Consider the following 174872-nt stretch of genomic DNA (forward strand, 5'->3'; position numbering starts at 1 on the left):
CGAAAAGCTCGCCGAGCGCTTCCATACCGATCCGGCAACCTTGATCGCACTCAATCCGCCCGGCACGAAGATCGGCGCCGGACTGGCGATCCGCGTCCCCAATATCGGTGATGCGGCAATCGATCCGGCCAGGGCGGACAATGCCGACTGGCGGGTCACGCTCGCAACGCTCGGGGTCGGCACCGATCAGCCCCAGGCGGACCGGGTGGTCGTCGACAAATCGGAATCGGTGCTCAAGATATTCGACGCCAGCGATCGGCTGATCGCGCAATTCCCGGCGACGATGGGCAGCGAGCATGATCCGCTGCCGCTGGGCGACTGGACGATCAAGGGATCATCCTACAATCCGCCATTCCATTATAATCCCGATCTGTTCTGGGACGCGTCGAGCAAACACGGCAAGGAATTGCTGCCGCCCGGCCCCAATGGCCCAGTTGGCGTGGTGTGGATCGACCTGTCCAAGCCGCATTACGGAATCCACGGCACGCCCGAGCCGCAATCGATCGGCCGCAGCGAGAGTCATGGCTGCATTCGTCTGACCAATTGGGATGCCGCACGGCTGGCGATGATGGTGAAGCCGGGGATGCGGGCGCGCTTCGTGGCCTGAAACCGCCTGGCCGCTACGGTCTGACCGGCGCCATCCCATAGCCGCGACTGATCGTGCGCTGCTCGATCCGTTCGGGCGCGAGCCGCTCGGCAACCGCGGCGAGCGCCGCGTCCAGATCGTGCCGGGTGCCGCACAGGAAGAAATCGAGCGCGGCATAGCCATGTTCGGGCCAGCTATGGATCGAGATATGCGATTCCGCGAGCAAGGCCACGCCGGTCACGCCCTGGCCCGGGCCGAAGCCATGGAGCCTGATCTCCAGCAAGGTCGCACCGGCCGCATCGACCGCTGCGCGCAGCGCGGTTTCGATCAATGCCATATCGTCGAGCCCGGTGCAGCCGTGCAGGTCCGCCAGCAGATGACGGCCATCATAGGCGGGGGCGGGCATCGGCTGGGTCATAGCATGGTCTCATATGCGTGGCCGGTGAAGCGCATCGCGCCCTCCGCCGCCAGCACGCCGCGATAATGCGCTTCCTCGAACAGCGATAGCCCGCTCAGGTCTGAATGCGCCAGGAAAACGGGTGGGCGCGTCGCCGCCGCGGCTTGCGGCGCAGCCTTCCAGATGAAGCCGGGGGTGGGGCGGATCATCGCATGGCCCCAGCGCCAGATGTCGATGCTGCGGATCGCGCCCTCCAGATCGGGATTGGTCGCCAGCAGATCGTCGGCGACGATGTGGCGCCAATCCTCGGCCGGGCGCTCGACGAGCAGGCGGCGCGCAGCGGCGGGCGCCATGGTCGACAAGGGCAGATACCAGGTCAGCACGGTCTCGTTGCGACGCGCACCGATCGTCTGGTGAGTCGCGACGACATAGCCGAGCGCTTCGGACGTCGCGGAGACATTGTCCCAGGCCAGCTTCGCGCCGCGCCCGGCGGGATGGCGGTCGACCGTGACATTGGCGATCAGCCAGGGTGCGTAGCCAAAGGCCTTTGCGGGCGCCGTCAGTTCGGGTGCGATCCGTGCCGCGACGAAATGCGGCATGGCGAGGATCGCGGCGGCCGCGCGCGTGCGGATGCTGACGCCCCGGGCGACGTCGAAACTGTCGATGGCGACGCCGTCCTTGTCGGACAGGGCACGGAACACGATCCGCCCCGGCGCGATCCGCGGTGCGAAGCGCGCGGCCATCGCGCGGGTCAGTCGCGCATTGCCCTCTGCCCAGGTGAGGACATCGTCGCCCGCGCCGTTCGCGGCCCAGCCGCGCCGGCCCGCGAAATAATGGATGCCTGCCCAGGCGGAGACGTCGCCGGGCTCGCAGCCATAATCGTCGCGGCAGCAATAGCGCAGATGCGCGCGCAGCACCGGCGATCGCCAGCCCTGCGCATCGAGCCAGTCGGCAAAGCCGATCCGGTCGAGCGCGAGCAGATCGGCATCCTGCGAACTATAGGCGAGGGGCAGCGCAAAGGCCGGCTTGCCGTCGCTGCCGATCCGAGCGGCAAACGCCTTCATCGCGGCATCGAACGCGACGAGATCGGCTTCGTCGTCCTCGCTCAGCGCGCTGTGCGGCACCAGCCCTTCCTGCCAGCGACCCTTCCAGAGCAGCCGTTCTTCGAGATCGGCGCAGAGCTGATAGGGATCATAGACCGGCGCGCCGTCCTGTTCGCCGGTGATCATGCCGAATTGCGTCAGCATGCGGCGAAGCGCGGTCGCTTCGCGGTTCGCCACCGGCAGATAATGCGCGCCGAGCGGATAGGCGGAGACGGCGTTGCGGCCGCTACGGGCATTGCCGCCCACTTCGTCTTCCAGTTCGAGCAGGTGGAAATCGTCATGGCCGGCTTGCGTGAGCGCCCAGCCGGCCGCGAGCCCGGCGACGCCGCCGCCCGCAATGACGATGCCCGTGCGTTCCTCATGCGCGGGCGCGGGGAAACCGCCGTCGCGCAGGCGGTGGCCGCGCGCCATGTCCGCACCGCCCTCATTGCCCGGCGGTGCGCCGCCTTGTGTCACGCCCCAGCCGATCCCCGCCGCCGCGACGCCGGCACCGGCGCCCGCGATCAGCGTGCGCCTGCTCGGCTGCCAGCTCATCCCTCGTACCGCGCCCATTCGGCGGCGAATTCGCGGACCAGCGCCTGATTGTCGAGCCGGTTCACCGGCATCGGCCGGCGCGCCATGTCGGGCGGGAAATCGAACAGCCGCTCGGCGGTCTCGGCGGACAGGAAACGCGCACCCGGCAGGATTTGCGCATGAGCGGGAACCGCGCCGTGCGCCGCCAAGATGAAGCCCCATTCGCCGAAGCTCGGCACATAGGCATGATAGGGTCTGGTCGTCAGGCCCGCCGCCTCGATCGTCGCCGCCACTGTCCAGAAGGCGCCGGGTGCGACGAGCGGTGAGGTGCTCTGCACCACCGCGACGCCATCGGGCGCGAGCACGCGCGACAGTTCGCGGTAGAAGCTCTCTGTATAGAGTTTGCCGACCGAGAAGTCGGTCGGGTCGGGCAGGTCGACGATGATCGCGTCATAACGGCCGCGCGCCTCGCGCAGCCAGCGGAAGCCGTCGGCATTGATGACGCGCAGTCGCGGATCGGTCAGCGAGCCGCGATTGAGCGCGACCAGCATGTCGCTTTGCGAGAACAGCTTGGTCATCGCCGGATCGAGATCGACCAGAGTGATGTGACGCACGTCAGGATGCTTGAGCACTTCGCGCGCGGCGAGCCCGTCGCCGCCGCCCAGGATCAGCACCTCGCGGGGATGCGCGACGCGGCCGATCGCCGGATGGACCAAAGCTTCATGATAGCGATATTCGTCGCGCGACGAGAATTGCAGATTGCCGTTGAGGAACAGCCTTACATCGTCGCCGTTGCGGGTGAGCACGATGCGCTGGAAGGGCGTGGAAACCGCGTAGATGACGGGCTCGCCATAGCCGGCGACTTCCGCCCAGCGCTGGAGCCGTTCGGCGACGACGAAGCCGCCGAGCAGCAGGATGGCGGCGGCGATGCCCGCGATCTTCTCCGCCAGCATCGCGCGCCGCGACGGCAGCATGAACAGCACGGCGAGCGCCACCGCGACATTGAGCAGGCCGAACAGGAATCCGGTGCGGATCATGCCCAGCCAGGGCATCAGCACCAGCGGGAACAGCAAAGATGCGGCAAGCGCGCCGACATAGTCGAAGGTCAGCACGTTGGAGACCGTCTCGCTGAAGGCGAAGCGCCCGCGCAGGATGCGCATCAGCAACGGGATCTCGAGCCCGACGAAGAAACCGATCGCGAGCACCAGCGCGTAGAGCGCGACACGGAAATGGTCGAGCATCGGGAACAATGTGAACAGCGCCGCGGCGGACCAGCCGCCGAGCAGCGCGATCAGGATTTCGACGCGGACGAACAGGCGCAGTTCGTCGCGCTTCACATAGCGCGAGCACCAGCTGCCGATCCCCATCGCGAACAGATAGGTGCCGATGACGGTTGAGAATTGCGTGACGCTGTCGCCCAGCAAATAGCTGGCGATGGTGCTGGCGAGCAATTCATAGACCAGGCCGCAGGTGGCGACGACGAAGACGGAGACGAGCAGCGCCCCCGCAAATGCCGATCCCTGAGGATGAGAACTGGTCGCGTCTTCTTCAGCCGGACTCTCAGCCATGGATGGCGGCGGCGACGATGATCGCGAGCCCGATCGCGACCGCGCCGGCGAACTGCGCGACCGCGCGGTTCTGCTTCTCGTTGATCTCCTGCCACAATTTGCCGGGGGTCAGCAGGTCGAGGACGACGAAGCCGATGACGAACACGGCGATGCCGATGCCGGCATAGAGCAGGGTGTTGAGCAGGGCGGGGACCGTGGTGACCATCGCATTCCTCCTATTTGTGGTTGGGGCCGCCGGCATAGAAGCCGGCGCGGGTTGCGCGGCCGCCGTCGGCAAAGGGCGAATATCCGGAAAAGGCGCTCATCAGGAACAGGACGACGACGCCGCAGCACCACAGGCCGTAGAGAAAAACGCCCTTGCTCATTCGTCGTCCCCGTCATCATCGTCGTCGTCGCTGCCGGCGAAATCGCTCTCGCCGCGCCGCGCGGTCTCGAATGTGGCGTGGCGCCACAGCAGGAAACCGATCGGCAGGATGACGACGATCAGCGCCAGCCAGAAGTTGGACAGGAAGAAGCCGCCGGGCGCGACCGAAATCTTCAGCGACACCGCGGGTTCCGATCCGCCCCATCCGTCCGACGCATAAGAGGGTGACGAGCCCGATCCGCTCCAGCGGCTCGCCGAGGCATCGACCACCAGATCATAGGTGCCGGCGGGCAGAACCGCGAGCTTGGTCGTCTTGTCGCGGCTGCCCTCGGTCCAGGCGCCGTCGGAATCGCTGCCCGAATAATGTTCGACCAGGCCATAGGCCTCGTAGCTCGCCTGGGTCTTGCGATCGACCAGCGCATAATCGATGTCGACCCACAGATTGTCGATATCCGGCGCCTCGGCGGCGATCGTCACCGCCTGGCTCGGTCGCGGCAGGACGATCGGGCCGAAGGTCTGGCTGATCGCTTCGCGGCCCGGGGTCAGCGCCATGGTGAAGGATTGCGCCTCGCCCTTGCGTCCGAACAGGATGATGATGAAGACGAGCGCCGCGAGCGTGACCAGCCCGAGCTTGAAGGCGCCCTTCAGGCTCGCGCCATAGGGCGATGGCTGATGCGGCAGCGGCGGCCGGCCGCTCCCCGGCCAGGGCCTGGGCGGATCGACACCGAAGGCGCCGATCTCCTTGGGCGACAGCAGTTCGTTCAATGTCCAGTTGCGTTCGGATTCATTGCCCTCGAACGACAGCATCGTGCCGGGGCGGACATAATCGGCGGTCTGGACCTGTTCGCCCACCGCGACCCGCCAATAGAATTCGCCGAGCACATAATCGACCTGCGCATCGCCGCGGAAGAACGCGTCATAGGTCTCGCCGTTGACCGACAGCGTGCCGTGCGAGACATATTTCGGCGTCGCGGTCAGCATCGTGCCGAAGTTCCAGCCGCGCCCGTCCGTCGTCAGCCAGCGATAGCCGTGATAGGGATTGAACAGCAGATATTCTTCCCAGGGATAGGATCCGCCCTCCGACCGGCCGAGATAGCCGATCGCTTCCCATTCGACCCCGCGCAACGTGCCGCGCGTTCCCAGCGGGATGGTCAGCGCGCGTGCCGCCTCCGCATAGCGTTCGATGATCTGGACGTCGGGGTTGGTGACGTCGAGCACGCTGCTGCAATATTGGCAGACGATCGTGACGGTGTAGCCAGCCGCACGCATTTCGACGGTGCCGCCGCATGCGGGACAGGTGAGCGCGCTGACGGCGGGATCGGTCATGCCGCGAAGCTCGGGATCGTCCAGCCGTCGAGCGCGCGCAGATCCTGCGGCCCGAGCTCGGCAAGCGTCACATAGCGGCCGGTGTAGAGCGACGCTTCGGTCCCGTCATGCTGGAAGCTGGCGCAGGCGCCGACGGCCGAGCGGAAATCGACGCTCTTCACTTTCCAGCCCGCTGGCGCGCTGAACGGCAGTTCGCCTTCGCAGGCGATGCAGACCGCGTCCTTGATGTCGGCCACCTGATAGTCGATCCCGTCGATCTTGGCTTCTTCGCCCGGCTTGGCGTTGCCGCCTTTGGCGAGATGCGAGACCACGCGCGCCAGCGACCCCTTGAGCGGTTTTTCGAACAGCAGCATGAACTGCCCCATCGCTTCGCCCAGCCAGGCGTCGCGGCCGTCGGCGAACAGCAACAGCCATTCGTTCCACGCGCCGTCGCTCCAGCCCCAGCGGACACGGCCGATCACGTCGAATGCCTGGCCGTCGAAGCTGCCACGCGTGCCGATCCGGATCGGGCTGACGTCGAAGGGCAGCACTGCCATTTCGCCGGCAGCGCGGACACCATCGTCGATCCGGGTGACGGCGGTCCGGCAATAGTCGCACACTTTCACCGGCAGCGCCGGCGAACGGAACACGACTTCCGCGCCGCAATTGGGGCAATTGACGCTCAGCATCGCCGCGTCAGCGGATCCGGCCCAGCAACTCCGCCTTTTTCGCGTCGAACTCCGCCTGTGTGATCGCGCCGATGGTCAGCAGCTTGTGCAGCTTCTCGACCAGTGCGAACGGATCCTCGGCGGGAGCGGACGGCTGCGCCGCGCCGCCGAGTGCGCCGGCCATGGTCTGCCCGATCGCGAGCCCCGCCGCGGCGCCGGCGCCGATGCCCGCCATGCCGCCCGGCTGCGCCGCCGCGACCTCGATCGCTTCGGCCGCCTGGAATTTGGCATAGCGGTCGAGATCTCCGAGCACGCGCATCGAGCTGGACTTGTCGAGATGCTTCTGCACTTCCTCGGGCAAGGACAGGCTTTCGACGAAGAAGCTGCCGACCTTCAGGCCCCATTGCTCGAACGAAGGCGTCACGGCGGCCTTGAGTGCGTCGGAAAAGGCGGTCTGGCTGGCGGCGAGATCGAGGAACGGCGTACCGCTGCCGCCCAGGCCGGTCGCGATCGCCGTCGCGATCGCGGCGCGTAGCTGCGGCTCGACATCGGCGACGGTCATCCGCTCGAGCGTACCGACCAGCTTGTGCATGAAGGCGGCGACATTCTCGACGCGGAAGGAATAGCTGCCGAAGGCGCGGATACGCAGCGGCCCCAGTTCGGGATCGCGCAGCGTCACCGGCTGGGCGGTGCCCCATTTCAGATTGATCTGTTCCTTCTGCGAAAAGAAATAGACGTCCGACTTGAACGGCGATTTGAAGGCCTTGTCCCAATTTGCGAGCGCGGTCAGGATCGGCAGCGTCGAGGTTTCGAGCGTGTAGAGGCCGGGGCCGAACATGTCGGCGATCGTGCCCTCATTGTAGAAGGCGGCAACCTGCCCCTCGCGCACCGTCAATTGCGCGCCGTTCTGGATCTCGCGATCCTGCATCGGATAGCGCCAGGCGAGCAGACCCGGCTCTTCCACCCAGTCGATGACGTCGACAAATTGTTTCGACAGAAAATCAAGCACGCCCATGTCGATCCCTTTCAAGGTTCGTCATGATAATAAGGCCGCCCCGCGCCCTGAAAAGGGGAATCGGTGTGTCGGCCCATGGCGACTATGGAATGCGCGTCGCGCGGCGACGGATCACCTGCTCCAATCCCGAGACGACACGGGCGAGACGGTCGTAGTCGAGCTTGTCCGGCGTGTCGGCGGTGCTGTGATAATGGGGATAGCGGAAGGGCGCGGTGTCGGTGACCATCAGCGCGGGGATACCCTGTTCGGCGAACGACCAATGGTCGGACCAGTCGATGCCCTGGACGAAACCGGGCGCGGTTCCGCCGACGCTGGGGAAGGGGGCGACGTCGCGGAAGGATCGCACCATGTCGCGCACGAATGCGCGTGAAGACGTCAATCCGACAAAGGCGACGAAATCGCCCTTGCTCGGATAGAGGAGATCGAGCGGCGGCGGATAATGCTGGCTGTTCGCCCGATCGCTGTAGAAGCCCAGCGTCTCGAGCGAGATCATGCCCGCCACGCGCTCTCCCGATCGCTTCAGGTGCCGGGCATAGACCAGGCTGCCCATGTACCGGCTCTTGAAATAGGGCGGCTCCTCATTGACGAACAGCACCAGCCGGATCCGGATCGCCGAACGGCCGCGCAAATCCGCGAGCAGCCTGGCCAGTTCGATGACGGCGGCCGTCCCACTGCCATTGTCGTTCGCGCCGGGCGCGTCGAGATGGCTGTCATAATGGGCGCCGATCACCAATGTCCCGGCATCGGTCGTGGCCGGTTCGATCACCACCTCGATATTGCGGGCCTGCTGTGTCCCGACCGCAAAGGTCTGGCGATGGACGACATGGCCCTGGCTGGCCAATGCGCGTTCGATATGGAGTGCCGCCTGTTCGAGTGCCGCGGGATGGCGGAGATTATGGGGGGTGCTCGCCACGGCACGGACATGATCGCGCAGCCGGCCGGCGAGGTCGGTCTGCGCTGCGGTCATCGCGGGCAGTGGCCCTCCATATGATTGACCGGGCACCGCGGTCATCCAGCGCAAGGCGGCGACGGGCGTTGCGAAAACGGCGAGGATCGCGAGCAGGATCCCGGCCTTGATCCAGCGATCGCCGCTGGTTGTCGTCCATTCAGAGGACATTGCCGGACTCCGACGATCGGGCCGATCGCGCCCGATCCCCTCCTATCGGATGCGCGCATCTGCGCCAATCGCGCCGTGACCATTGTCTGAACCGGGCCGGCGCGCTAAGGGCGGCGTGTCGCGAGCGCTGTAGAGCCCAAATGTGCGGCACTGGTGATGACGCGGACCATAGCCCTACCGCGCGAGCATGAGAGACCATGAGCTTCGAAAATCTTCCCGCGCTCCTTTCGGAGGCGCTTACCGCCCGTGGTTATGCCGCGCCCACCCCTGTCCAGGCCGCCGTGCTCGAACCGGAGGCGGACGGGCGTGACCTGATCGTCTCCGCACAGACCGGATCGGGCAAGACCGTCGCCTTCGGCCTCGCCATGGCACCGCAGATGCTCGGCGAAGACGGCAGGGCGCCGCAGGCCGGCGCACCGCGCGCGCTGATCATCGCGCCGACGCGCGAACTGGCGCTGCAGGTCAGCCGCGAACTGATCTGGCTGTACGGCAAGGCGGGCGCGTGGATCGCCACCTGTGTCGGCGGCATGGATGCCTCGAAGGAACGGCGCAACCTGTCGAACGGCGCGCATATCGTGGTGGGTACACCGGGCCGCCTGCGCGACCATCTCGAACGCGGCGCGCTCGACCTGTCCGCCATCTCGGTCGCCGTGCTCGACGAGGCGGACGAGATGCTCGACATGGGGTTCCGCGAGGATCTCGAGGAACTGCTCGACGCGACGCCGAATGCGCGCCGGACCCTGCTTTTCTCCGCGACCATGCCCAAGCCGATCGTGGCGCTGGCCAAGCGCTATCAGCGCGATGCGTTGCGCATCTCCACCGTCGGCGCCGATCGCGGCCATGGCGACATTGCCTATCAGGCGATGGCCGTCGCCCCGTCGGACATCGAGAATGCCGTGGTCAATCTGCTGCGTTATCACGAGGCGGAGACGGCGATGCTGTTCTGCGCCACCCGCGACAATGTCCGCCATCTCCACGCCAGCCTGACCGAGCGCGGCTTCGACGTCGTCGCGCTGTCGGGCGAGCATAGCCAGAGCGAGCGCAACCATGCGTTGCAGGCGCTGCGCGATCGCCGTGCGCGTGTCTGCGTCGCGACCGACGTCGCGGCGCGCGGCATCGATCTGCCGACCCTGTCGCTCGTCATCCATGTCGAGATTCCCCGTGACGCCGAGACGCTGCAGCACCGTTCGGGGCGGACGGGGCGCGCGGGCAAGAAGGGGACAGCGATCGTGATCGTGCCCTATCCGCGGCGCAAGCGTGTCGATTCGATGCTGCGCGGTGCGCGGATCGAAGCCGAGTGGATCAATGCGCCGACCGCAGCCGACATCCGCACTGCCGACCGGGCACGGTTGCTCGAGACCTTGCTCCAGCCGGTCGAGGCCGATGACGAGGATCGCGAAGTCGCGCAGAAGCTGCTCGCCGAGCGTTCGCCCGAGGATATCGCGGCGGCGCTCGTCCGCGTCCACCGCGCGCGCATGCCACAGCCCGAGGAACTGGTCGACGCCAGCGCCGGTCCGCCGCGCAGCGACGGTCCGCGTCCGGGCTTCGAGGATACGGTGTGGTTCCGCATGGATGTCGGCCGCCGTCACAATGCCGATGCGCGCTGGCTGCTGCCTTTGCTCTGCCGCCGCGGCCACATCACCCGTGGCGAAGTCGGTGCGATTCGCATCGCCGCCAACGAGACTCTGGTCGAAGTGCAGCGCGCGGTTGCGGCGCGCTTCGCCGACGCCGTCAAGCGGACGGCGGGCGACGGCGACGACGGCGCGATGGTCAAGATCGAGGCGGTCCATGGCAGCCCGCGCGAAGAGGCCAAGCGCAACCGCGCCGAACTGACGCCCGTTCGCCATGCGCCCAAGCCGTTCCGCAAGGGGCCGGGCTACAAGCCGAAGGGCGGATCACGCCCGGGGCGGTGATCTGAAACTACCCCTGTCGCTCCAGCGAAAGCTGAAGCGACAGGGGTTGGTTTCTACTATCTCGGCTTACGGAAGCGGTAGAGAAGCCGGTCGGTCTTGCCGCGCACTGCCGGATCGAAGACCAGCTTGTTATGGTCGTCGGCGGGATTGGCGAGCAGCGGGCTTTCCGCTTCCAGCACGAAACCGGCGGCCTTGAAATCGGCCTTTACCGTCGCCGGATCGATCCGGTGGAGCTTGTCGACCACCGCGCGGGTGTCGCCGGCGGGGCCGACATGGTCGACGATCCCGACCACGCCGCCCGGTTTCGTCGCCGCGTAAAGCGTCTTGAGGAATGCGGCCGGGTCTGTGCGCGGAATCTTGTACTTGGCCGATTCCCAATAGAGATCGTGATAGCTCAGATTGATGATCACGAAATCGAAGCGGCCGGGCGGTGAGGCGAACGCCTCGAACGGATAGCGGACGAACTTCACGTCGGGCCGGCGGGCGACCAGCGCGTCCCATTTCTTCGATTCCTCGGGCGTGGCGTAGAACTGGTCGGGCTCGAATGCGGTGACCTTGCCCTTGGGGCCGATCGCATTGGCGATGATTTCCGCCCAATAGCCCGATCCGGTCATGATATCGGCGGCGGACATGCCCTGTTTCAGCCCCAGAAAGGCCAGCACTTCGGCGGGTTTGCGGCTGGCGTCGAGCGCGATCGCCTCGGCGGGGCGGCCCGGTTTCGCGACCGCGGCGGCGAGATCGGGTTTGGCGGGAGCGGCCAGTACAGGGCCGGATACGCAGAGTGCCGCGCCGGCAAGCGCGGTCAGGATGATGGAACGCATGGTCTGTTCCCCTTGGTTGCGTATCGGGGATCATGCGCCTGCCGCGCGGCAGGCTCAATGCCGGCGATTGTCGGCGGTCGAAGCGGGGCGGGGGTTCATCGAAAGACCGGGCACTGCTCTACGTGCCCGGCTTGGTGTCATGATCGGCGGGCAAGGCGGGAAGCGCGTCCGGATCGGTCTCCGGCTGCTGCCCCGGGCGGGTCGCGTTGGTCACCTGCTCGTCATGGCCGCTCTTGTCGCTGAAGAATGCGGCGGCGAACAGGCCGCAGCCCAGCAGCACCGAAAAGAAGACGCCCGCGATCGTCGCCACGACCATATGGACCGTCAGCGGACCGAACAGCGACAGATACCAGAGCGCCCCGGCGGTCATGACGATGCCGGCGACGCCGATCAGCTTCATCATCCGCCGGAAATCGGCATTGGCCCGATCCCGCTTGTTCGATGCCGGTTGCATGGTCATTCCCTTTCGATGGGCAATCAGCCGGTTGCCCGATGCGGCGCCGGATCGAGCCTGAAGAACAAGGCGAGCTGGAGGCTCTCGGCGATGCGCGCCGCCTTGGCCTGAAGCGCGGCGGCGGCGGTGCGCGGCATATGCGCATCGGTGGTTTCGGCCCAGAGCGCCAGCCAGCGCTCGAACATGGCGGGAGTGATCATGCTGCGGTGCGCGAGATGCGCGCGCACCGGATTGCCCTTGTAGCGGCCGGTGGTCAGCATCACCGAGGACCAGAAAGCGGTGAGCGTCTCGAGATGCGCCGGCCAGTCATGGACCGCGCCGTCGAACACCGGGCCGATCAAGGGATCGCGCCGCACGCTATCGTAGAATAGGGGAATCAGCCGGCCCAGCGCGCTTTCATCGATTTCCGCCGCTTCGATCATCATCGACTCGCTTAAACATGTATTGACAGTGCATGTATAAGCCTGCTTCTAAAGATGCAAGGAGGATACATGTATAAGGTCGGGATGCCGATGACGGAGCCGGGATGCGCCTGACGCGCTACACCGATTATGCGATGCGCGTGCTGCTTTACCTCGGCGCGCGGCCCGAGGCGCTGTGCTCGATCGCCGAAGTGTCGCGCGCCTATGGCATCTCGCAGAACCATCTGATGAAGGTCGTCAACGATCTGGCGCGCGAGGGCTATGTGGCGAGCGTGCGCGGCCGATCGGGCGGCATCCGGCTCGGCCGGCCGGCCGGCGAGATCAATGTCGGCGCGGTGGTGCGCCATACCGAGGATGGTTTCGACCTGGTCGATTGCGGCGGCTGCGTGATCGCGCCCGCCTGTGGCCTGACCGGCGCGCTGGACGAAGCGCTGGCCGCCTTCATGCGCGTGCTCGACGGCTATACGCTGGCGGATCTGCTCGCCAGGCGCGGGGATCTGCGCGGCCTGTTCGCCGCCTGATCCGGGATCAGCGCGTCTTCTTGCGAACCGGCTTTTTCGCTGGACGTTTGCCCAGGCCGATGGCGAGCGCCAGGTTGCGGCGTTGTTCGGTGTAGCTGGGCGCGACCATCGGATAATCGGCCGGCAGGTTCCAGCGGGCGCGATATTGGTCCGGGGTGAGATTGTGGTGCGACATCAGGTGACGCTTCAGCGTCCGCATCTTCAGCCCGTCTTCCAGGCAGATCAGGTGATCGGGCTTGACCGATGCACGGATCGAGACCTTGGGGACGAGCGGTTCCTCCTCGGGCACTTCGGTCACGGCGCTCAGCCCGGCAAGGGCGGCATGGACGTTCGCGATCACCGCCGGAAGATCGGAGACCGCGACCTTGTTGTTGGAGACATGCGCGGCGACGATATCCGCGGTCAGAGCAAGCAAGTTCTCGTCGCGTTCGTCGGCCATTCCAAACTTCCTCCAAATCGGATGTAAAATGGTGGCGCAGCTTTGGCGACAACGCAAGCTTTTGGGGCTGGCGGGAACGCCGCGCACAGCATAGAGCCGCGCCATGACCGGGATCGGCACCAGAATCGATGAAATGGGAACGCTGCTGCGCGAAGGCAGCGGGTTCGCGCTGCGGCGCGATCTTGGCGGGCGCTGGATGCTCGACATGCATCGCGTGCCGGTGGACCATGTCGAGAAGCGCGTCCGCATCACCGGCGTGGTCGTTGCCGAAGGGCTGATCGACGTCGACGGCGTGACGTCGGAGGCATAGCCCCCGCCGCGGCTTGGCTCTAAAGTCCGGACAGTGGCCGAACGGAAGATCATCCATATCGACATGGACGCCTTTTTCGCGTCGGTGGAGCAGCGTGACGACCCGAAGCTGCGTGGCCGGCCGCTCGCGGTGGGCAGTGCGGGCGGGCGCGGCGTCGTTGCCGCTGCGAGCTACGAGGCGCGCAAGTTCGGCGTGCGGTCGGCGATGCCGTCGGTCACCGCGATCCGCCGTTGTCCCGAATTGACCTTCGTGCCGCCGCGCTTCGACGTGTATCGCGCGGTCTCGCATCAGGTGCGCGCCATCTTCGCCGACTATACCGATCTGATCGAACCGCTTTCGCTCGACGAAGCCTATCTCGACGTCACCGAGGATCGTCGCGGGCTCGGCTCGGCGACGGCAACGGCCGAGGACATTCGCCGTCGCATTCGCGAAGAGACCGAACTGACGGCATCGGCAGGCGTGTCCTATAACAAGTTCGTGGCCAAACTGGCGTCGGACCAGAACAAGCCCGACGGCCTGTGTGTCATCACGCCCGAAATGGGGCCGGCCTTCGTCGCGGCTCTTCCGGTCTCGCGGTTTCGTGGCGTCGGGCCGGTGACCGCCGCGAAGATGGAACGGCTCGGCATCCGCACCGGCGCCGATCTGCGCGACTGCGGCATCGAATTCCTCGTCCGCCATTTCGGCAGCAGCGCCGATTATTTCCATCTTGCCGCGCAGGGCATCGACAATCGCCCGGTCATGCCTGACCGCCCGCTCAAATCGGTCGGCGCCGAGACGACCTTTGCGAACGACCTGATGGATCCGCCGGCGGTGCAGGCCGCGCTTGGCGAGATATTGGAGTCGCTGGCGCGGCGGATCGAGCGGTCCGGTGCGCGGGGACGGACGGTGACGCTCAAGGTCCGCTATGCCGATTTTCGCTCGATGACGCGCTCGCGCACGCTGGCGGGCGCGACCGGGGATCTCGACATGATCGAGACGCTGGCGCGCGGGTTGGTCGATGACCTCCCCGCGATCCTGCCGGGCATCCGGCTGCTCGGCGTCACTTTGTCCAACATTGTTGAGGAGGATGCGGAGGGACCGGCCCAGCCGGCGCTGCCGCTTTAGAGACCTCTTTTCTTCTCCCGTTCACGGGGGGAGGGGAGGTGCTGCCGTTTCTTACACTTCCCAGCCGAACACCTCGTTCAGTGGCTTGCCGAAGATATCGGCGATGCGGAACGCGGTTTCGAGCGAGGGGGAGTATTTGCCCTGTTCGATCGCCGCGATGGTCTGTCGCGTCACGCCGACGCGTTCGCCGAGTTCGGCCTGCGTCATCTCGCCCGCCAGGAAGCGGAGGGTCCGGATCGTGTTGGTGATGCGCTTCTTCGCCATCACCAGACCCGCCGATAGCCGCGTATCTCGATCGTGCAGCGCACCAGCTCGGCGATCACGATCGCGCCGAGTATGGCATTGACCAGCACGGTCTGACCCAGGCCGAGGAGCAATGTCGCCAACGCCAGGAACAGCGTTGGGATCAGCACGGCATAGGCGATCGACGATGCGCGCCGTGCGATCTCGCGATCGCGTTCGTCGCTCGGCCGTTCCGCGTCGCGGACATTGCTCAGCGCGATCAGGATGCTGCCGATCGTCATGCCGATGGTGAGCAGGATCACCACCGCGATGAACAATCCCGCGCTGGCGGGGCCGAGCAGCCAGGGTTGATTGCCCAGCATCGCGAGCATGAAGAAATAGGGGCCAAAGGCGAGCGCCAGTCCGCCAAGCGTCAGCCACGCGATTTTTTCCCGAAACGCCATTCGACGGCCCTCAAATGTTCGATATCCTATCCACTGTGTTAGGTATTTATAACATTGAGTCAAGAATGATTGACTTGCATACGGCTTCGCTGGCGATGCGCCGCGCGGGCGGTTAGAGGGGCGTCATGTCCACGACCTATCAGCTCGACACTTCCACCAGCCGCGCGCATCCGACGCCGACGCCGATGAAGCGCATGACCGTGCCGCAGATCCAGGCACGCAAGGGCAAGGAGCCCGTCGTCATGCTCACCGCCTATACGGCGCGCATGGCGCAGATCCTCGATCATCATTGCGACATGCTGCTGGTCGGCGACAGCCTGGGCCAGGTGATCTACGGGCTGCCCACCACGCTTGGCGTGACGCTCGACATGATGTGCGCGCACGGCGCGGCGGTCGTGCGCGGCAGCTATCATTCGGTGGTGGTGATCGACATGCCGTTCGGCAGCTACGAAGCGAGCCCGGAACAGGCCTTTGCCTCGGCGGCGCGAATCATGGCCGAAACCGGCGCGGCGGCGGTGAAGCTCGAAGGCGGCGAGGCGATGGCGCCGACGGTCGCTTTCCTGACGGCGCGCGGCATTCCGGTGGTCGGCCATATCGGCCTGACTCCCCAGGCGGTGAATGCGCTTGGCGGCTATGGCGCGCGCGGCCGCACCAATGCCGAACATGCCAAGATCATCGCCGATGCGCGCGCGATCGCCGAGGCCGGCGCCTTTTCGATGGTGGTCGAAGGCGTGATCGAGCCGCTCGCCAAGGCCGTGACGGCCGAGGTTTCGTGCCCGGTGATCGGCATCGGCGCATCGGCCGAATGCGACGGCCAGGTGCTGGTGATCGACGATATGCTCGGCATGTTCGAACGCACCGCCCGTTTCGTGAAGCGTTATGACGATCTTGCCGAGCGGATCGACGCCGCGGCGGGCCGTTATGCGGAGGAAGTTCGCGCGCGCGTCTTCCCGGGGCCGGAGCAGACGTACCAGCCCAAGCCCTGAGAGCGCTTCCCCTTTGACGGAAAGCGCACTAGGGTCCGCCGAATTTTTCGTGCCTGACCATCAAGATTAAGCGGAGTCCCAAGTGGCATCCACGCCCCCGACCAGTGAAGCCTTTCTGCGTGAAGTGGACGAAGAACTCCGTCGCGACCAGATCGCGACCGTATGGCAGCGCTGGGGCCGCTGGATGCTCGTCGGCCTGGTCGTGGCGCTTGCCGCGTTCGGCGCATGGCTGTGGTGGGAGCATGAGCAGACCAAGAAGGCCGAAGCCGATGGCGAGGCGGTGACGAAGATCTTCACCGACATGTCGGAAGGCCGCGCGCAGGACGCCGAGAAGAAGCTCAAGCCCTTCACCGAAAGCGACATCGCCGCCTATCGCGCCGCCGCCAAGCTCGCGACCGCGAGCCTGAGGCTGACCGCGAACGATGCCAAGAGCGCGATCGCCGGCTACAAGGCGGTGGCCGAGGATGAGAGCCTGGCCAAGCCCTATCGCGATCTGGCGTTGATCCGCTGGACCGCCACCGAATATGACACGCTGAAACCGCAGGATGTGGTGACGCGCCTGAAGCCGCTTGCCGTCAAGGGGAATCCCTGGTTCGGCAGCGCGGGCGAAATGGTCGCCGTCGCTTATCTCAACCTCAACAAGCCCGATCTTGCCGGTCCGCTCTTCGGAGAGATTGCGCGTGACGAGGCCGTGCCCGAGACCATCCGTCAACGCGCGGTTCAGATGGCCGGGCTATTGGGTGTGGATGCGGTCGCTCAGCCGGACGGAGAGAAGAAATAATGAAGTTTTTGCGGAGTGTTGCGCTGGCGGGTTCGCTGGCGGCGCTTTTGAGCGGGTGCGGCGTGTTCAAGGGCGGCGATACCAAGCCCAAGACCCCGACGATCGGAAAGCGTGTTCCGGTGCTGACGTCCGAGAGCGGTGTCGAGGTCGATCCGTCGATCGCGGACGTGGCGGTGGTCCTGCCGCCGGCGGTCGCCAATGCCGAATGGAGCCAGCCGGGCGGCAATGCTTCCAAGTCGATGGGGCATCTGGGGCTCGGCGAGAGCCTGAGCCAGGTCTGGTCGGCCGAGATTGCGGGCGCGAGCAAATATGAGCGGCTCGGCTCGGCACCGATCGTCGCCGGCGGCAAGCTGTTCGTGGTCGATACCCGTGCCAAGCTCACCGCGTTCGATGCGGCAACGGGCGCCAAGGCGTGGGAAGCCCAGATCGGCGATCCCAAGGACGTGGCGGGCGGCCTCAGCCTGTGGAGCGGCGAGATGACCGGCAATTCCGGTTCGCTGTTCGGCGGCGGCGCCAGCTATGACGACGGCAAGGTCTTCGCGACCAACGGCATCGGCGACATCGTCGCCTTCAATGCCCAGACCGGCGAGCAGATCTGGAAGAAGCGTCCGGGCGGCCCGCTGCGCGGCGCACCCGGCGTCGGCAACGGCAATGTCTATGCGATGAGCCAGGACAACCAGATCTATGCGCTGCGCACGAGCGACGGCAACCAGGAATGGTCGCGTTCGGGCACGCTCGAAACCGCCGGCATCTTCGGCATCGCGACGCCCGCGGTGGCGCAGGGCACGGTGATCGCCGGCTATTCGTCGGGCGAACTGTCGGCCTATCGTTACGAAAATGGCCAGGAAGTGTGGCAGGACGCACTGGCGCGCACCAGCATCTCGACTGCGGTCGCGACGCTGAGCGACGTCGATGCCGATCCGGTCATCGACCAGGGCCGCGTGTTCGCGGTGGGACTGGGCGGCCGCATGGTTTCGCTCGAGCTCGTCACCGGCCAGCGTTTGTGGGAACTCAACGTTGCCGGCATCGCGACCCCCTGGGTGGTCGGCGAATGGCTGTTCGTCGTCACCGACGAAGCCAAATTGCTCTGCATCTCGCGCATCAACGGCAAGGTCCGCTGGAGCAGCCAGCTTCCCCGCTATCGCGACGAAAAGGACAAGAAGGGCCCGATGTTCTGGCAGGGGCCGGTGCTGGCGGGCAATCGCCTGGTGCTGACCAGCACCAATGGCGACATGCTCCACGCGTCGCCGACCGACGGCAGCGTGCAGAGCAAGACCGATCTCGGCCGGCCGGTTTATCTGCCGCCGATCGTGGCCGGGAACATGCTCTACGTGCTCGACAATAGCGGGCGGATCACCGCCTGGAAGTGATGCTGGACCCCTCCCTGTGAAAGGGAGGGGTTTAGTCTCGGCGTTTTAGCGCCTATCGCGCTCAAATGCCCAAGCACATTCCCACCGTCGCCATTGTCGGCCGACCCAATGTCGGCAAGTCGACGCTCTTCAACCGGTTGGTCGGCAAGAAGATCGCGCTGGTCGACGATCGTCCCGGCGTGACCCGCGATCGCCGTGAAGGCGACGCGCAACTCTTCGATCTCGAATTCCGGATCATCGACACCGCCGGCTTCGAGGAGGACGATCCCCAGACGCTGCCCGGCCGGATGCGCGCGCAGACCGAAGCGGCGGTGGCGGGTGCCGACGTCGCGCTGTTCATGATCGATTCGCGCGCCGGCATTGTGCCGCTCGACGCCGAGATCGGCCGCTGGCTGCGCGGCGGCGACACGCCGGTGGTGCTGGTCGCCAACAAGGCGGAGGGCCGCGCGGGCAATGACGGTGTGCTCGAATCGCTCGAACTGGGCTTTGGCGATCCGGTCGAACTGAGCGCCGAACATGGCGAGGGCATGGTCGAGCTGTTCGAGGCATTGCTGCCGCATGTCGACAGCGATGACGAAGCCGATGATGAGGACGAGGACGATGCGGAGGATGGTCCGCTCAAGCTTGCCGTGGTCGGTCGCCCCAATGCCGGCAAGTCGACGCTGATCAACCGAATCCTCGGCGAGGAACGGCTGATCACCGGGCCGGAGGCCGGCATCACGCGCGATTCGATCGCGATCGACCTGATGTGGAACGATCGTCCGTTGCGGCTGATCGACACGGCCGGCATGCGCAAGCGCGCCAAGGTGCAGGACAAGCTTGAGAAACTATCGGTGGCCGACGCCTTGCGCGCGGTCGATTTCGCCGAAGTGGTCGTGCTGCTGCTCGACGCGACGCTGGGGCTGGAGGTACAGGATCTCAAGATCGCCGATCGCGTGCTCGAGGAAGGGCGCGCATTGGTGATCGCACTCAACAAATGGGACGTCGCCGAAAATCCGAGCAGCCTGTTCCAGGGCGTGCGCAAGGCGCTGGACGAAGGCCTGGCGCAGGCGCGCGGCGTGCCGATGATCGCGGTCTCGGCGGCGACGGGCAAGGGGCTGGACCAGCTCATCCAGGCGGCCTTCGAAACGCGCGACGCGTGGAGCCAGCGTGTTTCGACCGGCCAGCTCAATCGCTGGTTCGAGCGCGCGGTGATTGCCAATCCGCCGCCGGCGCCGGGCGGCAAGCGCATCAAGCTGCGCTATATCACCCAGGCCAAGACCCGGCCGCCCGGCTTCATCCTGTTCGGCACGCGCGTCGACCAGCTGCCCGAAAGCTATCGCCGCTACCTGGTCAACGGTATCCGCAAGGAACTGGGCTTTGGCGCGGTGCCGGTGCGGTTGACGCTGCGCGCGCCCAAAAATCCGTTCGATCGTTAGAGTCCATTGTTTGCCGTGATTTAGCTTTGCTGGCCTACGGCTCCGAGCCGGCAGGTGAGTCCACCTGCCTCGAAATCACTCTAGGCGGGCAAATTTCTCGATACGGTCGCGATGCCGTCAATGACCTGTTTACCGCCTTGCGGATAGGTTCGGCTTGCGGGGTTGGGAGCCGGTTTTGCAGGAGCATGCAATAGTGACCGAGGCTGAGGAATTCCTGGTCGATTGGCCAGCCTTCTTCGCTGCGCGCCAGGAATTGGGCGCGGACTTCATCCGGATTCTCGGCTATTTCCGAGAGGACGGGACCAAGTCCGTTGCGGCGATCGAGACGGCGACGCGTGCCCGCGACGCGGTGGGGCTGGTCCTGCCCGCGCATACACTGAAGGGCGAAGCGCGGCAGTTCGGCGCCGAGCCGCTCGCCGATGTCGCCGAGGCGATCGAGGCGGTCGCGCGCCGCTGCGTCGAGACCCACGAGGAACCCGACGAGGTGATCGAGCAGGTCGTGAAGCTGCGGCCGATGTTCGAAGCGACGCTCGCGGCCTTCGAGAAAGAGTGCAATCCGCTCGTCGAACGCAAGCCCGGCTTCGGTCGCAAGATCGAGGCGAACAATCAGGGTTTCGGCCGAATCTGAGGCAGTCTTACGCCTGCTGAATGCCCGCTTTCCACCATTCGCAAGGCGCTTTACGCTGACCGAGCCCATGGGGGAGGCGCACGCACGGTTATGTGGCTGAAACTGGTGAGCTTGCTGGCCGCGCCATTCGCGCTCTACGCGGCCGTCCTCGCTTATGCCTTCTTCGCGCAATCGGGCATGCTCTTTCCGGTGAGCAATGTTCCGCCGTCGCCACCCATGCCGCCATCGGCCGAACGGCTGGAAATCCCCGATGGGGCCGGCGTTACCCTGGTCGGCACGCATTTGCCGCCGCGCGAGCCGGGGGCGGCGCGATTCGTGATTCTCGGTTTTGGCGGCAATGGCTGGAATGCCGATTCCGCCGCGCTGACGCTGCGCGACCTGTACCCCGCGGCCGACATCGTCACTTTTCATTTTCGGGGTTATCCACCCAGCGGAGGGACGCCGGGCACCGATGCTTTCGTCGCGGATGCCCGCGTCATCTACGACCATGTCCGCAAGCGCTTGGGGCAGATGCCGATCGTCGCGGTCGGCTTCAGCATCGGCGGTGGCGTCGCCATATCGCTTGCGGCGGCGCGCCCGCTCGACGGGCTGATCCTGGTCACGCCCTTCGATTCACTCGCCAATGTGGCGGCGGGCCATTTCCCCTGGCTGCCGGTGAGGCCCTTGATGCGCCACCGGCTTGATCCGGCCGTCGATATCCGCAGCGTGCGGAGTCCGGTCGCGACGATCGTCGCCGGCAACGACACGCTGATCCCACCAGCCCATGCCCGAGCGCTCGAACGCGCAGTGCCGAATCTCGTGATGGCGGAAACGCTGCCGGGCGGGGGCCATAACAGCGTCTACGATCATCCGCGCTTTCGCGCGGTGATGCGCGATGCGCTGGCGCGGATATTGGCGCGCTGATACTGGCCTTTTGTCATTCCCGCGAACGCGGGAATCCAGCTTCTTCTTCCTTCGGAAGCCTCTCGGAAAAGCTGGATTCCCGCGTTCGCGGGAATGACACAGATGATGTCCGATCTCTTCGGATCAGACCTCACAATCCGAACCGTCGCCCCTCAATCCTCTTCGGTGGGCTTGGACTGGAGCTGGATGTAATTCTGCAGCCCCATACGCTTGATCATGTCGAACTGCTTCTCCAGCACATCGACATGGTCTTCCTCATTTTCGAGGATGTCGGCGAGCAGGTCGCGGCTGACATAGTCGCGCACTGTCTCGCAATGGGCGATGCCGTCCTTGAGCAGCGGAATGGCTTCATTCTCAAGCGCGAGATCGGCTTCGAGGATCTCCTCCACCGTCTCGCCGATCTTGAGGCGGCCGAGCAGCTGGAAATTGGGCAGGCCGTCGAGGAACAGGATGCGCTCCGCCAGCTTGTCGGCATGCTTCATCTCGTCGATCGATTCATGGCGCTCGAAATGCGCGAGCCGGGCGATGCCCCAATTGTCGAGCAGGCGATAATGCAGCCAATATTGGTTGACCGCGGTCAGCTCGTTCTTGAGCGCCTCATTCAGATATTCGATGACTTTGGTATCGCCCTTCACGGCACAGCTCCTTGTAACACGGGCATGATCATACCCGGCGAGAAGCCCAAAGTCAGTGAAAAAATGGCGGATTTCTGCGGTTTTTTAGCGCGCTATTGTCAGGCAGTCGCAAGCTCGGACTTGATAATGCTTTGCGCAAACGGGACACATTGGCCGCAACGCGTCCGCCGGCCGAGCGCCGCATAGGCGCTGCACGCATTGTTTGCGCCGCCGTTTCGCACGGTCTCGCGCAGTTCCTTCTCACGGATCGCGTTACAGATGCAGACGACCAAGGCGAATCCCTCCGGCTGATGCGAATCGGGATAGAGCTAATGATAATGGATCGCAATATAGAAAATGACGTCGGCTCGCCTTGTTGCGAATCAATGGCGTCGAATCGGCTGAATCCGGCCGCGCGCCAGTGAACGCCAGAGCCATTCGAAGGGGCCATAAGCGAAACGGTCGAGCCAGGGTTTCGACCAGAGCAGCATCACCGCCCAGCCGCAGAGCACGACCAGATAGATGCTCGCGCGCGACATCTCTCCATACAGGCCCAGGCCATAGCCGTAGAAGATCGTCGTCATGACGATGCTGGTGCCGAGATAATTGGTGAAGGCGGCGCGCCCGGCCGCGGCGATCCGCGCCACGACGGCGCTGTTGCGGAAGCGGGCGAACAGCCAGAGCGCAAAGGCGGCATGACCCAGGATCAGCACGACGCGGAACGGGGTCGACCAGACCATGACGGCGTTGAAGGTGGTGACCGTGTCGAACCCGCTCGACCAGCACCACCAGCCGAGCCCGGCCATTGGCGGCAGCCCGATCAGATAGCAAAGGCGCGCCATCGTCGCATAGCGCGTGCTGCGCCATTCGCCGGTCAAAAAGCCGTTCCTGAACAGCGACATGCCGAGCAGCATCAGTCCGACCGTCTCGAAGCCGTAGAGCATGACCATCGTCAATGGCCCCAGTATCTGCGCCGGCGCGGTGCGGAAGGCGAGGATGTCGGCATAGCTGCCGGCATAGACCTGCAGTTCCCGGCTGATTGCCCAGCTTCCTGGCTGGCCGAGCGCGACGATCGCATCATTATAGGATTGGACGAGATGGGCGGCGGCGCCCGGCTGGATCGCGGTGGCTTTCATATGCACGAACGACAGTGCGATCATCGCCCAGACCACGAAATTGATGACGATCGACAGGATCGCGCCCGTTCTGAGTTTGGCAGCGCTCATGTCGTGGAATGCGTAGATGACCAGTCCACACACGGCGTAGAGGATCAATATGTCCCCGCTCCACACCAGATAGGAATGGGCGATGCCGAACAGCAGCAGCCAGGCCATGCGGCTGTAATGGACCTTGATCGAGCTCTCTGCCTTGGCCTCCGCCCGGTCGATCACCAGCAATGTGCTCGCGCCGAACAGCAATGTGAACAGGCCGCGCATCTTGCCGTCGACCAGCAGCAAATTGACGAACCAGATGCCGAGATCGGCGGTGTCGGTACCGCCCCATGCCAGCGGATTGATATAGGCCTGGGACGGCATGGCGAACATCACGATGTTCATGAGCAAAATGCCCATCACCGCGAGTCCGCGCATGGCATCGAGCGTCAGATGGCGCGTCGCGCCGGTGGTTTCGGTCATGATGTCTCTTTGGCGCGGACCTTCGCCGACGGCAACGCCTTGCCGATGCCGGCACTTTGCGCGACGGTGCCGGGATGACGCAGGACAGGCGACACTTCACCCGGATCGGTGCCGACGGGACGCAAGAAGCGATTGCGCGTGCGGTCGCCGAGGAACGGCCGCTGGCGATCGAGTTCAACGGCATCGGTTATGCGGTGATGATGGCGACGCCCGCCGACCTCGACGATTTCATCCATGGTTTCGCATCGTCGGAACGGCTGATCGACAGCGCTGCCGATATTCTCGATGTGGATACGCACGACGCGACGACGGGAACGATCCTGCGCGCGCAGCTCGTGCCGGATCGCGCCGGGCGCGTGATCGAACGGGTGCGGCACCGTGTGTCCGAATCGTCATGCGGGCTGTGCGGCATCGAGAATCTCGAACAGGCGCTGCGCCCTTTGCCCAGGGTTCAGGGAAAGCCCCCGGCATCGAAATCGGTGTTCGCCGCATTGTCGGCGCTGGGTGCGCATCAGGCGCTCAATCGCGCGACCGGCGCGGTCCATGGCGCGGCCTTGTGTGCGGCCGACGGCACGATCCGCGTGGTGCGCGAGGATGTCGGCCGGCACAATGCGTTCGACAAGCTGATCGGCGCGATGCTGCGCGGCGGGCTGGGCTGGGACGACGGTTTCGCGCTGCTCACCGCGCGCTGTTCCTACGAACTGGTCGAAAAGGCGGTGCTTGCCGGTTGTCCGGCGCTCGTCACCATCTCGGCACCGACCAGCCTGGCGCTCGATCGCGCGCAGGAAGCCGGGCTGGCACTGATCGGCCTGGCGCGGTCGGATAATTATCTGCTGGCGGGGTGAGGGGGCTTGAGGCTGTCGTTATCAACTGGATCTGCCATCCTCACCGTTCGGGCTGAGCCTGTCGAAGCCCTGCCTTTTCTGAAGGCGATGTAAAAGAAGGCAGGACTTCGACAGGCTCAGTCCAAACGGGTTACCTCGCGATCTGACCTCGCCCCTAGATCAGCCGCAATGCCCGTCCGGTTCCGCCCAGCGTCGCGCGATCGGCATGGGGCAGGGCGAAGCGGCACGAGAGCCAGATCGATCCAAGCATGATCAGCGTAACGCCGGCGATATCGGCACCGTCGGGCAGGACGCGCGCCGCGGCGAAGGCGAGTGCGAGGCCGGGCAGCGACAGCGCGATGGCGCGGATTGCAACGCGGACGAAGGGCCGCTCGAACGGATGGATCGCGTCGTAGCGGTGGAGCTGGAGCAGCGGCACCACCGCCGAGACGATGAAACCCAGGCTTACCGCCACCGCCATGCCGGTCAGGCCGAAGCGCGTGACGAGCGGTGCGCCGACCATCGCGGCGGCGGCAAGCCCGATCGCGCTGGCGACGAGCTGCGCACGATAGCCGCCAATCACTTGCTGCACAGGCACTGCGGCGCCGAACACCGCCTCTGCCATGCGTGCGAGCACCAGCACGACGAGCGCCGCGTGCGCGGCATCGGCGCCGCGGCCGAACAGGCCCAGTATCGCATCGCCGCCCGCCGCCATCACCAGCCCCAATGGCACGACCAGCGCAAAGGCGAGCCGTGTTGCAAAGGCGTAGAGCGGCTGTACTTCGGCCTTGCCGCCGCGCGACGCGGCGGAAGCGAGCGGCGCCAGCACATAGGCGAATGCGGTGCGGACGAGCTGGACGATGCTCGAGACCTTGCGCGCGATCGTATAGAGCGCCGCGCTTGTCGCGCCGGCGGCACCGGGCAGGATCGCGTTGAGCAGGATCGGCGGTGCGTCGCCGAACAGCCGCGCGACCATATTGGCGGGCAATGCAGCGAGACCCGCGCGCAATGTGGCGCCAGCCATCGGGCCACCGCGCGGTATGCGGAAGAAAAGGCGCAGGTCGTAATAGCGCGAGAGTAGCCGGACGCTTAGCAGGCAGGTGACCGCCAGCGAGATCAGGTGCGCCGTGAACAGCGACAGGATCGTCGGGCTGACCATCCAGAAGCCGGCGGCGAGCACGAGGCGGATCGCCTGTTCCCAGAACAGCCGTAGGCGGATCTCGGCGCCGAACACGCGGCGCGCGCGCAACCCCGATGTCGCGATCTCGACAAAGGCCCAGAGCGGCAGCGCCCAGGCAAAGAGGCGGATCGCTTCGGCGACGCGCCCGGCATCGCCGGCGGCGACGTTGAGCAAAGGTGCGATCTGCGCGGCGCCCAGCGATGCGGCCAGTGCGAGGATCAGGCAGGGGGTAACCCCGATCACCAGCGCGGCACGCAGCGCCGCGACCGCTTCGGCCTCATCCTTCGCCTGGGGCACGACGCGCTGGAGGGAAGAGGTCATGCCGAGATCGGCGATATTCTCGATCAGGTTCACCGCGGCCCAGAGCACCGCATAGAGTCCGAAGCTCGCCAGTCCGAACAGCCAGACATAGACGGGCTGGGCGACGACATCGATCACCCCGCCCAGCCGGGCGAGCAATGTCGTGCCGAGGCCCTTGGCGACGTCTCGGCTGGTGATCGTTTCGGGGGCGTCGCCGCTCATCGCGCCGGTTGCTCACCATTTGGGGTGGCTTGTCAACGTGCCTATTCTCTATTAAATAGATTGAAAAGGTGTAGCATGCCCCATCCCAAGCTTCTTTCGATCTCCGACGCCGACAAGGCGCGGCTCCGCATCCTCTTCCTCGCCAAACATGCGCTGGCCGGCGGCGTGCCCGACGCCGAGGACGGCACGCATGCGGTCTATCATCACGAGATGCTGACGACCTTGCGCGAGATCGGCCTCAACGTGACGCCGGCCAACAGCTATCAGGACCTCTTCGAGCGGCCCGACGCCGATTATGTGGTGACCTTGCTCAATCGCGGCGGCTTCGTGAACAGCGAGATGCTGGGGCCGTTGCTGCTGCGCCGGCTGGACCTGCCCTTCCTCGGCGCTTCGCCGATCCTGCGCGGCCTGTCCGACGACAAGCATCTGATGAAATCGGTCGCCGAGCGGCGCGGCGTGCCCGTCACGCCCTGGGCGATCATACGCCAGGGGCAGGGCGGGGTGAGCGAGCCCGATTTCACCTGGGAACGGCTGGTGGTGAAGCCCAATGCCTCGTCGGCAAGCTGGGGCGTCAAGATCATCGACAATTGGGCCGAGGCGCGCGCCCATGCCGAAGGCATATTGGCGTCCGGCCATGACGTGATCATCGAGCCCTATGCGCCGCTGATCGATCTGGCCGTGCCTGTCGTCGGCGCCAACGGCCCATGGCTGCTGCCGAGCTTCGGCTATTATCCGACCGCGCGTCCCGGCGAAGTCCGCTCCTATGAAGAGAAGCGCAATCTGGTCGTCACCGCCGACGATCCGCTGGAACCCGTCGAGGACAAGGATCTGGTCGCGCGGCTGGAAGGGCATGTCCGCGCGCTGCTGCCCGAACTCTGGCCCTTCGATTATGGCCGCTTCGAATTCCGCTACGATCCCGCAACCGGTGAGTTGCGTTTCATGGAAGTGAATCTGTCCTGCAATCTCTGGTCGCGTAAGACGATCAGCCGTTCGGCGCGCTCGATCGGGGTCAGCCATGCCGAGCTGGTCGAAACCATCGTCGCGCACAGCCTGGAGCGGCAGGGGCTGATCCCCGCCGCGCGTTCCGTGGGGCTGGCGACGCGCGTGGCGTGATCGCGGACTCGCATTGAGCGATTGGTTCGCGCGATGATTTCGCCTATGGCCGCGTTCGAGAGGCGGGCGATGTCCGCATCTCGAAAGATCGCGCCGGTGCCCGAAAGGGCTTAATTCGGGAACACGGTGAGGATGAGCGATCATCCGAATCCGGGGCTGTCCCTGCAACTGTAAGCGGCGAGCGCGATGCACAGGTGCCCACCCCCCGATGACGGGGCGGGTGCAGCCACTGGATCGAACGCGGATGCGTGGGATCTGGGAAGGCCGTGCATCAAGCTTTGACCCGCGAGCCAGGAGACCTGCCAGCGCACCGGTCGCTCTTGCCTTGATCCAGGGGATGGTCTCGGCACGGTAACTCTCCGTCTGAGCGACGAACCGTGCGGCTGGGGCTGCATCGGTGCGTGGTAACGGGTGCTTCCGGCACCCGCCCGTCGTCGCGCGCCGACCGATGCTGAGCGTCGGCAAGCCCCGCCACCGATTTGCTCAGGTGTCGGGGGAGTGCCCCATGAAGACCATCGCCTTTGTTTCCCCATGCCCGCTGTCCGTCGCCAAAGCGGGAGAGCGTGCGTGAGCAAGATCCCGACAACCGTCGTCACCGGATTTCTGGGCGCCGGAAAGACCACGCTCATCCGGCACCTGCTGCAGAACGCCAAGGGGCGCAGGCTGGCCCTGATCGTCAACGAGTTCGGCGATGTCGGTGTCGACGGCGAACTGCTCAAGGGCTGCAATGACGAGGCCTGCCCCGAGGACGATATCGTCGAGCTTGCCAATGGCTGCATCTGCTGCACCGTCGCCGACGATTTCCTGCCGACGATGCTCAAGCTGCTCGACCGGCCCAACCCGCCCGAACATATCATCATCGAAACCTCGGGCCTGGCATTGCCCAAGCCGCTGGTGAAGGCGTTTCAATGGCCCGATATCCGCACGCGCGCGACGGTGGATGGCGTGATCGCATTGATCGACGCCGATGCGGTTGCGGCGGGGCGGTTCGCGACCGACGAGGCCGCGCTGGCGCTCGCGCGCGCCGCGGATCCCACGCTCGACCACGACAGTCCGCTCGAGGAACTGTATGAGGATCAGCTCGCCTGCGCCGATCTCGTCATCCTCAACAAGGCCGATCTCGTCGACGGCGATGGCCTGGCGCGTATCGAGGCCGACATATCCGGTGACACGCGCGATGGCGTGAAGATCGTTCGCGCTTCGCACGGCGCGGTCGATGCCGGCGTGCTGCTCGGCCTGTTCGCCGGCGCCGAGGACGATCTCGCGGCGCGGCCCTCGCATCACGACAGCGAAGACGATCATGACCATGACGATTTCGACAGCTTCGTCGTCAGGGGCGGCGAGATCGCCGGCGTCGAACCGCTGCTCGCGACGATGACCATGCTGATCGCCGATCACGACATATTGCGGATCAAGGGCATGATCGCGATCGAGGGGCGTCCCGCGCGGCTGGTGATCCAGGCCGTGGGGCCGCGGATCCAGCATTATTTCGACCGCGCCTGGACGGCGGTGGAAACCCCTGCCTCGCAACTGGTCGTGATCGGCCGGAAGGGGCTCGACCAGGCGAATATCGAAGCCGCGCTCGGCGGCGTGCTGGGCGCCGGCATGCGCTGATGCATTTGCTGGCCGCCACCCCGGGAACGGTTTCCAACGGCGACGAGGCGATCGATCTTGCCCAGTCGCCGGGGGACATCATATTCCTGACGGTGGCGGACAGCGAGCTTGCCTGTTTCTCGAAGGCGGTGGCGACGCTGGGCGATGGCGCGCCGTCGATCCGGCTCGCCAATCTCCTCCAGCTCAGGCATCCCTATTCGGTCGACCTCTATGTCGAGACAGTGATCGCCAAGGCGCGCTTCGTCTGCGTCGTCCTGCTCGGTGGCAAGGCCTATTGGCCCTATGGCGTCGACGAGATCGCGCGTGTCTCGCGCGAGAACGGCATCGCCTTCGCCGCGATCGCCGACGGCCGCGAACCCGATCCCGCGCTCGATGCCGCATCGACCGTGCCGCAGGCGGTCAGCGACCGGCTGCGCGACTATCTGCGCCAGGGCGGCGTCGCCAATGCGGTCGGCTTCCTGCGTCACGCCGCGCGATTGATCGGCGCGGATATCGGCGTGCCCGACGATCCCATCCCCGTCGTCGATGCGGGGCTCTATCTGCCCGGGATCGACCGGCCGACGCTGAACGATCTGCGCCGGCGCTGGACCGATGGCCGACCGGTCGCGCTATTGTGTTTCTACCGCGCATTGATGGTGGCGGGCACGCTCGATGCGGTCGATGCGCTGGTCGCCGCACTGGAGGCGCGCGGCCTCAATGTCGCCGCCGTCCATGTCCGCGCGTTGCGCGAACCCTTTGCGATCGACTGGCTGCGTGGGGTGATTGCCGAGATCGCGCCCGACATCATTCTGAACGCGACATCCTTCGCCGCGTCCTCGCCCGGCGAATCCCGCGTGCCCGGCGTGCTCGAGAGCGCCGATTGCCCGATCCTCCAGACGGTGTTCGCCGGGGTCGAGCAGGTGGCGTGGCAGGACAGTCCGCGCGGTCTTGGCCCCCGCGATCTCGCGATGAATGTGGCGCTGCCCGAAGTGGACGGGCGCCTGTTCACGCGTGCCGTCGCGTTCAAGGCGGCCGCGCATTTCGACGCGCGCACCGAATGCGGAATCGTCGTGCCCAGGGTGGCGCCCGACCGCGTCGCATTCGTCGCCGATCTCGCCGCGAACTGGGCGCGGCTCCGCCGCACGCGCGCGGCCGATCGCCGAATTGCGCTGGTCCTTGCCAATTATCCCAATCGCGACGGCCGGATCGGCAATGGCGTCGGCCTCGATACGCCGGCCAGCGCCGCGGCGATCCTCGCTGCGCTCGGCGATGCGGGCTATTCGATCGGCACCGCACCGCGCGACGGCGCGGCGCTGATGGCGATCATGCTGGCCGGGGTGACCAATGCCGGCCAATCGATCGCGCGACCGGGCGAAGTGTCGCTGCCGATGCCTGCCTATCGCGCCGCGTTCGACGCAATGCCCGAACCCGTTCGCGCCGCCGTCATCGAACGATGGGGGTTTCCAGACACCGATCCGTTCGTGCGTGACGGTGCATTCCAGCTCCCGGTCCACCGTTTCGGCAACATCGTCGTCGCGGTGCAGCCGGCGCGCGGTTACAATATCGATCCCAAGGCCAGCTATCACGATCCGGCGCTGGTGCCGCCGCACGCCTATCTTGCCTTCCACATCTGGCTGAACCGCGATTTCGGCGCGCATGCGGTGGTCCATGTCGGCAAGCACGGCAATCTCGAATGGCTGCCCGGCAAGGCGCTCGCGCTTTCGGAGACCTGCTTTCCCGAGATATGCGCGGGGCCGGTGCCCCAGCTCTATCCGTTCATCGTCAACGATCCGGGGGAGGGCACCCAGGCCAAGCGCCGGATCGGTGCTGCGATCATCGACCATCTGACCCCGCCGCTGACCCGCGCCGAAAGCTATGGTCCGCTGAAAGCGCTGGAGGCGCTGGTCGACGAATATTATCTCGCCGCGGGCATGGATCCGCGCCGGATCGCGCATTTGAAGGGCGAGATCCTGAACCTTGCCCGTGCCCAGGGGCTCGATGCGGACGCCGGTGCGGTCGGCGATGGCGACGACGCGCTGGCCGCGCTCGACAATTATCTCTGCGAATTGAAGGAAATGCAGATCCGCGACGGGCTGCACATCTTCACGCGCTCGCCTGAAGGGCGGCTGCGCACCGATCTGCTGGTCGCATTGTCGCGGACGCCGCGCGGGTACGACAATCCGGGCCAGGCCTCGTTGTTGCGCGCCATGGTCGATGATCTCGGCCTCGATTTCGATCCGCTGGACTGCAGGATGGGCGATGCATGGGCGGGGCCGCGCCCACCGGTGCTGGCCGATCTCTCCGCCGATCCATGGCGGACGCTGGGCGATACGATCGAGCGGCTGGAGTTGTTGGCGACGCAGCTTGTCTCCACGTTCCCCAGCCCCGACGGGATTGGGGAGCGGACCACTCAAGTCTTGGTGGCGATCGGCAATGATCTGGCCCTGCGGGTCGATGCCTGTGGCGCAGCGGAGAAAGCATCGCTTCTGGCCGGACTCGATGGTCGTTTCATCCTGCCCGGCCCGTCCGGCGCGCCGACGCGCGGCCGCCCCGACGTGTTGCCCACCGGCCGCAATTTCTACTCGGTCGACACCCGTTCGGTGCCGACCGCGACCGCCTGGGAACTTGGGCAGCGCTCGGCGCAATTGCTGGTCGACGATTATCTCCAGCGCGAGGGCGACTATCCCAAAGCGATGGCGCTTTCCGCCTGGGGCACCGCGAACATGCGCACGGGGGGCGACGATATCGCGCAGGCGCTCGCGCTGATGGGCGTGCGGCCGCGCTGGGACTGGACGTCGGGGCGCGTGATCGGGTTCGAGGTGATGAAGGTCGCCGAACTCCGCCGGCCGCGCGTCGATGTGACCTTCCGCGTCTCCGGCTTTTTCCGCGACGCCTTTCCCGAACAGATCGACTTGCTCGACTCCGCTGCGCGCGCGGTGATGGCGCTCGACGAACCGGCCGAGGACAATCCGGCGGCTGCACGCTATCGCGTCGAAACCGCGCGGCTGGTCGACAGCGGCAGTGCCCCCAGGGATGCGGCGCTGCGCGCGGGCTATCGGGTCTTCGGTTCGAAGCCCGGCGCCTATGGCGCGGGGCTCCAGGCGATGATCGACGAGAAAATCTGGCACGACCGTGCCGACCTCGCCAATGTCTATCTCGACTGGGGCAGCTATGCCTATGGCGCGGGTGTCGAGGGCGATGCCGAACGCGAGCTGTTCGCCGAACGCCTGACCCAGACCGATGCGGTGGTGCAGAACCAGGACAATCGCGAACACGACCTGCTCGACAGCGACGATTATTACCAGTTCGAAGGCGGTATCGCCTCCGCCGTCGAGCATCTGTCGGGCAAGCGGCCGCGCGCCTATCACAACGACCATAGCCGCCCCGAACGCCCGGTGATCCGCACGCTGGAGGACGAGATCGGCCGCGTCGTCCGTGCCCGTGTCACCAATCCCAAATGGATCGCGGGCGTCATGCGCCACGGTTACAAGGGCGCGTTCGAGATCGCCGCCTCGGTCGATTATCTCTTCGCCTTCGCCGCGACCACCCATGCGGTGCGCGATCATCATTTCGACGCCGTCCACGCCGCCTTTATCGAGGACGAGGCGGTGCGCGCCTTCATGGCCCAGGTCAATCCGGCGGCGCTGCGCGAAACCGCCGCGCGCCTGGCCGAGGCGCTGGAGCGTGGCCTGTGGAAACCCCGATCGAACAGCGCGGGCATCCTGCTCGCCGAACTTGCAGGAGCATGACGATGGCAGAGCGCACCGAGGAACGCCACACCGAGAAGATGAAGAAGAAGCAGGCGGCGCATGACAGGATCGTAGCCGCCAAGACGATCGAGAAGGGGCTGCTGATCGTCCATACCGGCAAGGGCAAGGGCAAGACCACCGCCGCGCTCGGCATGGTCGTGCGCGCGATCGGCCATGGCAAGAAAGTCGGCGTCGTCCAGTTCGTGAAGGGCGCGATGGCTACCGGCGAAAAGCTGGTGTTCGACGCTTTTCCGGACAGTGTCGAGTTCAAGCCGATGGGCGAAGGCTTCACCTGGGACACGCAGGATCGCGCCCGCGACATCGCGGTGGCGCGCATAGCCTGGGAGGAAGTGAAGCGGATGATCGCAGATCCGTCCTACGACATGGTGCTGGCCGACGAACTCAATATCGTACTGCGCTACAATTATCTGCCGCTTGATGAAGTGCTCTCGGTACTCGGCGCGAAGCCGGAGATGACGCATGTCGTGGTGACCGGCCGCAACGCGCCCGACGCGCTGATCGGGATCGCCGATCTCGTCACCGAGATGACGCTGATCAAGCACCCCTTCCGCGAACAGGGCGTGAAGGCCCAGGCCGGGATCGAGTTTTAGCCGTGTCGCGTGATCTGGAATTTGATCGATCAAACGTCAAACGCTCGTCATTGCGAGCGCAGCGAAGCAATCCAGGGTGGCACGGAGACCCTGGATTGCCGCGGGGCTTCGCCCCTCGCAATGACGATCCAGTTTTGTCGGATACCACTCTACCGCCGATGCGCCGCGATCTGCTGCGTCAGGCTGCGCACCGCGTCGACATAAGCGGGGCTGCCGCACACCGTCCACGCCTGGGGGATGCTCAGCCTGGGAATGTCCTTCAGCGCGGGATGATGCAGCATCTCCGTGCCCTGATCGGTCATCCGGTCGGTCGCGCTCTCGACGATCAGGTAATCGGGCTGTGCCGCGACCATCTCCTCGAGCGACAATTGCGAGAGCGCGGGCTTGTCGAGCCGGGCGGCCAGGTTGGTGAGGCCGATGCGCGTCATCACATCGTCGATCAGCGTGCCGGTCCCCGTCATATAGCCGCGCCGTTGATAATAGGCCGCGACGCCCGCAGCCTTCGTCCTGGGCAGCGCGGCCAGTTCGCGGTTCATGCGCGCGATCAGCGCCTCGCCGCGCTCGACATGGCCGACTGCCGCCGCCACCTCGCGGATCTGCGCGACGATGTCGGCGTAGCTGGCGGCCGATTTGAGATCGAGCACGGTGTAGCCGTGCTGCGCCACCGCCGCGAGCATGCTGCCGCGCTTCGCCGGAATGCCGATGATCAGATCGGGATCGAGGACGAGCAGTTCCTCCGCCGACGTGCCCATGATGTTCAGCCCCGCCGCCTTGGCCGCCGCCGCCGACATGTCGGGGTCGTCGGCATTGCGGGTGAGGCCGGCGATCTGGTCGCGATCGGCGAGTTCGAGCAGATATTGATCGGCGCAGAGATTGAGCGACACGATCCGCTGCGGGCGTTTCGCGGGTGCGCGGTCCGGCATGGCCCATGCCATCGCGGCGGCCGACGCCGCGGCGACGATGGCGGAAAGGCCGAGAAGGGCGGGGCGGGAAGCGAGGCGCGGCATGGGGCCGCACGCCTTATCAGCATGATCGCCGGGCACAAGCGCGCGGGTGAACGGTCATGGTGACGACCACATCGCGCCTCGTTCCGCCGCGATCGATGCTGGTCGCCGGGCTGATCGCGCTGATCCTGCTCGCCGCGACGGCGTCGCTGATGCTGGGCGCGGTATCGCTCGCGCCGGCACGGATCTTCGCCGCGCTTGCCGGGCGGGGCGATCCGATCGCGACCGCGATCCTGTTCGATCTGCGCATGCCGCGAACCATATTGGGTCTGGCGGTCGGCACGATGCTCGGGCTCGCCGGCGCCGCCTTGCAGGGCTATCTGCGCAATCCGCTCGCCGAACCGTCGGTGCTCGGCGCGTCGAACGCGGCGGCGCTGGGCGCGGTCTGCGCCATCTATTTCGGGCTGGCCGAACTCCATCCCGTCATGCTGCCGCTGCTGGCGATCGTCACCGGCCTGGCGGCGCTGGCGCTGCTGTTCGTGCTGGCGGGTCGATCGGAAAGCCCGCTGACCCTGATCCTGGCCGGGATCGCGGTCGCGACGCTCGCCTCTGCGGCGATCAGCCTGTCGCTCAATCTTTCGCCCAATCCCTTCGCCGCGATGGAGATCATGGCGTGGCTGATGGGGTCGATCGAGAACCGGTCCTTCCATCACGTCTGGGTGGCGCTGCCCTGCATTACGGTCGGCGCCGCGCTGCTGCTCGCGGATGGCCGCGCGCTCGATGCGCTGACCCTGGGCGAAGACGGTGCCCGTGCCCTGGGGGCGGACCTGCGGATTACGCGCCTGCGCCTGCTGCTGGGCGTCGCGATCGGGGTCGGTGGCGCGGTCGCCGTGTCCGGATCGATCGGCTTTGTCGGGCTGATCGTGCCGCATCTGATCCGTCCGCTGACCGACCGCAGCCCCTCCGCGATCCTGCTGCCTTCCGCGCTCGGCGGCGCGGCGCTGCTGACGCTGGCCGATATCGGCGTGCGGCTGATCCCGTCCAACGTCGAACTGAAGCTGGGCGTGGTGACCGCCTTTCTCGGCGTGCCCGTCTTCCTTGTCTATCTCATGCGGGAGCGCCGCTTATGGTGACCCTTTCCCTCGATGCGGTGAGTGTCCGGCTCGGCCGCCGGCTGGCGGTGGACGCGGTCTCCGCCACGCTCGGCGCGGGCACGCTTGTCGGCATTATCGGGCCGAACGGCGCCGGAAAATCGAGCCTGTTGCGCGCGATGCTCGGGCTTGTCCCGCTGGCATCGGGTTCGGCGACGCTGGATGGCGAGCCCGTGTCGGCGATGGCGCGCGGCGCGATCGCGCGCAAACTCGCCTATCTGCCGCAGGGCCAGTTGCTACACTGGCCGCTGACGGTGGAGCGACTCGTCGCCCTCGGCCGCCTGCCGCATCTGGCGCCGATGTCCGCCATGTCGCCGGCCGATACCAATGCCGTCGAACGCGCGATCGAACGCGCGGACGTCGCCGGGCTGCGCGGCCGGGTGGTGACCGAATTGTCGGGCGGCGAACGCGCGCGCGTGCTGCTGGCGCGGACGCTGGCGGTGGAGGCGCCCGCGCTGTTGGCGGACGAGCCGCTCGCCTCGCTCGATCCGGGGCATCAGATCGACGTCATGGCGCTGCTCCAAGGTGAGGCGTGCGCCGGGGCGTTGGTGGTGACGGTGCTCCACGATCTCACCATGGCGGGGCGTTATTGCGATCGCCTGCTGTTGATGGATCGCGGCGTGCTGGTCGCCGACGGTGCGCCGCTCGACGTGCTGACCGCCGAACGCCTGCGCCGCGTCTACGGCATCAGCGCGATGATCGACCCGCCGATGATCGTGCCCATCGCCCGTTCGCTGGAGCCGCTATGACCGATGATCTCTTCGCCGCGCAGGGTTTTTGCGCCGTTCCGCTGTTCGATCCGGAAACCGTCCGCGCGGCGCGCGACGATATCGCCGAACAGGTCGATCGCGTCGCGCGTGCGCTCTACATGCCGTTCGAACACAGCCTGCCCGATGTGCCGCTGGGCGACAGGCTCGATCGCATCGCGGCGGCCGAGCGGTCCTATGCCAATCTGCTGCGCGTCGCGATCTGTACCGATGCGCATCGCGGGCCGCGCCTTGCCGCGCTGGCCGGCAGCCCCATGCTTCTCGATACCGCCGCGCGGCTCGCGGACCGGCCGATCGCTGGATCGGTCATGCGCGTCCGCGCCAGCATCGCGGCGTTTCCCGAGCATCGTCATGACTGGCATTCGGATGTCGCGATCGATGACGGGACGAGTTGCGGCCGCGTCCGCATCACCGCGTGGATGCCATTGAGCGATGCCGGCCCGGGCAATGGCGGGCTGGATGTCGTACCCGGCAGACGATCCACGCCTTTCCTGCATCGGCGCGACGATGGCTTCGCTATCCCTGAAGAGACGCTTGCCGGCCTGCCGCGTGTCCAGCCCGATTGTCCTGCGGGCACCGTGCTGTTCCTCGACCGCTTCACCCCGCACCGCACGCTGCCGGTGGTGGGCGCCGCGCGCTTCGCGCTTGTCATCTGGTTCAAGGCGGGATGAGCGTTGACGCACCGCAGCATCGGACTTAATGCCGGACCCGCGAAAGGTTCCCCGGGGACGGGGATGAAAAGGGAACGGGGTTCGAGACCCCGGCTGCCCCTGCAACTGTGAGCGGCGAGCCATCGGGCCATATGCCATTGGGATCCCCAGGATCCTGAGAAGGCGGCACGAACCGGCATTGACCCGCAAGCCAGGAGACCTGCCCGTCGCGGTCGTCTTTCGCGCGGACAGGGTGTGCCGAGCGGACGGGGGTAAACCCGAGCGACGACATGCACGGACCGCGTTTTCGCGGGGGTCGATGCATGCCCGTTCGGCAGCATGACTCCGCTTGAGCGCGGCCCATTTGTCCGGGGTACGCCGCTCAATGTTGAAGTCCATTTCGTTTCTCCCGCTATTGCTCTCGACCGCCGCCTATGCGCAGGATGAGGCTCCATCCCCCATCGACGAGGGCGGCGAGGCAATCGTCGTCACCGCGACGCGCCTTCCCGTCACCGCCGATCAGGTGCCGGCATCGCTGACCGTGATCGACAAGGCCGCGATCGACGCATCGCAGGCGGTGATCGTCTCCGACCTGCTGGTGCGGACACCCGGCATCACGATCACGCGCAATGGCGGCTATGGCACGTCGACCGGCGTCCGTATTCGTGGCGCCGACAGCGACCAGACCGTGGTGGTGATCGACGGCGTCAAGTTGAACGATCCGTCGTCGACGGGCGGCGGCTATAATTTCGCCAACCTCATGATCGGCGATACTGCGCGCATCGAGATATTGCGTGGGCCGCAGTCGATCCTGTGGGGCAGCCAGGCGATCGGCGGCGTCGTCAACATCGTGACCGCCTTGCCCGACCGTCCGCTCGAAGCGAGCTTCGATATCGAGGCGGGCTCGCGCGAGACGGTGAGCGCACGTGCCGGCATCGGCGGCAGCATCGGGCCCGTGCGGTTCCGCGTCGCCGGCTTCAATTTCGTCACCGACGGCATCAGCGCGCTGTCGCCACGCGTCGGCGCGACCGAGCGCGACGGCTATCGCAATCGTGGCGGCAATGCCCGACTCAATATCGATCTCGGCGACGGCGCGATGATCGATCTGCGCGGCCTCTACTCGACGGGGCGCGTCGATATCGACGCCACCACCGCCGATACGCCCGCCTATAATCTCAGCGAGGAAGCGTTCGGCTATGCCGGCATCGTCGTGCCGCTGTTCGGCGGCAGGCTGGTCAACCGCTTCGCCGTCTCCGCGACCCAGACCGATCGCGACGGCTTCGATCCGCGCCGCGCCCGGCCGCGCAATCTCGACAGCACCGGCTGGGCGAAGCGCTACGAATATCAGGGCACCGCGACGATCGCCGAGGGCTGGCAGGCGAGCTTCGGGGTGGAGCGCGAGGATACGCGCTTCCGCAACTATGCGACGATCCCGGCCAGCCCCACCGCCGCGATCCCGGCGCCGATCCGCGCGCGTGCGCGGCTCGACAGCGTCTATGCCCAGCTTTCGGCCCGGATCGTGGCGCCGCTGACGGTTAATGCCGGCATCCGCCACGACGATCATGACCGCTTCGGCGGCAACACCGTGTTCGGCGGCGGTGCCGTGCTGTCGCTGTTCGACGATATGACGCTTGTCCGGGCGAGCTATGGCGAAGGCTTCAAGGCGCCGACGCTGTATCAACTCGGCAGCCAGTACGGGAATGCCGCGCTGCGCCCCGAAACCTCCAAGGGCTGGGAAGCGGGGATCGAGCAGCGCCTGTTCGATCGCGCGCTCACGCTGTCGGCCACATATTTCGATCGCAGCGCACGCGACCTGATCGTCTTCTACAGCTGTTCGGGCGTACCCAAGGGGCTTTGCCTCCAGCCCGGCTCCACCACGATCGGCCGGCTCGGCTATTACGACAATGTCACGCGCACCCAGAGCCGTGGGATCGAGCTTGGCGGTGCGCTCGATCTGGACGGGCTTTCGCTCGCCGCCAATTATAGCTGGATCGATGCGGAGAACCGTTCGCCCGGCGCGCTGTTCGGCAAGGCGCTGCGCCGGCTGCCTGCGCATACCGCCAATGCCGAAGCCAGCTATCGCTGGGATTTCGGCCTGTCGCTGGGTGCGGCGGTGCGCTGGTCGGGCGACGCGTTCGAGAATGAAGCCAACAGCGTGGTGCTGCGCGACTATACGCTGGTCGACCTGCGCGCATCGATGCGGTTGACCGACAGTTTCGAGATCTATGGCCGCGTCGAGAATCTGTTCGACAGATATTACGAGACCGCGCTCAACTATAATTCGCTCGGCCGATCGATCCATGCCGGCATCCGGGGGCGCTTCTGATGGACGCGCTCGCCCCCCATGCCCCGATCGAGAAGCGCGTCGCGACGGTGGATGGCCGCACCGAGGAGGTCTGGCCGCTCGCGCGCGACGAGCAATTCCTGTTCGCGCTCTACACCGAACTGTTCGACGATCATTGGGACAAGCTGACCTGGGGGCCGTTGATCCCTGGGGCGGCCTATGAACTCAAATGCCCGGGCAAGCCCGACCGCATCTCGTTGTCGGCGGGCGGCTATCTGACCATCCATTGGGGCGCCAGGGGGCATTTCCATCTCTGCCTCGCCGCCAAGAGTACGAGCGATCCGGTGCTTGCGGTGCGCAGGAGCCCCGGCCGCGTCGAGCTCTATCGGCGCCTCGATGCCGAGGGGCATCCGATCTCCTGGGGTATCCGCATGTTCAACGGGCATGACGAGCCGCAGATCACGATCTTCCTGCCCAATCCATTCCTGAAACCCGAGGACCGCGTCGCCGACACGCCCGACTGGGATCGGCTGGCTTTGTGGGACGATCTGTTTCCGCGCCTGACCGGGACCGCCACCGACGGGCGGGACCGGCTGGGCAAGGGCTATGCGAAAAACTGAGCGGAGAATGACGATGACGATCAATACCGAAAGTCGCATATCGCAGCGCGGCGCCTCCACGATCTGGATCATGCTGCTGACCGTGGCGAGCACCGTGACGACGCTCGTCCTGTCCTGCGCGACGCCGTTTCCCGCGCTCGCCGCGCTCGCCGCCGTTCATATGCATCGCCGCGACGGCATGACGCTGATGGGGCTCGCCTGGCTCGCCAGCCAGCTCACCGGCTTCCTGATCCTGGGTTATGAGATGAAGGAGACCACGACGGGCTGGGCGATCGGCCTGGCGGTCGCCGCGCTGGGCTCGGCCGCCGCCGCCTATGCCGCGCTCGATCGCCTGGGTGGCCGATCCACCGCGCTGCGGCTGGCCATGGCCTATGGCGTGGGCTTCGTCGCCTTCAAGCTGGTGATCCTGGCCTTCTCCTTCTGGCTGGGCGGCGTGGCGACGACGCTCGATCCGGATATCCTCGCGCGCCAGTTCCTGCGCAACGGTGCGATCCTGATCGGCCTGTTCGCGCTGTATCACGGCCTTGTCGCGCTGGGCGTGCCCGCCGCGCGCGGTCGGGCCGCCGCCGCATGACCCGTCATGTGCCCGACGCGGCGTTGCTGCGCCGGGCCGCCGCGCTGGAGGCGGAGAATGACCGTCTCCGGCATGTGGTCGAAACGCTGCGGTCCGATCGGCAGACGGCGCACGATCTGGTGCGCCAGGAGGTGAAACGATGCTCCGGCGTGTAGAGGACGGGCCGGCTGTGGTCGCCTGCAGCACCTGCCGCCACGCACGCGACGCGCGTGAGGATGGCGAGGGGCGGCGCGGCGGCGCGCGTTTGGCTGAAGCGTTGCGTGCGGTGAAGGCGTCCGATCCTCGTTATGACGGGATCGCGGTGCAGGACATGCCGTGCCTGTTCGCATGCGGCGATTTCTGCACCGTCCATCTCCGCGCACCCGACAAGGTCGGTTATGTCATGGGCCGCTTTACGCCCGATGAGGATGCCGCCCGCGCCATCCTCGACTATGCCGTTCATTACGCCGAAAGCGATCACGGCCGGGTGCCGTTCGCGTCATGGCCGCAGGGGGTGAAGGGCCATTTCATCACGCGGACGCCGCCCGCCGGCTTCGTGGTGGCGGAATGACCGGTTTCGCGACAGTCGCGGCGTTCGAAGCCGCGCTGGGCGCGCTGCCCGGCAGCGATGGCGATGCGGTTGCGGCGGCGCGCGACCGTCAGGCGCAATTGACCAAGCCCGCCGGTTCGCTCGGCCGGCTGGAGGATATCGCGATCTTCCTCGCCGGCTGGCAGGGACGGGCGCTGCCCGCGATCGATCGCGCGCGTGTCGCGATCTTCGCGGGCAATCATGGCGTCACCGTGCATGGCGTCAGCGCCTTTCCGCCGGAAGTGACCGTCCAGATGGTCGCCAATTTCGAGGCGGGCGGGGCGGCGATCAATGCGCTCGCATCAGCCGCCGGGCTGGAACTGAAGGTGGTCGCGCTCGATCTCGACCGACCGACCGCCGATTTCACCACCGCGCCGGCGATGACCGAGCTGGAGTGCTTTGCCGCGCTGTCGGCGGGCGCCGCGATGGTCGAAGCCGGGCTGGACCTGCTCGTCGTCGGTGAGATGGGGATCGGCAATTCGACCGCAGCGGCCGCACTATGCGCCCGATCGCTCGGCGGTTCGGCCGCAGACTGGGTTGGGCCGGGGACCGGTGTCGACACCGCCGGCATCGCGCGCAAAATTGCCGTCGTCGAACGTGCAATCGCATTCCATCGCGATGCGCCGAACACGCCGTTCGAAACATTGCGACGGCTGGGCGGACGCGAGATCGCCGCGATTGCCGGCGCGGTCGTGGCGGCGCGGCATCTGCGCGTGCCGGTCGTCCTCGATGGCTTCATCAGTTGCGCCGCGCTGGCGCCGATCGTTGCGACATGCCCCGCGATCACCGATCATTGCATGGCTGGGCATCGCTCGGCGGAACCGGGCCATGCCCGGCTGCTCGACAGGATGGGGCTCGATCCCCTGCTCGCGCTCGACATGCGGCTCGGCGAAGGCAGTGGTGCGGCGGTCGCCGTTGCGGTGATCCGCTCCGCCCTTGCCGCGCATAATGACATGGCGACATTTGTCGAAGCGGGGGTGTCGGACGCGGGATGAGCGGCTTTCTGCTCCATCTTCTCCGCCATGGCGCGCCCGAGACGACCGGGCGGATGATGGGGCGCACCGATAGTCCGCCGACGCCTGACGGCATCGCCGCATGCGTCGATCAGGCGGGCATGCTCGCGGTCGACACGCTCATCGCCTCCGATCTTTCGCGTGCGCAGCTTGCGGGCGAAGCGCTGGGGGAGGCGCTGGCCTTGCCGCTCGTCATCGATCCGCGCTGGCGCGAACTCGATTTCGGGGACTGGGACGGCAAGGCGGCAAGCGAGATCGACCAGACCGCTTTCGGCCGTTTCTGGGACGATCCGGACGCCAATCCACCACCGGGCGGCGAGCGCTGGTCGGCGCTGGTGTCGCGCGTGTCCGCCGCGATCGACACGCTGCTGGCGCGCGATACGCTGGTGGTCAGCCATGGCGGCGCAATGCGCGCGGCGCTCGCCGTGCTGTGCGGGTTCGATCAGCGCCAGATCTGGGCATTCGACCTGCCTTATGCGTCGTTGCTGTCGCTGCAGGTCTGGCCGGGCGAGCGGCGCTCCGCCCAGATCGTCGGACTCTGGCCGTGAAGGGCTTCATCCTCGCCCTGCAATTCCTGACGCGGCTGCCGACGCCGCGCATCGATGCGGACGAAGCGGCGTTCGCAGCGTCGATGCGCTGGTTTCCCGCGGTCGGTGTCGTGGTCGGCGCTCTGGTCGCGGGCGCGGCCTGGGCGGGGAACCTGGTCGATCCCTGGATCGGCGCGCTGCTGGCGCTCGCCACCTGGGTGGCGGTGACCGGTGCGCTCCATCTCGACGGCCTGTCCGATCTCGCCGATGCGAGCGGCGCGATGCACAAGGATCGCGAAAAACTGCTGGCCGTGCTTGCCGATCCGCATGTCGGCAGCTTCGGCGTGGTCGCGATCGTCCTGCAACTGATCGCCAAGCTGATCCTGCTCCACGCACTGGTCGATGCGCGCCTGCTGTTGCCCTTGATCCTGCTGCCCTTCGCAGCGCGGATCGGGCCGCTTGCCTGGACTTTGTGGCTGCCGCCGCTTCATCAGGGGCTTGCCGCGCGCTTCCGGTCGGCGGTGCGGCCGATCGACCTGATCCTCTGGTCGCTCATGCTGAGCGGCGCGGTATGGATGGTGCCCGCCTTGCTGATCGCGCCGTTGCTGATCGCCGGATGGACATGGCGGATCCGCTGGACGTTGGGTGGAATCTCGGGCGACGGGCATGGCGCGGGCATCGAGCTTGTCGAGACGGGATTGCTGTTGGCGGTGCTGATCGCGACCCGCATCGCATGACCGGCCGCTGGACCTTTCATGGCGGCCGGATGAGCGAAGCGCGCGCGGCCTATGGCGATGCGGCCGAGCCATGGCTCGATCTTTCGACCGGGATCAATCCCCATGGCTGGCCGGGCGCAAACGGCCTGACGATCGATTGGCGCGCCTTGCCCGACCCGCATCGGCTGATCGAGCTGGAGGCCGTTGCCGCCGCCTGGTTCGGCGTGGATCCCGCTTATGTCTGTGCCGTGCCCGGCACCGAGATCGGCCTGAGATTGCTCGGCGACCTGTTGCCCGGGGATGCGGCTTATGTCGCGCCCGGTTATCGGACGCATGGTGAGATGTTCGCCGACAGCGCGGAAATCCCATTCGAGGCGCTCGATACGCGATCGGCGGCGCATATGATCGTCGCCAATCCGAACAATCCGGACGGCAGGATCGTCTCGGCCGATATACTCGACCGGCTGTCGGCCGGCGCGCGCTGGCTCGTCGTCGACGAAGCCTTTGCCGATACGTCGCCCGACATCAGCGTCGCCTGCCTGGTCGCCGACGATCGGCGGCTCGTCATTTTCCGCTCGTTCGGTAAATTCTTCGGTCTGGCGGGGGTCCGGCTGGGTTTCGTCCTGGGGCCCCGGTCGCTGATCGGACGTTTCCGGGCAAAACTCGGCAGCTGGCCGATCTCGACGGGCGCGCTCGATATCGGCATCGCGGCCTATCGCGATCTGGATTGGGCGGGGGCTATGCGGCAGCGGCTGATCGACGATGCGGCGGCGCTCGATGCCATGCTGGCCGCCCATGGCCTGGTCGCGCGGGGCCACTGTCCCTTGTTCCGCCTGATCGAAACCGATGCGGCGGCGGCTTTGTTCGACCGGCTGGCGCGTCGCGCCATCCTGACGCGGCCATTCGACTATGACCCGCATTGGCTCCGCATCGGCCTGCCCGGCAGCGATGCCGCGCTCGATCGACTGGATCGGGCGCTGCGCCATGGCTGAGCCGGTCGCGCTGGTGGCGCTGACGGTCGAGGCAGCGATCGGCTGGCCGCAGCCGCTCTATCGGCGGATCGGCCATCCCGTCGGTCTCTTCGCACGCATCATCACCGGCGCGGAGAGCCGCTGGAACCAGCCATGGCGGGGTCAGAGATTTCGCCGGGCGATGGGAATCGTGACGGTCGGGCTGTTGCTGCTGATCGCGGGCGGTGTGGGCGCGGGGCTGCACACTCTCCTGCTCGCCGCGTTCGGACCCTGGGGCTGGTGGGCAATCGCGCTGCTTGCGGCACCCGGTCTCGCGCAGCGCAGCCTTTACGATCATGTCCGGCCGGTCGCGACGGCGCTCGACGCCGGCGACCTGCCCGGTGCGCGGAACGCGGTCGGCATGATCGTCGGGCGGGATACCGTCGAACTCGACGAAGGCGGCGTTGCGCGCGCCGCGATCGAAAGCCTCGCCGAGAGCTTTTGCGACGGCGTCGTCGCGCCGCTGTTCTGGCTGCTGTTGCTCGGCCTGCCCGGCATCTGGGCCTATAAGGCGATCAACACCGCCGACAGCCTGATCGGCCATCGCGAGGAGCGCTGGCGCGCCTTTGGTTGGGCGGCGGCGCGCACCGACGATCTGATGAACCTGATCCCCGCCAGGATCGCGGGCATGCTCGTCTGCCTGGGCGGTGGCGGCGGCTGGCGCATGATGCTGCGCGATGCGGGCAAACATGCCTCCCCCAATGCCGGCTGGCCCGAAGCCGCGATGGCGGGGGCGCTCGGCATCGGGCTTGCAGGGCCGATCGCTTATGATGGCGTGGTCCATGACAAGCACTGGATCGGCGAGGGTGCACGCGCTGCCGGTGCCGATGATATCCGCCGCGCGCTCGCCATCTATATCCGCGCTTGCCTGTGCCTCTGGGCCATCGCAGGAGGTGTCGCATGGCTGCTGTGATGTTCCAGGGAACCGGCTCCGACGTCGGCAAGTCGGTGCTCGTCGCCGGGGTCTGCCGCGCGCTCGCCAATCGTGGGCTACGGGTTCGCCCGTTCAAGCCGCAGAACATGTCGAACAACGCCGCGGTGACGACCGATGGCGGCGAGATCGGGCGGGCACAGGCGCTACAGGCGATCGCGTCGCGCGTTCCGCCGCACACCGACATGAACCCCGTGCTGCTGAAACCGCAAGCCGATCACAGCTCGCAGCTGATCGTCCACGGCAAGGTTCGCGGCATTCTGGGGGCGGGCAATTTCCGCGAAGCGCGCGGCGCGCTGCTTTCCGAAGTGCTCGAAAGCTATCACCGGCTGCGGGCCGAATGCGATATCATCATGGTCGAAGGGGCGGGGTCGCCCGCCGAGATCAACCTGCGCGCGGGCGACATCGCCAATATGGGCTTTGCGCGCGCGGCCGGCGTTCCGGTCGTGCTGATCGGCGATATCGACCGTGGCGGCGTGATCGCGGCGATCGTCGGCACCAGGGCGGTGATCGATCCGGCCGACGCCGCGATGATCCGGGGCTTCATCATCAACAAGTTTCGCGGCGATCCGGCCTTGTTCGAGGACGGTTATCGCCAGATCGAGATGCTGTCCGGCTGGCGCGGCTTCGGTGTGGTGCCGTGGCTGTCCGCCACCGCACGCCTGCCCAGCGAGGATGCGGTGATACTCGAAAAGGCGACGTCGCGCGTCGAGGGGCGCAAACGCATTGCCTGCCCGATCCTGCCGCGCATCTCGAATTTCGACGATCTCGATCCGCTCAAGCTCGAACCCGATGTCGAACTGGTCATGGTGCCGCCGGGTCAGCCGATCCCCGCCGATGCCGCGCTGATCGTTCTACCGGGATCGAAGGCGACGATCGCAGATCTTGCCGCATTGCGCGCCGAAGGCTGGGATATCGACATCCGCGCGCATCATCGCCGCGGCGGCGCGATTCTGGGCCTGTGCGGCGGCTATCAGATGCTCGGCAAGCGGATCGCCGACCCCGATGGGCTGGAAGGGCCGCCGGGGTCGATCGACGGCCTGGGCCTGCTCGATGTCGAAACCGTCCTGGCGGGGGCCAAGACGCTGCGTTCGGTGACGGGCCAAGCGCTTGGCGCACGGTTCGAGGGGTATGAGATGCATATGGGCGAGACACAGGGGCCGGACACCGCACACCCCTTCGCCATCTTCGACGATGGCCGGCGTGACGGCGCGATCGGCAGCGACGGGACGGTGCTGGGCAGCTATGTCCATGGGCTGTTATCGGATGCGGATCAGCGCCGCGCGCTGCTGGGGAGGATCGGTGTCGAAGGCGGCGGCCGCGATTATCGCGCCTCGATCGACGCGGCGCTCGACGAAATTGCCGACGCGCTGGAACATCATCTGGATATCGACGCGCTGATCGCGCTTTCCGGTGCAGGCGCATGACCGCACGGACGCTGTTCGTGCTGGGTGGCGCGCGATCGGGCAAGAGCCGCTACGCACAGGCGCGGGCGGAGGCGATGCCGGGCGACCTGGTGTTCGTCGCCACTGCGCAGGCGTTCGACGACGAGATGAAGGATCGCATCGATCGCCATCGCGCCGATCGCGGCGGCCGCTGGCGGACGGTCGAGGCGCCGCTCGACCTGGCGGCGGCGATCGCGGCGGAGACCGGGCCGGAAGCGGTCCTGCTCGTCGATTGTCTGACGCTCTGGGCGTCGAATCTGATGCTCGCCGATCGCGACATCTCCGCTGAGACGCAGGGGCTGGTACAAGCGATCGCGGCGGCACGCGGGCCGATCATATTGGTCTCGAACGAGGTCGGGTTGGGCATCGTGCCCGACAATGTCCTGGCGCGGCGATTTCGGGATGTCGCCGGTACGATCAACCAGGCCATCGCTGCCTGTGTCGGCGAAGCGGTGCTGATGGTGGCCGGACTGCCGATGGTGCTGAAGGCGCCGGCGCGAACCGGTAAGGAATAACCGCACTCCTTCCGGTCTTCCGCGATTCCGGCATATTGGTTAGATTCTGTTAGCGGGATCGCGCGTAGGAGTGATCGTCATGCGACGTGTGTACAGCCTGGCCTTCGATGTCGACGGTTTTCACTAAGAATGTCGGTTAACCGACGGATGCCGTTGACAATGCAGGGGCTGGCCGATGCCGCCTGACGCGCCCGTCGCAGATCAGGATCATTATCGGGCGCTCGGCCTGAAGCGTGGCGCGTCGCCCGAACTGATCCGGTCGGCCTATGTGCGGCTGATCAAGAAATGGCACCCCGACGTCAATCCCGCCGCGCGCGCGCATGCCCGGTTCCAGCAGATCACAGAGGCCTATCGGGCGCTCACCGCCGGCGAAGCCGTCCAGGAAAGCTGGCACGCGCCGGAACAGGAGGAACTGGGCGAAAACCATGTGGCGGTGGCGCCGCTGCGTTGCGACCGGTGCGGCGATCTTGCCTTGCAGCCGCGCCATATCCGCTTTCCGATCATCATATCGGCACTCGTCTATAGCTGGCGGCTGCACGATGTCGGCAATTTCTGCCCCAATTGCGCGCGCAAGGAAGCGCTACGCGCCAGCCTGATCACCGGGTTGCTTGGCTGGTGGAGCGTGCAAGGCCCGTTCCGGGTGCCGCGCGCGATATTGCGCAACGCGCGCGGTGGGGAGGTCGATCTCGAGCGGAGCCTTCGGCTCATTTACCATAATCTGCTTGCCTATCGTCACGATGGCGAAGGCCGGGTGGCGGCGGAACTGGGGCAGCTCATCAACACCTCTCGCCAGAGCCTCTCGCTTGAGGCCAGCCTGATCGTCGCCAGCCTGCCGCGGCATCATCCGCCCCCCACTCAGGGGGCGGATCCATGGGCGCCGCGGATCGTTCATATGATTCAGCACGCGCTGTGCGCGGCGTTCGCCCCGTTGACGGTGCTGTTCGTCGCTCAAATCCTCTAAATCGTCGCTGCGTCGCACAAATCGCGTCGCCTTTTTCAATCGACACGTTCACAGGTTGAGAACGCTTTTCGGTCAATGAGTATGAACAACGATCTATTGAGTAAAAAGGGGTCGGCCATGTCGGATCTCTTTCGAACGGGTTTGTTCCGGCGGAGTGGCGCGCAGCGCCGATGCCAGGGCAAGTCCGACTGCCGGTTGTACGCGATCGGCGATATCCATGGACGGCTCGACCTTCTGGACGAGCTGTTGAACGCGGTTGCCGAGGATCTGGCGGGAAGGGCGCCGCGAAAGACATTCATGGTCTTTCTCGGCGATCTCATCGACCGGGGCCCGGATTCGGCGGGCGTCGTCGAGCGGCTGCGCACCTATGCGCCATTGGGTCTGTTTCCGGTTTTCCTGCGCGGTAACCATGAAGAGGCACTGCTGCGCATTCTCGAAGGGGAAGGCGAGATCCTGGCGGACTGGCTGAAATTCGGCGGCGACACCTGTGTCGCGAGCTATGGGCTGGACCCCGACACGCTGGCGCAGATCGATCCCGACGCCGCGATCGAGCGGATGCGGGCAAAGATCCCGCGCATGCACCGGACGTTCCTGAGGAGCTTCGGCGACACCTTCCGCTTCGGCGATTATCTGTGCGTTCATGCCGGAATCCGGCCAGGCGTGCCGCTGGGCGATCAGGTTCCGGCGGATCTTCACTGGATTCGCGAGCCGTTCCTGACCGACCGGACCGATCACGGATTTGTCGTGATTCATGGCCATACGGTCGTCGATGACGTCGATGAACAGCCAAACCGGATCGGGATCGATACGGGTGCCTATCGCACCGGCATGTTGACTGCCCTGGCCGTGGAGGATGATCGGAGATGGTTTCTGAAAACCAGCAAAGCCAGCCTTTCTGAGGGCTCGAGGAAAGTTTCGTTAACGGCCGAAGCGTAAGATGGGAAACATTGTCCGTGACCGACGTTACGGACCCGTACCATGCCCCGGGTCGTTATCGACCCGGGCAAGTCCGATGCGCCGGAGGATGATCGCGTTATGGAATTCGTCAAAGCCGACCGATCTGCCGTTCGTTTTGCGGCCTGTTTCGTCCTGATTTCGACCTTGCTGCTCCTGCTCGCCGGCTGCGCGGGCACGCGTGGCGGGCCGATCCCCTATGATGTGCAGGATTTCGGAAAGCCGGACGAACCCGTCACTTTCGCGCTGGAGGACGGCTACAAGATCGCGCCGATGGACACGCTGAAGATCACCGTCTTCAAGATGGCGGACCTGTCCGGCGAATATCAGGTCGACCTCACCGGCCGCATTTCGCTGCCGCTGCTGGGCGAGCTCAAGGCCGTCGACATGACGACTGCCGAACTCGATGCCGTGCTGACCGAGAAATTCGGCGAGAAATATCTGCAATCGCCCGACGTCAGCGTCGGCATCAAATCGTCGACCCGCCGCAACGTGACCGTCGACGGATCGGTCCGCCAGCCGGGCATCTTCCAGGTCGATGGGCCGATGACCTTGATGCAGGCAGTCGCGATGGCGCGCGGCGCCGATGAGAATGCCAATCCCAAGCGGGTCGCGATCTTCCGCCAGATCAAGGGCAAGCGGGTTGCCGCCGCGTTCGATCTCGTCAGCATCCGGCGCGGGCAGATGGATGATCCGTCGGTCTATGCCGGCGATATCATCATGGTCGACGGATCCGCGATCAAGGCCGCGCAGAAGCAGATCCTCCAGACCGTGCCCTTCTTCACTTTCCTGCCGATCTGAGTCGGCCGAACCAAATAAAGGGATTTCCGCCAGACATGACCAATCAGGACATCGATCGATCGGACTTTCGCGTCCGACAGATCGTCCGTCGGACTGGTGGCGCCATCGCGCTGCCATCCGGTGGCGGCCAGCGGAGCTATGGCGGCTCGGAAGGCGGCGACATCAACCTGGCCGCGATCCTGCGGATCATCATGGAATGGCGCTGGCTGATCGTCGGGGCGATCGCTGTGGGTTTGGCCGGTGCGGTGCTGCTGACGCTGTTCACCACGCCGCTCTACCGAGGCACGGCGACGCTCGAGATCAATCCGCCGACGGTTGAAATTCTCGAGGATTCCAAGGGGCAGGCACAAGCCGCGAAGAATGGCGATTATCTGGCGACGCAGGTCGGCCTGCTGCAAAGCCGAAGTCTTGCCCAGCGGGTTGCGCAAGAGTTGAATCTGGCGTCCAACGCCGAATTCGTCCCCAATGGCGGCAGTCGCGAACAGCGCGCCAAGATCGCTGTCGGCAAGCTGACCGAGGGGTTTTCCGTCCAGCCCGCGCCCTCCGGACAGCTCATCAAGATTGGCTATTCGGCGACCTCGCCCGCGCTCGCGGCTCAAGTCGTCAACAAGTTCGCCGACAGTTTCATCGCGACCAACCTCGAGCGCCGCTACGAAGCGTCGTCCTATGCGCGCACGTTCCTCCAGCAGCAGATCGCCAAAGTGAAGGGCGAACTGGAAAAGTCCGAGCGCCAGCTCGTCGAATATGCGCAGGCGCAAGGGATCATCAATACGGCGACGCAATTGAAGGGTGAGGTCGGCAGTGACGTCAATTCGCTGCAGGGCGCATCGCTGGTCGCGCTGAACCAGGCGCTTGCAGAGGCGCAGACCAAGCGTATCGCCGCGGAACAGGCCTATCGCCAGACCGCTGCCGTCGGCATCACCGCCGAAGTCAACGAGAGCACGCAGGCCATTCGTCAGCAGCGTGTCACGCTCGAGGCCGAGTATCGCGAGAAGCTGGCCACGATGAAGCCGGACTATCCGGATATGATCAGCCTCCGCTCGCGTATCGACGAACTTGGCCGCCAGATCCGCAGCGAAGGCGCGCGTACGGCGAGTGGCCGATCCAACACCTTGCTTGCCGACTATCAGGCCGCGGCCGCAGCCGAACGCACGCTGCAGGCGCGCGTCGCGTCGTTGAAGGGATCGGTGATCAATCTGCGCGGCCGCAGCATCGAATATAATATCCTCCAGCGCGAAGTGGACACGAACCGCTCGCTCTACGACGCCTTGCTGCAGCGCTATAAGGAGATTGGCGTTGCCGGCGGTGTCGGCACCAATCTCGTTTCGATCGTCGACCGCGCGGAAGTGCCGGGGGCGCCTTATTCGCCGAACCTGCCGTTCAACCTGGCGATCGGTCTCGGCCTGGGCCTGGTCGTCGGCATCGGCGGTGCGTTCGTCATCGAATTCATCAACGACACGATCACCACGCCCGACGATGTGCGTGACAAGCTGGGCCTCGCCTCGCTCGGCGTGATCCCGCGGATGACGGGCCAGAAGTCGCTTGCCGAGGAACTCGACGATCAGACCTCCAACATCTCGGAGGCCTATTTCTCGCTCAGGACGTCGCTGCAATTCACCACCGACAATGGCGCGCCGAAATCGCTGCTGATCACCAGTTGCAGGGCGGCGGAAGGCAAGTCGAGCACCGCGCTCGCCATGGCGCAGAATTTTGCGCGGCTTGGCCAGCGTGTGTTGCTGATCGACGCCGATCTCCGCAAGCCGACCTTCAAGGTCAAGGCGGAGGATCGCGGCCTTTCCAAGTTGCTGACCAACCACGAACCGCTCAGCAGCCAGACCTTCAAGACATATTTCGAGAATCTGTGGCTGATCCCGTGCGGGCCGCTGCCGCCCAATCCGGCGGAGCTTCTGGCGACCGGCCGGTTCACCGCGCTCATCACCGAGGCCCTTTCCCGCTTCGACATGGTCATCGTCGATGGGCCACCCGTGCTCGGCCTGGCCGATGCGCCTTTGCTTGGCGCGGTGTGCCAGGGCACGCTGATGGTGGTCGAAAGCAGCCGCACGCGCACAAAGGTTGCGGTGGATTCGATCAATCGCCTCCAGTCCTCCGGTAGCCAGATCCTCGGTGCCGTGCTGACAAAGTTCAAGCGCCAGTCGCATGGCTATGGTTATGGCTATGGGTATAGCTATGAGCCGTACAAATATGGCGGCAGCGTCGACAAGCGTGAGCTGGAGATCAGGCTGATCGAGCAGCAGGGCGACGAATAAGGGCATTCGGGCTGGTTGTGGGAAGAGTGACGACGTCGGTGACGCGACTGATCCTGATGGCGGTTCTCGCCTTGGGCTGTGGTTGGCTGGTGGTGCGGACTGCGGCGATCAACGGCTCGAATACGGGCACCGCAGCGCTTGTCGAGCCGCTGGCACCGGGCAATCCGCAGATCGATCTCGCGATCGCGTCGTCCGAATTCGTGGCGGACGCCAGCGGCCAGCCCGTGTCGTCGCCGGCGATCGTCCGACGCGGCCACGCCGCTCTGCGGAAGAGCCCGCTTGCCGCCGAACCCTTCCTGTTCGACGGCGCCGCGGCGATGGCGGCGGGGCGGGGCGCAGAGGGCAACCGGTTGCTTGCCGAAGCGCTGCGACGGGATCCCCGATCGCAGTTGACGCGCATGCTGCTCTATCAGAACCTGCTCCAGACGGGCGACTATGAGCGAGGTTTTCGCGCGTTGATGGATCTTGCCCGACTGGCGCCGGCGTTGGTGACTCCGCTCGCTCCAGAGCTTGCAAAACTCGCAACGGCACCCGAAATTCGGGCGCCGCTTCATCGGACGCTGCGATTGAATCCCGCGCTGCACGATGCGATGCTTCTCGAACTGGTCAAGGCCGGTGCCGACCCGTCGACCATTCTCGCGCTTGCCGACCCCCTCCGTCGCAGTGGACCAAAGGGACGGGCACCATCGTGGCAGGGTGCCTTCCTCAATACGCTGGTGGTCAAGGGGCGGGTTGCGGAGGCGCATATGGTCTGGCGGCGATTCGCAGGAGTCACGACGGAAAACGGGATTTTCGATTCCCGCTTCGAGCTTCGCCCGGCACCTCTGCCGTTTAGCTGGAAATTCGCCGATGGCGGACCCGGGGTGGCCGAGCCGACCAGGGGGCAGGGGCTTGTGGTCGAATATTTCGGACGCGATGCTGCCGAGCTGGCGCGCCAATTGCTCGTTCTCCAGCCGGGGCGATATAGTCTGTCGGTAAGCTTTTCGAGCGAGGAAAGCGATCCGACGACCGGTCTGGAGTGGCGGCTGAGCTGCGCATCCAATCGCGCGATCCTCGGGCTGTTGCCGCTGCCGGGAACCAGCGGACGCAAGACGGTCGCCCGGGTCGGTTTCGACGTACCGGAAAATTGTGCGGGCCAGTGGCTGGCACTTGGCGGTACGCCGCGAGATGTCGGCGGCTCCAGTCATGTCGTGATTGACGCTCTCGATCTCAAAAGAGAGGCGGGACGGTGATGCGCATAGTCCGCCTGTCGATCCTGCCGCTCTATCTGGCACTGTGTCTTATATTGGGGGGCAGTGTCCGCGGAATCTGGGCCAATGCATTGCTCCAACTCCTGGCTCTGCCGATCATCTGTGTCGCGTTGTCGGTGCGGAGCGAAGGGGCCACGCCACTCACCGTCCGTCAGCTGTTCTCGATCTGCGGAGCAGGTCTGGGCATGGTTGCGATCCAGCTGATTCCATTGCCACCCGAGATATGGACCAACATTCCGGGACGAGGCCATATCGTCGAAGGGTTCCGGATGCTGGGCCAAGCCCTGCCCTGGCTGCCCATCTCGCTGTCTCCGCATGCCACGCTGAGCTCGGTCCTTTGGCTGCTTCCCGCCATTGCCGTCCTGCTTGCTGTCGTGCGGTTGCGATCGGTGCGTGCAAGCTGGATGGCGGCTACGATTCTGGCCGTCACCGTCGTGGCGATAGGTGTGGGCGCGTTGCAAAAGTCGAGCGGTTATCCGCGCACTTCACCATGGTATTTTTACGAGATTACGAATTTTGGCTCCGCGACCGGATTTTTCGCGAACGTCAATCATATGGCCAGTCTTCTGCTTGTGGCGATGCCTTTCCTGGCCGCATTGCTGGCGTCGGTCCGGGGACGATCCGGATCCAGCCGACGGGCGCAGGGATTGACCGCGCTGCTGGTCGGCGCGGGCGTGCTGGTGGCGATCGGTATATTCACCAATGGCTCACTCGCGGGATTGGGATTGGGGGTGCCGGTGTTGGCTGCCAGCCTGTTCATCGGGCTCAGGCTCAAGCCGCGCCTCTGGCACGCCGGTGTATTTATGGTTTTGACGATCACCGCGACGGCACTGGTGTTCAACAGCCCATTCAACAACCTGACCGGAGCAGAGGCGGCGCAAGTCGATTCCCGCTACGGTTCCTTCAGAATCGGCCTCATCGCCGCTGGAGAGCATCTGCCGACGGGCTCCGGGCTCGGCTCGTTTGTCGAGATATATCGAACCTATGAGGATCCTGCGCAGGTGACGCAGACCTATATGAACCATGTTCACAACGATTATATCGAACTCGCGCTTGAACTGGGGGTGCCTGGCGTGGCGCTGATCCTGCTGTTTCTCCTTTGGTGGACTGCCCGGGCGGCGGCGATCTGGAAGTCTGCCGAGCCGCTTCACTTCGCGCGCGCGGCGACGATTGCGTCAGGCGCGCTCCTCGCGCACAGCATTGTCGATTATCCGTTGCGCACCGCTGCGATTGCAGCAGTCTTCGCAATGTGCCTCGGCCTCATGGCTGCAGGTGCCACACCCGAAAGGCGCAGTGGTCGCGCTGCCCGACATCTTTCGGCGGGTTGAATTCCGGTGTGAGGGGGTAGCAGCCGGCCAATCATCTACGCGTGGGGTTGCGGCATGCCGTAAGGGCTGGAGTGATTTCGAGGCAAGTGGAATCGCCTGCCGGTTCGGAGCCGCAGATCGAAGATAAAACACAGCAAATAAAGGAAATTCCGAGTCGATCCGGTTCAATTCGAACCGAACCGACCGTAGATCGTCGCTATGCGGCAACCGCTGCGTCGATCGCGTCGAGATAGCGTTTCACGACGATGGCCTCATCGAAGTCCCGCTCGGCCTTGTGCCGGGCCGCCATACCCATGTCCGCCAGTGCCGTTGGTGTCATTTGGCGCAGATCCATCATCGCCGCATGGAGCGCGGCGACATCGCGTGGTGTGCAAAGACGGCCGGTGACGCCGTCCTCGACCACGTCGCGGCAGCCGGGAATGTCGGTCGTCAGCAACGGCTTTCCCATTGCGGCGCCTTCGAGCAGGATGCGCGGCGTGCCCTCGGGGTAATAGGTCGGCAGCACCAGGCAGTCTGCCGCGGCGATATGCGGGCGGACATCGTCGGAGGGTCCGAGATAGTCGAGCACGCCTTCGGCCTGCCATTCGTCCAGCGCGGTGCGTGGTACGCCGTCGGCGCCGAATTCGTCGATCATGCCGACGATCTGGAACCGCGTGTCGGGGTGCGAGCGCAGAATCTGGCGTGCGGCCTCGACATATTGCGCGATTCCCTTTGCCCAGAGCAGCCGCGCCACGAGAAGGAAGGTGAACGGCGACGAGGGGGCTTCATCGTTGCGCCGGACGGGCTTGAACCGATCGAGATCGACGCCCGAGCCGGGCAGCAGCCGGATGACCTCGTCGGCCACCAGTCCGTGCGCGGTGAACAATGCCAGATCGTCGCGGTTCTGGAAGAATACGGTGCGCGAGCGGCTCAACGCCACGCGATAGAGCTCCACGACGATGCGGTTGACCCAGCCACCGTCGAAGGTCTTGCCAAGGCCGGTGATGTTGTTGACTACCGGAATGCCCAGGCTGTGGGCCGCCATCGAGCCATAGAGATTCGGCTTGATCGTGAAGCCCAGATAGATGTCGGGCTTTTCACGCCTGAACAGCGCGCGATATCTGAGTGTCAGACCGATATCGTGCATGGGCGATCGGCTGCGCCCGGCCATCTCGAGTGCGACGAAACGGGCACCGAGATCGGCGATCCGCGACGAATGCGCATCGGTCGGCGCGACCGCGATGACCTCATGCCCACGCGCGACCAGGGCGCGGATCAGACCGGCCCGGAAATTCACCACGTTCCAGCTCGTGTTGATCGAGATTGCGATTTTCAACGGGGCACTCCGAATCTTCGTTTGGCGCAGACTGTGATCGGGCAGAATCCCAGCATGATTCCAACCATCTCTAGCCATACTGTCAGTTGCGAACAGCTGGTTCCGCCCCGTTCGCGCGGCGCCCCGTCGCAATAGGCGTGTCGAATTAAGGATATGCGTAACGATCGACGTTATGAGCCCTTGCCAAGCACTCGGGGGGCTGCGACGCCCACCACGTTACGCACTGGGAACGGGACCGCATGATCGCTTATTGGTTGCTCTTCTCGCTATGTGCGATCTTCGCGCTCGAGGGCGGCGGCAAGAGGCAAGGCCGTAGCGCGGTTCCGAACCAGGCCTTGGCACTGGGCGGTGTGTTCATTGCGCTCATCATCGGCATGCGTTTCGAAATCGGTGCCGACTGGTTTAGCTATCTGGCGCACTATAAACGCGTCGGTTTTCTGTCGTTGGCACAGATATTGGGACAGGGTGATCCCGGCTATTACCTCATCAACTGGATTTCCAACAAGCTCGGGCTTGGCATGCGCGGGGTCAATCTTGCCTGCGGCGCAATCTTCGCCTGGGGGCTCATCGCCTTTGTGCGGACTCTGCCGCGGCCCTGGCTGGGCATGGTGGTTGCCGTGCCCTATCTCGTCGTCGTCGTGGCGATGGGCTATTCTCGTCAGGGCGTCGCGATCGGATTGGTGATGCTGGCGCTGGCGATGTTCACACGGGGGTCGCTCGTGAAATTCGCGCTCTGGACGATCGTTGCCGTCACCTTCCACAAGACTGCGGTATTCGTACTTCCGCTCGCTGCGCTTGCAAGCACGCGCAGCCGCGTTCCGACCGCGCTCGCGTTGGGCGTGATGGCGGCGATGCTCTATTATCTCTTTGTTGACAGTGCCGTCGATCGACTGGTCTATGGTTACATCGAAACCGAGTATAATTCAGAAGGCGCAGGGATTCGCGTCGCGATGAATGCGATTCCGGCAATCATCTTCCTGCTCAATCAGCACCGCTTTGATCTGGGCGAGGTCGAACGCAAGCTCTGGCGTAACATGTCACTCGCGGCGCTTGCCTGCATTCCGGCATTGATGCTGTTGAGCGGGTCGACTCTGGTCGACCGACTGGCGCTGTATCTGATCCCGTTGCAGGTCTTCGTGCTGGCGTCGCTGCCCAGGGCGCTGGGCAAGGCGGGGCGAGAGAACGGGCAGGTCGTGCTTGCCGTCATACTCTACTCCGGCGTGATCCTGTTCACCTGGCTCAACTTTGCCGGGCACACGTCGAACTGGGTGCCTTACAAGCTCTATCTGGGGCGCGATTGACGCTTGCAAATGACGGCTCAGCATATCGCATCGGCGGCACGAGCGATCTCATTCGCGTCATGGGCTCCCTGGGTTGTCTTCCTGCGTCGGCTATCGGCCTTCTGTCTGCATCCTGGATGCTCGAACCATGTTGAACTGGAGGGCTTCCGATGACGACCGTCGAGCAGAATCGGCCTGTCGATGACGGCTTGCGGCCTGAGCGTGCCCGGATTCCCACTGCGAATATCGATTTTCTGCGGGGAATCGCTGCGCTCTATGTCGTGATCAATCATAGCCGCGGCAATTTCTTTGTCGGCGGAGAGGCCATTCTCGCAAAGGGCGATTCGACACTACTGGACAAGCTGGCCGTTGCCGCTCTGCAACTGACGACGCTCGGCACGGAATTCGTCGTATTGTTCTTCGTGTTGAGCGGATTTGCGATGGCGCACAGCGTCGGTACGACGCGAAGCCGGTCCCGCTTCTATCTGAAGCGCGTGATTCGCGTGTGGCCCACTTATCTCGCCGCGCTCGCCTTTGCCGTGCTGGTATGCCTGGTCGTCACCGCCCTCGGGACCCAATCCAGGCTCGGACGGGGATGCGCGGCTGATTTGTGCGACATCGACCGGGTTGCACAGATTGCGGTCTATATCGACGTGCATACGCCATTGACGCAACAATTCTGGTCGTTGCCTTATGAAGTCATCTTTTATGCGATGGCTCCATTCATTCTCTGCACCAAGGATCGTATCCTGATTACCTTCGGCGTAGCGTCGATTGGAATGCTGATTTCATTTTTCATGTTTGGCATAAAGTTCAATCCATCAAACTTCGCATTCAATTTTTTGACGCAAGAATTGTTTATGTTCGCATTGGGTGCTTTTGCTTACACGTCACTAGATAGAATACCAAAGATTGAAGGGTGGAAGTTTTACTTTATTATTGTGGCGGTATTTTTGTCTACAATAGCTGTAAAGAAAATATATGGCGGGACGAACCTGGTTGGAAATTTGATGTTCTCTATTTCTACGGTTATCCTGATCAGGAATTTGCCAGACAAGTTTGGATTTTCAAGATTCAATTTCGGATATTTCAGTTACTCTATTTACGTTTATCATGTCGCCATACTTGGCATGTTGTTGGCCATTCTTCAGGTTGTTGGTTTCGGCGACGCCGTCGTATCAAGCTATTGGGGGTGGATTTTTGCGCTGCCGCCAACAGTCGGGATATGCTGGATTCTGTGGTGGTTCAGTGAACGACCCTGCATCGCCGCACTCGATCGCATCCGTCGTTCGCAGGCGAGCAGGGCATGACGCCCGAGGCGCCGTGCATCACGCACATGGTCTCGGCCGATGCCTTTGGTGGGGGCGAAACCGCTGCGCGATCGGGGGCGGAAAGCGATGGGCTCATGCGCAACCATACGCATCTGGCCCATTCTCACCGGGCGTGCGTCGGACTGGATGGCCGGAAAGCGCCGCCCAAGGCGCTGGGGAGGCCGCAAATGGGGTTCGGCACATCGTATCGGCAGCACGCATGAACTCATTTTCATCTAGAACTTGCAGGGTCGTTATCGCTCTTCGGCTAGCGGCTGCCTGCGCGCATCTTGGATGCTCGAGCCATGTGCAACTGGAAGGTTTCGGATGACAACAGCCAAGCATAACTGTCGGGCCATTGGCAGCAGCGGCGCTATCCCGCCAAACGGTTGGGGATGGTCAGCCGGGCTGCGACCGACGATGGGAATATACCGGCTTCCGCGGTGGTTCGATGGACGGACCTGTATCATCGCGCTCGACCGGATTCACCGCGCGAAGGTTGGCCAGGCATGACATCCAAGGCACCGCGCATTGCGCATATCATCCCGGCCGATGCCCTTGGCGGGGTCGAAACCGCTGCACGATCGATGGCGGAAAGCGATACGCTGGCCTGCGAGTTTCGCTTGCACTTCGTCACCGGGAATACCTTCGCATCGAGGACCGATCGGATTGCGATGTCGAATGGTTCGGGCGTCGGGGCATTCTGGCGCGCATGGAAGCGATTGAGGGCTGAGCGGCCTGACGTCGTCATCTTCTCGCTATGGCGCAGCGTCCCCCTCGCTCTGCTGATCAAGCTGTTTCGGCCAGCGACCCGAACCGCCTTTTTCGTTCACAGCGCCAAAACCAGGCATTTCCCGGATGCGCTGATGTCCTGGATCGGTGCACGATTTTCAGATGAAGTATGGTGCGATTCGCCGGCTACGCTTGCCGAACGCAGTGACATCCCGCGCAGCGCACGTACGCGGATCATATCGTTCGTCACGAACCGTCCCGAAATGCTTGTCGGGCAGGCGCCTGCGGCAAGATTTGTCAGTTGGGGGCGGCTGAACCCGATCAAGGGCATCGACGATGCCATCCGGTTGATCGCGCGGTTGGTCTCGCTTGGCGTCGATGCGCGATTTGAGGCCTGGGGCCCCGATCATGGCGACAAGGCGCGGTTGGAGGCGCTTGTCGTCGAACTGGGCGTTGCCGACCGTGTCGTTTTTCCGGGTCCGGTTGCGCGCGACCGCATTGCCGGTGTCGCCGCGGGACACTCCTTCTTCCTGCAGCTCAGCCGGCATGAAGGCATGGCGATGTCGGTGGTCGAGGCGATGCAACTCGGTCTGGTCCCGGTCGTCACACCAGTCGGGGAGATGGCCCATTATGTGCAGCCGGGGCGAACCGGGGTGCTGGTCGACCCTCGAAATCTCGACGCGGCAGCTGCGGCGATTGTCGATCTGCTTTCCGATCCCGACGCTTTCGCCAAGATCTCGCGGGCGGCTCATGACCATTGGGAATCGGCTCCGCTTTATGCCGACGATGTCTGCGCAGCTGCATCGGCTTTGCATCGGCATGAAGCCAAATGATCGGGGCTCTACCGCTTCGGCGTAGCGAATAATTGCGCGTATTTCGGCGAAATCGAACAATGTGGGCGACATCATGAACCGCCGGGAATATTTCGCGCACTTTATGACCCTGCTGACCGGGACGGCATCGGCTCAGCTCGTCAATCTGCTCAGCTATGCGCTGCTTGCCCGGCTATACAGCCCGGTGGAGTTCGGATCCTTTGCGGTATTCCTCGCGGTTGTCGCCATTCCGGTCGCGATTGCATGCGGTCGCTTCGATTTGGCCATACCCGTTGCCAAGCCATATCAGGCTCAGTCGGTTTTTTGGCTGTGTATCTGCTTGTCCGTCGTTTCGGGACTCGTTTCGTCCGCGGTGCTTCTCATCTATTTTCTGATCGCGGGTGGATTGTCCCTTCTGGCGGTGCCGCTGATCGGATTGACCGTGACTCTGGGCGGCATATGCGCTTCGTCGACGATGTTGCTGTTGCGCAATGACGGTTACCGGCTGACTTCGATGGCGGTCGTCGCGCGCACCCTGGTCGGAAATGGCGTGCAGATCGGGTTCGGGTTCGTTGCGGCCAGCGGCTATGCGCTCATGCTGGGTTACAGCATCGGGCTGGCCATCCAGGCGGCCATGCTCTTTTGGGGGCTGCGCCGCGCCGTTCACTGGGCACGTCCGCGTCGGCGCGGGATTCTTGTCGCGTTTCGACGATTCCGGCGCCAGGTGACGGTCGACATTCCCAGCGCGATCATTGGCGCGACCTCGCTCAACTTGCTGACCTGGTTTCTGTTCGCGCTGTACGGTCCGGCGGTGGTCGGTTTCTACGCAATGGCAAACCGTTTGATCGTGACGCCCCTTGGTGTCTTTAACGATACGCTGAGTCAGGTCTTCTTCCAGAAGGCATCGCGCGCGGATCGGGAACGGGGGTCGTTCTGGCCGGAGCTGAAATTCAATCTGCTGAGTTCGACCGCGATCGCCGTTGCGTTGATCGCTGGCATATTGCTGTTCGCGCGGCCGTTCCTAAGCCTCTATCTTGGCGAGCAATGGTTACCGAGCGCCGATCTGCTCATCCTGATCGCGCCGATGTTGGCCGCCCGGAGCATCAGCGTGTCGATCGCCACGGCGGTCTTCGTCCTCCGCCGACCCCAGTGGCTGTTGTCGCTGAATATCGGGACGTCGCTGGGATATGTCGGCGTGTTCCTCAGTGCACTGGCGATCACCGCCAGCGAGGCGGATTATCTTTCGCGGACATCGACGATCATCGTGATGATATATGCGATCTTCATCGTCTCGCTGATCGTCGCGACGCGCAGGCGCGCGGCCGGTCATCGCTCTGTTTGAGCATCTCGCCCGTCCTGCCATCGGGCCAGACGCCGGGCAGAACCGGGGCCGATCAGGCGAAACGCGATTTGATGAATCGGGCTGGCACGCCGCCGACAATGGTGTCGGGCTCGGTGATATCCTTGGTGACGACCGCGCCGGCCGCGACGATAGTGCCGTCGGCGATCGATACGCCCGCCAAAATGGTGACGCGCGCGCCGATCCAGATGTTGGAACCGATGCGAACCGGCAATTTCTGTATCGGCTGCGCTTTGATCGGAATCTCGGGATCGTCATAAGAATGTTCGGTGGTGATGATCGAGGTGCTGTGGGCGATCGAGACATCGTCGCCGATCGTCAGTCCGCCCTCGCACAGCAACACGCAATTGTGATTGATCGATATCCGGTCACCAAGCCGCAGGTTGCGAGGCGTGGTGACGTAGACATTCGGACGGATGTTGAGCTGGCGGATCTTCCGACCGGCGAGGGTGCTGAATATCCAGCGTCTCAGTGGCAACGCGACTCTCAGATGCGATCCCATGGTGAGATAATAAAGGAAAAAGACGGCCTTGCGGAAAAGGGACATGAGGGTGCCAATCGAATATCTGCTCTCGATGCGGGTAGCGAAGGCGCATCTGTCATACAACCACGGCAAAAGCGCTCTTGTTGTCGTTCGAGGCGGAGGGTAAGCCCGTTTCGTCACATTGTGAGCCGAGCAGAGGACAAGCGTAATGGGTCTTAGCAGGCAGGTGATTACAGCATTGGATCGTCCGGGCGCCCGTTGGTTGCTGAGCGGCGGTCTGCCGTTCGTCGGACGATTTACGGCCGGTGGCGTCAGCGGGCTGCGCTACGATAACGGATGGATCCACCAGTTCGGCAATCGCACTGTCGTCGAGCCGAGGCCACGCGTCCGCGGACGGGAACTGAGCGATGCGGCAAATCGGGATTATACCGGTTATCTGTATACGCCAAAGGCCGGCGATACGGTTCTCGACATCGGCTCCCATCTTGGCTGGGAAACATTTTATTTCTCGGAGAAGGTCGGCCCCTCCGGGCGCGTCATATCGGTCGAGGCACAGCCGACGATCTTTGCGCTTCTCGAGCGCTCGGTCCGGCTGAACGGGCTGAGCAATGTTACGCCGCTCAACCTGGCTGCGTCGGACAAGCGTGAGATCGTTTCGATCGAGGTCGATATCGATGCCCATCTCGGCAACGCACTGACCGCATCGGGCGATGCATCGGTGCAGGTCCAGGCGGATACGCTCGATGCCATTTGTGCGGAGCATGATGTGCGCGCGATCGATCTTCTGAAAATGAACATCGAAGGCGCGGAGCGCCCGGCGTTGCGCGGCGCAACCGATATCATCGATCGGGTGAAGGTGCTTTGCGTATCGTGTCATGATTTCAAATTTGCGCGAACGGGTGTCGAGTTCTTCCGCACAAAGGCGGTCGTACGCGAATTCCTGACCGACCATGGCTTTGTGATCGTCGATCGGATCAGTGACAAGCCGTGGATCGCAGACCAGATTAACGCATATAATCCGACATTGATCGATCGCCCTGCGCTTAATCATTGAAGGCGTTACGGATGATCGAGGATTGGGCGCAGTTCAAAGCCTATTGTGAAGCAGATCGATATAGTCGCGGCCATAAAAGTTATTTAACCAATTTTTTTCTGGATCCGCGCGTACGATTTCTCGTTTTGATGAGATTCTGCGAATATATAAGCAACAGGAAATGGCCGGCCGTCATTCGCTTGCCGTTTATCTTCTGGTATCGTCGACTATCGATTCGTATGGGTTACAGCATTCCGCTGAATGTCTTCGGTGCGGGGGTTGCCTTGCCGCATTATGGGAACATCATCATCGATCCCAGAGTGAGAATCGGCCGTAATTGTCGAATGCATGTTGGCGTCAATCTGGGCGGATCGATGGTCGATTTACCCGATGAGAACCGGAAATATCATGCATCGCCTCAACTGGGCGACAATGTCTATGTCGGCCCCGGCGCCAAGCTTTACGGTGCGACGGTGATCGGCAATGATTGCGTCATCGGTGCCAATGCAGTCGTGACCAAGTCTTTCCTTGAAAACGGGATCACGATAGCTGGCGTGCCGGCGCGCATCATCAGTCGGCAAGGGTCGGAGGAGCGGTTGGTTCGCGGTACCGATATGGTGGCTTATTTTGGCAGTGTAGCACCGGCTGTTCCGGTGGATTCGAAAGCGTGGGGAGACTGAATGGCCGCTCTGGAGCCGACCCGATCGCGATGGACGTTCGGATGCGGTGGAGCTGCTGGGGAGGGGAGCGATCGAGACCAAAACTCGATCGCTGATCTGAACAAAGTCCCGTGTCCTTGAAGGCTGGACGGGGCCAATCACCTGGAGTTTTGACCACGATGAAATCTGACTCATCGACGCTGCGTGTCGATCTGCTGATCCTGAGCAATCTCGGCCGGTCCGAAGGCGGTCGCGAGACATGGTGCTACACCGTTCTGCCGCGCTGGCTGAAGCGCAATCCCAATGTGCATCTGCGGCTGCATATGCTGGCATCGGAGGGAAAGGACGATAGTCGCCCTGTCATTGCCAAGGCTTTCGCGGAAAGCAGCGACCGCTTCGAACTCGTCCGCCATCAGGCGGGGCGCACGCATCGGCCGCTTTTTTACTCGATGTTGCCGCGTGTAAGAGCATTCTACGCGCGCCCGGACGTGAAGGTGCCCGACGTCAGCATCGCGATGGGGGTGATGGAGATGCTGATGCAACTCGCAGCTCCCAAGCTGAAACGCGCACCGCGCATCGTCTGGCTGCGCTCGATCTTCTGGGACGAGAAGAGCAAGAAGCTTCCCGGATTCCTGCATCCGCCCGTGCGCCGTTTCACTGCGCGGCTGCTGGGCGGCAGCGATCTGCTGCTCGCCAATGGCGACGATATTGCCGAACATTATGCGCGCTACGACCTTCCCGTGCAGGTCATCAAGAACGGGGTTGAGCTGGAGCGCTGGAAAATGCCGCCGCCGAGTTTTGAGGGGCCGATCCGGGTGGCTTATATCGGCCGGCTGTCGGACGCCAAAGGGAGTCTCGAATTCCTGTCGATGGCAGAGCGCATCGCCGAAAGCCCCTATCGATCGCATTTCGAGTTTCACGTCTGGGGATTCGGCAATCACGAGCCCCAGGTGGTCGAGATGGCGAAGCGTGGTATCGTGAAATTCTACGGCCGCATCGAGAATACCGACATTCCCGCGAAGCTCGCGAACATCGACGTTTGCGTGGCCTTTACGCGTTCTTCCGCGGAGTCGGGCGGTGGCGGCACATCCAATGCGCTGATGGAGCAGCTTGCTGCGGGGAGGCTGATGCTCGCCTGGGGCAATCGCTATTATCGGCAATATCTCAATGAGGAGAACGCTTTGCTGGTGCCCCAGGACGATGCTGAAGCGGCCGCGCAGGCGTTGATCGCGATCCATCATGATCGCGCGCGGGCGCGTGCGCTGGCCGCAGAAGGCAATCGGACGATCCAGCCTTATTCGGTTGAGAACCAGCTTCCGCTGTTCGAGCGCGCCGTACGATCGATCGCTTAGGCGGTATCAGCGGCCGCATCCGGAGCCGATCCCGTTCGGACCGGATCGGCTCCTGCCCTTCCCTCTGCCCGGTGGTGGCGAAAGATAGGGGGCAGATCCGGAGCGCCGAGCGCTTTGGCCCTATCGATCGCGATTTCGAATTGCTTGCACGACCTATGCATCCGCAGCGGCGTCAGCGCGCACCGAAGCCGCTCCAGACCGTCCGCACGGTGCCCGCGACGATCAGGCAGTCCAACCAGAACGAGAAATTCTTGATATAATAGAAATCGTAATGGAGTTTCGACAGGACTTCGTCGACTTCTGCGACATGCCCCTGGCGCACCTGTGCCCAACCGCTGATGCCGGGGCGGACGATGTGGCGATAGCGGTAGAAGGGCAGTTCATTCTCGTACCATTGCGATAACGCCATGGCTTCCGGCCGGGGGCCGATCCAGCTCATTTCGCCGCGCAGGATGTTCACGACCTGCGGCAGTTCGTCGACACGATACTGGCGGAGAAAGCGTCCGATCCGGGTGACCCGGCTGTCGCCGTCGCGCGTCATCGCGGCCAGCCGGCGATCGCCGGTCTCGGCGTCGCGATGCGCCATGGTGCGGAATTTCCACATCACGAACGGATGACCGCGATAGCCCATGCGTTGCTGACGGAAGATCACCGGGCCCGGCGAATCCATCCGGACCAGCAGCGCGACGATCGCCAGCACGGGGATCAGCAGCGGCAGCAGCGCGATCGTGATGAGCACGTCGGCCATGCGCTTGACCTTGGCATACAGCAGCCCCGGAATCAGCGAGCCGAGATTATTCTCCGACAAATGGCTGATATCGACACGGCCGGTCAGCGATTCCTCGATCTGCTTCACATGCATGACGAGCATGCCCTTGATCGCATGGTCGGCGATATAGCGTTCCCATTCGTCGCTCAGGTCGGCGTGGAGATCGACGACGATCCCGTTGAGCGCCTGGACCGGCATGTTGTCGCGCTCGTGCAGGATCGTCCATTCGACCCGGTCGATGGTCAGGAGCCGCTCATAGTTGCCCTGAGGAACCACGCCGAGAACGAGCCGCGCCTCGCGCTGGACCTTGAAGTAGATGATGTAGAACCACATCAGCGACAGAAGGAAGCTCGCGATGAAGTGAAGGCGGCTATAATCGATCCGCAGAAAAAAGAAGGCGGCAAGCGCCAGCCCGTAGGTCGCGGCGAAGGAAGGCAGGATATAATAGGATGATCGTACGCCGGGATAGCGCGCCAGGCGGCCGAGAATGTAGAAGCCCGACAGGAAGGCTACCAGCGTTGCGATCATCGACGCCTGGAGGCCGTAGCGCTCTAGCTCGTATTCGGCCAACTCGATCCGGACCAGCCAGGGCAGGATGATAGCGACGATCACCCCCGCACCGATCTGAAACCGGTTCCGAGTCCATACCGAGTGTCTTATCCCCGTCGGGTTGCCTGGACGCAGAAACATCGCGGCTCCCTTAGCGCGGATTCGTTACGAATTGTTATCGGCCAACGAACGAAATCGGCGAACGGTGCCATGGGAGCGTCGAATTCTTTGCACTGCAGCATCTGGCCCGGCATTGCCGGTGTGCCGGGCCTGCCGGCAGGTCGACGCCTCTTGCGAGGGTGATGCGGGCGGCATGTCCGTGCGCGTGCGCAGACACATAGCCGCTCCGTTCGATGCATTACGCCGACTTGGCCCGTCGATACTCGAATGTTCGATAGCGGTTGATTGCGGTTTCTCAGAAGTCCGATCCGATGGTATCGGTCGGCTTTTGGTGCGCCGCAACATCGAGCGCCGCGCGCCCGGAAATCCCATGGAGCATTTTCGGTAAAGCGATAAAATTCGCCGAACAGAGCCTTGTGAGCGTTCAGCCTATCCTGCTAGGCGGTCGACACCCACAACAGTCCCGGATTGCCGCGTAAATGGTCATTCTAGTCACCGGCGTTGCCGGCTTCATCGGTTCACATCTCGCGCGCAGGCTGATGGCGCGGGGAGACAAGGTCGTCGGCATCGACAATCTGAACGATTATTACAGCGTCGAACTGAAGCGGGATCGCCTTGCTGCACTGGGCCGCGACTTTGGCGACGCATTCACGTTCGTCGAGGCTGATTTCGCCGACTATCAAGGCCTGTTGACTCATCTTGGTGCCCAGGAGTTCGAGCGGATCGTGCATCTGGGGGCTCAGGCCGGCGTGCGCTATTCGATCGAGAATCCGCACGCTTATGTCCAGGCGAACCTGGTCGGCCATCTCAACATGCTGGAGCTCGCGCGCCATCGCGGTGTCGGCCATCTCGTCTATGCATCCTCTTCATCGGTCTATGGTGGTAACGACACGCTTCCCTTCCGGGTCGAGGATCGCGTCGATCATCCCCTTTCGCTTTATGCCGCCACGAAGAAGGCGGACGAGTTGATGAGCGAGACCTACGCGCATCTCTATCGCCTGCCGCTCACCGGCCTTCGTTTCTTCACCGTCTATGGTCCGTGGGGCCGGCCGGACATGGCGATGTGGCTGTTCACTAAGGCGATTCTGGCGGGCACGCCGATCGACGTGTTCGGCGAAGGGAATATGCGGCGCGATTTCACCTATATCGACGATATCATCAACGGCGTGGTTGCCGTGCTCGACAATCCGCCGCCCGACGATGGTCTCGAAAAGGCGGGGGGGAGCCGCGGGCCGCATCGCGTCTATAATATCGGCAATCATCGCAGCGAAGAGCTGAGCCGCATGATCACCCTGATCGAGGATGCGTGCGGCCGAAAGGCGGAGAAGCGGATGCTTCCCATGCAACCTGGCGATGTCAGGGATACCTATGCCGACATCACCGCCATCCAGCGCGATCTGGGTTTTCAGCCGGCCACGCCGATCGATATCGGCGTTCCCGCCTTCGTTCACTGGTATCGCGACTATCACGGAATCTGACCAAAGGAGCGATCGGCGATTGCCGATCGCTCGCTTTTCTACAGCCGGTCGTTGCAGTGCAGGTTCAGGCGCGGCCGTTGCGCGTCGACTTCAAGCGATCGGGCTCTATAACGACCATTGCGTGATATCCGCCCTCAGCTTCCGGTCCGGGCGCAGGTTTTTCAGGTCGGCGAACGTACCGCTCGGGGCGACCAGGGCGGAAAGCGTCTCGTCGCAGAGATCGGCATACGCCGTGTGCGGTACCGCGACGATCACCAGATCATAGGTGCCATCCAGGGCCTGGGGTGAGATGGTGAAATCGAACTCCCGCCGCACTTCGTCGGGATCGGCCAGCGGATCGTGGACGGTTATCCCGTGTCCGAGCGATTGCAGCCGATCGATGATGTCGACCACGCGGCTGTTCCGGAGATCCGGGACATTCTCCTTGAAGGTGAGGCCCATCACCAGCACGGATCCGGGACCGCCACGGCGCCGATGGAGCTGGTCCGCCACCCATGCGCCCATCGTATCATTGGTCGATCGGCCGGCGAGAATGATCCGCGGCTCGTGGCCGAGCTGCTGGGCGCGGAAGCTGAGATAATAAGGGTCCACGCCGATGCAGTGACCGCCGACCAGGCCGGGCTGGAAGGGCAGGAAGTTCCATTTCGTGCCGGCCGCCTGGAGCACGTCCCAGATTGATATGTCCATGCGCGCGAAGATCTGGGTGATCTCGTTCATGAAGGCGATGTTGATGTCGCGCTGCGCGTTCTCGATAACCTTGGCGGCCTCGGCGACCTTGATCGACCGTGCCTGGAAGACGCCGGCCTTGGTCACCTTGCCATAGATCGCCGCCAAGCGCGCGGTCACATCGTCATTCTCGCCCGCGACCACTTTGACGATTCGATCGACGGTATGTTCCCGGTCGCCGGGATTGATCCTCTCCGGCGAATAGCCGAGGAAGAAATCATGGCCGCGCCGCAGCCCTGAAATCTCCTCGATGATCGGCCCGCAGACATCCTCGGTGACGCTTGGATAGACGGTGCTTTCATAGACGATGATCGGTTTGCGCGCCGCGTCCAGCAACCGCGATACCGTGCGGGTCGCACTGACGACCGGGCCAAGATCGGGACGGTTGTCCTTGTCGACCGGAGTCGGGACGGTCACGATATAGACGTCCGCTGCCGCGCAGTCTTCGGGCCTGCTGGTCAGCGCCAGCCGGGTCCGTCGCAGCTCTGCGGAGTCGATCTCGCCGGTGCGGTCGTGGCCGGCTTCGAGCTCGGCGATGCGATGGGTGTCGATATCCAATCCGATGACGTCGTAATACCGCGCCAGTGCGACCGCCAACGGCAACCCGACATAGCCCAATCCGACGACGACAACCTTCTCCGAACTCATGATATACGCTACTCCATATGTGGGGATGGTGACGCCCGACCGTGTTCGGGCGTTCGGTTTGGACAGGCGGAAACTGGCGATCCGCTAGCGCGGGCGCTCGATCTTCAGACGATTGCGGCGATTGATTGAATTCAAGGTGCCGTATCCTCGATCATTGATTGGCATGGCCTCCTTTTCCGCAAAGCCATCCGTCACGAGCGCTCCTGCCTCGCGCCGGCTTCGGCTTTGCAGATCATGGGTCTGGGTCCTGGATGCGGCATTGCACAAATTTATGACCTTATCGTTGATGGTGCGCCATGCCGTGCCGATCGCCCGGTCATATGATCCGACGAAGCGAGTGTCCGGGCTGGAAGGGGCCAAGGCCATCGGTGCGTCGTGCGCGCACCGCCGAATCCGTCTCCGTCAAGCACAATAGCGTGCAATTCTGGTTACTAAATTGACTCGACTTTGCCGGTGGGGGCTGGAATGCTCATGGACGGATAAGGCCGCGGTTTTGCAGGCGTTCCGCTCTGTGGGGATGGGGCTAAATGTGGGGAGTGATGCTCTTCGCCTCGGCTGTGGTCGGGGCTCTCGGCTTCGTCGCCGTATCCGTTTGGCTGGTCAGGCTATTTCTGATTGCGCCGACCGGATATCAGAACGACGACGGTTTTCATCTTGGCGATGAGCCTTTCGAAATCGACCCGAATTCGAAAGACCGACTCGCGCGCGTGCGCCGGCCTTTTCTCGCTGTAGTAAAAGATGACGGGCCCGACGGACGGGCCGATCCGGCGCAGATCGACAGGGAAGGGACGGGGTCGGCGCGGACTATGCTGTCGCAAGATTTGCAACGCGACCTGGGAAGCCGGGCCGCAACGGCCGGGACGTTTCGTTTCAACGCCTGATACCATGGTGAAGCCACGCGGCGCTTGAGCGCTTCGAGGCGCGGATGCATTCGCATCCCGACGGCACCGTCCCGCATCGATTGAGCCATAACCGCGCCCAGTCGCAAAGCTTTCACATAGGCTTCATCGAAATCGCGAGAGTCCTGAACACCCCTGACGCATTCGGGGCCTAGCGGCGGCGTGCTTGCTGCGACGCGGCATCGGGCGATGAGCGTCCGAGCAGCGTCGCGGCGGGGTCGCAATCTGTCAGGGGTATCCATTCATGAAGACAATCGCCGCGTCGCGGGCAGCCATGCTGCTCGCCCTTTTGCTTGGCGTCAGCGCGCTGCCGTCGATCGCCTTTGCCGCCGGGAAAGGCGAGGGGGCACCCGCCGGCGCCGAGGGCGCGCCGGCCGATGCCGAGCCCGAACAGGATATCATCGTGCGCGGCGAGCATGTGGTGGCGACGCCGCTTGCCGACAGCGCGATCGAATTCGGCAACAATGTCCAGATCATCGATATGCAGCAGATCGCGATGACGGGTGCGACCAATTTCGCCGAGCTGGCGCAGTTCCTGATCAAGGGCGCCAATATCGGCTATTCGCCCGATGAGGGCGAATACACCATCCGGCTCGACGGCGGCGGCGATCGCGATACGCTGGTCGTGCTCGACGGCGTGCCGCTCTACGATCGCGGTCCCGCGCTCGAGGATATCTGGGGCAGCACGACGATCGATCCGCACATGATCGAGCGCGCCGAGGTGTTCCGCGGCGGAAACAGCCTGTTCTTCGGCAGCAACGGCGGCATCGGCGTGATCAGCCTGGTCACCAAGCGTCCCGACGGCACCAGCAAGTTCGAACTCGGCGCGCAATATGGTGCGTTCAACACGCGCGAAGTGTGGGGCAATGGCAGCTTCCCGATCGATGCCGAGGGGCGCCACAGCGTCATGATCTATGGCGGCACGATCCAGACCGACGGACCGCGCATCTTCGCGCCGGAAAGCTATGTCGACAATGTCGCAGCCGCCGGCGGCATCCAGAAATATCCGCTCAACCGCAGCAATATCGGCATCAAATATCTGTGGAAGCTCGACGACAAGACCGAGTTCCGCGTGAACGGCCAATATACCCAGATCGAGTTCCAGGATCCCTTCCCGGACAATGAGACCTATTCGCCCAACCGCGTCCGTTACCCGATCGTCGATTTCACGCTCGACCGGCGCTGGTCCGACGCGCTCTATACCGAGATCGCAGGCTATTGGAGCAATCCCAAGCTCAACAACACCGAGACCTTCGCCGAGATCTGCAAGATCCGCACGGGCTGCGCCGATCCGACGACGGGCAAGGCGATCCCATTTGGCAGCGCCACGGGCAAATCGATCCCCTATGCGAACAAGGGTTTCGGCAAGGATTCGAAGGTCGCCGGTTTCCGCGAACTCGGGCTCAATGTCCGCAACACGCTGACGATCCCCGACGCGCTCGAAGTCGTCGCCGGCGTCCAGGTGGTTTCGTACCGCAACGATTCCGATCCGGTCTTTCCGATCTCGAACGAATCCAACACGATCACCGGCGTCTATGCCGATTTCCGCCCGGTGATCCCGTTCAGCAAGAGCACCAAGCTCTCGTTCGCCGTGCGTACCGATTTCGCCGACAGTTTCGGGTCGCGCACGATCTGGAAATTCGGCTTCCGCCAGCCGATCGGCAATTTCTACATTCGCGGCAATGGCGGCACCTCGTACAGCCTGCCGCGCACCAACGAGCTGTTCTCCGACAGCCCGACATTGATCGGCAACCCCGATCTGAAGACCGAAACCACCGAAACCTATAATGGTGCAGTCGGCTTCACCAAGGCATTTGGCGGCGTCCAGATCAATGCGGAGATCGGTGCGTTCCGGACCGACATCGCCAATCGCATCCAGACCACGTCGGGCCTCACCCCCAACACCTATTTCAACAACGACCTGGTGACCCGGATCCGCGGCCTCACCGCCGATCTCGATATCAATGTCGGCAAGGGTTTCACCTTCAACATCAATTATACCAAGCAGCGTGCGCGGCTCGCCGGCACCAAGCTGCAGATCAACGAAACCCCCGAATATATGATCGGCACCACCGCGGCGTGGCACAGCCCCGACGATCGTTTCCACGTCACGCTCTATGGGCGCTACCAGGGGCCGGAATTTGCGACGGGCGGCCTGAACAACGCGCTTCGCCACAATTTTGGCAATTATTTCGTGGCGAACGCGTCGATCGGCTATTGGCTCGGCGACGAGCGGCAGCATCGTTTCCAGCTCCGCATCGTCAATCTGTTCGACGAGAAATATGCCGAGCGCTACGGCTACGGCAACCAGCGTTTCGGGTCGGCCTTCAACCGCGGCGAGATCGCGCTCAACAGCCCGCAATATTTCTACGGCTATGAGTTCGAGGGCAAGCCGCGCAGCGTCTACGTCTCCTACACGACCAAATTCTGACCGTTCGGCCGGACAGGCTGCGCGACCCTGGATTCGTGCAGCCTGTTCCGGATATCTGCTATCGCATCGCTGTCGGCGGTTCGCGCGCGCGATGCTCCATCTGGAGGATGTCGGATGACCCCGTCACGGCGTAATTTTCTGAAAGCTGCCGGCGTTGCCGGTTCCCTGGCCGCGATCCCCGCGAGCATCGGCCGCGCACTCGCCATTCCGGCGCGGCGCACCACGGGCACGATCAAGGACGTGCGCCATATCGTGATCCTGATGCAGGAGAATCGCTCCTTCGATCACTATTTCGGCACGATGAAGGGCGTGCGCGGTTTCGGCGATCGTCATCCCATTCCGCTGCCCAATGGCAAGCCGGTCTGGTCGCAGAATAATGGCGTGCGCGATCTGCCGCCCTTCCATCTCGATACCGAGCGGACCAACGCGCTGAAGGTGCCCGGCACCCCGCACAGCTTCGCCGATGCGCAGGCCGCGTGGGACCAGGGCAGGTTCGGCCGCTGGCCCAAATTCAAGACCGATTATTCGATGGGCTATTATCGCCGCGAGGACATTCCATTCCAGTTCGCGCTGGCCGAGGCGTTCACCATCTGCGACGCCTATCATTGCTCGATCACCACGGGCACCGATCCCAACCGCATCGTCTTCTGGTCGGGCTCGGCCTTCGATCCCGCGATGCGCGCCAGGGGCATCAATTGCCGCGACACCCATTCGGAACCCAATAATCTGCGCTGCTGGATCAAGGGCGCATTGCCCGAGCCCGGCTACACCTATGCCGGCAATGCGCTCGAATGGCCGACCATTCCCGAGGTGCTGGAAACCGCCGGTGTCGACTGGCGCATCTATCAGGATCCCAACGACAATTGGACCGGCGCGATGCATGGCGGGCTGGCGTTCAAGGGTTTCCGCGAGGCCAGGCCCGATTCGCCGCTCTACCGGCGCGGCATGAGCGCTTTCTCGCTCGAACGGCTGGCGCAGGATGTCCGCGACGGGACGTTGCCCGCAGTCTCATGGGTGCTGCCGCCCAAGCAATGGTCCGAACATCCGTCGGCCTCGACGCCGATCGAAGGCGCGGCCTTCACCGCGCGCGTGCTCGATGCGCTCACCGCCAATCCGGACGTGTGGAGCGGCACGGTCTTTTTCCAGACCTTCGACGAGAATGACGGGCTGTTCGACCATCTGCCGCCCGCGGCCCCGCCATCCTACAATCCCGACGGCAGCCTGGCCGGTGGCGCGACGCTCAGCCTGCCGGGCCATTATTTCGACGATCATGAGGATAAATACACGTCGCGCGACGATGTCGGTACGGGGACGACGCGCCCCTGGGGGCTGGGGCCGCGCGTGCCCATGTATGTCGTCTCGCCATGGAGCAAGGGCGGCTGGGTGAGCAGCGAGATATTCGATCACACTTCGGTCGGCCAGTTCCTCGAAAAAAGGTTCGACATCACCATTCCGGCGATCAGCCCATGGCATCGTTCGGTCTGCGGCGACCTGACCTCCTGCTTCGATTTTTCGGGCCCCGAGGATGCGGCCTTTCCCGCTCTGCCCGATGTCAGCAAGGCGACCGAGATCCTCGACGGCCATCTCCAGCGGCCGAAGCTCCTGCCGCCGCGTGCGCCGCAGGCGCTGTTCCAGGAACGGGGGATCAGGCGGTCGCGCGCCTTGCCCTACGCATTGCATGTCGATGCGCGCCTTGCGGAGGCGGGAGACGCGATCGGCCTGTCCTTCGTCAACGAAGGGAGCGTGGGCGTCGTCTATCACGTCTATGACCGACACAATCTCGACCGCATTCCGCGTCGCTACACGGTGGAAGCGGGCAAGAGCCTGGTCGACAGCTGGGCGGGCGACGCGGAGGGCCGGTTCGACCTCTGGGTGCTCGGGCCGAACGGTTTCCTACGCCATTTCAAGGGTGCGCTCGGCAAGGTTGCGCGCACGCCGATCCCGGTGGTTCGCTACGATCGCAAGCGCCGCGCGCTCGCATTGTCATGGCGCAACATGGGGGATGCGCCGGCGGCGATCAGGCTGAGCAACGACGCCTATGGCAAGGGTGCGCCGCAGACGCTGAGCGTGGCCGGCAGCGGCCAGCTCACGCATCGCTGGCCGGTTGCGGAGAGCCATGACTGGTATGATCTGACCATCGCCATGGACGGCATCGACATCCGGATGGCCGGGCGTATCGAAACCGGCGCGCATGGCATCAGCGATCCGCTGATGCATATCTGAACGCTTTGCAGTTCGACGAATCCATCGAACGACTCGAAAATCGCGATCAAACAAAGGCCTGGATCGAGCTGCGTGATTCCGAAATCACGTAGCTCGATCGATGAGCGCCGATATGTTCAGCCGGATCCGTCAATGGTGCGTGGCGTGTGCAGTCGCTGGTCGGCGAGTTCATGGCGTCGGCGGCGATTCAGGGTCCTGACCCGTTCGGGGGGAAGGGGGGCGGATATCCGGTCCGCCACCCCTTGACCCGTTCGGATCCCACGGCAGACAAGGCTCGCATCAATAGCTGAACGGTGAGCCCAACATGAATTTCCCCGACCTTGCGTTCACCGTCACCGACTGGGCCCAGGTTCCGGCGGTCGTCTATCCCGGCGAAACCGGTGAGGCGACCTGGCGGACCTTCGAGATCGGCGATCTGCGCGTGCGGATCGTCGAATATTCGCCGGGCTATCTGGCCGATCATTGGTGCGATCGCGGCCATGTCCTGTACGTGCTCGAGGGCGAACTGGTTTCCGAACTGCGCGACGGGCGCCGTTTCGTGCTGACGCCGGGCATGAGTTATCAGGTGTCGAGCTCCGGCGACGCCGCACACCGCTCGGTCACGCGGACAGGCGCGAAGATCTTCATCGTGGATTGATCGCGACGTTCGTCGCCTGACGCCGCCGCGGCGTCACCCTCCCGTGGCGGCGAGGGCCTGGCGGAAGACCTGCCGAGCACGGAACAGGATCATTTCGCGCCAGTCCTGGCGATCGGAACAAAATTGGTCGCGCATGGTCTTGCGCGCGCGACGTCCGTCTTCGCTCATCGGGTCGCCACCACCATATCGATGGAACCAATGGTCGCGCCGATAGGCTTCCCGGTTCAGCCTTTGCTCGAAAACGCCATATTCCAGACAGATATAGACATGGTTGCCGTCGCCCAGAATGCGATCCCACAGCATCTGCAGCGTGCCCGTCACCGGTGCCGCGAACGACGTGCCGAGATCGGGTGAGGTCAGCGACGGGCCGAAGATCCGGCCGGCGATCGCGTGCGATCGGCTGTCGGGCCGATGCTCGCTTTGCGGCTCGCCATAGCCGAACGGGCCCAGGCCGGTATGCACGTCGAGGATGGTGACGAATTCGCGGTCCCTCAGCCGATAATCGTCGATGATCCGCTCCAGGCGGATGCGCGCGCTCGATGGCGCCACGCCGCCATAGAACATGCCATGCGGATCGACATATTGGCCGCCCTTCACCGCGATATCGAAGGCGCGCTGGCCATGTTCGGCGCGATAGGCGTCCAGCGCAGCTTCGGCGCGGGCGACCGTGCCGGGATCGAGCGATGCGGGAACGAGGAACGGCGCGACATCGGGATAGGCGGTGTTGACCGGAACGCCGTGCGCGAAGTCCACGCAGTTGCGATTGAGATCGCAGCCTTCCTCCGTCACCCGGCGATCCCATGCGAAGCCATAGGCGTTGAGCGCATGGACCAGCAGCACCGCCTGGTCGGGGGCGAGCAGGGCGGCCGCCCCCGAATACAGCCAGTCGAGCTGCACGCCCGAACCGCAATATCCCTCGACGCCATGCGTCGCCGACAGGATCACGATCACGCGGCTGGCATCCGCCGGGCCGATCCAGCAGTTATCGGTTGCCAGCGGGGCTCCATCGGGCCCGGTCGCATCGAGCGGATAGCTGCGCACGGCATCGCCGGCCGCGGCCAGAAAGCGCTGCCGCGCGTCCTGATAATCGGCCGAGAAACACGCGGCGCTCGCGCTTGCGAGATCGGTGAGGCTCATCGCGCCACATCCGCCCGCGCATGTGCGAGCAGCGTGTCGAGTGCGGCGCGATCGAACAGCCGGCCATTGCGGATCACCGCATCGATCCGGCGGATATTGCCGATATCGATCAACGGATCGGCATCGAGCAGGACGAGATCGGCGATCCGGCCTTCTGCAATCGTTCCACGTCGTTTCTCCATCTTCATATATCGCGCCGCCGAGAGTGTCGCCGCGCGCAGGACCGCAAGCGGCGGCAGGCCAGACTGGGCGAGCATCTCCATTTCGAGATGATAGCTGAAGCCCGGAAATATGTAGGAGTCGGGCGAATCCGACCCCACCAGGATCGGAACGCCCGCGCGATAGGCCTCACCCGTCACGCGCATCGCGTGCAGCAGGAAACGGTGCAGCGCAAGCTGTGTCCTGGCAGGCAGCGCCGCATAGCGATCGGCATCCGCGTTCCAGGATTTCTGCGTGTCGGCGTCGATATAGGCCAGCAGCGGGTCGCTTCGATATTCACGGAAGCCCGCCAGCACATCGAAGCGGCGCGTGACCAGGGTGGGGGTGTAATGGACCTGCTTGCGTGCCATCGTCGCGAGCAGGGCCCGGCATGCGCCGGCATCATAGCTATCGACCACCTCATCGGTAAAACCGGCGAAATCGGGATAGGCCAGATTGCTCTCGAAGCGATGTTCCGCACTGTCGAGATAATAAGCGCGCCGGCGCGCATCGATCACCGGTGCGCATGCCCATGTCAGCGATTGCGCATGTTCGAGCGTCACCTGGCCGAGCGCAATGGCTGTCGCCACGGGGACTTCCCTGGGAACATGCCCGCTGGCCGACAGCCCGGCGCGCGCCGCCGCGCGCATCATCGCCGCATAGGCCGGGGCGGGAATCGAATCGTACGGCTTGATGAAGCCGAGGCCCATCCGTTGTACCGTCGCGACCAGCCTGCGCGCATCGCCTTCGGTCTCGATGGCAAAGTCCCGGCCGTCATCGTCCGGTGACGATTTCGCATCCGGTTCGCGGCCATTTGCCGCGCGCAGCGGAGACGCGATCACTTCCGGTGCCGCGATCGCGCCCTTTGCGGTTTCAGCGATCATTGTCCGCAGCGCGATCAGCGACAGGTCGTTGCCCATGTCGCGCATCGCCACGATGCCGTTCGCGAGCTGCATGGCGAGCGCCTTGCGCGCGGAACGCTGGTCGGCCGGCAGATGCGCGTGCATCTCCCACAGGCCGGGAATCAGGAATTTGCCGGAACCATCGACGATCCGGGCATATGCGGGGGCGGGCAGCTCGTTCGCGCCGATGCGTGAGATCATGCCGCCTTCGATCAGCACCGATCTATGCGCCAGGCGCGCGGAAGCCGGATCCTGGGCCGAGACGTCGATCACGGTGACGTCGCGCAGCAGCACGGCATCTTTTTGCGCCTGCACCGTGGCGGCCATTCCGAGCAGCGCGATCGTGCACAGCGTGCGCACTGCCAGTCTGGCGGTTGATCCGAAGCCATTCGACATATCGTCTCCCGGTCCCTTCATCGATCGTCCCGCCATTGGCTTATCGGCCGAGATCGGCGCCCGGACAGGCCGGGTCGCCCTTCAAATTGGTCAGGAAATATTCCCATGTCCGAAGGCGCAGCGCGCGTTCGCTGGTCTCCGAATATCCCGAATGTCCCTCGCCGGGCAGGATCAGCAGGTCGAACCTCTTGCCCGCGTCGATCAGGCTTCGCACCAGCCGGAGCGTCTGGCCGACATTCACGTCATCGTCCTGATCGCCATGCACCAGCAGCAATTTCCCCCTCAGTCGCGCCGCCAGCGCCGCGTTCGTCGGATAGGGCGCGGATTGCGCGCCGAAATTGAATTCGGTCGAATTCTGCTCGTAGAGACCATTGTCATGGTTGCCCGCGATGGCGACGCCCACTTTGTAGAGATCGGGCCGGGCAAGCAGTGCTGCCGCCGCCATGAAACCGCCGCCCGATCGCCCCCAGATGCCGACCCGGTCCGGATCGACGAACGGGTAGCGGGCCGCCAGCTGTTCCAGCGCCGCCGCATTATCCTCGATCGCATAGTCGCGCGACACGCCGGGCCTGCGTGCGAAGAACTGATAGTCCCTGCCGCGCGCCGGCGATCCGCCGCGCTGTCCGAAGGTCACGACGACGAAACCGAGTTCCGCCAGAGCCGCATTGGGGTGTGAGGGTATGAAACCGGTGGGGACGACGTCGTTCGACGGCCCCGGATAGGCCTGCACGATCACCGGATATCGTTTTCCCGCAGCGACCTCGGGCGGCAGCCACATCATGCCTTCGATCCGGGTCCGGCCATCGGCGGCTTTCAGATCCAGTGGAATCGGGGCGCGCCACCCGGCCTTGCGAAGCGTGCCGGGATCGGGCTGTTCGAGGGTCCGCAAGACGGCGCCATTGCGGTCCCGAAGCGCAAGCACCGGAGCGGCGTCGGGCCGGGCGATGGTATCGATCAGATAGCGCCCGTCGGGGCTGGGCGAGACGATATGGCTGGCCGCGTCGTCGTCGAGACGCGTCCGCCCGCTTCCGTCCAGCCGGACGCGATGAAGCTGCGTCCGCCCGCTGCTGCCCTTGCCATCGGCAAAGGCGGTGAACAGCAATTCGCCGCGCGCCGCATCGACGGCCACGATCCGGTCGACCGAAAAGGCGCCCCGGGTGACCTGACGGACCAGCCGGCCGTCGCGGTCATAGAGATAATAATGCGCCCAGCCGTCGCGGTCCGATTTCCAGAGAAAACCGTCGGCGAGTTCGAGGAATTCGACATGGCGGACGCCGGACGCGCCCGCCGGTTCCTTCAGGACGGTGCGGACCCTGCCGTCCGCTAGGGCGGCTGCGGCGAGTTCGACGCGGCCATAGTCGCGCGACATCCGCGCGAAATAGAGCGAGCGGCCGTCGTTCGCCGGCGCGATCCCGCCCTCGCCGATATCCATATTGCCGAGATAGTCCCAACCATCGGCGGTGATGCGGTGCGATGCGCCCGATGCGGCATTGACCAGCCAGAGCTCCGGAACCGGGATCGCACTTTCGCCGGGAAGCGCCATTTTTTGCCGGCGCAGCGTCGGGCGTGGCGTTGCCAGCGCATCGATCAGCCAGAGATCGCCGACCGCGCGATGATCCTGCCGCGCGATCCAGAACCAGGGGCCATTGCCGATCCAGTGCGGCGCCGGGCTCGCCTTGGATGGCGGCATCTCGATCGGATTGCTGCGCGCCATTGCCGGATCGAAGCTGTACCAGATTTCGCCGTCGCGGCTGATCCGCCTTGGCGGGCCGGAGCCGCCGGCGACATAGAGGTCATGCGCGCGCACGATCACGCGGAAGCGGCCGTCCGGCGATATGGCTGTGTCCCGGCGCGTTGCCGCGCCCGGCGATATTCCGCCGCTCGCCACGTCGAAACGCATCTCGCCGTCGCCCGACACGGGAAAATCGCGTCGTGTCATGGTGGCGGGATCGAACAATATGATCCTCCGCCCCGCCGGATCCGAGGTCTCGTACCAGAAGCGACCGTCCGGCAACCAATGGACCATCGCATAGGGCGGCAGTCCCCTGCTTCCCGGCCTGTAACCCGTCTGCACCGGCAGGCCGCGGAGCACATCGTTCATTGCTGCAGGGGTCAGCCGCTCGGCGCGCTGCATCGCCTCCGCCGCCGCGCATTGCCCGGCCAGCGCGGAAACCAGGAGGAGCGCGGCGATCATCGCCGGATTTCGAGCCGGCGCGGAAAGTCGCAAAGGCATTCGGCGCCCGTTTCCGTCACGACGAAGGGCTCGGTCATCACCATGCTCTGCGCGTCGAGCCAGACCGCCGGCATCAGATGCAGGGTCATGCCCGCTTGCATCACCGTCTCGTCGCCGGGACGAATGCTCACCGTCTGTTCGCCGAAGGTCGGCGGATAGGCGATTCCGATCGAATAGCCGCAGCGCGCCGATTTGCTGATGCCGTGACGGCCCGCCGCCGCCTGCCATACGCGCTCGATCTCGGCGGCGGTCACGCCCGGCCGGATGAACGCCAGCGCCGCGGCGATGCCGTCGGACAAGGCCGCTTCGATCCGTCGGAGCAGCGCTGGCGGTTCGCCGAGATAGAGCGAGCGGCCGAGCGGCGTGTGATATCGGTGGCGCGACGCGACCAGTTCCAGATTGACCTGCGCGCCGTCCCGATAGGGCTGATCGGTCCAGGACAGATGCGGGGTGTGGACGCGGTCGCCCGACGGGATCAGCGGCGGGCTGCTCGCATAGTTTCCGCCATAGTCGGCAGTCCCGCCGATCAGCGCATGATAGATGATGGCGGCCGCGTCGCATTCGCGAACCCCGGGGCGGATCGCGTCGAATGCGGCCGTCATCGCGCCTTCGACGATCCGGGCCGCCTGGCGCATATAGGCGATCTCCGTGGGCGACTTGACCACGCGCACCCAGTTGACGAGCAGGCTGGCGTCCACGAGCTGCCCGGCATCGAACGCGCCGGCGAGCACCAGCCAGGCCCTGGCGCCGAGATAATAGCTGCCAAGCTCGACGCCGATCCTGTCCTGACCCCAGCCGCGACGGCGGATCTCCTCGACGACCAGATCCATCGGATGGACGTCCGCCGCCTGCACATAGGCGTCGCCATAGGGAATGATGGCGTCGGACGGCAGGTTGGTCGTGATCGCGGCACCCGCTGCATCCATGGCGCGTCCGATCCACAACGGGCCGGCCTCGCGATGCAGCAGGACGACTTGCGGCACGTAGAAGGACCAGGCGTCATAGCCGGTCAGATAATAGAGATTGCACGGATCGGAGAGGATCAGCAGGTCGATGTCGCGCCGTTCCATCTCGGCGCGCACGGCATTCAGACGGCGGACATGGTCGGCGTCGTCGAAATGGGCGCTCTGGGTCATTTGGCGTCGCCTCGTGCTGAAATCATGTGGAGAAGCTTGGATCGTGCCAGCCAGGCGATCGCCGTCGCGCAGAGCAAAGCGGCGCACAGGCCGCCAAGCGCCGTGACGGGCGCCATGTGCACCGCCGCGGCGCCGATCAGGCCGGACGCGTAGCTGCCCGCGCCGATCGACAGATACCAGACGCCGATGACGAAGCTGGCGAGATGCGCCGGTGCCAGCCGGCTCGCCAGCGCGATCTGCGGCGGCCAGATGAAGACATCGGCCAGGCCGAACAGGATGTAACCGATGACGAACCACGACATGGCGATCCTGCCCGCGCCCGCATCGGCCGCCCCGGTCGCGAAGATCGCATAGCCGCCCGACAACAAAGCGAGCCCGATGACGAGGCTGGTGCAGACGTCGAGACGGCCATGGCCGGCATCGGCCCGCCGCTCGATCCACCGCGCGACCAGCGGTGCGGCGAGGATGAACATGCCGGTGCTGATGCTCAGAAACCAGGTTGCCGGGACCATGAAGGCGCCGATCTCGCGATCGACCGATTGCCTGATCAGCACGCTCAGAAAACCGCCCTTCTGGTAGAAGGCCGCAGCATAGGCCACGGTGAACAGACTGATCAGCGCCAAGCCGAGCAATGGCCGGCGATCCCGAGCGGGCAGGCCGGTCGCTGCGTGCGGCGTTTCGACGGTCGAGTTCCGAGCGGAGCCCAGCAGACGGGGGCGCAGCGCAATGAAGACGATCGTGCCCAGCGTCATGCCGACCATCGCGGTGACGAAACCCCATGCCCAGCCGAACAGCTCGCCGATCGTGCCCGCGACCAGATTGGACAGGAACGATCCCGCCCACACGCCTGCCATGAAGATCGCATATCCGCCGTCGCGGCGCCGGTCGCCGGGCGGGTACAGAAATCCGACGGCCGCGGACACGGCGGGCTTCAGCAGCGCGGTGCCGCCGACGATCAGCAGCAAGGCGCTCCACAGCGCCGCCGTAGCACCCTGGGCGTCGGGCCCGCGCCATGCCGCCAGCGCCAGCAATCCCTGGCCCGCAGCGATCGCGATTCCCCCGGTGACGATCGCCGGCTGCTCGCGGAACCAGCGGCTGACGAGCCAGCCGCCAAGCGCGGGCGCGGCAAAGGCTGCGCCGCTGATCAGCCCGAAGAGCTGGACCGCCGTATCGCTTCGCCACCCGAAGCCGCCCTCCGACACTGGCGACGACAGGAACAAGGTGAGCATCCCGGCGAGTGCATAATAGCTGAAACGCTCCCACAGCTCGGTTGCCGACAGCAGGTAGACACCGGGGGGATGCCGCGTCACCTCACCGGTCCGCGAATGCCGGGCCGAGCAGGACGGCGTTGAGCAGCAGGCGCTGCGTTCCCAGCGAATAGCCCCGGAAGACCGGATCCCAGGCGAAGCTGATGATCTGGCCGTGCCCGCATCGCTCGCGGACCAGGCAGGGGGAGCCGGCGATCATCTCGACGGCTTCGGGCCAGATCATGCCCGACAGCGGCAGATCCCCGGCGTCGGCGAAACGCATGACGACCTCGGCCCCCGCACCGGCACGGATGATGCCGTCTTCCCGGAACAGCACGGGGATCCTCTCACCGATACCGTGCGTCAGCCAGTGGCCGGGTTTGGCATCGGCGCGCACATAGCAACCGCGCGGCAGATAGCGGGCAGCATGGCCGCCCCGGCCTTCACCGTTCCAGACCGGATAGTCGGGGGGCAGGAAGTGCCGGGCGGCGGCCGATGCCGCGATCGCATGGTCGCGGCTTGTCGCTGGTGTCTCAGCGATCGGCTCGCGTTTCAGTCCAAATTGTCCGGATCGCGCAGCGCCGGCCAGCGCGACCAGTGTCCCGCCATTTTCGATCCAGCCCCGATCGAGCCAGGTTTCGGGCAGGCCCTCCGCATGGCCCGCGACGATCACGTCGTAGCGGCGCAGATCATGGCTCGCGATCCGGCCGATATCGATCAGGCTGACCGGAATGCCGAGCGTCCGGTCGAACAGATGCCACAGCGCGCCGACGCTCGGCGCGTCCATGCCCTGGCCGGTCAGCAATGCGATCGATGGCCGGCGCAGCAGCGCGAAATCGTCGCCGCCGGGATCGAGCCCGTCATCGCCCAGCGAACGATCGAGCGCGATCATGTCGCCACGCGCCGCCAGGGCGGCATAATGCGGCAGCCCGGTTTCGCCCTGATCCTCGCGGCGGATCAGGAACGGCCGATCGGCGGCGTTCGGAGACAGGCGGACCGTCAACCCGCCTTCGAGCAGCGCGGCCGTGACGGTGAGCGAGGGATCGTCGTAGCGATAACCGAAATTCGCTTGCGCGCTGCTTGGGATCGCGCGGTCGGGCGCGTCGGTCACCCAGTCTCCCGGTGGTGCGTCGTCGCTCCAGAATATCCGCGCGTCATAGGCCATCGACACCGCCCACGCCGTGCAATCGTAAAGCTGGGTCTTCTGGTCGAGATCGAGGCGGCGGCGTTCGGCCTTCACGAAATCCGCGGTCATCGGCATGTGGAAGTCGAAGAGATTGGCGATCAGCGCACCCAGTGGCTGGTGTGCGGCGATCAGCAAAGCGCCGAACTTCAGCTCCACGCCTTGCGCGTCGGCGCTCCAATGATCGTGCAGCGCTTCCGCCCGCACCGGTCGGGCGAGATGGCTGAAGGCGATGCCGTGCAGTTCCAGCAGATCGACGATGCGATCGCGTTTCGGCCCGGTCTCGTCGACGATCCAATAGCGTTCGGCCACCGGCGCTTCGCGCGCGCGATGCCAGCGCGACACATAGGTGTCGGCGCGGCGAGCGGCGGCGCGCAGCATGGCGCGCGACGCGCAGAGCTGTGCCGCGACGGCGTCCGCAAAATGACGCTGGCGTCCGTTGGGAAGGTCAATCGTCCCGCCGAAACTCGTCGCCTGTTCGAGCAGGATCGGCACCGCCCCGTGATAGGCCGGCCAGATGTCGAAAAAGCCGGGAAAAAAGACCTCGTTCCAGGCGCCGGTATAATGGGCGATGCCCGCGCCATCGAGCGCGGCGCCGATCTCGCCCCGCAGCTCCGCCCAGCTTTCGTGGATGGCGGGGGCAAGCCGCGGATTGAAGGGTTCGGCGGGACAGGCGAACAGGAAACTGTCTTCCGCCGCCATTTCGTGCGCGTCGAGATAGAGATGCGGCGATGCTGCGCGGATGGCGGCGATGCGCAATCGTGCCTCGTGCTGCACGCCGAACATCGCGTCTCGATTGAGATCGAACAGATAGTGATTGCCACGCCCCTTGGGCCACGGCACCTGATTGTGCAGCGCCTGCAGATCGGGATTGGCGGTTGCGCCCCTGAAGCTTTCGAGATGGGAAAGGCTGCGCTCGCGGCCGTCCGGATTGGCCATGATATCGATATGGACGACCAGCGCGGCGCAGATCGCCTGGACTTCGGCCGTGTCGTCGGTCGCCAGCCAGTCCACGAGTTGCATCGCGGCGTCGCTGGGGGAGAGTTCGCTGCCGTGAATGCCGTATCCCAGCCAGATCGTCGCCGTGGACAAGGGCTGTCCGCCGTCGGGATTTGCCAGATGATCGGGACGCGAGACGATCACGCGCCATAGCTCGCGCCCCTCCAGCGATTTGCCATAAGGCGCGATGCGGATGCGATCGCTGCGTGCAGCGATTTCGGCCAGCCGGCTGCCGATTTCATGATGGCGGATGGGCGAGGCCATGGCTAGCGGACTGCCAGCGCCCGGTCGACGGTGGAGAAGCAGCGCGCACCCTGCGGCGTGACCTGGAAGGTCTCGCTCAGCTCATACCCGCTGTCCCGGCCCCACAGGCCGAGCATGAGGTGGAGCACCATATTGTCCTGAAGCGGCGTCGTATCGCTCGCGATCAGGCTGACGGTGCGCTCGCCCCAGTCGGGGGGATAGCCGATGCCGACCGAATAGCCGATGCGCGACGGCTTCACGATGCCCGCGCGCGCGATAACCGCGTTCCAGGCATGGGCGACGTCGCAGGCCAGTGCGCCGGGGCGCACCGCGTCGAGCGCTGCGGCCAGGCCTTCCTCGACGACATGCGCCAGATCGGTCAGCTCGGACGGCGGCGGCCCGACATGGACGGTGCGCGCCAGCGGCGCATGGTAGCGCAGGCGATTGGCGCCCAGTTCGAGCGTACAGGCGCTGCCCGTCTCGTAACGCTCGTCGGTCCAGGTGAGGTGTGGTGCGGATGTGCGCGTGCCCATCGGCAGGGTCTGGAAATCCGGCACGTCGCCGCAGAAATCGGGATGGCCGCTGATCAATGCCTGATAGATCGCACCGGCAACGTCGCATTGGCGCACGCCGGGGGCGATCATGTCGATCGCGCGGCGCATCGCGATATCGGTGATGGCGCCGGCCTGGCGCATCACTGCGATCTCGGCGTCGGACTTGATCAGCCTGATCCAGTTGACCAGCGTGTCGGCGTTCACGAGCGTCCGGCCGGGCAATCCGCGTTCGAGCCGTGCACCATATTGGGCGGTGAAGTAAGGCGAGTCCCGCTCGACGCCGATCGAGCGCGCGCCCGGACAATGCGCAAGGATCATCTCGGCGATGAAATCCGCGCCGTGCCGGTCGGCGGATGTCAGATAGGAATCGTCGTAACCGAGCAGCGCCTCGTCCGGCAAAACGCTGGTGTGGCGCGCGCATTCGAGGTCGATCGCGCGGCCGGCCCACAAAGGCTCGCCGGCCAGCGGGATCAGAACCGCCTGCGGGATATAGAAGGACCAGGCGTCGTAGCCGACGGTATAATGCATGTTGGGCGGGTTGGTGATCACCAGAAGGTCGAGCCCGGCGTCCTCCATCGCACGCCGCACCGCAGCCAGCCGGTGTTGATATTCTTCGCGTTCAAATGCCGCCACGTGTCTCGCCCCGATCGTCAATCATCGGGATCTGAATAGACGGCCGCTCAGGCCGGACAATTTCGTGGACTTGTTCGAGTTTACGCGGCGGAGCGAAACCCGGCTTTATCGATCGAAGGCTCTAGCCGCCCTCGCTCAGCAGATAGCCGCGAATGCGGGCGTCGATCTGCGGGCTGTCTTCGGGCAGCAGCCCGCAATTGCCGACCAACTGGCGCGGCGGAACGGCGGTCCCCAGAAATTCATAGACGATCGGGGTGAGATAGGGTTCGCGCGACAGGCCGCTCGAAACGCCGATCGCCTTGCCGAATAGCAGCGACATCGGATTCTTGTGATTGGGATAAAGGATCGTTTCGGTGATGCCGCTGTTGAGGATCGTATCGGTCTCGATGATGAAGATCCGGTCCGACAGGTGCATCAGCACGCCGTTATATTTATAGACGTCGAACCCCTCGTCGCGCGGCGCGCCGGGGATTTTCATGCGCTCGATGGCCTTCAGCCAGATGCGCCCGCCATTTTCGAAGACGCGGACACAGGCCTTGATGATCGAGCCGCGATATTCGATCGACCGCAGATAGCGATAATAGCAGCCGATATAGCGGTGCGAGAGATGCCCGGCATCGTCTTTGACGTGTTTCGCCAGATCCCCCAGCGACGTATCGAAAGGCGCGATCGGTTGCCTGGTCCGCACGACGATGATGTCGCGAAACTGCTCGGCGGGCATCAGGATCTCATGCTCCTCGACCCCGAAATAATCGCAGATCTTCCGGATATTGCCGCCCGACGGGATCGTCTCCCCCGTCAGATAGCGTGCGAATTGCTGCCGATTGATCTGGAGTCGCCGGCAAACCTCGGACACGGAGCGTTTGTAGCTGCACAGCAGGCGCAGATTTTCCGCCAGGGATTCGTTTCCGCTACCTCTTGCCGTGGCACGCATCGTGACGCTTCAACCCCCTGCCTCAATTGCGATCGTCCGGATGCACAGTCCGGAGTCTTTTCGCGGCTCGACAGCATGAGCCCGGGGTTTACCACCACGTCAACCGATGAATCGACCCTAGACGGTTCAGCGTGCTGGCGAAGCGGCCGGTAATGCGTCCGCGCCATGGCTCCGGCGCGCGATCCAGCCGGATAGGCCGGCATAGGCCAGCCCGGCGGCCAGCGCGACGATCGCCAGCACCGAAAGCACCGCGCTCAAGGGCAAATGGCTGGTGCCCGCGCCGATATAGCCCGATGCGAGTGCGCCCAGTCCGACAAAAACGAACCAGCCGCTGACATAGAGAGCGTTGCGGTGCGACGGCGCCAGCCGTGTGGCGAGCGCGACCTGTGCCGGACCCAGCAGCGCGTCGCCGAGACCGAACAGGCTGTACGCGACGACGAACCAGAGCAATGTCGGGCGGGGATCCTGAACGGCGACGGCGAGGATGCCGAACCCGGTGGCGAGTATGATCAGCGCGGCCACGCTTTTCATGGTTGCGCTGAAATGGATCGATGTGCGTGCCAGCCGGCGCGTCAGCCAGCCGATGCAGGGCGTCCAGATCAGGAAGAGGATCACGCTGACATTCTGGACCCAAGTTGTCGGGACCGCGAAGCCGAGGACGTCGCGGTCGACGGTGTCGCGGATGAACAGGCTGAGCAGGCCGATCACCTGATAGAAGATCGCCATGTAGATGATCGTGAAGATGCCGTGGACCAGATAGGCGCGAAACCGGTCGCGGATCACCAGCCGGTCGATCGCGGGCTCGTCCCCGTTCGCGCGCAGGACGGTGCTGCCGACATCGCCGAGCAAGCGTTTTTGAAAGGCAAGATAGACGGTCAGGCCGATCGCCATGCCGAGGCCGGCGACACTGAAGCCGAAATGCCAGCCGAGCCGTTCGCCGAGCAGGCCGGGCAGGGTGATGCCCAGCGTGCACCCCAGATAGAGGCCGAAGAACAGCAGTTGGAAACCCTCGCTGCGCCGTGGATCCTCTGCGCGGTAGAAGCGCGCGACGATCGACGAGACCGTCGGCTTGATGAGCGCGGTGCCGACGAAGAGGAAAGCGATCGCCGCGTAGAAGAACAGCGCATTGGCGCGATAGGCCCAGATCACCGTTTCGATCGCGGGTGCGCCCGCCGACGGCGCCGACTGGGCGAGTGCTTGCGAAAGCAGGGTGACCTGCCGGGCATCGGGCGACACTGCACCGAGTTCCAGCCCTGGCGTCGACAGGATTTGCGGGGCGTCGACGCCCGCGAAATGCGCCATCGCCGCCGGCGCATAATGCCCCGCGAAAAAGAGGATATGGCCGGCCATGATGAACGCCGCACCCCATGCGATGCATGTCCGTTCAGATATGTAGCGCGTCGAGAGCCAGCCGCCGAGCAAAGGCGCCATCATCAGCCCGCCCATATACCAGCCGTTGAACAACAGCGCGGACTCCTGGGGCCAGCCCCAGCCGCCGGCCGCGCTGTTGCCCGCGAGGAACAGCACGAACAGGCTGGTGACGCCGTAGAAGCTGAACCGTTCCCAAAGTTCGGTGAAGGCGACCAGGAACACGCCTCTGGGATGACCGAGCCAGCGCCGCTCGCGCGCATTCACTGGATCCGGGTGTGTGGGCATCGTCGCACCTCATGGACAATCTGGTCGGTGCGCGCGATCCCGTTCGATCGACGGCCGCCGCAACTGATGTTGGGTCTGGACCCTGGTAATCTGCGCTTGGGCGGCGGTTGTGAAGAACAATTGCGACCGGAAATTAATCGATATTGCGCGTCGATCGCTGCAAAGCGCGCAAAGCCTTGCGCTTGATCGATCCTGGTCGCGGCGCTTGATGCCCGGGGGCGCCGGGATCTGGCGCAGGAGACAAATGATGATCAAGGCGCTGTTCCTCTCCATTCTTTGTGGCTGCCTGGCGATGCCGGCCTATGCCGAGACGGCCCGCCCGCTGCCGCCCGGACTGGATGCCTATGTGGAAAAGATGCGCGAGCAATGGTCGATTCCCGGCGCCGCGATCGCGATCGTGCCGGAGGATGGACCGCCCATCATCCGCACTTATGGCAAGCGCCAATGGAACCGGCCGCAGCCGATCACGCCGGCGACGATGTTCGGCATCGCATCGATCACGAAGACCTTCGTCGCAGCCGGCATCGCCAGGCTCGTCGATGCGGGCAAGCTCGACTGGGACGATCCGGTCGTCCGGCACCTTCCCGAATTCCGCACTGCCGATCCCTATGTCAGCGCGTATGTGACCATCCGCGACCTGCTCAGCCATCGCAGCGGCATCGATGCCCGTGGCGACTGGCTGGAGGAGATACCGGGGTTGAGCGAGGCGGATCTCGTCGTGCGGCTGGCGCATGCCGGCCAGTCGACGCCGTTCCGTGCGAAGCCGGAATATAATAATTACGGCTTCGTCGTCCTGGCGCAGATTATCGAGCGCAAGACCGGTTTGCCCTGGGGCCGATATCTGACCGAACAGATCTGGCGTCCGCTGGGCATGACCAGCACCTATGCGCATGCCGATGATTTCGTGCCGGCGCGCAACATATTGCCGTCGGGCGATGGCTGGTCGGATACGGTCCCGAGCGGGCAGGACGCCGTTTCTTCGAAGGTCGACGTCGCGTCGCCCCATGTCCAGTGGGAAGCCTATTACAAAAGCGAGATCGTCTATGATGCGCGCGAACTGGCCAACCGGACCGCGCATTTCCATCACACGGCGATCGACCCCGCCCAGTCGGTCTTTTCGTCGGTGCAGGATATGGCACGCTGGGCGCAATTGCTGATGCGGGCGGAGGACGGCCCGGTGCTTTCCGCCAAGGCGATCCGGGCGCTGCGACAGCTCAACGGCATCAGCGGCAATGGCGACTGGCTGGTCAATGGCGAAAGGCCGAAATTCCGGCAGATCGGTTATGGGCTGGGCATGGAGATGTATCGTTATCGCGGGCGCATGCTGTTCGGGCATAGCGGCGGCGAACTCGGCTTCGGATCGCAGATGGTCGTCGATCCGGAAGCGAAGGTGGCGATCGTCGTGCTCTTCAACAATCTGACGCGCACCTTCGTCGCGAACGACGCGATCGTGCAATATCTGCTCGACGATCTTTACGGCCTGCCACCCACCGACTGGTCCACGCAGCTGCTCGACAAAGGCCGGGAGGATCATCGCGAATATCAGCAGATGTTCGCGGCGATGGATGCCGAGCGTCCCAAGGGCGCGCCGCTTTCGGCACCGCTGGCGCGCTATGTCGGGCGCTATAACGATGCGTTCGCCGGCAATATCGACATTGTCCGCCGTGGTGATCGCCTGTTCGCGACCACCGGGCCGAGTTACGAGATCGAACTCACCCATTGGGGCAAGGACAGTTTCCGCGGCGTCGTCGTCAGCCCGCTGCGGCTGGCCGCATTCCTGCAGTTCGACATGGACGAGCGGCGGCAGCCGACCGCGCTGTCGCTCCAATATACCGAGATTCCGGAAATCAGCCTGCGCTTCGTGCGAGCGCCTCCGGGTGGGCAGGCGAAATAGACCGGCAGGTGTCTGCCCCGGCAAGCTTAATCCAGATCACGTAATTTTTCGCGCGTTCGGCGGGGCCGGAGCGATAATTCACGGAAAGTCGCGAAATTGAATGCCCGGCCACACCTGTTCAATCTCGTGCTCAACGACATTCACAAAAACAAACCTACAGGGGGAATGATGATGATGTTTCAGTCCGGGCACCGTTTCGACACAAGGGGGCTTCGCCCGCTCGCTCTGATCCTGGCGCTCGCAAGCGCACCGGCGATCGCGCAGACGCAGGATGAAGCGCCCGAAACCGAGACCGGAACCGAGATCGTCGTGTTCGGCAAGGCCGCGAAGACCACGCTCGACGTCCCGCAGACCGTCAATGTGTTCGACCAGGAATTGATCGAGCGGACCGGCGCGACCAGGCTGGGCGACGTCCTCCGCCTGGCGCCGGGGGCGACGACCAACGGTTCGGAGCTCGATGCATTCGGCGACCGCTATCTGATGCGCGGCTTCGAGGCCGATCGCACCATCAACGGCATTCGCACCGATCGCATGAATCATGCACGCGACGCCGTGAACGTCGAGCGGGTCGAGATTCTGAAGGGGCCGGCATCGGTGCTCTACGGTCAGTTGCAGCCTGGCGCCGTGGTCAACGTCGTCACCAAGGAACCGCTGCGCGACTTCGCGCTGCAGGCGACCGGCGAAGTGGGTCGTTTCAACTTCTATCGCGGTACGGCGGATCTTTCGGTGCCGCTGACCGACGATGGTTCGCTCGCCGCACGCCTGATCGGTGCGTACGAGAACGCCGATTCCTTCATCGATTTCTGGAACAAGGATCACCGCTTCTTCGCGCCGTCGATCGCCTTCCGGCCCGATGACGACACCAAGATCATCATCGACGGGCTGTATTCGCGCGACAAGTGGAGCGCATTCTTCAACGGCGTGCCGGCGGAAGGCACCGTGCTGCCCAATCCGAACGGTCCGCTGCCGCGCAACCGCCATATCGCCGATCCAAGCTTTGACGGCACGATGCGCCGCAGCAGGGAGATCAACGCCCGTCTGGAACGCAATCTGACTGCCGACATCGCTGTGCGCCTGGGCGCATCCTGGTCGGATCGCGCCGAGGATTATCAGGAGATATTCGGCGTGCTCGGCTGGGAGAATGACGCGGTCGATTCCGTGCTGACCCGCGCCTTGCTCGATACCGAATCCTCGGCGGAAACCTATGATTTTCATGGCGATCTGAGCTTCAATTTCGATACCGGATCGATCAAGCATCAACTGACGATCGGCGCCGAATATGGCTTCGACAAGTCGTCGAGCGTCGACAAGGTCGGCCTGGTGTCGAGCCTCGATCTCTACAATCCCGTCTATAGCTATGATGTCGCACCGGCCGTGCAGGTGCCGCTCTACACCAACGTGACGAGCAGGGATGTCGATCGTCTCGGGCTGTTCTTGCAGGAAAGGGTCGGGATCACCGATTCGCTGCATATCATCGGCGGCCTGCGCTATTCCAAGGTCGATCAGCGTCAGCGTTTTGCGCGCAATGGCGGGGTGGCGACGGTCACCGACGTGAAGACCGATTCCTGGACCAGCCAGATCGGCATACTGTACAATCCCGTGCCCAATCTTTCGCTGTTCGCCAGCCGATCGACATCGTTCGTCCCGGTCTTCCTGAACAATGTCGACGGCACGCCGCTCGCGCCCGAAACCGGCACGCAATATGAAGCGGGCGTCAAGGCGAGCCTGATGGACGGGCGACTGACCGCAACCGCCGCGGCCTTCCACCTGACGCGCGGCAATGTCGCGGTTTCCGATCGCGACAATCCGGCTTTCTTCCTCACCATCGGCGAGCAGGTCGCCAAGGGTGTCGAGCTGTCGATCGAGGGCAAGTTGCTGCCCAACTGGTCGATCTATGCCGGCTATGCCTATACCGACGCGAAGACCACGAACGATACGAAGGCGCCCGGCGAAGTCGACCGCACCGGTTTCCGCCTGCGCGGTGTCGCCAAGAACACGTTCGTGCTCAACAGCAGCTATGACGTGACCGATGGTGCGCTGGCCGGCTTCCGGATCGGCGGCACCGTCAACTTCGTCGGCAAGCGGCAGGGCGATATCGACGAGACCTTCACCCTACCCAGCTATTGGCGGGTCGATGCGATGTTGGGATACAAGATCAACGATGCGATCGCGCTGCGCGTCAACATCGACAATCTGCTGAACGAGAAGATCTATTCGGTCGCGTACAGCCTCTATGAGGTCTGGCCGGCAAGCCCGCGCATCTACCGCGCGAGCGTCGCATTCTCGCTGTGAAATCGCTTCCGCCGGGGCCTATGCTCCGGCGGACCATAGGATCGATCAAGGGGTAGCGAAATGGCGTCGAATTTGCGGTGCCTGGCGGCCGTCGCTGCGCTGCTGTGCGGCGAAACGGCGCTGGCTGCCCCTCGGGACGTGGAGATCGTTCGAACGTCGCACGGCATCGCGCACGTCACGGCCGGCAATTATCGCGATCTCGGCTTCGGTCTTGCCTATGCCTATGCGTCGGACAATGTCTGCGCGCTGGCCGAGCAGATCGTCACCGTCAATGGCGAGCGTTCGCGATATTTCGGAGCGGAGGGCAAGGCGCTTGTCGGCGTCGAGACGGTCGCCAATCTGACGAGCGACATCTTCCACCGCATCGCCATGGACGATGCCGCGCTCGCGCGTGCGCACCGCGCGCTTTCGCCGCGCGCCGCCGACCTGCTGCGCGGTTTCATGGGCGGCTATAATCATTATCTGGCGACGACAGCGCCGTCGGCGCGCGGCGGCGCCTGCGCGAACGCTGCCTGGGTCCGCCCGATGACGATGCGCGACATGCGCCGCATGATCGAGGCCACCGCGCTGCTGGCGAGCGGCGCGGCGCTCGCCGAAAGCTTCGCCGAGGGCACCAAGGGGCCCACCCCTTCCGCAACCGCCGGGTCGGCCGCGCCGGCGCCGTTCGGGCTCGGCAGCAACGGCTGGGCATTCGGGCGCGAGGCCACGGCCGATGGCGGCGGCATGGTCGTCGCCAATCCGCACTTCCCATGGAACGGCATCAATCGCTTCTACCAGGCGCATCTGACGATCCCCGGCAAGATCGACGTCATGGGCGTCATGCTGCCGCCGCTTCCCGTCGTCTCGATCGGTTTCAACCGCGACGTCGCCTGGACGCACACCGTCTCGACCGCGGCGCGCTTCACTTTGTCCGAACTGGCGCTCGAGCCCGGTGACCCGCTGGCCTATCGTGTCGACGGCAGGCGATATGCGCTGAAGGCGCAGAGGATCGAGGTGCCCGTGCGCGGGGCTGATGACAGCGTCGCCGTGCGCGAATTCACCGCCTATCGATCGATATTCGGTCCCGTCGTGGCTTCGGCCAAGATCGGGCTCGGCTGGTCGGGCCAGCATGCCTATGCCGTGCACGACGCCAATCGCGGCAATGTCGATTTCATCGAGACCTGGCTGCGGCTGGCGACCAGCCAGTCCGTCCGGGACGTGAACACTGCCCTGGCGGAAAAGCGCGGCATTCCCTGGGTCAACACGATCGCGTCCGATCGTGGCGGTGACGCGCTTTATGCCGATATCGGCCGCGTTCCCAATGTCGATGCGCAGATGAGCGCGCGCTGCCGACCATCGGACGGCGCGGCCGCGCTCGCGCCGACCATTCATGTCCTGCGCGGCGACAGGCTGTCGTGCGACTGGACCGGATTCCTGCCGGCCGACCAGATGCGCGCCAGCGTCCGCCCGGATTATGTTCTCAACAGCAATGACAGCTATTGGCTGGTGAATGCGCACGACGAGCGCCGCGCATTGGCGCCGATCCTGGGGCCGACGGCGGTGCCGCAGCGCTTTCGCACGCGCCACGCTCTGCTGGCGGTCGACGCCGCGCTCGCGACGGGCACACGCTTCACGCGATCGACCGGGCTCGACCTGATGCTGTCGAACCGCAATTATTCCGGTGAGTTGCTTGCCGATGACGTCATGACGCTCTGCAAGCGCGCGGATACGCCCTCGGATCTCGTCGCGGCCTGCCGCGCGGTCGCGCGATGGGATCGGCACAGCGATCTCGACAGCGGCGGATCGTTGCTGTTCCGCGAGTTCTGGAACCGCGCCCGGTTGATTCCCGACGTCTTCGCCATACCCTTCGACGCGCAGGATCCGCTGCGCACGCCGCGCACGCTCGATATCGCCAATGCCACGGTTCGCACCGCATTGCTGACGGCGCTGCGCGATGCCGTTGCGGCACTGGCCGCGCGTGGCTTTGCACCCGACGTGACAATCCGGGACGCGCAACGAATCTCGATCAACGGCCGGCTGGTGCCCATCGCCGGCGGGGACTGGTATGACGGCGTCCTCAATCTCAACCTGACCAGACCGGTCGATGGCGTGGGATATGAGCCGTTCGACGGCGCCAGCTATATCGCCGCCTTCGGTTTCGATTCCGCCGGCCCGGTGGCGGAGGGCATGCTGGTCTATGGCCAGTCGAGCGATCCCGCCTCGCCCTATTATTTCGATCAGCTCGATATCTACGCGGCGAAGAAACCCTATCGCCTTCCTTTCCATCATGCCGAGATCCTCGCGGATCCGGCCTATCGCCCGCAACCCATTCCTGCGCGGTGATCGGAGCATATTCATGACCCCGTCCGACAATCATCCGGGACCGGTGCCCGCGTTGCGCATGATCCCGGGCCGGGTCGTCCGCGCGCTGCTGGACGACGCGAACTGCATAGCCCTAGTCGAGCGTGCGATGATCGCCACGTCGGGGGGCGATACCGTGCAACCCGCCCGCTGGATGATGGCATTGCCGACCATGCCGCACGCGGTGCTGGGCCTGATGCCGGGCCTGCTGCCCGATGCGGCCTGTTTCGGCGCCAAGGTGACGGCGGTCTATCCCGAAAATCACGTGCTTGGCTTGCCCTCGCACCAGTCGCTCATTCTTCTCTACGAAAAGCGGCATGGTGCGCCGGTTGCGGTGATCGACGGGGCGGAAGTGACGGCCGCGCGCACGGCGGCGGCCAGCGCGGTCGCGACGCGCGCGCTCGCCCGGCCGGATGCCGGCGACCTCGCCATTCTCGGCTATGGCACGCAGGCCGAGCGGCATATCGCCGCGATCCGCCAGGTGCGGCCCGTGCACCGGATCCGGGTATGGGGCAGATCGTCCGAGCGGACCGCGGCCTTTGCCAGCGCGCAGGCCGCAAGGACCGGCCTGCCGGTCGAAGCGATATCGACCGTCGAGGCCGCGGTCGACGGCGCCGACATCATCTGCACCGTCAGCGCGGCGCGCAGCCCGATCCTCGAGGCCGACTGGATCGCGCCGGGTGGCCATGTGAACATCGTCGGATCGAGCTCACGCGATGCCGTGGAGGTTGCGCCGGCGGTGATTGCCCGATCGCGCGTCTTCGTCGATTATCTTCCCGCCACGATGGCGCTGGGCGGAGACGTCAACGAAGCGATCGCGCTGGGCCTTATCGCGGAGAGCGACATCGCCGGAGAGATCGGATCGGTGCTGGCCGGAGCGCTGGACGGGCGGCAAAGCATGGACCAGGTCACCGCGTACAAGTCGGTCGGCATACCGGCGCAGGATCTGGTTTGCGCCAATTTCCTGCTGGAAGAGGCGGGCAGGCATGCCCTTGGCGAAAGTGTGGCTTGGTGATGCAGGATTCCGGATCCGTCGGCGATGTTCACGCCGCGCGCACATTTCTCGACGGCTATCTCCACCGCACGCCTTTGTGGAAATCGGCGACCCTGTCGAAGATGCTCGGCCGCTCGGTCTCGCTGAAGCTCGAACTGCTTCAGAAGACCGGCTCGTACAAGCCGCGCGGCATGTTGTGGGCGGTGCGCAGCCTGTCGCAAGAGCAGCGCGCGCGCGGCGTCATCACCTTCTCGGCGGGCAATGCGGCGCAGGGGCTGGCATGGGCCGGCGCGCAGCTTGGCGTGAAAACCTATGTCGTGATGGCGGCGGCGGCAAATCCGACCAAGGTGGAGGCAACGCGCGGTTATGGCGCCGAAGTGCTGCTGCACGGCACGCCGCCCGAGGCAGCCGCCTTTTGCGCGCAGATTGCGGATGAGAGGGGGCTGACATTCATCTCGTCCTATGACGACGACGCGCTGATGACCGGCCATGCATCGCTGGGCCTGGAGATACTCGACGATCGGCCTGGGACCACCGACATCTTTGTCGGCATCGGCGGCGGCGGGATGTCGGGCGGCCTCGTCAAGGCGGTCGAAGCGACCGGATCGGCCGCGCGCCTGTTCGGCGTGGAGCCGGAGGGGGCATCCGCGATGTCGCAAAGTCTTTCCAGCGGGCACGCCGTGAAGCTCGAACGGGTTTCCACCATTGCCGATGGCCTTGCGGCCCCCAGCGCCGGTGCGCACTGCCTGGACCTGATCAAGCGCCGGTTCGAGGACATCATCGTCCTGCCCGACGATGCGATCCTGTCGGCGATGCGGTTCCTGATGCAGCGATCGAAAGTGATGGCCGAGCCCGCGGGCGCCGCGGCGCTTGCCGGTTTGCTGGCACATGCCGAGCACGGAACGTTGGGAGACGAGGTCGTCTGCATCGTTTCGGGCGGCAATGTCGATCTGTGGCTGCTGAAACAGTGGCTCTGACCCGAGTTGCGTCATCCGGTCATTCTTCCGAATTCGGGTGAGGCAGGGCTCGACACGGTCGGCCGAGCAACGCAAATGCGGCGCTTCGGCACGACATGTTCGCCGACCGCTTTCGAGGAGATCGCAATGCCTTTGCCCGTGAATTTCGACGATATCGCATTGGCGGTCGGTCGTGTGGCACCCCATGTCCATCGCACGCCCGTCATGCGGTCGCACCGGCTGAACGCGTTGCTGGGCGCCGACATTGTCCTCAAATGCGAGAATTTCCAGCGCATCGGCGCGTTCAAGGCGCGCGGGGCGCACAATGCCGTGCTGGCCCTGTCGGACAGTGCCGCGGCCCTGGGCGTCGTCACCCATTCGTCGGGCAATCATGCCGCCGCGCTTTCGCTTGCCGCTGCGACGCGCGGCATCCGCGCCGACATCGTGATGCCGAGCAACGCGCCCACGGCGAAGGTCGAATCGGTTCGCCGCCTGGGTGGGCAGATCGTGATGTGCGAGCCGACCATTGCCGCGCGCGAGGCTGCGGCCGCAAAGATCGTGGCCGAGACCGGCGCTACCCTGGTCCATCCCTATGACGATCCGCTCGTGATCGCCGGGCAGGGGACCGCGGTGGTGGAACTGCTCGAACAGGCCCCGGATCTCGATGCCGTGATGGCACCGGTCGGCGGTGGCGGCCTGATGTCCGGCACCGCCGTTGCCGCGCGTCATCTCAGCCCCGGCATCCGCATCGTCGCCACCGAGCCCGCCCAGGCGGACGATGCCTGGCGCTCGTGGAGCAGCGGGACATGGACTGCCGGCGATCCGCCGAACACCATCGCCGACGGGCTGCGCACGACGATCGGTCACAACGGCTTGCCGATCCTGCGCGCGTTGCTCGACGATTTCGTCACGGTGAGCGAGGTTTCGATCGTCGAAGCGATGCGGCTGGTCTGGGAAGTCGCGAAGATCGTGATCGAACCGAGCTCGGCCGTGCCGGTCGCTGCGCTGCTCGAAGGCAAGGGCGGAGTTCGTGGCAAGCGGGTGGGGATCATTCTGACCGGCGGCAATGTCGATCTCGATCGATTGCCCTGGCAATGAGCCGGATTTAGGAACGCGTGGCCTGCTTCAGCCGTCCACCGCGTTTCTTCCACCAGATGAGGATGCCGGTCACCGTGAGGGCGGCGATCGCAAGGCCCAGCAGCGAAGCGAGAATGCGGCCCGGCAATTGGCCGATACGTCCGGTGTGCGTCGGCAATTGCGCTTGCAGGAAGACGTCGCCCGCCGTTCCCTTGGCCATCAGCTCCGTGGACCGGATGCTGCCGTCGCGATCGTCGACATGGAACCATGATGGGCCCAGGCCGTCTCTCGGATCTCCGCCGGCTTCCGCGACGGCAATGCGGAACATCGCCAGGTCCGGCGAATGCGCGATATAGGCCGCACGGGGATGCCGCATGCTGTGCGCTGCGGATGCTTCGGCGCGGCCGATCGCGTCCTGATAGGAGATGTCGACACGCCGGCCCGGTGAAGGAACGGGTTGATCGAAGACGCTCGGCGACGGTGGAGAGACGAGCGTCACCAGTGGCTGGACGATCTCTTCGCGAAAGCTGACCGCGACCGCAGTGAAGGCGATGGTCGTCAGCAGCAGCCAGAGCCAGACGCCGCCGGCGCGATGGAGATCGAGGTGGCGCCGATAGCCCTTGGCGCCACGTTTGATCGACATGATGAGCTTCCAGCCCGCAAATCCGCGTCCACCGCGCGGCCAGGCAAGGGCGAGGCCGGTGAAACTGTCCAGAAACCAGAATATGGCGACCACGCCCATCAATGTGAGCCCGATATTGCCCGGCAGATACAGGCTGTAGTGAAAGTGGACGAGGAAGGGGACGATCTGCTGGCGGGTGAAACAGCATTCACCCCATAGTCGCCGGCCCAGAACATCTCCCGTTCCGGCATCGACGAATATCTGGTCGTAATCGATCGGCCTGTCCGCGATGCGTGGCGTCACACGGAAAATCGTGGCCGCATTGGCTGTGGCGGGAAGCTCCACCGCCGTTATGCGGAGCTGCTGATCGCGTTCGATGTCGGCAACCAGCCGGTCGAGCGCGATCGGTCGCGTGCCGGGCGAGTGCGACAGGAAGAGATCGGGATTGAGCGCCATGTCCAATTCCCGTTCGAACACGATGATCGAGCCGGTGAGCGTGGCGACAAGCAGAAATCCGGCAATGGCCAGCCCGATATATCGATGCATGATGGTGAGCGACTGGCGCATCAGCGTGTCATCCGGCCATGGTCGCAGGTTGATCGGGCGTCGACAGGGCCATGCCGGTCGGCATGGCCCTCGTCGCGGTCGGCCGGGCTGCGATATGTCCGTGCATTGCGGAATTCCAGATCAATAGCGGCCGACAGCCGATTTTCGGGGGCGCGCGATCAGCGTGGCGTCTGTTCGAAGACGATCGTGCGATGAAGGTAAGGGTGGGTGATCGTCAACGTGCCCGGCTTGCCGGCATCGCCGGGCAGGAAGCCGACATGGAAATAGATTGCCGAAGGACCGCGCACCGTGCCCTTGAAGGTGCCGTCGCCGAGCGGTGTGAGCTCGACATCATAGGTCGGCCCGGTACTGGCGACGAGTTTCCCCTTTTCGACGCGCACCGTCAGCTTCCCGCAAAACGGATGATCATAGGTTCCGGTGAATGATTTCAGCGCTTTGGTTTCCGGACCTTTGACCGCCAGCAGCGTGCCGAAGTCCTGCTGGATCTCGGCCTGGCGTTCGCGTTCGCGGGAAAGCGCATGCTGCGACCAGTCGGTCGCCTCCTTTCCATACAGTGCGTCCAGCGTGCGTTCGACCAAAGTTTCGGTTGCGCCGTTCTTGCTCGCGAAATTGTTGATCATCGCGACCACCGCGATCTTGCGCTCGGGATCGACGAGCATCAGCGTCGCATAGCCGAGTTCGTCGCCGGAATGACCGAACAAAGTCCGCCCGTCATAATTGTAGAGCATCAATCCCGAGGCATAGATCACGGGCTCGAGACCCTTGCGGGCGTCGTTGAAAGCCTCTGCCCAATTGGCCGGATAGTCGGCGCGGCGGATGATCGCCGCGCGCCGCATGTCGCGCACGCCCTCGACGGGAATGACCTGTCGGTCGCCGACCTTGCCCATGTTCATCAGCAGGCTTGCCCAGCGCGCCATGTCGCTGACCGATGAGAAGACCGACTGGCCGGGGTCGATCGCGGTGCGATGGAAATGGGCGAGACGATCGGTCAGGTCCGATTTGTTATAGGCAAGCGAACGGTCGATCGCGCTTTCCCACTGCACATGCGGACTGGCCACGTCCATCGACGGCGGAACCGCATCCTGGCCGAGCTTGATCGCATCGGACCAGCCATCGCCCGTCGGCAGGACATCGGCCGCCGGAATGAAATCGTCGGCATGGGCATGGCTGTCGTTCATGCCGGCCGGGGTCCAGATCTCCTCATCGAGATAGCGGCCCCAGGGTTTTCCGGTCACCTTCTCGATGATCTGCGCGGCCACGACATAGGTCAGGCTGTTATAATAAGGCCGTTCGCGAAAGGGAGCGGCCTGATCGAGCGATGCCAGGCGCTCGACCACCTGCGCCTCGGTCATGCCCGCGATCTCCTCGGGCCAGTCGCCATAGGACGCCAGGCCGGTGCGGTGCGCCAGAAGGTCGCGGATGGTGATCGTGCGGCTCAGCCAGGGATCGGCGACCTTGAAGCGCGGCAGATGCTTGATCACCGGATCGTCGAGGCTGATCCGGCCTTCGCCGGCGAGCTTGGCAAGCGCGCCCGAGATGAAGGTCTTGGTGACCGAAGCGATGCCGAACAGCGTTTCCGGTGTTATCTTCGCCTTGCGATCATATTGACGCAGCCCGTAGGTGCGGGTGGTGATCTTGTCGTCCTGGACGATGGCGATCGCGACGCCGGGGATCGACCAGTCGCGGCGCATCTGTTCGACATAAGCGTCATATTCGGGAGAGAAGGGGGCCGGCGACGGTTCCGCCGTGGCCGGCACTGACGCCACCAGCATGGTCGCAATGGCCGCAGCCATCGAGATATTCCTGATCAGCCACAGGCGGTGTCGCGGCTGGTTGGGCAAAGCGTCCATTCTGATCATCCCCAATTTTCATCGGGGATTGGTCCGAATCCGTCACCGCGACAAGGACAAGGCCGCAGCGTGGCATTGAGCATGATTTCGCGCCGACGGAAATTCGGCGTTGCTGCTAGTTTTGGCGGTTTTGCGCTACTGCAGGGATATGCGGGAAATTTCGACATGATTTCCACCGATCTTCGCGATCCGCGTAAGGCCGGACATGCTGCTTCCCGCTGGCACTCGTCCAGCAATATGCACCCAGCTCTTGCCGCTCCCCGGGGGGCAAATGGCAATCTCCGACCCCGACATTCAGCCTGGTGCGGGCCCCGGTTTATGGCTTGGTCGAGCTCAGCAGATTGTCGCGCAACCTGGAGACGGTCTGCTGGACCCTGGCGAAATCGTCACCCAGGCCCGTTGCCTCGATCAGCTCGGATGCGCTGTCTTCGACCTGTCGCTGCAGATTGCGGCCCGCGGGCGTCACGTTGACGCGGACCTGGCGCTCGTCGGACGGATCGCGTCGACGGTCGACCAGGCCCAGCTGCTCCAGCTTCTTGAGGATGGGGGTCAGCGTGTTGGATTCGAGGAACAGCTTGTCGCCCAAGTCGCCGACCCTCTGATTGTCTTCCTCGCCCAGCGCGACCAGCGTCACATATTGGGTGTAGGTCAGGCCAAGCCTGTCGAGGATCGGCCGATAGGCGCGCCCAAAGGCGAGGTTGGCCGAATACACCGCAAAACAGAGGAAATCGCCCAGCCTGGCGGACTCCTGTGGATTTTTATCGCGCGCCATCGGTGCTGCTCCAGTCAATAAAGGCCCATCTAAAGCATGCCATGATCCGCTGGAAGCGCATCATGGCATGCTTTAGGCTTTTGTTTTGTCGCGATTTTCGAGTCGTTCGATGATTCCATCGAACTACAAATCGCTCTAAAGCGCATCCGATTGAATCGGAAGGGCTCGAACGACGCCCATTGCCGGGCGCCGTCCGTGCGGTCGACGTCAGGCGAAGGCCGGCTCAAGCACATTCACCTCGACCTCGATGTTGCCGCGGGTCGCCTTCGAATAGGGGCAGATCTGGTGCGCGAGATCGACCAGATCCCGGGCCAGCTCGATGTCGATGCCGGGGACCGTGACGTCGAGCTTGGCACGCAGGAAGAATTCGGTGCCTTCCATCAGCAGGTCGATCTTCGCGTCGATCGTCGGGGTCTCGGGCAGCGCGACCTTCATCTGGGCGGCGGCAAGCCCGATCGCACCGATGAAGCAGCCCGACCAGGCGGCGCCGAAGAAGTTTTCCGCGGCGGGGTGCGGATCGGCCAGCTGCAGGTCGAGGAAGCCGTCGGCGCTGCGGGTATAGCCATTGGCGCCGCCGACATTGTGGGTGGTTCCGGAATAGATGGTCTTGGCAGTCATGTTCATTCCTTTCTTCACATAGATAGATCGTATCCGATTAAAGCGGATGCGATCTATCTATGTGAGTCGCGGATAAGAGTCAAGCGCGATTAAATCGGATGCGATGTAATGAGATTGATGCGCTTATCCGCGGCTTGCGGGGCGCGGCAGCGCGTTGCGCGATGATTTAATCGAATCTGTCGTGCAATTCTGGTCTTGTGATCGATTTTGCAACTCTCTCTGATGAACGCAGATTGTTTCCCGCAAGCGGATGATAAGAATAGCTTGGACGGGCGGGGAATCGGAGAGGAGGAAATCCATGGATGCGACGACAAGCGGCAGCCCGTTGAGCGATCCGGGCAAGGAGCCTGCGGCACTGCGATCGCTGCTGGGCCGAACCAACCGGGACTGGTGGCCCAACCAGCTCTCGCTCGACATTCTCCATCAGAACGGCCTGACCGGCAATCCGATGGGCGACGGCTTCGATTATGCGAAGGCGTTCAAGTCGCTCGATTATGCGACGGTGAAGAAGGACCTTCACGCGCTGATGACCGACAGCCAGCCCTGGTGGCCGGCGGATTATGGCCATTACGGACCTTTCTTCATCCGGATGGCCTGGCACAGCGCGGGCACCTATCGCACCGGTGACGGCCGTGGCGGCGCCTCTTCGGGCTCGCAGCGCTTCGCGCCGCTCAACAGCTGGCCCGACAACGCCAATCTCGACAAGGCACGCCGGCTGCTCTGGCCGATCAAGCAGAAATATGGCCGCAAGCTTTCCTGGGCCGATCTGCTGATCCTGGCGGGCAATGTCGCGATCGAATCGATGGGCGGGCCGGTCTTCGGCTTTGGCGGCGGGCGCGAGGACGTGTTCGAGCCCGAAAAGGACATTTACTGGGGCACCGAGGAGGAATGGCTGGGCGCCACCCGGATCGAGGAGGCATCGGGCAGGGCGCTCGAAAACCCGCTCGCCGCGATCCAGATGGGCCTGATCTACGTCAATCCCGAGGGGCCGGGCGGCAAGCCCGATCCGATGATGTCGGCGCGCGACATCCGCGAGACCTTCGCGCGCATGGCGATGGATGACGAGGAGACGCTGGCGCTGACTGCCGGCGGCCACACGTTCGGCAAATGCCATGGCGCCGGCGACGCCTCCAAGGTGGGCGCCGAGCCCGAGGGCGCGGATATCGCGCAGCAGGGGCTTGGCTGGCAGAGCGGTCATGAAAGCGGCGTGGGCGATCACACCATCACCAGCGGCCTGGAGGGGCCGTGGACGCCGACGCCGATCCAATGGTCGATGAACTATTTCCGCATGCTGCTCGACTATGAATATGATCTGGTGAAAAGCCCGGCCGGTGCCTGGCAATGGCAGCCCAGGGACCAGAAGCCCGAGGATTTGGCGCCCGGCGCGCACAGCCCCGAGCGGCGCGTGCCGACAATGATGACTACCGCCGACATGGCGTTCAAGGTCGATCCGAAATATCGCGAGATCTCGGAACGGTTCCGCGCCAATCCCGACCAGTTCGCCGATGCCTTCGCGCGCGCCTGGTTCAAGCTGACGCATCGCGATATGGGGCCGAAGGTCCGGTATCTCGGGCCGGAGGTGCCGGCCGAGGATTTGATCTGGCAGGATCCGATCCCGGCGGTGGATCATGCGCTGATCGGCGATGCCGAGATCGCCGATCTCAAGAACAGGATCCTCGCATCGGGCCTGACCGTCGCCGACCTCGTCCAGACGGCCTGGGCCTCCGCCTCTACCTTCCGTGGTTCGGACAAGCGCGGCGGCGCGAATGGCGCGCGCGTCCGCCTCGCGCCGCAAAAGGACTGGGCGGTCAACCAGCCCGACCAGCTTGCCCGCGTGCTCGGAGTGCTCGAAACCATCAAGGGTGATTTCGACGCCACGGTGCAAGGCGGTAGAAAGGTCAGCCTGGCCGACCTCATCGTGCTCGGCGGTACGGCTGCTGTCGAGAAGGCGGCGAGGGATGCGGGCCATGACGTGACGGTGCCGTTCGCGCCTGGCCGTGCCGATGCCACGCAGGACCAGACCGATGTCGAGAGCTTCGAACCGCTGGAACCCAGGGCCGATGGTTTCCGCAATTACCTATCGGTGCGCTTCAGCGTGCCGACCGAGGAATTGCTGATCGACCGTGCGCAACTGCTCGGCCTCAGCGCGCCGGAGATGACGGTGCTGGTGGGCGGCCTGCGCGTGCTCGGCGCCAATCATGGCGGTTCGAGCCATGGCGTGCTGACCGATCGGCCCGGCCAGCTCACCAACGACTTCTTCGTCAACCTGCTCGACATGGGCACGGCCTGGAAGGAAGTCAGCGATCGTGGCGACGAGGTCTTTGTCGGCACCTGCCGCAAGACCGATGCGGAGAAATGGACCGCCACCCGTACCGATCTCGTGTTCGGCTCCAACTCGCAGCTCCGGGCATTGTCCGAAGTCTATGCGGCGAGCGACGCGGGCGGGAGTTTCGTCGCCGATTTCGTCGCGGCCTGGACGAAGGTGATGAACGCCGATCGCTTCGACCTGCGCGCCTGACGGCTGGTCGGTCGCGATACACCCCTGTCACGGCTTTCCCGCGCCGTGGCGGGGGACGCGCCGCCGCGTCAGCAGGGCCGGCTTATGATGTGGAATATGGGCCATGCGCCGCCTGCCTTCCGAAAGACCAACCGGATCAGGTTGGTGACCCCTACGGGAATCGAACCCGTGTTTCAGCCGTGAAAGGGAGCCCTAAAGACGGTCATGGACGTCCATGGATATCAGTAAAATCAATCAGTTAGTGAAAAAATTAGCCTGTCAAATCCGGCGAAGTCCAGCTATTTCTATGGACTAAGTTTTGGCCCCGGAACCCCCATGCCCCGTGTTTCAGCCGACCTCCGGCTTCAGGACAGAAGTGCGCGCGCACGCCTCAAGGTGCGCCACAGCCCCTATTGGCGCGCGATCTGCGAAGGCCATCATGTCGGCTATCGCAAAGGCGCCCGCTTCGGCGTCTGGATGGCGCGTTACCGTCCGCCGGGACACGGCAACGGCATCAAGCGCACGCTCGGCGCCGCCGACGATCTCGGCGACGCCAATGGCGACACCATCCTCAACTGGCGCCAGGCACTGGAAAAAGCCACGCACTGGTTCGAACTCCAGCAAAAAAGCGGCCCCGAAACCGCGCTCAATCCCGACATCACCGTTGCCGAGGCCGTCGATACCTATATCACGATGCGCGATGCCCGCCGCGCCTCGCAGGCCGGCCGCGAAGTGCGCTCGGACGCCTCGCACAAGCTGACGCGCCACGTCCTCCGGGACGGCCACCTTGCCCGCCTGCCGCTCGCCAGACTCACCGAAGCCGATCTCAAGGCCTGGCAGCTTCGAATCCTACGAAAACGAACGAGCATCCAGCGGATCGTCAATGACCTGAAAGCCGCGCTCAACGCCGCCTGGGTCGAGCATCGCCGCGCGCTTCCCGGCGACCTGCCGATCGTGATCAGGCACGGGCTCATCGTCGAGGCGCCCGCGGTCGCCCGGGCCAAGGCGCGTGACAACCAGATCCTTTCCGACGAGCAAGTGCGCCGGATCGTCGCCGCCGCGCTTGATCTCGACGCGGACTTCGGGCGGCTCGTGACGTTGCTGGCGGCCACGGGCGCGCGGTTCGCGCAGCTCCGGCGCATGTGCGTCGGCGACGTCCAGGCCGGGCAGGGGCGGGTGATGGTGCCGGAATCGTTCAAGGGCAAGAAGCACGCGACCGCCTATATCCGGGTGCAGGTCGGCGCCGATACGCTTGGCGTCCTCGCGCCTGCGATCGAGGGGCGGTCGCCAGGCGCGTCACTGCTCGAGCGTTGGCGCCATGTCCAGGTCAAGACCGATGACCGCCGGAACCCGACGCAGGTCTGGGAGCGGAGCGAACGCGGTCCCTGGGGCACCCCTTCCGAAATGACGCGACTATGGCACCAGGCATGCGCCGCCGCCGAGGTTCCCGCCAGCACCATTCCCTATGCGCTCCGGCATTCGTCGATCGTTCGCGGGCTTCGGTTCGGGTTGCCGATCCGGCTCGTCGCCGCCCTCCACGACACGTCGGTCGCGATGATTGAGCGGCATTATTCGCGCTGGATCACCGAAGGACTCGACGAGCTCGCCGCGCGCGCGGTCGTGCCGCTGGTCGGCTCGGCGGGCGTGCTGCCTTCTGCTCCGCGGATCCCGGATCGGATCCTGGTATAGCAATGGCGCCACTGCCAGATTTCATGCTGTTCCCCGGCTCCATTTCAGGGATGAGTCGATATCGACCAATCGGACAATCGCGGGAGAGGGAGGGGCATGGCGACATTGCTGAGCAGCCTTCGCCTGTTGTTCCCCGACCTTGGCCGACACAAAAATCCATTCGACGAACCGCCAGCCCTCCCAGCCGACATCTTCGCTTTCGCGTCTAATCTCGTCGATGCCAGTGGCGCCAGCGCTCCTGTCCAGCGATCATCGAGCCGTCCGACGAGGCGGCGCTCGATCATCTGAGGATGCCGGCATGCTAGACTCCATAGCGCTTGTTGCCGCCGCTCGTGATGCAATAGCGACCGCCACGTGGACCGATGCAGACGCGGCTTCCGCTGCAAGGGCAACCGCCACTGCCATAGCTTCGCGACTTTCGTGTTGTGGATGATCTCGCCTTCCAGCTCTTCGCCCTGGCGGGCCGGGTGGCTTTGGTGCGCCGCGGCTGTGATGCAAAATAGTTCGCCGCGCTTGCGCCGGTGGCAGCTGCCGTGGCGGCGGTGCCGATGGAGGCCGTGCCGCCCGTCGATGGCGAGGATGAAAGAAACGCGCTCGAAACCCAGCAGGGCGGCGAGCCTTCCAGTTTCGACCAGTCGTTCATTTCCTCCAGTACCGTGACTGAGGTACCGCGCGCCAATGCCTTGAGCGGTGTCGCTGTCGAGGAGGCGCTTAACCTGCAGTTGAGCGAGCGTGCATCAACATAGCGCTGCGCACCGCCCGCTGGCGTTGCCGCATCAAGGCCCGGGGGCGACTGTTTCGACGAGCATTGGCCTATTATGGCGAAACCCACGATCGCCGCGATCAGCCAGCCGAAACAGCCGGCGCCTGATGTTTGAGACCCTGATTGCGCCATCTTCCCCCTCCAGATGAGCGACCGATGTCCTGCGGGCCGGTTATTCGATACGACGTCTTACGGATCCGGCGATATCCCATGCCCCCGCATGTCGGTCCTTTGAAGAGCCTAGCTGCCTGCGGGCGAAGGGCAATCATTGATGCATCCAGAGTGAGCGGTACTCTTCAAACTGGGCGGGCTGGGTAATGCCCGAGAGGAACGCAATCTTCCGCAAGACCGCGCGGAATTTCAACTCGGTGATGGCGATCGCGACCGTCCAGTCGTCCGACGCGAAGAAGGTGATCACCGTGCGCGGCACCGCGTTCGAGAAGGCCGCCAAGGACGGCGGCTCGGCTTCGGTCGAGGCAGTCTCGGGGAAGGGCGATGCGGGTCTGTCGAGCTTCGTCGGCGCCGAGATCGCCAAGAGCGAGCGCCCCGAGCTCACCAGCGCGAAGATCATCGTCTCGGGCGGCCGTGCGCTGCAGAACAGCGAGAACTTCCACAGCATCATCGAACCCCTGGCCGACAAGCTGGGCGCGGGCGTCGGCGCAAGCCGCGCGGCGGTCGATGCGGGCTATGTCCCCAACGACTATCAGGTCGGCCAGACCGGCAAGATCGTCGCACCGGAAGTCTATATCGCGATCGGCATTTCGGGTGCGATCCAGCACCTCGCCGGCATGAAGGACTCCAAGACGATCATCGCGATCAACAAGGACGAGGACGCCCCCATCTTCCAGGTCGCGGACATCGGCCTGGTCGGCGATCTGTTCAGGATCGTCCCGGAACTGACCGGCAAGCTGTAGTTTGGCCGCTTTCTGTTGGGCGCGCTGCTTCAATGATGCCGCAGCGTGATGAACGTCCTATTCAGCCGTCCACCCGCCATCAACAACCAGCGAGCTTCCCGTCACCAATGCGGACGCGTCGCTTGCCAGGTAGAGCACGGCGCCCATCAGGTCCTCGGGCCGGCCGATCCGGCCCATTTTGATTTTCTGCAGGATACTTGCCCTGAAACCGCTGTCCGCCAGGAACGGCCGGGTCATCGGCGTTTCGATGAAGGTGGGGGCGATCGTGTTGGATCGGATGCCGTGCGGGGCGAGATCGAGCGCGAAGGCTTTGCTCATTCCCTCGATTGCCCATTTCGACGCGCAGTAGAGCGAGCGGTTGGGCGCGCCGACATGGCCCATCTGGCTGCCGATATGGATAAGGCTGCCCGCGATCCCAGCATCGATCATCCGCCGCGCACAGGCCTGGCTGACGAAGAACACCGATTTCACGTTGAGATCCAGCACCGCGTCGTAATCGGCCTCGCCGACATCGACCATTGGCATCGGCCGGTTCGTCCCGGCATTGTTGACCAGGATGTCATGAGCTTGGTGACTGGCGAAGAAGGCACCGACGGCGACCAGATCCGACACGTCGAGCACCACTGCTTCGGCTTGGCCGCCGGCATCCCGGATCGCCTGCGCCACGCCTTCGATCTCGCCCGCTGAGCGTGCCGCCAGCGTGACATGCGCGCCGGCCTCGGCAAGGGCTGCAGCAAGCGCGACGCCGATGCCGCGCCCGGCGCCGGTCACTATCGCCCGGCGGCCGTCCAGGCGAAAGCTCGGCGTTTTCGGCAGTGCCATCTCAGGCGGCGACCGGCTCGGCACGCCCGGCATAGGGCACGTCACGATGGCCATGGCGGCGCACCCGGATATTGGCCTGCTCGCCATGGCCCGCAAAGCCCTCCAGCGCGCACAGCCGGCTGCAATATTCACCGATCATCGCGGAGGCCTCGTCCGTCAGCACCCGCTGATAGGTGCAGGTCTTGATGAACTTGCCGACCCACAGGCCACCGGTATAGCGCGCCGCCTTTTTCGTCGGGAGCGTGTGATTGGTGCCGATCACCTTGTCCCCGAAACTGACATTGGTGCGCGCGCCCAGGAACAGTGCGCCGTAATTGGTCATATTCTCGAGGAAATAATCCGGCTTCGCGGTCATCACCTGGACATGCTCGGATGCGATCTCATCGGCGATGCGCACCATCTCGGCATCGTCCTCGGCCAGGATGACCTCGCCGAAATCTTCCCAGGCCTGGCGGGCGACGCCAGCGGTGGGCAGCACAAGCAGCAGGCGTTCGATCCACGCCAGCGTGTCACGCGCCAACGACTCCGACGTGGTCAGCAGGATCGCCGGGCTGTCCGGGCCATGCTCGGCCTGGCCGAGCAGGTCGGTCGCCGCCAGTTCGCCGTCGCATCCCGCGTCGTCGGCGATCACCAGCGTCTCTGTGGGGCCGGCGAACAAATCAATGCCCACCCGGCCGTAAAGCTGGCGCTTGGCTTCGGCGACATAGGCGTTGCCGGGACCGACCAGGATATCGACCGGCGCGATCGATTGCGTGCCCAGCCCCATCGCCGCCACCGCCTGGATGCCGCCCAGGCAATAGATCTCGTCGGCGCCGGCCATGGCCTGCGCCGCGACGATGGCGGGGGCGGGCTTGCCGCCAAAAGGCGGCGCGCAGGTCACCACGCGCGGCACGCCCGCAACCTTGGCAGTGATGACCGACATATGCGCGGAGGCGAGCAGCGGATATTTGCCACCCGGCACATAGCAGCCCGCGGCATTGAGCGGCAGGTTGCGATGGCCGAGCACCACGCCAGGCAGCGTCTCCACCTCCACATCCCGCATGCTTTCCCGCTGGATGTGGGCGAAGTTGCGCACCTGCGCTTGTGCGAATTCGATGTCCTTCAGATCCTGGGGAGAAAGCGTGTCGATACACGCCTGAATCTCGGCCTGGCTCAGCTGATAATCGTCGCGATCCCAGCCATCGAAGCGGATCGACAAGTCACGCACCGCATCATCGCCGCGCGCCTCGATCCCGGCCAGGATCTCCTCCACCGTGTCGCGCACCTGGCGGCTGGTTTCCGCCTTCGCTTCGGCGCTCGCGCCGCGTTTGATCCAAATTGCCATAGGTCCTCGCTGATCTCGAAAAAACGGGAAAGAAAAAGGTTGTCAGGCCTTCATCCGCCGCCATCCCCAGACCAGGCAGATGACGGCGGGGATGATGGCCAGTTGCGACAGGAGCAGTGCCTGCTGCACCGATTGCTCCGCGCCCACGCCCCAGACGACCAGTTGGTCACTGAGCGCGCCGACGAAGAATGGGGCCATGGCGGTGCCCAGGAACACCTGGGTGACGATATAGACGGCCGAAGCGGTCGCCCGGATATTGGGCGGCACCTGGCTGCTGACATTCGCCGCCGCCGGGGCCAGCCACATCGCGCTGAAAAAGTTGAACGGCACCGTCCATGCATAGGCGGCGGCGGTGGAGCCGCTCAGTAGGCAGGCGATGAGCGCGGCGGACCCACACGTGATCGCCGCCGCCGAAAAGACCAGCCTGACCCGCTCGCCATGACGCAGAATCAGCCGATCGGTGAGCAGCGCGCCCAGCGTGATGCCGCTGAACCCGCCCAGCGCATAAGAGAGGCCAAGCATCAGCCCGACATCGGCGGGTGCCGCCCCCAATGTGCGCTGGAAATAGACCGCCAGCCACGCCAGCGGGCCGATTGTCAGGAAGCAGCAGCCGGCAAAGCCGCCAAAGCCGAGCAGCAGCGATCGGTTACCGAAGATCGCCCTGAACCCGTCGGGATCGACCGCGCGGAATTTCTGCGTCCAAGTGCAGACCGCGTAGACGCCGAACGCCAGCACGCCCCATTGCAGGTGATCGCCGGTCAGCCACCCGACCAGAGCGCCGACGAGCGCGGCGGCCAGGGCGATGGCGAAATTGACAAGGAGCGCCCGCCGGCCCGCCACGCGGTAGAGTATCAGTGCCCCGGTGGTCGGCAGCATCGTGAGCGTTTCGATCGCGATGGTCCGCATCGGCCGGCGATCCGCCACGATGGCTTGCCCGTCCAGCGCGCCCCGGACGGGCTCGCGAAGGGCCGCGACGAACAGGGCGAGCAGCAGCCCGGGGCAGCCGACGATCACGAACGCCGCCTGCCACGCCTTCAGCTGCAGCGGCGCCTGGGCGGGATCGGGATAGGCCGCAGTCCAGGCGGAAAGGACCCAGCCGCCCAAAGTGAGGCCCAGGCCCGCGCCGATGAATAGCCCGCTGGTGTAGATGGCAATGGCCGTGGTGCGCTGATGCTTCGGGAAATAGTCGCACAGCAGCGAATAGACCGCTGGCGAGGCGCTGGCCTCACCAACCCCCACGCCCATGCGACACAACGCCAGGAAGCCGAAGCTGCGCGCCGCGCCGGAAAGCGCGGTCATCACGCTCCAGGCGGCCAGTCCGATGCTGACCAGCCGGGTTCGGTTCACAATGTCTGCCGCTTTGCCCAGCGGGATGCCGAACACCGCGTAGAATACCGCGAACGAGGTTCCCAGCAGGAAGCCGATCTCGGAATCCGAGATGCCGAGATCATGCTTGATGCTTTCGGCCAGGATCGCGAGGATCTGCCGATCCAGCAGGTTGAAGACATAGACCAGCATCAGGATGAACAGCACATAGGCCTTGTAAGCGCCGCTGGCAGGCCCCGGCTGGTCAAGTTCGGTCGTCAAATCACGCGCTCCAAACCAGGCGGGTGGCCGCCGTGCGACCGGCCACCCGCCAATCTGTCAGAATTGGAAACCGAATGTCACGCCGATGGTCCGGGGCGCACCGAGATAGGCCGCCCGGAACGTGCCGATATCGGTACCCGACGAATAGAAGACCTTGTTCGTCAGGTTTTTGCCGTACAGTGAGATGCGGTATTTCTTGTCGGCAGTGGTGAAGCCCAGATTGGCGCTCAACAGGCCGTAAGGCGCGAAGAAGAAGGTGTTCGTGTCGTTGCCGGCCCGTTCGGCGGTGTGATCGAAGGCGATCTGGGCATTGATGCTGCCCGCCGATCCGATCTCCGTTTCGTAGGCCGCCGCGATCGAATAGACCCATTTGGGCACGCGGGTGAGCTTCAGGTTGCGCGCCAGCGCCGGGTCGGGAATGCCGTCCCCGGTCAGGTCCAGGCCGTTATATTCGCCGTATTTCGCATCGGTATAGGCCAGGCTGCCGCTCAGCGACAGGCCGTCGACCGGCACCGCCACCAGATCCGCCTCCACGCCCTGGATGCGCGCGCTGGCGGCATTGATCGTGCGCTGCCGCGCCTGATCGTCCAGCACCTGGCGTTGCAGGTTGCGGAAGTCGTTGCGGTAGAGTGACAGGTTGGCGCGGACACGCCGGTCGAGCCACTCGCTCTTGATGCCCAGTTCATAGGCGTCGACATTCTCGGGATCATAAGGGCCCGCCGGGCCGATCGAGTTGCGCAGGTTGTAGCCGCCGGAGCGGAAGCCGCGCGTATAGGAGGCATAGAGCGTCAGATCGTCGGACGGCTGAAATTTCAGCGCAGCCTTGGGCGTGAAATCCCGCCAGCTCGTGCTGTCGTCTGTGCCGAAATTGCAGACCGTGACGCTGGTATTGCACTGGCCGAAATTGGCGACACGGGCATGCTTGCGCTCGATCGTGTAGCGCCCGCCGAGCGTGAGGGTGAAGCGATCGATGAAGCGCCAGTCGGCCTGGGCGAAGACGCCGCCGGCTGTATGGTTCAGCATGCCCCGGCCGCTTGGCGTGCTGCGGGACGTGTTGCTGGTGATGACGCGCGCTTCCTTATAGTCGATGGTCTGGTGGAAGATGTTGGCGCCCACCGTCAGATCGATGCGCGAGCCGATTTCACCGGCATAGACGATCTCGCCGACCAGCTGCTCCTGCCGCAGTCCCGTGGGGTCGACGAAGTGGAACAGCGGGGCGGCGGTGCCGTCCAGCTCGGCCTGATTGTCCACCTTCAGCTTGCGATAACCGGCATTGGCGGTGATCTTGCCGGCGCCCACATCGAACACCGTTTCACCCGTCACCTGCCGCCACTGGGTTTCGGTATGGGTGTAGAAATCGGTGACTAGATCGAACTTGCCGGTCGGCACGGGCGGGGCGATGTTGGCGGCCGGCGCCTTGATCAGCAGGTTCTTGATCGGCGTGCCGCGATCGGTTTCCTTGCCGACCTCGCCGATCAGCGTGAAGGTGACGACGTCGCTCGGCTTCCATTCGAGCACCGGGCGGACGATCAGGCTCTCCATTGCGGCGATGCGGTTGCGGGGATTGACCGCGTTAGAAAACAGGCCGTCGCGATCGCGGTAGAGGATCGCGATCTTGCCGTTCAGCGAACCCTGAACGATCGGCGCCTCGATCGAGATCTTGGCCGATTTGTCGTCGAAGGACGCATAGCCCAGCTCGCCGCGTACCTGGAATTCGCCCGATGGCCGCCGCGTACGCACCAGCACCGCGCCGCCCGTGACGTTGCGGCCGAACAGTGTGCCTTGCGGGCCGCGCAGGATCTCGACCGACTCCAGATCGAACAGATCGGTGAGCGCACCGATGTTCACGCCCTGATAGATGCCGTCGACGAAGACGCCCACGGTCGGGTCGTCGGACGGGTTGGTCGTATTGATGCCGATCCCGCGGATGTAGAAATTGGCCGAGGCGGGGAAGGTGCCGTTCGTATCGAGCTGCACGCCCGGTGAACGGCGGCCCAACTCGACCAGATTGACGATATGGTTGGATTCGATCTGCGCACCGGTGAAGGCGGAGACCGAAACGGCGACATCCTGCAGCGCTTCAGCCCTGCTCTTGCGCGTGCCGGTGACGACGATCTCGTCAAGTTCGCCGCTTCGCGCCGAAGTTTCCGATGCCGCCGCGTCCTGCGCCCGTGCGGGCTGTGCCAGCAGCATCGGCGCCAGCGCCACGCTTGCCGCCAATGCGGTCCGGATCAGGTTCGCGCGATAATGCCCCATGTCATTTGTCATCATAACCCCTTCCCTTGGTCTGTCATTGTGATGTTGATGATTTTGAACGATGCCTCATGATTCATGATTCCGGCCGAAAACGCCTCGCGTGATCGCTCCGGCCAACCGGAAATGCAGTTCGGTCGCGGCGATTCCCATGGCATCGGCCGCCTCGTGCAGGCCGATGGTCTCGCCCCGCTGCGATCCGATCACCGTCACTTCATCGCCGATCACGGGTGCGTCGATGCCGGTGAGGTCAACGATCGAGTGGAACAGGGTGCGCGCGATCACGGGCACGCGGCGACCACGCACCAGCACGTTGCCGAGCGCGGGGCCGGTGGACAATCCGTCATTCCATCCCAGCGGGAATACGCCGGTCGCGCCGTCCGCCGGCAGCATGACGCCCGATCCATACCCTACCGACAGGGTCTGCGCCTCGGCGATCCGGTTGATCTGGATGATCGGGCTGGTGACGCCGCGCAGCACCGGTGCGAAGTCTGGTGCCGCCGATACCGGCAACATGCCGTAGAGCAGGCTGCCGGGATGGGCGGCGGAATAGGGCAGGCGGGGGCGCCAAACGAGGCCATGGCTGGCGGCGGCCATCAGCACCTGCGCGTCGCCGAACGCGGCGCGCAGTTTCGCGCCGAAGCCGTCGAAGCGCTGCAGCCCCTCATCGAACAGCTGCAAGGCGCGGCTGCCGAAATGGGTATAGCCTCCCAGGCACCGCGGCTGGGCGCGCTGCGCCTCGCGCGCCAACAGGCTATCGAAGGCGGGATGATCCAGGCCGAACCGGCCGAAGCCGCAATCGAATTCGAACATGAAGCGCGCCGCGTCCAGCCCGTCCAGCGCTTCATAGGCCGCCACACTGTTCACCGTCACGATCACGCCCCGGCACGCGATCTCCGCGAGGAGAGCGGGCGGGCAGGCGGTGAATAGCAGGATCGGATGGGCAGGGGCGGCGGCTTTAGCGCGCAGCGCTTCCCCGATCGTGCCGACGCAGAAACCGTCGACGCCCGCGCCAAGGCCCAGGCGCATGGCGCATTCGATCCCCAGGCCGTAGCCGTCGGCTTTCACGACTTGGTAGAGCGCAGCCCCCGGTGGCATAAGCGTGCGGGCGCGGGCGACATTACCGGCAAAGGCGCGCGCATCGATCGCGATGACGTTGCCGCGGTCGTCAGCGCATTCGTCCTCTCGCGATTGGGGCAACATATGCACCAGATCCTCCCATGTTTGCTATGAGTGATGACTCACAACTCACGTCGATTTGTCATACGTGAGCGGGCTGCGCAACTCATTTCTGGAATCGACGCGAATCTGGCATTACGTGGCCGTGTCGGACAATATCCGCTAAAATCCGCTTGCGCCTCGATCAGATTTCTGCGACTCGAATACGTGAGTCATGATTCATAGTTCATGACAATTCGTGCAAATCATTTCGGGAATGGCAATGACGCGGCAACGAAGCTATCGGGTGGGTGCGGATATCGGGGGGACGTTCACCGATATCGTGATCATGTCGTCAACGGGCGAGATCTTCAAACGCAAGCAATCCTCCACGCCGGATGATTATTCGCGCGGGATCGTGATCGGCCTGGGCGAACTGATGCAGGCAGAAGACATCCCCGCCAACGCGATCGTCGAGCTCGTCCACGCGACGACAGTGGCAACCAATACCGTGCTGGAAGGCAAGGGCGCGCGCACCGCATTGATCACCACGCGGGGGTTTCGCGACGTGCTGGAGATCGGCCGCGTGCGCGTGCCGCGGCTGTACGACCTGGATTATGAGAAGCCCAAGCCGCTGGCGCTGCGCCGGCACCGCTATGAGGTGGACGAGCGGGTGCTGGCCGATGGCAGCATCCTGACCCCGCTGGACAGTGGCGCGCTAAGCGCCATCGCCGACGACCTCCTGGCCGAGGACGTGGAGGCGGTGGCGATCTGCCTGCTCAACAGCTATGCCAATCCGGTTCATGAACAGGCGATCCGCGATGCGCTGGAAGCGCTGCTGCCGCCCGACATCTTCGTCACCTGCTCGTGCGACGTGCTGCCGGAGATCCGGGAGTATGAACGCACCAGCACCACCGTGGTGAATGCCTATCTGGGGCCGATCGTCCGCAAATATCTCGATGCCCTGTCGGGGCGGCTGCGCGGTATCGGCGTTTCGTGCCCGATCCGCATCATGAACAGCGCGGGCGGGCTGATGAGCATCGAGGCCGCCTCGCGCAAGCCGGCCTATATCATCGAATCCGGACCCGCGGCGGGCGTGATCGCCGGGGCCTATATGGCGAACCTGGCGGGTTATCCCGACGTGATCACCGTCGACATGGGAGGGACGACTGCGAAGGCCGCGCTGATCGAGGCGGGTGAGCCCGCGCGCACCACCGAATATGAGGTGGGCGCCGGCATCAACGTTTCCAGCAAGCTGGTGAAGGGGGGCGGCCATTCGGTGAAGCTGCCCTTTATCGACGTGTCCGAGATTGGCGCGGGCGGCGGCAGCCTGATCGGGTTTGACGGCGGCGGGCTGCTCACGGTGGGCCCGGAAAGCGCGGGATCGGTGCCGGGGCCGGTCTGCTACGACAATGGCAATGACACCCCGACGTTGACCGACGCCTTCATTACCCTGGGCTATCTGAACCAGGATGCGATCGCGGGCGGCGCCGTGCGGCTGAATGCGGCCAGGGCGCGCGCGGCGCTGGACGCGGTCGTCGCCCGGCCGATGGGGCTGAGCACCGAGGATGCCGGGTTGGGCGTGCAGGCGATTGCCACCGCCACCATGTCACGGGCGGTGAAGGCGGTCTCCACCTATTGCGGGCGCGATCCGCGCGATTTCGCGCTGTTCGCCTTTGGCGGCAACGGCCCGATGATCGCCAACCAGATCGCCCGCACGATGGGCATCCGGACCGTGATCATCCCGCCCAGCCCCGGCGTGTTCAGCGCGATGGGATTATTGTTCTCGGCGATCGAGCATGAATTCACCGCCACCGATTTCCGCCCGCTGGTGGCCGATGCGGGCGAAAGCTTCGCGGCCGGATTCCGCCGGCTGCAGGGCCGCGCGCACGATGTGATGGCCGTGGAGGGCTATGCGGACGAGGCGCTGGAGAGCGAATGGTACGCGGATCTGCGCTATCAGGGGCAGGCCTATGAACTGACCACCCCGGTGCCCGCAGGCGAGGACGGCGCTACGCTGCTCGCCACCGCGCTCGACAATTTCCATGCCGAGCATCACCGCACCTATGGCCATGCCAATCCCGCCAATCCGGTTGAGCTGGTCAGCTATCGCGTGAAGATGCGCGTGGTGCGCGATCAGTCCGGAGACATGGATCATTGGACGGTGGCGGCCAGCGATGCCGCGCACGGCGCGCGGCGCGCGGTCTTCCCAGGCGAGCAGCCGGATGAGATCCCGGTCTTCAACCGCGGCCATCTGGTGGCGCAGGCGCGGCCGGGGCCCTTCATCGTAGAGGAATATGATTCCACCTTTGTCGTCCCGCCCGGTTGCACCGCGCAGGTTGACAGCTTCGGCAACATCGTCGTGACCTTGGGGAGTGAAATCCGATGATCGCATCCGATCCTATCACGCTGGAAATCGTGAAGAACGCGCTCAGTTCGCTGGCGGACGAGATGGCGCTGGTGATCCTGCGCAGCGCCTATTCGCCGATCGTGCGCGATTCCATGGATTATTCGACCGCGATCTGCGACCGCAATGGCGAGATCGTCGCGCAGGGGCTGACCAACCCGATCCATCTGGGCGCGTTCCCCGATGTGATGCGCATCCTTGTCGAGCAGCATCTTTCGGGCATGAAGCCCGGCGACGCCTTCCTGGTGAACGATCCCTATGGCGGTGGCGGCATGCATCTGCCGGACGTGTTCCTGATCAAGCCGCTGTTCATCGACGGCGCGCTGGAGGGATTTGCCGGAACGCTGGTGCATCATTCCGATATCGGCGGCCTCGCGCCCGGCAGCATGGGCCTGCAGGCGACCGAGATTTTCCAGGAAGGGCTGCGCATCCCGATCGTGAAGCTGTTCGAAGCGGGCGCGATCAACGAGACCACGATCGCGTTCCTGAAGGCCAATTCGCGCACGCCGATCGAGCTGATGGGCGATCTTTCCGCGCAGATTGCCTCGGTTGATGCCTGCGAGCGCGGCTATGTGCAAATCGTGCGCAAATATGGCAGCGCCACGTTCCGGGGCTTCCTGTCCGAACTGCACGATTATGCCGAACGGCTGATGCGCCAGCAGATCGGCGCGATGCCAGACGGGCGCTACGACTATGTCGATTATGTCGACGGGCTGGGCGCCGATCCCCAGCCGATCCGCTTCGAAGTGTGCATCACGATCGCCGGCGACAGCGTGAGCGTGGACTGGACGGGCACCAGCCCTCAGGTGCAGGGCGCGATCAACGGCCCGATGCCGACCACCACATCGATGACCTATGTCGCGCTGCGCGCCGCGATCCATGCCGATATCCCGAACTTCGCCGGCTATATGCGCCCGGTGCGGGTGAGCGCTCCGCTCGGCACGATCGTGAACCCCACGGCACCGGCCGCGTGCGCCGCGCGCGGCGTGATCGCCTATCGTATGCTCGACACGCTGTTCGGCGCGCTCAACAAGGTGCCGGGCAGCCGCATCCCCGCGCTGGGCGAGGGCGGTCCTTCGGTCGTGTCGTTCAGCGGGTGGGACCAGGGCAGGGCCTGGATCATCACCGACGGCATATTGGGTAGCTGGGGTGGCCGATCCGGCAAAGATGGGGTGGACGGAATATCCAGCCCGGGCACGAACCTGTCCAACCAGCCGATCGAACTGATCGAGGCGCGCATGCCGTTGCGCGTGCTGAGCTATGCCTTTGCTCAGGACAGCGGCGGTGCCGGCAAATATCGCGGCGGCCTGGCCATGATCAGATCCTATGAGATGCTGGCGGAGGAAGGGTTGGTGCAGCTCCGTTCGGACCGGCGCGACCATCTGCCGGCGGCCTCCGGCGGGGGGCTGCCGGGAAGTCCGTCCTACACCTGGCTGACGGACGGGGGCGAGCCGCGCATGCTGCCGGTGATGCCGATGGGGCCGATCACGATCTCGGCGGGGGCCCGGCTGGTTCACCTGGCGGCGGGCGGCGCGGGCCTGGGCAACCCCTTCGATCGCGATCCGCAGGCGGTGCTCGACGATGTGCTGGATGGGCGGATCAGCGCGGAGATGGCGCGCGATGCCTATGGCGTGGTGCTGGACGGTGCGGGACGATTGGTCGACGTGCCCGCAACGGCGGCGCTGCGCACGGCGCCGGGGACGGTGGAGCAACTGACCGCGCTGCAACAGGCGATCTTCGCGCGCACCAACAGCGCGGCGCGGCTGCTGGGCTGAGCGGAAGTGGGGCGGCGGTCCCGGTTGCGAGCCGCCGCCCTTCGCATTGACATCTCATGAGCCGCCGTTCACGACGCGTCGCATGACGTCCAAAAAGCCCTTCACCGTTGCTGAGCATCAGTCGTTCAACACGCTGATGATGGCCGCCTGCCAGGTGATCGGCCGGCACGGCTACAAGGGCGCCTCGGTCGCCCGGATCGCCGAAGAGGCCGGGATCTCGCAGGGCCATTGCTATAAATTCTTCAAGTCCAGGGACGATATCCTGGATCATGTGATCATCTGGATCATCGAGCAGTTCGAGAACTGGTCGCGCAAGCCATCGCGCGAGAAGGTGGGCTATCTGGAAAGCGAACACCTCGCGCTCGAGCAGTTCTTCTCATATCAGAAGAAATATCCCTTCTTCTTCCGCATCATGCACGAGGCTGAGGTGGAGACCCCGGTGGCGTGGAAGACGTTCGCGGATCGCCGCCACGATCAATACGTCGTCTCACTGCAGGCAGCGATCGATAGTGGTGAGATTCGCGGCTATAGCGCAGGCCAAGTTGACGATCTGGCGCGATTCCTCTCTGCCGTCCGCAGGGCGATCATCTTCGGCGCCTATGAGGGGGCGATCACCAACAAGGCTCAGGTGATTGAAAATTACGACCTTTTCCTTCACCAAGCGCTTGGTCGCGCTTAATTCCGTCACTCGCATGTGAGAAAGATGGCGCGTAGCGGAGCATGTCCTCTGAAAGCCGGCTGTGTGCTCTTGGCGGGCTTCAGACAGGGCATCATCCCCTGACATCCGGCGACTCCGTGGCCGGGAAGAGCGACGATCTCGGCATCGATCGGTCGGCCCCGTTCGATACTGTGGTGAATGAATTCGCGCGTCGAAGCGATGCGTTACCTCACCAATGCGGCTTGGGCTGGCTCGATAGAGTTGGCGACGGCGTGCCGTGCGAAAGCATTTGTTGAATCGGTTCGATGCCCATTGCCTTGCGATGGTTCGGCATGGGTAGCGTGCTCTCCCGCCCCGCGCGACCGATGATCCGTCTTGCGGGAATCATTTGGCGGGGCGCCGCTGACGCAGGGACGTTCCTTGCGTGGCAACGACTGTCGCATGGCTGGCTATACGGCTGGAGGCGAGTTTCATCTCCGGCCGCGGCGCGGTCACTGCATGTCAACTCGCGATCATGTCCCGAAGTATGCTCTTGGCGATCTTGCCGCCAGAATTGATCGGCAGTTGGTCGAGTATCACCAGTCGCTCGGGGAAATATTCCGGCGAAACGCCGTTGCCGCGGAGGAAGGCGGCCAACGTCGCCACATCGGGCGCGGCAAGGCCGGCATTGAGGCTGGCGAACAGGCAGATCTTTTCGCCGAAGATCGGATCGGGCATGGCCACCGCCGCTGCTTCGCGAATTGCCGGATGCCCTATCGCCGCAGCCTCTACGCCGACGGCGCTGATATTCTTGCCGCCGCGGATGATGAAATCGCCGACGCGGCCGATCACGCGGAGATAGCCGTCATCATCGATCGAGACAATGTCCTCCATGCGCATCGATCCGTCGGGCATGAACAGACCGGCATTGGCCTCGGGATTGTTGAAATAGCCGAGGCCCATGAAGGGGCCATTGCAGAGTGGCTGTCCGTCACCGGGTGGATGACGGTCATTTCCCGAGGCATCGAGCAGCCGGACGCGCATTTCGGGGATGATCCGTCCGGCACTGTTCAGGCGGCGCTCGGTCGGATCGGAGAGCGTCGTATGACTGACTGCCCCGGCCTCGTTGGAGCCGTAAAATTGCAGCACCTTCGCACCGGTCAGGACTTCGAGCCGCTCCACCGCGTGGCGCGGAACCGCTTCGCCGCCGGTATAGACGATGCGCAACGAGGTCAGATCGCTGTCCGCAAGGTCGGGGCTGCTCAGCATCATCTGAATTTGCGTGCTGACCAGACAGAGCATTGACACGCGATGATGCGCAATCGCGGCGAACAGCGCCGAAGTCGTGAAGCGGGGCATCAATATGGTGGGCGCACCCAGCATCGCGGGAATGAAGTGACCGGACCACAGCCCGAAGCCGACCGAGGCCGGCACCGCGCGGAGGAACCTGTCGTTCTCGTTCGGTGCGCAGCCTTTCTGCACGAGCGCCGCCCAGGCGAGCCAGCGGCTCTGCTGATGGGCGACCAGCTTCGGCATGCCGGTGGTGCCCGAGGTGGAGTTGAGCAGGAAGAGCGCGTCGGGAGAACAGCGCCGTTCCTGCAGCACGCGCAAGGTTTCCAGCGGAATCGGGTCGAACCCCGTGGGCACGCCGTCGACACTGATCCGATCGAGCGGGCGCGGCGTCTCCTCAATTATGACATGGTGCTTGAGCGTCCGGCCGGATGCTCGCAGCCGGGCATAGATTGCGCGCATGTCGAGTGCACCTTGAGTGGCGGCGCTGATAAGGGCCGTTGCCCCCGCCATCGCAACGAGGTGGAGGATCTCTTTCTCGCCGGCGCGGGGTGATAGCGCGGTCGCTACAAGGCCGGCTTTCTCGCAGGCCACGAACGCGATGTGGGTCTCGATATCGTCGGGAAGCAGGATCGCGATGCGTTCGCCGGCCATGAAGCCCAGGTCCAGCAGTAATGCCGCTAGCGCATCGGACCGCTCATGATAGTCGCGCCAGTTCAACCTGCGTTGGCCGGCGATGAAAGCGATGTGGTCGGGCCGGGAAGCGGCATGGGTGGCGATGATCGCGGCGAGAGTTTCGCCGCCGGTGGGATTGGCGGCCTTTTCGAGCGAAGACATTGTGAGTGCGACAGGCCTTTTCTGGCTGGAGAAAGTGAGGAAAACTCAGATCCCTTCGGCTGGTAGCGTGTTCAGCGCAGCGAGCCTGCGCCGGAGCGGGCGGCGGCCTAGCTGGAGGATCAGGCAACCAAGCGCGAGCGACACGCAGCCGACCGATGCCAGCGAAAGGCCCACCGCATTTTCACGGCCGAAGACATGATCGGTGGTGAGCGCGACGGCTGTTGGACCGAGTCCGAAGCTGATCAGGGTGCCGACGAATTGGTAGATCGCGGTCATCTGACCGCGCATCCGGTTGGGCGTGACGAGTTGCAGCGCGGCGGCATTGACGCCGATCCAAGTGACCGAGAAGAAGGCCGAGGCGGCAATCAGCGTGAGCGAAAGCCAAGCAAGCGGAATGATTGGGCCGAGCGCGCCGGTCAGTAACATACCCCCGCCATAGAGGATGCCGATGCGGAAATGGCCGTCCAGCCGGCCGGCCGCCAGCCAATGATCGGCGAGCCAACCTGCCGTCATCGCGCCGGCGATACCTAAGATCAGCGTCGATGCGCCGAGCAACAAGCCCGCGTTGCGCATATCGAAGCCATAATTGCGCTGGAGCAGGGTCGGGTACCAGGCCGCCGCGCCAAACGAGAACAGCGCGATGAGCGCCATGCCCAGGAAGATCGGCGCGTACACGGTGCGATGCGTCCAGAGAAAACCCAGCGTATCCGCGAAAGTGCTGCTGTCGGTATCGCCCATCGTGGCGTTCTGGCGGCGCTGTGGCTCCCGAACGACGATCAACGTCAGTGCGGCGAGACCGAGGCCGGGCAAACCCACGGCAATGAACACCGCTTGCCACGCTTTGAGCGTGCCGATCAACGGCAGGGTCGCCTCGGTGCCCGAGATCGTGAAGGCATGGACCAAAGGGCCACCGATCAAACTGGCGAGGCCGGTGCCGATTGGCACTCCCAAGGCGAATATCGACAATGCTCGCGATAGATTGCGTGGTGGGAAATAGTCGGCGACCAACGAGTAGCTGCCGGGCGTCAGGGTCGCCTCGCCGATGCCGACGCCGACCCGGGCGGCAAACAGCCCCGCGAAGCTCGACGCGCCACCGCAGAGCATCGTCATCAGTGACCAGAAAGCGACACCTCCGGCAATAAGGTTTCGCCGGCTCCAGCGATCGACGATCCGACCCAGTGGAATTCCCGCGAGCGCGTAGAGCAGGGCAAAGGCGAGCCCCGCCAGCAGGCTATATTGTGTGTCGCTGATGCCGAGGTCAGCCCGGATCGGGGCGACGAGGAGGCTCAGGATCGTGCGATCGATATAGCTGCACGTGTAAAGCAGCATCAGAAAAAGCACGACCAGCCAAGCATAGGCAGCCGATCTCCTTTCCTCGGCCGGCCGTGCGCGATACATGCCCATAGTCGATGTCCCGGTACCCGCCGTCCTCGCGCTCGATGTCATTGTGGAGCCGGTCCGAAATTGGCCGCGTCATTCGGATCGCCAGCACCTTTGTAGCGGGCGCGCAACGGATAAGGATAGACCGGGCGGGTGAAGGCGACGTTGCGATGATCGAGCGGGAAACGCGGTGCGCTATACCCTGCGGCCTGTCGGGCTTCGTCGGTCAGACGGGTGCTGAGTACCATGTCCGGGGCACGGTCATGCTCCACCCAGTCATCGATATACGCCAAATAGTCGACGACATCGGCGCCGGCACCGCCGGAACAGTGGTTGACGCCAGGCTGGAGGAAGAGACGGAAGAAATTCTGTGTTTCGGAGCGACTTCCCATCAGCCGTTCCACAGTGTTGTAATATTCTACGAAGTTGGTGCCGGTCTGATAGGCGTCCGACCAACCGTGCCACAGGATAAGCTTGCCGCCATTCGCCTTGAAGCGGCGCAAATCGGGATCGATCGCGGTGAACTGCGCTTCCCAGCTGCCGAGCCGGCGATAGGCACGCGAGAAATCAAACTGCGACGGTGTCCAGGACTGGCCCGGGGGTGGGTCGAAGTAGATATGCTGGAAGAAGCCTTGCCAGTCCTTCGGCGTGGGGCCGCCCCATTCGATTTCGGATCCGGGCACGTTGCCGCCGGTATAGAGCGCCTCGGCCGGATTGCTGGCGGGGCCGGCATAGATGCGCCGCGCCGCATCGACCTGGGTTTGCGAGAGGCATGATCGCGACTGGCCGGGACCACAGAGCAATTTCGCGGGGTCGAAGCGACAGGCCGGAGGGTTACCGATGATGCCGTCCGCGACGCCATCGTCGCGGTCGCAGGTCTTGACCGCGGCGCCGTGCAGCAGCGCCAGCTCCGGCTTGCCAAGGACGGGCTGCTCGCCGGTGCCGAAGACATTGAGGCTGACTGACATCAGCCGCAATACGCTGCCATTGCCGCTGATCGACGGCGCGCCTGCGACGATACCGTCGAAATCCCATGGAAAGCGCTGGGCCGCGACGAGGCCGTTGCGACCGCCGCCCGAGCAGCCCATCAGATAGGCGCGTCGCGGCCCACGATCATAATATAGCGTAGTCAAAGCCTTACCGGCGATTGCGGTCACATGGTTCGCGCGGAAATTATAATCGACCTGTGCCTGCAGGTTCCGCTCGGCCCATTTGTAGGCCAGGCTGTAATCGTTGCCGGTAAAGTGGCCGCCGTCGGTACCGATGCAGGCGAATCCCTTGTCGAGCGCGCTGCCGCAGGCACCCCATTTCACATCCGATGAGACCGTGCCGCAAAAGCCGCCGCAGGCGATCTGCACCATCTTGCCGTTCCAGCCCTCGAGCGGCAGCCACAGTTCGAAGCCGACCTCCGGCGCGATCCGACCCGTGACGCGGCAGAAACCGTCTGGCCGTTCGCCATAACGTTCCACGCCCGCGCTGAGGACGGTGATCTCCGCGTCCTCGATGCCGGAAAGATCGCGCGCACCGAACGCCATGCATTGCGCCGCTGCCTTCGCCGCGCCGGCACCGTCATTGGTGGGTCCCGCGGCGGGGGCCGCAGACGCCGCCGGGATCATCCCAAGTGCCGATAGCATTAGCCAGTGCCGCAAGTGCTTGGTCGCTTCGGATAACGACGCCATCGTGCAAATCTCCTCTCTTGGGCCCGGTCTCTACCGCGGTCCCGCACCATAGAGCGGCGAATGGAGGGAAATCGCCATTCCCAAATGGCAATTCATGGGACGCATACCCACCAGGCTATACTTGTCGGCGCCGGATCGTCGGGGGATGGACTCCGGGCGAGTGAAAAGCGAAGTTGACCCAAGAGGCAGAACCCGCTCGGACAGGAGGGATGCAATGCGGGGTGCGATGGGGGATGCCGGGATCAGCGAAGAATGCGGTGGCGCCGTCCTGGACGAGCGCCTGGTCAACGCGATCTACGACGGCCCAATGGAAGAGAGTCCGTGGCAGTCCTTGCTTGCCACGCTTCGCCGGATCACCGGCGCGGATCTCGCGGCGCTTTCGCTTCGCCTGCGGCGAACGAACTGTCGACCGATCTCCCTGCTCGACAGCGCGGAGCCGTTCGATGTTCAACGCTATCAGGCATCATCGCTCGAAGTGGCGCACAAAGGCTATCTGGATCCGTTGGGCAGCCATTTGCGGCGCACCGGCGGTATCGCGACGCTTGACGAAGTGATCGACGAGAAGATGCTTCGGCAGAGCGATTATTTCCGGCTCCTGCTCGAGCCGTTCGGCCTGCGACACCAGATCGGTATGCATGTCCGCGAGCCGTCAGGGTGGAGGTCGAACTTCGGATTGATGAACCGATCGGGGCGTCCCTTCGGAGCGTCCGAACGGGCTCTGCTCGCGCGGATGCTGCCGCATCTGCAGCGTGCCTTGGGCATCTACGCGCGGCTCAGTCGTAGCGAGGCGGAGAATGCGGCCCTGGGGGCGACGCTCGATCGCCTCAGCATCGGCACGATCCTGCTTGATCTGCGAGGCAAGGTGGTGAGCGTCAGCGACACCGCCACGGCGATCATGCGTCGCAATGGGTGCCTCGGTATCGTCCGCGAGACATTGTCGGCCAAGCGTCCGGCCGACTCGTTCCAGCTCAATGGCGCGATCGCCCAGGCCCTGATCGCCAATGAGGAAGGGCAGGCCGCGTTCTGCGACGCGATTCGGCTCCATGCCCGCGACGGCAACGACGTCAGACTGCTGATACGCAATGTTCCGAGCGCGAGCTATCGCGGCGACGTAAGCCCGGGCGTGATTCTGTATCTGAGCGACCCGCTGCCGCACATGGTCGCCGCGCAACGTTTCATGGCGCAGATGTTCGACCTGACCGAAACCGAAGCGGAAATAGCGACGGCCATCGCCAACGGGGAAAGGCTCGCCGCGATCGCCGAGACGCTTGGGTTCACCGAAGGTACCGTGCGGACCTATTCCAAGCGCATCTATCTGAAGATGGGAGTGAGCCGTCAGGCGGAACTGATGCGGCTGGTGCTCAAAAGTGTGGCGCTGCTCGCTTGAACTGCGGCCGACGTCGGCAAACCGCGCCGGCCACTGCCGCCGGATCAGTCGAAGCTATATTTTAACCGAAGCCCGAACATGCGGGGCTGGGCGACCGCGAAGCCGAGCGTTCCAATCGTGTCGTACGTAGCGGCGCGGCCGCTCGCCAGCTTCTGATTTGTGACGTTGTTGACGAAGAGGCTTCCGCTCAGAGTTTCGATCCCGCCGATCCGTGACCAGTTGAGGTTGGCATTCATATTGCCGAACCCCGGCAGGAAATCCTGCTTGATCGGCACCTGCTTGTTGGCGTTGCCGTTGACCTTGCTCTGATAGGTATAATCCACGGTGATCCCAATATCGCCGATCGGGTCGTCGCGGGTCAGGTGCACCGTCGCGCGGACATTGTACTTCCGCTTGGAAACGAACACGAACGGGCGGACGCTGCGATCCTCGCCATCGACGATATAATCATCATATTGGGGATCGATCAGCGTGCCGTTCGCGCCGAGCTCGAGCCAGTCGGTCGGCGCCATCGTGATTTCACCGTCGAGCCCCTGGATATGACCGCGCGCCGCGTTTTCGCGGATCAGGACCGTTCCGGGCGGCGGCGCGCCGGGCGCCGCGGGAACGATGAGATACACTTGGATGTCTGAATATTTCCCGTAAAAGGCGCTGAGATTGGTTCTGAGCCGAACGCTTCCGATCGACCAGTCCGCCTTGATGCCGGCTTCGTAATTGTCGAGGCTCTCCGGCTCGAAGGTTTCCTTGCCGGCGGGCAAGAAAGGCCCAAGGTTGATGCCGCCGCTCGAATAGCCCTTGCTTTTGGACAGGTAGAGCATGACGTCGCGTCTGGGTTGCCAGGTCAGGCTCAAAAGATGGCTTGCCGCCTCGAAGCTTCCGCGGCCGCTCGCCGAACTGGTGCGGGTCCCGTTTCCGTCATAGCTTTCGGACAGGGACGAACGCTTGTCCCAGGTATAGCGCAAGCCCGCGCTGAAGCTCAGGCCGGGAAGCAATCGGCCGAGATCATAGGCGCCATGCGCAAAGATGGCATGGGTCGTGGCGCTGGTCCGGCTGAGGCTGCCGGAAATGCCGCCTAGGATATTGTTATAAGAGATCGCTGGATCGAGATCCTTGGTCCAGCTGTGGAAGGTGCCGAGCGTATAAACCAGCCGGCCATCAAAGGCTCTGCCCTGGAGCTGCAGCTCCTCGCTCGTCATCACCGTGGGGCCGCTGGATTGAGACGGGCCGATGCCGATGTCGATGATCGGCAGCGGCGTTGCATCGCTGTCACTGGCGCCGAACTGCTTCAGGCGTTGATGGCCGAGGATATTCTTGAGCGTCAGCGTGTCGCCGATCTCCCAGACTGTCGTATTGACGATGTTGAGCTGCTGCATGCGGAAGAATGTACCGCCGGGAAGGCTGGTGCCGGGAATCTCGTATTTTCCGAGTGCGATCTGCTGATCCAGCAGATTCTGCAGGGTATCTGCGCCGAACACGAACGCGGCGAAGCCTGTCGGATTGACATCGACCAGCGGCGAGGCCGAGCCGTTGCTGTGCGACCTGTAGCTGTTGACCAGCAAGGTGTTGTCGAGATTTTCGGTTGGCTTGACGGTCAGGCTGGCCCGCAGGATCGAGTAATTCTCGTCCTCCAGATGTTCGCGCTGGGTCGGATCGTAGATATAGCCGTCGATATGGCTGTTGGCGACGCCAAGCCGCAACAATATCTTGTCCTCCACCATCGGCAAGTTGACGATGGCTTCGATCGCGCGTCGACCGTAATTGCCGACGGTCGCTTGCACGCTGCCACCCAAGGTGCTGGACGGCTTCACCGGTGCGTAGAGCACCGCGCCGCCATTGGTGCTGAGCCCGAACAGCGTACCTTGTGGGCCCTTCAGGACCTGGGCGCCCGAAATATCGAAGAACAATGCGCTTCCTGAGAGCGTCACCGGGGCCTCGCCGAAATAGCCGATCACACCTGGAATGCCGCGTATCCAAAGGAAGCTGGCGCTGCCTCGCCCGCAGCAGATGTTGAAGCCGGGAACCGAACGTTCGAGATCCGTGACGGTTCGTATCTGTTGCTGGTCGAGGCGATCGGCCGTCATCGCCGTAATCGCAATCGGCACGTTTTGCAGATTTTCCGCGCGGCGGCGGGCCGTAACGATGATTTCGTCGAACCCGCTCGGTTCCGCATCAGCCGATTTGGCATCGGCATCTGCCGTCCCCGTCGCCTGTGCGGTCGCAGGCGCCGGCCCCATTGCCCACAGCGCCGTCGTAGCGGCGATGAAACCAATCCCCCTCATGATATCCTCCTCCAATACGGCCGTCATTCCCATGCGGTCGCCGGCCATTGGTGGCTGCTTGCCGAGAGAAGCCGGCGATCAGCAATTCCCAAGTGTGAACTGGTCGGTGGCAGCGGCTGTTCAGAGACGCGGCCTTCGGCTGCGATGCGCGTCCGGACGCGCTCAAATTGGCCCCCGGCGGTCCCGTCATTCCAGTGAGCGGGGCGGGCAGGTTTTGTGAGCCGGCCGCTCGTCCGGTCGGCGGGCACCTGTTTTTCCGGTCAGTTCAGCCCAGCACGGCAACGCTCGTCAGCAGCAGGCGCACCAGGTCAGCCTGGCGGCTGACGCCGACTTTCTGATAGGCCCGCTTGGAGTAGCTGCGCGCCGTTTTTTCGGTGATGCCGACATGCTTTGCGATCTCATTGAGGCTGAGGCCGCTGGCAAGCAGCACGGCAACCCTGGCTTCTGCGGGCGTAAGTTCGAACAGTTCGACAACCAACGCCTCAGGCGTGGGCGGTCCCTTCGACTGACTGACGTAGACGATGATACCCGGCGCCACGTCGTGTCGATGATATGTGTTGGCGGGAACGCCGCGCACCAAAATACCCAATGGATGCCGTTCATTACCTCCGGCGCGAAGTACATCCGCGAACAGCTCGCTCCCGCCCCGGTCGCACCAGTCGATCGCCCCCCGCAATGCCGCCTGCAAGCGCTCATTCTCCGCGGGCTGCCTGAGCGACAACTGGGCATTGCGTGTAACGAATTGGCTGTCCTCCCGCATCATCATCTCGGCAGCGTTGTTGGTGCTGATGATCCGGCCGCGCTGATCCAGCACGAAGGCGGCAATGGCCATGCGGTCGAGCAGGTCTCCGAAGATGTTGCGCTCGGCCTCAGTGCGTACGAGCCGTGCATAAGTTTCCAGCGCGACCTCGAAATGCGGTTGCAGCGATTGCAGGAAAGCTTTGTCCTGCGCGCTGAAATCCTGACGCTCAAGCGCGTTCATCATGCCGACATGGGATCTCCAGCCGCTTGGCTCCGTGATTGCCATGCCGATCTGGTGATCGATCCGGGAAGGCTGAATCACTTCCGTATAAAAGCGCGTCTGGACCAGTTCCTCGCGAGACATCACTTCGGACAAGGTGAGAATGCCACCGTTCTGGGTCAGCGCATGGTTGAGCGGATCCTCGAGGGCCAATCTGTTATGGGCGGCGGCGGCGCGACTGGGGCCGTGATCGATGGGCACATCGCGTCGATCGAAGATGGTGACCGGCGCAGCGTCCTTGCGGCCCGGGCGCAGGGCGATCGCGGCCATGTCGACGTTCAGACGCTCTCGCAGGGCACAGACGAACGACTTCCAGGGCGGTTCTTCCAATGGTCCCTTATAGATGAGCCGGATGATGTCATCGGTGGTGATGGGTGCGACGTCGGCGGGCATGATTTCTCGCGAGCTCCCGCTCTGGCGTGGATTGCATAATCCCTCATCCGACTGGGTCGAGCAATCGTGGAGGTTGGCCTGCTGCCGGTTTGGCTGCACCGAGACAGGCTCAATCAGGCTATACTGGCTTCCCCTCGAAATCCATGGGGCTGGAATATTCAAGGGGCGAGTGGCGCCGGTTCGGATAGTCGAAACACTCGATAAAGTCGCACATGTCGCGTTGGTCTGCGCTCCGGTTCGGTCGATCTCCTTCCGATCCGCTCGGTCTTGAGGGATGAGAAGAAGCTACGCATGGCGTGATGAAAGACACCGGAGAGATGAAGTAGAGCCCCCCCGCCGCGCGGCCGTTGCCCCGCGCGCACGACGAGCGGGGCGATAAGCGATATGGCATATAGGTAACGTCGTAACGTGCCTGCAGGCGATGGGTTCACCCTTTGACGGGCGATCACGCAATGGGTCAAATCGTTCACATCATCTGAGCGCCCGAACAAGGCTGCGAAAACCTGTTTTCCGATGCGGCGGTGCTGGGTTCATTGCATACCGCCGTCAAGATCGCCCACGCATTGCACTTCGGGGTCGGTCTCCGCCATGCGCCTCAAATTGCGCGCTTTTGCCGCAATGCCCGGAAACAGCGCGTCAGGTGCGATATGATAGGATTTGATCAGCCGCAGCGCCCAGATATAATGGCGTGCGCCAGCGGCACAGCTGTTGCTGCCGCCGTCGCCTTCACCCCAGACATTGCGCCACCGAGCCTTGCCATCGCGGGTGAGGATCGATTGGAAACCTCCCATAGCGCCTTCGCCCTCGACATAGGCGATCGCACGCGGGCCATCATGAAAGACGCGAAACCGCCTGAAAGTGAAGCGCCACTGCGGATTCTCCTCGCCATGCAGCGTTCTGATAATGGCGTTGCGTTCCGCGCTGCCGACGGCCGGCGTATAGACGGCGGTCGGGCTGGCGATGGCTGGCGAAACGACAACTGGCATCGTCGCGGCGACGAGAGCGCACCACCGCCACATCAGGTCGGCCGTTCCGGAGCAGCGGCCCGCAGCCGACGATATTGCCGGCCGCGCTTGATATCTTGTGATTCCGTAGTGTCGGCAGGCCTGAGGGGGAGGCGGGTTTTTCGCGGAATGTCGCGAAGTGCCCCTCCGGCCTCTTCCGGTTGGCGCGCCGCCTCCAGACGCTTGCGCATGGCCCTTGCCGCATCGGCTTGCGCGAGGCTGGCGGCCGCAATACCGACGATATCTTGATGGCTTCTGTCTGCTCCGGCGTCGTTGAGCACGCGGTTGCGGTCGCGAAGCTCGCGCAACGCGTCCGCTGCTGTCGTATTGCGGGAAAAGACGTCGGTCTTTGCGGCTGTCCCCCGAAAGACTTCGTCCCCGCGCGAGACTTTGAGCAGTCGATCTTGTTCGTGTAACTCGCGGACGACACGATCGGTGGCGGACTCTGAATTGCTCACAATGCTCCCGTTCAGGTTCGATATCGCATCAATGCGAGCCAATATCAACGGATGCCCCCGACCGGTATCATGTTGGCCCGGAGCGCGGATGTAGAATAAATCCCAACCCGATCGGGATCATGTAAGATCGAATATTGAAGGTCTGGGCGCCGCATGGATCGTGGCCGCCAGGTTCGGGCAGGCGGGATGATCTCGGCCGGTCACGCGGCGGGGGGCGCCGCGGGTGCCGTTCTGGGCGGCGCGCTGTTCGACGCCCTGGGGCGCTATTCCGAGCTTTGGATCGCATCTTTGTTCATCTCGGCGCTCGCGGGCGTGATGATCCTGTTCCTGCCCGATCGTCCGGCTGAAGCGCGCAACACCGAACCGGCAGTCGCATAGGCGCAACGGCGCCTCAGACACACCGCCCGACATCTTCGCCCTGGGCGGCTTCCAGATCCCCGACCGGTGCATGACGCACCGCCTTTCCAGGAGAAATCGATGACCCATGCCCTCGCCACGATCGGGCACGCTTGCGCGCCGACCGGTGCATCGTCCGAGGCATTTACAGGCCACCCCGGCTATGGCCGGATGTTCGCGCCCGATCATCTCACGATCGGCATTTTCCTGCCGCTGCGTTTCTACCAGGGCGATATGCGTGTGCTCGAGGGACAGGGCGATCTGGTGACGGAGATCGATCGCCGGGGATTCGCCGCCGCCTGGGTGCGCGACGTGCCTTTGTTCGACCCCAATTTCGGGGATGCGGGGCAGATCTTCGACCCGTTCACCTATCTCGCCTGGCTGGCGGCAAAGACGCGCGACATCGCGCTGGCAACCGGGAGCGCGATTTTCAGCCTGCGCCACCCGATCGACCTCGCCAAGGCGGCCAGCACGATCGACCGATTATCAGGTGGGCGCCTGGTGCTTGGGGTCGCGTCCGGAGACCGCCCGGTCGAGTTTCCGGCCTATGGCATCGAGCGGGAGACGCGGGGCGTCCGCTTCGCCGAAGCGGTCAGCTTCTTTCGCCAACTGGTGGCGCCGGGACGGCCGTGCATCACGTCGCCTTTGGGGCATGTGTCGGATGTCGACTTCCTGCCGAAGCCCGCCACCGGTCGTATTCCGTTGATCGTCACAGGGTCGAGCCAGCAGCCGCCCGACTGGATTGCAGCGCATGCGGACGGCTGGCTCAGCTATCCGGACTCTGCGCACGATCCGGCAGGGCCGCAGCGGTTGGCTGCAAAGATCGCGGCATGGCGGGCGCGCATTCCGGACGGCGGCTTCCGCCCGCATATGACCAATGAATGGATCGACCTTGCCGATGATCCTGATTATCCGCGCACGCCGTTGCGCGGCGGCTTCGTCCTCAAGACGGCTCGCAAGGGACTGATCGACCTGCTTGGCGAATGGCAGGCGGTGGGGGTGAACCATGTTGCGCTCAGCATGCAGTTTGCCGAACGGCCGCCTGCGGAGATCATCCAGGAGCTTGCCGAGGAGGTGCTGCCGCATTTTCCGACGCTGAACGGGCCCGCGCCGCTGCGGGCCGACTGGTGAGCACAGGAGCGCGAAAAATCTCTCCTTGAGTGTCCGCGGACCATGACGGCGCACAGCATGCCTTCCCTTGAGCATTCATGGATCGGGCAGATCCCGAATCCGTGCCGCCAGGTCGGTGAGCGAGAATGACTTGGTGAGATCAGCTCGACGCCATGATCGAGCTGCCGGTGATGGACGATCGCATTGCGGGCATAGGCGGTCGTGAACAGGATTTTGAGGCCGGGCCGTTTGCGCATTTCCTCTGTTGATCTCCTGATCGTCCATCGGGCTTCGAATTGAAATCGCGTCGGGCGCACCCATATGCATGTCATTGTGCAACAACGGAAAGGAGGTGGTCGAATGTCTCATTGTCACATGCCGCAGATGGCGGCGCTCATGAGCATGGCCTCCGCAGCGGAGGCTCGCTTCGCCTGAGCCGCCACATTGGCAAGACAATGGAAGGGCTGTCCTGTGAAGGGCGGCCCTTCGTTTGTCCGGTGAAGCCAATTCACGTCAGGTACGTTAGAACGCGATGCTCGTATTTCTCGATTTCGAAGCCTCGTCGCTGGGCAAGCGCAGCTATCCCATCGAAGTCGCGTGGGTGTTCGAGGATGGCCGGTCGGAGGCGCATCTGATCCGGCCAGCGCCGACCTGGTCGGACTGGGACAAGGACGCCGAGGCCATTCACAAGCTGAGCAGAAGCACACTCATGCAGCATGGCGCGGATCATAAATTTGTGGCGAGGCGCATGGTCGAGGTGCTGTCAGGGCATGCGCTTTTTGCAAGCGCTCCATCCTGGGACGGCAAATGGCTGAGCACGCTGCTGCGCGGCGCTGGCTTGCCCCGCCACAGTCTGAGGCTGCGCGGCAGCGATGCGGCGCGTCGCGAATGCGCTTTTGCGATTCTCAGCCCGGTCATGCCTGCCGACAGGCTGGCGGAAACCGTCGAGGCGCTGCTGGAACGATGTGCGTTGCGTGATCCGGAAAAACAGCCTGTCCATCGTGCGCTCGCCGATGCCGAAGATGACTTTGCCCATTGGCGCGCGGTCAGGGTTGCGGCCCAGGCGGCAGCGGATCGGCAAGTTAGTTTGCCGGAATCGGCGGGTGCGGAAGACTGACATATGGCAGGGAATATCGGGCTGCGACGCGACGTTGTCTCCACGTGCAATCAAGCACTTAGGAGCTTTATCATGGGTGAGATCAAGGATCGCGCCAAGGGCGTCGTCGATGAAACCGTGGGCAAGGCGAAGCGCGCCATCGGTGAGGCAACCGATCGTCCCGACCTGGTGGTCGAGGGCGATATTCAGGAAGCCAAGGGTGACGCCGAAAAGGCGCGTGCGCGTGCCGAAGCCAATCTGAAACGCTGAGCAACGGGGCACCTTCGGGTGCCTCTTTTCGCGTTTGACCTGGGCGAAGGCCTCTTTCGAATATGGGATCGGGCAGGTCAGATCGGCCTAGCCCGACACCGTCATATTATAGCCATGCCGCTTGGCTGTGATCAGGCGGCGTTCTAAAACAAACAACTGCCACCGGGAAACGGAGGCACGCGGTGCTCCGCTTTCCGGCAGCGCATGGGCGGTGCGTCAGGCCGGTTCTAGGCTGACGGCCCTGGGCTTCGCGGGCGGAAGACCCGCGCTTTCTGCTTCGGCGAGCAGCGCCTTTTTGCGGGCCAGCATCTTGTCGCGCAACGCGACGAGATCGACATCCGCCTTGCGGCACTGGGCGAACATGCCCTCCGACGGCATTTCTTCCTCATGGACGTGATGCTTGATCTCTTCCGAAAGCACCTTGACCTTCGCATCGTAGAAATCGGCATCCGGCGCGGATCTGAGGATGTCATTGATCAGAACCTTGGCGCCGTCATGCTCGACATAAGCCTCGTCGAGCGTGTCGTCCTCGATCTTCCCGCGGAAGGCGGGATAGAAGATCTCTTCCTCGATCATCGTGTGCACTTTCAACTCGGTGCAGATCTTGTTGGCGATCGCCTGTTTCCGGGCTGAATCGCGCGCCTTCCCGAACTGCTCGAACAGCGTCTCGACTTCCCGGTGGTCTGCCTTCAGCAACGCGATGGCATCGGTAAATTGTTGGTCCGCCATGATTATCCTCCTCGATGGGGCCGCATTTCAACTGCGGGCGGAACCTCGAAGTTCCCGGCTTCCGGGGTTTGGTGATCGATTTCGTCGCGCATCATCTCCAACGCAACGCGGGTCGCTTCCACACGCACGCCGCCGCGGCCGATATCGCCGAAATGCGCCTCACGATGCGTGGCGGCCTGACCCCTGCGTGCGCTCGCGAAGTGGACGAGGCCCGGCTCGTCACCGGGACCCGCCGGCCCTGCGAACCCTGTCACCGCGACCGCGACGTCGGCATCCGAGGCTGTAAGCGCACCCTGCGCCATCATGATCGCCACGCCCGCGCTGACCGCGCCGCATCGCGCGATGAAGCCGGGATCGATGCCGAGCATCTGCGCCTTTGCCGCATCGGTGTAGACGATAAAGCCGCGTTCGAACGCATGACCCTTGCCCTCCACATCGGTGAGGATCGAAGCGATCAGTCCGCCCGTGCAGCTTTCGGCGGTCGCCAGCTTCAGTCCGCCTGCACATGCGCGATCGAGAAGCTGTTCGGCCATCCGCTCCACATCATCGGGCAGAATGGCGGAGAGGGTTTCGGTGCTCATGGCGAGTTGTCTGCGACCGATACCACGCGCCAACGCTGGTGACCCGCCCTGAGCTCGGCCGCAGCCCGTCGGTATGCGCACGAATGCACCAGTGCCTCGTTCTTGTCGGAACCGTTCGTCACGGATGTCGCATTCAGGGCTTCAGGGATTTGGCCATGTTGAGATGGGCCGCGACGATCGGCGTCAGGCTTGTGGCGAAAGTCTTGAGCGGCTCGACATCACCGCCGGTCGAATAGCCGCGCAAGGCATCGAGCGCCGCCTGATGCGCCGCGACCTGTTCGGTGGCGAAGGCGGTATCGAACGCCGCGCCGGATCGGGATTGAAGATCGGTGAGCTTGGACTGTTGTTCGGGGCTGAGCGTGGGATCGGGAACGATGGTGGGTGTGGCGGTCGATGCGGCCAGCTTCAGCTTGGCCGTCGATTCGGTATGTGCCTCGATCATCTGCTTCGCGAATGCCTTGACCTTGGCCGACTGGGATTTGTCGGCCGCAAGGTTGGAGATTGCGATTTCGAACGCGTCGCTGGCCGCCGCCTTGTTCGCGAAATCCTGGCCAGGCGAGGGGGCCGGCGCGGCGGGCGTACCCGGCACCTCCGCCGCGGCGACATTCTGGAGATTGGCGGTGGTCGTGTCATCCTTGGGGCCGCAGGCCGCCAAGGCCAGGATGGATGCCGATGCCAGCACGAATGGGCTGCGGGTCATGAAGTGTCTCCCATTGGACAGGCCAGTGCCTGCGGGCGAAACAACGGCTTTCGGATCCCCGATGTTCCAGCGCGGCCAACGACGCGATCCGCGACCGGTGTCGCGCATGAACCTTTGGCGGCCGGACGACGTTTGACCGACGGCATCAACAGAGCGGTGAAAGGCCCGACCATGAGCATTTTCGGTTCGATCATGAACAAGATCTTCGGACACAAGTCCGCGGTGGGCAGATCGGCCGCACCGACGACACCGGCGCCCCAGGCGTCGCCGAGCGCGGCCGCGCCCGCACCAACCGTGGCCGCAGTCACTCAGCAGGTCGATGTCAGCGCGGTTCTGACCGAGATGGCGGCGTTGAAGCCGGGGGGGAACTGGCAAAGTTCGATCGTCGATTTGCTGAAGCTGCTCGATCTCGATTCCAGCCTGTCGGCTCGCGCGAAGCTGGCCGAGGAACTTGGCGTCCATGCCGGGCCGGACGGGAGCGCCGAACAGAATATTGCACTGCACAAAGCGGTGATGCGCAAATTGGCGGAGAATGGCGGCGTCGTGCCCGACGATCTACGCGACTGACATCGCTCCACCTCGGGCACGCGCTGGCCATCAATCGGCGCCCGTTTTCCCGTGCGGCGCGGCGACGGGCTTCGATTCCGGCGACTCGCGTTGGCGCAGGAAGATGCTGAGCACGACCAGGACGGCCGTCGACAGGAATTCGCTCTGCCAGTTCTGGAAGGATTCGAACCAGAGCTGCGCACTGCCGAGATAAGCGAAGGTGGAGAGTGGAGCCTCTCCATTGCGCAGGGCTTCCGCTGCCGCCTCGTGTGCGCTGAAGGTCCAGTGCAGCGCGAAGGAGAGGATGAACAGGACCAGCAGCGCCGTGCCAAGCGAGTGTGCGTAGAGCCAGCGTATTGCGGCGCCGGTCTTGAGAATCGCGGGCGCGCCGGGTTTCTTCGACTGTGCCGAGAGATCGGCATCACGCGGTGGTGCGTCGGGATCCTTGGATTCGGCGGACCCCTTCTGGAAGAGGGATGCGGTCAGCACGACATAGGCCGACATCTGCAGGAATTCGCTCTCCCAATTCTCGAACACGCTCGAGAGGAATTGCGGATCGGTTGTATATTTGCCCAGCGAGATCGCCGCCTCGCCCTGTCGGGCAAGGTCTTCATTTTCGAAACGCCAGCCTGCCAGCCAGTGTCCGATCAGGCTCAAGCCGAACAGGGTCAGCAGAACGATCGTCAGGCCATTGTCGCGCCAAATGCGTCGCATGGCTTCGCCCCCTCAATTTGCCCCATATCCTTTCCTCTTTTCCAGGCTTTCCGGGATCGATCCGCGCCTGGCCTTGCCGTCGGCGGGCAGGGGGTGGCCGCCCGATCCGGGTGTTTCGGGTTTCGATTGCGGATCGATCTCGACGTCTTCGCGCCCGACGATCAGATGTTCTTCGCCTATCTTCGTCTTCATGGCCGGCCTCCTTCTTGGAAGGCCTCAACGCATGGCGGCGGCAACAAGTTCGTCATTAGGGCATCTGCTTCCCAAACGCGCCGCGACACGGATCATCTCAACAGGCGGTCAGTTCGTCGCGCTCCTGATGTCGATCAATGATTTCGAGGCCGATCCGATCCATTGTGGCTGCGCCATAGCCGGGGGGTGCCGGAGATGGAGTCGCACCATGCTGCAAGACGATCTGCACTATTATTTGAGACGAGCACGCGAGGAACGCGAACGTGCCGGCGCCGCCACCGATCCGTGCGCACGCCAGGCGCATGAGCGGATCGCGACCGAGTATGAAAGGCTCGCTCGCCATGCGGAAAGCAACGAACCCCGGATGGTGGCCCAATGAGCGTTGCGGTCCCCGTTCGCGAAACCCGTGAAGTCCTGCTCGAACGCGCCCGCGAGGCGATGCGTCTGGCACAGGCCGAAACCGTCACCAACCGCGCGCGAATTCATATCGAGGCGGCAGAAACCTGGCTCAGGCTAGCAGCGCGCAAAGCCAGAGTTGAACAATCCGATCCGGAGATTTGCCGGCCGCAACCTGGTTAGGGGGCACTCCATCCTGGCGGCCGGCTGGCTTGGCCGTCCGTCGCGATAGAGGACGGGGTCGAACCGCCAACGGAGAACGCCTACACCTTGCATCAGGCGCCGGGCGACGCAACGTGTCTCTGCGACCCGTTGTATCGCTACGTGCCGCGCTGAGGATTCCGATATGCCCGTGACACAGCTGAAGGTCTTCCGCACGCCGATCGGCTTTCACGACGCCTATGTCGCCGCGCCCAGCCAGAAGGCGGCGCTGGCCGCTTGGGGCGCGGATGCCGACCTGTTCGCGCGCGGCGTGGCTGAACGGGTGACCGATCCCAAGCTCATGGCCGAGCCGCTGGACAAGCCAGGAGAAGTGATCCGGCGCACGCGCGGCACCGCTGCCGAGCATCTGGCCGCACTGCCGCGAGATCGTGCACGAAAGGCACCTCCCAAGGCGGAGACAGGCGGAAAGGCAGCCTCGAAACCCGGCCGATCCGACAAGCCGTCGAAACCGTCCGCGAAGCCCCCAGTCAAACCCAGGCCGCGGCCATCCAGTGCAAAACTCGATGCGCTGGAAAGCGACATGGATGCGCTTGAAGCGCGCCAACGCCGGGAAATGCATGAAATCGCTGCCGAGCAGGCGGAACTGGCGCGACGCAAGGCCATGATCGAACGCGGCCATGAGGGCGAACGAGCCGCGCTGCAACGCAAGCTGGATCGTGCGAAATCCAGTCACGAGCGTGCTCTGCAGAAGTGGCGTGCACAGTTGTGACTGCTAAGAGTCGGGTGGTCTCGACCCTGAGGGCGACGTGACTATCGGCCGTTCGCAACGGGTCTTTCCACCCTGCTCAAGGGCCAAGGTCTGGTCGAGATAACCGACCGCATCTTCTCATGGGGCGCGGAGTCCTGCTGCTGATCGATCCTTACGTCGCGTGCACGCGCCCGAGAAAGTCGCGGATCAGCGGCACGACTTCGTCGAGATTGGTTTCGAGTAGCCAATGCCCTCCGTTGAGGAGGTGGAGTTCGGCGTCGGGCAGATCGCGCAGATAAGCCCGGGCGGAGATTTCCGGCATATAGCCGTCCTGCGGGCCCCAGACGATGAGCGTCGGCGGCCGATACGTGTTCAGATAGCGGCGATGCTCCGGAAACCAGTCGCGGTTCGCCTTGAGCCCGGCGATCAGGTCCACCGCGATCTCCTGCCGCTTCGGCGTCATCAGCGACCAATGGAGTGCCCAGAGATCGGGCGGGATCGTGTCCGCAAGGTCACCGGTGACCTCGTTCAGGAATTCCTCGCGAAATGCTTCCTTCGAAATGGCCTTGCGCAATTTCGCGCGCATCTCGTCCGGAGGAAGTGCCCAGCTCCGTTCGATCTCTGCATATTTGGGGCCGAGCGCGTCTTCATATGGGATGTCGCCATTCTGGATGATGAGGGCGACGACGCGATCGGGATCCCTGATCGCCAGCCTCGCGCCGATGGGCGATCCGAAATCGTGCAGATAGAGCGCGAAGCGGTTCACCCCCAGGGTCTCAACGAATGCGTCAAGAAAGGCCGCATATCCATCGAAGCTATAGTCGAAATCGTCCGGTGTCCCGCTATGGCCGGCGCCGGGATAATCGGGTGCGATCAGATGCCAGCGATCCGCCAGGCGGGGCATCAGGTTGCGGAATTCATAGGACGAACAGGGATAGCCGTGGGGCAGAAGCAGGGCGGGCGCGCCCTTGCGCCCTGCCTCACGGTAAAATGCATCGACATTGCCGACGCGGACATGATGATGACGTACCCGGGTGTCCATTTTCGTCTCCAGATGTTCAGTCGTCAAAGCCGAGGATGAGCCAGGGAATACCGAAGCGATCGGTGACCATGCCGAACAGCGCGGCCCATGCGACCTTCGCCGGGGCAACGCTGTTCGAGCCACCATCGGCCAGACCATCGAAGATTCGGCGCGCTTCATCGGCTTTCTCGAAATGCATCGCGAGATTGAAGCCGCGCGGACGCGCATATTGATCGGCGGGAAGATCGTTCCCCAGGATCCGGGTATCGCCAATGCGCAGTTCGGCGAAGCGGACCATGTCCGGCGCGCCGGCAGTCGAGCCCGGCGGCAAGGGAACATCTCCGGTCTCGCCGAGCGTGTTCATGACGGTGATTTCGCCGCCGAACAGCGCGGCATAGCGTTCGAACGCCTCCCGGCAATTTCCATCGAATTCGAGCTGGGGGAAGAGATCCGCCACGGTGCCTGCTCCTTGCGGTCTTGGGACACGCCTTCACAACCAATGTCCGGCGCCAAGGTTTCCCGCGCCTATTTGCCAGGGCGTCGATGGCGAGCGGGTTTCTCCACAAGCTCGATCCAGACCGGTGCGTGATCGCTGGTCTTCTCCCAGCGCCTGGGTTCCCGATCGACTTCGGCGGTGGTCAACCGTTTGGCGGCCACTGGATTGAGCAGGACATGATCGATGCGCAGGCCCGCATTCCGCTCGAAGGCGCGGCGCAGATATTTCCAGAATGTGTAGATCGTCTCTTCAGGATGGAGGTGGCGGAGCGCGTCGGTCCATCCCTGATCGAGAAGCCCGGCATAGGCCGCGCGGACCTCGGGCGCGAAGAGCGCATCATCCAGCCAGCGTTCGGGGGCGTAGACGTCACGCTTGGTCGGCATGACGTTATAGTCGCCCGCGATGACGACGGGCGCATCCAGGCCGACAAGCGTCGCCATATGCGCGTGAAGCCGGGCGAACCAGTCGAGCTTATAGTCGAATTTTGGCCCAGGCCGGGGATTGCCGTTCGGCAGATAGAGGCAGCCGATGAGCAGGCCGCCGACCGCCGCCTCGATATAGCGGCTGTGACTGTCGTCGGGATCGCCGGGCAGGCCGCGCCGAGTTTCGTGAATCTCGCCGATCCGGCTGAGGATCGCGACGCCGTTCCACGCCTTCTGGCCGTGCCAGATCGCATCATAGCCGAGATCCCGGATCGGCCCTTCGGGGAAGCGCTCGTCGGGTGCCTTCAACTCCTGGAGACAGACGATGTCGGGTTGCGCCAGTTCGAGCCAGCGCAGCAGCACCGCCAGGCGGCCATTCACTCCGTTCACATTATAGGTTGCGATCTTCATGCTGCGATGTCGCTTCCATCGTCATATGGCGGGCGGCGTCGGCGAATTGTGCCCCTGCTTCGGCACCGTTCAACCGTTGACGATCGTCCCGCCATTGGGATGGAGCACCTGCCCCGACATATAGCTCGAATCCTCGCAGGCGAGGAACAGGAAGGCGGGCGCCACCTCATTGGGCTGGCCGGGCCGCCCCATCGGCGTCTGCTCGCCAAAATGTTCGAGCTTCTCAGGGCTTGCGCCGCCGCACGGATTGAGCGGCGTCCAGATCGGCCCCGGCGCGACCGCGTTCACGCGGATGCCGTCGCCGATCAGATTTTCGGACAGGGAGCGCGTGAAGGCGGTGATCGCGCCCTTGGTCGAGCTGTAGTCGAGCAGTTCCTTGCTGCCCTGATACATTGTGACGCTGGTGCAGTTGATGATCGCGGCGCCGGACTTCAGGTGCGGCCGTGCCGCCTGGACCAGGAAGAACATGCCGAAGATGTTGGTCTGGAAGGTCCGGCGCAACTGCGCCTCGGTGATATCGGTGATGTCCTCGTCGGGATGCTGCTCGCCGGCATTGTTGACGACGATGTCGATCCGGCCAAACGCCTTCATCGTCCGGTTCACGATCTCGTCGGCGAAATCGCTCTCGCCGATGTCGCCGCGAATGGTGATCGCGCTTCGTCCCTCGGCCTCGACGATGCGCTGGGTTTCAGCGGCGTCATCGTCCTCCAGCAGATAGACGATCGCGATATCGGCGCCTTCGCGCGCATAGAGCGCGGCGATTGCCCTGCCGATACCACTATCGGCACCGGTGATGATCGCGACCTTGCCGGCGAGCCGGTCCGAACCCTTATAGCGAGGCTGCCAATCTGGCTTGGGCTCAAGCCGGCTTTCATGACCGGGCAGGGCGTCTTCATGGATCATCTGGGCGGTCTCGGTCATCGCGGCATCTCCTTCTGAGTGAAGAACTCTTTGGGTGGCCCAAGAGTTCTCCGACACATGAACGGACCATCGCGCCCGTGCGGCGGCCGAAACCCGGAGGAGACATGTCGATGGTGCTCAAGGCCCTGGCTCTCAACTGCACGCTGAAGGCGGACGCCGGCGAGACAAGTTCGACCGATGCGATGATCGCGGTCCTGGAGAAGGCGTTCGCCGTCGGTCAGGTGTCGCTGAGCGAGACGGTGCGCGTTGCCGCGCTTGACATAAAGCCCGGCGTCACCTCCGACGAGGGCGGCGGTGATGAATGGCCCGCGCTCCGCGAGAAGATCCTGGCGCACGACATCCTGATCTTCGGCGGGCCGATCTGGATGGGGCAGATATCGAGCATCGCCAAGCGCGTGCTCGAACGCATGGACGCCTTCCTGAGCGAAACCGACGATCAGGGCCGCATGCCGAGCTATGGCAAGGTCGCCGTCGCCGCCATCGTCGGCAATGAGGATGGGGCGCATGCCTCCTCGGCCCAGCTGTTCCAGGCGCTGAACGATGTCGGCTGGACGATCCCGGCGGTCGCCGCCTGCTATTGGGTGGGCGAAGCGATGGGATCGACCGATTTCAAGAATCTCGAGAAAACGCCAAAAAAGGTCCTCGAGACCGCGAAGATGGTCACGAGCAATGCGGCCCATCTCGCCGGGCTGCTGAAATCCTCGCCTTATCCTTGAGCAGTCGCTTTTCGCGGTCCTGGACGCCTAGTCGATCCAGAGACCATGCGCCCGATGCCAGTCCTCAAGCGCGTCTTCGGGGTATTCCTCGAAACACTGATCCTGCGGGCCGATCTCCGGCTCGACCCATGTCGCCTTTGACGAGAACATCATATGGACGAGCGACGGCGGCTTCGGCAGTTCGGTATCGATCGCCGATGCGAAGGGATGGACGAGCTCGGGATATTCCGGGCTGAAGACCCAAAGCGCGCTCGCGCATCGCGCGCAGAAATGCCGCTCGCCCGTGCTGACGCGGCACCCGCCATGCCCGTCGTCGAGCTTCGCGTGAAATACGCTGGTGGCGCCTTCGACCTCCAGCGTCCGCATGTCGGCGTGGAGATTGATCGCATATCCACCGCCGCCGGCGGTCTTGCGGCATATCGAACAATAGCAGCGCATGAACGGCATGGGGGCATGGCTTTCGGCGGAGAACCGCACGCTGCCGCACCGGCACGATCCGTTGAGCTTCATCGGCATGGCAGCTCCTTTCGGGGGATGTCACCGCATCATGGATGGTCGAGGGTTGAATTGGGAGGCCGGGCTAAAGTTCCCGAACGCGATGGCCGCGTGCGTCGTGGTTTGTACGGCATGGCTTATGTTGCGCCGCACAATCCAGGGTTCCCCCATCCTGACTTGAATTGGCAGATATTGGGTCAGTGAAGCACCGATTTATCGGCCAGTTCGGACACCTCTGGTCCGGCTTGCGGGGCGTTCCGGCGATTGGCGGCCGTTGGGCGGAAAGACGAGGTCCGTTCCTGCGTTGGATCCGAACCCACCGCCGCGAAGGAGAAATCCAAATGGTACAGACCGACATCGCCACCGACGAAACCAGCCGCCTCATCGCATCGAACAAGGTCGAGGGCACCAATGTCTACAACCGGGACGGGGAGAAGCTGGGTTCGATCTATAACTTCATGGTCGACAAGCAATCGGGCCGGGTCGAATATGCCGTGCTCCAGTTCGGCGGATTGTTCGGGCTCGGCAGCGATTATTATCCGCTTCCCTGGGACGTCCTCACTTACGACACCGCGCAGGGCGGCTATGCCGTCAATCTCGACAGGGCCATGCTCGAAAAGGCGCCGCGCTATGCAAGCGACAGCGAACCTGCTTTCGACCGCGACTATGGCCGGGAAGTCTATGGCTATTATGGGGTCAACTATCCCTTCTGATCACTGGCGCGGCCTTGGGTCGGTCGCGCGATTTCCATGAATTGAGACGTTTGTCTCCCCGGGATCCTCTCGGATCCGAGGTTCGCGTCCTGCGATCGGCCAGGCATTGCTAAGTGCCGGTCAAACGGTGGGCGTCGATCGCCAGGTTGCGGGGGGTCGACAGCGGATAGGCTTTGAGATTGGGGATATCGCGCTTGTAGCCCAGTGCGGCAGACGTGCAAACGCTGCCTGCACCAAATCGTCCGGTTCCGGCGGGCCCAGGCCAAATTTTGCGCCGGAGATGCGCGCGCAGTTCACCAATGTGCTGACGATATAGCCAATCAAGGAACTCGGTGTCCCCCGCTACCTGCAGCCTTGATGAAAGTTGGCGGTCCAGACGCTACCTCACCCGCTTCTTCGAATGCCGCGCGCCCGTCTTTTCGCAGGGCAGCGAGAATCTCCCGTAGTGAAGTGTTCGCTTGGCTGGCGTGGTGGGCATGCGATCAAAGAAGTGTTGTGGTCGGATCTATGACGCCGTGTCGGGGTGGATAGGCATGGGAATTTTTCGCCTCAGGCTTAGATAGGCGAAGGATTTTGTGCCCCCATGTCACTGGGCTCACATGGGCATTGGTGCCGGACATGAGAGTAGAGAGGCGAGCACGGCGAACGAGACGGCCATTGAGCGGAGGCGCAGGACTGTCGAGTGGGTGGCGCGCGAGATCATCCCTCTCGAGCCCTCGGCGCGCGCATTGCTGCGCCGCATGCAGCTTTCGCCCGAGGACATCGATGACGTCATCCAGGAATGCTATTGTCAGTTTGCCGACCAGGCACTCGATCAGATCATGCGACCACGCGCCTATTATTTCCAGGCGTTGCGCTTCATCGTTTCACGGCGCCGCTATCGAGCAAAGGTCGTGCCGATCGACACCTATGGCGAGATGAGCATGTTCGAAGTCGAGGATAGCGCACCTTCGCCGGAAGCGATCGTCGGTGGCAATCTCGCCGCCCGGCGCGTTCGCGGGCTGATCGCGATGCTGCCCGAGCGCTGCCGCGCGATCGTGGAGTTGCGACGGCTGGAAGGCTGGTCCCAGAAGCGCATCGCCGAGCATCTCGGCATCACCGAGAAAATCGTCGAGAAGCAACTCTGGCAGGGCGTGCGTGCCCTCCGCAAGGCCTGGAAGGCGCAGGAAGATGCGGCGGAACTCTCATCCCAATGCGTTCGGCAGGGAAAAACCGATCGATGACCGTAGATATCCGCGACAAGATCGACGACGAGGCCGCTCTCTGGGTCGTTCGCATGGATGCGCCAGGCTGGACCGACGCCGACGAGCAGGCGCTGCAGGCTTGGCTGGCCATCGATCCACGCCACAAAGGCGCCTTGCTCGCTTCATCGGCTGTGTGGTTGCTGGCCGCACCACAGAAAGAGGCCGGTGCCGCGGCGCCCGATGCCGATGCGCCGGAGCTATTACAGACAGCCCAATTCCGTCGCCGCACTGTGCTGGCGGGGTTTGGAACCGCGCTCGCTGCCTCTGTCGCCGGCGGCGCCTTCTGGTTTGCGGGCGGAAAGACATATGCGACGGACCTGGGTGAGATTCGCCGCGTGCCGCTCGCGGATGGATCGATTGCCGCGATCAATACCGCCAGTGAAGTGAGCGTTCGCTTGTCCGAAGCCAAGCGTTCCGTCGTTCTCGCACAGGGCGAGGCCTGGTTCCAGGTTGCCAAGGATCGGGCACGCCCCTTCGTGGTCGAGGCTGGGCCGGTTCGTGTGCGGGCGGTCGGAACCGCGTTTTCAGTCCGTCGGCGCGAGGGCGGCGCCGAGATACTCGTGACGGAGGGCGTCGTGGAAGCTTGGGCGGACGGCGCAAGGGCTGGACGTGTCCGCCTGGTCGCCGGCGAGCGCGCTTTCGTGGCCAACAATGCCCGCATCGAGGTCGCCACTGCCGGTCCATCCTCGGTCGATCGAGCACTTGCGTGGCGCGGGGGCAAAATCGATCTCGCTCGCACGCCGCTTGCCGAGGCGGTTGCGGAGTTCAATCGGTATAATCGCCGGCAGCTTGTGATCGTCGATGAAGCGCTCGCAAGCGAGCAACTCGATGGCGTGTTCGGCACCGATGACCCGGCCGGATTTGCGCTCATGCTGCACACCGTTTTCGAGGTTCCGCTCGATATGTCGCGAGAAGATGAGATCCGGATCGGGCGACCTCGTTGATTTTTTTGGGCGGCGCGAAGGATTCACGGCGCCCGCGTCACCTCAGTTGCAAGTGGATGACAGGTCCGCGTTCATCGGGGGGAGACAAGATGATGTCGGTTCATTCTCGCAATTTGTGGCTTGGCAGTTGCGCAGCCGCATGCGTTGTCGTCGCGCCGCCTGCTCAGGCGCAAACCAAGTCCTTCGACATCGCGATGCAGCCGGTGGAGTCGGCAATCCGTTTGCTCGGTCGCCAGGGTGACGTGCAAATCGCAGCCGCGAGCAGAACCGTCCGTGGCCGACAGGCTAGCGCGGTTCGCGGCATCATGACGGTTGATCAGGCGCTCGGCCGGCTCCTTGCCGGGACGGGGCTGGTTGCCCGGCGCACCGGCGCGCGAACCTGGTCGGTGGTCGCATCGCATGCGGCCTTGCAGGAGGATGCCCGGCCCCGGTCGGCGACGGAGCCCGCAGCGGTCAATACGGGAGCCGCCGAGAGTCTCGCGCAGGTAGATACTGCCGAGATCGTCGTTACCGGCACACGGCTCGAACGCAGCGACGTTCCGACACCGGTGACAGCCGTCAGTACCGAGACGCTTCGCGAGGGCGCGCCGGCCAACTTCGTCGCCGCATTGACCGAATTGCCCCAATTTCGTTCCAGCTGGTCCCCCCAGATCACCGGTGGTTCGTTTACCGCCGCGTCCTTCGGCGTCGATCTGCGCGGACTCGGCAGCAGCCGGACATTGCTCCTGCTCGAGGGGCGGCGGCTAGGCAGCAGCTACTCGAACGGGCTGACCCAACCCGATCTTGCGGTCATTCCCAGCCTGCTGATCGATCGGGTTGACGTTGTCACTGGAAGCGCGTCCGCCGCCTGGGGATCGAATGCGGTGGCGGGCGTCGTCAACCTGTTCCTCAACGATCGCCTGGAAGGGCTGCGGGTCGGCGCGCGCGCAGGCATATCGAGCCGGGGGGATGCGGCGGAGCGGCAGGTGGAAGCCGCAGCGGGCTTCTCTTTCGCCAATGGCGCCGGCCATATCGTGTTTGGCGGCGAATTTGTCGACAATGACGGAGCCAGACCCAAGACATCGCGCGCCAATGTCGGGCGTTGGGCCGCGGTCCCCAATCCCGGTTACACGCCGACCAATGGTCAGCAGCCGTTGATCTTCGCGCCTGACGTCGGCGCCGCCAATGCCAGCCTGGGCGGGCTCATCCTGACCGGTGTCAATGCAGGACGCACGTTCAACCCGGACGGGACATTGCGTGCGTTCGACTTCGGGCGGGTCTCGGGCACCAATTCGATCGGCGGCGAGGGGCCGAGCAACGATGATTTTCTTTATCTGACTGCCCCTTCGACGCGCTACAGCGCGCTGGGCCGGGTGACATACGACCTAACCGGCGCGATCAAATTGACCGCCGACATCCTCCATTCGCGCACCTATAACAGCTTTTCGTTCCTGCCGGATCGCAGCCTCGGGAACATCACGATCTCGGTCAACAACCCTTTCCTTCCGACCGCGATCCGCAACCAGATGATCGCCGCGGGCGAGATCTCGTTCGGCTTGGGCCGCTACAATACCGATTTCGCGCTGACCCGAAATGACTTCAGCCGGCGCACCACCCAAGCGGGTCTCGCGCTCGATGCCGACCTCGGCGGGACCTGGCGGGCGAACGGGTACTTCACCTATGCCTGGTTCAACGAATCCGTCGATGTCTCGAACCTGCGGATCACCGCTAATTTCGCGAATGCCGTCGATGCCGTTGCCAATCCCGCCACGGGGCAGCCAATCTGCCGGATCGCGCTCACAAATCCTTCAACCTCCTGTGTGCCGATCAACTTGTTCGGCGATGGTGCGCCGTCCCAGCAAGCGCGTGATTATGTGCTGGGAACCGGCCAGTTGCGGTCGCGCACCAACCTGGCTGCCGGTGGCGCGACGCTGCGCGGGGAGCCCTTCGAGCTTTGGGCAGGCCCCGTCTCGGCCGCCATCGGGGCCGAGGCGCGGCGCGAAACGCTCGACCAGCGCGTGGGGCCTATCGATCAGGTTCGGGGTTTCTCGCTGACCAATTTTACCGCGTTCAGCGGGCGCAACACGACCAAGGAAGCTTTTGCCGAGATCCTGGTGCCGCTTGTCCGCGACGTTCCTGTTCTCCAACTCCTGCAGTTCAACGGTGCGGCGCGTTACACGCATGACCAGACCGGCTCGATCTGGTCGTGGAAGCTCGGCCTCACCAACGAGGTCGCCGACGGGATCCGGCTTCGCTTCACCCATTCACGCGATATCCGGGCGCCCAATCTGGTCGAACTGAATAGTCCTCAGACGTTCAGCTTCGTCAACATCAGCGATCCGCGGACCAACACGACCTATCAGGTCCGCCAGTTCACGGGCGGCAACCCTGGCCTGGTTCCGGAGACCTCGTTGACGACGACCGCCGGCTTCTCGCTGACGCCGCGCCTCATCCGCAACCTCACCTTGTCGGTCGATTATTTCGATATTGATATCGCCAATGCGATCGCCACCATCTCGGCGCAGAACATCGTGAACCTGTGCGCGTCCGGCAACCAGACGATGTGCTCAGCGATCACCCGGGGGGCGGATGGGCTGATCACCCAGACATCGGCCAGCCAGCTCAACTTCACCCGCTTCAGCACCAGCGGCATCGACGCCGCGATCAGTTACCGCATTCCCGTCTCGCCGTCCGGCGAGATCCGCTTTCGGAGCAATCTGACCTGGGTTCACGCTTTCGAAACCGACAATGGCATCGCCTTTGTCGACTTTCTCGGCTCGCAGGGGACAATCCTCGTATCGGGTGTGCCCAAGGTGCGGATCAACACCTCTATCCACTACGAACAGGGCGGGTTCGAGGCGATGTTGCGCAATCGGTACATCTCGGCGGGCGTCAACAATGTCACGCAATCGATCCAGAACAACCGGATCCCGGCCTTTGCCTATTTCGACCTGGGTTTCCGCTTTCGCGTGCCCGACGGCAAGCGTGAATTCGAACTGTTCGCGAACGTCAACAACCTGTTCGACAAGGCGCCTCCGATCGCCTCGCAATCCTCGCCCTATTATGACGTGATCGGCCGCTATTTCAGCGCCGGCGCCCGGCTGCGCTTCTAGGCGCGGATACATGATGCGTCCCGCTCATGCCGAGGCGCGGCCTTTGGCCGCAGACAGCCTTTTCGACCTGGATTTTCTGCGCGATGCCGATCTTTCGCCCGACGGCGGGTACCTGGCTTATGCCGTGTCGACGACGGCCGACCGGGAGGAGCGCTTCAGCATATGGATCCGCGCGCTCGAAGGGCAGCCTATGCGCCTGCCGTTCCCCGGCAACGCGTCGGTGCCGCGCTGGTCGCGTGATGGCCGGTGGCTGGCCTTTGTCGGGGATGGGCGGCTCCGCATCGCTTCATGGCCATCATTGGAGGTGGGGGAACCGCTCACGCCCGAAGACATGCCGATCAGCGGCGCGCCCAGTTGGTCGCCCGACGGGCTGAGCCTTGCGGTCAGCCTGATCCGGCACCATCGCGTCACGGGCACTCGCTTCATCACCGATCGTCTGTTCCTGGCCGAAGGCATCGGCTTCATCGGCGACTACAGCCAGTCCATCCATCTGGTTCCGCACGCGGGCGGCGCCTCGCGGCAGCTCACCGGGGAGGGTGACGGGCTTTGCTCCCAGCCGCACTGGAGCCCCTGCGGGCGGCGGATCATGTATTTTGCTACAGCCGATGCGGTGCCGAACGCATCCTATTCGCCACGCCTGGTCGTGGCGGACCTGAACGCAGGTTCCACGGTCGTGGTCCTCGATCAGCCCTGGTACCTGCTGTCCGCGCAATGGCTCCCGGATGGTAAGCGGATCGCGGTTGCGGCATCGCCGGACGACACGCTGACCATTCCCAATACGCTGCTCTGGATCGTCGATCTCGCGGGTCGCGCTGAAGCGCGCATGCCCGGGGCGACGGGAAAACTCGGCGGCCTTCTTCATCATGACATGCCCTGTTGGGAATTGACCCGTCGTAATCCGGTCCTTGTCCTGGACGACGACTCGGCGCTGGTGACGACGCTTCATCGCGGCGCGCTTGAAATCTGGCGAGTGACGCTGAGCGGTGAGACACGCGCGGAGCGCGTGCTCGGCGGTGGGCGATCATGCATCGCGCTTGCCGCCAATACCGATGCGGACCTGCTGGTTTTCGCCGCGACCGATCTGATGACGCCGCCCGAGATCTGGCGTGCTCGAAACGACGGCGGCGACGAGCAGCGGCTGACCCGGCTGAACGACAGGGTTCTTGCCTCCTGGCCGGATTTCCGCGTTGAATCCTTCACCTATGCGAGCGGTGACGGCTACGATATCGACTGCTGGTTCCTCGCGTCGAAGGACTTAGAGGGGCCGCTGCCCAGTGTCCTTTTCATTCACGGCGGCCCGTTCGCGTCCATCGGCCACGCCTTTCGCTATGATTTTCTGCTGCTCGCGTCGCAGGGCTTCGGGGTGATCTTCGCCAATTTTCGCGGTTCCGCAGGTTATGGCGATAATTTCTCCCGCGCGATCATGGGGGATTGGGGGGCACGGGGCTTCCCCGACCATATCGGCGCCGTCGATGCCGCGATCACCCGGGGCCTCGCCGATCCCGACCGGCTGGGCGTATGGGGACCGTCGCATGGCGGCTTCGCGACGTGCTGGGTCGTCGGCCATAGCGACCGCTTCAAAGCGGCAGTGGCTGAAGCGGCACCCACCAATCTGGCGACCACCTATTATCTCAGCGATGCGCCGGACACCAAGGCACGCGATTTCGGCGGGCGTCCGCACGAAATTCCGGACGCCTATCGGGCGCGCTCGCCGATCACCTATGCGCACCGCTGTACGACCCCGACCATGTTCGTCCATGGCGAGGACGATCGGCGCGTGCCGATGAGCGAGCCGGAACAATTCTACCGCATCCTCCATGACATCGGCTGCCCGACCGAACTGGTCCGCATCGCCGGCTGCAATCATCTGGGCGATTCCTGTGGCCCGCTCGATGCGCGGCGCGCGCAGAACGAAGCGCTCCTCAAATGGTTCGGACGGTATCTGTGAGCGAGCCTGCCACCAAAGCGCCGTCGTCCGCGTCCCGGACGGCCAGCCCCGCCTATAAGGGCTATGCGCTCGGCGTGCTGACCGCGGTCTATGCGCTCAACTTGATCGATCGCGGATTGATCCACCTGCTGCTCGAACCCATCAAGCGCGACCTGCATCTGAGCGACACCCAGCTCGGCATGGTCACCGGGATCGCCTTCGCCCTGTTCTACGCCACGGCGGGAGTCCCGATTGCTCGCTGGGCGGACAGGGGCAATCGCGCGACAATCTCTTCGCTGGCGATCGGGCTGTGGGGCGTAACCGTCATGGCCAGCCTGCTGGTCACGAACTTCTTGCAACTCGTCGTCGCGCGCGTCGCTGCCGCCATTGGCGAGGCGGGATGCAAGCCGCCCACCTATTCGCTGGTCGGCGACTATTTTCCGGGCGCGAACGAACGCACCCGCGCTATGACGATCTATTGGACGAGCAGTCCGATCGCCGCGGTGACCAGCTATGTCCTGGGCGGCTGGCTCAACGACCATGTCGGCTGGCGGATGACTTTCTTCCTGATGGGTATTCCCGGCCTTGTGCTGGCGGTGATCGTCTTCCTGACCATCAGGGAACCCCGCGCCGCGGCGGGCGGCGCGGCGCCGGCCCCGCCCATGTGCGCGGTAATCGGACTGCTTTGGCGGCAGCCTGCGTCACGCAACCTGACGATCGCGCTCACCCTTCTCTATACGATCAGCTTCGGGCTCAGTCCCTGGTATGCCGCTTTCCTTATCCGCAGCCATGGCTTCACCACCGGCGAACTCGGCATGTGGCTGGGGCTGATCATCGGCGCGAGCGGCTTTGCCGGCATCCTGATCGGCGGGTTCGTCTCGGTCCGCTTCTTTCCGAACAACGAGGCGGGACAGATGCGCAGCGCCGCAGCGGCGATGGTGGCGCTGTTTCCCTGTTTTGTCGCATTCCTTCTCGTTCCGGACCGGTACGCGGCGCTGCTGGCCTTCGTTCCGCTGATGGTGGTGTTCCATTTCTTCTTTGCGCCGACCTATGCGCTGCTGCAGCGGCTGGTGCCGGCTTCGATGCGCGCGACGACCATGTCGGTCGTGCTGCTGTTCGCAAATCTGATCGGCATGGGAGCCGGTCCGCAGGTCGTCGGCGTGCTCAGTGATGCCTTTCAGCCCGCGCTGGGAACGGATTCGCTGCGCTACGCGATGTTGTCGCTCTCCTTCGTCGCCCTCTGGTCGGCCTGGCATTTCTGGCGGGTCGGCCGGACCGTCGCGCAGGACCTCGCCGCGCTCGAATCGCAATGACGCACTGGCTTGCCCAAACCGCTCCGGAATTGGAGCATGTGCTCGCGCGTAGCATGATCCGCACCCCGCCGGCCTTCGGCGTCGGGGAGATCGGCTGCGAGACGATCATGCTTCCGATGCGTGATGGTGTCCGCCTGGCGACCGACATCTACCGTCCGCCCTTCACCCGCGCGCCGACCATCGCTATCCGCACACCCTATGGCCGTGCCAACGATCTGAACGCTTCGACATTCCTCGCATTCGTACGGCGAGGATATGTCGTCATCGCGCAGGATTGCCGGGGGACGGGCGCGTCCGAACCGGACAGCTGGGACTATTACATGCACGAGGCCGAGGACGGTTACGACCTGGTCGAGTGGATCAGCGCGCAATCCTGGTTCGATGGCTTCGTGGGTGCTTGCGGCGCGTCCTATGTGGGACAGACCCAATGGTGCCTGGCGACGCATCCGAAGATGGCGGCAATCGCCCCGGAGGTCAGTGGCCTCGGCATCGCGACCAATAGCGCGCATCTATACATGTTCCTCAACGCCTATGCGCGCGTCGTCGGGCGGGGGAGGACCAAGCTGGCGATCCATCATTCGGAAGCCGAGCGTGTCTTCGCGGCCGAGACGATGGCCGGCGGCTATTTCAACGATCCGATCGATCCGCCGCTGCCCCAAGCGGTTCTTGCCGCCTATCCTGAACTGAGCGGCCTGTCCCGAAGCAAGGCACGCCGGCGCCTTTGGGAAATCTATTGCTTGCTTTCCGGCAAGGGCCGTGGCGCGTTGATCAAGCAGGCCTTCGGGATCGACCATGTGACGACCGTCGATGTCGAGGGCCTGCCGCTGTTGTTCGGCCAGTCGATATCGCATGACGCGCTGACCCTTCCATGTACGGACAAGGCTGAACTGGCCCATTGCATCAAGGCGCCGCCGCTGCTTGTCACCGGCTGGTATGACTGGGCGCTCAACGACACGCTCGCGACCTGGGCCCTGCTGCGCCTGCACGGTACCGACGCGGTGCGCGAGAATGCCCGCCTGCTGATCACGCCGAGTGCGCACAACATGCCGGGCTATCACGAGGGTGTCGGCGGGCATCCCGAGTTGCAGCACAATCATCGTACGCCGAACAATGTCGAACTGCTGCTGCGCTGGTTCGCTGTCGTACGCGATGCTTCATCCCAAGCCTGGCCACGCGTGATCTACTATCTGATGGGCGCCAATCGCTGGTGCAGCGCGGCAGACTGGCCGCCGCCCGGCGCCCGCCAATGCGCGCTCTATCTGCGGACGGACGGCTTGCTTGCAGAGCAACCGCCCGCCGCCGGTGTCGAACCCGACAGCTATATCTATGACCCCGACGATCCGACACCCACATTGGGTGGCAGCATCGTTTCCTACCTCTATCCGCCGGGCAGCGTCGATGTCAGTGAGGTGCAGCGCCGGCCGGACGTGCTGACCTTCACCACCGAACCGCTGGCCGAGGATCTTGATGTGGTCGGGCCGTTGCATATGGTTCTTCATGCGAGTTCAAGCGCGGTGGACACGGATTTTTCCGTACGGCTGAGCGATGTGTTTCCGGACGGGCGTGCGATCCAACTGCAGAGCGGTATCCTCCGCACGCGATTCCGTAACGCCGGCGGCGAACCGGAATTGATGGAACCGGGCCGCCCCTACCGTTTCGAGATCGACATGTGGGCGACCGCCAACCGCTTTGCTGCCGGCCACCGACTGCGGTTGGATATCTGCTCGGCCGACTTTCCTCGCTTCGATCGCAATACCAATCTCGGTGGTCGTGACGGCGATCCGGTGCCGGCCTTTCAGACGATCTTTCACGACGCCGAGCGGCCGTCGCATCTCATTTTCACCATCCTGAAGGACATCCCCAATGGCTGAACGACTGGTGCAGCTCAGCGCGCATGTCGAAGAATGGGCCAAGCGCACGCCATTCCGGATCGCGGGTCTCAGCCGCACCGCTTTCCGCTCGGTGATCGTCGAGCTTGAACCGGTCGGATATATGGCTGTTTGCGGAGGAAATAGCCCTTCGGCTGTTATGTTTGGCAGGGCGCATTGCGCGAAATTGGTGGTCGGCGGTTATCGGCTTTGCGTGCCCCGGATCGGGTTACGAGGGTGCCCGGCTATTCCATCGGGGAGTTGAAGCCAGGAATGCTGCTCATCACACCAGACTGCCTGTTCCGGCATCGGGAAAGTACAATCGGCAAATGATCCCACTGCTACCCCGATGAGGCTCGGAAGTCGTTGAGGCTCCCACCACAAATTGGAACCACATGCGCCGCAGAAATGAAAATCGACGGTGAAGCCGCTCGCTGAGCCTCGGCGGAAGACATTCGCCGAGCCGCTGACCAGCCGCGCATGATCTTTGGAGAAGAATGCCGCGACACTGAAGAGCGATCCCGTCCGCCTCTGGCAATCAAAGCAATGACACAGCGAAACCTTGATCGGCTCTCCGACGCAGAGCAGGGTGGTGTTTCCGCAGTGGCAAATGGCCCGCCTCTCCATCCGGCCAGCTTATCCCACTCCTTCATTCCGGCGGCAAGGTGGTCGATAAATCGGCTGCAGATCGAAGGGCGGATATTCTTATGTCGGGGTGTTGCCAGACAGCCGGCTTTCATATTGCGCCGAATTGAATTCAGGCTCGATATGAGCGGATATTTCGCGGCTGGAACGGAACTATCGGAGCCCGATGCGCATTCGCGGATGTAGCAAGGATATCAGTGTGCCGGCGATGGTTTGTGAGCGGGGCGACGCCTGATTCATGGAGACCCCGCATGACCAGCATTCGCTCTGTGCTAACCGCGATCGGGACGATCGCACTCTTGTCGAGCTGCGCGACGCCGACACCCTATCAGCCGCTTGAACGTGGGTCGCGGACAAGCGGTGGTTATAGCGACCATCGTATCGAGGCCAATCGATACCGCGTCAGTTTTGCCGGGAACAGCATGACCTCGCGTGAGACGGTGGAGACATATCTGCTCTACCGAGCGGCCGAGCTCACGCTCGATCGCGGTTATGATTGGTTCGTGATGGCCGATCGAGATACCGAGCGGCGCAGCCGAACCTATGTCGATCGGCCCTTTTCATCCGGTCCCTGGGGATATTGGGGGCCGAGCTGGCGCTATTATGGCCGCGGTTTCGGCTGGCGGACCTGGGATCCCTTCTGGGGTGATCCCTTTTGGGACCGGCAGATCGATATCCGGACCGTAGCTCGCTACGAGGCGACAGCCGAGATCGTCATGGGGCGGGGGCGCAAGCCCGCTGGCGATACGCGTGCGTTTGAAGCACGCGATGTTGTTGGCAATCTGCAGTCACGAGTGACCCCGCCGACTTGATCGCCATCGCGCCCAGAACTGAATCATACCACAAACGCCCATATGCATGTCATTGTTCAACAATGGAAAGGAGGTGCTCAGATGTCTCATTGTCACATGCCACAGATGGCGGCGCTCATGAGCGTGACCTCCGCAGCGGAGCCTCAGCGCGTCTGAGCTGCCACAGGCTGGAAGGGCCACCCTACAGGGCGGCCCTTCGTTTATCTGAAAGCTCTTCCGGATCAGGCACGCCTGAACATGATGCTCGCATTTCCCGACTTTGAAGCTTCATACCGGCAGGCCGACCTATCCGTCGAAGGGGCCGGGGTTCTCGAGGACGGCACGTTCATTTCTCTCGATCGAATGGACGATGCGAAAATTTTGATGGACCAAATTTGGTATACCGACCCAGCCATTTCGGCCAATTATCATATGAGGCTGGCCTCTTGACGTGGCCGGATATCGTACCAAAATTTGCTAACGCGGTTGTCACCGCACACAGAAGATAGGAGCGACCAAGGAAAGGAGATTCGGCCATGTCGCAGCCATTTTCCCGTTTTCTTTATCCTTTCGACGTCGTGCGTCACCCGAGCCTGGAGCCCGAGGTCAAGCGCGCTATCCTCGCCTCCTGGGCTTCGGATCGGTCCGCGATCAAGGATCACCCGGTACTCCGCAAGCCGCTTGGCGTAAGATCGACCATACCGATCGATGATGTTCTTGCGACCGCCCACGCGCTGGACGAGAGCGCCAATGGAAGCGCAGGGTTGCAATGAATTGCCGCGCCTTTATCGCCGAGCCGCAGGGTTCTGGGCTCACGACCGCCGAGATTCACTATTTTCGCCCAGGCGCGCCTTCGCTGCTCCAGCTGTTTGTCAGGCAGAATCATGATGTAGCGCCGGCTTTCTCGGCGCGGTTCGACTTCCTCGATCATCGGCGGCGCGACATCGAGAGCGCGGGCCACTCCCTCCGCATCGCGCGCGATCATTCGTCAACGCAATTGATCTGGAAGGCGATAGCGCTTTTATTCAGGCAATCGTCGATCTTGCCCATGCGACCGGACTGAGGTGACAGCGGAAGGCGTTAAAACTGCCGGGCAGAAGCGATTTCGGAGCGGCATAGGTTGTGACGAACTGCAAGCTTTTCTGCTCCGCAAACCCATGTCCGGAGCGGACTTACAGAATTTTCTTAATGATGGGCTAGGCTGGAACCTGAGCCGCTGTGGTCTGTCACGAGCCTTTGGATAAGCATCATTCCACAAAACCACGGCCATTGATCCGGCCCCTGCCAAATCGGATCAACCCGGACTCGACTTTTCGGTGACCACTCTGCAGCTTCCCGTTGGGGGAGACGGGAGATGTCACAGAAGGGTAGTCAGGCATGGGGTTGTCTGGCGGCCGTCGCGATCGTTCTCGTCGCGATTGGTCAATGCAGCAAGGGCGCCGATACCGGAATGACGCCGGCTGCCGAGGCGCCATCGACTTCCGACGGCGTGAAAATGTATGTCGAGCCCGCGTCACTCAATTGCCGAGCGGCGCCGTCTGCCACGGCCGACATCGTGGAGCGTATGCGTCGCGGTGACGCTGTTGAAGTGACTGAGACCTCGGGAGCCTGGAGCAAGCTCAAGACACTCTCCGCAGCGCGATGCTGGGTTGCGACGCGGTTCTTGTCGGAGGATGGACCCAAGGGTACGAAGCCGGTTCGTTCCGCGCCTCGTGCACGCTCATCTGAACCGGCCTACTTCGTCAGCCCTGAACCCGAACGCCCTCGCAGAGCCAGATCCCGGACTTCTCAAGGCGGTAGCTGCGGCAGCAAACGCTACTGTGGCGAAATGAATTCGTGCGCCGAAGCGATGCATTACCTCAACCAGTGCGGCTTGGGCCGGCTCGACAGAGACGGCGACGGCGTGCCCTGCGAAAGCATTTGCTGAATCAGTTCGATGTCCATGCCTTGCGATGGTTCGACCTGGGTAGCTAGCCCTCCCGCCCCATCGTGCGGCCGATGACCCGTCTTGCGCGAACCGCTACCGGCTTCCCGTTCGAAGGCCATGGGGCTGGGCATCCAAGGAGCGTACGGCGCCGGGTCGGATCGTAGACTCCGACAGCGACGCGGAGCGCTGGCGCATTGTCTCGCCGGTCTATGACGTCGCATCGATCGAAACGCCGCTTCTGATGCAGCTTCCGGAATCCGAAGTGCGAAACTTCGTCGAGTTCAACACCAAGCTCAAGCTTGCCGGCAAGCCTGCGGAACTCTTCGCCTTCGCTGACGAGATCCACATCAAATATCAGCCGGTCCACAAGCGCGGTCTACGAACGCAACCTCGATTGGTACCACTTCTGGCTCAAGGACCAAGAGGACCCCGATCCGGCCAAGGCGCAGCAATATGTACGCTGGCGCACTTATAAGCAGTGATAGTCCTGTAATGCGCCGCCATATGTGACCGGCAGGCTCGGGCGATCCGGTCCGTCAGGACATGCCGTTCCAGACGTCAGTTCCATTGACGCGCCGCGCTTGCGCGCGGCTCGTGGAGGTCGCGGCTTAGAAGGAGCGCGCACTGGCGCCTCTTGCGAGGCCGCCAGGGGTCTCGAGTCCTTGTTTTTGCCGCGTCGCACTCTCGCTCGCTGCCGGAGGGCGCGGCGGCGGCTGGCCCGTGCGCCGGGTGAACAGCGCCCTGCGCTGTCCAGGCCATAGCGGGGCTATGGCCGACCCGTTGCGCCCGGGCGCACGCCGCCGCGCCGGCCGGCGGTGGGCGTCGCTCCTTTCTAGGCCCGCTGCGGCATGCCGCAACGCGTGCTGCGCACGCGCCCTCCACTTGCGTTCCGGCCCTTCGGGTGCGGCCTGCCTCATCCAGCGGGCCTCTTCAGTCGCTCTTCGCCGCCCACCCCCGGCCCGGGTCACGCTGGTGTGAATTCGGTGCGGGGGCAGCCGGGGAGGGGCCTTTCGTGGGCTCCGTCTTGGTGCGGGTTGCGGTGCTGATGGAGGGAGGCGACCATGGAGCGGATCGAGCGTGTCCGGCTCGCGATCGGGACGATGGATGCGGGGCCCCGGGCGGTGCTCGAACGCGTGGCGGCCGGGCGGGATTATGCCGCGATCGCTGGGGAATTGGGTATCACGGTCGACGAGGTCGAGCGGGAATTCGCGCGGGCGCTCGCGCATATCGACCGCTCGCTGGGGCGTGGGGCCTGACCGAAATGTTTGCGCCGCCCTCCCTCATTCTAGGGATGGCGGCGCCATTTCGGATGTGGTCAGCCTTGCCAAAGGGCGTGCCGTCCCCGACAAGCCGACGTGGAAATGCGTAACGATCTCTCCCATCTTCCCGCCGCCAAGCAGCGCGATCTCGAGCGCGTGCTCGCGATCCTGTTCGAGGAATTCGAGGATGCGACCGGCAGTGCGACGGGCGAATGGAAGAGGAAGGGGCGCATCCTCAAGGTCGTGCTCTACGGCTCCTATGCGCGCGGCGGCTGGGTCGATGAGCCGCATACCGCCAAGGGTTATCAGTCGGATTTCGATCTGCTGATCATCGTTTCCGACAAGCGGCTGACTGATCCCGTGAAATTCTGGGAGAAGGCCGAGGAGCGGCTGACCCGTGAGTTCGGGATCACCAAGACGATCAGGACACCGGTCAATTTCATCGTCCACACCTTGCAGGAGGTGAATGACGGCCTCGCCCATGGCCGATATTTCTTCATGGATATCGCCCGTGACGGGATCGCGCTCTACGAGAGCGAGGGCAGCGAATTGCATACACCGAAGCCCAAGACGCCTGAGCAGGCGCTGGCGATGGCGAAGGAGTATTTCGAGGAGTGGTTTCCGAGCGCTGCTGGGATGCTTGAGACGGCGCGCTTTAGTCAGGCGCAAGGGCGGCTAAAAGATGCGGCATTCTTGATGCATCAATCCACTGAGCGCCTCTATCACTGTGTCCTGTTGGTCGTGACCTTCTACACGCCACATGTTCACAATCTGGGCTTCTTGCGCACCCAGGCGGAACGACTGGACCGGCGCCTGGTCGATGCATGGCCGCGCGAGCAGCGTCGCGAACGCGCGATGTTCGAGAAACTCAAGGACGCCTATGTGAAGGCGCGCTATTCGAAACATTACCGCATCACAGCAGAGGAGCTGGCCTGGATCGGCGAGTGCGTTGAGGAACTGGGACGTGTTGTCCACACGATCTGTTCCGATCGTATCTCTATGTTAGAAGAGACTACCCTGCCAACTTAGCCAGCCTGTGGTGGTGCGGGCCTCATCGATCGGCGGACGGCCACGATCGACACAGTGTGAAGAGCTATAAACCATTGGATTAGCTTCAATGAAACAGGTTTTCCTTCCGATGTTGGTCGCAATCATGATTTCTGGCTGCAGCAAACCAGAACCGCGCAGCATTCAGTATTTCGAGGCGCATATCGAAGAGGCGCGACAAGTAGCCGAAGGGTGTCGGGATGGATCGGGCCGCGGTGGTGAATGCGACAATGCAGATCGGGCGATCCAAACAATCGACGCGCGCGAGCGGACCAAGAGGTTTCTTGGTAAATAATTGATTGGCCAATGGAAACGGCTTCCTGAGCGTGGCCGCCTTCCTCTCGCCCTCTGCAGTCCAATTTAGGCGCTGATGCGGTGATGGCTGACAGCGCCAATAAAAGGCGAGGGAGTTTACGGGATCTGCGGCGTTAGCCAGAGCGCCAAAGTGCTAGGGTAGGTTCGCGGCAGCTTCGCGCCCCAATTACGGTCATTGAGACCGGCGACAATCGGCCTGAAAGCTGCCGGTCACTGAAGGGTTGCCAAGGCCGCGCTGGATGGTTGTCGATAGGGCTGTTCCTGCGAAGCAGACGTTCACACAATCAATCCGAGCGGGCATCACGAAGGGGTTGGCTGATACCGCGCTTGGTCCGTTCGCAGACGAGCAACTTTCAGGGCCGTCAAGCCGGGTACAACCTCATTGCCCATCCCAAAATCGGGTGACCCAGCCGGCGCGAAATCTTTGGATTGCATCGCTGGCCTGTTCGGTTGTCTTGTTTCTCCAGGAGGCATGCCGCGCAAGGAGAGCCTGGCCGATACGATGGTCGACGATGACGCACTTGACGATTGGTTCTGCCGCGAGGTGCTTCCTCTCGAGCGGACGCTCACGCACTTTATCCGCCGCAACTGGAGAGTGGCCGACGATGTGACGGACCTGCGTCACGATGTGTACGAGCTGGCGTTTCGTGGCGCACGAAACGAGTTGCCCCTGAATACCAAACATTATGTGTTCACCGTTGCCCGCAATCATCTGATCAACCGCGCCAAGCGCGAGCGAATCGTATCATTCGACCTGGTCGCCGATCTGGAGTCCGTAGATCAGGACGTGGACATGCTGGCGACCGAGCGCCAGCTCAACGCCCGTGAAGCGCTTCGCAGCTTCGAAGCCGGCTTGGCCAAGCTAAGTCCGCGTGTCCGGCAGATCGTCGAACTCAGGAAGATCGAGCAGCTGACGCCCGAGGAAACGAGCGAGCGGCTGGGTATCACCCGGAGTGCAGTCAATCATCAGCTCGTGATGGGCATGAAGGCCCTTGCCAATCATATGCTGGGTGGCGCAGGCACGATCGAACGACTTCGATACGGTGCCGACCGAATCAGGCGGGGCAAGCCATGAACCGAAGCGAACAAATCAGCGACCGCGCGGCGCACTGGATCCTCCAGCAGGAAAATGCGGACTGGACCAAAAATGACCAGGCCGAGTTGGACGCATGGCTTCGCGAGTCGGATGGTCATCGCACTGCCTATCTGCGGCTGCGTCACAGCTGGCGCGCAGCCGATCGGATCACCGCGCTCGGCGGGACAACAGAGCACGCAGTGAGCGAAGCAATATCCGGGTCCCGCACCCGACCATATTGGATTGCGTCGGCCGCGATCGCCGCATCTCTCGCGCTGGCATTTGGTCTCGCGCAATATGTTTCACCCTGGCCCCGTGGTACCGGTGAGCCGACGGCCACGGCGCGCTACGAAACCGCAATCGGGGGTCGGCGGATTTTCGGTTTTGCCGATGGGAGCCGGGTTCAGCTCAACACACAATCCGTATTGCGGACCGCGATACGAGATCGCGGGCGCGAAGTGTGGCTCGACCAAGGCGAGGCGTTCTTCGACGTGGCGCATCGCGATGGTCTTCCGTTCATTGTGCATGCCGGCAATCGCCAGGTGACCGTCCTAGGCACCAAATTCTCGGTGAGACGGAAGTCCGATCAGGTGACCGTGACGGTGCTCGAGGGGCGCGTCCGGGTCGATGACGTCCGCAGCGGCCGAGCCGTCCGGTCGTCGATCATCGTTGGTGGCGATATCGCGGTCGCCCAGGGCGCGGCGACATTGGTGACCTCACGCTCGGTGGAAAAGGTCGAGGACGCCTTGGCCTGGCGCAATGGAATGCTGAGTTTCGACAACACCAGCCTCCAAGAGATCGCTACCGAGTTCAACCGCTACAATGCACGCAAGCTGACCATCGTCGGTCCCCAGGCGGCAGCGATAAAAGTCGGTGGCATGTTCGAAGCGACCGACCCGATGGCGTTCGCGCGACTGATGCGTGATGCCTATGGGCTCAGCATCGAGGAAACGCCCGGCGAGGTCAAAATCTCGAGCTGATGGATGACATCGGCGTGACAGCCATTTGTCTCAACCCGTGAAGGTGCCGTCATGAGGTGGCCCTTTTCAAGAGGGGGCATATGCAGACAAACAGACTCATCGCGGCACTGGCGGCTGGCAGCATCCTGGCCGTCGCGACGTCGGCGCACGCACAGCAGCGGACGTTCAACATCCCGGCAGGAAGCCTGAAAGCGGCGATCACCGCCTTTGGCCGGCAAGCGGGAATTTCGATCATCTACAAGGACGACGAGATCAGGGGCGCGCAGTCGCGGGGGTTCAGGGGCGCTGCAACGCCCGAAGTGGCGCTCGCCGTCCTGCTCGCCGGAAGCGGTTTCACCTCACGCACGGACAGCCCCGGCAAAATCGCGGTGACCCGTGTCCGGGAGAGCGCCTCGGTTCTGCAGGACGAAGGGGAGCGCACGGGCAGCGACATCCTGGTGACCGGCAGCCGCCTGAAGACCAGCGCCGCCAAATTCCCGGTCCAGTCCCACACCCGCGAGGACATCGAGACCAGCGGCCAGACCGACATCGGATCGTATCTGGCCACCCTAAACGAAGTGTCGGTGACCACGCCGTCCGCGGGGCCGTATGCCTCTACGATCAACGCAACCGTGCAGCTTCGTGGCCTGCCGATCGGGACAACCCTGACGCTTATCAACGGCCGGCGTCTCCAGTCGTTCGGATCAGCGTCGGGCGCCCTGGTTTTCGATCTCAACGCCATTCCCTTCGAAGCGGTCGAACGGATCGACGTTCTGCCCGTCGGGTCTTCGGCGATCTACGGCGGCGACGCCCTTGCCGGTGTGGTGAACGTCGTCCTCAAGCGCTCGATCGACGGCATTGCGCTGAGCGCGAACCATGGGTTCGCCAGGGACACGACGGACAGCACCGCATCGATCGCGGCGGGGCACAGTTTCTCGCGTGGCTCGATCATGTTTGTCGGCTCGGCCAACCGGACTACGCCGCTTTATTCGTCCGAGCGCGAGTTCTTCCGGGATGCCGACTATCGCAGGTTCGGAGGCACCGATGCGCGCGTGCGAGCCTGCATGCCTGGCACCGTGAGCAGCAACAGCTCCGCCAATCTTCCCGGTCTGGCCTCCACCTTTGCCGGCATACCGACGCTTGCGGCTGGCGCGACCCCGCGGATATCCGATTTCGCGCCGTCCGCGGGTATTCCCAATCTCTGCGGCCAATTTGGCGAAGCGCCGGGCTGGTCTTTGGTCAACGAAAGCAGGCGCTACGCCGCACATGTTGCTGGCGACTATATGTTGTCCGACAGCGTGACGCTGTTCGGCGAGGGAACATACACCAACGAGCGCATCCACATCGCCATCAATCCGCTCACCCTGACCAATGTCCTCGTTCCGGCATCAAATGCCTTCAACCCCTTCGGCGTTCCCGTTCGGGTCACCACGCAGCTCGGGATTGAAAATGGCTATCTTGGCCGCTTGCGCAAATCCGAGTTCAAGCGGCTTCTGGTGGGTGCTCGCGGCAAGATCGCCGGTGATTGGGATTTCGAGGCGACGGTGATGACGTCGCGCGACAGCAGCACGAGCATTACCGAGAATAATCCGATCAGTTCCGCGGCACGAACAGCTGCCCTTGCAAGCTCTGATCCCGCAACCGCGCTTAATCCTTTCGTCGCCGGCCGCGCTGCGAGCGATCCGGTCCTCCGCTTGATCTGGGCCGACGTCGTCAGTCGCGTGGGTTCGGGAAGGCACGATCAGGCCAACGGCTTCGTGCGCGGCGGCTTCGCTGGCCTCCCAGCCGGTCGGATCGGCGTTGTCGTGGGTGGCGAGATTTCACGAGACAGCTGGATTTCAAAGTCGCCGGGCTCGAACTTCGACACGCGCAGGCATGCAGAAACCGTGTTCGGTGAAGTGAACATTCCTCTTATTGCCGATCGATCCGGCCGTGAAATCGTCAGTGTGTCGGCTGCTGGCAGATGGGACTCGTTTAGCGATTATGGCGATGCGACGACCTATCAGGCTGGTCTCGAGGTGAGCCCCTGGGACGGGCTTTCGATACGCGGCGCCGTTGCGACCTCTTTCAAGCCGCCTTCGCTTCTCCAGCTGAACTCGGAGTCCGAGACCTTCACGACCGAGGACTTCGGGGTCACGGATCCGCGCCGCAACAACGAGGCCGTGCTTGGGGGCGTGGTTCAGCTCGGTCCGCCGGCGTCGCTCGATGCCGAAACCGGTCGCGCCGCCATGCTCGGCATCGTGTGGCAGCCACCGTCGGTTCCCGGTCTGAGGCTGGCTGCGACAGGCTGGAAGGTCAGGATCAAGGGCCTGATCACGCTGCTCTTTCCGCAGACCATCCTCGACAATGAGAGCCTGTTCCCGCAGCTCGTGACGCGAGGCCCGAGCGCAGGCGGGCTGCCGGGCGCCGTGCGGCAGGTCGATCTGCAATATGCCAATTTCGGCCTGATCTCGGTTGGGGGCATCGATCTCGACGCGTCATACAGGTTCAGCTCCCCGATCGGGGATATCAATCTCGGCGCAAGTGCCTCGAGGACGACGAAATATGACACGCTGCTCGTGCCGGGCGCGCCGGTCGAGGATCGGTTGAACATTCGCGCGATCGACTTCTGGGCCCCGAAATGGAAGGGCCGCGCCAATATCGGCCTCCAGAGCGGCCCGTGGCAATTCGGTTTCGCCGGCCGATATGTCGGCTCCTATCTCGACAGCGCGACATCGACGCGTTCGCTGGGAGATCGCTGGATATTCGATGCGTCGGCACGCCTGGAGGTGTCTCCCCATGCCAGCATCCTGTTCACCGTGGCGAACATCGGCGACAAACTGCCGGAATATTCCGCGGCGTCGGGGAGAAACTTCGACATAACCCAGGGCGACTGGCGCGGCCGCTATTTCAATGTGCGCCTCTCGACCCGTTTCTAAGCGGGCCACACCCCTCAACGAGCGCACGCCAGCGCCTGCGAAGCAGGTGCGCGTGCCGCTCCATACGCTACGCGGACGGGAACGACCTTGAACTATACCGGTGAACTGAGGGGCCGATCACTTGGTCGCAATGCCGATCGACGCGCCTTCCTGAAACAGGGCGCGGCGATCGTCGCGGCAGGCCCGCTGGCCCTGGCGACTGGATATGCTCAGGGTAATGCCGCCACGGGCCCCATTAACGAGCTGATCGACGCTTTCCTGGGCCTGTCGAATTTCAATATGGTTCGACCATCGCCCGGCGGCGCGCAACTGCTGGTCGAAATCATGCGTCCACGATCACAACCCTCACGCCCGGGCGATCATTTTGAAGCGAGATCCGACCTCTGGCTGCTGACAGTTGCCAGCGGCAAGCTACGCCAACTGACGTTCGGCGGGCGCGATGCATCGGCGGCATGGGCGCCGATCTGGTCTCCCGACGGCAACCGCATTGCCTTCCTGTCCACTGCGGGTGACGGCGTTCCGCGCGCGAACTGGATCGATGTTCGGACGGGAGAGCAGGGGCGCTTTTCGCAGGACTCGGTCGATGTCGAGGTCAATTTCGGGAGCAGGTCCCCCTATTTTGGCGATGGCAGGATTTGGGGAGCCTGGCTGGATTCCACCACTTTTCTGAGTGCGCTTCATCCTGAGGGCGAGATGAATTCAGCGTTTCGGGCTGGTGCCGGAGAGCAGGTCTACCCAAGGCTGTGGCAGCGCAGCCGCGCCGGCGAGGAGTCGGTAACCGTATGGGACAATATGGATGGGCCCGTGTGCAATCGTGGCACGCGGCTTGTACGGATGTCGGTCGAGAACGGAGAACCCGTAACCGAGATACGCGCAGGCGCCATTCGCGCGGTCACATTGTCACCCAGTCGTCGGCGCGCAGCGCTCGTTCTGGCGACGGGCGTGCTCGCACCTCCGAACCTTGGCAGGTTCGATCGCGAATTCACCTTCCAAAATCTCGATGCGCGGGTGCAGACCGGATTGAGCCTTATCGATGTGGACGGTGGGAGTCGCGAGGTCGCTGTCGGTTCCCAAAGCGGTTTTCGTTTCCAATCCGACGACGATGCCCCGCGCTGGTCGGGTGCGCGCGAGCATGTCTTCGCGCCGCGTTTCGATGTCGGGGAGCAGGGGCCAGAGAATTTCGGTGTCGTGCGCGCAGTGGACGGGGAGAATGCCGCGGCTCTGGCCCCTGCGCGATCGCGTCGTCACGCCGAACTGCTCGCCCTCAGTCTAAGCCACGCAGAAGCAAGGTCTGAAAGAGATCTGGAGCGCAGAGCAGCCTCGACGGCAAAATCGACCGATTTTGCCGACAGGGGATTGGGGCTGAACGTGCAGCTCTTCGCCCTTGGCAATCGGCATGTGGTGATGTGTTCGTCCAATGAAATCCGGCTGATCGATCTCGTGAACGGCCGGATCGTCCAGACGATGAATTTCGGCACGATCAATGTGCTTAAATCGGGCGGCTTTGCGACGCGGAATGATGTCGCGGTGCTGAAGATCGACGGAGTTCTGCAACGCGCCACGATTGTGTCCGGGCGTCTTGCTCTCGGGCGCGTGACCCCGCCGGGCGACGGATTCACGCCCGCCTGCCTGCTCGCCGCGGGGGGCATCGTGTGGATCGAGCGTTCCCGGGAGGGGGAAATTCTGTGGGTCTGCGATCGGGACGGTGGAGCCTGGCGGGCGCTAACATCGATACCCGGTGCGACCAAGGGCATCGCCAGCTTCGCCATTCAACCGTATCGCCAGACGGACAAAGGCGGCCGAGCCGTCATATCCTCAATGTTGCTGCCTCGGGGCTATGTGGCCTCGAAAACCTATCCGGTCATTCTCGATGTCTATCCCTTCCGAAATTACACCGAGCAGACCGCGCAGGCAGGATTCAATCCCTCGAATTTCTATGATCTGACAGCCTATCATCTCGCTGCCGTCGGATATGTCGTTATCAGGCCGAGCCTCCCGGATTTCGTGGGCGATGTGTCTGGTTACAACCCTATCGACTACTACTGTGCCCTGATCGAAGACATCGTCCGGTCTCTCCTGGTTTCGAAAGTGGCGTCTCCCGGCCGTATCGGGCTGCGGGGGCATTCAAATGGTGGTTATCTCGCTTTGGCGGTTGCCGGGCGATCGAAACTAATTTCCGCGATCGTCGCCTCGGCGCCCTTTCCCGATCTCTTCACCAGCGGCGAACGACCCGCTCTGTCATTCTCCATGGACGATTGTTCGCCCAATCGGTTCTACGCGAACCAGATCGCTTTCGCTGAAGATCCGGACGGGCCCTTTTGGCGCATGGGAGCGCCGAGCTACGCCGCTTTCGATCGCTATGTGGCGAACAGTCCAATCTATCACTTCAGCGCCGCTTCGCCGCCGACGCTCATTGAGCAGGGGGAATATGACTCGAAGGGGACGGCGGACTCGGAGCGCGCGTTCACGCGGCTGGCTCGCCTTGGCGTTCCCGTTCAACTCGCCCGTTACTGGGGCGAGGGCCACGATATATCGACCGCCGGCAACATCAGGGATTTGCTCGCTCGGGAGAAGGCCTGGTTCGACCGCCACCTGGGCTGACCGACCAGAGTTCTGAGGCGTCTCACCTCGAATCCACCACTGCTATTTGCTCTCAATATGAGCGCAGCCGCTTCGCGGAAATGACAGGTCGCGTATCAAGACTACGGATCGCGACAGGGGCATGGCCATCTGCACCTTTCGCACGTGGTATGAAAGCTGCCGTTCTGGAATGCGCCCCAACTCCAGACGTTCGTCTTGCTCCCGAGCGATCCCGAAAGCCGCCGTCCGTTAAGGTGCCCTGGACGGCCCACCGGCCCATCGCCTTGGTCTGGTTTACCCGAGACCGTAGGTGCCTGCCTTCGGATCCGAACTCACCATCGCGGCGGGCAGCTCTTCTCGAAGTGTTTCGATCATGCGACTGATTTTAGGAAGCAGAAGCCGGCGCTGGGGATAAACAGCCCATACGGGCTCCTCGCTGGGGCGGAACTCGTCCAGGATCGGTTGCAGCTTGCCCGAGTTGATGTGCGGAAGCACATAGAATTCCGGCAACTGGCTGATGCCCATTCCCGCCAGCGTCGCGTCGAGCGCGGCAGGGGCGCTGTTGCAGCGCCATCGCCCATGCGGACGATGGAAATAATCCTGTTCGTTCACCTTGAAGTGCCACGTCGTGGCCGGTCCGGCCACACAGTCATGACCACCCAGTTCAGAGACGTGCCGGGGCTTTCCCCGTTTCGCGAGATAGTCCGACGACGCGCACACATAATAATTGCGTGAGGCAATGCGCGTTGCGACCAGCCGGGAGTCGGCCAATGTGCCCGTGCGGATCGCCAGGTCAAAGCCTTCGCCGACCAGATCGACGAGTCGGTTGCTCAGTTCGAGAACCACGCTGATTTCGGGATATCGTTCGCAAAAGCGCAGGATGATCGGAGAGAGGAAACGCTCGCCGATGGCTGCCGCGCAGGTCACGCGAAGCTCGCCGCGCGGCTCACCGCTCTCGCCCACCATCGCAAAAGCCTCATCGCGCTCGAAGATGATCCGTCGGCAATGGTCGAGAAGAGTTTGTCCGGTCGCAGTGAGTCGAACCGATCGGGTCGTGCGGACAAAGATCTGGGTGTGAACGCGCGCCTCGAGCCGAGAGATCGATCGACTGACATGCGCGGTCGATACCCCAAGGATACGCGCGCCGCCCACGAAGCTGCCAGCATTGGCCACAGCCACGAATTCTTCGATTCCGTCCCAGGATTTCATCGGGATTATTCCCATACAGTAACGATGAATTGATAAATATGGTGATTATCATTTTATCCCGGCAGGGCTAGGCATTATCGATCGATCGATGGATTGGAGTGCCGTGATGAAGACCCGCGTCGCCGTCGCGTTCGAAGCCGAGAAGGCGCAGGGGAATGCCGAGGTCGGCCTGGCGGCCAAGCCGCGCAAATGCCTGGTCGAGATCGTGGCAGCCGGCCATCGCGATGGTGCCGACGAAGCTTTCGACGAAGCGCGTTGCCGAGATTTTCGCGCGGAGCATCTGATAACATCACAATAGATACGAAAAATATGCGCCGATGGGTGCGCAAACAGAAATGAATATAATCGTAAATTAGAAAAAATGCGTCGATTATATTTGCTGTCTCGTTGAATGTTAAACTTTCTTGATAAAATACTTATCGATAAAATTATAAAAAAGGGGAGTTGTTATGAAGAGATTGATGAAATCCTCTACGGCTTTGGCAATTGCCATGGTCGCGGGTCAATTGGCGCCGGCATCTGCGGTCGCGCAGACGGCGACCGACGACGCGGGCAGTGCCGCGCAGTCCAGCGACATCATCGTCACCGGCACGCGTACACGCGGCCTTACCGCGGGCGAGAGCGCCGCGCCGGTCAAGCTTCTCAGCCAAGAATTGATCGAGCATGTCGGCCAGCCCAACCTCAACCAGGTGCTCACCCAGCTGGTCCCCTCGTTCAATGCCGCCGCCTTTGGTGGGGATACTGCCCAACTGACTTTGTCGGCGCGCTTGCGCGGCCTTAGCCCGAACCACACTCTGGTACTGGTCAATGGCAAGCGTCGCCATGGCACCGCCAATCTCGCGGTTCTCACCGGCGTGACGCGCGGCGGCGTGGCGCCGGATCTCGATTTCATCTCGCCGGGTTCGATCAAGCGCATCGAGGTCCTCGAGGATGGCGCCGCTGCCCAATATGGCTCGGATGCGATCGCTGGCGTGATCAATATCATTCTCAAGGACGCTGCGGAGGGCGGCTCGCTGAGCGCGACCGCCGGGCAATATTACAAGAGCGATGGCGAGACCTATTCCGCCACGCTGAATCTCGGCACAAAGCTTGGCGAAAACGGCTTCATCAACTTCACCGGCATGTATCGGTACAAGAATTTCAGCCGCACGGCCGGTATCGACCGCCGCCTCTCTCTGCCGGACGGAACCCTGCGACCAGGCCTCTCTGCCCAACAGATCGCGCTCTACGGTGCTGCCCCGGGTTATCCTTACGTCAACAGGCTGTTCGGCGATCCGAAGTCGAGCCTTATCCAAGGCGGATTCAATGCCGGCTACGACCTGGGCGGCATCCAGTTGTACGGTTTCGGCACCTATAGCTATCGCAAGGCGCGGTCGAACCAGTCCTATCGCGTTCCCGACCGCATCATCGCTTCACCGGTTCCGGGTGTCGCCGCTACCCTGACGACGCCGGGTGCTATCATCTTCGCGCCGGAAGGCTTCACCCCGCAGGACGTGTTCCACGAGAACGATTATTCGATCACCGGTGGCGCCAAGGGCGAATTCGGAACGCTCGGCTGGGATCTCAGCGCGACCTATGGCCGCGATCGGCAGAAAATCTACAATGAGAATTCCGCGAACGCGTCGCTGTTCATCGATACGCATGCGACGCCGACGGATTTCTACATCGGCAAGTACATCAGCGACGAACTCACGCTCAACGCCGATTTCACCAAGGAATTTGACGCCGGCCTCACAACGCCGGTCAATCTGGCCTTCGGCGCCGAATATCGACGGAACAGCTATACGATCGGCCAGGGCGACGCGGCATCGACTTACAAGGAAGGCTCCCAGGCTCTGCCTGGCCGCACGGCGGTCGATGCCGGCACGCATGCACGCCACAATGTCAGCGCCTATGTCGACATCGCTTTGAACCCGGTCGAAAATCTGAAGATCGATATGGCCGGTCGTTACGAGCATTATTCCGACTTCGGCAGCGCCGTCAGCGGCAAGCTGACCGCCCGCTATGACTTCACCGACGCCTTCGCGTTGCGCGGAACCGTCTCCAACGGTTTCCGGGCGCCGACGCTCGCCGAGCAATATTATTCGTCGACCAATGTCGGGCCACTCAACGCATCGGTTCAGCTGCCGCCCAACACGGCCGCGGCCAAGCTCGTCGGCTTCGACGATCTCAAGCCGGAGAAATCCTTCAGCATGAGCGGTGGTGTCGTCGTGCGCCCGGCAAGCGGCCTCACCATCACCGCAGACTATTATCACATCCGCATCCGTAACCGGATCCTGGCCAGCGGCGTGATCTTCGGCCGTGGCGGCGCCGTGAACAATCCGGCGGTGCTGGCTGCCATCGCAGCGCGTGGTACGACCATCGACGCCACCGTTCCGCAGGTGAGCGTCGCATCCTTCACCAATGGCGCGAACACCCGCACCAACGGTATCGATGTGGTCGCCAGCTATCATCTGCCGACCGACGCCGGCACCTTCGATCTGGGCCTGTCGGGCAACTACAACAGGAACAAGATCACGAAGATCAAGGCGCCGAACCTGTTCGACCTCACCGAGATCAGCACGATCGAAAATTCCGCACCGAAGTTCAAGATCATCGGCAGCATCGACTGGGCGCTCGATGGGTTCTCGATCGTGGCTCGTGAAACCGTCTATGGGAAGCACTTCATCCTCTACAGCCCCAATGGGGGCACCTTTTACAAGAACCAGATCGGCACGGCCGCCGTCACGGACCTGGAAGTGGGTTATGAGATCTTCGATGGCCTGAAACTCTCGATCGGTTCGAACAATCTGTTCAACAAGAAGCCGCCGAAGGTCGTGAACGTCCCGGGCTCGGGGCCGGTATTCACGACTTCACCCGGTTACTCGACCTATGATGCGCCGATGACCTTCTCTGCCTATGGCATCAATGGCGGGTTCTATTATGCGAGGGTCGACTTCAAGTTCTGACCATCGCTGGGGATGTCACAGGTTGCCCGGGCGTGGTTTCGGCGCGGCTCTTCCGTTGATGGTAAGTGAAGACCTGGATGAGACCGCGACCATGATATCATTCATGCCGAGACAGGCATGACGGTTGATCGTCGGGGCCTCGCTGCGACCTGATCCCAAGGCGAATTCGGAGGTGTCGTGATGGTAGCGAAGATATTGATTGCGGCGTCCGCGTTGATGCTGGCGCTACCGAGCGTGGTTCGCGCCGATCCCGAGACCGACGCGCTGGCCCGATTGCCGACCCTCAAGCCCGATGTGATCGAAGCCTATGGCAGCGATCCGCTCCAGTTCGGCAAATTGCGCGTTCCAAAGGGCAAGGGTCCCTTTCCCGTTGCCGTGATCCTGCACGGCGGCTGCCGTATCAAGGGTTTCGCCGATCTGAGCTATCTCGATCCGCTATCTTCCGCCCTTGCGAAGCAAGGCATCGCAAGCTGGAATGTCGAGTATCGCCAGCTCGGCGACCCCGGCGCGGGCTGGCCGGGGACATTTCTGGACTGGGCGGCGGCGACCGATCATCTGCGCATCCTGGCAAAGCGGTATCCGCTCGACCTGGACCGGGTGATGGCGATCGGCCACTCGGCCGGCGGCCATGCGGCGCTTTGGCTGGGCGGCCGGCCGAAGCTGCCCGGATCGAGCCCGATCCGCGGCGCCGATCCCCTTCCGATCAAGGCGGCCGTCGATATCGACGGGCAGGGGGACATGACCCGTTTTCCCTATCAATCCCGCAAGTGCAACATGAACACGTCCGTGATCGAGTTCTTCGGCGGGACGCCGCGGGAAGTGCCGGATCATTACAAGCAGGGCAATCCGATCGAGATGCTACCCCTGGGGGTGCGCGCCGGCCTGCTGACGGCGTCCGCGTTCGCGCCCGAGGAGGCGGAGCGCTATCGGCTGGTCGCCACCACCAAGGGCGATCAGGTCCAGGTGCTGAACCTTGCCGGGGCTGCGCATTTCGACATGCTCGACCCGGAAACGCCGATGGGCCGTCTGCTCATTGCCTTCGCAGTGCAGACCCTGGTCTCGGCCAAATGACCATGGCCCCGCGTGCGCGAGGCGTGATGCGATGAATCCGTCATCGCAACCGGCATTCACGCCCCCAACCAGGCGGTCGGTCCTTCGGGCCTGCCTGGTCGCCGCGATGGCGACGCTGGTGCGAGCGTGCAAAAGCGGCGATCCGCTTGCCGCTGTCGGCGATCTTCGCGCGCAGATCCAGGGCACCGTCATAGTTCGCGAGGAGGCCGCCTACGAAACGTGGCGGCGCGCGATGATCTGGCAGTACAGCAAGGCGCCGCGTCGACCACAACTGATTGTCCAGGCGGACAATGTGGACGACGTGATCGCCACGGTGAACTTCGCCCGTCGGCAGGGGTTACGTCTGACGACGCGGTGTGGTGGCCACAGCATGTCCGCCTGTTTTCTGCGCAACGACGGCATCCTGCTCGACGTCAGCCGGCTCGACGGTGTATCGATCGCGCGTGACGCGAAGCGCGTGGTTGCCGGTCCGGGAGTCATCGGCAGCGGATTGAACCGACTGCTGCGGGCGAAAGGGCTCGTATTTTCGACCGCTGGCTGTGGAACGGTTCCGATCAGCGGTTTCCTGCTGGGCGGCGGGATCGGCGTCAATG

The 174872-nt window shown here is 63.9% G+C and carries 157 protein-coding genes, 1 pseudogene and 2 riboswitches (1 of these 160 cut by a window edge); of the genes and pseudogenes, 94 read left to right on the forward strand and 64 right to left on the reverse strand.

The window, feature by feature from the left end; translation table 11 throughout:
- Window positions 1-607, forward strand: the 3' portion of a protein-coding gene (locus tag AC3WN8_RS00535) for a L,D-transpeptidase family protein (protein WP_492667559.1). The gene continues 413 nt to the left of window position 1, outside the view; 607 of the gene's 1020 nt are visible here — the last part of the coding sequence; the start codon falls outside the window, past its left edge; the stop codon is at window positions 605-607.
- Between the two features lie 13 nt (window positions 608-620).
- Here the strand turns inward: AC3WN8_RS00535 and speD are convergent, their stop codons facing one another.
- The 9 genes from speD to AC3WN8_RS00580 all read right to left on the reverse strand — a co-directional run bounded on the left by speD (window position 621) and on the right by AC3WN8_RS00580 (window position 8636).
- A complete protein-coding gene (speD, locus tag AC3WN8_RS00540) occupies window positions 621-1004 on the reverse strand; it encodes an adenosylmethionine decarboxylase (RefSeq protein WP_492667406.1) in 384 nt (127 codons plus the stop codon).
- On the reverse strand, window positions 1001-2620 hold the full coding sequence (locus AC3WN8_RS00545) for an FAD-dependent oxidoreductase (protein WP_492667407.1): 1620 nt from the start codon (window positions 2618-2620) through the stop codon (window positions 1001-1003). The genes speD and AC3WN8_RS00545 overlap by 4 nt, the downstream gene beginning before the upstream one ends.
- Window positions 2617-4167: a polyamine aminopropyltransferase gene (locus AC3WN8_RS00550; protein ID WP_492667408.1), complete on the reverse strand. Its 1551-nt coding sequence runs from the start codon at window positions 4165-4167 to the stop codon at window positions 2617-2619. Before AC3WN8_RS00550 ends, AC3WN8_RS00545 begins: the two co-directional genes overlap by 4 nt.
- Window positions 4160-4372 (reverse strand): DUF350 domain-containing protein, encoded by a 213-nt coding sequence (locus AC3WN8_RS00555; RefSeq protein ID WP_492667409.1) that lies wholly within the window; start codon window positions 4370-4372, stop codon window positions 4160-4162. Before AC3WN8_RS00555 ends, AC3WN8_RS00550 begins: the two co-directional genes overlap by 8 nt.
- Before the next feature lie 10 nt (window positions 4373-4382).
- Window positions 4383-4532, reverse strand: coding sequence for a hypothetical protein (locus tag AC3WN8_RS00560; protein ID WP_492667410.1), 150 nt, complete (start codon window positions 4530-4532; stop codon window positions 4383-4385).
- Window positions 4529-5857 carry a DUF4178 domain-containing protein gene (locus AC3WN8_RS00565; protein WP_492667411.1) on the reverse strand — a complete coding sequence of 443 codons (1329 nt, stop codon included), beginning with the start codon at window positions 5855-5857 and terminating at the stop codon, window positions 4529-4531. The genes AC3WN8_RS00560 and AC3WN8_RS00565 overlap by 4 nt, the downstream gene beginning before the upstream one ends.
- The gene (locus AC3WN8_RS00570) at window positions 5854-6525 is read right to left on the reverse strand and encodes a DUF4178 domain-containing protein (RefSeq protein ID WP_492667412.1); all 672 of its coding nucleotides are present in this window, start codon (window positions 6523-6525) and stop codon (window positions 5854-5856) included. Before AC3WN8_RS00570 ends, AC3WN8_RS00565 begins: the two co-directional genes overlap by 4 nt.
- A gap of 7 nt (window positions 6526-6532) precedes the next feature.
- Window positions 6533-7519, reverse strand: a complete 987-nt coding sequence (locus AC3WN8_RS00575) for an SPFH domain-containing protein (protein ID WP_492667413.1) — start codon at window positions 7517-7519, stop codon at window positions 6533-6535.
- Window positions 7520-7601: 82 nt separating this feature from the next.
- Window positions 7602-8636 carry a M28 family peptidase gene (locus AC3WN8_RS00580; RefSeq protein WP_492667414.1) on the reverse strand — a complete coding sequence of 345 codons (1035 nt, stop codon included), beginning with the start codon at window positions 8634-8636 and terminating at the stop codon, window positions 7602-7604.
- 197 nt (window positions 8637-8833) lie between these two features.
- On the opposite strand from AC3WN8_RS00580, the gene AC3WN8_RS00585 reads away from it, so the two are divergent.
- On the forward strand, window positions 8834-10549 hold the full coding sequence (locus tag AC3WN8_RS00585) for a DEAD/DEAH box helicase (RefSeq protein ID WP_492667415.1): 1716 nt from the start codon (window positions 8834-8836) through the stop codon (window positions 10547-10549).
- Window positions 10550-10605: 56 nt separating this feature from the next.
- Here AC3WN8_RS00585 and AC3WN8_RS00590 read toward each other — a convergent pair whose 3' ends face one another.
- The 3 genes from AC3WN8_RS00590 to AC3WN8_RS00600 form a co-directional block, all read right to left on the reverse strand.
- Window positions 10606-11370 carry a class I SAM-dependent methyltransferase gene (locus AC3WN8_RS00590; protein ID WP_492667416.1) on the reverse strand — a complete coding sequence of 255 codons (765 nt, stop codon included), beginning with the start codon at window positions 11368-11370 and terminating at the stop codon, window positions 10606-10608.
- Window positions 11371-11488: 118 nt separating this feature from the next.
- Window positions 11489-11824: a hypothetical protein gene (locus AC3WN8_RS00595; RefSeq protein WP_492667417.1), complete on the reverse strand. Its 336-nt coding sequence runs from the start codon at window positions 11822-11824 to the stop codon at window positions 11489-11491.
- Between the two features lie 23 nt (window positions 11825-11847).
- The gene (locus AC3WN8_RS00600) at window positions 11848-12246 is read right to left on the reverse strand and encodes a group III truncated hemoglobin (protein WP_492667560.1); all 399 of its coding nucleotides are present in this window, start codon (window positions 12244-12246) and stop codon (window positions 11848-11850) included.
- Between the two features lie 104 nt (window positions 12247-12350).
- Here AC3WN8_RS00600 and AC3WN8_RS00605 point away from each other — a divergent pair, with 104 nt between their 5' ends.
- On the forward strand, window positions 12351-12767 hold the full coding sequence (locus tag AC3WN8_RS00605) for an Rrf2 family transcriptional regulator (RefSeq protein ID WP_492667418.1): 417 nt from the start codon (window positions 12351-12353) through the stop codon (window positions 12765-12767).
- A gap of 7 nt (window positions 12768-12774) precedes the next feature.
- Here AC3WN8_RS00605 and AC3WN8_RS00610 read toward each other — a convergent pair whose 3' ends face one another.
- On the reverse strand, window positions 12775-13206 hold the full coding sequence (locus AC3WN8_RS00610) for a Ros/MucR family transcriptional regulator (RefSeq protein WP_492667419.1): 432 nt from the start codon (window positions 13204-13206) through the stop codon (window positions 12775-12777).
- Window positions 13207-13309: 103 nt separating this feature from the next.
- On the opposite strand from AC3WN8_RS00610, the gene AC3WN8_RS00615 reads away from it, so the two are divergent.
- Window positions 13310-13516, forward strand: coding sequence for a DUF5818 domain-containing protein (locus tag AC3WN8_RS00615; protein ID WP_492667420.1), 207 nt, complete (start codon window positions 13310-13312; stop codon window positions 13514-13516).
- Between the two features lie 63 nt (window positions 13517-13579).
- On the forward strand, window positions 13580-14620 hold the full coding sequence (gene dinB, locus AC3WN8_RS00620) for a DNA polymerase IV (protein ID WP_492667561.1): 1041 nt from the start codon (window positions 13580-13582) through the stop codon (window positions 14618-14620).
- Window positions 14621-14671: 51 nt separating this feature from the next.
- Here the strand turns inward: dinB and AC3WN8_RS00625 are convergent, their stop codons facing one another.
- The gene (locus AC3WN8_RS00625) at window positions 14672-14884 is read right to left on the reverse strand and encodes a helix-turn-helix transcriptional regulator (protein ID WP_492667421.1); all 213 of its coding nucleotides are present in this window, start codon (window positions 14882-14884) and stop codon (window positions 14672-14674) included.
- The gene (locus tag AC3WN8_RS00630; protein WP_492667422.1) at window positions 14884-15306 is read right to left on the reverse strand and encodes a DUF2178 domain-containing protein; all 423 of its coding nucleotides are present in this window, start codon (window positions 15304-15306) and stop codon (window positions 14884-14886) included. The genes AC3WN8_RS00625 and AC3WN8_RS00630 overlap by 1 nt, the downstream gene beginning before the upstream one ends.
- Before the next feature lie 125 nt (window positions 15307-15431).
- Here AC3WN8_RS00630 and panB point away from each other — a divergent pair, with 125 nt between their 5' ends.
- From panB to AC3WN8_RS00660, 6 genes are all read left to right on the forward strand, one after another.
- Entirely contained in the window at window positions 15432-16292 is an 861-nt protein-coding gene (panB, locus tag AC3WN8_RS00635; RefSeq protein ID WP_492667423.1) for a 3-methyl-2-oxobutanoate hydroxymethyltransferase, read from the forward strand.
- Window positions 16293-16374: 82 nt separating this feature from the next.
- Window positions 16375-17073 carry a tetratricopeptide repeat protein gene (locus tag AC3WN8_RS00640; RefSeq protein WP_492667424.1) on the forward strand — a complete coding sequence of 233 codons (699 nt, stop codon included), beginning with the start codon at window positions 16375-16377 and terminating at the stop codon, window positions 17071-17073.
- Window positions 17073-18443, forward strand: coding sequence for an outer membrane protein assembly factor BamB family protein (locus AC3WN8_RS00645; protein WP_492667425.1), 1371 nt, complete (start codon window positions 17073-17075; stop codon window positions 18441-18443). The genes AC3WN8_RS00640 and AC3WN8_RS00645 overlap by 1 nt, the downstream gene beginning before the upstream one ends.
- 65 nt (window positions 18444-18508) lie before the next feature.
- Entirely contained in the window at window positions 18509-19861 is a 1353-nt protein-coding gene (gene der / locus AC3WN8_RS00650; RefSeq protein WP_492667426.1) for a ribosome biogenesis GTPase Der, read from the forward strand.
- A 193-nt stretch (window positions 19862-20054) separates the two neighbouring features.
- The gene (locus tag AC3WN8_RS00655; protein ID WP_492667427.1) at window positions 20055-20489 is read left to right on the forward strand and encodes an Hpt domain-containing protein; all 435 of its coding nucleotides are present in this window, start codon (window positions 20055-20057) and stop codon (window positions 20487-20489) included.
- A gap of 105 nt (window positions 20490-20594) precedes the next feature.
- On the forward strand, window positions 20595-21392 hold the full coding sequence (locus AC3WN8_RS00660; RefSeq protein ID WP_492667428.1) for an alpha/beta hydrolase: 798 nt from the start codon (window positions 20595-20597) through the stop codon (window positions 21390-21392).
- Window positions 21393-21544: 152 nt separating this feature from the next.
- On the opposite strand, the gene bfr is transcribed toward AC3WN8_RS00660, so the two are convergent.
- The 3 genes from bfr to AC3WN8_RS00675 all read right to left on the reverse strand — a co-directional run bounded on the left by bfr (window position 21545) and on the right by AC3WN8_RS00675 (window position 23640).
- On the reverse strand, window positions 21545-22027 hold the full coding sequence (gene bfr / locus AC3WN8_RS00665; protein ID WP_492667429.1) for a bacterioferritin: 483 nt from the start codon (window positions 22025-22027) through the stop codon (window positions 21545-21547).
- Between the two features lie 98 nt (window positions 22028-22125).
- A complete protein-coding gene (locus AC3WN8_RS00670) occupies window positions 22126-22299 on the reverse strand; it encodes a (2Fe-2S)-binding protein (RefSeq protein ID WP_492667430.1) in 174 nt (57 codons plus the stop codon).
- A gap of 90 nt (window positions 22300-22389) precedes the next feature.
- Window positions 22390-23640, reverse strand: coding sequence for a DUF418 domain-containing protein (locus AC3WN8_RS00675; RefSeq protein ID WP_492667431.1), 1251 nt, complete (start codon window positions 23638-23640; stop codon window positions 22390-22392).
- Window positions 23641-23714: 74 nt separating this feature from the next.
- Between AC3WN8_RS00675 and fdhD the strand changes: the two genes are divergently transcribed.
- Window positions 23715-24485, forward strand: a complete 771-nt coding sequence (gene fdhD, locus AC3WN8_RS00680) for a formate dehydrogenase accessory sulfurtransferase FdhD (protein ID WP_492667432.1) — start codon at window positions 23715-23717, stop codon at window positions 24483-24485.
- 154 nt (window positions 24486-24639) lie between these two features.
- Here fdhD and AC3WN8_RS00685 read toward each other — a convergent pair whose 3' ends face one another.
- Complete coding sequence (locus AC3WN8_RS00685) at window positions 24640-26166, reverse strand: lipopolysaccharide biosynthesis protein (RefSeq protein WP_492667433.1); 1527 nt, start codon at window positions 26164-26166, stop codon at window positions 24640-24642.
- Window positions 26167-26241: 75 nt separating this feature from the next.
- Between AC3WN8_RS00685 and AC3WN8_RS00690 the strand changes: the two genes are divergently transcribed.
- The 4 genes from AC3WN8_RS00690 (at window position 26242) to cobO (ending at window position 33232) form a co-directional block, all read left to right on the forward strand.
- Window positions 26242-27279 carry a D-alanine--D-alanine ligase family protein gene (locus tag AC3WN8_RS00690; protein WP_492667434.1) on the forward strand — a complete coding sequence of 346 codons (1038 nt, stop codon included), beginning with the start codon at window positions 26242-26244 and terminating at the stop codon, window positions 27277-27279.
- A gap of 77 nt (window positions 27280-27356) precedes the next feature.
- Window positions 27357-27600, forward strand: a riboswitch (cobalamin riboswitch).
- A gap of 246 nt (window positions 27601-27846) precedes the next feature.
- Window positions 27847-28893 carry a cobalamin biosynthesis protein CobW gene (gene cobW, locus AC3WN8_RS00695; protein WP_492667435.1) on the forward strand — a complete coding sequence of 349 codons (1047 nt, stop codon included), beginning with the start codon at window positions 27847-27849 and terminating at the stop codon, window positions 28891-28893.
- Window positions 28893-32621, forward strand: a complete 3729-nt coding sequence (cobN, locus tag AC3WN8_RS00700) for a cobaltochelatase subunit CobN (RefSeq protein ID WP_492667436.1) — start codon at window positions 28893-28895, stop codon at window positions 32619-32621. The genes cobW and cobN overlap by 1 nt, the downstream gene beginning before the upstream one ends.
- A 2-nt stretch (window positions 32622-32623) precedes the next feature.
- Window positions 32624-33232 (forward strand): cob(I)yrinic acid a,c-diamide adenosyltransferase, encoded by a 609-nt coding sequence (gene cobO, locus AC3WN8_RS00705; RefSeq protein WP_492667437.1) that lies wholly within the window; start codon window positions 32624-32626, stop codon window positions 33230-33232.
- Window positions 33233-33381: 149 nt separating this feature from the next.
- On the opposite strand, the gene AC3WN8_RS00710 is transcribed toward cobO, so the two are convergent.
- Complete coding sequence (locus tag AC3WN8_RS00710) at window positions 33382-34239, reverse strand: ABC transporter substrate-binding protein (RefSeq protein WP_492667438.1); 858 nt, start codon at window positions 34237-34239, stop codon at window positions 33382-33384.
- A 56-nt stretch (window positions 34240-34295) separates the two neighbouring features.
- On the opposite strand from AC3WN8_RS00710, the gene AC3WN8_RS00715 reads away from it, so the two are divergent.
- The 21 genes from AC3WN8_RS00715 to AC3WN8_RS00815 all read left to right on the forward strand — a co-directional run bounded on the left by AC3WN8_RS00715 (window position 34296) and on the right by AC3WN8_RS00815 (window position 54508).
- Window positions 34296-35309 (forward strand): FecCD family ABC transporter permease, encoded by a 1014-nt coding sequence (locus AC3WN8_RS00715; RefSeq protein ID WP_492667439.1) that lies wholly within the window; start codon window positions 34296-34298, stop codon window positions 35307-35309.
- Window positions 35303-36076, forward strand: a complete 774-nt coding sequence (locus tag AC3WN8_RS00720; protein ID WP_492667440.1) for an ABC transporter ATP-binding protein — start codon at window positions 35303-35305, stop codon at window positions 36074-36076. The genes AC3WN8_RS00715 and AC3WN8_RS00720 overlap by 7 nt, the downstream gene beginning before the upstream one ends.
- Entirely contained in the window at window positions 36073-36765 is a 693-nt protein-coding gene (locus AC3WN8_RS00725) for a phytanoyl-CoA dioxygenase family protein (protein ID WP_492667441.1), read from the forward strand. The genes AC3WN8_RS00720 and AC3WN8_RS00725 overlap by 4 nt, the downstream gene beginning before the upstream one ends.
- Window positions 36766-36792: 27 nt before the next feature.
- Window positions 36793-36986, forward strand: a riboswitch (cobalamin riboswitch).
- 143 nt (window positions 36987-37129) lie between these two features.
- On the forward strand, window positions 37130-39070 hold the full coding sequence (locus AC3WN8_RS00730; RefSeq protein WP_492667442.1) for a TonB-dependent receptor plug domain-containing protein: 1941 nt from the start codon (window positions 37130-37132) through the stop codon (window positions 39068-39070).
- Window positions 39070-39648, forward strand: coding sequence for a DUF7676 family protein (locus tag AC3WN8_RS00735; RefSeq protein WP_492667443.1), 579 nt, complete (start codon window positions 39070-39072; stop codon window positions 39646-39648). Before AC3WN8_RS00730 ends, AC3WN8_RS00735 begins: the two co-directional genes overlap by 1 nt.
- A gap of 13 nt (window positions 39649-39661) precedes the next feature.
- A complete protein-coding gene (locus AC3WN8_RS00740; protein WP_492667444.1) occupies window positions 39662-40222 on the forward strand; it encodes a hypothetical protein in 561 nt (186 codons plus the stop codon).
- A complete protein-coding gene (locus AC3WN8_RS00745; RefSeq protein WP_492667445.1) occupies window positions 40219-40377 on the forward strand; it encodes a hypothetical protein in 159 nt (52 codons plus the stop codon). The genes AC3WN8_RS00740 and AC3WN8_RS00745 overlap by 4 nt, the downstream gene beginning before the upstream one ends.
- Complete coding sequence (locus AC3WN8_RS00750) at window positions 40362-40772, forward strand: DUF1636 domain-containing protein (RefSeq protein WP_492667446.1); 411 nt, start codon at window positions 40362-40364, stop codon at window positions 40770-40772. The genes AC3WN8_RS00745 and AC3WN8_RS00750 overlap by 16 nt, the downstream gene beginning before the upstream one ends.
- Window positions 40769-41785: a nicotinate-nucleotide--dimethylbenzimidazole phosphoribosyltransferase gene (cobT, locus tag AC3WN8_RS00755; RefSeq protein WP_492667447.1), complete on the forward strand. Its 1017-nt coding sequence runs from the start codon at window positions 40769-40771 to the stop codon at window positions 41783-41785. The genes AC3WN8_RS00750 and cobT overlap by 4 nt, the downstream gene beginning before the upstream one ends.
- Window positions 41782-42351 carry a histidine phosphatase family protein gene (locus tag AC3WN8_RS00760; RefSeq protein WP_492667448.1) on the forward strand — a complete coding sequence of 190 codons (570 nt, stop codon included), beginning with the start codon at window positions 41782-41784 and terminating at the stop codon, window positions 42349-42351. Before cobT ends, AC3WN8_RS00760 begins: the two co-directional genes overlap by 4 nt.
- On the forward strand, window positions 42348-43067 hold the full coding sequence (locus AC3WN8_RS00765; protein WP_492667449.1) for an adenosylcobinamide-GDP ribazoletransferase: 720 nt from the start codon (window positions 42348-42350) through the stop codon (window positions 43065-43067). The genes AC3WN8_RS00760 and AC3WN8_RS00765 overlap by 4 nt, the downstream gene beginning before the upstream one ends.
- On the forward strand, window positions 43064-44038 hold the full coding sequence (locus tag AC3WN8_RS00770; RefSeq protein ID WP_492667450.1) for a threonine-phosphate decarboxylase: 975 nt from the start codon (window positions 43064-43066) through the stop codon (window positions 44036-44038). The genes AC3WN8_RS00765 and AC3WN8_RS00770 overlap by 4 nt, the downstream gene beginning before the upstream one ends.
- Window positions 44031-44969 carry an adenosylcobinamide-phosphate synthase CbiB gene (gene cbiB, locus AC3WN8_RS00775; RefSeq protein ID WP_492667451.1) on the forward strand — a complete coding sequence of 313 codons (939 nt, stop codon included), beginning with the start codon at window positions 44031-44033 and terminating at the stop codon, window positions 44967-44969. The genes AC3WN8_RS00770 and cbiB overlap by 8 nt, the downstream gene beginning before the upstream one ends.
- Complete coding sequence (locus AC3WN8_RS00780) at window positions 44957-46414, forward strand: cobyric acid synthase (RefSeq protein WP_492667452.1); 1458 nt, start codon at window positions 44957-44959, stop codon at window positions 46412-46414. Before cbiB ends, AC3WN8_RS00780 begins: the two co-directional genes overlap by 13 nt.
- Complete coding sequence (cobU, locus tag AC3WN8_RS00785) at window positions 46411-46947, forward strand: bifunctional adenosylcobinamide kinase/adenosylcobinamide-phosphate guanylyltransferase (RefSeq protein WP_492667453.1); 537 nt, start codon at window positions 46411-46413, stop codon at window positions 46945-46947. Before AC3WN8_RS00780 ends, cobU begins: the two co-directional genes overlap by 4 nt.
- A 175-nt stretch (window positions 46948-47122) precedes the next feature.
- A complete protein-coding gene (locus tag AC3WN8_RS00790; protein ID WP_492667454.1) occupies window positions 47123-47908 on the forward strand; it encodes a J domain-containing protein in 786 nt (261 codons plus the stop codon).
- Window positions 47909-48025: 117 nt separating this feature from the next.
- Window positions 48026-48844: a metallophosphoesterase family protein gene (locus AC3WN8_RS00795; RefSeq protein WP_492667455.1), complete on the forward strand. Its 819-nt coding sequence runs from the start codon at window positions 48026-48028 to the stop codon at window positions 48842-48844.
- A gap of 42 nt (window positions 48845-48886) precedes the next feature.
- Window positions 48887-49663 carry a polysaccharide biosynthesis/export family protein gene (locus tag AC3WN8_RS00800; RefSeq protein WP_492667456.1) on the forward strand — a complete coding sequence of 259 codons (777 nt, stop codon included), beginning with the start codon at window positions 48887-48889 and terminating at the stop codon, window positions 49661-49663.
- Window positions 49664-49698: 35 nt separating this feature from the next.
- Window positions 49699-51930 carry a GumC family protein gene (locus tag AC3WN8_RS00805; protein ID WP_492667457.1) on the forward strand — a complete coding sequence of 744 codons (2232 nt, stop codon included), beginning with the start codon at window positions 49699-49701 and terminating at the stop codon, window positions 51928-51930.
- Between the two features lie 38 nt (window positions 51931-51968).
- Window positions 51969-53162, forward strand: coding sequence for a hypothetical protein (locus tag AC3WN8_RS00810; RefSeq protein ID WP_492667458.1), 1194 nt, complete (start codon window positions 51969-51971; stop codon window positions 53160-53162).
- The gene (locus tag AC3WN8_RS00815; RefSeq protein WP_492667459.1) at window positions 53162-54508 is read left to right on the forward strand and encodes an O-antigen ligase family protein; all 1347 of its coding nucleotides are present in this window, start codon (window positions 53162-53164) and stop codon (window positions 54506-54508) included. The genes AC3WN8_RS00810 and AC3WN8_RS00815 overlap by 1 nt, the downstream gene beginning before the upstream one ends.
- 196 nt (window positions 54509-54704) lie before the next feature.
- Here AC3WN8_RS00815 and AC3WN8_RS00820 read toward each other — a convergent pair whose 3' ends face one another.
- Entirely contained in the window at window positions 54705-55823 is a 1119-nt protein-coding gene (locus tag AC3WN8_RS00820) for a glycosyltransferase family 4 protein (protein ID WP_492667460.1), read from the reverse strand.
- A gap of 239 nt (window positions 55824-56062) precedes the next feature.
- Between AC3WN8_RS00820 and AC3WN8_RS00825 the strand changes: the two genes are divergently transcribed.
- The 4 genes from AC3WN8_RS00825 (at window position 56063) to AC3WN8_RS00840 (ending at window position 61299) form a co-directional block, all read left to right on the forward strand.
- Complete coding sequence (locus tag AC3WN8_RS00825; RefSeq protein WP_492667461.1) at window positions 56063-57124, forward strand: EpsG family protein; 1062 nt, start codon at window positions 56063-56065, stop codon at window positions 57122-57124.
- 149 nt (window positions 57125-57273) lie between these two features.
- A complete protein-coding gene (locus AC3WN8_RS00830; RefSeq protein WP_492667462.1) occupies window positions 57274-58413 on the forward strand; it encodes an acyltransferase family protein in 1140 nt (379 codons plus the stop codon).
- A gap of 509 nt (window positions 58414-58922) precedes the next feature.
- Window positions 58923-59978 (forward strand): glycosyltransferase family 4 protein, encoded by a 1056-nt coding sequence (locus AC3WN8_RS00835; protein WP_492667463.1) that lies wholly within the window; start codon window positions 58923-58925, stop codon window positions 59976-59978.
- A 103-nt stretch (window positions 59979-60081) separates the two neighbouring features.
- Complete coding sequence (locus AC3WN8_RS00840) at window positions 60082-61299, forward strand: oligosaccharide flippase family protein (protein ID WP_492667562.1); 1218 nt, start codon at window positions 60082-60084, stop codon at window positions 61297-61299.
- 52 nt (window positions 61300-61351) lie between these two features.
- On the opposite strand, the gene AC3WN8_RS00845 is transcribed toward AC3WN8_RS00840, so the two are convergent.
- On the reverse strand, window positions 61352-61981 hold the full coding sequence (locus AC3WN8_RS00845) for an acyltransferase (protein WP_492667464.1): 630 nt from the start codon (window positions 61979-61981) through the stop codon (window positions 61352-61354).
- 28 nt (window positions 61982-62009) lie between these two features.
- On the opposite strand from AC3WN8_RS00845, the gene AC3WN8_RS00850 reads away from it, so the two are divergent.
- The 3 genes from AC3WN8_RS00850 (at window position 62010) to AC3WN8_RS00860 (ending at window position 64845) form a co-directional block, all read left to right on the forward strand.
- Window positions 62010-62855, forward strand: coding sequence for an FkbM family methyltransferase (locus tag AC3WN8_RS00850; RefSeq protein WP_492667465.1), 846 nt, complete (start codon window positions 62010-62012; stop codon window positions 62853-62855).
- 11 nt (window positions 62856-62866) lie between these two features.
- Window positions 62867-63514, forward strand: a complete 648-nt coding sequence (locus AC3WN8_RS00855; protein WP_492667466.1) for a serine O-acetyltransferase — start codon at window positions 62867-62869, stop codon at window positions 63512-63514.
- A 158-nt stretch (window positions 63515-63672) separates the two neighbouring features.
- Entirely contained in the window at window positions 63673-64845 is a 1173-nt protein-coding gene (locus AC3WN8_RS00860) for a glycosyltransferase (RefSeq protein ID WP_492667467.1), read from the forward strand.
- Window positions 64846-65017: 172 nt separating this feature from the next.
- Here the strand turns inward: AC3WN8_RS00860 and AC3WN8_RS00865 are convergent, their stop codons facing one another.
- Window positions 65018-66226, reverse strand: coding sequence for a sugar transferase (locus AC3WN8_RS00865; RefSeq protein WP_492667468.1), 1209 nt, complete (start codon window positions 66224-66226; stop codon window positions 65018-65020).
- A 536-nt stretch (window positions 66227-66762) separates the two neighbouring features.
- On the opposite strand from AC3WN8_RS00865, the gene AC3WN8_RS00870 reads away from it, so the two are divergent.
- Entirely contained in the window at window positions 66763-67761 is a 999-nt protein-coding gene (locus AC3WN8_RS00870; RefSeq protein ID WP_492667469.1) for an NAD-dependent epimerase, read from the forward strand.
- Window positions 67762-67866: 105 nt separating this feature from the next.
- On the opposite strand, the gene AC3WN8_RS00875 is transcribed toward AC3WN8_RS00870, so the two are convergent.
- Window positions 67867-69135: a nucleotide sugar dehydrogenase gene (locus tag AC3WN8_RS00875; protein WP_492667470.1), complete on the reverse strand. Its 1269-nt coding sequence runs from the start codon at window positions 69133-69135 to the stop codon at window positions 67867-67869.
- Window positions 69136-69219: 84 nt separating this feature from the next.
- Window positions 69220-69501, reverse strand: a complete 282-nt coding sequence (locus AC3WN8_RS00880) for a hypothetical protein (protein WP_492667471.1) — start codon at window positions 69499-69501, stop codon at window positions 69220-69222.
- A 161-nt stretch (window positions 69502-69662) separates the two neighbouring features.
- Between AC3WN8_RS00880 and AC3WN8_RS00885 the strand changes: the two genes are divergently transcribed.
- The 4 genes from AC3WN8_RS00885 to AC3WN8_RS00900 all read left to right on the forward strand — a co-directional run bounded on the left by AC3WN8_RS00885 (window position 69663) and on the right by AC3WN8_RS00900 (window position 75325).
- Window positions 69663-70016, forward strand: a complete 354-nt coding sequence (locus AC3WN8_RS00885) for a hypothetical protein (RefSeq protein WP_492667472.1) — start codon at window positions 69663-69665, stop codon at window positions 70014-70016.
- Between the two features lie 262 nt (window positions 70017-70278).
- The gene (locus AC3WN8_RS00890) at window positions 70279-72465 is read left to right on the forward strand and encodes a TonB-dependent receptor plug domain-containing protein (RefSeq protein WP_492667473.1); all 2187 of its coding nucleotides are present in this window, start codon (window positions 70279-70281) and stop codon (window positions 72463-72465) included.
- A gap of 114 nt (window positions 72466-72579) precedes the next feature.
- Window positions 72580-74688 carry a phosphocholine-specific phospholipase C gene (locus AC3WN8_RS00895; RefSeq protein ID WP_492667474.1) on the forward strand — a complete coding sequence of 703 codons (2109 nt, stop codon included), beginning with the start codon at window positions 72580-72582 and terminating at the stop codon, window positions 74686-74688.
- Between the two features lie 304 nt (window positions 74689-74992).
- Window positions 74993-75325, forward strand: a complete 333-nt coding sequence (locus AC3WN8_RS00900) for a DHCW motif cupin fold protein (RefSeq protein WP_492667475.1) — start codon at window positions 74993-74995, stop codon at window positions 75323-75325.
- Between the two features lie 33 nt (window positions 75326-75358).
- Here AC3WN8_RS00900 and AC3WN8_RS00905 read toward each other — a convergent pair whose 3' ends face one another.
- The 9 genes from AC3WN8_RS00905 to AC3WN8_RS00945 all read right to left on the reverse strand — a co-directional run bounded on the left by AC3WN8_RS00905 (window position 75359) and on the right by AC3WN8_RS00945 (window position 88776).
- Window positions 75359-76462: a DUF2817 domain-containing protein gene (locus tag AC3WN8_RS00905; RefSeq protein ID WP_492667476.1), complete on the reverse strand. Its 1104-nt coding sequence runs from the start codon at window positions 76460-76462 to the stop codon at window positions 75359-75361.
- Window positions 76459-77958 (reverse strand): amidohydrolase family protein, encoded by a 1500-nt coding sequence (locus AC3WN8_RS00910; RefSeq protein ID WP_492667477.1) that lies wholly within the window; start codon window positions 77956-77958, stop codon window positions 76459-76461. Before AC3WN8_RS00910 ends, AC3WN8_RS00905 begins: the two co-directional genes overlap by 4 nt.
- A 40-nt stretch (window positions 77959-77998) precedes the next feature.
- On the reverse strand, window positions 77999-80152 hold the full coding sequence (locus AC3WN8_RS00915; RefSeq protein WP_492667478.1) for a S9 family peptidase: 2154 nt from the start codon (window positions 80150-80152) through the stop codon (window positions 77999-78001).
- Window positions 80149-81327: a M24 family metallopeptidase gene (locus AC3WN8_RS00920; protein WP_492667479.1), complete on the reverse strand. Its 1179-nt coding sequence runs from the start codon at window positions 81325-81327 to the stop codon at window positions 80149-80151. The genes AC3WN8_RS00915 and AC3WN8_RS00920 overlap by 4 nt, the downstream gene beginning before the upstream one ends.
- A complete protein-coding gene (locus tag AC3WN8_RS00925) occupies window positions 81324-82637 on the reverse strand; it encodes a peptide MFS transporter (protein ID WP_492667480.1) in 1314 nt (437 codons plus the stop codon). Before AC3WN8_RS00925 ends, AC3WN8_RS00920 begins: the two co-directional genes overlap by 4 nt.
- Before the next feature lies 1 nt (window position 82638).
- Window positions 82639-85020 (reverse strand): M14 family zinc carboxypeptidase, encoded by a 2382-nt coding sequence (locus tag AC3WN8_RS00930; RefSeq protein WP_492667481.1) that lies wholly within the window; start codon window positions 85018-85020, stop codon window positions 82639-82641.
- Between the two features lie 2 nt (window positions 85021-85022).
- A complete protein-coding gene (locus AC3WN8_RS00935; protein ID WP_492667482.1) occupies window positions 85023-86186 on the reverse strand; it encodes a M24 family metallopeptidase in 1164 nt (387 codons plus the stop codon).
- Window positions 86187-86307: 121 nt separating this feature from the next.
- On the reverse strand, window positions 86308-87120 hold the full coding sequence (locus tag AC3WN8_RS00940; protein WP_492667483.1) for a helix-turn-helix domain-containing protein: 813 nt from the start codon (window positions 87118-87120) through the stop codon (window positions 86308-86310).
- A gap of 126 nt (window positions 87121-87246) precedes the next feature.
- Window positions 87247-88776 (reverse strand): peptide MFS transporter, encoded by a 1530-nt coding sequence (locus AC3WN8_RS00945; protein ID WP_492667484.1) that lies wholly within the window; start codon window positions 88774-88776, stop codon window positions 87247-87249.
- Between the two features lie 247 nt (window positions 88777-89023).
- On the opposite strand from AC3WN8_RS00945, the gene AC3WN8_RS00950 reads away from it, so the two are divergent.
- From AC3WN8_RS00950 to AC3WN8_RS00975, 6 genes are all read left to right on the forward strand, one after another.
- The gene (locus AC3WN8_RS00950; RefSeq protein WP_492667485.1) at window positions 89024-90670 is read left to right on the forward strand and encodes a serine hydrolase; all 1647 of its coding nucleotides are present in this window, start codon (window positions 89024-89026) and stop codon (window positions 90668-90670) included.
- Between the two features lie 171 nt (window positions 90671-90841).
- Complete coding sequence (locus tag AC3WN8_RS00955; RefSeq protein WP_492667486.1) at window positions 90842-92962, forward strand: TonB-dependent siderophore receptor; 2121 nt, start codon at window positions 90842-90844, stop codon at window positions 92960-92962.
- Between the two features lie 60 nt (window positions 92963-93022).
- On the forward strand, window positions 93023-95284 hold the full coding sequence (locus AC3WN8_RS00960) for a penicillin acylase family protein (protein WP_492667487.1): 2262 nt from the start codon (window positions 93023-93025) through the stop codon (window positions 95282-95284).
- 13 nt (window positions 95285-95297) lie between these two features.
- The gene (locus AC3WN8_RS00965; RefSeq protein ID WP_492667488.1) at window positions 95298-96317 is read left to right on the forward strand and encodes an ornithine cyclodeaminase family protein; all 1020 of its coding nucleotides are present in this window, start codon (window positions 95298-95300) and stop codon (window positions 96315-96317) included.
- Complete coding sequence (locus tag AC3WN8_RS00970) at window positions 96317-97273, forward strand: threonine ammonia-lyase (protein WP_492667489.1); 957 nt, start codon at window positions 96317-96319, stop codon at window positions 97271-97273. Before AC3WN8_RS00965 ends, AC3WN8_RS00970 begins: the two co-directional genes overlap by 1 nt.
- Before the next feature lie 126 nt (window positions 97274-97399).
- Window positions 97400-98350 (forward strand): threonine ammonia-lyase, encoded by a 951-nt coding sequence (locus AC3WN8_RS00975; RefSeq protein ID WP_492667490.1) that lies wholly within the window; start codon window positions 97400-97402, stop codon window positions 98348-98350.
- 7 nt (window positions 98351-98357) lie between these two features.
- Here AC3WN8_RS00975 and AC3WN8_RS00980 read toward each other — a convergent pair whose 3' ends face one another.
- The 4 genes from AC3WN8_RS00980 to AC3WN8_RS00995 form a co-directional block, all read right to left on the reverse strand.
- Window positions 98358-99518 (reverse strand): PepSY-associated TM helix domain-containing protein, encoded by a 1161-nt coding sequence (locus AC3WN8_RS00980; protein ID WP_492667491.1) that lies wholly within the window; start codon window positions 99516-99518, stop codon window positions 98358-98360.
- Between the two features lie 158 nt (window positions 99519-99676).
- Window positions 99677-101311 carry a serine hydrolase gene (locus AC3WN8_RS00985; protein ID WP_492667492.1) on the reverse strand — a complete coding sequence of 545 codons (1635 nt, stop codon included), beginning with the start codon at window positions 101309-101311 and terminating at the stop codon, window positions 99677-99679.
- A 373-nt stretch (window positions 101312-101684) separates the two neighbouring features.
- A complete protein-coding gene (locus tag AC3WN8_RS00990; protein ID WP_492667493.1) occupies window positions 101685-102140 on the reverse strand; it encodes a MarR family winged helix-turn-helix transcriptional regulator in 456 nt (151 codons plus the stop codon).
- Window positions 102141-102347: 207 nt separating this feature from the next.
- Window positions 102348-102758, reverse strand: coding sequence for an Ohr family peroxiredoxin (locus AC3WN8_RS00995; protein WP_492667494.1), 411 nt, complete (start codon window positions 102756-102758; stop codon window positions 102348-102350).
- 298 nt (window positions 102759-103056) lie between these two features.
- Here AC3WN8_RS00995 and katG point away from each other — a divergent pair, with 298 nt between their 5' ends.
- Window positions 103057-105276 carry a catalase/peroxidase HPI gene (gene katG, locus AC3WN8_RS01000; RefSeq protein WP_492667495.1) on the forward strand — a complete coding sequence of 740 codons (2220 nt, stop codon included), beginning with the start codon at window positions 103057-103059 and terminating at the stop codon, window positions 105274-105276.
- A gap of 315 nt (window positions 105277-105591) precedes the next feature.
- On the forward strand, window positions 105592-106944 hold the full coding sequence (locus AC3WN8_RS01005; RefSeq protein ID WP_492667496.1) for a tyrosine-type recombinase/integrase: 1353 nt from the start codon (window positions 105592-105594) through the stop codon (window positions 106942-106944).
- Window positions 106945-107245: 301 nt separating this feature from the next.
- On the opposite strand, the gene AC3WN8_RS01010 is transcribed toward AC3WN8_RS01005, so the two are convergent.
- Complete coding sequence (locus AC3WN8_RS01010) at window positions 107246-107839, reverse strand: SH3 domain-containing protein (RefSeq protein WP_492667497.1); 594 nt, start codon at window positions 107837-107839, stop codon at window positions 107246-107248.
- Between the two features lie 242 nt (window positions 107840-108081).
- Here AC3WN8_RS01010 and AC3WN8_RS01015 point away from each other — a divergent pair.
- Window positions 108082-108621 (forward strand): annotated as a pseudogene (locus AC3WN8_RS01015) (electron transfer flavoprotein subunit alpha/FixB family protein); the annotation flags it as partial.
- Between the two features lie 57 nt (window positions 108622-108678).
- Here AC3WN8_RS01015 and AC3WN8_RS01020 read toward each other — a convergent pair.
- From AC3WN8_RS01020 to AC3WN8_RS01040, 5 genes are read right to left on the reverse strand one after another with little or no spacing between them, the layout of a single operon-like run.
- Window positions 108679-109443, reverse strand: coding sequence for an SDR family NAD(P)-dependent oxidoreductase (locus AC3WN8_RS01020; RefSeq protein ID WP_492667498.1), 765 nt, complete (start codon window positions 109441-109443; stop codon window positions 108679-108681).
- A 1-nt stretch (window position 109444) separates the two neighbouring features.
- Entirely contained in the window at window positions 109445-110767 is a 1323-nt protein-coding gene (hisD, locus tag AC3WN8_RS01025) for a histidinol dehydrogenase (RefSeq protein WP_492667499.1), read from the reverse strand.
- 42 nt (window positions 110768-110809) lie between these two features.
- Window positions 110810-112354, reverse strand: a complete 1545-nt coding sequence (locus AC3WN8_RS01030; protein WP_492667500.1) for an MFS transporter — start codon at window positions 112352-112354, stop codon at window positions 110810-110812.
- A 57-nt stretch (window positions 112355-112411) separates the two neighbouring features.
- Window positions 112412-114625, reverse strand: coding sequence for a TonB-dependent receptor (locus AC3WN8_RS01035; RefSeq protein WP_492667501.1), 2214 nt, complete (start codon window positions 114623-114625; stop codon window positions 112412-112414).
- A 51-nt stretch (window positions 114626-114676) separates the two neighbouring features.
- Window positions 114677-115810: an alanine racemase gene (locus tag AC3WN8_RS01040; RefSeq protein WP_492667563.1), complete on the reverse strand. Its 1134-nt coding sequence runs from the start codon at window positions 115808-115810 to the stop codon at window positions 114677-114679.
- Window positions 115811-116048: 238 nt separating this feature from the next.
- On the opposite strand from AC3WN8_RS01040, the gene AC3WN8_RS01045 reads away from it, so the two are divergent.
- The 3 genes from AC3WN8_RS01045 (at window position 116049) to AC3WN8_RS01055 (ending at window position 120626) form a co-directional block, all read left to right on the forward strand.
- The gene (locus tag AC3WN8_RS01045; protein WP_492667502.1) at window positions 116049-118154 is read left to right on the forward strand and encodes a hydantoinase/oxoprolinase family protein; all 2106 of its coding nucleotides are present in this window, start codon (window positions 116049-116051) and stop codon (window positions 118152-118154) included.
- Window positions 118151-119947 carry a hydantoinase B/oxoprolinase family protein gene (locus tag AC3WN8_RS01050; RefSeq protein WP_492667503.1) on the forward strand — a complete coding sequence of 599 codons (1797 nt, stop codon included), beginning with the start codon at window positions 118151-118153 and terminating at the stop codon, window positions 119945-119947. Before AC3WN8_RS01045 ends, AC3WN8_RS01050 begins: the two co-directional genes overlap by 4 nt.
- 82 nt (window positions 119948-120029) lie before the next feature.
- Window positions 120030-120626, forward strand: coding sequence for a TetR/AcrR family transcriptional regulator (locus tag AC3WN8_RS01055; protein WP_492667504.1), 597 nt, complete (start codon window positions 120030-120032; stop codon window positions 120624-120626).
- Between the two features lie 480 nt (window positions 120627-121106).
- Here the strand turns inward: AC3WN8_RS01055 and AC3WN8_RS01060 are convergent, their stop codons facing one another.
- From AC3WN8_RS01060 to AC3WN8_RS01070, 3 genes are read right to left on the reverse strand one after another with little or no spacing between them, the layout of a single operon-like run.
- A complete protein-coding gene (locus AC3WN8_RS01060) occupies window positions 121107-122711 on the reverse strand; it encodes a class I adenylate-forming enzyme family protein (protein WP_492667505.1) in 1605 nt (534 codons plus the stop codon).
- Window positions 122712-122756: 45 nt separating this feature from the next.
- A complete protein-coding gene (locus tag AC3WN8_RS01065; protein WP_492667506.1) occupies window positions 122757-124115 on the reverse strand; it encodes an MFS transporter in 1359 nt (452 codons plus the stop codon).
- A gap of 38 nt (window positions 124116-124153) precedes the next feature.
- Entirely contained in the window at window positions 124154-125770 is a 1617-nt protein-coding gene (locus AC3WN8_RS01070) for a tannase/feruloyl esterase family alpha/beta hydrolase (protein WP_492667507.1), read from the reverse strand.
- 121 nt (window positions 125771-125891) lie between these two features.
- Here AC3WN8_RS01070 and AC3WN8_RS01075 point away from each other — a divergent pair, with 121 nt between their 5' ends.
- Entirely contained in the window at window positions 125892-127157 is a 1266-nt protein-coding gene (locus AC3WN8_RS01075) for a helix-turn-helix transcriptional regulator (RefSeq protein WP_492667508.1), read from the forward strand.
- A 44-nt stretch (window positions 127158-127201) separates the two neighbouring features.
- Here AC3WN8_RS01075 and AC3WN8_RS01080 read toward each other — a convergent pair whose 3' ends face one another.
- The 4 genes from AC3WN8_RS01080 to AC3WN8_RS01095 all read right to left on the reverse strand — a co-directional run bounded on the left by AC3WN8_RS01080 (window position 127202) and on the right by AC3WN8_RS01095 (window position 132360).
- On the reverse strand, window positions 127202-129436 hold the full coding sequence (locus AC3WN8_RS01080; RefSeq protein WP_492667509.1) for a TonB-dependent receptor: 2235 nt from the start codon (window positions 129434-129436) through the stop codon (window positions 127202-127204).
- Window positions 129437-129701: 265 nt separating this feature from the next.
- Entirely contained in the window at window positions 129702-130850 is a 1149-nt protein-coding gene (locus tag AC3WN8_RS01085) for a helix-turn-helix transcriptional regulator (protein ID WP_492667510.1), read from the reverse strand.
- 530 nt (window positions 130851-131380) lie between these two features.
- Window positions 131381-131836, reverse strand: a complete 456-nt coding sequence (locus AC3WN8_RS01090) for a hypothetical protein (protein WP_492667511.1) — start codon at window positions 131834-131836, stop codon at window positions 131381-131383.
- A gap of 32 nt (window positions 131837-131868) precedes the next feature.
- Window positions 131869-132360 (reverse strand): hypothetical protein, encoded by a 492-nt coding sequence (locus tag AC3WN8_RS01095; protein ID WP_492667512.1) that lies wholly within the window; start codon window positions 132358-132360, stop codon window positions 131869-131871.
- A 138-nt stretch (window positions 132361-132498) separates the two neighbouring features.
- Here AC3WN8_RS01095 and AC3WN8_RS01100 point away from each other — a divergent pair, with 138 nt between their 5' ends.
- The 4 genes from AC3WN8_RS01100 to AC3WN8_RS01115 all read left to right on the forward strand — a co-directional run bounded on the left by AC3WN8_RS01100 (window position 132499) and on the right by AC3WN8_RS01115 (window position 135184).
- Window positions 132499-132690, forward strand: coding sequence for a GlsB/YeaQ/YmgE family stress response membrane protein (locus AC3WN8_RS01100; protein WP_492667513.1), 192 nt, complete (start codon window positions 132499-132501; stop codon window positions 132688-132690).
- 99 nt (window positions 132691-132789) lie between these two features.
- On the forward strand, window positions 132790-133839 hold the full coding sequence (locus tag AC3WN8_RS01105) for an LLM class oxidoreductase (RefSeq protein ID WP_492667514.1): 1050 nt from the start codon (window positions 132790-132792) through the stop codon (window positions 133837-133839).
- A 580-nt stretch (window positions 133840-134419) separates the two neighbouring features.
- Window positions 134420-134935: a transcriptional regulator gene (locus AC3WN8_RS01110; protein WP_492667515.1), complete on the forward strand. Its 516-nt coding sequence runs from the start codon at window positions 134420-134422 to the stop codon at window positions 134933-134935.
- Window positions 134936-135007: 72 nt separating this feature from the next.
- A complete protein-coding gene (locus tag AC3WN8_RS01115; RefSeq protein ID WP_492667516.1) occupies window positions 135008-135184 on the forward strand; it encodes a CsbD family protein in 177 nt (58 codons plus the stop codon).
- A gap of 216 nt (window positions 135185-135400) precedes the next feature.
- On the opposite strand, the gene AC3WN8_RS01120 is transcribed toward AC3WN8_RS01115, so the two are convergent.
- The 3 genes from AC3WN8_RS01120 to AC3WN8_RS01130 all read right to left on the reverse strand — a co-directional run bounded on the left by AC3WN8_RS01120 (window position 135401) and on the right by AC3WN8_RS01130 (window position 137194).
- On the reverse strand, window positions 135401-135913 hold the full coding sequence (locus tag AC3WN8_RS01120) for a hemerythrin domain-containing protein (RefSeq protein ID WP_492667517.1): 513 nt from the start codon (window positions 135911-135913) through the stop codon (window positions 135401-135403).
- A gap of 2 nt (window positions 135914-135915) precedes the next feature.
- Window positions 135916-136494 (reverse strand): CinA family protein, encoded by a 579-nt coding sequence (locus AC3WN8_RS01125; protein ID WP_492667518.1) that lies wholly within the window; start codon window positions 136492-136494, stop codon window positions 135916-135918.
- Window positions 136495-136627: 133 nt separating this feature from the next.
- The gene (locus AC3WN8_RS01130) at window positions 136628-137194 is read right to left on the reverse strand and encodes a DUF4142 domain-containing protein (protein ID WP_492667519.1); all 567 of its coding nucleotides are present in this window, start codon (window positions 137192-137194) and stop codon (window positions 136628-136630) included.
- Between the two features lie 171 nt (window positions 137195-137365).
- Between AC3WN8_RS01130 and AC3WN8_RS01135 the strand changes: the two genes are divergently transcribed.
- Window positions 137366-137761 (forward strand): DUF3597 domain-containing protein, encoded by a 396-nt coding sequence (locus AC3WN8_RS01135; RefSeq protein WP_492667520.1) that lies wholly within the window; start codon window positions 137366-137368, stop codon window positions 137759-137761.
- Between the two features lie 30 nt (window positions 137762-137791).
- Here AC3WN8_RS01135 and AC3WN8_RS01140 read toward each other — a convergent pair whose 3' ends face one another.
- Together AC3WN8_RS01140 and AC3WN8_RS01145 are read right to left on the reverse strand one after the other, a co-directional pair.
- Window positions 137792-138454 carry a DUF6766 family protein gene (locus tag AC3WN8_RS01140; RefSeq protein ID WP_492667521.1) on the reverse strand — a complete coding sequence of 221 codons (663 nt, stop codon included), beginning with the start codon at window positions 138452-138454 and terminating at the stop codon, window positions 137792-137794.
- Window positions 138455-138466: 12 nt separating this feature from the next.
- The gene (locus tag AC3WN8_RS01145) at window positions 138467-138646 is read right to left on the reverse strand and encodes a hypothetical protein (protein WP_492667522.1); all 180 of its coding nucleotides are present in this window, start codon (window positions 138644-138646) and stop codon (window positions 138467-138469) included.
- 31 nt (window positions 138647-138677) lie between these two features.
- On the opposite strand from AC3WN8_RS01145, the gene AC3WN8_RS01150 reads away from it, so the two are divergent.
- The 3 genes from AC3WN8_RS01150 (at window position 138678) to AC3WN8_RS01160 (ending at window position 139973) form a co-directional block, all read left to right on the forward strand.
- Window positions 138678-139025, forward strand: coding sequence for a hypothetical protein (locus AC3WN8_RS01150; protein WP_492667523.1), 348 nt, complete (start codon window positions 138678-138680; stop codon window positions 139023-139025).
- Window positions 139022-139225: a hypothetical protein gene (locus tag AC3WN8_RS01155; RefSeq protein WP_492667524.1), complete on the forward strand. Its 204-nt coding sequence runs from the start codon at window positions 139022-139024 to the stop codon at window positions 139223-139225. The genes AC3WN8_RS01150 and AC3WN8_RS01155 overlap by 4 nt, the downstream gene beginning before the upstream one ends.
- Window positions 139226-139388: 163 nt before the next feature.
- Window positions 139389-139973, forward strand: a complete 585-nt coding sequence (locus AC3WN8_RS01160) for a hypothetical protein (protein WP_492667525.1) — start codon at window positions 139389-139391, stop codon at window positions 139971-139973.
- A 151-nt stretch (window positions 139974-140124) separates the two neighbouring features.
- Here the strand turns inward: AC3WN8_RS01160 and AC3WN8_RS01165 are convergent, their stop codons facing one another.
- The 4 genes from AC3WN8_RS01165 to AC3WN8_RS01180 form a co-directional block, all read right to left on the reverse strand.
- Complete coding sequence (locus tag AC3WN8_RS01165; RefSeq protein WP_492667526.1) at window positions 140125-140994, reverse strand: alpha/beta fold hydrolase; 870 nt, start codon at window positions 140992-140994, stop codon at window positions 140125-140127.
- A 16-nt stretch (window positions 140995-141010) separates the two neighbouring features.
- A complete protein-coding gene (locus AC3WN8_RS01170) occupies window positions 141011-141430 on the reverse strand; it encodes a VOC family protein (RefSeq protein WP_492667527.1) in 420 nt (139 codons plus the stop codon).
- A 68-nt stretch (window positions 141431-141498) separates the two neighbouring features.
- Window positions 141499-142302: an exodeoxyribonuclease III gene (gene xth / locus AC3WN8_RS01175; RefSeq protein ID WP_492667528.1), complete on the reverse strand. Its 804-nt coding sequence runs from the start codon at window positions 142300-142302 to the stop codon at window positions 141499-141501.
- A gap of 69 nt (window positions 142303-142371) precedes the next feature.
- Entirely contained in the window at window positions 142372-143223 is an 852-nt protein-coding gene (locus AC3WN8_RS01180; RefSeq protein WP_492667529.1) for an SDR family oxidoreductase, read from the reverse strand.
- Between the two features lie 110 nt (window positions 143224-143333).
- Here AC3WN8_RS01180 and AC3WN8_RS01185 point away from each other — a divergent pair, with 110 nt between their 5' ends.
- On the forward strand, window positions 143334-143939 hold the full coding sequence (locus AC3WN8_RS01185) for a flavodoxin family protein (RefSeq protein ID WP_492667530.1): 606 nt from the start codon (window positions 143334-143336) through the stop codon (window positions 143937-143939).
- Window positions 143940-143966: 27 nt separating this feature from the next.
- Here the strand turns inward: AC3WN8_RS01185 and AC3WN8_RS01190 are convergent, their stop codons facing one another.
- Entirely contained in the window at window positions 143967-144455 is a 489-nt protein-coding gene (locus AC3WN8_RS01190; protein ID WP_492667531.1) for a GFA family protein, read from the reverse strand.
- A gap of 320 nt (window positions 144456-144775) precedes the next feature.
- Between AC3WN8_RS01190 and AC3WN8_RS01195 the strand changes: the two genes are divergently transcribed.
- The 8 genes from AC3WN8_RS01195 to AC3WN8_RS01230 all read left to right on the forward strand — a co-directional run bounded on the left by AC3WN8_RS01195 (window position 144776) and on the right by AC3WN8_RS01230 (window position 155800).
- Window positions 144776-145147 carry a PRC-barrel domain-containing protein gene (locus tag AC3WN8_RS01195; RefSeq protein ID WP_492667532.1) on the forward strand — a complete coding sequence of 124 codons (372 nt, stop codon included), beginning with the start codon at window positions 144776-144778 and terminating at the stop codon, window positions 145145-145147.
- A 686-nt stretch (window positions 145148-145833) separates the two neighbouring features.
- Entirely contained in the window at window positions 145834-146370 is a 537-nt protein-coding gene (locus AC3WN8_RS01200; protein WP_492667533.1) for an RNA polymerase sigma factor, read from the forward strand.
- Window positions 146340-147335 carry a FecR family protein gene (locus tag AC3WN8_RS01205; RefSeq protein WP_492667534.1) on the forward strand — a complete coding sequence of 332 codons (996 nt, stop codon included), beginning with the start codon at window positions 146340-146342 and terminating at the stop codon, window positions 147333-147335. Before AC3WN8_RS01200 ends, AC3WN8_RS01205 begins: the two co-directional genes overlap by 31 nt.
- A gap of 194 nt (window positions 147336-147529) precedes the next feature.
- A complete protein-coding gene (locus AC3WN8_RS01210) occupies window positions 147530-150427 on the forward strand; it encodes a TonB-dependent receptor (protein ID WP_492667564.1) in 2898 nt (965 codons plus the stop codon).
- Window positions 150428-150437: 10 nt separating this feature from the next.
- Window positions 150438-152375, forward strand: coding sequence for a S9 family peptidase (locus AC3WN8_RS01215; protein ID WP_492667535.1), 1938 nt, complete (start codon window positions 150438-150440; stop codon window positions 152373-152375).
- Entirely contained in the window at window positions 152372-153667 is a 1296-nt protein-coding gene (locus AC3WN8_RS01220; RefSeq protein WP_492667536.1) for a spinster family MFS transporter, read from the forward strand. Before AC3WN8_RS01215 ends, AC3WN8_RS01220 begins: the two co-directional genes overlap by 4 nt.
- A 38-nt stretch (window positions 153668-153705) precedes the next feature.
- Window positions 153706-155538, forward strand: coding sequence for a CocE/NonD family hydrolase (locus AC3WN8_RS01225; RefSeq protein ID WP_492667537.1), 1833 nt, complete (start codon window positions 153706-153708; stop codon window positions 155536-155538).
- Window positions 155531-155800, forward strand: a complete 270-nt coding sequence (locus AC3WN8_RS01230) for a hypothetical protein (protein ID WP_492667566.1) — start codon at window positions 155531-155533, stop codon at window positions 155798-155800. Before AC3WN8_RS01225 ends, AC3WN8_RS01230 begins: the two co-directional genes overlap by 8 nt.
- Here the strand turns inward: AC3WN8_RS01230 and AC3WN8_RS01235 are convergent.
- The gene (locus AC3WN8_RS01235) at window positions 155737-156162 is read right to left on the reverse strand and encodes a GFA family protein (RefSeq protein WP_492667538.1); all 426 of its coding nucleotides are present in this window, start codon (window positions 156160-156162) and stop codon (window positions 155737-155739) included. The genes AC3WN8_RS01230 and AC3WN8_RS01235 overlap by 64 nt on opposite strands.
- Before the next feature lie 269 nt (window positions 156163-156431).
- Here AC3WN8_RS01235 and AC3WN8_RS01240 point away from each other — a divergent pair, with 269 nt between their 5' ends.
- From AC3WN8_RS01240 to AC3WN8_RS01295, 12 genes are all read left to right on the forward strand, one after another.
- The gene (locus AC3WN8_RS01240; RefSeq protein ID WP_492667539.1) at window positions 156432-156992 is read left to right on the forward strand and encodes a CC0125/CC1285 family lipoprotein; all 561 of its coding nucleotides are present in this window, start codon (window positions 156432-156434) and stop codon (window positions 156990-156992) included.
- A gap of 237 nt (window positions 156993-157229) precedes the next feature.
- Entirely contained in the window at window positions 157230-157421 is a 192-nt protein-coding gene (locus AC3WN8_RS01245; protein ID WP_492667540.1) for a hypothetical protein, read from the forward strand.
- Window positions 157422-157507: 86 nt separating this feature from the next.
- Window positions 157508-157744, forward strand: coding sequence for a hypothetical protein (locus AC3WN8_RS01250; RefSeq protein WP_492667541.1), 237 nt, complete (start codon window positions 157508-157510; stop codon window positions 157742-157744).
- Complete coding sequence (locus AC3WN8_RS01255; RefSeq protein WP_492667542.1) at window positions 157741-158034, forward strand: protein usg; 294 nt, start codon at window positions 157741-157743, stop codon at window positions 158032-158034. The genes AC3WN8_RS01250 and AC3WN8_RS01255 overlap by 4 nt, the downstream gene beginning before the upstream one ends.
- 291 nt (window positions 158035-158325) lie before the next feature.
- Window positions 158326-158898, forward strand: a complete 573-nt coding sequence (locus tag AC3WN8_RS01260; RefSeq protein ID WP_492667543.1) for an SH3 domain-containing protein — start codon at window positions 158326-158328, stop codon at window positions 158896-158898.
- 1061 nt (window positions 158899-159959) lie between these two features.
- Window positions 159960-160154: a sigma factor-like helix-turn-helix DNA-binding protein gene (locus AC3WN8_RS01265; RefSeq protein WP_492667544.1), complete on the forward strand. Its 195-nt coding sequence runs from the start codon at window positions 159960-159962 to the stop codon at window positions 160152-160154.
- A 105-nt stretch (window positions 160155-160259) separates the two neighbouring features.
- Window positions 160260-161186, forward strand: coding sequence for a HEPN domain-containing protein (locus tag AC3WN8_RS01270; RefSeq protein ID WP_492667545.1), 927 nt, complete (start codon window positions 160260-160262; stop codon window positions 161184-161186).
- 88 nt (window positions 161187-161274) lie between these two features.
- Window positions 161275-161499, forward strand: a complete 225-nt coding sequence (locus tag AC3WN8_RS01275; protein WP_492667546.1) for an EexN family lipoprotein — start codon at window positions 161275-161277, stop codon at window positions 161497-161499.
- A gap of 492 nt (window positions 161500-161991) precedes the next feature.
- A complete protein-coding gene (locus AC3WN8_RS01280; RefSeq protein WP_492667547.1) occupies window positions 161992-162594 on the forward strand; it encodes an RNA polymerase sigma factor in 603 nt (200 codons plus the stop codon).
- Window positions 162591-163574: a FecR family protein gene (locus tag AC3WN8_RS01285; RefSeq protein WP_492667548.1), complete on the forward strand. Its 984-nt coding sequence runs from the start codon at window positions 162591-162593 to the stop codon at window positions 163572-163574. Before AC3WN8_RS01280 ends, AC3WN8_RS01285 begins: the two co-directional genes overlap by 4 nt.
- Before the next feature lie 56 nt (window positions 163575-163630).
- Window positions 163631-166471: a TonB-dependent receptor gene (locus AC3WN8_RS01290; protein ID WP_492667549.1), complete on the forward strand. Its 2841-nt coding sequence runs from the start codon at window positions 163631-163633 to the stop codon at window positions 166469-166471.
- An 87-nt stretch (window positions 166472-166558) separates the two neighbouring features.
- Complete coding sequence (locus AC3WN8_RS01295; protein ID WP_492667550.1) at window positions 166559-169072, forward strand: S9 family peptidase; 2514 nt, start codon at window positions 166559-166561, stop codon at window positions 169070-169072.
- Between the two features lie 273 nt (window positions 169073-169345).
- On the opposite strand, the gene AC3WN8_RS01300 is transcribed toward AC3WN8_RS01295, so the two are convergent.
- Together AC3WN8_RS01300 and AC3WN8_RS01305 are read right to left on the reverse strand one after the other, a co-directional pair.
- Window positions 169346-170260, reverse strand: coding sequence for a LysR substrate-binding domain-containing protein (locus AC3WN8_RS01300; RefSeq protein WP_492667551.1), 915 nt, complete (start codon window positions 170258-170260; stop codon window positions 169346-169348).
- A gap of 67 nt (window positions 170261-170327) precedes the next feature.
- A complete protein-coding gene (locus tag AC3WN8_RS01305; RefSeq protein ID WP_492667552.1) occupies window positions 170328-170540 on the reverse strand; it encodes a hypothetical protein in 213 nt (70 codons plus the stop codon).
- Between the two features lie 169 nt (window positions 170541-170709).
- On the opposite strand from AC3WN8_RS01305, the gene AC3WN8_RS01310 reads away from it, so the two are divergent.
- The 3 genes from AC3WN8_RS01310 to AC3WN8_RS01320 all read left to right on the forward strand — a co-directional run.
- Entirely contained in the window at window positions 170710-173208 is a 2499-nt protein-coding gene (locus AC3WN8_RS01310; protein ID WP_492667553.1) for a TonB-dependent receptor plug domain-containing protein, read from the forward strand.
- A gap of 180 nt (window positions 173209-173388) precedes the next feature.
- Complete coding sequence (locus tag AC3WN8_RS01315; protein WP_492667565.1) at window positions 173389-174279, forward strand: alpha/beta hydrolase family protein; 891 nt, start codon at window positions 173389-173391, stop codon at window positions 174277-174279.
- 106 nt (window positions 174280-174385) lie between these two features.
- A partial coding sequence (locus tag AC3WN8_RS01320; RefSeq protein WP_492667554.1) for an FAD-binding oxidoreductase occupies window positions 174386-174872 on the forward strand: 487 nt, incomplete at its 3' end.

It is taken from the genome of Sphingobium sp. FW305-3-2-15-F-TSA7 (genome assembly GCF_058787155.1).

Excerpts from the sequence above, each read along its gene's own strand:
- AC3WN8_RS00605 (WP_492667418.1), top strand. The coding sequence starts at position 12,351 with ATGCGCCTGACGCGCTACACCGATTATGCGATGCGCGTGCTGCTTTAC.
- AC3WN8_RS01130 (WP_492667519.1), bottom strand. The coding sequence starts at position 137,194 with ATGACCCGCAGCCCATTCGTGCTGGCATCGGCATCCATCCTGGCCTTG.
- AC3WN8_RS01005 (WP_492667496.1), top strand. The coding sequence starts at position 105,592 with ATGCCCCGTGTTTCAGCCGACCTCCGGCTTCAGGACAGAAGTGCGCGC.
- AC3WN8_RS00840 (WP_492667562.1), top strand. The coding sequence starts at position 60,082 with ATGACCCTGCTGACCGGGACGGCATCGGCTCAGCTCGTCAATCTGCTC.
- AC3WN8_RS00565 (WP_492667411.1), bottom strand. The coding sequence starts at position 5,857 with ATGACCGATCCCGCCGTCAGCGCGCTCACCTGTCCCGCATGCGGCGGC.
- AC3WN8_RS01180 (WP_492667529.1), bottom strand. The coding sequence starts at position 143,223 with ATGACCGAGACCGCCCAGATGATCCATGAAGACGCCCTGCCCGGTCAT.
- fdhD (WP_492667432.1), top strand. The coding sequence starts at position 23,715 with ATGACGCAGGACAGGCGACACTTCACCCGGATCGGTGCCGACGGGACG.
- AC3WN8_RS00790 (WP_492667454.1), top strand. The coding sequence starts at position 47,123 with ATGCCGCCTGACGCGCCCGTCGCAGATCAGGATCATTATCGGGCGCTC.
- AC3WN8_RS01020 (WP_492667498.1), bottom strand. The coding sequence starts at position 109,443 with ATGGCACTGCCGAAAACGCCGAGCTTTCGCCTGGACGGCCGCCGGGCG.
- AC3WN8_RS01040 (WP_492667563.1), bottom strand. The coding sequence starts at position 115,810 with ATGTTGCCCCAATCGCGAGAGGACGAATGCGCTGACGACCGCGGCAAC.
- AC3WN8_RS00950 (WP_492667485.1), top strand. The coding sequence starts at position 89,024 with ATGATCAAGGCGCTGTTCCTCTCCATTCTTTGTGGCTGCCTGGCGATG.
- panB (WP_492667423.1), top strand. The coding sequence starts at position 15,432 with ATGTCCACGACCTATCAGCTCGACACTTCCACCAGCCGCGCGCATCCG.
- AC3WN8_RS00730 (WP_492667442.1), top strand. The coding sequence starts at position 37,130 with ATGTTGAAGTCCATTTCGTTTCTCCCGCTATTGCTCTCGACCGCCGCC.
- cobO (WP_492667437.1), top strand. The coding sequence starts at position 32,624 with ATGGCAGAGCGCACCGAGGAACGCCACACCGAGAAGATGAAGAAGAAG.
- AC3WN8_RS01210 (WP_492667564.1), top strand. The coding sequence starts at position 147,530 with ATGCAGCCGGTGGAGTCGGCAATCCGTTTGCTCGGTCGCCAGGGTGAC.
- AC3WN8_RS00780 (WP_492667452.1), top strand. The coding sequence starts at position 44,957 with ATGGCTGCTGTGATGTTCCAGGGAACCGGCTCCGACGTCGGCAAGTCG.
- AC3WN8_RS01065 (WP_492667506.1), bottom strand. The coding sequence starts at position 124,115 with ATGGGCATGTATCGCGCACGGCCGGCCGAGGAAAGGAGATCGGCTGCC.
- AC3WN8_RS00560 (WP_492667410.1), bottom strand. The coding sequence starts at position 4,532 with ATGAGCAAGGGCGTTTTTCTCTACGGCCTGTGGTGCTGCGGCGTCGTC.
- AC3WN8_RS01050 (WP_492667503.1), top strand. The coding sequence starts at position 118,151 with ATGATCGCATCCGATCCTATCACGCTGGAAATCGTGAAGAACGCGCTC.
- AC3WN8_RS00760 (WP_492667448.1), top strand. The coding sequence starts at position 41,782 with ATGAGCGGCTTTCTGCTCCATCTTCTCCGCCATGGCGCGCCCGAGACG.
- AC3WN8_RS01310 (WP_492667553.1), top strand. The coding sequence starts at position 170,710 with ATGAAGAGATTGATGAAATCCTCTACGGCTTTGGCAATTGCCATGGTC.
- xth (WP_492667528.1), bottom strand. The coding sequence starts at position 142,302 with ATGAAGATCGCAACCTATAATGTGAACGGAGTGAATGGCCGCCTGGCG.
- AC3WN8_RS01260 (WP_492667543.1), top strand. The coding sequence starts at position 158,326 with ATGTCACAGAAGGGTAGTCAGGCATGGGGTTGTCTGGCGGCCGTCGCG.
- AC3WN8_RS00645 (WP_492667425.1), top strand. The coding sequence starts at position 17,073 with ATGAAGTTTTTGCGGAGTGTTGCGCTGGCGGGTTCGCTGGCGGCGCTT.
- AC3WN8_RS01125 (WP_492667518.1), bottom strand. The coding sequence starts at position 136,494 with ATGAGCACCGAAACCCTCTCCGCCATTCTGCCCGATGATGTGGAGCGG.
- AC3WN8_RS01215 (WP_492667535.1), top strand. The coding sequence starts at position 150,438 with ATGATGCGTCCCGCTCATGCCGAGGCGCGGCCTTTGGCCGCAGACAGC.
- AC3WN8_RS00675 (WP_492667431.1), bottom strand. The coding sequence starts at position 23,640 with ATGACCGAAACCACCGGCGCGACGCGCCATCTGACGCTCGATGCCATG.
- AC3WN8_RS00985 (WP_492667492.1), bottom strand. The coding sequence starts at position 101,311 with ATGGCTGCGGCCATTGCGACCATGCTGGTGGCGTCAGTGCCGGCCACG.
- AC3WN8_RS01060 (WP_492667505.1), bottom strand. The coding sequence starts at position 122,711 with ATGTCTTCGCTCGAAAAGGCCGCCAATCCCACCGGCGGCGAAACTCTC.
- AC3WN8_RS01205 (WP_492667534.1), top strand. The coding sequence starts at position 146,340 with ATGCGTTCGGCAGGGAAAAACCGATCGATGACCGTAGATATCCGCGAC.
- AC3WN8_RS00835 (WP_492667463.1), top strand. The coding sequence starts at position 58,923 with ATGACATCCAAGGCACCGCGCATTGCGCATATCATCCCGGCCGATGCC.
- AC3WN8_RS00690 (WP_492667434.1), top strand. The coding sequence starts at position 26,242 with ATGCCCCATCCCAAGCTTCTTTCGATCTCCGACGCCGACAAGGCGCGG.
- AC3WN8_RS01100 (WP_492667513.1), top strand. The coding sequence starts at position 132,499 with ATGATCTCGGCCGGTCACGCGGCGGGGGGCGCCGCGGGTGCCGTTCTG.
- AC3WN8_RS00580 (WP_492667414.1), bottom strand. The coding sequence starts at position 8,636 with ATGTCCTCTGAATGGACGACAACCAGCGGCGATCGCTGGATCAAGGCC.
- AC3WN8_RS01195 (WP_492667532.1), top strand. The coding sequence starts at position 144,776 with ATGGTACAGACCGACATCGCCACCGACGAAACCAGCCGCCTCATCGCA.
- AC3WN8_RS00975 (WP_492667490.1), top strand. The coding sequence starts at position 97,400 with ATGCCTTTGCCCGTGAATTTCGACGATATCGCATTGGCGGTCGGTCGT.
- AC3WN8_RS00795 (WP_492667455.1), top strand. The coding sequence starts at position 48,026 with ATGTCGGATCTCTTTCGAACGGGTTTGTTCCGGCGGAGTGGCGCGCAG.
- AC3WN8_RS01280 (WP_492667547.1), top strand. The coding sequence starts at position 161,992 with ATGCCGCGCAAGGAGAGCCTGGCCGATACGATGGTCGACGATGACGCA.
- AC3WN8_RS01145 (WP_492667522.1), bottom strand. The coding sequence starts at position 138,646 with ATGAAGACGAAGATAGGCGAAGAACATCTGATCGTCGGGCGCGAAGAC.
- AC3WN8_RS01190 (WP_492667531.1), bottom strand. The coding sequence starts at position 144,455 with ATGCCGATGAAGCTCAACGGATCGTGCCGGTGCGGCAGCGTGCGGTTC.
- AC3WN8_RS01300 (WP_492667551.1), bottom strand. The coding sequence starts at position 170,260 with ATGAAATCCTGGGACGGAATCGAAGAATTCGTGGCTGTGGCCAATGCT.
- AC3WN8_RS00870 (WP_492667469.1), top strand. The coding sequence starts at position 66,763 with ATGGTCATTCTAGTCACCGGCGTTGCCGGCTTCATCGGTTCACATCTC.
- AC3WN8_RS00910 (WP_492667477.1), bottom strand. The coding sequence starts at position 77,958 with ATGTCGAATGGCTTCGGATCAACCGCCAGACTGGCAGTGCGCACGCTG.
- AC3WN8_RS01305 (WP_492667552.1), bottom strand. The coding sequence starts at position 170,540 with ATGCTCCGCGCGAAAATCTCGGCAACGCGCTTCGTCGAAAGCTTCGTC.
- AC3WN8_RS01150 (WP_492667523.1), top strand. The coding sequence starts at position 138,678 with ATGGCGGCGGCAACAAGTTCGTCATTAGGGCATCTGCTTCCCAAACGC.
- AC3WN8_RS00630 (WP_492667422.1), bottom strand. The coding sequence starts at position 15,306 with ATGGCGTTTCGGGAAAAAATCGCGTGGCTGACGCTTGGCGGACTGGCG.
- cobU (WP_492667453.1), top strand. The coding sequence starts at position 46,411 with ATGACCGCACGGACGCTGTTCGTGCTGGGTGGCGCGCGATCGGGCAAG.
- AC3WN8_RS00735 (WP_492667443.1), top strand. The coding sequence starts at position 39,070 with ATGGACGCGCTCGCCCCCCATGCCCCGATCGAGAAGCGCGTCGCGACG.
- AC3WN8_RS00995 (WP_492667494.1), bottom strand. The coding sequence starts at position 102,758 with ATGACTGCCAAGACCATCTATTCCGGAACCACCCACAATGTCGGCGGC.
- AC3WN8_RS00585 (WP_492667415.1), top strand. The coding sequence starts at position 8,834 with ATGAGCTTCGAAAATCTTCCCGCGCTCCTTTCGGAGGCGCTTACCGCC.
- AC3WN8_RS00990 (WP_492667493.1), bottom strand. The coding sequence starts at position 102,140 with ATGGCGCGCGATAAAAATCCACAGGAGTCCGCCAGGCTGGGCGATTTC.
- AC3WN8_RS00590 (WP_492667416.1), bottom strand. The coding sequence starts at position 11,370 with ATGCGTTCCATCATCCTGACCGCGCTTGCCGGCGCGGCACTCTGCGTA.
- AC3WN8_RS00615 (WP_492667420.1), top strand. The coding sequence starts at position 13,310 with ATGACCGGGATCGGCACCAGAATCGATGAAATGGGAACGCTGCTGCGC.
- AC3WN8_RS00970 (WP_492667489.1), top strand. The coding sequence starts at position 96,317 with ATGCAGGATTCCGGATCCGTCGGCGATGTTCACGCCGCGCGCACATTT.
- AC3WN8_RS01080 (WP_492667509.1), bottom strand. The coding sequence starts at position 129,436 with ATGAGGGGGATTGGTTTCATCGCCGCTACGACGGCGCTGTGGGCAATG.
- AC3WN8_RS00710 (WP_492667438.1), bottom strand. The coding sequence starts at position 34,239 with ATGCCGCGCCTCGCTTCCCGCCCCGCCCTTCTCGGCCTTTCCGCCATC.
- dinB (WP_492667561.1), top strand. The coding sequence starts at position 13,580 with ATGGACGCCTTTTTCGCGTCGGTGGAGCAGCGTGACGACCCGAAGCTG.
- AC3WN8_RS00885 (WP_492667472.1), top strand. The coding sequence starts at position 69,663 with ATGTGGGGAGTGATGCTCTTCGCCTCGGCTGTGGTCGGGGCTCTCGGC.
- AC3WN8_RS00745 (WP_492667445.1), top strand. The coding sequence starts at position 40,219 with ATGACCCGTCATGTGCCCGACGCGGCGTTGCTGCGCCGGGCCGCCGCG.
- speD (WP_492667406.1), bottom strand. The coding sequence starts at position 1,004 with ATGACCCAGCCGATGCCCGCCCCCGCCTATGATGGCCGTCATCTGCTG.
- AC3WN8_RS01160 (WP_492667525.1), top strand. The coding sequence starts at position 139,389 with ATGCCCGTGACACAGCTGAAGGTCTTCCGCACGCCGATCGGCTTTCAC.
- AC3WN8_RS00965 (WP_492667488.1), top strand. The coding sequence starts at position 95,298 with ATGACCCCGTCCGACAATCATCCGGGACCGGTGCCCGCGTTGCGCATG.
- AC3WN8_RS01230 (WP_492667566.1), top strand. The coding sequence starts at position 155,531 with ATGGCTGAACGACTGGTGCAGCTCAGCGCGCATGTCGAAGAATGGGCC.
- AC3WN8_RS00800 (WP_492667456.1), top strand. The coding sequence starts at position 48,887 with ATGCCCCGGGTCGTTATCGACCCGGGCAAGTCCGATGCGCCGGAGGAT.
- AC3WN8_RS00750 (WP_492667446.1), top strand. The coding sequence starts at position 40,362 with ATGCTCCGGCGTGTAGAGGACGGGCCGGCTGTGGTCGCCTGCAGCACC.
- AC3WN8_RS00940 (WP_492667483.1), bottom strand. The coding sequence starts at position 87,120 with ATGCGTGCCACGGCAAGAGGTAGCGGAAACGAATCCCTGGCGGAAAAT.
- AC3WN8_RS00890 (WP_492667473.1), top strand. The coding sequence starts at position 70,279 with ATGAAGACAATCGCCGCGTCGCGGGCAGCCATGCTGCTCGCCCTTTTG.
- AC3WN8_RS00595 (WP_492667417.1), bottom strand. The coding sequence starts at position 11,824 with ATGCAACCGGCATCGAACAAGCGGGATCGGGCCAATGCCGATTTCCGG.
- katG (WP_492667495.1), top strand. The coding sequence starts at position 103,057 with ATGGATGCGACGACAAGCGGCAGCCCGTTGAGCGATCCGGGCAAGGAG.
- AC3WN8_RS00850 (WP_492667465.1), top strand. The coding sequence starts at position 62,010 with ATGGGTCTTAGCAGGCAGGTGATTACAGCATTGGATCGTCCGGGCGCC.
- AC3WN8_RS01045 (WP_492667502.1), top strand. The coding sequence starts at position 116,049 with ATGACGCGGCAACGAAGCTATCGGGTGGGTGCGGATATCGGGGGGACG.
- AC3WN8_RS01185 (WP_492667530.1), top strand. The coding sequence starts at position 143,334 with ATGGTGCTCAAGGCCCTGGCTCTCAACTGCACGCTGAAGGCGGACGCC.
- AC3WN8_RS00945 (WP_492667484.1), bottom strand. The coding sequence starts at position 88,776 with ATGCCCACACACCCGGATCCAGTGAATGCGCGCGAGCGGCGCTGGCTC.
- der (WP_492667426.1), top strand. The coding sequence starts at position 18,509 with ATGCCCAAGCACATTCCCACCGTCGCCATTGTCGGCCGACCCAATGTC.
- AC3WN8_RS00905 (WP_492667476.1), bottom strand. The coding sequence starts at position 76,462 with ATGAGCCTCACCGATCTCGCAAGCGCGAGCGCCGCGTGTTTCTCGGCC.
- AC3WN8_RS01105 (WP_492667514.1), top strand. The coding sequence starts at position 132,790 with ATGACCCATGCCCTCGCCACGATCGGGCACGCTTGCGCGCCGACCGGT.
- AC3WN8_RS01265 (WP_492667544.1), top strand. The coding sequence starts at position 159,960 with ATGGAGCGGATCGAGCGTGTCCGGCTCGCGATCGGGACGATGGATGCG.
- cbiB (WP_492667451.1), top strand. The coding sequence starts at position 44,031 with ATGGCTGAGCCGGTCGCGCTGGTGGCGCTGACGGTCGAGGCAGCGATC.
- AC3WN8_RS00610 (WP_492667419.1), bottom strand. The coding sequence starts at position 13,206 with ATGGCCGACGAACGCGACGAGAACTTGCTTGCTCTGACCGCGGATATC.
- AC3WN8_RS01240 (WP_492667539.1), top strand. The coding sequence starts at position 156,432 with ATGACCAGCATTCGCTCTGTGCTAACCGCGATCGGGACGATCGCACTC.
- AC3WN8_RS00685 (WP_492667433.1), bottom strand. The coding sequence starts at position 26,166 with ATGAGCGGCGACGCCCCCGAAACGATCACCAGCCGAGACGTCGCCAAG.
- AC3WN8_RS01120 (WP_492667517.1), bottom strand. The coding sequence starts at position 135,913 with ATGGCGGACCAACAATTTACCGATGCCATCGCGTTGCTGAAGGCAGAC.
- AC3WN8_RS00725 (WP_492667441.1), top strand. The coding sequence starts at position 36,073 with ATGACCGATGATCTCTTCGCCGCGCAGGGTTTTTGCGCCGTTCCGCTG.
- AC3WN8_RS00980 (WP_492667491.1), bottom strand. The coding sequence starts at position 99,518 with ATGCGCCAGTCGCTCACCATCATGCATCGATATATCGGGCTGGCCATT.
- hisD (WP_492667499.1), bottom strand. The coding sequence starts at position 110,767 with ATGGCAATTTGGATCAAACGCGGCGCGAGCGCCGAAGCGAAGGCGGAA.
- AC3WN8_RS00875 (WP_492667470.1), bottom strand. The coding sequence starts at position 69,135 with ATGAGTTCGGAGAAGGTTGTCGTCGTCGGATTGGGCTATGTCGGGTTG.
- AC3WN8_RS01165 (WP_492667526.1), bottom strand. The coding sequence starts at position 140,994 with ATGGACACCCGGGTACGTCATCATCATGTCCGCGTCGGCAATGTCGAT.
- AC3WN8_RS00930 (WP_492667481.1), bottom strand. The coding sequence starts at position 85,020 with ATGGCCTCGCCCATCCGCCATCATGAAATCGGCAGCCGGCTGGCCGAA.
- AC3WN8_RS00880 (WP_492667471.1), bottom strand. The coding sequence starts at position 69,501 with ATGGCCTTGGCCCCTTCCAGCCCGGACACTCGCTTCGTCGGATCATAT.
- AC3WN8_RS00575 (WP_492667413.1), bottom strand. The coding sequence starts at position 7,519 with ATGGGCGTGCTTGATTTTCTGTCGAAACAATTTGTCGACGTCATCGAC.
- AC3WN8_RS01035 (WP_492667501.1), bottom strand. The coding sequence starts at position 114,625 with ATGATGACAAATGACATGGGGCATTATCGCGCGAACCTGATCCGGACC.
- AC3WN8_RS01250 (WP_492667541.1), top strand. The coding sequence starts at position 157,508 with ATGTCGCAGCCATTTTCCCGTTTTCTTTATCCTTTCGACGTCGTGCGT.
- AC3WN8_RS01090 (WP_492667511.1), bottom strand. The coding sequence starts at position 131,836 with ATGCCAGTTGTCGTTTCGCCAGCCATCGCCAGCCCGACCGCCGTCTAT.
- AC3WN8_RS00550 (WP_492667408.1), bottom strand. The coding sequence starts at position 4,167 with ATGGCTGAGAGTCCGGCTGAAGAAGACGCGACCAGTTCTCATCCTCAG.
- AC3WN8_RS01055 (WP_492667504.1), top strand. The coding sequence starts at position 120,030 with ATGACGTCCAAAAAGCCCTTCACCGTTGCTGAGCATCAGTCGTTCAAC.
- AC3WN8_RS00545 (WP_492667407.1), bottom strand. The coding sequence starts at position 2,620 with ATGAGCTGGCAGCCGAGCAGGCGCACGCTGATCGCGGGCGCCGGTGCC.
- cobN (WP_492667436.1), top strand. The coding sequence starts at position 28,893 with ATGCATTTGCTGGCCGCCACCCCGGGAACGGTTTCCAACGGCGACGAG.
- AC3WN8_RS01235 (WP_492667538.1), bottom strand. The coding sequence starts at position 156,162 with ATGGAGAGGCGGGCCATTTGCCACTGCGGAAACACCACCCTGCTCTGC.
- AC3WN8_RS00715 (WP_492667439.1), top strand. The coding sequence starts at position 34,296 with ATGGTGACGACCACATCGCGCCTCGTTCCGCCGCGATCGATGCTGGTC.
- AC3WN8_RS00830 (WP_492667462.1), top strand. The coding sequence starts at position 57,274 with ATGACGACCGTCGAGCAGAATCGGCCTGTCGATGACGGCTTGCGGCCT.
- AC3WN8_RS00960 (WP_492667487.1), top strand. The coding sequence starts at position 93,023 with ATGGCGTCGAATTTGCGGTGCCTGGCGGCCGTCGCTGCGCTGCTGTGC.
- AC3WN8_RS01155 (WP_492667524.1), top strand. The coding sequence starts at position 139,022 with ATGAGCGTTGCGGTCCCCGTTCGCGAAACCCGTGAAGTCCTGCTCGAA.
- AC3WN8_RS01070 (WP_492667507.1), bottom strand. The coding sequence starts at position 125,770 with ATGGCGTCGTTATCCGAAGCGACCAAGCACTTGCGGCACTGGCTAATG.
- AC3WN8_RS00770 (WP_492667450.1), top strand. The coding sequence starts at position 43,064 with ATGACCGGCCGCTGGACCTTTCATGGCGGCCGGATGAGCGAAGCGCGC.
- AC3WN8_RS00600 (WP_492667560.1), bottom strand. The coding sequence starts at position 12,246 with ATGATCGAAGCGGCGGAAATCGATGAAAGCGCGCTGGGCCGGCTGATT.
- AC3WN8_RS00740 (WP_492667444.1), top strand. The coding sequence starts at position 39,662 with ATGACGATCAATACCGAAAGTCGCATATCGCAGCGCGGCGCCTCCACG.
- AC3WN8_RS00720 (WP_492667440.1), top strand. The coding sequence starts at position 35,303 with ATGGTGACCCTTTCCCTCGATGCGGTGAGTGTCCGGCTCGGCCGCCGG.
- AC3WN8_RS00900 (WP_492667475.1), top strand. The coding sequence starts at position 74,993 with ATGAATTTCCCCGACCTTGCGTTCACCGTCACCGACTGGGCCCAGGTT.
- AC3WN8_RS01270 (WP_492667545.1), top strand. The coding sequence starts at position 160,260 with ATGCGTAACGATCTCTCCCATCTTCCCGCCGCCAAGCAGCGCGATCTC.
- AC3WN8_RS01245 (WP_492667540.1), top strand. The coding sequence starts at position 157,230 with ATGATGCTCGCATTTCCCGACTTTGAAGCTTCATACCGGCAGGCCGAC.
- AC3WN8_RS01010 (WP_492667497.1), bottom strand. The coding sequence starts at position 107,839 with ATGGCGCAATCAGGGTCTCAAACATCAGGCGCCGGCTGTTTCGGCTGG.
- AC3WN8_RS01085 (WP_492667510.1), bottom strand. The coding sequence starts at position 130,850 with ATGCCCGCCGACGTCGCACCCATCACCACCGATGACATCATCCGGCTC.
- AC3WN8_RS00555 (WP_492667409.1), bottom strand. The coding sequence starts at position 4,372 with ATGGTCACCACGGTCCCCGCCCTGCTCAACACCCTGCTCTATGCCGGC.
- AC3WN8_RS00805 (WP_492667457.1), top strand. The coding sequence starts at position 49,699 with ATGACCAATCAGGACATCGATCGATCGGACTTTCGCGTCCGACAGATC.
- AC3WN8_RS00955 (WP_492667486.1), top strand. The coding sequence starts at position 90,842 with ATGATGTTTCAGTCCGGGCACCGTTTCGACACAAGGGGGCTTCGCCCG.
- AC3WN8_RS00815 (WP_492667459.1), top strand. The coding sequence starts at position 53,162 with ATGCGCATAGTCCGCCTGTCGATCCTGCCGCTCTATCTGGCACTGTGT.
- AC3WN8_RS01255 (WP_492667542.1), top strand. The coding sequence starts at position 157,741 with ATGAATTGCCGCGCCTTTATCGCCGAGCCGCAGGGTTCTGGGCTCACG.
- AC3WN8_RS00570 (WP_492667412.1), bottom strand. The coding sequence starts at position 6,525 with ATGCTGAGCGTCAATTGCCCCAATTGCGGCGCGGAAGTCGTGTTCCGT.
- AC3WN8_RS01275 (WP_492667546.1), top strand. The coding sequence starts at position 161,275 with ATGAAACAGGTTTTCCTTCCGATGTTGGTCGCAATCATGATTTCTGGC.
- AC3WN8_RS00825 (WP_492667461.1), top strand. The coding sequence starts at position 56,063 with ATGATCGCTTATTGGTTGCTCTTCTCGCTATGTGCGATCTTCGCGCTC.
- AC3WN8_RS01285 (WP_492667548.1), top strand. The coding sequence starts at position 162,591 with ATGAACCGAAGCGAACAAATCAGCGACCGCGCGGCGCACTGGATCCTC.
- AC3WN8_RS01135 (WP_492667520.1), top strand. The coding sequence starts at position 137,366 with ATGAGCATTTTCGGTTCGATCATGAACAAGATCTTCGGACACAAGTCC.
- cobT (WP_492667447.1), top strand. The coding sequence starts at position 40,769 with ATGACCGGTTTCGCGACAGTCGCGGCGTTCGAAGCCGCGCTGGGCGCG.
- AC3WN8_RS01140 (WP_492667521.1), bottom strand. The coding sequence starts at position 138,454 with ATGCGACGCATTTGGCGCGACAATGGCCTGACGATCGTTCTGCTGACC.
- AC3WN8_RS00625 (WP_492667421.1), bottom strand. The coding sequence starts at position 14,884 with ATGGCGAAGAAGCGCATCACCAACACGATCCGGACCCTCCGCTTCCTG.
- AC3WN8_RS00895 (WP_492667474.1), top strand. The coding sequence starts at position 72,580 with ATGACCCCGTCACGGCGTAATTTTCTGAAAGCTGCCGGCGTTGCCGGT.
- AC3WN8_RS01315 (WP_492667565.1), top strand. The coding sequence starts at position 173,389 with ATGGTAGCGAAGATATTGATTGCGGCGTCCGCGTTGATGCTGGCGCTA.
- AC3WN8_RS00915 (WP_492667478.1), bottom strand. The coding sequence starts at position 80,152 with ATGATCGCCGCGCTCCTCCTGGTTTCCGCGCTGGCCGGGCAATGCGCG.
- AC3WN8_RS01115 (WP_492667516.1), top strand. The coding sequence starts at position 135,008 with ATGGGTGAGATCAAGGATCGCGCCAAGGGCGTCGTCGATGAAACCGTG.
- AC3WN8_RS00855 (WP_492667466.1), top strand. The coding sequence starts at position 62,867 with ATGATCGAGGATTGGGCGCAGTTCAAAGCCTATTGTGAAGCAGATCGA.
- AC3WN8_RS00860 (WP_492667467.1), top strand. The coding sequence starts at position 63,673 with ATGAAATCTGACTCATCGACGCTGCGTGTCGATCTGCTGATCCTGAGC.
- AC3WN8_RS00920 (WP_492667479.1), bottom strand. The coding sequence starts at position 81,327 with ATGACCCAGAGCGCCCATTTCGACGACGCCGACCATGTCCGCCGTCTG.